This window comes from Pseudomonas cremoricolorata (assembly GCF_000759535.1).
GTDB classification, from domain to species: Bacteria; Pseudomonadota; Gammaproteobacteria; order Pseudomonadales; family Pseudomonadaceae; genus Aquipseudomonas; species Aquipseudomonas cremoricolorata_A.
This window is the reverse complement of the sequence record NZ_CP009455.1, coordinates 4,112,981-4,343,666: the sequence shown is the minus strand read 5'-3', so window position 1 is coordinate 4,343,666 and position 230,686 is coordinate 4,112,981. Positions and strand designations below refer to the sequence as shown.

At 64.0% G+C, this 230,686-nt stretch carries 192 protein-coding genes, 1 tRNA gene, 3 pseudogenes and 1 riboswitch (2 of these 197 cut by a window edge); of the genes and pseudogenes, 82 read left to right on the top strand and 114 right to left on the bottom strand.

The genetic code is table 11. The features are described from left to right. From fadB to LK03_RS19600, 6 genes are all read left to right on the top strand, one after another. On the top strand, positions 1–955 hold the final stretch of the coding sequence (fadB, locus tag LK03_RS19625; protein WP_038414208.1) for a fatty acid oxidation complex subunit alpha FadB. 1,193 nt of this gene lie to the left of the window's left edge; the window shows 955 of its 2,148 coding nt (coding positions 1,194–2,148); its start codon lies off the left edge, out of view; it ends in the stop codon at positions 953–955. Between the two features lie 30 nt (positions 956–985). Further along, positions 986–2,161 (top strand): acetyl-CoA C-acyltransferase FadA, encoded by a 1,176-nt coding sequence (gene fadA / locus LK03_RS19620; RefSeq protein ID WP_038414206.1) that lies wholly within the window; start codon positions 986–988, stop codon positions 2,159–2,161. A 75-nt stretch (positions 2,162–2,236) separates the two neighbouring features. Continuing rightward, the gene (locus LK03_RS19615; protein ID WP_038414204.1) at positions 2,237–2,488 is read left to right on the top strand and encodes a DUF1653 domain-containing protein; all 252 of its coding nucleotides are present in this window, start codon (positions 2,237–2,239) and stop codon (positions 2,486–2,488) included. A 100-nt stretch (positions 2,489–2,588) separates the two neighbouring features. Further along, a complete protein-coding gene (gene topA, locus LK03_RS19610; RefSeq protein WP_038414203.1) occupies positions 2,589–5,198 on the top strand; it encodes a type I DNA topoisomerase in 2,610 nt (869 codons plus the stop codon). Positions 5,199–5,329: 131 nt separating this feature from the next. Beyond that, positions 5,330–5,848: a DUF6586 family protein gene (locus LK03_RS19605; RefSeq protein WP_038414197.1), complete on the top strand. Its 519-nt coding sequence runs from the start codon at positions 5,330–5,332 to the stop codon at positions 5,846–5,848. A 50-nt stretch (positions 5,849–5,898) separates the two neighbouring features. Then, positions 5,899–6,132, top strand: coding sequence for a hypothetical protein (locus LK03_RS19600; RefSeq protein ID WP_038414196.1), 234 nt, complete (start codon positions 5,899–5,901; stop codon positions 6,130–6,132). 63 nt (positions 6,133–6,195) lie between these two features. On the opposite strand, the gene sulA is transcribed toward LK03_RS19600, so the two are convergent. After that, complete coding sequence (gene sulA, locus LK03_RS19595) at positions 6,196–6,672, bottom strand: SOS-induced cell division inhibitor SulA (RefSeq protein WP_038414194.1); 477 nt, start codon at positions 6,670–6,672, stop codon at positions 6,196–6,198. Positions 6,673–6,686: 14 nt separating this feature from the next. Then, on the bottom strand, positions 6,687–7,295 hold the full coding sequence (gene lexA / locus LK03_RS19590) for a transcriptional repressor LexA (protein ID WP_038414192.1): 609 nt from the start codon (positions 7,293–7,295) through the stop codon (positions 6,687–6,689). Between the two features lie 246 nt (positions 7,296–7,541). Here lexA and LK03_RS19585 point away from each other — a divergent pair, with 246 nt between their 5' ends. Continuing rightward, the gene (locus LK03_RS19585) at positions 7,542–8,255 is read left to right on the top strand and encodes a TetR/AcrR family transcriptional regulator (protein WP_038414190.1); all 714 of its coding nucleotides are present in this window, start codon (positions 7,542–7,544) and stop codon (positions 8,253–8,255) included. Between the two features lie 51 nt (positions 8,256–8,306). Then, the gene (gene nagZ, locus LK03_RS19580) at positions 8,307–9,296 is read left to right on the top strand and encodes a beta-N-acetylhexosaminidase (protein ID WP_205621250.1); all 990 of its coding nucleotides are present in this window, start codon (positions 8,307–8,309) and stop codon (positions 9,294–9,296) included. A gap of 94 nt (positions 9,297–9,390) precedes the next feature. On the opposite strand, the gene LK03_RS22070 is transcribed toward nagZ, so the two are convergent. The 3 genes and pseudogenes from LK03_RS22070 to mfd all read right to left on the bottom strand — a co-directional run bounded on the left by LK03_RS22070 (position 9,391) and on the right by mfd (position 16,744). After that, positions 9,391–12,708: a DEAD/DEAH box helicase gene (locus LK03_RS22070; protein ID WP_081951648.1), complete on the bottom strand. Its 3,318-nt coding sequence runs from the start codon at positions 12,706–12,708 to the stop codon at positions 9,391–9,393. Between the two features lie 2 nt (positions 12,709–12,710). After that, positions 12,711–13,283: a CsiV family protein gene (locus tag LK03_RS19570; protein WP_038414188.1), complete on the bottom strand. Its 573-nt coding sequence runs from the start codon at positions 13,281–13,283 to the stop codon at positions 12,711–12,713. Positions 13,284–13,293: 10 nt separating this feature from the next. Then, positions 13,294–16,744, bottom strand: a pseudogene (gene mfd, locus LK03_RS19565) (transcription-repair coupling factor). 163 nt (positions 16,745–16,907) lie between these two features. Here mfd and LK03_RS19560 point away from each other — a divergent pair. Continuing rightward, positions 16,908–18,371, top strand: a complete 1,464-nt coding sequence (locus tag LK03_RS19560; RefSeq protein ID WP_038414186.1) for a glyceraldehyde-3-phosphate dehydrogenase — start codon at positions 16,908–16,910, stop codon at positions 18,369–18,371. A 294-nt stretch (positions 18,372–18,665) separates the two neighbouring features. Beyond that, the gene (gene sthA / locus LK03_RS19555) at positions 18,666–20,060 is read left to right on the top strand and encodes a Si-specific NAD(P)(+) transhydrogenase (RefSeq protein WP_028693748.1); all 1,395 of its coding nucleotides are present in this window, start codon (positions 18,666–18,668) and stop codon (positions 20,058–20,060) included. Between the two features lie 42 nt (positions 20,061–20,102). Here sthA and LK03_RS19550 read toward each other — a convergent pair whose 3' ends face one another. Together LK03_RS19550 and LK03_RS19545 are read right to left on the bottom strand one after the other, a co-directional pair. Beyond that, a complete protein-coding gene (locus LK03_RS19550) occupies positions 20,103–20,825 on the bottom strand; it encodes a glycerophosphodiester phosphodiesterase (RefSeq protein WP_038414185.1) in 723 nt (240 codons plus the stop codon). Between the two features lie 31 nt (positions 20,826–20,856). Next, the gene (locus LK03_RS19545; RefSeq protein ID WP_038414183.1) at positions 20,857–21,441 is read right to left on the bottom strand and encodes a PilZ domain-containing protein; all 585 of its coding nucleotides are present in this window, start codon (positions 21,439–21,441) and stop codon (positions 20,857–20,859) included. A gap of 93 nt (positions 21,442–21,534) precedes the next feature. Between LK03_RS19545 and LK03_RS19540 the strand changes: the two genes are divergently transcribed. The 3 genes from LK03_RS19540 to LK03_RS19530 are packed head-to-tail and all read left to right on the top strand — an operon-like array spanning position 21,535 to position 24,778. After that, complete coding sequence (locus LK03_RS19540; protein ID WP_038414182.1) at positions 21,535–22,782, top strand: lipoprotein-releasing ABC transporter permease subunit; 1,248 nt, start codon at positions 21,535–21,537, stop codon at positions 22,780–22,782. 7 nt (positions 22,783–22,789) lie between these two features. Then, positions 22,790–23,473, top strand: a complete 684-nt coding sequence (lolD, locus tag LK03_RS19535; protein ID WP_205621220.1) for a lipoprotein-releasing ABC transporter ATP-binding protein LolD — start codon at positions 22,790–22,792, stop codon at positions 23,471–23,473. 60 nt (positions 23,474–23,533) lie between these two features. Continuing rightward, positions 23,534–24,778, top strand: coding sequence for a lipoprotein-releasing ABC transporter permease subunit (locus tag LK03_RS19530; protein ID WP_038414180.1), 1,245 nt, complete (start codon positions 23,534–23,536; stop codon positions 24,776–24,778). A gap of 110 nt (positions 24,779–24,888) precedes the next feature. Here LK03_RS19530 and acnB read toward each other — a convergent pair whose 3' ends face one another. Beyond that, complete coding sequence (acnB, locus tag LK03_RS19525; RefSeq protein ID WP_038414178.1) at positions 24,889–27,489, bottom strand: bifunctional aconitate hydratase 2/2-methylisocitrate dehydratase; 2,601 nt, start codon at positions 27,487–27,489, stop codon at positions 24,889–24,891. A gap of 408 nt (positions 27,490–27,897) precedes the next feature. Between acnB and LK03_RS19520 the strand changes: the two genes are divergently transcribed. Together LK03_RS19520 and LK03_RS19515 are read left to right on the top strand one after the other, a co-directional pair. Next, positions 27,898–28,383: a DUF1289 domain-containing protein gene (locus LK03_RS19520; RefSeq protein WP_038414176.1), complete on the top strand. Its 486-nt coding sequence runs from the start codon at positions 27,898–27,900 to the stop codon at positions 28,381–28,383. A 60-nt stretch (positions 28,384–28,443) separates the two neighbouring features. Continuing rightward, positions 28,444–29,055: a hypothetical protein gene (locus tag LK03_RS19515; protein ID WP_038414175.1), complete on the top strand. Its 612-nt coding sequence runs from the start codon at positions 28,444–28,446 to the stop codon at positions 29,053–29,055. Between the two features lie 54 nt (positions 29,056–29,109). Here the strand turns inward: LK03_RS19515 and queD are convergent, their stop codons facing one another. Next, positions 29,110–29,466 carry a 6-carboxytetrahydropterin synthase QueD gene (gene queD / locus LK03_RS19510; RefSeq protein ID WP_081951647.1) on the bottom strand — a complete coding sequence of 119 codons (357 nt, stop codon included), beginning with the start codon at positions 29,464–29,466 and terminating at the stop codon, positions 29,110–29,112. A gap of 212 nt (positions 29,467–29,678) precedes the next feature. Here queD and LK03_RS19505 point away from each other — a divergent pair, with 212 nt between their 5' ends. From LK03_RS19505 to LK03_RS19485, 5 genes are all read left to right on the top strand, one after another. Then, the gene (locus LK03_RS19505) at positions 29,679–29,987 is read left to right on the top strand and encodes a PepSY domain-containing protein (RefSeq protein WP_028693737.1); all 309 of its coding nucleotides are present in this window, start codon (positions 29,679–29,681) and stop codon (positions 29,985–29,987) included. Continuing rightward, a complete protein-coding gene (locus LK03_RS19500) occupies positions 29,987–30,301 on the top strand; it encodes a PepSY domain-containing protein (protein WP_038414171.1) in 315 nt (104 codons plus the stop codon). The genes LK03_RS19505 and LK03_RS19500 overlap by 1 nt, the downstream gene beginning before the upstream one ends. Then, positions 30,302–30,970: a response regulator transcription factor gene (locus LK03_RS19495; RefSeq protein ID WP_038414170.1), complete on the top strand. Its 669-nt coding sequence runs from the start codon at positions 30,302–30,304 to the stop codon at positions 30,968–30,970. Beyond that, positions 30,967–32,286, top strand: a complete 1,320-nt coding sequence (locus LK03_RS19490) for a sensor histidine kinase (RefSeq protein WP_038414167.1) — start codon at positions 30,967–30,969, stop codon at positions 32,284–32,286. Before LK03_RS19495 ends, LK03_RS19490 begins: the two co-directional genes overlap by 4 nt. Before the next feature lie 126 nt (positions 32,287–32,412). After that, entirely contained in the window at positions 32,413–33,564 is a 1,152-nt protein-coding gene (locus LK03_RS19485; protein ID WP_038414166.1) for an HPP family protein, read from the top strand. Here LK03_RS19485 and LK03_RS19480 read toward each other — a convergent pair. From LK03_RS19480 to LK03_RS19470, 3 genes are all read right to left on the bottom strand, one after another. Beyond that, the gene (locus tag LK03_RS19480) at positions 33,538–34,404 is read right to left on the bottom strand and encodes a LysR family transcriptional regulator (RefSeq protein ID WP_038414164.1); all 867 of its coding nucleotides are present in this window, start codon (positions 34,402–34,404) and stop codon (positions 33,538–33,540) included. The two genes, LK03_RS19485 and LK03_RS19480, sit on opposite strands and share 27 nt — an antisense overlap. A gap of 63 nt (positions 34,405–34,467) precedes the next feature. Next, complete coding sequence (gene zapE, locus LK03_RS19475; RefSeq protein ID WP_038414162.1) at positions 34,468–35,526, bottom strand: cell division protein ZapE; 1,059 nt, start codon at positions 35,524–35,526, stop codon at positions 34,468–34,470. Positions 35,527–35,654: 128 nt separating this feature from the next. Next, a complete protein-coding gene (locus tag LK03_RS19470) occupies positions 35,655–35,897 on the bottom strand; it encodes a hypothetical protein (RefSeq protein ID WP_038414161.1) in 243 nt (80 codons plus the stop codon). Positions 35,898–36,177: 280 nt separating this feature from the next. On the opposite strand from LK03_RS19470, the gene LK03_RS19465 reads away from it, so the two are divergent. Then, a tRNA-Gln gene (locus tag LK03_RS19465) sits at positions 36,178–36,252 on the top strand. A 130-nt stretch (positions 36,253–36,382) separates the two neighbouring features. Continuing rightward, positions 36,383–37,489 carry a cell division protein ZapE gene (gene zapE, locus LK03_RS19460; RefSeq protein ID WP_038414159.1) on the top strand — a complete coding sequence of 369 codons (1,107 nt, stop codon included), beginning with the start codon at positions 36,383–36,385 and terminating at the stop codon, positions 37,487–37,489. 7 nt (positions 37,490–37,496) lie between these two features. Here the strand turns inward: zapE (LK03_RS19460) and LK03_RS19455 are convergent, their stop codons facing one another. From LK03_RS19455 to yegQ, 3 genes are all read right to left on the bottom strand, one after another. Beyond that, the gene (locus LK03_RS19455; protein WP_038414158.1) at positions 37,497–37,934 is read right to left on the bottom strand and encodes a YqaA family protein; all 438 of its coding nucleotides are present in this window, start codon (positions 37,932–37,934) and stop codon (positions 37,497–37,499) included. Beyond that, positions 37,934–38,362, bottom strand: a complete 429-nt coding sequence (locus LK03_RS19450) for a DUF411 domain-containing protein (RefSeq protein WP_038414157.1) — start codon at positions 38,360–38,362, stop codon at positions 37,934–37,936. The genes LK03_RS19455 and LK03_RS19450 overlap by 1 nt, the downstream gene beginning before the upstream one ends. 135 nt (positions 38,363–38,497) lie before the next feature. Beyond that, the gene (gene yegQ, locus LK03_RS19445) at positions 38,498–39,817 is read right to left on the bottom strand and encodes a tRNA 5-hydroxyuridine modification protein YegQ (protein ID WP_038414155.1); all 1,320 of its coding nucleotides are present in this window, start codon (positions 39,815–39,817) and stop codon (positions 38,498–38,500) included. A 119-nt stretch (positions 39,818–39,936) separates the two neighbouring features. Here yegQ and LK03_RS19440 point away from each other — a divergent pair, with 119 nt between their 5' ends. Beyond that, positions 39,937–41,001: an AI-2E family transporter gene (locus LK03_RS19440; RefSeq protein WP_038414154.1), complete on the top strand. Its 1,065-nt coding sequence runs from the start codon at positions 39,937–39,939 to the stop codon at positions 40,999–41,001. A 51-nt stretch (positions 41,002–41,052) separates the two neighbouring features. On the opposite strand, the gene LK03_RS19435 is transcribed toward LK03_RS19440, so the two are convergent. Further along, positions 41,053–43,137, bottom strand: coding sequence for a TonB-dependent receptor family protein (locus LK03_RS19435; RefSeq protein WP_038414152.1), 2,085 nt, complete (start codon positions 43,135–43,137; stop codon positions 41,053–41,055). Positions 43,138–43,361: 224 nt separating this feature from the next. Between LK03_RS19435 and LK03_RS19430 the strand changes: the two genes are divergently transcribed. Genes LK03_RS19430 through LK03_RS19420 form a run of 3 tightly spaced genes read left to right on the top strand, consistent with a single transcriptional unit; the run spans position 43,362 to position 44,354 of the window. Further along, positions 43,362–43,625, top strand: coding sequence for a helix-turn-helix domain-containing protein (locus tag LK03_RS19430; RefSeq protein ID WP_049870568.1), 264 nt, complete (start codon positions 43,362–43,364; stop codon positions 43,623–43,625). After that, positions 43,615–43,983, top strand: coding sequence for a head completion/stabilization protein (locus tag LK03_RS19425; RefSeq protein WP_049870567.1), 369 nt, complete (start codon positions 43,615–43,617; stop codon positions 43,981–43,983). The genes LK03_RS19430 and LK03_RS19425 overlap by 11 nt, the downstream gene beginning before the upstream one ends. Further along, positions 43,980–44,354, top strand: coding sequence for a hypothetical protein (locus tag LK03_RS19420; protein ID WP_038414151.1), 375 nt, complete (start codon positions 43,980–43,982; stop codon positions 44,352–44,354). Before LK03_RS19425 ends, LK03_RS19420 begins: the two co-directional genes overlap by 4 nt. Positions 44,355–44,398: 44 nt before the next feature. On the opposite strand, the gene LK03_RS19415 is transcribed toward LK03_RS19420, so the two are convergent. Then, positions 44,399–44,788, bottom strand: a complete 390-nt coding sequence (locus LK03_RS19415; protein WP_038414149.1) for a helix-turn-helix domain-containing protein — start codon at positions 44,786–44,788, stop codon at positions 44,399–44,401. 197 nt (positions 44,789–44,985) lie between these two features. Here LK03_RS19415 and LK03_RS22065 point away from each other — a divergent pair, with 197 nt between their 5' ends. Next, positions 44,986–45,252, top strand: a complete 267-nt coding sequence (locus LK03_RS22065) for an ogr/Delta-like zinc finger family protein (RefSeq protein ID WP_081951646.1) — start codon at positions 44,986–44,988, stop codon at positions 45,250–45,252. Between the two features lie 59 nt (positions 45,253–45,311). Here the strand turns inward: LK03_RS22065 and nuoN are convergent, their stop codons facing one another. The 15 genes from nuoN to LK03_RS19335 form a co-directional block, all read right to left on the bottom strand. Further along, the gene (nuoN, locus tag LK03_RS19410; protein WP_038414148.1) at positions 45,312–46,781 is read right to left on the bottom strand and encodes an NADH-quinone oxidoreductase subunit NuoN; all 1,470 of its coding nucleotides are present in this window, start codon (positions 46,779–46,781) and stop codon (positions 45,312–45,314) included. A gap of 7 nt (positions 46,782–46,788) precedes the next feature. Beyond that, the gene (gene nuoM / locus LK03_RS19405; protein ID WP_038414146.1) at positions 46,789–48,321 is read right to left on the bottom strand and encodes an NADH-quinone oxidoreductase subunit M; all 1,533 of its coding nucleotides are present in this window, start codon (positions 48,319–48,321) and stop codon (positions 46,789–46,791) included. Positions 48,322–48,370: 49 nt separating this feature from the next. Continuing rightward, positions 48,371–50,224, bottom strand: coding sequence for an NADH-quinone oxidoreductase subunit L (gene nuoL / locus LK03_RS19400; RefSeq protein WP_038414144.1), 1,854 nt, complete (start codon positions 50,222–50,224; stop codon positions 48,371–48,373). Beyond that, entirely contained in the window at positions 50,221–50,529 is a 309-nt protein-coding gene (nuoK, locus tag LK03_RS19395) for an NADH-quinone oxidoreductase subunit NuoK (RefSeq protein WP_008096201.1), read from the bottom strand. The genes nuoL and nuoK overlap by 4 nt, the downstream gene beginning before the upstream one ends. Before the next feature lie 3 nt (positions 50,530–50,532). Continuing rightward, positions 50,533–51,033, bottom strand: a complete 501-nt coding sequence (gene nuoJ, locus LK03_RS19390) for an NADH-quinone oxidoreductase subunit J (RefSeq protein WP_038414142.1) — start codon at positions 51,031–51,033, stop codon at positions 50,533–50,535. A gap of 10 nt (positions 51,034–51,043) precedes the next feature. Further along, on the bottom strand, positions 51,044–51,592 hold the full coding sequence (gene nuoI / locus LK03_RS19385) for an NADH-quinone oxidoreductase subunit NuoI (RefSeq protein ID WP_028693716.1): 549 nt from the start codon (positions 51,590–51,592) through the stop codon (positions 51,044–51,046). Between the two features lie 11 nt (positions 51,593–51,603). Next, positions 51,604–52,611 (bottom strand): NADH-quinone oxidoreductase subunit NuoH, encoded by a 1,008-nt coding sequence (nuoH, locus tag LK03_RS19380; RefSeq protein ID WP_028693715.1) that lies wholly within the window; start codon positions 52,609–52,611, stop codon positions 51,604–51,606. Continuing rightward, positions 52,608–55,322, bottom strand: coding sequence for an NADH-quinone oxidoreductase subunit NuoG (gene nuoG, locus LK03_RS19375; RefSeq protein WP_038414140.1), 2,715 nt, complete (start codon positions 55,320–55,322; stop codon positions 52,608–52,610). Before nuoG ends, nuoH begins: the two co-directional genes overlap by 4 nt. Positions 55,323–55,454: 132 nt before the next feature. Beyond that, positions 55,455–56,834, bottom strand: a complete 1,380-nt coding sequence (gene nuoF / locus LK03_RS19370) for an NADH-quinone oxidoreductase subunit NuoF (RefSeq protein WP_038414139.1) — start codon at positions 56,832–56,834, stop codon at positions 55,455–55,457. Continuing rightward, positions 56,831–57,328, bottom strand: a complete 498-nt coding sequence (nuoE, locus tag LK03_RS19365) for an NADH-quinone oxidoreductase subunit NuoE (protein WP_028693712.1) — start codon at positions 57,326–57,328, stop codon at positions 56,831–56,833. Before nuoE ends, nuoF begins: the two co-directional genes overlap by 4 nt. 2 nt (positions 57,329–57,330) lie before the next feature. Beyond that, a complete protein-coding gene (gene nuoC / locus LK03_RS19360) occupies positions 57,331–59,112 on the bottom strand; it encodes an NADH-quinone oxidoreductase subunit C/D (protein WP_038414137.1) in 1,782 nt (593 codons plus the stop codon). A gap of 78 nt (positions 59,113–59,190) precedes the next feature. Next, a complete protein-coding gene (locus LK03_RS19355; protein ID WP_012313769.1) occupies positions 59,191–59,868 on the bottom strand; it encodes a NuoB/complex I 20 kDa subunit family protein in 678 nt (225 codons plus the stop codon). Positions 59,869–59,878: 10 nt separating this feature from the next. Next, positions 59,879–60,292 carry an NADH-quinone oxidoreductase subunit A gene (locus LK03_RS19350; protein ID WP_028693710.1) on the bottom strand — a complete coding sequence of 138 codons (414 nt, stop codon included), beginning with the start codon at positions 60,290–60,292 and terminating at the stop codon, positions 59,879–59,881. 661 nt (positions 60,293–60,953) lie between these two features. After that, positions 60,954–62,279, bottom strand: a complete 1,326-nt coding sequence (aceA, locus tag LK03_RS19345; protein WP_038414134.1) for an isocitrate lyase — start codon at positions 62,277–62,279, stop codon at positions 60,954–60,956. Positions 62,280–62,760: 481 nt separating this feature from the next. Next, positions 62,761–63,495: a secretin N-terminal domain-containing protein gene (locus tag LK03_RS19335; RefSeq protein WP_038414841.1), complete on the bottom strand. Its 735-nt coding sequence runs from the start codon at positions 63,493–63,495 to the stop codon at positions 62,761–62,763. 188 nt (positions 63,496–63,683) lie between these two features. Between LK03_RS19335 and LK03_RS19330 the strand changes: the two genes are divergently transcribed. After that, a complete protein-coding gene (locus tag LK03_RS19330; RefSeq protein WP_038414131.1) occupies positions 63,684–65,126 on the top strand; it encodes a SulP family inorganic anion transporter in 1,443 nt (480 codons plus the stop codon). Between the two features lie 48 nt (positions 65,127–65,174). Here the strand turns inward: LK03_RS19330 and LK03_RS19325 are convergent, their stop codons facing one another. Next, on the bottom strand, positions 65,175–65,603 hold the full coding sequence (locus tag LK03_RS19325; RefSeq protein WP_038414129.1) for a hypothetical protein: 429 nt from the start codon (positions 65,601–65,603) through the stop codon (positions 65,175–65,177). A gap of 137 nt (positions 65,604–65,740) precedes the next feature. Between LK03_RS19325 and LK03_RS19320 the strand changes: the two genes are divergently transcribed. Then, positions 65,741–66,037 (top strand): hypothetical protein, encoded by a 297-nt coding sequence (locus tag LK03_RS19320; protein WP_038414127.1) that lies wholly within the window; start codon positions 65,741–65,743, stop codon positions 66,035–66,037. Positions 66,038–66,052: 15 nt separating this feature from the next. Here the strand turns inward: LK03_RS19320 and LK03_RS19315 are convergent, their stop codons facing one another. Both LK03_RS19315 and gcvA read right to left on the bottom strand, forming a co-directional pair. Beyond that, positions 66,053–67,303 carry a 2-aminoadipate transaminase gene (locus LK03_RS19315; RefSeq protein WP_038414126.1) on the bottom strand — a complete coding sequence of 417 codons (1,251 nt, stop codon included), beginning with the start codon at positions 67,301–67,303 and terminating at the stop codon, positions 66,053–66,055. Positions 67,304–67,412: 109 nt separating this feature from the next. After that, the gene (gene gcvA / locus LK03_RS19310; protein WP_038414125.1) at positions 67,413–68,309 is read right to left on the bottom strand and encodes a transcriptional regulator GcvA; all 897 of its coding nucleotides are present in this window, start codon (positions 68,307–68,309) and stop codon (positions 67,413–67,415) included. A gap of 254 nt (positions 68,310–68,563) precedes the next feature. On the opposite strand from gcvA, the gene LK03_RS19305 reads away from it, so the two are divergent. Continuing rightward, entirely contained in the window at positions 68,564–69,964 is a 1,401-nt protein-coding gene (locus LK03_RS19305) for an amino acid permease (RefSeq protein WP_038414123.1), read from the top strand. A gap of 57 nt (positions 69,965–70,021) precedes the next feature. On the opposite strand, the gene LK03_RS19300 is transcribed toward LK03_RS19305, so the two are convergent. The 9 genes from LK03_RS19300 to LK03_RS19260 form a co-directional block, all read right to left on the bottom strand. Next, positions 70,022–71,998 carry a DNA topoisomerase III gene (locus LK03_RS19300; RefSeq protein ID WP_038414121.1) on the bottom strand — a complete coding sequence of 659 codons (1,977 nt, stop codon included), beginning with the start codon at positions 71,996–71,998 and terminating at the stop codon, positions 70,022–70,024. 159 nt (positions 71,999–72,157) lie between these two features. Next, positions 72,158–72,577: a GNAT family N-acetyltransferase gene (locus tag LK03_RS19295; protein WP_038414120.1), complete on the bottom strand. Its 420-nt coding sequence runs from the start codon at positions 72,575–72,577 to the stop codon at positions 72,158–72,160. Next, positions 72,570–73,736, bottom strand: a complete 1,167-nt coding sequence (locus tag LK03_RS19290) for a cupin domain-containing protein (protein ID WP_038414117.1) — start codon at positions 73,734–73,736, stop codon at positions 72,570–72,572. The genes LK03_RS19295 and LK03_RS19290 overlap by 8 nt, the downstream gene beginning before the upstream one ends. An 81-nt stretch (positions 73,737–73,817) precedes the next feature. Continuing rightward, positions 73,818–75,188 (bottom strand): adenylosuccinate lyase, encoded by a 1,371-nt coding sequence (purB, locus tag LK03_RS19285; protein WP_038414116.1) that lies wholly within the window; start codon positions 75,186–75,188, stop codon positions 73,818–73,820. A 117-nt stretch (positions 75,189–75,305) separates the two neighbouring features. Further along, complete coding sequence (gene hflD, locus LK03_RS19280; RefSeq protein WP_038414114.1) at positions 75,306–75,926, bottom strand: high frequency lysogenization protein HflD; 621 nt, start codon at positions 75,924–75,926, stop codon at positions 75,306–75,308. Continuing rightward, complete coding sequence (gene mnmA / locus LK03_RS19275; RefSeq protein WP_038414112.1) at positions 75,923–77,047, bottom strand: tRNA 2-thiouridine(34) synthase MnmA; 1,125 nt, start codon at positions 77,045–77,047, stop codon at positions 75,923–75,925. Before mnmA ends, hflD begins: the two co-directional genes overlap by 4 nt. Before the next feature lie 57 nt (positions 77,048–77,104). Continuing rightward, on the bottom strand, positions 77,105–77,545 hold the full coding sequence (locus LK03_RS19270) for an NUDIX hydrolase (RefSeq protein ID WP_038414111.1): 441 nt from the start codon (positions 77,543–77,545) through the stop codon (positions 77,105–77,107). A gap of 113 nt (positions 77,546–77,658) precedes the next feature. Further along, positions 77,659–79,884: an NADP-dependent isocitrate dehydrogenase gene (locus tag LK03_RS19265; protein ID WP_038414109.1), complete on the bottom strand. Its 2,226-nt coding sequence runs from the start codon at positions 79,882–79,884 to the stop codon at positions 77,659–77,661. Positions 79,885–80,338: 454 nt separating this feature from the next. Then, entirely contained in the window at positions 80,339–80,605 is a 267-nt protein-coding gene (locus tag LK03_RS19260; protein ID WP_038414840.1) for a cold shock domain-containing protein, read from the bottom strand. Between the two features lie 226 nt (positions 80,606–80,831). On the opposite strand from LK03_RS19260, the gene clpS reads away from it, so the two are divergent. Beyond that, complete coding sequence (gene clpS, locus LK03_RS19255; RefSeq protein WP_038414108.1) at positions 80,832–81,194, top strand: ATP-dependent Clp protease adapter ClpS; 363 nt, start codon at positions 80,832–80,834, stop codon at positions 81,192–81,194. Between the two features lie 30 nt (positions 81,195–81,224). After that, positions 81,225–83,495: an ATP-dependent Clp protease ATP-binding subunit ClpA gene (clpA, locus tag LK03_RS19250; RefSeq protein WP_038414106.1), complete on the top strand. Its 2,271-nt coding sequence runs from the start codon at positions 81,225–81,227 to the stop codon at positions 83,493–83,495. 92 nt (positions 83,496–83,587) lie between these two features. Here clpA and infA read toward each other — a convergent pair whose 3' ends face one another. The 3 genes from infA to aat form a co-directional block, all read right to left on the bottom strand. Beyond that, on the bottom strand, positions 83,588–83,806 hold the full coding sequence (infA, locus tag LK03_RS19245) for a translation initiation factor IF-1 (protein WP_002553999.1): 219 nt from the start codon (positions 83,804–83,806) through the stop codon (positions 83,588–83,590). 103 nt (positions 83,807–83,909) lie between these two features. Continuing rightward, positions 83,910–84,617, bottom strand: coding sequence for an arginyltransferase (locus LK03_RS19240; RefSeq protein WP_038414105.1), 708 nt, complete (start codon positions 84,615–84,617; stop codon positions 83,910–83,912). A gap of 59 nt (positions 84,618–84,676) precedes the next feature. Beyond that, positions 84,677–85,357, bottom strand: coding sequence for a leucyl/phenylalanyl-tRNA--protein transferase (gene aat / locus LK03_RS19235; RefSeq protein WP_038414103.1), 681 nt, complete (start codon positions 85,355–85,357; stop codon positions 84,677–84,679). A 360-nt stretch (positions 85,358–85,717) separates the two neighbouring features. On the opposite strand from aat, the gene LK03_RS19230 reads away from it, so the two are divergent. The 8 genes from LK03_RS19230 (at position 85,718) to LK03_RS19195 (ending at position 95,000) form a co-directional block, all read left to right on the top strand. Continuing rightward, complete coding sequence (locus tag LK03_RS19230) at positions 85,718–88,210, top strand: DNA translocase FtsK (protein WP_049870566.1); 2,493 nt, start codon at positions 85,718–85,720, stop codon at positions 88,208–88,210. Positions 88,211–88,271: 61 nt separating this feature from the next. After that, a complete protein-coding gene (lolA, locus tag LK03_RS19225; RefSeq protein ID WP_038414102.1) occupies positions 88,272–88,895 on the top strand; it encodes an outer membrane lipoprotein chaperone LolA in 624 nt (207 codons plus the stop codon). 12 nt (positions 88,896–88,907) lie between these two features. Continuing rightward, positions 88,908–90,233, top strand: coding sequence for a replication-associated recombination protein A (locus LK03_RS19220; RefSeq protein ID WP_038414100.1), 1,326 nt, complete (start codon positions 88,908–88,910; stop codon positions 90,231–90,233). After that, a complete protein-coding gene (crcB, locus tag LK03_RS19215; protein ID WP_038414099.1) occupies positions 90,230–90,604 on the top strand; it encodes a fluoride efflux transporter CrcB in 375 nt (124 codons plus the stop codon). The genes LK03_RS19220 and crcB overlap by 4 nt, the downstream gene beginning before the upstream one ends. 29 nt (positions 90,605–90,633) lie before the next feature. After that, positions 90,634–91,914, top strand: coding sequence for a serine--tRNA ligase (gene serS, locus LK03_RS19210; protein WP_038414097.1), 1,281 nt, complete (start codon positions 90,634–90,636; stop codon positions 91,912–91,914). Next, entirely contained in the window at positions 91,915–93,306 is a 1,392-nt protein-coding gene (cysG, locus tag LK03_RS19205; protein ID WP_038414095.1) for a siroheme synthase CysG, read from the top strand. It abuts the gene before it with no gap. A 159-nt stretch (positions 93,307–93,465) separates the two neighbouring features. Then, the gene (locus LK03_RS19200) at positions 93,466–93,801 is read left to right on the top strand and encodes a hypothetical protein (RefSeq protein ID WP_038414094.1); all 336 of its coding nucleotides are present in this window, start codon (positions 93,466–93,468) and stop codon (positions 93,799–93,801) included. 50 nt (positions 93,802–93,851) lie between these two features. Further along, positions 93,852–95,000, top strand: coding sequence for a PQQ-dependent sugar dehydrogenase (locus LK03_RS19195; protein WP_038414092.1), 1,149 nt, complete (start codon positions 93,852–93,854; stop codon positions 94,998–95,000). Between the two features lie 41 nt (positions 95,001–95,041). On the opposite strand, the gene LK03_RS19190 is transcribed toward LK03_RS19195, so the two are convergent. From LK03_RS19190 to LK03_RS19165, 6 genes are all read right to left on the bottom strand, one after another. Beyond that, positions 95,042–97,441: a hybrid sensor histidine kinase/response regulator gene (locus LK03_RS19190; protein ID WP_038414090.1), complete on the bottom strand. Its 2,400-nt coding sequence runs from the start codon at positions 97,439–97,441 to the stop codon at positions 95,042–95,044. A 10-nt stretch (positions 97,442–97,451) separates the two neighbouring features. Next, positions 97,452–97,913 (bottom strand): response regulator, encoded by a 462-nt coding sequence (locus tag LK03_RS19185; RefSeq protein ID WP_038414089.1) that lies wholly within the window; start codon positions 97,911–97,913, stop codon positions 97,452–97,454. Between the two features lie 16 nt (positions 97,914–97,929). Continuing rightward, positions 97,930–100,188, bottom strand: coding sequence for an ATP-binding protein (locus LK03_RS19180; RefSeq protein WP_038414088.1), 2,259 nt, complete (start codon positions 100,186–100,188; stop codon positions 97,930–97,932). 240 nt (positions 100,189–100,428) lie between these two features. Then, entirely contained in the window at positions 100,429–101,577 is a 1,149-nt protein-coding gene (locus tag LK03_RS19175) for a M14 family metallopeptidase (RefSeq protein ID WP_038414086.1), read from the bottom strand. 34 nt (positions 101,578–101,611) lie between these two features. Next, positions 101,612–102,136, bottom strand: a complete 525-nt coding sequence (locus tag LK03_RS19170) for a DUF4880 domain-containing protein (protein ID WP_038414085.1) — start codon at positions 102,134–102,136, stop codon at positions 101,612–101,614. Between the two features lie 405 nt (positions 102,137–102,541). After that, the gene (locus LK03_RS19165) at positions 102,542–102,847 is read right to left on the bottom strand and encodes a DUF6124 family protein (RefSeq protein WP_038414084.1); all 306 of its coding nucleotides are present in this window, start codon (positions 102,845–102,847) and stop codon (positions 102,542–102,544) included. 132 nt (positions 102,848–102,979) lie between these two features. Here LK03_RS19165 and LK03_RS19160 point away from each other — a divergent pair, with 132 nt between their 5' ends. Beyond that, positions 102,980–103,642: a LexA family protein gene (locus LK03_RS19160; protein ID WP_038414082.1), complete on the top strand. Its 663-nt coding sequence runs from the start codon at positions 102,980–102,982 to the stop codon at positions 103,640–103,642. Between the two features lie 33 nt (positions 103,643–103,675). On the opposite strand, the gene LK03_RS19155 is transcribed toward LK03_RS19160, so the two are convergent. The 4 genes from LK03_RS19155 to LK03_RS19140 form a co-directional block, all read right to left on the bottom strand. Next, positions 103,676–105,604, bottom strand: coding sequence for an acetyl/propionyl/methylcrotonyl-CoA carboxylase subunit alpha (locus LK03_RS19155; RefSeq protein ID WP_038414080.1), 1,929 nt, complete (start codon positions 105,602–105,604; stop codon positions 103,676–103,678). After that, the gene (locus LK03_RS19150) at positions 105,601–106,419 is read right to left on the bottom strand and encodes a gamma-carboxygeranoyl-CoA hydratase (RefSeq protein WP_038414078.1); all 819 of its coding nucleotides are present in this window, start codon (positions 106,417–106,419) and stop codon (positions 105,601–105,603) included. The genes LK03_RS19155 and LK03_RS19150 overlap by 4 nt, the downstream gene beginning before the upstream one ends. A gap of 4 nt (positions 106,420–106,423) precedes the next feature. After that, positions 106,424–108,028 (bottom strand): carboxyl transferase domain-containing protein, encoded by a 1,605-nt coding sequence (locus LK03_RS19145; protein WP_038414077.1) that lies wholly within the window; start codon positions 108,026–108,028, stop codon positions 106,424–106,426. A gap of 76 nt (positions 108,029–108,104) precedes the next feature. Then, complete coding sequence (locus LK03_RS19140) at positions 108,105–109,268, bottom strand: isovaleryl-CoA dehydrogenase (protein WP_038414076.1); 1,164 nt, start codon at positions 109,266–109,268, stop codon at positions 108,105–108,107. A 240-nt stretch (positions 109,269–109,508) separates the two neighbouring features. Here LK03_RS19140 and LK03_RS19135 point away from each other — a divergent pair, with 240 nt between their 5' ends. Then, on the top strand, positions 109,509–111,182 hold the full coding sequence (locus tag LK03_RS19135; protein WP_038414074.1) for an AMP-binding protein: 1,674 nt from the start codon (positions 109,509–109,511) through the stop codon (positions 111,180–111,182). Between the two features lie 48 nt (positions 111,183–111,230). Here LK03_RS19135 and LK03_RS22360 read toward each other — a convergent pair whose 3' ends face one another. Then, positions 111,231–111,401, bottom strand: a complete 171-nt coding sequence (locus tag LK03_RS22360) for a hypothetical protein (RefSeq protein ID WP_167334507.1) — start codon at positions 111,399–111,401, stop codon at positions 111,231–111,233. 154 nt (positions 111,402–111,555) lie between these two features. Here LK03_RS22360 and LK03_RS19130 point away from each other — a divergent pair, with 154 nt between their 5' ends. From LK03_RS19130 to glgB, 3 genes are read left to right on the top strand one after another with little or no spacing between them, the layout of a single operon-like run. Beyond that, positions 111,556–113,574, top strand: coding sequence for an alpha-1,4-glucan--maltose-1-phosphate maltosyltransferase (locus tag LK03_RS19130; protein ID WP_038414073.1), 2,019 nt, complete (start codon positions 111,556–111,558; stop codon positions 113,572–113,574). A gap of 31 nt (positions 113,575–113,605) precedes the next feature. Then, entirely contained in the window at positions 113,606–116,917 is a 3,312-nt protein-coding gene (gene treS / locus LK03_RS19125) for a maltose alpha-D-glucosyltransferase (protein ID WP_038414071.1), read from the top strand. Beyond that, on the top strand, positions 116,918–119,146 hold the full coding sequence (gene glgB / locus LK03_RS19120) for a 1,4-alpha-glucan branching protein GlgB (protein WP_038414069.1): 2,229 nt from the start codon (positions 116,918–116,920) through the stop codon (positions 119,144–119,146). Positions 119,147–119,203: 57 nt separating this feature from the next. On the opposite strand, the gene LK03_RS19115 is transcribed toward glgB, so the two are convergent. From LK03_RS19115 to LK03_RS19095, 5 genes are all read right to left on the bottom strand, one after another. Continuing rightward, positions 119,204–120,070 (bottom strand): urea carboxylase-associated family protein, encoded by an 867-nt coding sequence (locus tag LK03_RS19115; protein WP_038414067.1) that lies wholly within the window; start codon positions 120,068–120,070, stop codon positions 119,204–119,206. Positions 120,071–120,106: 36 nt separating this feature from the next. Further along, positions 120,107–120,772, bottom strand: a complete 666-nt coding sequence (locus LK03_RS19110) for a GntR family transcriptional regulator (RefSeq protein WP_038414065.1) — start codon at positions 120,770–120,772, stop codon at positions 120,107–120,109. Beyond that, positions 120,769–122,271, bottom strand: a complete 1,503-nt coding sequence (locus tag LK03_RS22685; protein ID WP_038414064.1) for an amino acid ABC transporter permease/ATP-binding protein — start codon at positions 122,269–122,271, stop codon at positions 120,769–120,771. The genes LK03_RS19110 and LK03_RS22685 overlap by 4 nt, the downstream gene beginning before the upstream one ends. Before the next feature lie 15 nt (positions 122,272–122,286). After that, a complete protein-coding gene (locus tag LK03_RS19100) occupies positions 122,287–123,129 on the bottom strand; it encodes an ABC transporter substrate-binding protein (RefSeq protein ID WP_038414062.1) in 843 nt (280 codons plus the stop codon). 183 nt (positions 123,130–123,312) lie between these two features. Beyond that, entirely contained in the window at positions 123,313–124,218 is a 906-nt protein-coding gene (locus LK03_RS19095; protein ID WP_038414061.1) for a LysR family transcriptional regulator, read from the bottom strand. A gap of 137 nt (positions 124,219–124,355) precedes the next feature. On the opposite strand from LK03_RS19095, the gene LK03_RS19090 reads away from it, so the two are divergent. Genes LK03_RS19090 through LK03_RS19080 form a run of 3 tightly spaced genes read left to right on the top strand, consistent with a single transcriptional unit; the run spans position 124,356 to position 126,714 of the window. Next, a complete protein-coding gene (locus LK03_RS19090) occupies positions 124,356–125,105 on the top strand; it encodes a 5-oxoprolinase subunit PxpA (RefSeq protein ID WP_038414060.1) in 750 nt (249 codons plus the stop codon). Further along, a complete protein-coding gene (pxpB, locus tag LK03_RS19085) occupies positions 125,102–125,806 on the top strand; it encodes a 5-oxoprolinase subunit PxpB (RefSeq protein WP_038414058.1) in 705 nt (234 codons plus the stop codon). The genes LK03_RS19090 and pxpB overlap by 4 nt, the downstream gene beginning before the upstream one ends. Then, on the top strand, positions 125,803–126,714 hold the full coding sequence (locus LK03_RS19080) for a biotin-dependent carboxyltransferase family protein (RefSeq protein WP_038414057.1): 912 nt from the start codon (positions 125,803–125,805) through the stop codon (positions 126,712–126,714). Before pxpB ends, LK03_RS19080 begins: the two co-directional genes overlap by 4 nt. A 627-nt stretch (positions 126,715–127,341) precedes the next feature. Here the strand turns inward: LK03_RS19080 and LK03_RS22970 are convergent. From LK03_RS22970 to LK03_RS19025, 12 genes and pseudogenes are all read right to left on the bottom strand, one after another. Continuing rightward, positions 127,342–127,728: an RHS repeat-associated core domain-containing protein gene (locus LK03_RS22970; RefSeq protein ID WP_081951645.1), complete on the bottom strand. Its 387-nt coding sequence runs from the start codon at positions 127,726–127,728 to the stop codon at positions 127,342–127,344. Positions 127,729–128,033: 305 nt separating this feature from the next. Beyond that, positions 128,034–128,762 carry an endonuclease/exonuclease/phosphatase family protein gene (locus LK03_RS19075; protein WP_081951644.1) on the bottom strand — a complete coding sequence of 243 codons (729 nt, stop codon included), beginning with the start codon at positions 128,760–128,762 and terminating at the stop codon, positions 128,034–128,036. A 16-nt stretch (positions 128,763–128,778) separates the two neighbouring features. Further along, on the bottom strand, positions 128,779–130,926 hold the full coding sequence (gene glgX, locus LK03_RS19070) for a glycogen debranching protein GlgX (RefSeq protein WP_038414055.1): 2,148 nt from the start codon (positions 130,924–130,926) through the stop codon (positions 128,779–128,781). 162 nt (positions 130,927–131,088) lie between these two features. Then, on the bottom strand, positions 131,089–131,424 hold the full coding sequence (locus LK03_RS19065; protein WP_038414054.1) for a DUF2934 domain-containing protein: 336 nt from the start codon (positions 131,422–131,424) through the stop codon (positions 131,089–131,091). A gap of 20 nt (positions 131,425–131,444) precedes the next feature. Next, positions 131,445–134,222, bottom strand: a complete 2,778-nt coding sequence (locus LK03_RS19060; RefSeq protein ID WP_038414053.1) for a malto-oligosyltrehalose synthase — start codon at positions 134,220–134,222, stop codon at positions 131,445–131,447. Next, positions 134,219–136,288 carry a 4-alpha-glucanotransferase gene (malQ, locus tag LK03_RS19055; protein ID WP_038414051.1) on the bottom strand — a complete coding sequence of 690 codons (2,070 nt, stop codon included), beginning with the start codon at positions 136,286–136,288 and terminating at the stop codon, positions 134,219–134,221. The genes LK03_RS19060 and malQ overlap by 4 nt, the downstream gene beginning before the upstream one ends. Further along, positions 136,285–138,024 carry a malto-oligosyltrehalose trehalohydrolase gene (gene treZ / locus LK03_RS19050; RefSeq protein WP_038414050.1) on the bottom strand — a complete coding sequence of 580 codons (1,740 nt, stop codon included), beginning with the start codon at positions 138,022–138,024 and terminating at the stop codon, positions 136,285–136,287. Before treZ ends, malQ begins: the two co-directional genes overlap by 4 nt. A 15-nt stretch (positions 138,025–138,039) precedes the next feature. Continuing rightward, positions 138,040–139,599, bottom strand: a complete 1,560-nt coding sequence (gene glgA / locus LK03_RS19045; RefSeq protein WP_038414048.1) for a glycogen synthase GlgA — start codon at positions 139,597–139,599, stop codon at positions 138,040–138,042. Between the two features lie 491 nt (positions 139,600–140,090). Continuing rightward, positions 140,091–141,446 (bottom strand): hypothetical protein, encoded by a 1,356-nt coding sequence (locus LK03_RS19040; protein WP_038414047.1) that lies wholly within the window; start codon positions 141,444–141,446, stop codon positions 140,091–140,093. Further along, positions 141,443–147,529 (bottom strand): AAA domain-containing protein, encoded by a 6,087-nt coding sequence (locus LK03_RS19035; protein WP_240478627.1) that lies wholly within the window; start codon positions 147,527–147,529, stop codon positions 141,443–141,445. Before LK03_RS19035 ends, LK03_RS19040 begins: the two co-directional genes overlap by 4 nt. Before the next feature lie 291 nt (positions 147,530–147,820). Next, positions 147,821–148,462 carry a 4Fe-4S single cluster domain-containing protein gene (locus tag LK03_RS19030; RefSeq protein ID WP_038414045.1) on the bottom strand — a complete coding sequence of 214 codons (642 nt, stop codon included), beginning with the start codon at positions 148,460–148,462 and terminating at the stop codon, positions 147,821–147,823. A gap of 2 nt (positions 148,463–148,464) precedes the next feature. Next, positions 148,465–150,364: pseudogene (locus LK03_RS19025) on the bottom strand (AAA family ATPase). 229 nt (positions 150,365–150,593) lie between these two features. Here LK03_RS19025 and LK03_RS19020 point away from each other — a divergent pair. Further along, positions 150,594–150,917, top strand: coding sequence for a hypothetical protein (locus LK03_RS19020; protein WP_038414044.1), 324 nt, complete (start codon positions 150,594–150,596; stop codon positions 150,915–150,917). A gap of 84 nt (positions 150,918–151,001) precedes the next feature. Then, positions 151,002–151,355, top strand: coding sequence for an SH3 domain-containing protein (locus LK03_RS19015; protein WP_038414043.1), 354 nt, complete (start codon positions 151,002–151,004; stop codon positions 151,353–151,355). An 85-nt stretch (positions 151,356–151,440) separates the two neighbouring features. On the opposite strand, the gene trbK (LK03_RS19010) is transcribed toward LK03_RS19015, so the two are convergent. Then, complete coding sequence (trbK, locus tag LK03_RS19010) at positions 151,441–151,698, bottom strand: entry exclusion lipoprotein TrbK (RefSeq protein WP_038414042.1); 258 nt, start codon at positions 151,696–151,698, stop codon at positions 151,441–151,443. 530 nt (positions 151,699–152,228) lie between these two features. Here trbK (LK03_RS19010) and LK03_RS19005 point away from each other — a divergent pair. From LK03_RS19005 to LK03_RS18985, 5 genes are all read left to right on the top strand, one after another. After that, entirely contained in the window at positions 152,229–152,429 is a 201-nt protein-coding gene (locus LK03_RS19005; RefSeq protein ID WP_038414041.1) for a hypothetical protein, read from the top strand. A gap of 325 nt (positions 152,430–152,754) precedes the next feature. Next, positions 152,755–153,477 carry an AraC family transcriptional regulator gene (locus tag LK03_RS19000; protein ID WP_038414040.1) on the top strand — a complete coding sequence of 241 codons (723 nt, stop codon included), beginning with the start codon at positions 152,755–152,757 and terminating at the stop codon, positions 153,475–153,477. A gap of 237 nt (positions 153,478–153,714) precedes the next feature. Beyond that, positions 153,715–155,028, top strand: a complete 1,314-nt coding sequence (locus LK03_RS18995; RefSeq protein WP_049870622.1) for a TolC family protein — start codon at positions 153,715–153,717, stop codon at positions 155,026–155,028. Next, positions 155,025–156,167, top strand: coding sequence for an HlyD family secretion protein (locus LK03_RS18990; protein WP_038414039.1), 1,143 nt, complete (start codon positions 155,025–155,027; stop codon positions 156,165–156,167). Before LK03_RS18995 ends, LK03_RS18990 begins: the two co-directional genes overlap by 4 nt. Next, positions 156,157–157,668: a DHA2 family efflux MFS transporter permease subunit gene (locus tag LK03_RS18985; RefSeq protein ID WP_038414038.1), complete on the top strand. Its 1,512-nt coding sequence runs from the start codon at positions 156,157–156,159 to the stop codon at positions 157,666–157,668. The genes LK03_RS18990 and LK03_RS18985 overlap by 11 nt, the downstream gene beginning before the upstream one ends. A gap of 25 nt (positions 157,669–157,693) precedes the next feature. On the opposite strand, the gene LK03_RS18980 is transcribed toward LK03_RS18985, so the two are convergent. Then, the gene (locus tag LK03_RS18980) at positions 157,694–159,112 is read right to left on the bottom strand and encodes a GGDEF domain-containing protein (protein ID WP_038414037.1); all 1,419 of its coding nucleotides are present in this window, start codon (positions 159,110–159,112) and stop codon (positions 157,694–157,696) included. Positions 159,113–159,264: 152 nt separating this feature from the next. Beyond that, positions 159,265–161,097, bottom strand: coding sequence for an SLC13 family permease (locus LK03_RS18975; RefSeq protein WP_038414036.1), 1,833 nt, complete (start codon positions 161,095–161,097; stop codon positions 159,265–159,267). A 226-nt stretch (positions 161,098–161,323) separates the two neighbouring features. On the opposite strand from LK03_RS18975, the gene LK03_RS18970 reads away from it, so the two are divergent. Then, on the top strand, positions 161,324–162,484 hold the full coding sequence (locus tag LK03_RS18970) for a GGDEF domain-containing protein (protein WP_038414035.1): 1,161 nt from the start codon (positions 161,324–161,326) through the stop codon (positions 162,482–162,484). Positions 162,485–162,498: 14 nt separating this feature from the next. On the opposite strand, the gene LK03_RS18965 is transcribed toward LK03_RS18970, so the two are convergent. Continuing rightward, positions 162,499–162,804, bottom strand: coding sequence for an RcnB family protein (locus LK03_RS18965; protein WP_038414034.1), 306 nt, complete (start codon positions 162,802–162,804; stop codon positions 162,499–162,501). Positions 162,805–162,918: 114 nt separating this feature from the next. Between LK03_RS18965 and LK03_RS18960 the strand changes: the two genes are divergently transcribed. After that, a complete protein-coding gene (locus LK03_RS18960; RefSeq protein WP_038414033.1) occupies positions 162,919–163,269 on the top strand; it encodes a hypothetical protein in 351 nt (116 codons plus the stop codon). A 7-nt stretch (positions 163,270–163,276) separates the two neighbouring features. Here the strand turns inward: LK03_RS18960 and LK03_RS18955 are convergent, their stop codons facing one another. The 9 genes from LK03_RS18955 to ribBA all read right to left on the bottom strand — a co-directional run bounded on the left by LK03_RS18955 (position 163,277) and on the right by ribBA (position 171,827). Continuing rightward, positions 163,277–164,044, bottom strand: a complete 768-nt coding sequence (locus tag LK03_RS18955) for an SDR family oxidoreductase (RefSeq protein ID WP_038414032.1) — start codon at positions 164,042–164,044, stop codon at positions 163,277–163,279. Between the two features lie 23 nt (positions 164,045–164,067). Further along, a complete protein-coding gene (locus LK03_RS18950; RefSeq protein WP_038414031.1) occupies positions 164,068–165,135 on the bottom strand; it encodes a phosphotransferase family protein in 1,068 nt (355 codons plus the stop codon). Positions 165,136–165,325: 190 nt separating this feature from the next. Further along, the gene (locus tag LK03_RS18945; RefSeq protein ID WP_038414030.1) at positions 165,326–165,643 is read right to left on the bottom strand and encodes an SCP2 sterol-binding domain-containing protein; all 318 of its coding nucleotides are present in this window, start codon (positions 165,641–165,643) and stop codon (positions 165,326–165,328) included. 54 nt (positions 165,644–165,697) lie between these two features. After that, complete coding sequence (locus tag LK03_RS18940; RefSeq protein WP_038414029.1) at positions 165,698–166,405, bottom strand: histidine phosphatase family protein; 708 nt, start codon at positions 166,403–166,405, stop codon at positions 165,698–165,700. A gap of 162 nt (positions 166,406–166,567) precedes the next feature. Beyond that, positions 166,568–167,716, bottom strand: a complete 1,149-nt coding sequence (locus LK03_RS18935) for an ABC transporter ATP-binding protein (protein WP_038414028.1) — start codon at positions 167,714–167,716, stop codon at positions 166,568–166,570. Between the two features lie 20 nt (positions 167,717–167,736). Then, positions 167,737–168,546: an ABC transporter permease gene (locus LK03_RS18930; RefSeq protein ID WP_028693622.1), complete on the bottom strand. Its 810-nt coding sequence runs from the start codon at positions 168,544–168,546 to the stop codon at positions 167,737–167,739. A 6-nt stretch (positions 168,547–168,552) separates the two neighbouring features. Continuing rightward, on the bottom strand, positions 168,553–169,458 hold the full coding sequence (locus LK03_RS18925; protein WP_038414027.1) for an ABC transporter permease: 906 nt from the start codon (positions 169,456–169,458) through the stop codon (positions 168,553–168,555). Continuing rightward, a complete protein-coding gene (locus LK03_RS18920) occupies positions 169,455–170,480 on the bottom strand; it encodes a polyamine ABC transporter substrate-binding protein (RefSeq protein WP_038414026.1) in 1,026 nt (341 codons plus the stop codon). Before LK03_RS18920 ends, LK03_RS18925 begins: the two co-directional genes overlap by 4 nt. A 231-nt stretch (positions 170,481–170,711) precedes the next feature. Further along, positions 170,712–171,827 carry a bifunctional 3,4-dihydroxy-2-butanone-4-phosphate synthase/GTP cyclohydrolase II gene (ribBA, locus tag LK03_RS18915; RefSeq protein WP_038414025.1) on the bottom strand — a complete coding sequence of 372 codons (1,116 nt, stop codon included), beginning with the start codon at positions 171,825–171,827 and terminating at the stop codon, positions 170,712–170,714. 75 nt (positions 171,828–171,902) lie between these two features. Here ribBA and LK03_RS18910 point away from each other — a divergent pair, with 75 nt between their 5' ends. After that, on the top strand, positions 171,903–172,196 hold the full coding sequence (locus tag LK03_RS18910; protein ID WP_038414024.1) for a DUF1330 domain-containing protein: 294 nt from the start codon (positions 171,903–171,905) through the stop codon (positions 172,194–172,196). Positions 172,197–172,209: 13 nt separating this feature from the next. On the opposite strand, the gene LK03_RS18905 is transcribed toward LK03_RS18910, so the two are convergent. After that, positions 172,210–173,517, bottom strand: a complete 1,308-nt coding sequence (locus LK03_RS18905; RefSeq protein WP_038414023.1) for a phosphate ABC transporter substrate-binding/OmpA family protein — start codon at positions 173,515–173,517, stop codon at positions 172,210–172,212. Between the two features lie 193 nt (positions 173,518–173,710). Here LK03_RS18905 and LK03_RS18900 point away from each other — a divergent pair, with 193 nt between their 5' ends. Further along, complete coding sequence (locus tag LK03_RS18900; protein WP_038414022.1) at positions 173,711–174,604, top strand: EamA family transporter; 894 nt, start codon at positions 173,711–173,713, stop codon at positions 174,602–174,604. 149 nt (positions 174,605–174,753) lie between these two features. Continuing rightward, on the top strand, positions 174,754–175,050 hold the full coding sequence (locus LK03_RS18895; RefSeq protein ID WP_038414021.1) for a hypothetical protein: 297 nt from the start codon (positions 174,754–174,756) through the stop codon (positions 175,048–175,050). Positions 175,051–175,108: 58 nt separating this feature from the next. Here LK03_RS18895 and LK03_RS18890 read toward each other — a convergent pair whose 3' ends face one another. After that, positions 175,109–175,441 (bottom strand): hypothetical protein, encoded by a 333-nt coding sequence (locus tag LK03_RS18890; protein WP_038414020.1) that lies wholly within the window; start codon positions 175,439–175,441, stop codon positions 175,109–175,111. Positions 175,442–175,865: 424 nt separating this feature from the next. On the opposite strand from LK03_RS18890, the gene LK03_RS18885 reads away from it, so the two are divergent. Beyond that, positions 175,866–177,836 (top strand): BCCT family transporter, encoded by a 1,971-nt coding sequence (locus tag LK03_RS18885; RefSeq protein WP_038414019.1) that lies wholly within the window; start codon positions 175,866–175,868, stop codon positions 177,834–177,836. A gap of 173 nt (positions 177,837–178,009) precedes the next feature. On the opposite strand, the gene yghU is transcribed toward LK03_RS18885, so the two are convergent. Together yghU and LK03_RS18875 are read right to left on the bottom strand one after the other, a co-directional pair. After that, a complete protein-coding gene (gene yghU / locus LK03_RS18880; protein WP_038414018.1) occupies positions 178,010–178,852 on the bottom strand; it encodes a glutathione-dependent disulfide-bond oxidoreductase in 843 nt (280 codons plus the stop codon). Between the two features lie 87 nt (positions 178,853–178,939). Then, complete coding sequence (locus LK03_RS18875; protein WP_038414017.1) at positions 178,940–180,127, bottom strand: acyl-CoA dehydrogenase family protein; 1,188 nt, start codon at positions 180,125–180,127, stop codon at positions 178,940–178,942. Positions 180,128–180,224: 97 nt separating this feature from the next. Between LK03_RS18875 and LK03_RS18870 the strand changes: the two genes are divergently transcribed. The 5 genes and pseudogenes from LK03_RS18870 to LK03_RS18855 all read left to right on the top strand — a co-directional run bounded on the left by LK03_RS18870 (position 180,225) and on the right by LK03_RS18855 (position 186,728). Continuing rightward, positions 180,225–180,644, top strand: a complete 420-nt coding sequence (locus LK03_RS18870) for an ASCH domain-containing protein (protein ID WP_240478625.1) — start codon at positions 180,225–180,227, stop codon at positions 180,642–180,644. 660 nt (positions 180,645–181,304) lie between these two features. After that, positions 181,305–183,086, top strand: a complete 1,782-nt coding sequence (locus LK03_RS18865; RefSeq protein ID WP_038414016.1) for a bifunctional diguanylate cyclase/phosphodiesterase — start codon at positions 181,305–181,307, stop codon at positions 183,084–183,086. Positions 183,087–183,123: 37 nt separating this feature from the next. Next, positions 183,124–183,900 (top strand): annotated as a pseudogene (locus LK03_RS22965) (PAS domain-containing protein); the annotation flags it as partial. A gap of 30 nt (positions 183,901–183,930) precedes the next feature. After that, positions 183,931–184,437: a methyl-accepting chemotaxis protein gene (locus tag LK03_RS22960; protein ID WP_240478677.1), complete on the top strand. Its 507-nt coding sequence runs from the start codon at positions 183,931–183,933 to the stop codon at positions 184,435–184,437. A 236-nt stretch (positions 184,438–184,673) separates the two neighbouring features. After that, positions 184,674–186,728 carry a TonB-dependent receptor gene (locus tag LK03_RS18855; RefSeq protein WP_038414014.1) on the top strand — a complete coding sequence of 685 codons (2,055 nt, stop codon included), beginning with the start codon at positions 184,674–184,676 and terminating at the stop codon, positions 186,726–186,728. Positions 186,729–186,946: 218 nt separating this feature from the next. On the opposite strand, the gene LK03_RS18850 is transcribed toward LK03_RS18855, so the two are convergent. The 3 genes from LK03_RS18850 to mntP all read right to left on the bottom strand — a co-directional run bounded on the left by LK03_RS18850 (position 186,947) and on the right by mntP (position 189,881). Next, entirely contained in the window at positions 186,947–187,597 is a 651-nt protein-coding gene (locus LK03_RS18850) for a TIGR04211 family SH3 domain-containing protein (protein WP_038414013.1), read from the bottom strand. Between the two features lie 196 nt (positions 187,598–187,793). Then, positions 187,794–189,167, bottom strand: a complete 1,374-nt coding sequence (ppnN, locus tag LK03_RS18845) for a nucleotide 5'-monophosphate nucleosidase PpnN (RefSeq protein WP_038414012.1) — start codon at positions 189,165–189,167, stop codon at positions 187,794–187,796. 147 nt (positions 189,168–189,314) lie between these two features. Further along, positions 189,315–189,881, bottom strand: coding sequence for a manganese efflux pump MntP (mntP, locus tag LK03_RS18840; RefSeq protein ID WP_038414011.1), 567 nt, complete (start codon positions 189,879–189,881; stop codon positions 189,315–189,317). Between the two features lie 7 nt (positions 189,882–189,888). Beyond that, a riboswitch (yybP-ykoY riboswitch) is annotated at positions 189,889–190,052 on the bottom strand. A gap of 134 nt (positions 190,053–190,186) precedes the next feature. Here mntP and tam point away from each other — a divergent pair. From tam to pssA, 6 genes are all read left to right on the top strand, one after another. Beyond that, positions 190,187–190,963 carry a trans-aconitate 2-methyltransferase gene (gene tam, locus LK03_RS18835; RefSeq protein ID WP_038414010.1) on the top strand — a complete coding sequence of 259 codons (777 nt, stop codon included), beginning with the start codon at positions 190,187–190,189 and terminating at the stop codon, positions 190,961–190,963. 111 nt (positions 190,964–191,074) lie between these two features. Continuing rightward, on the top strand, positions 191,075–191,785 hold the full coding sequence (locus tag LK03_RS18830) for a YebC/PmpR family DNA-binding transcriptional regulator (protein WP_038414009.1): 711 nt from the start codon (positions 191,075–191,077) through the stop codon (positions 191,783–191,785). Between the two features lie 47 nt (positions 191,786–191,832). After that, positions 191,833–192,777 carry a LysR family transcriptional regulator gene (locus LK03_RS18825; RefSeq protein ID WP_038414008.1) on the top strand — a complete coding sequence of 315 codons (945 nt, stop codon included), beginning with the start codon at positions 191,833–191,835 and terminating at the stop codon, positions 192,775–192,777. Between the two features lie 108 nt (positions 192,778–192,885). After that, positions 192,886–194,295, top strand: coding sequence for a DOPA decarboxylase (locus LK03_RS18820; protein ID WP_038414007.1), 1,410 nt, complete (start codon positions 192,886–192,888; stop codon positions 194,293–194,295). Positions 194,296–194,508: 213 nt separating this feature from the next. Next, positions 194,509–196,770, top strand: coding sequence for a catalase/peroxidase HPI (gene katG, locus LK03_RS18815; protein WP_038414006.1), 2,262 nt, complete (start codon positions 194,509–194,511; stop codon positions 196,768–196,770). A 144-nt stretch (positions 196,771–196,914) separates the two neighbouring features. Next, positions 196,915–198,240 (top strand): CDP-diacylglycerol--serine O-phosphatidyltransferase, encoded by a 1,326-nt coding sequence (gene pssA / locus LK03_RS18810; RefSeq protein WP_081951643.1) that lies wholly within the window; start codon positions 196,915–196,917, stop codon positions 198,238–198,240. Positions 198,241–198,300: 60 nt separating this feature from the next. Here the strand turns inward: pssA and LK03_RS18805 are convergent, their stop codons facing one another. Next, the gene (locus tag LK03_RS18805; protein WP_038414004.1) at positions 198,301–199,218 is read right to left on the bottom strand and encodes a LysR family transcriptional regulator; all 918 of its coding nucleotides are present in this window, start codon (positions 199,216–199,218) and stop codon (positions 198,301–198,303) included. A gap of 140 nt (positions 199,219–199,358) precedes the next feature. Between LK03_RS18805 and LK03_RS18800 the strand changes: the two genes are divergently transcribed. After that, the gene (locus LK03_RS18800) at positions 199,359–200,573 is read left to right on the top strand and encodes an acyl-CoA dehydrogenase (protein ID WP_038414003.1); all 1,215 of its coding nucleotides are present in this window, start codon (positions 199,359–199,361) and stop codon (positions 200,571–200,573) included. Positions 200,574–200,586: 13 nt separating this feature from the next. Here LK03_RS18800 and LK03_RS18795 read toward each other — a convergent pair whose 3' ends face one another. Together LK03_RS18795 and LK03_RS18790 are read right to left on the bottom strand one after the other, a co-directional pair. Then, a complete protein-coding gene (locus LK03_RS18795) occupies positions 200,587–203,496 on the bottom strand; it encodes a PAS domain-containing hybrid sensor histidine kinase/response regulator (RefSeq protein ID WP_038414834.1) in 2,910 nt (969 codons plus the stop codon). 254 nt (positions 203,497–203,750) lie between these two features. Beyond that, positions 203,751–205,205 carry a methylenetetrahydrofolate reductase C-terminal domain-containing protein gene (locus tag LK03_RS18790; protein WP_038414002.1) on the bottom strand — a complete coding sequence of 485 codons (1,455 nt, stop codon included), beginning with the start codon at positions 205,203–205,205 and terminating at the stop codon, positions 203,751–203,753. Positions 205,206–205,525: 320 nt separating this feature from the next. On the opposite strand from LK03_RS18790, the gene LK03_RS18785 reads away from it, so the two are divergent. Beyond that, positions 205,526–205,780, top strand: a complete 255-nt coding sequence (locus LK03_RS18785; protein WP_038414001.1) for a DUF1652 domain-containing protein — start codon at positions 205,526–205,528, stop codon at positions 205,778–205,780. A gap of 106 nt (positions 205,781–205,886) precedes the next feature. Here the strand turns inward: LK03_RS18785 and LK03_RS18780 are convergent, their stop codons facing one another. From LK03_RS18780 to LK03_RS18770, 3 genes are all read right to left on the bottom strand, one after another. Next, a complete protein-coding gene (locus tag LK03_RS18780; protein ID WP_038414000.1) occupies positions 205,887–208,403 on the bottom strand; it encodes an excinuclease ABC subunit UvrA in 2,517 nt (838 codons plus the stop codon). A gap of 47 nt (positions 208,404–208,450) precedes the next feature. After that, entirely contained in the window at positions 208,451–208,996 is a 546-nt protein-coding gene (locus tag LK03_RS18775) for a WYL domain-containing protein (RefSeq protein WP_038413999.1), read from the bottom strand. Positions 208,997–209,108: 112 nt separating this feature from the next. After that, entirely contained in the window at positions 209,109–211,235 is a 2,127-nt protein-coding gene (locus LK03_RS18770) for a TonB-dependent siderophore receptor (RefSeq protein WP_038413998.1), read from the bottom strand. 257 nt (positions 211,236–211,492) lie between these two features. Between LK03_RS18770 and LK03_RS18765 the strand changes: the two genes are divergently transcribed. Further along, entirely contained in the window at positions 211,493–212,695 is a 1,203-nt protein-coding gene (locus LK03_RS18765; protein WP_028693590.1) for a sugar transporter, read from the top strand. A 9-nt stretch (positions 212,696–212,704) separates the two neighbouring features. On the opposite strand, the gene LK03_RS18760 is transcribed toward LK03_RS18765, so the two are convergent. The 3 genes from LK03_RS18760 to LK03_RS18750 form a co-directional block, all read right to left on the bottom strand. Continuing rightward, entirely contained in the window at positions 212,705–213,286 is a 582-nt protein-coding gene (locus LK03_RS18760) for a LysE family translocator (protein WP_038413997.1), read from the bottom strand. Between the two features lie 50 nt (positions 213,287–213,336). Continuing rightward, positions 213,337–214,167 (bottom strand): AraC family transcriptional regulator, encoded by an 831-nt coding sequence (locus tag LK03_RS18755; RefSeq protein WP_038413996.1) that lies wholly within the window; start codon positions 214,165–214,167, stop codon positions 213,337–213,339. A gap of 73 nt (positions 214,168–214,240) precedes the next feature. Continuing rightward, positions 214,241–215,200: a LysR substrate-binding domain-containing protein gene (locus tag LK03_RS18750; RefSeq protein ID WP_028693587.1), complete on the bottom strand. Its 960-nt coding sequence runs from the start codon at positions 215,198–215,200 to the stop codon at positions 214,241–214,243. 146 nt (positions 215,201–215,346) lie between these two features. On the opposite strand from LK03_RS18750, the gene LK03_RS18745 reads away from it, so the two are divergent. Then, positions 215,347–216,723, top strand: a complete 1,377-nt coding sequence (locus LK03_RS18745) for an L-serine ammonia-lyase (protein WP_038413995.1) — start codon at positions 215,347–215,349, stop codon at positions 216,721–216,723. A gap of 66 nt (positions 216,724–216,789) precedes the next feature. Here the strand turns inward: LK03_RS18745 and LK03_RS18740 are convergent, their stop codons facing one another. The 7 genes from LK03_RS18740 to LK03_RS18705 form a co-directional block, all read right to left on the bottom strand. After that, positions 216,790–217,671: an SDR family NAD(P)-dependent oxidoreductase gene (locus LK03_RS18740; RefSeq protein ID WP_049870564.1), complete on the bottom strand. Its 882-nt coding sequence runs from the start codon at positions 217,669–217,671 to the stop codon at positions 216,790–216,792. 84 nt (positions 217,672–217,755) lie between these two features. Then, the gene (locus LK03_RS18735; RefSeq protein WP_038413994.1) at positions 217,756–218,667 is read right to left on the bottom strand and encodes a LysR family transcriptional regulator; all 912 of its coding nucleotides are present in this window, start codon (positions 218,665–218,667) and stop codon (positions 217,756–217,758) included. 74 nt (positions 218,668–218,741) lie between these two features. Beyond that, the gene (locus LK03_RS18730; protein WP_038413993.1) at positions 218,742–220,328 is read right to left on the bottom strand and encodes an ABC-F family ATPase; all 1,587 of its coding nucleotides are present in this window, start codon (positions 220,326–220,328) and stop codon (positions 218,742–218,744) included. A gap of 371 nt (positions 220,329–220,699) precedes the next feature. Then, on the bottom strand, positions 220,700–221,845 hold the full coding sequence (locus LK03_RS21645; protein WP_049870563.1) for a GGDEF domain-containing protein: 1,146 nt from the start codon (positions 221,843–221,845) through the stop codon (positions 220,700–220,702). A 371-nt stretch (positions 221,846–222,216) separates the two neighbouring features. Continuing rightward, positions 222,217–222,822 (bottom strand): DJ-1/PfpI family protein, encoded by a 606-nt coding sequence (locus LK03_RS18715; protein ID WP_038413992.1) that lies wholly within the window; start codon positions 222,820–222,822, stop codon positions 222,217–222,219. 111 nt (positions 222,823–222,933) lie between these two features. Continuing rightward, the gene (locus LK03_RS18710) at positions 222,934–223,674 is read right to left on the bottom strand and encodes a hypothetical protein (RefSeq protein WP_038413991.1); all 741 of its coding nucleotides are present in this window, start codon (positions 223,672–223,674) and stop codon (positions 222,934–222,936) included. Positions 223,675–223,880: 206 nt separating this feature from the next. Continuing rightward, positions 223,881–224,531: an alpha/beta fold hydrolase gene (locus LK03_RS18705; protein ID WP_049870562.1), complete on the bottom strand. Its 651-nt coding sequence runs from the start codon at positions 224,529–224,531 to the stop codon at positions 223,881–223,883. Between the two features lie 136 nt (positions 224,532–224,667). On the opposite strand from LK03_RS18705, the gene trbK (LK03_RS18700) reads away from it, so the two are divergent. The 6 genes from trbK (LK03_RS18700) (at position 224,668) to LK03_RS18680 (ending at position 227,532) form a co-directional block, all read left to right on the top strand. After that, positions 224,668–224,889: an entry exclusion lipoprotein TrbK gene (gene trbK, locus LK03_RS18700; RefSeq protein ID WP_038413990.1), complete on the top strand. Its 222-nt coding sequence runs from the start codon at positions 224,668–224,670 to the stop codon at positions 224,887–224,889. A gap of 103 nt (positions 224,890–224,992) precedes the next feature. Continuing rightward, positions 224,993–225,163 (top strand): hypothetical protein, encoded by a 171-nt coding sequence (locus tag LK03_RS22250; protein ID WP_156109550.1) that lies wholly within the window; start codon positions 224,993–224,995, stop codon positions 225,161–225,163. Then, on the top strand, positions 225,160–225,687 hold the full coding sequence (locus LK03_RS18695; RefSeq protein WP_156109549.1) for a hypothetical protein: 528 nt from the start codon (positions 225,160–225,162) through the stop codon (positions 225,685–225,687). Before LK03_RS22250 ends, LK03_RS18695 begins: the two co-directional genes overlap by 4 nt. A 57-nt stretch (positions 225,688–225,744) precedes the next feature. Continuing rightward, positions 225,745–226,680 carry a DMT family transporter gene (locus tag LK03_RS18690; protein ID WP_049870561.1) on the top strand — a complete coding sequence of 312 codons (936 nt, stop codon included), beginning with the start codon at positions 225,745–225,747 and terminating at the stop codon, positions 226,678–226,680. 25 nt (positions 226,681–226,705) lie between these two features. After that, positions 226,706–227,263, top strand: coding sequence for a nucleotidyltransferase family protein (locus tag LK03_RS18685; RefSeq protein ID WP_240478624.1), 558 nt, complete (start codon positions 226,706–226,708; stop codon positions 227,261–227,263). Between the two features lie 89 nt (positions 227,264–227,352). Beyond that, entirely contained in the window at positions 227,353–227,532 is a 180-nt protein-coding gene (locus LK03_RS18680) for a hypothetical protein (RefSeq protein WP_038413987.1), read from the top strand. Between the two features lie 58 nt (positions 227,533–227,590). On the opposite strand, the gene LK03_RS18675 is transcribed toward LK03_RS18680, so the two are convergent. The 3 genes in view from LK03_RS18675 to LK03_RS18665 are tightly spaced (each overlapping or abutting the next) and all read right to left on the bottom strand, a layout consistent with a single transcriptional unit that may run on beyond the window. Next, the gene (locus LK03_RS18675; RefSeq protein ID WP_038413986.1) at positions 227,591–228,817 is read right to left on the bottom strand and encodes a c-type cytochrome; all 1,227 of its coding nucleotides are present in this window, start codon (positions 228,815–228,817) and stop codon (positions 227,591–227,593) included. Next, positions 228,814–230,589, bottom strand: coding sequence for a GMC family oxidoreductase (locus LK03_RS18670; RefSeq protein WP_038413985.1), 1,776 nt, complete (start codon positions 230,587–230,589; stop codon positions 228,814–228,816). Before LK03_RS18670 ends, LK03_RS18675 begins: the two co-directional genes overlap by 4 nt. Continuing rightward, a protein-coding gene (locus LK03_RS18665) for a gluconate 2-dehydrogenase subunit 3 family protein (RefSeq protein ID WP_038413983.1) crosses the window boundary here: on the bottom strand, positions 230,586–230,686 show its 3' end. The gene runs 640 nt beyond the window's last position; the window shows 101 of its 741 coding nt (coding positions 641–741); the start codon falls outside the window, past its right edge; it ends in the stop codon at positions 230,586–230,588. The genes LK03_RS18670 and LK03_RS18665 overlap by 4 nt, the downstream gene beginning before the upstream one ends.

The window sequence follows — 230,686 nt, the reverse complement described above, 5'->3', positions numbered from 1 at the left end:
CGAAGCGGTGGTCGAGAACCCCAAGGTCAAGCAGGCCGTGCTGGCCGAGGTCGAAGGGCAGGTGAAGGAAGACACCATCCTGGCCTCCAACACCTCGACGATCTCCATCAATCTTCTGGCCCAGGCGCTGAAACGTCCGGAAAACTTCGTCGGCATGCACTTCTTCAATCCGGTGCACATGATGCCGCTGGTGGAAGTGATCCGTGGCGAGAAGTCCAGCGATGTGGCCGTCGCCACCACCGTGGCCTACGCCAAGAAAATGGGCAAGAACCCGATCGTGGTCAACGACTGCCCGGGCTTTTTGGTCAACCGCGTGCTGTTCCCGTATTTCGGCGGCTTCGCCCGGCTGGTCAGCGCCGGTGTCGACTTCGTGCGCATCGACAAGGTGATGGAGAAGTTTGGCTGGCCCATGGGCCCGGCGTACCTGATGGACGTGGTCGGTATCGACACCGGTCACCATGGCCGCGACGTCATGGCCGACGGCTTCCCGGACCGCATGAAGGACGAGCGCCGCTCGGCGATCGATGCCTTGTACGAGGCCAAGCGCCTGGGCCAGAAAAACGGCAAGGGCTTCTACGCCTACGAGACCGACAAGCGCGGCAAGCCGAAGAAAGTCGCCGACCCGAGCGTGCTCGATGTGCTTAAACCGGTGATCTACGAGCATCGCGAGCTGAGCGATGACGACATCATCAACTGGATGATGATCCCGCTTTGCCTGGAGGTCGTGCGCTGCCTGGAAGACGGCATCGTCGAAACCGCCGCCGAGGCGGACATGGGCCTGGTCTACGGTATTGGCTTCCCTCCCTTCCGCGGCGGTGCGCTGCGCTACATCGACTCGGTCGGTGTTGCCGAATTCGTCGCCCTGGCCGATCGCTATGCCGACCTGGGGCCGCTGTACCACCCGACCGCCAAGCTGCGCGAAATGGCCGCCAGCGGCCAGCGTTTCTTCAACTGAGCGGTCAACAGCTAGAGCGAGAGATTTGATATGAGCCTGAATCCAAGAGACGTGGTGATCGTCGACTTCGGTCGTACGCCCATGGGCCGCTCCAAGGGTGGCATGCATCGCAATACCCGCGCCGAAGACCTGTCGGCGCAACTGATCACCAAGGTGTTGGAACGCAACCCCAAGGTCGATCCGAAAGAAGTCGAAGATGTCATCTGGGGCTGCGTCAACCAGACCCTGGAACAGGGCTGGAACATCGCCCGCATGGCCTCGCTGATGACGCCGATTCCGCACACCTCGTCGGCGCAGACCGTCAGCCGTCTGTGCGGCTCGTCGATGAGCGCGCTGCACACCGCGGCCCAGGCGATCATGACCGGCAACGGTGACGTGTTCGTCATCGGCGGTGTCGAGCACATGGGCCATGTGAGCATGATGCATGGCGTCGATCCCAACCCGCACCTGTCGCTGCACGCGGCCAAGGCCTCGGGCATGATGGGCCTGACCGCGGAAATGCTCGGCAAGATGCACGGCATCAGCCGCGAGCAGCAGGACCAGTTCGCCCTGCGCTCGCACCAGCTGGCGCACAAGGCCACGGTCGAGGGCAAGTTCAAGGACGAGATCATCCCCATGCAGGGGCATGACGCCGACGGTTTCCTCAAGGTCTTCGACTTCGATGAAACCATTCGTCCGGAAACCACCCTGGAAGGTCTGGCGGCGCTGAAGCCGGCCTTCAACCCCAAGGGCGGCACCGTGACGGCAGGCAGCTCCTCGCAAATCACCGACGGCGCCTCGTGCATGATCGTCATGTCGGGGCAGCGCGCCATGGACCTGGGCATCGAGCCGCTGGCGGTGCTGCGTTCGATGGCAGTGGCCGGTGTCGACCCGGCGATCATGGGTTACGGTCCGGTGCCGGCGACGCAGAAAGCGCTCAAGCGCGCGGGTCTGAGCATCGCCGACATCGACTACTTCGAGCTCAACGAAGCCTTCGCTGCACAGGCCCTGCCGGTACTGAAAGATTTGAAAGTGCTCGACAAGATGAATGAGAAGGTTAACCTGCACGGCGGCGCAATTGCCTTGGGCCATCCGTTCGGTTGCTCAGGTGCGCGAATTTCCGGCACCTTGCTCAACGTCATGAAGCAGAACGGCGGCACCTTGGGCGTGGCAACCATGTGCATCGGCCTGGGTCAGGGCATCACCACTGTGTTCGAACGCGTCTGATCGCGTCGTTGTCACAGCAGCCGGGGCCTAGTGCCCCGGTTTTTGTTTTTCACGCAGTTTCAGCAGGAGTGTCACATGCAGGTACAACCAGGCATTTACCGTCATTACAAAGGGCCTGAGTACCGCGTATTCGGCACCGCAAGGCATTCGGAGAACGAAGAGTGGGTGGTCGTCTACCAGTGCCTGTATGGCGATTTCGGCCTGTGGGTGCGGCCGCTCGCGATGTTTCTCGAGACCGTCGAGGTTGACGGTGAGCAGGTGCCGCGCTTTGCTCTGCTGACCGCTGAAGCAGGGCGTTTTGACCTGCCGCCTGCGACCGAGGCCTAGACGACTGCGCTTGACCTCACTCTGTCGCCACTATATATAGCGGTGCCGCGTCCGGCACCTGGCGCGTTTTTCATCTTCAGATTCAGGAATATTCCGATCCATGGGCAAATCGCTGGTCATTGTGGAATCCCCGGCCAAGGCCAAGACCATCAACAAGTACCTGGGCAGCCAGTACGTGGTGAAGTCGAGTATCGGCCATATCCGCGACCTCCCCACCAGCGGTTCGGCTAGCGCCTCCAAGGAGCCGGCCGCCAAACGCGGCAAGGCCGCGCCCGACGCACCGGTACTCACGCCGAAGGAAAAGGCCCGTCGCCAGCTGGTGGCGCGCATGGGCGTCGACCCCGAATCGGGCTGGAAGGCCAAGTACGAAATCCTTCCCGGCAAGGAAAAGGTCATCGACGAACTGCGTCGTCTGGCCAAGGATGCCGACACCATCTATCTCGCAACCGACTTGGACCGCGAGGGGGAGGCCATCGCCTGGCACCTGCGCGAGGCCATCGGCGGCGATGACACCCGCTACAAGCGCGTGGTGTTCAACGAAATCACCCAGAAAGCCATTCAGGAAGCGTTCTCGCAACCGGGCGAACTCGACATCGACCGCGTCAATGCCCAGCAGGCGCGGCGCTTCCTCGATCGCGTGGTGGGCTACATGGTCTCGCCGCTGCTGTGGGCCAAGATCGCCCGCGGCCTCTCGGCCGGGCGTGTGCAGTCGGTGGCGGTCAAGCTGGTGGTCGAGCGTGAGCGGGAAATCCGCGCATTCAACCCTGAGGAATACTGGGAAATCCACGCCGATCTGAGCAGCGCCAAGAACGCCAAGGTGCGCTTCGAAGTGGCGCGGCACAACGGCGAGGCCTTCAAGCCGCTGAACCAGGCCCAGGCCATGGCCGCCCTGGACGCCCTCAAGGTCTCCAGCTACAGCGTCAGCAAGCGCGAAGACCGCCCGACCAGCAGCAAGCCGTCGGCGCCATTCATCACCTCGACCCTGCAGCAGGCCGCCAGCAACCGTCTGGGCTTCGGCGTGAAGAAGACCATGATGATGGCCCAGCGCTTGTATGAGGCCGGCTACATCACCTACATGCGTACCGACTCGACCAACCTGTCGACCGATGCCGTGGAAATGGCCCGCAGCTATATCGAGCGCGAATTTGGCAGTCAGTACCTGCCCGCAGCGCCGATCGTCTATGGCAGCAAGCAGGGTGCCCAGGAGGCGCACGAAGCGATTCGTCCGTCCGAGGTCAATACCCACCCAAGCAAGCTCAGTGGCATGGAGCGTGATGCCGAGCGCCTGTACGAGCTGATCTGGCGCCAGTTCCTGGCCTGCCAGATGCCACCGGCGCAGTACCTGTCCACCAGCATCACCGCGGTGGCCGGCGACTTCGAGCTGCGGGCCAAGGGCCGCATCCTCAAGTTCGATGGTTACACCCGTGTGTTGCCGCAACAGAGCAAGCCTGGCGAAGACGACGTGCTGCCGGAAATGGCCCAGGGCGAGGCGCTGAAGCTGCTCGAACTCGACCCCAGCCAGCATTTCACCAAGCCGCCGGCGCGCTTCACCGAAGCCAGCCTGGTCAAGGAAATGGAAAAACGCGGTATCGGTCGTCCTTCGACCTATGCGGCGATCATTTCCACCATCCAGGACCGCGGTTACGTGACCCTGCACAATCGCCGCTTCTATTCCGAGAAGATGGGCGACATCGTCACCGAGCGTCTCTCGGAAAGCTTCTCCAACCTGATGGACTACGGCTTCACCGCCGGCATGGAAGAGAACCTCGATGACGTCGCCCACGGCGAACGCGACTGGAAGAACGTCCTCGACGAATTCTATGGCGACTTCAGCCAGAAGCTGCTGACCGCTGAAGCCAACGAAAACGGCATGCGTGCCAACCAGCCAACCCTGACCAACATTGCCTGCAAGGAATGCGGTCGGCCGATGATGATCCGCACCGCGTCCACCGGTGTGTTCCTCGGTTGCTCGGGCTACAGCCTGCCGCCCAAGGAGCGTTGCAAGGCCACGGTCAACCTAGTGCCGGGCGACGAGATCGCTGCCGACGACGAGGGCGAGTCCGAGTCGCGGGTGCTGCGCGCCAAGCACCGTTGCCCAATCTGTGCCACGGCCATGGATGCGTACCTGCTCGACGAGAAGCACAAGCTGCATATCTGCGGCAACAACCCGGATTGCCCAGGCTACGAGATCGAGGAAGGCAGCTACCGCATCAAGGGCTACGAAGGCCCGAGCCTGGAATGCGACAAGTGCGGCAGTGAGATGCAGCTCAAGACTGGCCGCTTCGGCAAGTTCTTCGGTTGCACCAACCCTGCGTGCAAGAACACCCGCAAGCTGCTCAAGAGCGGCGAAGCGGCGCCGCCGAAGATGGACAAGGTGGAGATGCCTGAGCTCAAGTGCGAGAAGGTCGACGACACCTACGTACTGCGTGACGGTGCATCCGGGCTGTTCCTGGCGGCCAGTCAGTTCCCCAAGAACCGCGAGACCCGTGCGCCGCTGGTCAAGGAGATCGTGCCGCACAAGGCTGAAATCGATGCCAAGTACCACTTCCTCTGTGATGCACCGCAGCACGATCCGGAAGGTCGTCCGAGTGTGATTCGCTACAGCCGCAAGACCAAGGAGCAATACGTGCAGACCGAGGTCGAGGGCAAACCCACGGGCTGGAAGGCCTTCTACGACGGCAAGACGTGGAAGGTCGAAGACAAACGCTGAGCGTGAGCTGAGCAGTCCAATCGGGGGCAAGCGGGGAAACCTGCTTGCCCCCGATGCGTTTGCGCTTGCCGCCGCCTGGCGATGTCGCTGACACTGCGGCTCTGACCTTATCCATTCAGGGAATCCCGTCCATGGCCCAGGAACGCTACACCCGTACCAATCAGAAACTGTTCTTCGCCGGCCTGGCGCTGGAATCGATGGCCAAGGCGCAGCAGAGCCGCGCGCTCAATGCCCAGGGCCTGGTTCAGGCGGAGCGCGAGGCGGCTGTGTTTCACCTGTACGGCGCACTGCTGGGGTTGTGTCACGAGATTGCAGGCTTTTATCGCCTGGAGGAGGGCGGTCGCGATGCCCGTGCGTTGTTGAACGACTCGGCGCTGCGCGAACTGCGCATCCCGGAAATGGCCGAAATGCTCGAACTGGCCGCGCAGCGGGAAACCTGGCTGGCGCGTTTGCTCAATGCTTATGAAGATTTGTTCCGACCGCCGGTCGCGGTGAAAGTCGCCAAGGGTGACGTTACCCAGCCGCTGATCCAGGCCGTGAACCTGGATGAGCCAGAGTCGCCAACGCTTCGCCATGAGCAATTGCAGGAATGGCGCAGCCAGCTCAAGGACGTTGTGCGACGTTTTCGTGACGCGTTGAGTGAGTGCTGATCCCGGCAGTGGCTGTTACAATGCACGCCTTTAGTGGAGAACAGCCCTTTATGTCAACGTCGTTTCTTGAAATTGTCGAGTTGCCGGATGGCCGCATCGAGCTACGCCGCGCCGAAGATGAAGGGTCATTGGTGACCTTGAGTTTCTCTGAAGACGCCAAGGTATTTCTGCAAGGACAGCACGTCGAAGTCGCCAAAGCCATGCTCAGCGTGGGCGTGCAGATGGCTGGCCGTTTGGTCGAAGGCGAACTCGAGCGCGAAGAAGGCCCCCGCGTACTGCACTGATCGTGCGTGGCGCTCAAGGGGTTGGAAGGTGATTCATTCAGCGATACAGGCAAAGCCTGGACATCAGCCGATGCGGATGTTCAGGCTTTGTGCGTTTCCGGCACTGGCAGAGCGGATCAGCAGTTGGCGGGCAGAGGCATTGAGGCTGCCAAGCCAGCTGACCACAGTGTGGCTACGGCCCAGGCGCAGCGCTTCTGCGGCCAGGTGCAGGGCGCTTTGACCGGTGCGTGGTTGCAGCAGCAGGATGCGTTCACGGTTAAGCCCGGCATGGCGCAGCCAGGCCTGAGTCAGGCTGGCAGGAGGCGCGATGAGGGTCAGCCAGCGGGTGTCATCTTCTTCGCTGAGCTCTCTGAGTACCGGGGCCAACAGGCTGTGGCAGGGGCCCGACGCACCGCGCAGGGTCAGCTCGCTGAACAGGTCGGGCTCGAAGTACTCTCCGGCCGGTTCGCGGACCTTGAGGCCGGGCAGCACGGGCTGGGCCAGAAAGGCTTCGAACAGTGACAACTGGCTGTGCTCGGGTGCGTGGGTGGATGTCTGCATCAGGGGTTCCTCGATCAGCGGCGAATCACGCCAACACTCAGGCCTTCGATGACCAGTTCCTGATCCTTCAGGTCGACCTCGATGGGCGCAAATTCAGGGTTTTCTGCAATCAGCCAGACCTTGCTGCCTTCGCGCTTGAAGCGCTTGACCGTGACTTCGTCGCCGATACGCGCGACGACAATCTGGCCGTTGCGGGCCTCACGGCAGGTGTGCACGGCGAGCAGGTCACCATCGAAAATGCCGATGTCCTTCATGCTGGTACCGTGCACCCGCAGCAGATAATCGGCACGCGGATTGAAGAAGTCGGGGCTGATGTTGCAGGATTGCTCGATATGCTGTTCGGCGAGAATCGGCGCGCCGGCGGCGACCCGGCCGACGATCGGCAGGCTGGAGTCTTCAGGCTTGGCCTCAAGGCCAGGAATGCGAATGCCGCGGGATGCGCCCGGGGTCATTTCGATGGCGCCCTTGCGGGCCAGGGCCTTGAGATGTTCTTCAGCCGCATTCGGCGACTTGAACCCCAGCTCCTGGGCGATTTCAGCGCGGGTAGGGGGAAAGCCATTGTCTTCGAGGCAGCGTTTGATGAAGGCGAGGATCTCGGCTTGGCGTGGCGTCAGTTTCAACATGGCGGGCGCTCTGTCTTTTTATCCAGTGACTGGGATTATATACAGTAGTTGGGCGGCTGCAAGCGTCCTGTGCCATCGGCATGGCACGATGCGCTGTGAGGCCGAGGGACAAGCAGGCGTACAGGTTAGCGAGCCAGGCCTCGAAAGGGGTGTCAGATAACGACCGGTCAGTCACCGATCCTTGACAGGCGGTAGACTGAAACGTATGTTTCAAACAACTGTTTGTCTGGCGAGTGGAATCAGGTAATGGCCCAATCCGAAACCGTTGAACGCATTCTCGACGCTGCCGAGCAGCTGTTCGCGGAACGAGGCTTTGCAGAAACCTCGCTGCGGCTGATTACCAGCAAGGCCGGGGTCAACCTGGCGGCGGTAAATTACCACTTCGGCTCGAAGAAAGCGCTGATCCAGGCGGTCTTCTCGCGTTTTCTCGGGCCGTTCTGCGCAAGCTTGGAACGTGAGCTGGAGCGGCGCCAGGCGCGCCCCGAGCTCAAGCCGAGCCTCGAAGAGCTGCTGGAAATGCTGGTCGACCAGGCCCTGGCGGTACAGCCTCGCAGCAACAACGACCTCTCCATCTTCATGCGCCTGCTGGGCCTTGCGTTCAGCGAGAGCCAAGGTCACCTGCGACGTTACCTGGAAGACATGTACGGCAAGGTGTTCCGCCGTTACATGCTGTTGGTCAACGAAGCCGCGCCCCGTATTCCGCCACTGGAGCTGTTCTGGCGCGTGCATTTCATGCTCGGCGCCGCCGCGTTCAGCATGTCCGGAATCAAGGCTCTGCGCGCCATCGCCGAGAACGATTTCGGCATCAATACCTCGATCGAGCAGGTGATGCGCCTGATGGTGCCGTTCCTCGCTGCCGGCATGCGCGCCGATACCGCCGTCAGCGATGCCGCCATGGCCGACGCGCAATTGCGCCCACGCAGCAAACCGGTCAACCCGCCTGCGCCAGCCAAGGCGTAGACCTTGCGTTTCAATTCTTCCTGTCTTCAAGGATTTCCTATGACTGCCTGCCTGCAAGGCTCCCTGATGGTGGATATCGACGGCCTGTGGCTGACCGCCGAAGACCGCCACCTGCTTCGTCAGCCGCAAGTGGCCGGCCTGATCATCTTCGCCCGCAACATCGACAGCCCGCGTCAGGTGCGTGAGTTGTGCGCGTCGATTCGCGCCATCCGCCCCGACCTGATTCTGGCGGTGGATCAGGAAGGCGGCCGGGTGCAGCGCCTGCGCCAGGGCTTCGTGCGCCTGCCGGCCATGCGCAGCCTGGCCGAGTACGACAACGCCGAGTACCTGGCCGAGCAGTGCGGCTGGCTGATGGCCACCGAAGTGCTGGCGGTGGGGCTGGACCTGAGCTTCGCGCCGGTTCTGGACCTCGATCACCAACGCAGTGCCGTGGTCGGCACCCGCGCCTTCGAGGGTGATCCGCAGCGCGCCACCGCCCTGGCCGGTGCTTTCATCCGCGGCATGAACGCTGCCGGGATGGCTGCCTGTGGCAAGCATTTCCCTGGCCATGGCTGGGCCGAGGCCGACTCGCATGTCGCCATTCCTACCGACGAGCGCAGCCTCGAGCAACTGCGCCAGGCCGATCTGCTGCCGTTCAAGCACCTGAGCGGACAGCTGGCCGCCGTGATGCCGGCGCATGTCATCTATCCCCAGGTGGACAATCAGCCGGCCGGATTCTCGCGGCGTTGGCTGCAGGACATCCTGCGCGGCGAGCTGGGCTTCACTGGAGTGATTTTCAGCGATGACCTGTCGATGGCCGGTGCCCATGTGGCGGGCGATGCCGCCAGTCGGATCGAAGCCGCCTTGAGCGCCGGGTGCGACATGGGGCTGGTCTGCAATGACCGCGCCGCCGCCGAACTGGCCCTGAGCGCCGCCCAGCGCCTGCAGGTACAGCCCTCACCCCGCATCGCCAGCATGCGCGGTCGCGGATTCCCCCGCACCGACTACCGCGAACAGCCCCGCTGGCTCCAGGCGTTGGAGGCACTGCGCCGCGCGCAGTGAGCGGCGAGCCATAAGCAGCAAGCTCAGGTTAGGCTCTGACTTGCAGCTTGCAGCTTGCAGCTTGCAGCTTGCAGCTTGCAGCTTGCAGCTGCCCCTACCGCGCGCGCCGCGGCGGTAGCGGTGCGAACAGCGCCTCGATATCGTCGTCGCTCATACGCCATTGCCCGGCCTGCTCGTCACCCAGCAGGCCTGCGGCCAGCGCGGCCTTGTCTTGCTGCAGTTGCTGAATCTTTTCCTCCACCGTGCCGCGGGTGATCAGCTTGAAGACGAACACGGGCTTGTCCTGGCCGATGCGGTAGGCGCGGTCGGTGGCCTGGTTTTCGCTGGCCGGGTTCCACCAGGGGTCGTAGTGGATCACCGTGTCGGCGGCGGTCAGGTTCAGTCCAGTGCCCCCAGCCTTGAGGCTGATCAGGAACACTTCGCTGTCGCCGTTCTGGAAGGCCGTCACCGGCGCGCGGCGGTCGCGGGTGTCGCCTGTGAGCAGGCTGTAGCGAATACCACGCTTGACCAGCGCCTGCTCGATCAGTGCCAGCATCGAGGTGAACTGCGAGAACAGCAAGATTCGCCGTCCTTCACTCAGCAGCTCGTCGAGCATCTGCAGCAGGCTGCCGAGCTTGCCGGTCTCGTGCTGGGCGGGCTTCAGTTGGCTGCTCTTGACCAGGCGCAGGTCGCAGCACACCTGGCGCAGCTTGAGCAGCGCATCGAGAATGACGATCTGGCTGCGCGCCGCACCGTTGCGGGCGATCTCGTCACGCACTTTCTCGTCCATCGCCACGCGCACCGCTTCATAGGTATCGCGCTGGGCATCGCTGAGCTCGACCCAGTGAATCATCTCGGTCTTGGGCGGCAGGTCGCGGGCGACGTCTTCCTTGGTACGGCGCAACAAAAACGGCCTGATGCGCCGGGCCAGGTGGGCCATGCGCTCAGTGTCGCCGTGGCGCTCGATGGGTGTACGGTAGTCGCGGTTGAAAGCTTTCTGATCGCCGAGCCACCCTGGCATGAGGAAGTGGAACAGCGACCACAGCTCGCCCAGGTTGTTCTCCACCGGTGTACCGCTCAGGCAGACACGCTGCTGGGCCTGCAATTCTCGCAGCGCACTGGCGGCCTTGCTGGTGCTGCTCTTGATGTTCTGCGCTTCGTCGAGCACCAGCACATGCCAGGGTTGCCCGCGCAGGTGTTCGAGGTCGCGTGGTACCAGGGCGTAGGTGGTGAGCACCAGGTCGTACTCGGCAAGCTGTGCGAAATACTTGCTGCGGCCTGGGCCGTGCAGGCTGAGCACGCGCAGGTCGGGGGCGAAGCGCTGCGCTTCGTCGATCCAGTTCGGCACCAGGCTGGTGGGCAGCACGACCAGGGCGGGTCGCTGCAGGCGCCCGGCCTGCTTCTCCAGAAGCAGATGGGCCAGAGTCTGCAAGGTCTTGCCCAGGCCCATGTCATCGCCCAGCACGCCGCCCACACCTAGCTCACGCAGCGCCTGCAGCCAGTTCAGGCCCTGCTGCTGGTAAGGTCGCAGGCTGGCCATGAGTCGCTCAGGGGGCGCTACTTCCAGTTCGCGCGCATCACGCAGGCGCTGGCCAAGGGTGCGCAGCGCTTCGCCGCCTTGCCATTTCAGCGGCAGCGCGTCGAGCTGGTTGAGGCGCGCGGCGTCAGCGCGATCCAGGCGGATCTGCCCATTGCCGGGATCGTCGCCGTGGAACAGATCGCCCAAGGTCGCCATCAGCGTGCGCAGGCGACCGTAGGGCAGGGCGACACGCATGGCCGGGCCTTCCGGGCGATGCTGGTTGAGATCGACCAGCAGGTGATCATCGTCGCCACGCCGTGCCAGTTCGCCCTGGCGCAGCAGTTCCGGGTTGCTGCGCAGCAGTTGCAGGACGATGGGCAGCAGGCTATGGCGTTGGCCATCGACGACGATGCCTAGCTCCAGGTCGAACCATTCGCGGCCCGAGGCTTCGTCGATGTCGGCATACCAGTCCTCGACGCTGTGTAGGTTGAACGAGAAGTCGCGCTGCACGTCGATCACCCATCCCGCTTCGCGCAGGCGTGGCAACGCCTCGCGGGACACCTTCAGCCAGGCTTCATCGTCAGGCAGTTGCAGCATCTCACCAGCGCTGTCGGGCAGCGCCTTGCTCTGGCGTGTGGCAGGTTTGAAGCCAAGGTCTCGCAGCTCCTTGCGCGCAGCGTTTTCCGCCTTCGGCTGGCGCTCGATGCGCTGGCTGACGGCATCCTGCAGGCGGGTCAGCGGTTTGTCGCTACTGCCGCTGGCGCGCACGCCCAGGTAGTCGAACGACAGCGCTGCGCGGTGCTGCATCTGCCGCTGCATGCGTCCGGTCTTGGTGGCGTAGGCGCTGAACTCGATGCTGCCCAAGGTCAGGTGCGGTACCGGCTGCACGTCATCGAGGCGCTCACTGCGTACCTGGGTAGGGGTCGGCACCTGACGATTGAGCGCGTTGAGGCGATGGCTCAGCGGCACGATCAAATGCTCGGGCACGCTCGGCGCCTGGGACAACTGCGTAGCGATGAAGGGGTCGAGCTCGTGCTCAAGCTTGCCCAGCAGGCGCTGTTGGCTGTCGAGGTAGAACAAGGGCGCCAGCGGTAACACCTGTTCGAGCGCGCTGTCACCCTCGAACCAGGCGCCCCGGTAGTGACCGCTGTCACTGCGCAACCAGCGAAACGCTGCGCTGCGCGCGGGGCCTGGGGTCAAGGCTGGCAACTGCGGTGCCCACAACAGGCGCCCGGTTGCCAAGGCGTATTCGAGGATTTCCGCGCCTTCGGCGCCATGCAGGGCAATCCTTGACTGCAATGTGCCATGTGGGCGGTGGCTTTCCAGCAGGCGCAGCAGGCGTTTATCGCCGTCGCTCACATAACGCGGTGGGTAGTAGACCAGTTCGGGCAGCGACTTGACCGGGGTCAGCTCCAGCTCGCCGGCGCTGTCGAGCACACCTTTGTGCACCTGCAGGTAGCACTGAGGATCATCCATCCCGACCTGGTAATACAGCGCCCGTCCCTTGCTGTCGGGTCTGGCGGCATCGCTGCTGGTCGGGTTCTCCAGGCCGGTCATCCAGGAGTTGAGCTCCGGCGGCAGTTGCTGCGACGGATCATCGCCGGCACTGGCCTGGGCCTGCGCCTGCAAGGTGTACAGTGCCGCAGCACTGTGCTTGCAGTTGCCTTGCACCGGGCAACTGCACCGGCAGATCAACCGCAGGCCAGTCGGCTGGGCGATGAGGTTGATGGACTGCTGGTAGAACTCGGCCCCCGAGCCTTCGCAGCGGGCGATGATCGACAGATCGTCGATCTTGATGAGCCTCGATCGGCCCTGGCGAGCGTACTCGGCGCCGCGCTTCAAGGTCCGTGGATCGAACTGCTCGGTCCAGGTGTCGGAGTGACGAAGCAGGGTCAGGGCGCGCGGCTCGGCCACCGTCACTGCTCCAGCAGGTCAGTATCGACCGGCGCCGGTTGCCGACCGCCGACGGGGGTGACCTTGAGCAGCAGCGCCAGATGACCACCGTCGAGGAAGTTGAGCTGGGCGCGTTTGACGTTGGCGTTGCTCTGGCGGAACTGTTCGCTTTCGATCACCCGCCCATTGCCGTCGAGCTGGTTGACCCAGAAGCGCGCCTGGGCCGCGATGAAGCGACCTTCGGCAAGGCTCAGCGTGCCTTCGATGGGGAAGCGGCCATAGCTCGATTCGCCGCCACTGAGGGCGATCAGGCTCGGCTGCGCGCCAAGCGATTGCTCCCACGACTTATGCAGCAGCACGCTGTACTCAGGATTGCCTTGCAGGCGCTCGAGCTCGCCGTTGAGCCGGCCTGGGCGCTCGGCGTCGGCCGCAAGCGGCGTGGCGCCCTCACGCCAGTGGGCGGGGGCGGGGGCGCTGGCCTGGGCGGGCACGGCATTCTGCCTGATCAACATCATCTCGACCTGATACAGGCCGTCAGCGCTGGCGAGGGGGGCAGCGAGGGCCAGCAGCAGGCTCAGGCAACGAATGGCACGCATGGAGATTCCTTCAGGCAGTCGGTGGTGTCAGGCGCTCGAACAGCGCCTCGAGGGTCGAGAAGCGCTCGTCGGCGCGTTCCATCGGTACGAGGAAGCGGAACTGCGTGGCGCCCTCGAACTTGTAGCGCTTGGGCTGGCCCTGGATCAGCTTGATCAGGGTCAGCGGATCGACCGGCGTTTCGGCCTCGAACTCGATCTTGCCGCCGTTCGGCCCGCCATCGACTTTCTTGATGCCGAGTTTTTCGGCCTGCAATTTCAGCAGGGTCAGGCGAATCAGGTTCTTGGTCGGCTCCGGCAGCAGGCCGAAACGGTCGATCATTTCCACCTGCAGATCTTTGAGGCCTTCCTCGTCGGCGGCCGAGGCGATGCGTTTGTACAGGATCAGCCGGGCATGCACGTCCGGCAGATAATCCTCGGGGATCAGCGCCGGCAGGCGCAGGTTGATCTCCGGGCCGCCGCCCAGCGGCTGCTCAAGGTTGGGCTGGGTGCCCTTGCGAATGGCCTTGACCGCCCGTTCGAGCATTTCCATGTACAGGGTGAAGCCGACTGCCTGAATCTGCCCGCTCTGGCCCTCGCCGAGCAGCTCGCCGGCGCCACGGATTTCCAGGTCGTTGGTGGCCAGCACGAAGCCTGCGCCCAGGTCCTGGGTGTTGGCGATGGCTTCCAGGCGTTTTTCCGCATCGGCACTGACCTGCTGGCGCGGTGGGGTGAGCAGGTAGGCATAGGCCTGGTGGTGACTGCGCCCGACCCGGCCACGCAACTGGTGCAACTGGGCCAGGCCGAACTTGTCGGCGCGTTCGATGACGATGGTGTTGGCGCTCGGCACGTCGATGCCGGTTTCGATGATGGTCGAGGCCACCAGCACGTTGAAGCGCTTGTGGTAGAAGTCGCTCATCACCTGTTCCAGCTCGCGCTCGCGCATCTGCCCATGGCCGATACCGATGCGCGCCTCGGGCACCAGCGCGGCGAGGTCATTGGCGCATTTCTCGATGCTTTTGACATCGTTGTGCAGGTAGTACACCTGGCCGCCGCGCAGCAGCTCGCGCAGCAACGCTTCCTTGATGGTGCTGTTGTTCTGCTCCATGACGAAGGTGCGCACCGACAGGCGCCGTGCCGGCGGGGTGGCGATGATCGACAGGTCGCGCATGCCAGCCACGGCCATGTTCAGCGTACGCGGAATCGGTGTGGCGGTGAGGGTCAGGATGTCGACCTCGCTGCGCAGCGCCTTGAGCTGTTCCTTCTGGCGCACACCGAAGCGGTGCTCTTCGTCGATGATGACCAGGCCCAGGTCCTTGAAGCGCACGTCGTCCTGCAACAGCTTGTGGGTGCCGATGAGAATGTCGATCTTGCCGTCGGCAAGCTCGGCTGCAGCGGCCGCCACATCCTTGGCCGACTTGAAGCGACTCATGACCTCGACTTTCACCGGCCAGTCGGCGAAGCGGTCGCGGAAGCTGTTGTAGTGCTGCTGGGCGAGCAGGGTGGTGGGCACCAGCAGGGCCACCTGGCGGCCGCTGTGCACGGCGATGAACGCCGCGCGCATGGCCACCTCGGTCTTGCCGAAACCGACGTCGCCACAGACCAGGCGGTCCATGGGTTTGGCGGCCAGCATGTCCTGGCGCACCGCTTCGATGGCCGACTGCTGGTCGGGGGTTTCTTCGAACGGGAAGCCGGCGCTGAAGGTGGCGTAGTCCGCCGCAGGGTCGGCAAACGCGTGGCCCACCCGCGCGGCGCGGCGGGCATAGATGTCGAGCAGCTCGGCAGCGACATCGCGGACCTGCTCGGCCGCCTTGCGCTTGGCCTTCTGCCAGGTTTCCGAACCGAGCCGGTGCAGCGGCGCCAGGGCATCGTCACTGCCGGTGTAGCGGGCGATCAAGGTGCAGGTTGGCCACCGGCACGTAAAGCTTGGCGCCTTCGGCATATTCGAGGGTGAGAAATTCTGCGGCCTGGCCGTCGATTTCCAGGGTCGCCAGGCCCAGGTAGCGGCCCACGCCATGGTCGATGTGCACCACCGGCGCGCCTTCGCGCAGCTCGGTGAGGTTCTTGATCACCGCATCGTTGGCCGCTTCGCCGCGTTTCTCGCGGCGCCGGCGCTGCATCACGCGCTGGCCGAACAGCGGGCTTTCGGCAATCAGCGCCAGCTCAGGGTCTTGCAGTTGCAGGCCATCGTCCAGCGGCGCGATGGTGATCGCCAGGCGTGCGGCGCTGCTGACGAACTCGGCCCAGCTCTCGACGTTCTGCGGGCGCAGCTTGAGCCGCTCCAGCAGCTCGAGCAGCACTTCGCGCCGGCCCGCCGATTCGGCGGTGAACAGCACCCGGCCGGGGAACTGCTCGAGGAACTGCGAGAGCGCCGCCAGGGGCTGGTTGGCCTTGGCTTCGATGGCAAGATCCGGCAGGCGCTGGGTGGCGAACTGCTGGCGGCCGGCGCCGCTGCCGACATCCTCGCTGCTGACCACCACACGCGGCCATTGCTTGAGCCGGGCGAAGCAGTCTTCCACCGGCAGGAACAGCTCGGCCGGCGGCAGCAGCGGCCGGCTCAGGTCGCCGCGGCGGTCTTCATAGCGCCCGCGCACGTCGTTCCAGAAGGTTTCGGCGGCCTGCTCGACACCGGGCAGGGAAAACACCTGGGTGTCGCCTGGCAGGTAATCGAACAGGGTGGACGTTTCTTCGAAGAACAGCGGCAGGTAGTACTCGATGCCGGCCGGGACGATGCCGCTGGCCAGGTCCTGGAAGATCGCGCTGCGGCGAAAGTCGACGTCGAAACGCTCGCGGAAGCGTGCCTTGAAACGCGTCACCTCGTCTTTTTGCATGGGGAATTCGCGCGCCGGCAGCAGGCGAATCGAGTCGACCTTGTCGATCGAGCGCTGGGTCTCGGGGTCGAAGGTGCGCAGGGTTTCGATCTCGTCATCGAACAGGTCGATGCGGTATGGCTGGCGGCTGCCCATGGGGAACAGGTCGATCAGCGCGCCACGCACGGCGAATTCGCCGTGTTCGTACACCGTGTCGACGCAGCGGTAGCCGCTGGCTTCCAGGCGCCCGCGCATCTGCTCGACGTCGATCTTCTGGCCGACATCCAGCACCAGGCTGCTGCCGAGCAGAAAACGCGTCGGCGCCAGGCGATGCAGGGCCGTGGTGATCGGCACCACGAGAATGCCGTGGTCCAGTTCCGGCAAGCGGTAGAGGCTGGCGATACGCTGGGAAATGATGTCCTGGTGTGGCGAGAACAGGTCGTAGGGCAGGGTTTCCCAGTCGGGAAAGGGCAGTACCGGCAACTGCGGGGCGAAAAAGCGCAGTTCCTGTTCCAGACGATCGGCGGCCTGGCTGTCGGCGGTCAGCAGCAAGGTGAAGCGACCAGCACTGCTGGCCGCCTCGGCAATGGCAAGGCTCAGGGCGGCGCCCTGCAGGTTGCCCCAGGTTTGTTTGCCGGCTGTTGCCGACATTTTCGGAAGGCGCAGAACTGACACGGGAGATCGGACTCCAAGCGTTGCGGCAAAGAGATCGATTGTACCGGGGGCGGGCATGGCTGTCAGGTTCATGCGGCATTGAATATGCACCACCCCGCGCGCGTCGCCGATTGCCCGATAGACTCAGGGGCGGCATAATGTAGCCCCTTTTTTTTGTCCCTACATGTGGAAGGTTCCCGTGACTCAGAAGCCCGACCAGTGTCTTGGTGAGTGGATCGATCGTGAAGCGCTTGCCGAAGCGATGATTCCGCTGATTGGTCAGCTCTACCGCAATAACAACGTGGTGAGCTCGATCTATGGCCGCAGCCTGATCAACCGTTCGGTGATCTCGATCCTCAAGGCGCACCGCTTTGCGCGTCATCGTCAGACCGACGAAACCGAGCTGTCCGTGCACGAGACGTTCCCGCTGCTCAAGGCCATGAGCGAGCTGAAACTGGGCGCCGCTTCGGTCGACCTGGGCAAACTGGCCAACAAGTTCAAGCTCGAAGGCAATGGCCGTAGCGCCGAAGACTTCGTTCGCCAAGAGCTGGCCGATGTGGTGGGCAAGCAAGGCAGCGGCGAGCGCAAGGGCACCGACGTGGTGCTGTACGGCTTTGGCCGTATCGGCCGCCTGCTGGCGCGCATCCTGATCGAGAAAACCGGTGGCGGTGACGGCCTGCGCCTGCGCGCCATCGTCGTGCGCAAGGGTTCGGAAAACGACCTGGTCAAGCGCGCCAGCCTGCTGCGCCGCGACTCGGTGCATGGCCCGTTCGACGGCACCATCGTCATCGACGAAGCCAACAACACCATCACCGCCAACGGCAACCTGATTCAGGTCATCTACGCCAAGAACCCCAGTGAAGTCGACTACACCCAGTACGGCATCAACAATGCCCTGATCGTCGACAACACCGGCGTCTGGCGCGACGCCGACGGTCTCGGCCAGCACCTGGCCTGCCCAGGCGCAGGCCGCGTGATCCTCACCGCCCCGGGCAAGGGCGCGCTGAAGAACGTCGTGCACGGCATCAACCACGGTGACATCACCGCCGACGACAAGATCGTCTCTGCCGCTTCCTGCACCACCAACGCCATTGTGCCGGTGCTCAAGGCGGTCAACGACAAGTACGGCATCATCAACGGTCACGTCGAAACCGTTCACTCGTTCACCAACGACCAGAACCTGATCGACAACTTCCACAAGGGCAGCCGCCGTGGCCGCGCCGCGACGCTGAACATGGTCATCACCGAGACCGGCGCCGCCACCGCTGCCGCCAAGGCACTGCCAGTGCTCAAGGGCAAGCTGACCGGCAACGCCATTCGCGTGCCGACGCCGAACGTGTCCATGGCCATCCTCAACCTGAACCTGGAAAAGCCGACCTCCCGCGAGGAGATCAACGAGTACCTGCGTCAGACCGCCATGCACTCCGACCTGCACAAGCAGATCGACTACGTCAGCTCCCAGGAAGTGGTCTCCACCGACTTCGTCGGCTCGCGCCACGCTGGCGTGGTGGATGCCGAGGCGACCATCGCCAACGACAACCGCGTCGTGCTGTACGTCTGGTACGACAACGAATTTGGCTACAGCTGCCAGGTCGTACGGGTGATGGAAGACATGGCCGGGGTCAACCCGCCGGCATTCCCGCGCTGATCGGCGGGTAATGTGCATGCGAAACGGGAACCTTCGGGTTCCCGTTTTGCGTCTGGCCTGCGCAGACTGCGCAAGCGCACGAGCAAGGCGCGCCGAGCGCAGGAAGCGGCGCCGGCAAGCACGCAGGCAAGTGACATGTAGTGCAGGCAGAATTGGCCTACGACGCGACCAAGGGTTAATGTGCGCGCCATTGGCGCTTCATTAAACTGCACAAGAATTTTTACATGGCGCTTGGGCGCCATGGCCAAGCCCCGCGGCCAGCTCGGCCGCCGGGCCCGTTCTGAAGGAGTACGCATGGCTGTCTACAACTACGACGTGGTGGTACTGGGTTCCGGCCCTGCCGGAGAAGGCGCGGCGATGAACGCCGCCAAGGCCGGTCGCAAGGTGGCGATGGTCGACACTCGCCGCCAGGTCGGCGGCAACTGCACCCACCTGGGCACCATCCCGTCCAAGGCCCTGCGTCACTCGGTGCGGCAGATCATGCAGTTCAATACCAACCCGATGTTCCGGGCCATCGGTGAGCCGCGCTGGTTCTCCTTCCCCGACGTGCTCAAGAGCGCCGAGAAGGTCATCGCCAAGCAGGTCGCCTCGCGCACCGGTTACTACGCGCGCAACCGCGTCGACCTGTTCTTCGGCACCGGCAGCTTCGCCGACGAGCAGACCGTGCAAGTGGTGTGCCCTAACGGTGTGGTAGAGCAACTGGTGGCCAAGCACATCATCATTGCCACCGGTTCGAGGCCGTATCGTCCGGCCGACATCGACTTCAATCACCCGCGTGTGTACGACAGCGATACCATCCTCAGCCTCAGCCACACCCCGCGCAAACTGATCGTCTACGGTGCTGGGGTGATCGGCTGCGAATACGCCTCGATCTTCAGTGGCCTGGGCGTGCTGGTCGAGCTGGTGGACAACCGCGGGCAGTTGCTGAGCTTCCTCGACTCGGAAATTTCCCAGGCGCTGAGCTACCACTTCAGCAACAACAACATCACCGTCCGGCATAACGAAGACTACGAGCGCGTCGAAGGGCTGGACAACGGGGTGATCCTGCACCTGAAGTCGGGCAAGAAGATCAAGGCCGACGCCTTGCTCTGGTGCAACGGCCGCACCGGCAACACCGACAAGCTGGGCCTTGAGAACATCGGTATCAAGGTCAACAGCCGCGGCCAGATCGAAGTGGACGAGAACTACCGCACCGACGTCGCCAACATCTATGGCGCAGGCGATGTCATCGGCTGGCCGAGCCTGGCCAGTGCCGCCCACGACCAGGGCCGCTCGGCAGCAGGCAGCATCGTCGACAACGGCAGTTGGCGCTTCGTCAACGACGTGCCGACGGGCATCTACACCATTCCGGAGATCAGCTCGATCGGCAAGAACGAGCAGGAACTGACCCAGGCCAAGGTGCCCTATGAAGTGGGCAAGGCCTTCTTCAAGAGCATGGCCCGCGCGCAGATCGCCGGTGAGCCGCAGGGCATGCTGAAGATTCTGTTCCACCGCGAAACCCTGGAAGTGCTGGGCGTGCACTGCTTCGGCTACCAGGCCTCGGAGATCGTGCACATCGGCCAGGCGGTGATGAGCCAGCCCGGCGAGCAGAACAACCTCAAGTACTTCGTCAACACCACCTTCAACTACCCGACCATGGCCGAAGCGTATCGAGTAGCGGCCTACGACGGCCTGAACCGGCTTTTTTGAGCGGCTCCGGCCGGTGGCCTGAGCCGGTCGGGGTGAGTGATTTCAGTCCTTGCCGAGGGTGGTCCTGGCCAAACCGGGAAAGTCTGTAATCAGGCTGTCGACACCAAAATCAGCCAGCCGGTGCATCAGCGCCGGCTCGTTGACCGTCCACACCGACACGTGCAGCCCCTGCGCCTGGGCCTTGCTCAGGCGCTCGGGGGTACACAGCGTCCAGTTCAATGCGAGCAACTTGCAACCGTAGTTGTGCGCCACTTTCAGCGGATCGAGCCAGGCGTATTCGGCGACCAGACCGCGCGACACATCCGGCACCAGATCCTGAGCCGCGTCCAGCACTTCCCGTGAGCTGGAGGTGATCGTCACCTTGTCGAGCAGGTCGAATTGCTGGGCCAGTTCGCGAATCGCCAGCACCGTGCTGGCGGCCCGGGTGCGCGATGCGCTTTTGACTTCCAGCTGCCAGTGTTCGAAGTCGCATTGCTCGAACAGCGTTTTCAGCGTCGGTATGTGGCAAGGCTGGACCCAGCCTGGGCCGCCCTGGCGGGCATCGTAGGTAATCAGATCGGCGGCGCTGTGCTCGACCACCTTGCCGCGCCGGCCGGTGGTGCGCTTGAGGGTCGGGTCGTGGATGACCATCAGCTCGTTGTCGGCCGACAGGTGCAGGTCCAGCTCGCAGCGGGTCACGCCATGGGACAGGCACTGGCGGAAGCTGGTCAGGGTGTTTTCGGGGGCTTCGCCCTTGGCGCCGCGGTGGCCGTAGATGAGAGTCACGATCGTTCCTTCAGGTCGAGAGAGCAGGGGCTCACGGGGTCGTTGGGTCGTTCTGTTCCAGGGCCTGGCGACGTTGCTGCTGCTGGCGCTGCAGAATGTGCCGGGCCAGCAGCTGGCGCTGGGCATCGGTGAGTTCGGTGAATTCGGTGCTCAGCGCATAATCGCCTTCGGCACGTTGCTGGCAAGCGCTGATGCGCCCACGCAGCACCAGGCCATGGGCCCTGGGCATGAGCACCATCTGCACGGCAACGCGGGTGCCTGGGGTGATCGGCTGCGCGCTCCGCGAATCGACGCCGTCTTCGGCCAGCATCACGCTCTGCGCGGGGCCGAGCTGCTCGAGCATGCCTTGGGCCACTACCGCGCTGAGCAGGTCGATGCGCTTGTTCTGCGCGCGCAGAAAGGCAGCGAGCATGCGGTCCTTGTCGCTGAGCTGGCGCAGCAGGTGCTGGCTTTCGAAGTCGGCCAGGTGCAGCTCACTGAGCAACGCCACCAGCGCCGAGGCGCCTTGGGTCAGCTCGCTGTCGGCCAGTTCGGCGGCGCTCAGCGGGGTGATTTGCAGTGCCATCCTATCTTCGATGCGGTAGTATCCCCGGCGTTCTTCGTCTGGTGTCGTCATGGTGAACCCATGGTAGCGGCGGTGGTCCGAGTGTAAAGCTGCCTTGCGCACCTCGCCACAAAGACGTTCCCTTTCATCCGAACAAGCCCCGACATGTTCAGACCTCTCTTCGTATTCATTGGTACGCGCTACACCCGTGCCAAGCGTCGCAACCATTTCGTCTCGTTCATTTCCCTGACCTCGATGATCGGCCTCGCCCTGGGCGTGGTGGTGATGATCGTGGTGCTCTCGGTGATGAACGGCTTCGACCACGAGATGCGCACCCGCGTGCTCGGCATGATCCCCCACGCCACCCTTGAATCGGGCGAACCGATCGATAACTGGCCAGCGGTGGCCGAGCGCGTCAAGCAGAACCGCCAAGTGCTGGCAGTGGCGCCGTTCACCCAAATGCAGGGCCTGCTGACCCACGACGGCAAGGTGCAGAAAGTGCTGCTCAACGGCGTCGATCCGGGCCTGGAAAAACAGGTGTCGATCATCGATCGCTTCACCTTGCAGGGCGGCCTGGAACGGCTGGCACCGGGCGAGTGGGGCATCATGATCGGCGACAAGGCTGCCGCCAAGCTGGGCGTGGGCATCGGTGACAAGCTGACCTTCGTCGCCCCCGAGGTCAGCGTCACGCCAGCCGGCATGTTCCCGCGCATGAAGCGCTTCACCGTGGTCGGCACTTTCCATGTTGGCGCCGGCGAGATCGACGGCTACCTGGGCATCACCAACATCAGTGACCTGTCGCGCCTGCACCGCTGGAAAGCCGATCAGGTGCAGGGCCTGCGCCTGAAATTCGACGACCTGTTCGAGGCGCCACGGGTGGCCATGGACATCGCCGACAGCCTCGACCAGCGCTTCTATTCACGTGACTGGACCCGCACCCACGGCAACCTCTACCAGGCCATTCGCATGGAGAAATCCATGATCGGCCTGCTGTTGCTGCTGATCGTCGCGGTGGCGGCGTTCAACATCATTTCTACCCTGGTGATGGTGGTCAACGACAAGCGCGGCGACATCGCCATCCTGCGTACGCTGGGCGCCACGCCGCGGCAGATCATGGCCATCTTCATGGTCCAGGGTACGGTCATCGGGGTGGTCGGCACGCTGATCGGCGCGGTGGTGGGCATTCTTGCAGCGCTCAACGTCAGCGCCGCGATCGCCGGCATCGAGCGCCTGATCGGGCACAAATTCCTCAATGCCGACGTGTACTTCATCGATTACCTGCCGTCGCAGATCCTCGCCGAAGACGTGTGGATGATCTGCGGTGCGGCGCTGGCCCTGAGTTTCCTCGCCACCCTGTATCCGGCCTGGCGTGCCGCGCGCACCCAGCCTGCAGAGGCGCTACGTTATGAGTGAGTCGCCCATGAGTGATAAAGCCGTATTGAGTTGCCGCAACCTGGGCAAGTCCTACGAAGAGGGTCCTGAGTCGGTCCAGGTGCTGGCGAACCTGCAGCTCGAATTGCTGCCGGGCGAGCGCGTGGCCATCGTCGGCAGTTCCGGCTCGGGCAAAAGTACCTTGCTCAACCTGCTCGGCGGCCTCGACACGCCGAGCCAGGGCAGCGTCTGGCTGGCCGGTGAAGAGCTGTCGGCACTCGGTGAGCGGGCCCGCGGCCTGCTGCGCAACCGAGCACTGGGCTTCGTTTATCAGTTCCACCACCTGCTGGCCGAGTTCACCGCGCTGGAGAACGTCTGCATGCCGCTGCTGATCGGCCGCACACCGATCCCCGAGGCGCGCGAGCGTGCCGAAGCGCTGCTCAAGCGCGTAGGTCTGGGGCACCGACTCAGCCATAAGCCGGCCGAGCTGTCCGGCGGCGAGCGCCAGCGCGTGGCGATTGCCCGCGCGCTGGTCAATCGACCTGGGCTGGTGATGCTCGATGAACCGACCGGCAACCTCGACCATCACACCGCACAAGGTATTCAGGAACTGATGCAGGAGCTGTCGAGCGCTTCGCGCACGGCCTTCCTGGTGGTGACCCATGACCTGAACCTGGCGCGGCAGATGGATCGCGTGCTGCGCCTGGAAGACGGTCACCTGGTACCGATCTGACCCTACCGTGCGGGGCCTGGCACAGGCCCTGTTGTCCTTTTCTATTGGGTATCCCTGTCCATGTTCAGACCCTTGCCCCTGTTCCTCGGCGCTCGCTACACCCGCGCCAAGCGGCGCAATCACTTCATCTCGTTCATCTCCATGACCTCGATGATCGGCTTGTCCCTGGGCGTGCTGGCGATGATCGTGGTGCTGTCGGTGATGAACGGCTTCCAGCGCGAGATGAGTTCACGGATTCTCGGCCTGGTGCCGCACGCCAGCCTGCTCGGTGACCAGCCGCTGCAAGAGTGGCGCAAGGTCGCCGATGTCGCGCTGCGCAACCCGGCCGTGGTTGCCGCTGCGCCACTCACCGAAATGGAAGGCATGCTTTCCTACAAGGGGGCGATGCAACCGATTCAGGTCAGCGGCATCGACCCGGCCGAAGAAGGCAAGGTGTCCATCGTCGGCCAGCACATCATCCAGGGCAGCCTGCAGGATCTGGTGCCCGGTGAGTTCGGGGTGGTGATCGGCGAGCTCAGTGCGAGGCGTTTTCGTCTGAATACGGGCGACAAACTGACCCTCATCGTGCCGGAGATCAGCAAGGAGCCGGGTGGCATCACCCCGCGCATGCTGCGCCTGACGGTGGTCGGCATCTTCAAGGTCGGCGCCGAGCTGGACGGTGCCCAGGCGTATATCAACGTGGCCGACGCTGCCCAGATGCAGCGCTGGGCGCCGGGTAGCGTGCAGGGCGTGCGCATCAAGCTGCAGGATTTGTACGCCGCGCCGCAGGTGTCCAAGGCCATTGCCGCCGAGCTGGGCGAGGGTTACCACGCCGACGATTGGTCGCACACCCAGGGCAGCCTGTTCAGCGCCATGAAGATGGAAAAGACCATGATCGGTCTGCTGTTGATGATGATTATCGCCGTGGCCGCGTTCAACATCATCGCCACCTTGATCATGGTGGTGAACGACAAGGGCGCAGACATCGCCATCCTGCGCACCATCGGTGCCACGCCGGCGCAGATCATGGGCACGTTCATGGTTCAGGGGTCGTTGATCGGTATCGTCGGCACCTTGATCGGCGGCGCGCTGGGGGTGGTGGCGGCGCTCAATGTCAGCCAGATCGTCGGCTGGATCGAGCGGGTCAGCGGGCAGCATATCTTCACCTCCGACGTGTACTTCATCAGCAGCCTGCCGTCGGAGTTGCAGTGGGGGGATGTCGGCATGATCTGCACCGCAGGCCTGGTGATGAGCTTCCTGGCGACGGTGTACCCGGCGTACCGGGCTTCTCAGGTCGAGCCGGCGATGGCGCTACGTTACGAGTAGGGGCGGGTTCACCGCTGCGGCAGAGCGTCCGCTCCACAGGAGTTGCAGTATCTCCATAAGCACAAAAGCCCCGGCATCACTGCCGGGGCTTTTGCGTTACAGCGGGTGGCTTACGCCTGGACTACCGGAATCTGCGCGGCCTTGGCGGCGTCGCGGAATTCGGCGATCTGGTCGAAGCTCAGGTAGCGGTAGACGTCGGCAGCCATGCTGTCGATGCTCTGCGCGTACTGCATGTACTCTTCGACCGTCGGTAGCTTGCCGATAATCGAGGCCACTGCCGCCAGCTCCGCCGAAGCGAGGTAGACGTTGGTGGCATCGCCCAGACGGTTGGGGAAGTTGCGGGTCGAGGTGGAAACCACGGTCGAACCGGTCTGCACGCGAGCCTGGTTACCCATGCACAGCGAGCAGCCTGGCATTTCCATGCGTGCGCCGGCTTTGCCGAAGATGCCGTAGTAGCCTTCTTCGGTCAGCTGGTGAGCGTCCATCTTGGTCGGCGGGGCCAGCCACAGACGGGTTGGAATACCGCCCTTGACCTTGTCCAGCAGCTTGCCGGCAGCGCGGAAGTGACCGATGTTGGTCATGCACGAGCCGATGAACACTTCGTCGATCTTCTCGCCCTGGACGCTGGACAGCAGGCGGGCGTCGTCCGGGTCGTTCGGCGCGCAGAGCACAGGCTCCTTGACGTCGGCCAGGTCGATTTCGATGATTTCGGCGTATTCGGCATCGGCGTCGGCCGACAGCAGCTCAGGGTTGGCCAGCCAGGCTTCCATGGCTTGCGCACGGCGCTCGAGGGTGCGTGGGTCACCGTAGCCTTCACCGATCATCCAGCGCAGCAGGGTGATGTTCGATTGCAGGTACTCGGCGATGGCTTTCTCTGGCAGCTTGATGGTGCAACCGGCAGCCGAGCGCTCGGCCGAGGCGTCGGATAGCTCGAAGGCTTGCTCGACGGTCAGCTCGTCGAGGCCTTCGATTTCCAGGATGCGGCCGGAGAAGGCGTTCTTCTTGCCTTTCTTCTCGACGGTCAGCAGGCCGTTCTGAATGGCGTAGTAAGGAATGGCATGGACCAGGTCACGCAGGGTGATGCCAGGCTGCAGCTTGCCTTTGAAGCGCACCAGGATCGACTCGGGCATGTCCAGCGGCATGACACCGGTGGCAGCAGCGAAGGCGACCAGGCCGGAGCCTGCCGGGAACGAGATGCCGATCGGGAAGCGGGTGTGCGAGTCGCCGCCGGTGCCGACGGTGTCGGGCATCAGCATACGGTTCAGCCAGCTGTGGATGATGCCGTCACCCGGACGCAGCGACACGCCGCCACGGGTGCGGATGAAGTCGGGCAGGGTGTGGTGGGTGGTGACGTCGATCGGCTTCGGATAGGCCGCGGTGTGGCAGAACGACTGCATCACCAGGTCGGCGGAGAAGCCCAGGCAGGCGAGGTCTTTGAGCTCGTCGCGGGTCATCGGGCCGGTGGTGTCCTGGGAGCCGACGGTGGTCATCTTCGGTTCGCAGTAGGTGCCAGGGCGCACGCCCTCGACGCCACACGCCTTGCCGACCATCTTCTGTGCCAGGGTGTAGCCCTTGCCGCTGTCGGCCGGTTGCTCCGGCTTCCTGAACAGGTCGGAGCTTCCCAGGCCCAGTTCGGCACGGGCCTTCTCGGTCAGGCCGCGGCCGACGATCAGCGGAATACGCCCGCCAGCACGCACTTCGTCGAGCAGCACTTCGGTTTTCAGCTCGAAGGTGGTGACCAGCTCGTCGCTTTCGTGACGGCGCACTTCACCTTTGTACGGGTAGACGTCGATGACATCGCCCATGGCCAGGTCCGTGCAGTCGAATTCGATCGGCAGGGCGCCTGCGTCTTCCATGGTGTTGTAGAAGATCGGGGCGATCTTGGTGCCAAAGCAGAAACCGCCAGCACGCTTGTTCGGCACGTTGGGGATGTCGTCGCCGAAGAACCACAGCACCGAGTTGGTCGCCGATTTACGCGAGGAACCGGTACCGACCACGTCACCGACGTAGGCGACCGGGAAGCCTTTGGCGCGCATGGCTTCGATCTGCTTGAGCGGACCGACCGAACCGGGCTGCTCGGGCTCGATGCCATCGCGGGTCATTTTCAGCATCGCCAGGGCGTGCAGCGGGATGTCCGGGCGCGACCAGGCGTCGGGCGCCGGGGAGAGGTCGTCGGTGTTGGTTTCGCCAGGCACCTTGAATACGGTCAGGGTGTACTTGTCGGCGATGGCCGCACGCTTGGTGAACCACTCGCCCGCGGCCCAGGATTCGAGCACGGCCTTGGCGTTGGCATTGCCGGCCTTGGCTTTTTCGGCGACGTCGTGGAAGGCGTCGAACATCAGCAGGGTGGACTTGAGCTGTTCGGCCGCGACGGCGCCGAGGGTGGCGTCATCCAGCAGCTCGACCAGCGTGGCGATGTTGTAGCCGCCCTGCATAGTGCCCAGCAGCTCGGTGGCGTGCTTGCTGTCGATCAGGGGGGAATGGGTTTCACCTTTGGCGACGGCGGAGAGGAAGCCGGCCTTGACATAGGCAGCTTCGTCGACCCCAGGCGGGACGCGGTCGGTGATCAGTTCAACGAGAAAGGCTTCTTCGCCGGCCGGCGGATTCTTCAGCAGCTCGACCAGGCCTGCGGTTTGCTCGGCGTTCAACGGCTGGGGCACGATGCCCAGTGCGGCACGCTCTTCGATGTGTTTGCGGTAGGCTTCAAGCACAGTTATTACCCTCATCAGTGGTCCCTAAAGGGAGTCCGGGACGCTCATCCAGCACTTCCGGCACCCAAGCGCCGCAGCGGCTTTTTGAGCCGCCCAGCCAGGGTCGCTGGAAATCCTTGCAGAAGCTGTTTTCAAAGTTTTACGCCTGTAGAACGGAAGGCTGATGAGGGGTTGGTCGGCACATGCGGGGGAGGGCATGCCACCGGCCAACGCCGTTCTACCGGATTGACTGTGCTCGTGACGCTTTGAAAACAGCTTCCAACGGACATGGTTGCCTTGAAAAGGCGGAGTGATTCTACGGGAAAAACCGGCCGATGGTAAGGCGAGCGAATCGACTTTAGCGAGTGACCCTGGTTAGACAAAGGGCTAACATGGCCCGGTGTCTGTTTCAGAAGCTGTACCTCTGCCATGTCCAGCAACACTATCAAGACCCCCTGTGTCGGCCTCTGCTCCACGGTCTACGGCGACCTCGTGTGCCGCGGTTGCAAGCGCTTCCACCATGAAGTGATTCACTGGAACAGCTACGACGAAGAGGCCAAGCGCGCCGTCTGGCTGCGTCTCGAGCAACTGCTGGCGCAGGTGATGATGGCCAAGCTGGAAGTGTTCGACGCCCAGCGTCTGCGTCAGCAACTGGAACAGCGTTCGATCCGCTTTCTGGCCCGTCAGTCGGAGTATTGCTGGGCGTACCAGTTGATTGCCCGCGGCGCGCGCATGATCCGTGACCTCGATGCCTACGGCGTGGCGCTGTTGCCGGAGTTTCGCGACTGGGAGCTGCCGCCATTGCGCGACGCCATCGACCGGGAGTTCTTCCTGCTTTCCGAAGCGCACTACGAGCGCTATATCGCGCCGGGTTTTCTCCAGCAGGGGCTGGATACGGAGCCTGTTTCCGGCTGAAAGTGCTGTCGTCGGCTCATTAAGGTCGCGTGGATCTATCCATAGCCACGGAGCACCACGATGGCCAGCTATCAGTTCAATCCCGCCAAAAGTTTTACCGCCAAGCTCTACTGGCAGGAAGTCCCCATGCCCAGTGAACAATGGGACTTCTCGCGCTTGCACCGCATCGGCGGCACTCTCAATGGTGACGCACCCTGGAGCAGCGAAGGCTGGCTGCATGCCGGGCCTGATGATTACACCGACCACAAGGCCGCCGGCTACGTGATCTCGCGCCGCAAGTTCGCCACACAGTTCTGGTTCGGTTGTTATGAAACCGATGGCGAATACGACTTCGAAATCCGCGCTGCCGGGGTCGATGACGACCATCCGCACTGGTCCTACGCCAACCGGCGGCTGGACATCAGTCGCAACGGCTATCTGGGGCTCTACAAGGCCGCAGAACCGGTCGGACATCCCGCTGCGCAAAACGCCACCATGCTCTGGCGCTTCGACTCGCTCCCAGTCGATCAATTGGTAGCCAACAGCCTCTATGCCCAACTACAGCTCTATAGCCTGCACGGGCTAAGGATCAACCGCCATTACGAGGACGGCTTCGCTTATCTCAATGAGCAGCAGGGCGAGTCGGGTTGGGTCGCATTGAAGCTGATCAGGATGGGGGTCGCGCACCCCTGACGCAAAACGCCCCGGCAGCCCAATAGCTGCCGGGGCGTTTTGGTGTGCGCAGGTTCAGTCGCCGGTATATTCGCAGCCGCTGGTGCAGGTCTCGTGGATACGCACCTTGGACAGCTCGGGGAGCAAAGGCTTGACCTGATCCCAGATCCACTTGGCGATGACTTCGCTGGTGGGGTTTTCCAGGCCAGGGATGTCGTTCAGGTAGTTGTGGTCGAGCTGATCGTAGATCGGCTTGAACACGGCCTTGATCTCGCTGAAGTCGCGAATCCAGCCGGTGTGCGGGTCGAGCGGCCCGGTCAGGTGCAGGGCGACCTTGAACGAATGGCCGTGCAGCCGACCACATTTATGCCCCGCTGGCACATTGGGCAGGCGATGGGCCGATTCGAATGTGAATTCCTTGAAGATTTCCACGCGTAAACACTCTTGAATAACGATGCCGGGCGGCAGTTTACAGCATGTTCGCGTTCACGGTTGCAGCCGTTGGGCGCTGGCTGTGGTCAAAGCGCAGGCGTGACCTTGGCCAATGCCGCGCTATGATGCTGCGGCTTTTTTCAGTTTCAGTTAAGGCCTGGGCGCTACTGTTGTTTGCGTAGACCACTTGTAGACCCATTGGAGAACACCCCATGAAAACGTTGACTGCCCTGTTTACCGCCGCCGCCCTGACCTTCGGCAGTGCCGCCGCTTTCGCCAAGGACGTACAGCCCGACGAAGTGGTGAAACTGGTCAACAACAAGACCATCAAGTCGCTCGATGAGCTGAAGAACGCCGCCATCGCCAAGCACCCCGGGTCCACCGTTACCGACAGCGAACTGGAAGACGAATACGGCCGCTATATCTACAAGGTCGAACTGCGTGATGGTAATAACGTGGAATGGGATGTGGCGCTCGATGCCAAGACCGGCGAAGTGCTGAAGGACGAACAGGACCGCTGATGCGTTCCCTGTCCCGGCCCGCACGCTACCTGGCTGCGTCACTGCTGGTCGTCAGCGCGCTGGCGACCGCCCGCGACCTGGATCAGGACGAAGCGCTCGAGTTGCGGCATCGGGGCACCATCATGCCCCTTGAGCAACTGCTCGAAGCCGCCCTGGGGCGTTACCCCGGGGCTCGCTTGCTGGAAGCCGAACTCGAGCAGGAACATGACCGCTACGAGTACGAAGTGGAAATCCTGACCCCCGAAGGGGTCGTGCGTGAAATCAAGTTCGATGCTGCGACAGGTGAGCTGCTCAAAGACGAGGAAGATGACTGAATGCGCCTGTTGCTTGTCGAAGACAACGTTCCGCTGGCCGATGAACTGACGGCCGCGTTGCAGCGCCAGGGCTATGCCGTCGACTGGCTGGCCGATGGCCGCGACGCGGTCTATCAGGGCCAGAGCGAACCTTATGATCTGATCATTCTCGACCTGGGCCTGCCCGGGTTGCCGGGGCTGGACGTGCTCGCGCAGTGGCGGGCCGGCGGGCTGGCGGCGCCTGTGCTCATTCTCACCGCGCGCGGTTCTTGGGCCGAGCGCATTGAGGGCCTGAAGGCCGGTGCCGACGACTACCTGAGCAAGCCGTTTCATCCCGAAGAGCTGCAACTGCGGCTGCAATCGCTGCTGCGGCGGGCTCGTGGTCTGGCCAATCAACCGCGTCTGGAAGCGGCGGGTTTGCACCTGGACGAAAGCCGTCAGTGCGTGACCCGCGATGGCGACGACATTCAACTGACCGCTGCCGAGTTTCGCCTGCTGCGCTATTTCATGCTGCATCCCAGGCAGATTTTGTCCAAAAGCCATCTCGCCGAGCACCTGTACGACGGCGAGACCGAGCGCGACTCCAACGTGCTCGAAGTCCACGTCAATCACCTGCGTCGCAAGCTCGGGCGCAGCGTGATCGAAACCCGTCGTGGACAGGGTTACCTGTATGCCGGGAGTGGTGCTTGAAATCGATTCAGGGGCGCCTGAGCCTGGGACTGGTGGCGGTGCTGGTGGCCGTCGGGCTGATCCTCGCCCAGTCCACGCTGTGGCTGTTCGAAGCAGGGTTGCAGCGCTACCTGCAAGCGGGACTGCGCAAGGAAAGCGAAAATCTGCTGGCCGCGCTGGTGCGTGGCAATGGTGGTATGCAACTGGATGAGCGGCGTATCTCGGCGGCTTATCACCGGCCATTTTCCGGCTACTACTTTCGCATCGACTTCGCCCAAGGCCACTGGCGCTCGCGCTCGCTGTGGGACCTGGACATGCCGATACCTGCCAGTGCCGGCCTGGAAAAAAGCACGGAGCCTGGGCCCGACGGTCAGCAACTGCTGATTTTTCGCGGTGATTACCGACGGCTTGGGCAGACTATTTCCATCAGCGTGGCGCAGGACTACTCGCCAGTGCGCGACGGCTTTCGCCGTATGCAGCAGATCGGCCTGGGCCTGGGCGCAGTGGCGCTATTGCTGATCCTGGTACTGCAGCGCATCACCGTGACCCGCTCGTTGCGGCCACTGGAGCGGGCACGTCGGCAGATCGCTCAGTTGCAGCAGGGACAGCGCTCGCAACTCGACACCCAGGTTCCGGTAGAGCTCGAGCCGCTGGTCGCGCAGATCAACCATCTGCTCGCCCACACCGAAGACAGCCTGCGCCGTTCGCGCAACGCCTTGGGCAACCTGGGCCACGCCCTGAAAACTCCGCTGGCGGTGCTGATGAGCCTGGCCAGCAGCCCGCAACTGCGCGACCTGCCGCACGTCAGCGCGCTGCTGCACGAACAGCTCGAACAGATTCAGCAGCGCCTGACCCGCGAGCTGAACCGTGCGCGGCTGGCCGGAGATGCGCTGCCGGGTGCGCAGTTCGACTGTGATGCCGAACTGCCAGGACTGCTGGCCACCCTGGCGCTGATCCACGGTGAAGGCCTGTCGCTGGCGCGTGACATGCCGGCTGGGTTGCTGCTGCCGTGGGATCGCGAAGATCTGCTCGAGTTGCTGGGCAATCTGCTGGACAACGCCTGCAAGTGGGCCGACAGCGAAGTGCGGCTGGGCATCGCCGAGCAGCCCGAGGCTTACCAGCTTTGGGTCGACGACGATGGCCCAGGCATCCCGCAGGATGCCCGCGAGCAGGTGCTCACCCGGGGTTCGCGACTGGATGAGCACGTGGCCGGGCATGGCCTTGGCCTGGGTATCGTGCGTGACATCGTCGACGCCTGGGGCGGACAGCTCGATCTGCACCAGAGTCCGCTGGGGGGATTGCGGGTCAGTATCGAGCTGCCGCGCAAGGCGCATTGACCGAGCAGTCGGCCGACCCTGCAAAAAAACTGCAGCCTGCGCGCAGTTTTTTGAATTGGCCGAACGCTGTCCAGGGATGGACAATTGCCGTCCGCACGCACCCTCCACTCTGACGACCGCACATCCATGCCCTCTACGACGAGCCTCCTGCAGCGCCTGCTTCCGCCAGCGCTGGCCATCCCACCGCAGCAATGGCTGCGCGCCGGTGTCGGCGCGCTGGCAGGGCTGTTTCTTGCCGGCTATCTGTGCAGCTTGATATTCGGTACCGGGATTGCCCTGCACCTGCTGGGCCCTTTGGCAGCCACCGCCGTGCTGGTGTTTGCGGTGCACTCCGGGCCGCTGGCGCAGCCATGGCCAGTGCTGGGCAGTTACGCGGTGGCGTGCCTGGTTGGTCTGGCGTTGCGCCATGGGCTGGGGAGCGGGTTGTGGGTCGCCGCGGCAGCGCTGGCGCTCTCGCTCCTGCTGATGTGCGCACTGCGCTGCCTGCATCCGCCCGGTGGGGCCATGGCGGTGACTGCGGTGCTGGCCGACCCGGGCCTGGTTGCCTTGGGCGATCACTTGCTCGAACCGGTGCTGCTCAATGTGCTGGTGCTGCTGGCCGTGGCGATTGTCTATAACCGGCTGACAGGTGTCGCCTATCCCAGGGCCGCGGTGATGGCGAAAGATGCCCATCACACCCGCGATCCACTGCCCAGCCAGCGAGTCGGGGTCAACGACCAGGATTTGGATCAGGCCCTGCTGGAGCTGGGGGAGTTCGTCGACGTCGGCCGTGATGAGCTGCAGCGCATCATTCAGGCTACCGAACGACAGGCCTTGCAGCGCAGCCTGGGCGGCCTCACTGCTGCAGCGGTGATGTCTCGCGATGTGCAATTGGTGACCCCTCAAACCACCTTGGAACAGGCCTGGTCGATGCTCGCCGAGCACCGTCTGAAGACGTTGCCGGTGGTCGAGGGCGGCAAGCTGGTCGGCATCGTCAGCCTCAGCGATCTGGTCGCACCGGCCATGGCCCGCGGACGTCCGAGCTGGCGCTGCATGTTTCGCCGCGCGCCGGTGCGCATGGCCGAGGTCATGAGTCGGCGGGTGGTCAGTGTCGCCAGCGCAGACCCGTTGCATCATCTGTTGCCGCTGCTGTGCGAGCAGGGCCTGCACTGCCTGCCGGTACTCGACGGTGATGCAGTGGTGGGAATCATCACCCAGACCGACCTGATCGCCGGTTTGCAGCGCCAATTGCTCGACGTCCAGCCGCAGCGCTCAGAGCAGCGGGTCCCAGCGTTGTGACCAGTCGCTGGTGCCGCCGACCGCCAATCCACGGATGACGTCCATGGCGCTTTGCAGCGCATCGTCGGCAGGGGTGCGCCGATACACCAGGAAGGTTGGATAGGTGAATTCTGGCGCCTGGGGCACCCGCTCCAGCACGCCACTGTCCAGATACGCCTGGACCACGCGGGTACGGAAGTAGCCGCTGCCGCCGCGCTCGAGGATGAACTGCAAAGCCAGTGGGCCCAGATTGAACGAAAGTGCAGCCTGTGCGCAGTCGGGCAGGGCCGCGTCATGCTGACGACGGAACGCCTCGCCCCAGTCGATGTAGATATACGGCTCAGGTCGACCGGCGCGACGCACGCGGACCAGCTTTTCTTCCAGCAATTGTTCGATCTGCAACCCAGCGGCGTAATCAGGCTGGTACACCAGCGCCGCGTCCAGAGTGCCCAGTTCGATCTTTCGCAGCAGCGCCTGGCCTTCGCCGACCTCACTGCGGATGCCATGATCGGGCAGCGCATCGTGCAGTGCGCTGACCCAGTCCAGCAGCAGCGGGTTGCCCAGGCTCACCTCGCTGCCCACCCGCAGCAGTGGCTGACGTTCGCCCGACAGCGGGAGTTCACGGCGCGCCGCTTCCCAAGTGTGCACCAGCTGATTGGCATAGCTGACGAACGCCTCGCCGTCGGCTGTCAGGGTCACGCCGCCAGGACCGCGCAGGAACAGGCGGCAATCGAGCTGGCGTTCCAGGCGCTGAACCCGCGCGCTGATGGCTGTTTGCGACACGCACAACCGCTCGGCAGCGGCCACCAGGCTGCCGCAGCGGATGATTTCCAGAAAGGTTCGGGCCTGATCGATGTCCATAGACGCTCGCTGAGAGAAACGGCTGCAGGAAGTGGCCGCTGATGATACCGACAACGGGTCGAATCAGCCGACCTGCTGCAACTGCCCGAGGCGACTGCGGGTTCTCATCAGGTCGGCCAGGCCACCGTCCAGTGACTCGGCCAGCGGCTTGCGGCCGATCACCAGCACCTCGATGTCCTGGTCATACAACACATCCACCAGGTTGACGAAACGCTGCTGGGCGGCCAGCGAGCACTCATTCAGGTCGTCCAGGCCGTCGATGATCCAGCGCGGGTGGTCGCGGGCCAGCACCAGGTAGTCGATTACCGCGGTCGGCTGCTGGCACAGATCATCGAAGGCGAACATGACCTGCCCGGGCTCACAGGCCAGCGCCCGCAGCGGACGACGATTGACGTGCAGCGTGCACGGCGACGGCAGCGGTACATTCAGCCGCTCGCGCTGTTCGCAAGTACCAGGGTAGAGGTAATGACCGCGGGTGAAGCGCTGGTGCGCGTGGTTGGCAGGCAAGCTGCGAAAGTCGGTGTCGCCATCGAGCTCGAGCACCTGCATGCGCTCGCCGATCAGCTCGATGACGGGCAGGAAGCGTTCGTGGTACAGCGGGTTGGGCAGCAGTTGCGCGGGTGCGTAGTTGGACGTCAGCACCACGAGAATATGGCGCTCGAACAGGGCGCTGAACAGTCTTTTGAGCAGCATGGCATCACCGATGTCATGCACGTGGAATTCATCGAAACACAACACGCGGCAGTCGCCGAGCAGCTCGTCGAGGGTTACCGCGAGGGCATCGGCGTTTTCGCGATGGCGAAACATGCCTTGATGCAGGCGGGCGAAGAAGTCGTGGAAGTGCAGGCGACGTTTGCCGGGCTCGGCCAGCGCCTGATAAAAACCATCGAGCAACCAGCTTTTGCCACGCCCGACTGCTCCGTGAATGTAAAGGCCGCGCACCTTGCCTTTATGGCGGTCAACCAGGCGCTCAGCCATGGCCTGTATCACCCGCTGCTGACCGGCGCTCAAAGTGTAGCCGCGCGCCGCAGCCTGGGCGTTGAAGACCTGCAGTAACTCAGGGTCAGCGCTGGTTACGGGTTGGGCAAAGCGGTTCAGCGTGTGACGCATCCATTCAGACACGGGCAGAAGCTCCTCAAGACGGCGACCACCGGACGGGCGCGCAGAGCATTCTGACCAATTGCCACATGCGCCGGCAATCCGAGCAGCGTATCACTGCACGGTACCCGGCGAACCTGAGCGGTTGCGGCTCACGCTTTGCGTTCGAGTTGTTGCTCGATCAGGTACTTCACGGTCAGACGTTTTTCCTTGAGATGCAGCAGGTCTTCATCGACGAAGTTGCCTGCCGAGATCGCCTCGGCAGCCAGCACCTGATTGTCGATGTCTACGTACTCATCAAGCAGGCTGTCCAGTTTGTCGTCCACCTTGCGCCGCTGCTGGACGATTTCGCGTGGGTAGTGCAGGTCCTGATACAGATCGTGTGAAACGGGCATGGCATCCTCCTGATGGGGCACTGGGGCAGTCATGGTGTTGGAATCGACAAATCGAGCATTGTTAAGCGAAGCGGAGAAGAAAATCGACGAACGGTCAATGTGCGTACGCCGACGTTTGTGACGGCCAGTAACTTGCTGTTTTCTGGAAATATTTTTTTAGCATGGGGTTCCCATGTGAGCACATTGTTGATAAAGTGCCGCGCATTCCTCGACAACATCCCCGTTGTCATTCGTCAGGAAGCATCTGGTCGATAGCGCTTGCCGCCATCGAATCCGATACAGGGGCGTCGCCAAGCGGTAAGGCAGCAGGTTTTGATCCTGCCATGCGTTGGTTCGAATCCAGCCGCCCCTGCCATTTTTTTCAAATCTCTTGAAATCGATAGTCACCCGGGCTGAGCCTGCGGTGGGTTTTTCTGCGTCTGGGTTTCAGGGTCCGTTGGGCCTGAACGTGGCGTAAGATAGCTGCTTTTGCCGAGACCCCTGCAATGGCTGTTGACCTCACCTGCCGCTACCACCAGGCCCTCAGCAGCGGCCAGATCGTGGCCGACCCTGCCCAGGCGCGAGCGGTCGAGGTGTTGCAGCGCTGCTGTGAAGGCGTGCAGCGAGGCATTGCCACTGAAGGCGTGTACCTGTGGGGGCCGGTTGGCCGGGGCAAGACCTGGCTGATGGACCTGTTCTACCGCAGCCTGCAGGTGAGTGCGCGGCGCCAGCATTTCCATCACTTCATGGCCTGGGTGCACCAGCGACTGTTTCAGCTCAGCGGCACTGCCGACCCACTGACGACCCTGGCCCGGCAGTTGGCCGAAGACATTCGGGTCTTGTGTTTCGATGAGCTGTTCGTCAGCGACATCGGTGACGCGATCATCCTCGGGCGCTTGTTCCAGGCGCTGTTCGCCGAGGGCGTGGTGATTGTCGCGACCTCCAACCAGCCTCCTCAGCAGCTCTACGCCGAAGGTTTCAACCGTGAACGCTTCCTCCCCGCGATTAGCGCCATCGAGCGTCATATGCAGACCGTCGCGGTGGCCGGCGAGCAGGATCATCGCCTGCACCCAGGCACGGCGTGTCAGCGCTATTGGGTTGCAGAGCCGCGGCAATCGGATCCGTTCCCGGCGTTGTTCCAACGTTTGAGCGAGGGCGCAGCCGCCAGCCTCGAGCCGGTACAGTTGGGCCAACGCTGGCTGCAGCCTCGGCGTCACAGCGCGGGCGTGCTCTGGTGCAGTTTCTTTGAACTGTGCGAACAGCCGTTTTCAGCGCTGGAATTCATGGCCCTGTGCGACCGCTTCAGCGCACTGATGCTCGATGGCGTGCCGCAGCTCGGCGGCGTGCAGCGAGCCGGGCGTATCGCACGCGGCACCGAAGACGGCGCGTGCCGGGTCGAGGCGGGTGATCGTCAGTTGCCGGCGCTGGCGCCTCGCGATGACAGCGTACGGCGTTTCATCGCCTTGGTGGACGAATGCTACGACCGGCGCGTGGCGTTGTACATACAGGCCGAGGTGCCGCTGGAGTCGCTGTACACCGAGGGCTACCTGGCCTTTGCCTATCAGCGAACCTTGAGTCGGCTGCGCGAGATGCAGCTCGAGCGTTTTGCCTGAGTCTGCTTCAGGCCACGCCAAAGCCGCCCAGGGTGACAGCTACCAGTACCGCATAGCGGCCAGCTTTGGCCAAGGTCACCAGCAAGATGAAGCGCCACAAGGGCTCGCGCATCAGCCCGGCGATCAGGGTCAGCGGGTCGCCAATGATCGGCATCCAGCTCAACAGCAGCGACCAGGCGCCCCAGCGCCGATAGTGTTGCTGTGCACGCGCCAGTTGCGCAGCATCGAAGGGAAACCAGCGTCGATCACGCAGGCGGTCAATGCCCCTGCCCAGCAGCCAGTTGATCAGTGAGCCCAGCACATTGCCTGCGGTTGCCACCACCAGCAGGCTGAGCCAGGCCTGGGGCTCGCGCAGCAGCAGGGCCACCAGTACCGCCTCCGATTGCATCGGCAGCAGGGTGGCAGCCACCAGGGCGCTGAAGAACAGCGCCGTGTAGCCAAGCATCAGTATTGGGCGACAACGATGTCCTGACCCTCATGGGTCAGCCCGATGACCTGGTAGGCGTCCTTGCGATCACCCATTTCCATGCCGGGCGAGCCCACCGGCATGCCCGGTACGGCAATGCCTTTGAGGTCACTGCGGGCAGCGAGGGCGCGGACCTGCTCGGCGGGTACATGGCCCTCGACGAACTTGCCGTCGATCACGCCGGTGTGGCACGACCCCAGTCGCGGCGCGACGCCCAGACGCTGCTTGACTGCACTCATCTGCGGCTCGACATGGTCGTTGACGGTGAAACCATTGTCACGCAGATGCTGGATCCACTGTTTGCAGCAACCGCAGTTGGGGTCGCGGTAGACGTCGAGGGTGTCGCCGGCATGGGCCAGTCCACTCAGGGCCAGCAGGGTCAGGGGCAACAGGTGTTTGCGCAGCATGGTCGATGCGCCTCCGGGCGCGGGCAGTGGCCATGGCCCGGTCGGGCAAAGGGGAATAGATGCAGCTTAGGGAGCCGATGCACGATTGTCACCTGCCCACGCTGTCAGCCAGCTGAGGGCAAGATGACAGTTTCGTCAGCTTTGCAGATCACGCAGCAGCAGGCCGAATGCCAGCGAGACCTGCTCGGGGATCGGCAGGTACACCACGTGTCCGTCGCCAGGGGCGGTGTCGATGCTCAGGCGCTGGGCGTCGCGCAAGGTGTGCAGGTCAAACGGGTAATTACCGCCCGGTGTCATCAGTTCCATATGATCACCCACGGCGAAACGGTTCTTCACCTTGACCTCGGCGAGCCCCTCGACGCGCACTCCGGTCAGCTCGCCAACGAACTGCTGGCGCTCAGACACCGAATGGCCATGCTGGTAGTTCTGGTACTCGTCATGCACGTGGCGGCGCAGAAAACCCTCGGTATACCCGCGTCGGGCCAGTGATTCGAGGTTGTCCATCAAGCTGCGGTCGAAGGGTCGGCCAGCGGCCGCGTCGTCGATGGCCTGGCGGTATGCCTGCACGGTACGGGCGCAGTAGAAATGCGATTTGGTGCGCCCCTCGATCTTCAGCGAGTGCACGCCCATTTCGGCCAGTCGCGCCACATGCTGCACGGCGCGCAGGTCCTTGGCGTTCATGATGTAGGTGCCGTGTTCGTCTTCGAAGGCCGGCATGTCTTGATCGGGCCGTTGGCTTTCCTGCAACACAAACACCTGGTCAGTGGGCGCGCCGATGCCCAGGGTCGGATCGACCTGACGCACGATCTGGCCAGTGACATCTTCCGTGGCCGGATTGGCCTGGTACTTCCAGCGGCAGGCATTGGTGCAACTGCCCTGATTGGCGTCACGCCGGTTCAGGTATCCCGACAGCAGACAGCGCCCCGAATAGGCCATGCACAGCGCACCGTGCACGAACACCTCCAGTTCCATGGCCGGCACCTGCTGGCGAATCTCGGCGATTTCCTCCAGCGACAACTCGCGTGACAGGATCACCCGGCTCAGCCCCAGTTGCTGCCAGAATTGCACGCTCGCCCAGTTGACCGTATTGGCCTGCACCGACAGGTGCACGGGCATGTCGGGGAAGTGCTGGCGCACCAGCATGATCAAGCCGGGGTCTGACATGATCAGTGCATCCGGGCCCATGGCGATCACCGGGGCCAAGTCCTTGAGGAAGGTCTTGAGCTTGGCGTTGTGCGGGGCGATGTTGACCACCACGTACAGGCGCTTGCCCAGCGCATGGGCTTCTTCGATGCCCTGGGCCAGGGTGGCGTGGTCGAAATCATTGTTACGCACCCGCAGGCTGTAGCGCGGCTGGCCGGCGTAGACCGCATCGGCGCCGTAGGCGAAGGCATAGCGCAGGGTCTTCAGGGAACCTGCGGGGGCGAGCAGTTCGGGTTTGCCGGGCAGCGTCATGGGGCACCTGGAAAAGCGGCGGATGCTACGAGGTGCAAGGTCGATGAGTATTGATCTGCATCAACGGCACTTTTGCCCGCTCGGCGCGCACTAAAGGGGTGAATTCTCGAGGAAACCCCATGAACGAAACCGTTTTGCAGAACAAGGCGCTCACCGTTTTGCTCGCCGCGGTCACCATCGCCTTCGTCTGGATCCTGCTGCCGTATTATGGCGCCGTGTTCTGGGCGGTGGTTCTGGCGATCATATTCGCCCCCATGCAACGCAACATGCTCATCCGCTTCGGCCGCCGGCGCAACCTGGCGGCCGGCGCCACGTTGATGGTCTGCCTGACTATCGCCATCTTGCCGGTGATCATCATCAGCGTGCTGCTGGTACAAGAAGGCGCCTCGCTGTATCAGCGCATCCAGAGCGGCAATCTGGACATTGCTGGCTACATCGAACACGGCAAGAACATGCTGCCGGCCTTCGCGCAGAATGGCCTGGATCGCCTGGGCGTCGGCAACCTCGACGGCTTGCGGCAGAAGATCACCCAGTTCGCCGGCCAGGGTAGTCAATACCTGGCGACCCAAGCCTTCAGTTTCGGCCAGGGCACGTTCGACTTCGTGGTGAGCTTCGGCATCATGCTCTACGTGCTGTTCTTCTTTCTGCGCGAAGGGCCGGAAACCGCCCGCAAGGTGCGGCAGGCCGTGCCGCTGCCAGAAGAGCAGAAGCGTCGTCTGCAGCTCAAGTTCAACCGCGTGGTGCGGGCCACGGTCAAGGGCAACCTGCTGGTGGCCATCACCCAGGGTGCGTTGGGCGGCATCATCTTCTGGATCCTCGGCATTCCCAGCGCGTTGGTCTGGGCCGTGCTGATGGCATTCCTTTCGCTGTTGCCTGCGGTGGGAGCGGGGCTGGTATGGGGGCCGGTGGCGGTGTACTACGTGGCCACCGGCATGTACTGGCAGGGCATCATCCTCACCGCCTATGGCGTGCTGGTGATCGGCCTGGTGGACAACGTGCTGCGTCCGATTCTAGTGGGCAAGGACACGCGCATGCCCGACTACTTGATTCTGGTCTCGACCCTGGGCGGGATGGCGGTGTTCGGCCTCAACGGTTTCGTCATCGGCCCGCTGATCGCCGCGCTGTTCATCTCCAGCTGGGCGATCTTCGCTTCTACCAAACCCAAGGTGCAGTTGCCCGACTGAGGCCGTTGAGCAGAGTCCCGCGCCGCTGGCCGGCGCGGGGCCAGGTCATCCCTACCTGAAGCTGTAGGCAACGCCTACATAAGCGGCGAACCCTTCGCCGGGCGTCGAGCGGGCCACATCCTGGCCGCGATCATCGAAGCCCGGTGTTACCGTTGCCGAGTATCGCTGGTTCGTGAGATTGCGCAGGTCGAGCCAGGTCTGCCAGTCCTGTTTAGGCGAATTCCACCCAAGCCGCGCTCCGAACAAGGTGTAGGCATCGGCATGCTGGCTGTTGGCGTAGTCCACTTGTACCTTTGAAGCGAGCTGCGTGTTCAGCGCGGCGTATACGCCATTTACCCAGTCATAGCGCACTTCGGCCTGGTAGTAATGCACCGGCAGGCCCGGCAGGCGGTTACTGCCAAAGCGTGGGTCATCGCGATAGTGGAAATCGCTGTATGTGTAGGCCTGGCGCAGGCTCAGGCGGCCACCGCCGTCGCTGCGCCACAAGGTGCTCTGCAGCCCGGCTTCCAGGCCCTGATGCACGGTAGCGCTGGCATTGAATTCGGCCGTGCTGATGTTCGGCACCAGCTCGACTGCCAGCAGCTCATGGCGCACCTGGGCGTAGTACCAGGCCAGATTCCATTCACCCAGGGAGGAATCGCCGCGGCCACCGATCTCCAGGGTAGTGGCGGTCTGATTACGCATTTCAATGGGCTGGATCTGGCCGCCGGCAACCGGTGGCGAACTCCAGATCAGTGCCCAGGGATGCGGCGGCTCGACCGAGCGACTGAGGGTGCCGTACACCTGCAGATCAGGATTGACGTCGTAGCGCAGGCCCAGGTGCGGGGCGTAGTCCCAGTCGTGCTGGCTGACGTTGCCGCCTTGCTCGGGGTAGCTGACATCGCTTTCCCGGCGCGTGTAGATCAGGGCCAGGCCGCTGGTCAGCCACAGGTCGGGGCTCAGTTCCAATTCGTTGTTCAGGTGCACTACGGTGTCCGAGCCCTGGTAACTGAAGTCGCGGGTGCGGGTGCCGACCGGGCGCATGCCGTTGCCAGGCTCGGGTACCCGGACGAATTCCGAGGCGCCGGTGTTGGGCAAGTGCTTGGTGGTGCGCCAGCCCAGGCTGGTGCGGCTGTCGCGACCGGCCAGGGTGTCTCGACGCTGGTAATCCAGGGTGCCGCTGACATCGGCGTAAGCCACCTTGAGTCGATTAGGCCCTTCACGCAGATCCATGGGGAAATCGTGATAGACCAGGCCGGCCACCAGGCGCGAGTCATCGTCGAAGGTGAAGGTGGTCTTGTTCGCCAGCCAGGTGCTGCCCGGTTGCGGGCGGCTGGCATCGCGGCGCAGGTACACCGGATTGGCGGCGCGCGGGTCATGCTTGATCTGCGCCTGGGTCAGGCGTCCTGCCAGCTCGTTGTCGGTTTCCCGGTAGCGCAGGTAGAAGCGCGTTTCCAACTGTGGGCTGAAGCGGTAGCCCAGGTTGGCCGCAACGCCCTTGGCACGACCGCCGCTGTGGGTCTGGTAGCCATCGTACTCACTGTCGGTCAGCGCCACGTAGTAATCCAGATCACCCAGTACCTGCCCCGAGCTGACCTGACGGTGCGCGTAGCCGCGGCTGCCCAGCTCGTAGCGCACCTGCAAGGGGGCAGCGTCGTAACCGGTGTGCGTCACGTAGTTGACCGCGCCACCCAGTGCCAGGGCGCCGCGCTGCAGGCCACTGGCCCCGCGCAGCACCTCGACCCGGCTCAGCCACAGCGGCTCGAGCAGTTCGTAAGGTGTGCCGCCCGGCCCCGTCAGTGGCAGGCCGTCGAACATCGCGTAAACCCCAGAGCCATGGGCGCCGGGCGCGCGGTTGATGCCCGAGCCGCGGATGGACAGCTTGATCCCGTCGTTGCCTGCTGACTGGGCGAAAACGCCTGGCTGATAAGCCAGCACGTCCTGACCGCTGGCCACGCGACCCTGATCGACCGCGTTCATGTCCACCAGGTTGCTCGCGCCAGCGACGGCCCGCAGCCGCTGCTCAGCGCGTTCCAACTCGCTGGTCGGTTCGTTGATGAGCAACTGATCGAGCTGGACAGGCACGGATTCAGCGGCACCGGCGGGCAATAGCACCAACAGCGTCAGGTAGGAAGGAAGGTGTAAGACGCGACGCATCAAGCTACTCCATCGGTAAGGCAAGCGGGCGATCGCAGTGAGACGCACGAAACCTCCCACGAAGCACGGGCACTTCGCTGTCATGCGAATACCATTTGGGACGTAGTTGTCAGGACGCTCTTTACAAGTCGCGTCGATGGAGAGGACAGGGCGCTGTTCGTAAGGTGAGGCCTCCGGCACTGATCCCTGCAAGGGACGGCCTTCACGCTTGCGGAGCTTAGACGATGAACACAGCAGTGACCTTGCCCCCTGACGCAAAAAACGCACCGGCCATTCACCTGACCCCGCGAGAGCGACAAGTCTTGCTGTGGTGTGCCTATGGCAAGACATCTTGGGAAATTGGCCGAATACTGGAATGCAAGGAATCGACGGTCAATTTCCACGTTGGCAACATTCTGCGCAAATTCGACGTTGAAACCCGTGTGGCGGCGGTCATCAAGGCGATCCGCTACAACCTGCTGGCCGAGGATGTGTGCCATGCACAGTGAGTCATCTGCCGAGCACCCCCAGAGGGGGCACCTTGATCCCTGCGCCGATATCTACGATCCCTTCTGGCCGCGGATCAAACTGAATGATCTACGCAACAGGCTCGCCTTGGGCGACGAGGTCAGTGAGGCGCAGTTGCTGGTGGCTGCGCGAGGCGCCGCCATGACAGCCGCGCGGGAATTCGCGCAGTGGCGGTATTGTCTGCGTGAGCGCGGAATCAGACGCCTGGAGACACTGGTCGGCCATGCGCCTGGTCGAGCATTGCAGCGCTGCTACCTGCGCTGCGTGGAAATGGCCACCCGCCGCGCATTGCTCAAGGGCATCGAGCGCACCGGGCGGCACGTCGAGGTCAGGTCATGAGCGGTCCTTCTCTGCTGCAAACCTGCTGCAACGTCATCCAAGCGGGGCTGGGCATCGATCCTGAGGTGCTGTTCGGCGCACTGCTGGGCTCGCTGCTGGTCAGTCTGGCCCGAGGAAGAATGAAGGTATGGCTGATGCTCGGCGCCGACGACCGATTGTCACTGCGCAAAAGCAGTCTGCTGGTGGTCCTGAGTGCAGGCGTAGGGTGCCTGTTCGAACCGTTGATACTGACGTTGGCCCCGCTACTGTCCAGTGGCATGGCCGCCTTCTCGGCAGCGGTGGTGGTCATCCCGATCAGCCTGAAGATCATGGTCTGGCTCGATGGACTCGACCTGCGCGACCTGTTGCAGCGACTGCGTAGGCGTGGTTGAGGCGCTGGCAACGGGGTGTTGGCGCTCCCGGCCTCACCCATGGATCAGGCATGAGCCACCGGTGCTTGCTCGAGCAGTTGCTGAAGTTGGCTTTCGAGTTGTTTCAAACGCTGCTTGTCCTGCACCTGCAACAGAATCGCCTGACGATCAGCACCGGCCATTTCGCGCAATTGTGCCAGCAGTCCCACCTCCCACTCGCTCAGAGCCACGGGTGATCGGCGCTGCTCGCCTTCGCCGAGCAACAGCCAATCCAGCGAGCATAGATGAGTACGGGCGAGATCTACGCATAATGCGTAGGGAATGCTCTGGCGCACCTTCCAGCTGCTGAGGGTCTGCGGGCTGATGTTCAGCGCGCGAGAAAGCTCTGCGTCAGAGTGCGAGCGCGTCAGTTGCTTGAGACGGGTGAGTACTTCACCCAAGGGGTTGTTACTCATTTCGAATATCCATGACTAGTTTACTGGCGTTATCTAAGCGTAAACTACTCGTTACAAATACCGGCCTGTTATTAAATGAGAGCTTCTGCCATGACAGTCAATCAGCTAATTATCACCCACAGAAGAGTAGATAAGTCTGACACATACTGCGGAAAAAACTTACATAGCATTTGTACGGCATGTGCCAGGTGCGGGCTGTGAGCGCGTACAAACTGGTGTGCCCCCATTGCCACGGTCGCATGCGTATCCGGACGAGCGAGGGACGTCATATCTTTCTGCGCATTGCCTACCTGCAGTGTTGTTCCGAGGCCTGTGGCTGGTCAGTCCGTGCGCAGTTCGAAATGACCCATGAACTATCACCCAGCGGTATGCCCAACCCGGAGGTCAAGTTGCCCAAGGCTGATCGCGCGCTGCGTCAGGCGGCGATGAGCAGGGGCATGGATGAAACGGTCCACAGTGATTGAACGGTGCAGGAAACAAAACACCCCGCCAAGGCGGGGTGTTTTCGTTGCGCAGAGCCAGATCAGCCCAGCAGCGGCAGACCTGCGTGCTGTACCAGGTCCAGCAACGGCTGGGGGTAGACGCCAAGGACGAAGGCCAGGATGGCGATGGCCAGCAGCATGACGCCACCGGTGCGCTGTTCCCACTTCAGCGGCGCGTCATGGCGGCGCAGGTTCGGCTCGGCCAGGTACAGCGTCACCATCACTCGCAGGTAGTAGTACACGCCGATGGCGCTACCGACCACCAATGCACCGACCAGCCACCATAGTTGCGATTCGACGCCGGTGGCGATGATGTAGAACTTGCCGATGAAGCCTGCGGTCAGCGGAATGCCCGCCAGCGACAGCATCATTACGGTCAGCACTGCGGTGAGGTACGGACGGCGCCAGAACAGGCCGCGGTACTCGTACAGCGCATCGGCATCGCGACCGGCGTAAGGCGACGACATCAGGGTAATCACGCCGAAGGCGCCGAGGCTGGTAATCACGTAGGTGACCAGGTACACGCCCATGGCCTCCATGGCCAGCCCCTTGCTCGCCACCAGGGCGATCAGCAGGTAGCCGAAGTGGGCGATCGACGAATAACCCAGCAGGCGCTTGAGGTTGCTCTGGGTCAGCGCCAGCAGGTTGCCGACCAGAATCGAGGCCACGGCAATCACCGCCAGGACAGTGCTCAGCACGCCACTGCTGGCAGCAGGGGAGAGCATGAACAGGCGCACGACGACGGCGAACACCGCGACCTTGCTGGCTGTGGCCAGGAACGCCGCGACTGGCGCCGGAGCGCCTTCGTAGACGTCCGGCGTCCACAGGTGGAAGGGCACCAGCGACAGCTTGAAGGCCAGGCCCACCAGCATCATGCCCAGGCCCAGTTGCGCCAGCAGGCTGGGCATGCCGGTACTTGCCAATGCCTTGCCGATACCGTCGAAGCTCAGGCTACCGGCATCGGCATAGAGCAGCGCCATGCCGAACAGCAGGAACGCCGAGCCGGCAGCCGACAGCACCATGTACTTGATGCCGGCTTCCAGGGAGCGCTTGTTGAAGAAGGCGTAGGCCACCAGGCCATAGACCGGCACCGACAGCAGTTCCAGACCGATGAACAACCCGGCCAGGTGGTTGGCGCTGACCAGCACCAGGCCGCCCAGGGCCGACATCAGCAGCAGCAGGTACAGCTCTTCACGGTTGCCCGGGTAGCCGGTGGCGCCTTCGCCCAGATAGGCATGGGCCAGCGTGACGCACGCCAGGGTGGCCACCAGCATCAGCGCCATGTACAGACAGGCGAAGTAGTCGATGGTGATCAGACCGGTCACCGGCAATGGCGCGACCTTCATGGCCGGGATGATCGACAGCAGGGCCAGGTTCAGACCGATGGTCGAGAGCAGGAAGGTCTGCGAGTGATTGCGCTTCCAGGCGATCGCCAGCATCACCACCACCGTGGTCACGGTGGTGATGAGCATCGGCGCCAGTGCGATGAAGTGTTGAGTGGTGAATTCCATAGCGCTCTTACCGGGCCGAAGCGAGTTGAGTGAAAGCGGAACCGAGCCATTGCTGCACACCGCTCATGGTGGCGGCAGAGGTATCGAGGAACGGCTGTGGGTACACGCCAAGCACGATCAGCAGGACCGCCAGGCCCAGCACCATGGTCAGCTCGCGGCCGTCCATGCCAGCCAGAACGGTGTCCGACTTGGCCGGGCCGAAGTAGGCGCGGTGGATCATGATCAGCGAGTACACCGAGCCGAATACCAGGCCGGTGGTGGCAATCACGGTGATCCATGGAACCTGGGCGAAGCTGCCGATCAGGATCAGGAACTCGCCAACGAAGTTGCCGGTGCCTGGCAGGCCCAGCGACGCGGCGGCGAAGAACAGGCTGATGGCCGGCAGGTAGGCGATGCGGTGCCAGACCCCGCCCATTTGCCGCATGTCACGGGTGTGCAGGCGCTCGTACAGCTGACCGCTGAGGATGAACAGCGCGGCGGCCGAGACACCGTGGGCGAGCATCTGGATCACCGCGCCTTGCAGGGCCTGCTGGCTGCCGGAGTAGATACCGATCAGCACGAAGCCCATGTGCGAAACGCTGGAGAAGGCGATCAGGCGCTTGATGTCGGTTTGCGCGAAGGCCAGGAAGGCGCCGTAGAAGATACCGATCAGGCCCAGGGTCATGGCGATCGGCGCGAACTCGGCCGAGGCGTTGGGGAACAGCGGCAATGCGAAGCGCAGCAGGCCGTAGGCGGCGGTTTTCAGCAGGATACCGGCCAGGTCCACGGAGCCGGCAGTGGGCGCCTGGGCGTGGGCATCGGGCAGCCAGGAATGGAACGGCACCACCGGCAGCTTCACCGCGAAGGCGATGAAGAAGCCCAGCATCAGCAGGTACTCGACACCGGCGGGCAGCTCGGCCTTGAGCAGGTCGCTGTAGTTGAAGGTGATGACCCCGGTGCTGTTGTAGTTGACCAGCACCAGACCCAGGATCGCCACCAGCATGATCAGGCCGCTGGCCTGGGTGAAGATGAAGAACTTGGTCGCCGCATAGATGCGGGTCTTCTTGCCGTCTGCCGAGCTGTGACCCCAGAGCGCGATGAGGAAGTACATCGGCACCAGCATCATTTCCCAGAAGAAGAAGAACAGGAACAGGTCCAGGGCCAGGAATACCCCGACCACGCCGCCCAGAATCCACATCAGGTTGAGGTGGAAGAAGCCGACGTGGCGCTGGATCTCGTTCCACGAGCACAGCACCGACAGCACACCGAGCAGGCCGGTGAGCAGGATCATCAGCAGCGACAGGCCGTCGAGGGCCAGGTGCAGGCTGATGCCGAAGCGCTGGATCCACTGGACCTTGAATTCCAGCGCCCAGGCCGGCTCAGCGCCCGGAGCAGGGGCGAGGGTGTAGTCGCCGTGGGCCCACAGCCACAGGCCGATGCCGAGCAGCAGGGACATGGTCAGCAACGCGATCCAGCGTGGCAGGGTGGCGCCGAAGCGCTCGCCCAGCCAGCACAGAAGGCCGCCGATGAAGGGAATCAGGATCAGCCAAGGCAGAATCATGACGGGTTCGTTTCCTTTTGCAGAGTCGCAAGGTTCGCAAGAGTCAGGGTCATACCGCGGCCACCAGGACAGCGCCAAGCACCAGCACGGCGCCCAGGGCGATGGAGGCGGTGTACCAGCGCAGCTGGCCGGTCTCGGTCTTGCTCATGGCCACGTGTCCGCCACGCGCCAGGCGCGGGATCAGACCGATGGTGCGGTCGACCGGGTCCTTGCGCAGGACATGACAGATCAGCAGGTACGGCTTGACGAACAGCTTGTCGTACAGCCAGTCGAAGCCCCATGCGGCATACCACCAGGCCGACAGGAAGCGGCCGATACCGCTGTTGGCGATGGCGCTGACCAGACGGCGCTTGCCCAGGAACAGCATCGCCGCCAGCAGGATGCCGGCGATGGCGATGGCGCCCGAGGCGATTTCCAGGCTGTGCTGGGCTTCGCCGCCGGCATGCCCGGCGCTTTGCGGCAACACACCGGCCAGCGGTGGGTGAATCCAGGCGCCGATGAAGGTCGACAGCACGATCAGCACGCACAGCGGCAGGCCGTGAGCCAGGCCGTGGCCGGCGTGGGCTTCGGTCTTGGCTTCGCCGTGGAAGGCGATGAAGATCAGGCGGAAGGTGTACAGCGAGGTCATGAACGCACCCACCAGGCCGGCGTACAGCAGGTTGCTGTTGCCGCTGGCGAAGGCCTCCCAGAGGATTTCATCCTTGGAATAGAAGCCCACGGTGATGATCGGCAAGGCCGCCAGGGCCGCGCCACCGACCAGGAAACTGGCATAGGCCAATGGCAGCTTCTTCCACAGGCCGCCCATCTTGAAGATGTTCTGCTCGTGGTGGCAGGCGTTGATCACCGAACCGGAGGCCAGGAACAGCAGCGCCTTGAAGAAGGCGTGGGTCATCAGGTGGAAGATCGCCGCTTGCCAGGCACCGACGCCCAGCGCCAGGAACATGTAGCCGATCTGGCTCATGGTCGAGTAGGCGAGGATACGCTTGATGTCGGTCTGCACCAGCGCGGCGAAGCCGGCCAGCACCAGGGTCACACCGCCGACCACACCCACCAGGTGGAGGATGTCCGGGGCCAGCAGGAACAGGCCATTGGTGCGTGCGATCAGGTAGACACCGGCGGTGACCATGGTCGCGGCGTGGATCAGTGCCGAAACCGGAGTCGGGCCGGCCATGGCGTCTGCCAGCCAGGTCTGCAGCGGCAGCTGCGCCGATTTACCCACCGCACCGCCCAGCAGCATCAAGGTCGCCAGCACCATCCAGGTGTCACCGGCCTGGAATTTCTGCGGCGCCAGTACCAGCAGCTCCTGCACGTTCAAGGTGCCGAGCTGGGCGAACAGGATGAACAGGCCAATGGCCATGAATACGTCGCCGATCCGGGTGACGATGAATGCCTTGAGCGCGGCGTTACCGTTGTTGCGGTTGCTGTAGTAGAAGCCGATCAACAGGTACGAGCACAGGCCTACGCCTTCCCAACCGAAGTAGATGAACAGCAAGTTGTCGCCCAGGATCAGGAATAACATGCTGGCGATAAACAGGTTGGTGTAGGAGAAGAAGCGTGAATAGCCGGTTTCGCCGCGCATGTACCACGAGGCGAACAAGTGAATCAGGAAGCCCACACCGGTGACCACCCCGAGCATGGTGACCGACAGGCCATCCAGGTACAGGGTGAAGCTCGGCGCGAAGCCATCCACCGACATCCACTGCCACAGCAGCTGGCTGTACGCGCCGCCTTCAGGCGGCGCGACGTTGAACTGCCAGATCACGTAGGCAGCGACGGCCGCCGAAAGACCGACCGAGCCGACGCCGATCAGCGCGGACAGGTTCTCGGAGAACCGCCCGCGGGAGAACGACAGCAGCAGGAAGCCGATCAGGGGGAAGACGAAAGTCAGAAAGAGAAGGTTCATCCGCGCATCTCACTGGCAGCATCGATGTCGAGAGTGTGGAAGCGGCGATACAGTTGCAGCAGGATCGCCAGGCCGATACTGGCCTCGGCGGCTGCCAGGCTGATCACCAGGATGAACATCACCTGGCCGTCGGGTTGTACCCAACGTGCGCCGGCGACGATGAACGCCAGGGCAGAGGCGTTCATCATGACTTCCAGGCTCATGAGCACGAAGAGAATGTTGCGCCGGACCATGAGGCCGACCAGTCCTAGACAGAACAGGATGCCGGCGACCGCCAGACCATGCTCGAGAGGGATAGCACCCATGATTTACTCCTTCGCCTCGTTACGGCCCAGGTGGAAGGCGGTGACCGCTGCGGCGAGCAGCAGCATCGAGGCCAGCTCGACCACCAGCAGGTAAGGCCCGAACAGGCTGATGCCCACGGCCTTGGCGTCGACGGTGGTACCGCTGATGCCGGCACCGCTCGAGGTGGTGAACAGCACGTACAGCAGCTCACCGAGCAGCAGTGCCGCGAGCAGCACCGGACCCGCCCAGATGCCCGGCTTGAGCCAGCCGCGCTCCTGGGCGACCGAGGCCGGGCCCAGGTTGAGCATCATCACCACGAAGACGAACAGCACCATGATGGCGCCGGCGTAGGCGATCACTTCCAGGGCACCGGCGAACGGGGCGCCGAGGGAGAAGAAGATCATCGCTACCGAGATCAGGGAGATGATCAGATACAGCAGCGCATGCACGGGGTTGGTCCCGGTCACCACCCGAAGGGTGGAGACCACGGCGATCCCGGATGCGAAGTAGAACGCGAATTCCATCTTTCTGTCCTTATGGGAGCAAGCTCTTCACGTTGATCGGCTCGGCTTCGTTCTGCGCAGCGCCTTTCGGCTTGCCAGCGATCGCCATCCCGGCAACCCGATAGAAGTTGTAGTCAGGGTTCTTGCCCGGTCCGGAGATCAGCAGATCTTCCTTCTCGTACACCAGGTCCTGACGTTTGAACTCGGCCATTTCGAAATCCGGCGTCAGCTGGATCGCAGTGGTCGGGCACGCTTCCTCGCACAGACCGCAGAAGATGCAGCGTGAGAAGTTGATGCGGAAGAACTCGGGGTACCAGCGACCGTCGTCGGTCTCGGCCTTCTGCAGCGAAATGCAGCCGACCGGACAGGCTACGGCGCACAGGTTGCAGGCCACGCAGCGCTCTTCGCCGTCGGGATCGCGGGTCAGGACGATGCGGCCGCGGTAGCGCGGCGGCAGGTACACGGGTTCTTCGGGGTACTGCAGGGTGTCGCGCTTGCGAAACCCGTGGGAGAACACCATCGCCAGGCTGCGCAGCTGGGTGCCGGTGCCCTTAACGATGTGGCCGATATACTTGAACATGGGTCAAATCCTCACTGGGCCGCGACGGCTGGCGTGTTGTAGAGCACGATCGCAGCGGTCACCAGCAAATTGATCAGGGTCAGCGGCAGGCAGAATTTCCAGCTGAAATCCATCACCTGGTCATAGCGCGGGCGCGGAATCGAGGCGCGCAGCAGGATGAACAGCATGATGAAGAACGCGGTCTTGAGCGCGAACCACAGGAACGGCACCTGCGGCAGCAGATCGAACGGACCATGCCAGCCACCGAAGAACAGCGTCACCAGCAGCGCCGACACCAGGATGATGCCGATGTACTCACCGACGAAGAACATGCCCCATTTCATGCCGGCATACTCGATGTGGTAGCCGTCGGCCAGTTCCTGCTCCGCTTCCGGCTGGTCGAAGGGGTGACGGTGAGTCACGGCCACGCCTGCGATGAAGAAGGTACAGAAGCCGAAGAACTGCGGAATGATGAACCACAGGTTCTGCGCCTGGTACTCGACGATATCGCGCATGTTGAACGAGCCCACCTGCACCACCACGCCCATCAGCGCAAGGCCCAGGAACACTTCGTACGACACGGTCTGCGCCGAGGCCCGCAGGCTACCGAGCAGGGCGTACTTGTTGTTCGAGGCCCAGCCGGCGAACAGCACCGCATAGACCGAAAGACCGGCCATGGCGAAGAAGAACAGCAGGCCGATGTTCAGGTCAGCCACGCCCCACAGCGGGGTGATCGGAATTACCGCAAAGGCGATCAGCAGGGCGCTCATCGCTACCACGGGTGCCAGGGTGAAGATGAAGCGGTCGACGAAGGGCGGGTTCCAGTCTTCCTTGAAGAACATCTTCAGCATGTCGGCAGCGATCTGGAACATGCCGAACGGGCCGACCCGGTTCGGGCCATAGCGGTCTTGCCACCACCCCAGCAGGCGGCGCTCGACGAAGCTGAGCAGCGCGCCGCAGACGACCACGGCGAGCAGCACCACGATGGCCCGGACGACGCTGAGGATCACATCGATCACTTCGGGTGTGAACCAGCTCATTGTGCTGCCTCCTGCAGGCCTTCGACGGTGGCGCCGAAGATCGCCGGCGGAATCCCGTCCAGGCCCTTCGGCAGGGCAACCAGGCCAGCGCCCAGCTCCTCAACGATGCGCAGCGGCAAGCGCAGCGACTGACCGGCCACGTTCAGGCTCAGCAGAGCACCGTCATTGACCCCCAGGCGATCGGCCTCGGATTTGGCCAGGCCCACGTAGGCCTGCGGAATGCGCGTCTGCACCGGCGCGGCGCGTGAGGAGTTTTCCTCGCTGCCGAACAGGTGGAAGAATGGCACCACGGTCCAGGTGCCACGGGCCGGGTTGTAGGCGCCGGGAATGGCGCTGAACCAGCTCAGGCCATCGCCCTGGGTTTCGATCAGGCGCACGCCCGGATCACCTGCACGCAGGTGACCACCGACTTCATCCTGAAACTTGTTCCACGCCTGTGGCGAGTTCCAGCCCGGCGACCAGGCGAACGGCACCTGCTGGCGCGGTTCGGCCGACCCCGAGTAGCCCTCCATGGAGAAGGCGAATGCGGTGTCTTTGTCTTGCGGGGTGCGCGGCTCGTGCACGCTGATGTTGGCGCGCATGGCGGTTCGACCGGAGTAGCGCAGTGGCTCACGGGCAAGCTTCAGGCCCTTGATGCGGAAGGCAGCGCTTGGCGCAGCATCGACGATGCCGGCCAGTTGCGGCGAAACCTGCGCGCAAGCCTGGGTGACGTGGTCGAGTTGGGTCCAGTCCACCGGCTTGTTCAGCAAGGTGGCGCGCAGGGCGTGCAGCCAGCGCCAGCCTTCGTGGATCTGGATGCTGCTGTCCAGGTACTGCGGGTCGAAGACCTGGAAGAAGCGCTGGGCGCGGCCCTCCTGGCTGATCAGGGTGCCATCGCCTTCGGCGAACGAGGCGGCCGGCAATACCAGGTGCGCACGATCGCTGGTGGCGGTCTTGCTGTGGTCGGCGACGATCACCACCTTGGCCGCAGCAAGGGCCGCATCGACCTTGGCCGCCGGCAGACGGGCGTACAGGTCGTTCTCCAGCACCACGATGGCATCGGCCTTGCCGTCGATCACCGCGTCCAGCGCCGCGTCGGCGCTGTCACCACCGAACATGGCCATGCCCAGACTGTTGGCTTCGGGCACCACCAGGCTCAGCGAGCCGTTCTTGTCGCGCAGTTTCAGCGCCTTGGCGATGTTCGCCGCCGCTTCGATCAGTGCCGGGTCGGCCAGCGAGGTGCCGGCAACTACCAGTGGACGTTGCGCCGCGACCAGGGCGTCGGCGATGCGCTGGGCAAGGGCCAGGGCGTCGCTGTCCAGGCCATTGACGGCCGGGGCGCTCGGGTCGATGGCGTGGGCCACGGCAAAGCCGAGACGGGCGAGGTCGGCCGGTGCGGCGTGTACGCATTCTTCGGCGACGTCATCGAGCTTGGTCTCGGCCAGCGAGGCGATGAACAGCGGGTACAGCGCGTGCTGACCGATGTTCTTCACCGCCGCATCCAGCCACGGCTGGACCTTCATCGCTTCGGCCATGGCCTCGGCCTTGCCCTTGGTGGCCTGGCGCACGGCCAGGGCGACGCGTGCAGCGGTCTGGGTGAGGTCTTCACCGAGCACGAACACGGCGTCGTGGTCTTCGATGTCGCGCAGGGTCGGTACTGGCAGCGGGCTGTTGTTCAGCACCTCCAGCACCAGGCGCACGCGCGCCAGCTCGCCGGCTTCGATGCCTGAGTAGAAGTACTCGGCGCCGACCAGTTCACGCAGGCCGTAGTTGCTTTCAAGGCTCGCGCGGGGCGAACCGATACCGACGATGGTGCGCCCGCGCAGCAGATCGGCGGCCTTGTCCAGCGCAGCGTCGAGACCAAGCTTGCTGCCGTCGGCCAGTAGCGGCTGGCGTGGACGGTCCTTACGGTTGACGTAGCCATAGCCGAAGCGGCCACGGTCACAGAGGAAATACTGGTTCACCGAACCGTTGAAGCGGTTCTCGATGCGCCGCAGTTCGCCGTAACGCTCACCAGGGCTGATGTTGCAGCCGCTCGAGCAGCCATGGCAGATGCTTGGGGCGAACTGCATGTCCCACTTGCGGTTGTAGCGCTCGGAGTGGGTCTTGTCGGTGAACACGCCGGTCGGGCAGACCTCGGTGAGGTTGCCGGAGAACTCGCTTTCCAGCACGCCGTCTTCGACGCGGCCGAAGTATACGTTGTCGTGGGCGCCGTAGACGCCCAGGTCGGTGCCGCCAGCGTAGTCCTTGTAGTAGCGCACGCAGCGGTAGCAGGCGATGCAGCGGTTCATCTCGTGGGCGATGAACGGGCCGAGGTCCTGGTTCTGGTGGGTGCGTTTGGTGAAGCGATAACGGCGCTCGTTGTGGCCGGTCATCACCGTCATGTCTTGCAGGTGGCAGTGACCGCCTTCCTCGCACACCGGGCAGTCGTGCGGGTGGTTGGTCATCAGCCATTCGACGACGCTGGCGCGAAACGCCTTGGATTCGTCGTCTTCGATGGAGATCCAGGTGCCGTCGGAGGCGGGGGTCATGCACGACATGACGATACGACCCCGGGTGTCGTTCTCGTCGGTGTACTGCTTGACCGCGCACTGGCGGCAGGCGCCGACGCTACCGAGCGCCGGGTGCCAGCAGAAATAAGGGATGTCGAGGCCAAGCGACAGACAGGCCTGTAACAGGTTGTCCGCACCGTTGACTTCGAGCGCTTTGCCGTCTACGTGGATAGTGGCCATGGTTCAAAGTTCTTCGTTGGCCCGCGTGAGCAGGCGTGGCTAATGGAAATCGGTGTGCCTGCGGCCTGCCTCGAGATGCTCGGGTCGGCCTGCAGGCGAGCGGATGGCACGGACCATCCGCTGTTCATCTTGTTATGCGCCGACCACGACCGGACCAGCCGGCACGGGTTTGGCCAGGTTCGGGCTCAAGGCGGCGCCTGCAACTGCAGGCGCGACACCGGCCTCGAACTCTTCGCGGAAGTATTTGATGGCGCTGCCCAAGGGCTCGACGGCACCGGGTGCGTGAGCGCAGAAGGTTCGGCCAGGGCCGAGGAAGTTGACCAGACCCAGCAGGGTCTCGATGTCCTCGGCGCGGCCCTGGCCTTTTTCCAGGGCGCGCAGCATCTTCACGCTCCACGGCAGGCCGTCGCGGCATGGTGTGCACCAGCCACACGACTCTCGAGCGAAGAACTCTTCCATGTTGCGCAGCAGCGAAACCATGTTGATCGAATCATCGACCGCCATCGCCAGGCCCGTACCCATGCGCGTGCCCACCTTGGCGATGCCGCCGGCGTACATCTGTGCGTCGAGATGCTCGGGCAGCAGGAAACCAGTACCGGCGCCGCCTGGCTGCCAGCACTTGAGCCGGAAGCCATCACGCATGCCGCCGGCGTAGTCTTCGAACAGCTCGCGGGCGGTGACGCCGAACGGCAGCTCCCACAGGCCAGGGTTCTTCACCTTGCCGGAGAAGCCCATCAGCTTGGTGCCGTGGTCTTCACTGCCGGCGCGAGCCAGCGACTTGTACCAGTCATTGCCGTTGGCGACGATGGCCGGCACGTTGCACAGGGTCTCGACGTTGTTCACGCAGGTCGGCTTGCCCCACACGCCCACGGCGGCAGGGAAGGGCGGCTTGGAACGCGGGTTGGCACGGCGGCCTTCGAGGGAGTTGATCAGTGCGGTTTCTTCGCCGCAGATGTAGCGACCGGCGCCGGTGTGGACGAACAGCTCGAAGTCAAAGCCCGACCCCAGAATGTTCTTGCCCAAGAGGCCGGCGGCCTTGGCTTCATCGATGGCGCGGTTGAGGTTCTTCGCCGCGGTGGTGTATTCGCCACGCAGGAAGATGTAGCCGCGGTAGGCCTTGAGCGCACGGGCGCTGATCAGCATGCCTTCGATCAGCAGATGGGGCTGCTGCTCCATCAGCATGCGGTCTTTCCAGGTGTTGGGTTCCATTTCATCCGCGTTGCACAGCAGGTAGCGGATGTTCATGGATTCGTCTTTGGGCATCAGGCCCCACTTCACTCCAGTGGGGAAGCCTGCGCCGCCGCGGCCCTTGAGGCCGGAGTCCTTGACGCTCTGCACGATGTCGTCGGGGGCCATCTGCGCCAGCGCGGTACGCGCGGCGACGTAGCCGTTCTTCGACTCGTACTCGGCAAGCCACACCGGCTCGCCGTCGTCACGCAGGCGCCAGGTCAGCGGATGGGTTTCGGCTGCACGCGCGATGCGGTTGGCCGGGCCGAAGGAAGTGATGGTCATGCGTAACCCTCCAGCAGTTTGGCGACGCCGGCAGGTTGCACGTCGCCGAACGTGTCGTCGTCGATCATCAACGCCGGGGCCTTGTCGCAGTTCCCCAGGCAGCACACCGGCAGCAGGGTGAAACGCCCGTCTGCGGTGGTCTGGCCCAAACCGATGCCCAGTTCGCTCTGAATCTGGCCGACCACCGATTCATGGCCGCCGATGTAGCAGACCATGCTGTCGCAGACGCGGATGATGTGGCGACCGACCGGCTGGCGGAAGATCTGGCTGTAGAAGGTGGCGACACCTTCGACATCGCTGGCCGGGATACCGAGCACCTCGCCGATGGCGTGGATGGCGCCATCGGGCACCCAGCCACGGGCCTTCTGCACGATCTTCAAGGCTTCGATGGACGCCGCGCGCGGGTCTTCGTAGTGGTGCATCTCGTGCTCGATGGCCGAGCGCTCGGCTTCGCTCAGGGCGAAGCGGTCAGTCTGGATAAGCGTGCTGTTCATGCTTAGCGGTCCACGTCAGCCATAACGAAGTCGATACTGCCCAGATACGCAATGAGGTCGGCGACCATGCTGCCTTTGATCACCGAGGGGATCTGCTGCAGGTGCGGGTAGCTCGGGGTGCGGATGCGGGTGCGGTAGCTCATGGTGCCGCCGTCGCTCGTCAGGTAGTAACTGTTGATGCCCTTGGTCGCTTCGATCATCTGGAACGACTCGTTGGCCGGCATGACCGGGCCCCACGAGACTTGCAGGAAGTGCGTGATCAAGGTCTCGATGTGCTGCAGGGTGCGCTCTTTGGGTGGCGGCGTGGTCAGCGGGTGGTCCGCCTTGTACGGGCCTTCGGGCATGTTGCGCAGGCACTGGTCGATGATGCGGATGCTCTGGCGCATCTCTTCGACACGGACCATGCAGCGGTCGTAGGCATCACCGTTGTGCGCCAGCGGCACTTCGAACTCGAAGTTCTCGTAGCCCGAGTACGGGCGCGCTTTACGCAGGTCGAAGTCGCAACCGGTGGAGCGCAGGCCGGCACCGGTGGTACCCCATTCCAGCGCTTCCTTGGTGTTGTAGGCGGCGACGCCGATGGTCCGGCCCTTGAGGATGCTGTTCTGCAGAGCGGCCTTGGTGTACTCGTCGAGGCGCTTGGGCAGCCAGTCGACGAAGTCCTTGACCAGCTTGTCCCAGCCGCGCGGCAGGTCGTGGGCGACGCCGCCGATGCGGTACCAGGCCGGGTGCAGACGGAAACCGGTGATGGCTTCGATCACGGTGTAGGCGCGCTGACGGTCGGTGAAGGTGAAGAACACTGGGGTCATGGCGCCGACGTCCTGAATATAAGTACCCAGGAACAGGAGGTGGCTGGTGATGCGGAAGAATTCGGCGAGCATGATGCGAATCACGTCGACCTTCTGCGGCACCTGAATGCCGGCCAGCTTCTCCACCGCGAGCACGTACGGCAGGTTGTTCATCACCCCGCCGAGGTAGTCGATCCGGTCGGTGTAGGGAATGAAGCTGTGCCAGGACTGGCGCTCGGCCATTTTCTCGGCGCCACGGTGGTGGTAGCCGATGTCGGGCACGCAGTCGACGATCTCTTCACCGTCCAGTTGCAGCACGATACGGAACGCACCGTGCGCGGACGGGTGGTTGGGGCCCAGGTTGAGGAACATGTAGTCCTCGTTGGCGCCCTGGCGCTTCATGCCCCAGGCCTCGGGGTTGAAACGCGCTGACTCTTCTTCGAGCTGCTGCTTGGCCAGGGTCAGGCTGTAGGGGTCGAACTCGGTGGCGCGCGCCGGGTAGTCCTTGCGCAGCGGGTGACCTTCCCAGGTCGGCGGCATCATGATGCGGCTCAGGTGCGGGTGGCCGGCGAAATCGATGCCGAACATGTCCCACACTTCGCGCTCGTACCAGTTGGCGTTGGGCCAGATACCGGTCACCGACGGCAGGTTCAGGTCGCCCTCGCTGAGCGAGACCTTGATCATCACGTCGCTGTTACGTTCTACCGAGAGCAGGTGGTAGAACACGCTGAAATCGGCGGCAGGCAGGCCGCGACGCTGGGTGCGCAGGCGCTCGTCGACGCCGTGCAGGTCGTACAGCATGCTGTAGGGCTTGGCGACATTGCGCAGGAAGCTCAGGACTTCCTTGAGCTGGGCACGCTTGACCCACAGCACCGGCATGCCGGTGCGGGTTTCCTGGGCGACGAAGGCGTCGGCGCCAAAGCGAGTGTGCAGTTCGACGACCACGTTCTGGTCGTCAGCCTTGTAAGGCGGAATGTAAATAGCGGTGTCCGCTGTCATGGTCTCGGTCGCTTTCGGTCAACGTAGAGAATGAAGCCAGGCCGCCGGCTCCAGGGGAGCGGGCGGCAGGTCGCTGGATCAGACTTCGTCGGGGCTGCGCAGGTTGGTTACCGCGATTCGCTGTTCGCGGCGCAGGTCCTTCTGGGCAGGCATCTCGGCACGGTAGATGCCTTGATCGCCCACCACCCAGGACAGCGGGCGACGCTCTTGCCCGATCGACTCCTGCAACAGCATCAGCCCTTGCAAGAAGGCTTCGGGGCGAGGCGGGCAGCCCGGCACGTAGACGTCCACGGGGAGGAACTTGTCGACCCCCTGAACGACCGAGTAGATGTCGTACATGCCGCCGGAGTTGGCGCACGAACCCATGGAGATAACCCACTTGGGCTCGAGCATCTGCTCATACAGGCGCTGGATGATCGGCGCCATCTTGATGAAGCAGGTACCGGCGATGACCATGAAGTCGGCCTGACGCGGCGAGGCCCGGATGACTTCGGCGCCGAAGCGGGCGATGTCGTGGGGCGCCGTGAAGGCCGTGGTCATCTCCACGTAGCAGCAGGAAAGGCCGAAGTTGTACGGCCACAGGGAGTTCTTGCGACCCCAGTTGACCGCGCCCCGCAGAACATCCTCGAGTTTCCCCATGTAGATGTTCTTGTGGACCTGATCTTCCAGCAGCTGGTCGGTTACGGTTTCCCGCTCGCCGACCGGATACTGCTCGTTGGGCGCGTCCGGATCGATTCTGGTGAGATTGTATTGCATTGCCAAAGCCTCATTGTTTCAGCTTCGCTTGCCGCTTGCGACGTGCTTCCGGCGCCCAGTCAAGGGCCCCCACACGCCATAGGTAGACAAGACCTGCCAACAGAATTGCTATGAAAACGAGTGCTTCGACGAATCCGGTCCAGCCGCTTTCGCGGACGGACACAGACCAGGCAAAGAGAAAGAGGGCTTCGATATCGAAGATCACGAACAGCATCGCGACCAGATAGAATTTGGCGGACAGGCGCAGGCGGGCGCTGCCAGTGGGCAGCATGCCGGATTCGAAAGGTTCGTTCTTGGCGCGGCCCCAGGCCTTGCTGCCCAGCAGGCTGGAAAGACCGAGCATGAAGGCGCACAGGCCAACGACACCGAGAAGGAAGATGGCCAGGCCCCAGTTGTGGGCGATCAGTCCTGTCGAATCGGGCATGCTCAAGTCCTTATACAGAGCCCAGGCTCTGCGTTCTGAAAATAATTAAAGCGGCGACGTGGTGTCGCAGGCGCAGTGACCAAATGTCGCAGCTGGATCAATCCGGCTGATTTTATGGGTAAACCCTATGCAAGTAAATTTACCCAGGCAAATTTATTCGTAGGATTAAGAACAAAAATCGCTCCTAACTCGCTGAAGCCCTTGAATTTCGGGCATTCGCGCAATTCTCTCAATTATGTTTATTGTTTCCGGTAACGTTCGTCTTGTTTGTAATGATAATTACTATCATCTAAATAAGCCTGATCGTTTTAGTTGGTTTTTAATGCATTAACTGCGCATCATCCAGCCTCACGCTGAGCGTGCAGGCAGCCGACTGTTGTACGCAAAAATGGGCTGGGGTGCGCGGTGCTGGATCAATGAATCGACGATGGACCGCCGTCTCGGTGCGAAGGGGTGCAGGTGCGCAGGCCAGTGAGCGGGACATGTATCCGTCCTTGCTTCTTTATTGTCTGCCAAGCATAGCCCGTATTTCCCTGTGCGCACGGATCGATTCGGCAAGCCCGAGCGCGTGCGCGGTTGTCGTACGGCCGCATCACCTTGCGCGCACAGCACGAGGCCCGGAGCGCTGGCGCGGTCCGGGCCTCGATGATTGCCAGGCGAATCAGTGGAACTGTTCTTCCTCGGTCGAGCCGGTGAGAGCGGTGACCGACGATGCGCCGCCCTGGATCACGGTGGTCACGTCGTCGAAGTAGCCGGTGCCCACCTCCTGCTGGTGGGCGACGAAGGTGTAGCCCTTGCTGGCGTCGGCGAACTCCTGTTCCTGCAGCTTGACGTAGGCGGTCATGTCGTTGCGGGCGTAGTCGTGCGCCAGGTTGAACATGCCATGCCACATGTTGTGGATGCCGGCCAGGGTGATGAACTGGTGCTTGTAGCCCATCGCCGACAGCTCACGCTGGAATTTGGCGATGGTCGCGTCGTCGAGGTTCTTCTTCCAGTTGAACGACGGCGAGCAGTTGTACGACAGCAACTGATCTGGGTATTCCTTCTTGATCGCCTCGGCGAAGCGACGTGCCTCGTCCAGGTCAGGTTTGGCGGTTTCACACCAGATCAGGTCGGCGTAGGGCGCATAGGCCAGGCCGCGGGCAATCGCCTGGTCGAGACCGGCACGTACCTTGTAGAAGCCTTCACGGGTGCGCTCGCCGATCACGAACGGTTGATCGTATGGGTCGCAGTCGCTGGTCAGCAGGTCGGCGGCGTTGGCGTCGGTACGGGCGAGGATGATCGTCGGCGTACCGGCAACGTCGGCCGCCAGGCGCGCGGCCACCAGTTTCTGCACCGCTTCCTGGGTCGGCACCAGCACTTTGCCGCCCATGTGTCCGCATTTTTTCACCGAGGCCAGTTGGTCTTCGAAGTGCACGCCAGCAGCGCCGGCTTCGATCATGCTCTTCATTAGTTCATAGGCGTTGAGCACACCGCCAAAGCCGGCTTCGGCGTCGGCGACGATCGGCGCGAAGTAGTCGATGTAGCCGTCGTCCCCCGGGTTCTTGCCGGCTTTCCACTGGATCTGGTCGGCGCGGCGGAAGGAGTTGTTGATGCGCTTGACCACCGTCGGCACCGAATCGACCGGGTACAGCGATTGGTCGGGGTACATCGATTCGGCCGAGTTGTTGTCGGCGGCGACCTGCCAGCCCGACAGGTAGATGGCCTGGATGCCGGCTTTGACCTGCTGTACGGCCTGGCCGCCGGTCAGGGCACCCATGCAGTTGACGAAGTCTTTCTCGGGGCGGAAGGAGGGGTGGGCGCCTTGGGTGACCAGCTTCCAGAGTTTCTCGGCACCGGCGCGGGCCAGGGTGTGTTCCGGTTGCAGCGAACCGCGCAGGCGCACGACATCGGCGGCGGTGTAGGTACGGGTCACGCCTTTCCAGCGCGGGTTCTCGGCCCAGTCTTTCTCGAGGGCTGCAATTTGCTGTTCGCGTGTCAGTGCCATGGAAATAACCTCGTCGCATCAGTCGGTGAAGTAGGTACTGGGCTCGGCGCACGGCTCAGGGGGCGTGGCGGCTGTCCTGCGCGAGGAAGGTGGTTGCGGCGAAGGGGCGAGGGCGGAAGAAAGCAGGCGCGGTGGACCCGCCGGCAGCGTGGCTCGTGGATGCCGTGCTGCACAGGCGACGTCGGTGGCCGTGGCTGCGGTCAAGCGCTTCCGTCCCTCGGGACAACTTCTTCGTTGCAGTCACCATCGCGTCGCGCTGCCTTTTGGGCTGCATGGACACGGAGCGCCTCCACAGGTGGCGGGAGTGCGCCCCGCAGGCCCGGTCAGGGCCCCTGATCAGCGGGAGCGAGGCAATCATGCCCAGTGCAAAAAGCGCCTGTCAACGACTTTGTAGTGGTTTTATGCGCTCACTACATCTTTGGTCTAATACGACTTGTCAGTCAGTTTCAGGGTCTCTGGTCGTAGGTCGATGGGGTCGATATCAGTCCACCAGGTCGACTTTTACCCGCAGGGTCATGCTCTCGCCCCGCTGGGTGCCGTAGCTGTACCCTCCAGGAGTGCGGTCTGCCTGGCTTTGCGGGTTGAATCCGGCCAGGGTGATCCAGGTGCCGAGCTCGCCGCTGACCGTCGTGTCGGTGCTCTGGACGTTCACTACATCTGCGCGTTCACGGCTGATGCGGTCATGATTGCTGCTGATTTGCAGCTGAACCGTACTACCCATCACCTGCGGGGTGACATAGAAACCCTGGGTGACGTTGCGATATTCAGTGTCGCTCTGCACGCGTCCATAGCCATCGCTTGAGGTGCTGGTGAACGGGACGCTCTGGCCGACCTGAATCAGTGCCGGCTGGCCTTCGCTGGCGCGAATCTGCTGCAGGCCGCCCTCGCGGTTGCGGGTGCCGTGGCGAATGATCCTGGCGTTGCCGCGGGTGTCCTGGACGTTGCTGTCCTGGGTATCGACGCTGATCAGCAAGCGCTTGGGGGCCGTGTCGAGCTGCAGCAGCAGCGTGCGCAGCTCGTCGATGCGCGGCTGGCTGGCATTGACCACCAGCTTGTTTTCGAAGGCGCTGACGCTGCCTTCGCTGCCGATGAAGGCCTGGGCGGTGGGCAGCAACTGGGCGCTGGTACGGTTTTGCAGGGGCAGTACGGCGGTGGCTGCCTGGATGGCGAAGCTGCTGCATAGCAACAAGGTGGCGACTAGGGGGCGTAGTGGCATGGCGGCGATCTCCGCGAGTGAAGTCAGCATGATGGCAAATTTGGCGACGGTCTGCCGCCTGGTCTCTGGCAGGCAGCGGCTGGCAGGGTGGGCATAAATTCCGTACCATCGCGCCTCTTTTTCCGCTTGCGTCATCCGCTCACTGCTGTTCAAGCACAGCCGAACGCTGGCCTGACCACAGGACCTTCATGAAACCCGTTCGTCTTCGCGCCGACTTGCTGGCCGGCCTGACCACTGCCTTCGCCCTGGTGCCCGAGTGCATCGCCTTCGCCCTGGTGGCTCACCTCAACCCGCTGATGGGCCTGTATGGCGCGTTCATCATCTGCACCCTGACCGCGCTGTTCGGTGGTCGCCCAGGGATGATTTCCGGTGCTGCAGGGTCGATGGCGGTGGTGATCATCGCGCTGGTGGTGCAGCACGGGGTCGAGTATCTGCTGGCGACCGTGCTGCTGGGTGGCGCGTTGATGGTGCTGTTCGGCGTGCTGCGCCTGGGCAAGTTGATTCGCCTGGTGCCGTATCCGGTGATGCTCGGCTTCGTCAACGGTCTGGCCATCGTCATTGCCATGGCGCAGCTTGAGCACTTCAAGCGCGGCGAACAGTGGCTCAGCGGTACGCCGCTGTACCTGATGATTGGCCTAGTGGCGTTGACCATGCTGGTGGTCTACGTACTGCCCAAACTCACCCGCGCCGTACCGCCGGCACTGGTGGCAATTGTGGGTGTAGGCTTGCTGGTGTATGGCCTTGAGCTGCCAACCCGCACCCTTGGGGACATGGCGCAGATCGCTGGCGGCTTGCCGGCGCTGGCCTGGCCGCAGGTGCCGTGGAGCCTGGAAACCCTGCGCATCATCGCCCCCTACGCGTTGCTGATGGCCATGGTCGGTCTGCTGGAAACCTTGCTGACCCTCAACCTGACCGACGAAATCACCGAAAGCCGCGGCTTCCCCGACCGTGAATGCGTGGCGCTGGGGGCGGCCAACATGGCCTCGGGCCTGTGTGGCGGCATGGGCGGCTGCGCGATGATCGGGCAGACGGTGATCAACCTCAGCTCGGGTGGCCGCGGGCGGCTGTCCGGGGTCACTGCGGGGGTGATGATTCTGCTGTTCGTCCTGTTCCTGTCGCCGCTGATCGAGCGCATTCCGTTGGCGGCGCTGGTGGGGGTGATGTTCGTGGTCGCGCAGCAGACCTTCGCCTGGGCCTCGCTACGGGTGCTGCACAAGGTGCCGGCCAGCGATGTGCTGGCGATCGTCGCGGTGACGGTAGTTACGGTGCTCACCGACCTGGCTGCGGCGGTGCTGTTCGGTATCGTCATCGCCGCGATCAACTTCGCCTGGCAGCACGCCCGCGAGCTGTACGCCGACAGCCGTATGGAGGAAGACGGGCACAAGCATTACCAAGTGCACGGCACGCTGTTCTTCGCCTCGACCACGCCGTTTCTCAACCAGTTCGACCCGGCCAACGATCCGGCCAGCGTAACCTTGGATTGCCAGCACCTGAGTTTCGTCGATTATTCAGCCATCGCCGCCCTGAAGACCCTGCGCGAACGCTATGCCAAGGCGGGCAAGCACTTGCGCGTGGTGCATCTGTCAGAGCGCTGCAAGAAACTGCTCAAGCGGGCGGGCGAGCAGCATTGAGTGCGCTGGCCCGAGGGCTCGGGCCAGCATAATCGGAGACGCCTCGACTCAGTCGGCCAGCGCCTGCAGGTGCCATTGGCCGTCTTCTTCGCGGGCCAGGCCACTGGCGCCGAGCAGCGCGAACAGGCGTGGGTGCAGGGCATCGTCGGTGAAGGTTTTCAGCGTATCGAGGTCGATCAGGCCAAGGCTTTGCAGCTCGGCCTGAGTGTATGACAGCCAGGCTTTCTTGAGCTTTTGCAGCACGTCGCTGGCAGCGGTGCTGGCAAAGCGTCGGTGGCTAGGCTTGCCGTCGAATTCGAAGGTGTGCAGGTGGCTGTAGTCGGTCTGTTCGCCGCTGTTCTCGGTGCAGCGATGGCAAGTGCAAGGGCCGTCGCCGAAGGCGCTGCGCAGGTAGCCGTTGAAGTCGGTGACTGGCTTGAGGCTCAGGCGTTTGTCGACTTCGAACAGGTCGGCGGTCATGGGTTGCTCGGCGCTCACGGTCGGCTCCTGGTGTGGTAGGGCGGGTATCGGCGGGCACCCTAACAGATCGGCCCCCTCCAGGCCATCGGTGCGCTAGAGACAAGCGCCCAGTCGTGCCGTACCCTACGCGCCCCTGAACTTGCGAGGTTATCGGCTTGAGCACCTACCCCTACATCGCCACCATCACCGTCAGCACCGAGAATTTCGGCGGCGATGTCGAGGCCACCGAGAACCCAGGCATCCGCGTGGGCCTGGAAGCGGTGACCGAAACCTTGAAGAAAGTGCACTTCGTCAACACCCTGGCGGCCCCGGATGGTGCTACCCATATCTGCGTGACCCTGGACAACGGCCTGAGTTACTACGGCCCCATCGTCAACGGTCACGCCGAGCTCGAAGGCGGCTGGATCGCCTTCGAATGCGACATGCTCACGCCCCAGGAGCTGGGGCTCTAAGCGTCGGCTGCAGCGCTAGCGCAACGCCGCCAGGCAGCGCTCGAGAATATCCAGCCCTTCCTCCAGCACCTTGCCTTCGATGGTCAGCGGTGCCAGCAGACGCACGATGTGCCGCGCCTTGCCGCTGGGCATCAGCAGCAGGCCCTGGGCGCGGGCCGCGTCGAGCAGCGCGCTCAATTGCGCCGTGGCCGGACTGCCGTCCGGGTTGATCAGTTCGATACCGCGCATGGCACCGACGCCGGTCAGGCGCCCGATGAACGGGCTCAGGCCTGCGGCCTGCCAGCGCGAGTAGCGGGCAAGCAACGCCTGCTCTTGACGCTCGCCCCAGGTGGCCAGATTGTCGTCGCTCATCTGCGCGAGGCTGGCCAATGCCGCGGCGCAGGCGATGGGGTTGCCTGAGTAGGTGCCGCCCAGCCCGCCCTTGGGCAGCGCTGACAGCAGTTCGCGTCGGCCCACCACCGCGCCCAGCGGCATGCCGCCGGCGATGCTCTTGGCCAGCAGCAGCAGGTCGGGCTCGATGCCCAGTCGCGAGAAGGCGAAGCGCTGGCCGGTGCGACCGAACCCCGACTGGATTTCATCGACGATCAGCACGATGCCATGGCTGTCGCAGAAGCGGCGCAAGGCCTGGGCGAAGGTCGGATCGAGGGCAAGGAAGCCGCCTTCGCCCTGCACCGGTTCGATGATGAACGCTGCCACGTCCTCCACTGCCAGCTCGACACTGAACAGCCGCTCCAGCGCCTTGAGCCCTTCGGCGCAGCTGACGCCGTTGTCGGCGCTGGGGTAGGGCAGGTGATACACCGGGCCGGGCAGATCGCCCACGCGCTGCTTGTAAGGCGCGACCTTGCCGTTGAGGTTGAGGGTGGCCAGGGTGCGGCCATGGAAGCCCCCGTCGAAGGCGATCACCGCGCGCTTGCCGGTGGCGCCACGGGCGACCTTCAAGGCGTTCTCGGCGGCCTCGGCGCCACTGTTGGTGAGCATGCCGGCGATGGGGTAGCTCAGGGGCACGAACTGGCTGAGGCGCTCCATCAACTGCAGGTACGGCGCGTGGGGCGCTGCGTTGAACGCCGAGTGGATGAGCCGGGTGGCCTGGGTGCAGATCGCCTCGACCACTGCCGGGTTGCAATGACCCAGGTTGAGCACGCCAATGCCGCCGACGAAGTCGATATAACGGTTGCCGTCGGTGTCCCAGACTTCCGCATTGAGGCCATGGGAAAGTGTAATCGGGTGAACGATAGAGATGGAGTGGCTGATACTTTCCGGATTCATCTGCGCGCAGGCCTGTGGTCAAGTTTCTTATTATCCAAACGCTTCGCGCAGCCCATGCGCAAACGAATTATCCGATTGGCTTCATTCCCTCAACTATGGAAGTGGCGGTTCACACACCTTCCGCGACCCGCTCGCGTATCCACTGCACGAAGGCGCGCACCTTGGGCACCTGCGCTGCATGCTCGGCGTGTGCCATGAAGTGCCGGCCATTGCTGGGCACCGGATGATCCCACGCCACCATCAGTTTGCCCTCGGCCAGTTCTTCGGCCACCAGGTAACGTGGAATCAAGGCGATGCCGCAGCCGGCGATGGCTGCGCGAATGCACAGGTAAAACGTATCGAAGCGTGGGCCGTGGTAGCTGTTCTGGCTGTGCAGGCCCTGGCCGAGGAACCACTCGTGCCAGGCCTCCGGGCGCGAGGCGCATTGCAGCAGGCGGTGCTCGATCAGCGCCTCGGCACTGGCGAAGCGCTGCTGCTCGAGCAGCTGGGGCGCGCACACCGGCAACACTTCTTCACTGAACAGCTCGATGCACGTGGCCCCGGGCCAGGTGCCCTGGCCGAAGAAGAAGGCGACATCAGCCTTGGCCTGCACCAGGTCGAAGGGCTCGAGTTCGTTGCGAATGTCCAGGTGAATGCGCGGGAATTGTTCGCCGAAACCCTTGAGCCTTGGCACCAGCCAACGTGCGCCAAAGGTCGGCTGGGTGGCAATGCGCAGCACTTCGGTTTCATCACCGTAGCTGAGGATGTAGCGGCTTGAGATGTCGATCTGGGTAAGGATCTTGTTCACCTCTGTCAGGTACAGCGCCCCGGCCGGGGTCAGGTGCAGGCGCCGACGAATGCGCTCGAACAGTGGGTGCGAGAGCATGTCTTCGAGCTGCGCGACCTGCTTGCTGACCGCGCTCTGGGTCAGGTGCAGCTCTTGCGCGGCGCGGGTGAAGCTCAGGTGGCGGGCGGCCGCTTCGAAGCACTGCAGGGCGGTGGTCGAGGGCATCAGGCGTTTGGACATGGCGATGGCGTACCCAGCGAAAAGTCAGGAGTTCATTCTCTAATGGAATCATGTGCTGCAAAAAGGTCGTTTGTTGACGACCCGCGGGTAGATTAATACTGACCTGCATCAATGAAGGCAAGCCGGTATTGAACGAGGAGGAAAGTGCGCGTCGCCGGCATCGGCAGAACAACAAAAACATGCGTTCGAACTTGAGCTGAATCTGCTCCAACAGTCAGTCGCCCACTGCGCGACAACCCAGTCGAGGGTTTTTCATGGCGTCCCCCCACAATAAAAAACAACGCGCTTTGCAGCATGGCCTGAGCTCGCGCCAGGTTTCGATGATTTCCATTGCCGGCATCATCGGCGCCGGATTGTTCATCGGCTCGTCCAATGCCATCGCCACAGCCGGCCCGGCCATTCTGATTTCCTACGCCATGACCGGGCTGCTGGTGTTGCTGGTCATGCGCATGCTGGGCGAAATGGCCATCGCCAACCCCAACAGCGGCTCGTTCTCCACCTACGCCACCGAAGCCATCGGCCCTTGGGCCGGATTCACCATTGGCTGGCTGTACTGGTGGTTCTGGGTGCTGATCATTCCAGTCGAGGCCATTGCTGGCGCCGACATCCTGCACGCGTACTTCCCGGCAGTGCCCTCGTGGTTGTTCGCCTTCCTGATCATGGTGTTGCTGTCAGGCACCAACTTGATCAGCGTGCGCAATTTCGGCGCGTTCGAGTACTGGTTCTCGCTGGTCAAAGTGATCGCCATCATCGCCTTCATCGGCATCTGCAGCCTGGCGGTACTGGGTTTCTGGCCACTGGCCGACACCTCCGGGGTCAGTCGTCTATGGGACAACGGCGGCTTCATGCCCAATGGCTTCGGCACGGTGCTGGGTGGGGTGCTGATTACTATCTTCTCGTTCTTCGGCGCCGAGATCGTGACCATCGCTGCCGACGAGACCGCCAATCCCAAGGAGAAGATTCGCCGCGCTACCAACCTGGTGGTGTATCGCATTGCCATCTTCTATCTGGCATCGATCTTTCTGGTGGTGTCGCTGGTGGCGTGGAACGATCCTGCTCTCAAGCAAGTGGGTTCGTTCCAGCGTGTGCTGGAAGTGCTCAACGTACCGGGCGCCAAGTTCGTGGTCGATATGGTGGTGCTGGTGGCCGTGACCAGTTGCATGAACTCGGGGCTGTATACCGCTTCGCGCATGCTCTATTCGCTGGGCGCACGAGGTGAGGCGCCGGTGATGACCCGGCGTATCTCTGGCGCGGGCGTGCCGACGGTGGCAGTCATGCTGTCGACGCTGGCCGGATTCGCAGGCTGTCTAGTCAACTACGTGTTCCCCGGCAAGGTCTTTGGTTTCCTGCTCTCGACCACGGGTGCGATCGCGTTGCTGGTGTACCTGGTGATCGCCGTTTCGCAGTTGCGCATGCGCGCTCGCGCCGACCGTGACGGCGCCGTGCTGGAGCTGAAGATGTGGCTGTTCCCCTGGCTCACCTGGCTGGTGATCGGCACCATTGTCCTGGTGCTGGGCTACATGCTGTTCAGCGATGCCTATCGTTACGAGACGCTGATGACTGCTGCGGTGGCTTCGATCATTCTGCTGATTTCGCTGAGTCGGCGGCGTGCCACGGAGACTTCTCTGCCGGCCAGTGTGCAGGGCGGTGAATGACGCACCGAGACTGACCCAAGGCCAAGCCCGCGGCACCTGCCGCGGGCTTTTTCGTGCTTAGGGGGTGGCAGTCTTGCGCCGCGGCTGACGGGGTTTGCCGGCAGCTTTGCTGGCGCCTTTGCTGGCGCTCTTGGCCTTGCCTGCGCCGCTGCGCTTGTTCTTCCACGCAGGCGCCTTGCTGCCGCTGCCCGAAGGCGGTCCACTGATAGCCAGGCGCATGCCCACGCAGCGCTGCACCAGCTTGCTCATCCACGCCGATTGCCGGGCAACGAATTCTTCCAGGCTCATTTCACCGCTTTGCACCATGTCCAGCGCCTGCTCCCAGATCGCCGTGGTGCCAGGGTCGGCGATCGCCCGGGGCACGGCATCGATCAGGCTGAAGGCGGCGGGTGTAGCGGCCAGCGCCTTGCCGCTCTTGCTCAGGTAACCGCGGTCGAGCAAGCCCTGAATGATGCTGGCGCGGGTGGCCTCGGTGCCGATCCCGGTGGTGTCCTTGAGCTTTTGCTTGAGCAGTGGGTCTTGCACCAGCTTGGCGACGTTCTTCATCGCTTTGATCAGGTCGCCTTCGGTGAAGGGTTTGGGGGGCTGGGTCCACAGGTCTTTGAGGTTTACCTGCTCGACAGGGCACCGCTGGCCTTGCTCAAGGGCCGGCAAGACCTGTACCGCTGGCGCTTCGCGGCCTTTGCTTGGCGTCAGCGCTTCGGGCAGGGCGCGCCGCCAGCCCGGCTCGATGATCTGCTTGCCCACCGCCCGCAGGTGATGGCCGGCGCAGTCGAAGTCGGCCTGGGTGCGATCGAAGCTGTGCTGCGGCAGAAACTGGGCCAGGTACCGGGCGCGGATCAGCGTGTAGACCGCCTTGTGTTTGCTCGGCAGGCGGTTCGGGTCGCTGGCGGCGATCGTGGGAATGATGCCGTGGTGAGCGCTGACCTTGGCATCGTTCCAGGCCCGCGAGCGGCGACTGGCATCCAGATGGGCCTGCAACGGCGCCAGGGAGGCGTCGGCACGCTGCAGGGCGGCGAGGATAGACCCTGCCTCGCCATGCTGGCTGAGCGGCAGGTAGCCGCAGTCGCTGCGCGGGTAGGTGATCAGCTTGTGGGTTTCGTACAGCGCCTGGGCGATGTCGAGGGTTTCCTGGGCGCCCAGGCCGAGCTTTTTCGAGCACAGTTCCTGCAGGGTGCCGAGGTCGAACGGCAGCGGGGCGGCTTCGCGGACGCGCTCGGTTTCAATCTTCAGCAGCACTGCCTGGGCCGCGCTGCGCATGCCCTCGGCTGCCTGTTGTGCCAGCGCTTGCTGCAGGCAGCGGCCTTGATCGTCGCAGGCATCGTCCGGCGCCCGCCATTGGGCCATGAACGACTGCCCTGCATGGCCGAGCTGAACCTCGATGGCCCAGAACGGCACCGGCACGAAGTCGGCGATGCTGCGGTCGCGGTCGACCACCAGGCGCAGGGTCGGGGTCTGCACCCGGCCGACCGGCAATACGCCCTGATAACCCGATTGCCGGCCCAGCAAGGTGAACAGACGACTCAGGTTCATGCCAATGAGCCAGTCGGCACGTGAGCGACCGAGCGCCGAATGATAGAGCGTGAAGGTTTCCTGGCCGGGCAGCAGGCGGGCCAGGGCCTTGCGAATGGACGCCTCGTCCAGTGCCGACAGCCACAAGCGCTGCACCGGACCTCGGTAGCGGCAATGCTCCAGCAGCTCACGGGCGATCATTTCCCCTTCACGGTCGGCGTCGGTGGCGATCACCAACTCCTGTGCTTCGCCGAGCAGGCGCTTGACGGCCTTGAACTGGCTGGCGGTCTTGGCCTTGACCAGCATCTTCCATTTTTCCGGAATGATGGGCAGGTCGTCGAGCGCCCAGCGCTTGTAGCGGGCGTCGTAGCTGTCGGGCGGGGCGGTTTCGAGAAGGTGGCCGATGCACCAGGTGACGCACACATTGGTGCCTTGCCAGCAGCCGTCGCCCTTGCGCGTGGCGCCGAGGACTTTGGCGATGTCTTTGGCTTGTGAAGGCTTTTCGCAGAGAAACAGGCGCATGGCCGGGCACGCTTGGTCGCAGGTGATGGGCGACAGGATGCGCAACTGAGGAGCGAGAGGCAAGCTTTATCTGTATGGATGTACAGTCTTACGGGTTTTTGCAGGAGCGGGCTGTCCACTCCTGCAATTGTCGCCTACGACAACCCCGCGAAAGCCCGGTCAATCGCGAACCATGTCCACATGGGGAATGCCGGCTTCGAGGAATTCCTCGCTCACGACATGAAAGCCCAGGCGCTCGTAGAACGAGGTGGCGTGTACTTGAGCGCTGAGGCGCTGTGGCGTCAGTCCGCGGCGCTGGGCTTCGGCGATCACCGCCTGCATCAGCGTGTCGCCGACCTTCAGGCCGCGCCAGTCCTTGAGCACCGAAACCCGGCCGATGGTGCCGTCCGCCAGCAAGCGGGCGGTACCGATCGGGTAGTCGCCTTCCAGGGCCAGGAAGTGCACGGCGCTCTGATCGTCGGCATCCCACTCAAGCTCGGGAGGTACCTGCTGCTCGGCGACGAACACGGCTTCGCGGATGCGACGGATGTCGGCGTTGTCCTGCTGCCAGTCGGCCAGGCGCACGCGGATTTTATTCATCGGCGAACCCCAGGCTGCCCTGTTTGACCAGTTGGCAGATCAGCAGCATGGCTTCCTCGTCTTCGGACCATGGGGCAAGGTTGTCACTGTGCAGGGCGTCTGCCGCGCAGATCAGCTTCAACAGATCGCGCAGGTGGCCGGAAAGCAGACGGCTCTGGCCGCTGGCGAACAGCACCAGGTTGTCTTCCATTTCTGACCAGGCCAGACGTGCACTCGGGTTGCGAATCAGCAGCGCGCCTTGCTCCAGGCCCTGGCGCAGGTCGTCTTCGCTGAGCGCTTCACCCGCGACCTGCTCGGGGTAGCGCGGCTCGGTCATGAACTGGCCGAACCAGGTCAGCAGCAGGCGCTCGTCGCCCATGTGCTCGGCCAGCAGCGCCTTGAGGCGATCCAGAGCATCGTGCTGAATCTGGTGCGGGTCGCTGACCGGCTGCGCATCGGCATCGCTGTAGCGCTCTTCGTCGGGCAGGAACTGGCTGAGAAAATCGGTGAAGTGGGTCAGCACTTCAGCGGCGCTCGGGGCGCGGAAGCCGACCGAGTAGGTCAGGCAGGCATTCTCGGCAATGCCGTAGTGAGCCAGGCGCGGCGGCAGGTAGAGCATGTCACCCGGTTCGAGCACCCATTCCTCACGCTGCTCGAAGTCGGCCAGGATGCGCAGGTCGGCATGGTCGAGCAGGGCGCTGTCGCTGTCGCACATCTGGCCGATCTTCCAGTTGCGCTTGCCGTGGCCTTGCAGCAGGAACACGTCGTAGTTGTCGAAATGCGGACCGACGCTGCCACCGGGGGCGGCGTAGCTGATCATCACGTCATCGATGCGCCAGCTGGGCAGGAAGCGGAAGTTTTCCAGCAGCTCGGCCACTTCGGGTACGAACTGGTCGACGGCCTGCACCAGCAAGGTCCAGTCACGCTCGGGCAGGTCGGCGAAGGCGTCCTCGGCGAACGGTCCGCGGCGCAGTTCCCACGGGCGCTCACCGTGCTCGAGCACCAGGCGCGACTCGACTTCTTCTTCCAGCGCCAGGCCGGCCAGCTCATCCGGGTCGATGGGGCTTTCGAAATCGCTGAATGCCTGGCGCACCAGCAGCGGCTTTTTCTGCCAGTAGTCACGCAGGAATTCACGGGCCGTCAAGCCGCCAAGCAGCTGCAGTGGAGTATCAGGATTCATCTTCAACCTATTGAAAAAATGTAGTTTTCGTCCGCGAATAAAAACGCCCGGCTAAGCCGGGCGTTGGCCGCATGGCGAGCGTCAGACGCGCTTGGCCTGGGCCACGGCATTGCCGATGTAGCTGGCAGGGGTCAGTTGCTTGAGCTCGGCCTTGGCCTCGGCCGGCATGTCCAGGCCATCGATGAAGCTCAACAGGGCATCGGGGGTGATGCCTTTGCCACGGGTCAGCTCCTTGAGCTTCTCGTAGGGGTTTTCGATGTTGAAACGGCGCATGACGGTCTGGATCGGCTCAGCCAGTACTTCCCAGCAGGCGTCCAGATCGGCGGCGATGCGTGCGGTGTTGATTTCCAGCTTGCCGATACCTTTAAGGCTCGCCTCGTAGGCGATCACGCTGTGGGCGAAGCCGACACCGAGGTTGCGCAGCACGGTGGAGTCGGTGAGGTCGCGCTGCCAGCGCGAGATCGGCAGCTTGCTCGCCAGGTGCTGGAACAGCGCGTTGGCGATGCCCAGGTTGCCTTCGGAGTTTTCGAAGTCGATCGGGTTGACCTTGTGCGGCATGGTCGAAGAGCCGATTTCGCCGGCAACGGTCTTCTGCTTGAAGTAGCCCAGCGAGATGTAGCCCCAGACATCGCGATCGAAGTCGATGAGGATGGTGTTGAAGCGGGCGATTGCATCGAACAGCTCCGCGATGTAGTCGTGCGGTTCGATCTGCGTGGTGTAGGGGTTGAACTGCAGGCCCAGCTCGTCCTCGATGAAGGCGCGGGCGTTGGCTTCCCAGTCGATCTGCGAGTAGGCCGACAGGTGCGCGTTGTAGTTGCCCACGGCGCCGTTGATCTTGCCCAGCAGCGGCACGGCTGCGACCTGGGTGATCTGCCGCTCGAGGCGATAGACGACGTTGGCCAGTTCCTTGCCCAGGGTGGTCGGCGAGGCCGGCTGACCGTGGGTGCGCGACAGCATCGGCACATCGGCGTACTGATGGGCGAGGGCGCGGATGGATTCGGCGATCTGGCGCATCAGCGGCAGCAGCACGTCGTCACGGCCGGCGCGCAGCATCAGCGCGTGAGACAGGTTGTTGATGTCTTCACTGGTGCAGGCGAAGTGGATGAACTCGCTGACTTTGGCCAGCTCCGGCACGCCGGCGGCCTGCTCCTTGAGCAGGTACTCGATGGCCTTGACGTCGTGGTTGGTGGTGCGCTCGATTTCCTTGACCCGCTCGGCGTGGGCCAGTTGGAAATCGGTGGCCAGGGTGTCGAGTACGGCATTGGCCTGGGCGGAGAAAGCCGGCACCTCATCGATCTGCGGGTGGGCGGCCAGGCGCTGCAGCCAGCGCACTTCCACCAGGGCGCGGAAACGGATCAGGCCGTATTCGCTGAAAATGGGGCGCAAGGCCTGGGTTTTGCCGGCGTAGCGGCCGTCTACAGGGGAAACCGCAGTGAGCGAGGAGAGCTGCATGGCGTGTTCTCGGACAGTCAGGCTTTTGGGGGCGCGTATCATACACGAAAAAGCAGCTTTGAGCTGTGAGCGATGAGCTGCGAGCCCCAAGCATCACGGCAACACTGCGTGCGCGCTTCAACCGCGCATCAGGTCGTACAGGGCGTTGAGCAGTTTGCGGCGGCTGAATACCAGCTGCCAGCGATGGCCGCCCAGCTGACGCCACAGGCGTGCAGAACGAATGCCAGCGAGCAGGATGGCGCGGATCTTCGAGGCGTTGTTGGCCTGTTGCAGGAAGCGCGTATCGCCGTGCACCTGGATGCGCTGACGGAAGGTGCTGAGGGTGTCCTGGTACAGCGCGCCGCACGAGGCGATCACGTTGTCGTGGACCAGGCCGAAATGGTCGGCCTGGGATTGCACTTGCGGCAGGCGCTTGCCGATCACTTCCAGCAGGTCGCCGCGCTTGGCCAGTTGCCGCTCCAGGCCCAGCATCGCCAAGGCGTAGCGCAGGGGTTCGCGCTGCAGAATCGCCGGGTCGCGCTCCAGGGCGCCGACCAAGGCGCGGTAGCCGTCGCGAAGTTGCTGGTCGTTACCGCCGAACACGTCCAGCGTGTCCTTGGGGTCGAGCACCAGCAGGCTGCCGAGCATGCAACCCAGCGGCGCCTCGCCGACCTGGCCGGTGCGGGCGATCTGATCGACCAGAACGGCGGCCTGGAATACCCCGCCCAGCGCGACCAGTTGATCGTCGAGCTGGCTCATGGGCGCGGACTCCAGGCGTCGGCCGCTTCGATGACGCCGCCGCCCAGGCACACTTCACCGTCGTAGAACACCACCGACTGGCCCGGTGTGACGGCGCGTTGCGGCGCGTCGAACACCGCGCGGTAGCCTGCTTCTGTGCGCTCCAGCACGCAGCGCTGGTCGCCCTGACGGTAGCGCACCTTGGCGCTCAGCTGGCGCGGTGCGCTGAGGTCGACGGGGTTGACCCAGAAGATGTCCGAGGCCAGCAACGCCCGTGAGAACAGCCATGGATGCTCGTTGCCCTGGCCGACCACCAGCACGTTGCGGGTGAGGTCTTTTTCCAGCACATACCACGGCTCGTCGCCAGCATCCTTGAGACCGCCGATGCCCAGCCCCTGACGCTGGCCGATGGTGTGGTACATCAGGCCGTGGTGCTGGCCGATCACCTCACCCTCGGTGGTCTGGATTTCACCGGGCTGGGCGGGCAGATACTGCTTGAGAAAGTCGCTGAAACGGCGCTCGCCAATGAAGCAGATGCCGGTGGAGTCTTTCTTCTTGGCCGTAGCCAGACCGTGCTTCTCGGCGATGGCGCGCACTTCAGGCTTTTCCAGCTCGCCGACCGGAAACAGGGTACGGGCGATTTCGTTGCCGCCCACGGCATGCAGGAAGTAGCTCTGGTCCTTGTTCGGGTCCAGGCCCTTGAGCAGCTCGGTGCGGCCATCGGTGTCGCGGCGGCGGACGTAGTGGCCGGTGGCGATCAGGTCGGCACCCAGCGACAGGGCGTAGTCGAGGAAGGCCTTGAACTTGATTTCGCGGTTACAGAGGATGTCCGGGTTGGGTGTGCGCCCGGCTTTGTATTCTTCGAGGAAGTGTTCGAAGACGTTGTCCCAGTATTCGGCGGCGAAGTTGGCGGTGTGCAGTTTGATGCCAATGCGGTCGCACACGGCCTGGGCATCGGCAAGGTCTTCGCGGGCGGTGCAGTATTCGGTGCCGTCGTCTTCTTCCCAGTTCTTCATGAACAGCCCTTCCACCTGGTAGCCCTGCTCGAGCAACAGGACGGCGGAAACGGACGAGTCCACACCGCCGGACATGCCGACGATGACGCGGGTCTGGGCGGGTGCTTTGAGTGCTGGGTTGGTCATGATTACCGGCGTGTATCAGGGAAAAAACGCCGATTCTATCAGGCTGCTGGCTGCCCGTCAGTTGCGCAGCAGCTCCAGGCTGTGCAGCGGGCCTGCCAGATAGTCGTCCAGGCAGCGTGGCACCAGCTCGCTACGCCAGCGCTGTGGCTCGGCGAGCAATTGCTCGCGGGTCAGCCACACGGCGCGGGTGATATCGCTGTCCAAGGGGCGATCAGGGTGATGGCGCACAGGCTTTGCGGCAAAACAGATGCGCTGGTAGGTCACGCCGTTGCTCGGCGCGGTGTACAGGTAAATGCCCACTACGCCGGTCAGTTCGACCTCCCAGGCGGTCTCTTCGAGGGTTTCGCGCAGCGCGGCTTGGCTCAGGGTTTCATGGGCTTCCAGGTGCCCGGCCGGTTGATTGAGAACCTGGCTGCCTGCCTTGAATTCTTCGACGAACAGAAACTTGCCATCGTCTTCGACGACGGTGGCGACGGTGATATGCGGTTGCCAGTTCATGGGGACACCTTGGGCGCGTGAGTGTAAGAATCGTGTGCAGCGTTCGCTGATAGAGGGCCCATAACGCACGAACCCCGGTGCGTGGCCGGGGTTCATGGTGTTGCAGCTCAGGTTTACAGGGCGGCGAGCGCGCTGTTGAAGGTCTGGCTTGGGCGCATCACTTTCTGGGTCAGCTCAGGGCTTGGCGCGTAGTAGCCGCCGATGTCGGCCGGCTTGCCTTGCACGGCGTTGAGCTCGGCGACGATGGCGGCTTCGTTCTCTCCGAGCGCCTTGGCCAGCGGAGCGAATCGCGCTTGCAGGGCGCTGTCGTCGCTTTGCGCTGCCAGGGCCTCGGCCCAGTACAGGGTCAGGTAGAAGTGGCTGCCGCGGTTGTCGATACCACCGACCTTGCGCGAAGGCGACTTGTTGGTGTCGAGGAACTTGCCGGTAGCCTTGTCCAGGGTGCTGGCCAGCACCTTGGCGCGGGGGTTGTCGTAGACGTTGCCCAGGTGCTCCAGCGAGGCTGCCAGGGCGAGGAACTCACCCAGCGAATCCCAGCGCAGGAAGTTCTCTTCGACCAACTGCTGCACGTGCTTGGGCGCCGAACCGCCAGCGCCGGTTTCGAACAGGCCGCCACCGCTCATCAGCGGCACGATCGACAGCATCTTGGCGCTGGTGCCCAGCTCCATGATCGGGAACAGGTCGGTGAGGTAGTCGCGCAGCACGTTGCCGGTCACCGAAATGGTGTCCTTGCCTTCGCGGATGCGCGCCAGGGAGAACTTGATCGCCTCGACCGGCTCCAGGACACGAATGTCCAGGCCGCTGGTGTCGTGGTCCTTGAGGTATTTCTGGACCTTTTCGATCATCACCGCGTCATGGGCGCGTGCCGGGTCGAGCCAGAACACCGCAGGGGTGTCGCTCAGGCGGGCACGGTTGACGGCCAGTTTGACCCAGTCCTGGATCGGTGCGTCCTTGGTCTGGCACATGCGGAAGATGTCACCGGCTTCGACGTTCTGTTCGAGAATCACCTTGCCGCTGGTATCGACCACACGAACCACGCCATCGGTCTTGATCTGGAAGGTCTTGTCGTGGGAGCCGTACTCTTCGGCCTTTTGCGCCATCAGGCCGACGTTCGGCACGCTGCCCATGGTGGTCGGGTCGAAGGCGCCGTTGGCCTTGCAGTCTTCGATGGTGGCCTGGTAGATGCCGGCGTAGCAGCGGTCAGGAATGATCGCCTTGGCATCCTGCAGTTCGCCTGCAGCGTTCCACATCTTGCCCGAGTCGCGGATCATGGCCGGCATCGAGGCGTCGACGATCACGTCGCTCGGCACGTGCAGGTTGGTGATGCCCTTGTCGGAGTTGACCATGGCCAGGGACGGACGGTCGGCATACAGGGTGTTGATGTCGGCTTCGATCTGCGCTTGCAGCTCGGCCGGCAGCTCCTTGATGCGTGCGTAGAGGTCGCCGATGCCGTTGTTGGGGTTGAAGCCGACGTCGGTCAGGGACGAAGCGTACTTCTTAAGCACTTCGCCGTAGAAGGCTTCGACGATGATGCCGAACATGATCGGGTCGGAAACCTTCATCATGGTCGCCTTCAGGTGTACCGAGAGCAGCACGCCGGCGGCCTGGGCATCGGCGATCTGCTCGACGATGAAGGCTTGCAGGGCCTTGCGGCTGAGGGTGGCGCAGTCGACCACTTCAGCGGCCTTGACCGCGGTTTTTTCTTTCAGGACGGTGGTGTTGCCATCCTTGCCGACCAGCTCGATGCGCAGGCTGCCATCGGCTTCGATCAGCGCGGCTTTTTCGCTGCCGTAGAAATCGCCGCTGGTCATGTGCGCGACGTGGGATTTCGAATCGGCGCTCCAGGCGCCCATCTTGTGCGGGTGCTTGCGGGCGTAGTTCTTCACCGACAGCGGCGCGCGGCGGTCGGAGTTGCCTTCGCGCAGTACCGGGTTGACGGCGCTGCCCTTGATGCGGTCGTAGCGAGCACGCGACTCTTGCTCGGCCTCGGTGGACGGCTCGTCGGCGTAGTCGGGGATGGCGTAGCCCTGGGCCTGCAGTTCCTTGATCGCGGCCTTGAGCTGCGGGACCGACGCCGAGATGTTCGGCAGCTTGATGATGTTGGCTTCAGGCGTGGTTGCCAGTTGGCCCAGTTCCGCCAGGTGATCGCCTACCTGCTTCTCGGCACCCAGTTGCTCGGGGAACGCCGCGAGAATACGACCGGCCAGGGAGATGTCCCGGGTTTCGACGGCGATGTCGGCACACGCGGTGAACGCCTCGATGACGGGCAGCAGTGAGTAGGTGGCGAGGGCGGGGGCTTCGTCGGTGAAGGTATAGATGATCTTGGAACGGGTGGGCATGCGGGTTAACTCTCTGTGTTGCTGCGCGAGCCCGTGTCTCGAAGTGCGCTGGGTAGGCGCAGCGCCCAGCGAGGGCGTGGTCGAGCGGCCGCGAGCGGTGATGGTGGATGCATCATTCGAGCGTCAATGCTGGCGTGCGGTAACACGTCAGGCTTGTCCAGGTCAGGCGGCCATTGCCAGCCGGCCCGGGGTGGAGCGAGCCGCATATTCCAAGGGTTCGCCCCGATGACCCTACGGTCAGCGCCGGAGTATATCAAACCCATCGGCGTAATCAGCAAGGCCAAGTGCGATCAGGCTGCATATGCGACCAAAGACTGAGAGACAATGCGGTGCGTTGCCGCAGCGAATGCGCGGGTTCGGAGGGGCGTGTGGAGGGCTGGAACTGAAGGAAACGGCACATGAGCAAGGGCGGTGGTGACTGGCCAGCGATCGCCACTGGCCAGTCTGGCAAGGCTCACGCTTTGACAGTGTCTTGCTGAGTATGAGCCTGAGCGCCCGTGGCCTGGGTTGCGTTCGCCTCGGACCGGATCGAGCAAGCATGCGGTCCTTTCGGGCCTTCGATGATGTCGAAAAGCACTCGGTCGTTGGCTTTCAGAGATTTGTAACCCTCGCCTACGATTTGGCTGTAATGGGCAAAGATGTCTCCCATTTCTTTCCCATCGGCTATCAGGAAACCAAACCCTTTGGCGTTGTTGAACCACTTGACTTTACCGCTCGCCATCCCTACGTCCCTCTGCAAAGGACTCCATCACTGGAGTATCATCCCGGTATCCGCCAGCCGATCCGCAAAAAACTGATTGACTGTACGGAGCTTTTTCCACCACGGTGAGTTCATATTGGTTGTAACACCGATTCAGCGTTAGTCAAGGTCACTCGGCGGCGCCTGTGCGGGCCGTCTGGGACGCGGACTCAACCCTCCAACCTGTCGATGTGATGAATTTCTTTCCATGCATGCACACAGCCAGACTCGTCTAACATTCAATCAGGATCCTCCGCACGAGCAGGAAGACGGCGCCTCGGGCCTGGCTGTCGAAGAGGCCAAGCCGATCCTGCAGGCGCCACCGATGTACAAGGTGGTCTTGTTCAATGATGACTACACACCAATGGATTTCGTCGTCGAGGTGCTCGAGACGTTCTTCAGTTTGAATCGGGAGTTGGCCACCAAGATAATGCTGACCGTCCACACCGAAGGGCGCGCAGTGTGCGGCTTGTTTACCCGCGATATCGCCGAAACCAAGGCGACGCAGGTCAACCAGTACGCCAGGGAGAGCCAGCATCCGCTACTCTGTGAAATCGAGAAGGACGGTTAATCGCCGACCACTTGGGTATGAGGTGAAGCTATGTTGAACCGCGAGCTCGAAGTCACCCTCAATCTGGCCTTCAAGGAGGCCCGCTCGAAGCGTCATGAATTCATGACCGTCGAGCATCTGTTGCTGGCGCTGCTCGACAATGAAGCTGCCGCAACCGTGCTGCGCGCCTGTGGCGCCAACCTGGACAAGCTCAAGCACGATCTGCAAGAGTTCATCGACTCCACCACCCCCCTGATTCCGGTTCACGATGAAGATCGTGAAACGCAGCCGACCCTGGGCTTCCAGCGGGTCCTGCAACGTGCCGTATTCCATGTACAGAGCTCGGGCAAGCGTGAAGTGACCGGCGCCAACGTGCTGGTGGCGATTTTCAGTGAACAGGAAAGCCAGGCCGTGTTCCTGCTCAAGCAGCAGAGCGTGGCCCGTATCGATGTCGTCAACTTCATTGCCCACGGCATTTCCAAGGTGCCTGGGCATGGCGCCAGTTCCGACAGCGAGCAGGACATGCAGGACGAAGAAGGCGGCGAAACCAGCTCGTCGAGCAACCCACTGGACGCTTACGCCAGCAACCTCAACGAGCAGGCCCGCCAAGGGCGCATCGACCCTCTGGTAGGGCGTGAGTCGGAGGTTGAACGGGTCGCGCAGATTCTCGCCCGGCGGCGCAAGAACAACCCGCTGCTGGTCGGCGAGGCCGGAGTGGGTAAAACCGCTATCGCCGAAGGGCTGGCCAAGCGCATCGTCGACGGTCAGGTGCCTGACCTGCTTGCGCAGAGCGTGGTGTACTCGCTCGATCTTGGCGCGCTGTTGGCCGGCACCAAGTACCGCGGCGACTTCGAAAAACGCTTCAAGGCGCTGCTGGGTGAACTGCGCAAGCGGCCCCAGGCAATTCTGTTCATCGATGAGATCCACACCATCATCGGTGCCGGGGCGGCTTCCGGTGGCGTCATGGATGCTTCCAACCTGCTCAAGCCGTTGTTGTCGTCCGGTGAAATCCGCTGCATCGGCTCGACCACCTTCCAAGAGTTTCGCGGCATCTTCGAGAAGGATCGCGCACTGGCGCGGCGCTTCCAGAAGGTCGATGTGTCCGAGCCATCGGTCGAGGACACGGTCGGCATTCTGCGCGGCCTGAAGGGGCGCTTCGAGAGTCACCACAACATCGAGTACAGCGATGAGGCACTGCGTGCTGCCGCCGAGCTGGCTGCCCGTTACATCAACGATCGGCACATGCCCGACAAGGCCATCGACGTCATCGATGAAGCCGGTGCCTATCAGCGTCTGCAGCCCGAGGCCAATCGGGTCAAGCGCATCGATGTGCCCCAGGTCGAGGACATCGTCGCCAAGATCGCGCGGATTCCGCCGAAGCATGTCAGCAGTTCCGACAAGGAACTGCTGCGTAACCTGGAGCGCGACCTGAAGCTCACGGTATTTGGTCAGGACCAGGCCATCGATGCCCTGGCAACGGCAATCAAGCTGTCGCGGGCGGGTCTCAAGTCGCCTGACAAGCCGGTTGGCTCGTTCCTCTTTGCTGGTCCTACCGGGGTGGGCAAGACCGAGGCGGCACGGCAGTTGGCCAAGTCTCTGGGTGTCGAGCTGGTGCGCTTCGACATGTCCGAATACATGGAGCGCCACACCGTGTCGCGCCTGATCGGTGCGCCGCCGGGCTACGTCGGCTTCGACCAGGGTGGTCTGCTCACCGAGGCGATCACCAAGCAGCCCCACTGCGTGCTGTTGCTCGACGAAATCGAAAAGGCCCACCCGGAAGTCTTCAACCTGCTACTGCAGGTCATGGACCACGGTACGCTGACCGACAACAACGGGCGCAAGGCCGACTTCCGTAATGTGATTCTGATCATGACCACCAACGCCGGGGCCGAGACCGCAGCGCGGGCCTCGATCGGTTTCACCCATCAGGATCACGCGTCCGATGCCATGGAGGTCATTCGCAAGAGCTTCACGCCGGAGTTCCGCAACCGTCTGGACACCATCATCCAATTTGGTCGTCTCTCCCACGAGACCATCAAGAGCATCGTCGACAAGTTCCTCATCGAACTTCAGGCGCAACTGGAAGACAAGCGCGTTCTGCTGGAGGTTAGCGAAGAGGCGCGGGGCTGGCTGGCGAGTTCTGGCTACGACGTGCAGATGGGCGCGCGGCCGATGGGTCGTCTGATTCAGGACAAGATCAAGCGGCCGCTGGCCGAAGAGATCCTGTTCGGCGAATTGGCCGAGCACGGGGGTGTGGTTCACGTCGAGCTGCGTGACGGCGAGCTGGTCTTCGACTTCGAAACCACCGCTGAAGTTGCCTGACGTGCTACCGGGGCTGTTCCAGCTCCGGTACAACCTCGTATCGATAGCGCACAAAAAACCCGGCTCGATGGCCGGGTTTTTTTAGGCTTGGCTTAGCGGGCGCGGTAGGTGATGCGACCCTTGCTCAAGTCATATGGCGTCAGTTCGACGCGCACTTTGTCGCCAGTAAGAATACGGATGTAGTTCTTGCGCATCTTTCCGGAGATGTGCGCGGTCACGACGTGCCCGTTTTCCAACTCCACGCGGAACATGGTGTTGGGCAGGGTGTCGACGACAGTACCTTCCATTTCGAAGCTGTCTTCTTTCGACATGCAGTAGAGCCCTCGGTATACAGTTGACCGCCCCCTGCATGAAGGCAGCGGGCAAAAAAGTGGCGTGGATTATGCCCGAAAAGTGCAGTTGCAGCCACTGCTTTCAATTGACGGTGACCCAGCGCTGGTTAATGAGCAGTTCGATAGGTCGATACTGCGTCTTGTAATTCATTTTCTTGCAGTTCTTGATCCAGTAGCCCAGATAGACGGCTTCCAGGTTTTGCCGCAGGCTTTCGCCGATCTGCCAGAGGATGGCGAAGCGACCCAGGCTGCGGCGCTCCTCGTCCGGGTCGTAGAAGGTGTAGACCGCTGACAGTCCATTGGGCAGCACATCACAGACTGCGACCGCCACCAGGCGGCCGTGCAGGCGAAATTCGTAGAACCAGCAAAACGGCAGGTCACGCACCAGAAAGGTGGCGAACTGCTCGCGACTGGGTGGGAACATGTCGCCGTCGGCATGGCGCTGTTCGATGTAGCGCCGGTACAGCTCGAAGTATTCGTCTTTCAGGGCAGGGCGCGTGGCATACACGGTAATGTCCTGGTTGCGCTTGAGAATACGCCGCTGCTGGCGGTTGGGCGCGAAGCGGGCGGCCGGAATGCGTGCCGGCACGCACGCATTGCATTGCTGGCAATGCGGGCGGTAGAGGTGATCACCACTGCGGCGAAAGCCCATGTCCGACAAATCGGCATAGACATGCACGTCCATTGGCTGGCTCGGATCGAGGAACAGCGTGGTGGCCTGTTGCTCGGGCAGGTAGCTGCAGGAATGAGGTTGAGTGGCATAGAATTTCAATCGCGCCAGCTCTGTCATGATCGCCTCCTCCTGTGTGATGCCGTCGGTTAAGTGTATGTCAGGCGCAGGGCCGATGCTCAGTCGCGCCAGTGCATGCCACTGGGCTGATCGCAATGGTCGCGCAGGTACTGGGCGAACGCGTCGCGGCTGATGGCGCGGGCGCCGAAACTGTGCAGATGCTGGGAGGGCATCTGGCAGTCGATAAGTATGAAACCTGCAGCGCGCAGGTGTTCAACCAAGGTTGCGAAGCCCACCTTGGAGGCGTTGTCGGCGCGGCTGAACATCGACTCGCCGAAGAACAGTTGGCCAATGGCCAGACCATACAATCCACCGACCAATTCGTTGTCTGCCCAGACCTCCACCGAGTGGGCAACCCCCTGGGCATGCAGCTGGCAATAAGCTGCCTGCATGCTGGAGGTGATCCAGGTGCCATCAGCGTAGCTGCGCGGCGCGGCGCATGCGGCGATGACGGCAGCGAAGTCGGTGTCGAAGGTCACCCGATAGCGGCCCTGGCGCATGAGCTTGGCCAGCGAGCGAGACACGCGCAACTCGTCGGTGAACAGCACTGTGCGCGGGTCGGGTGCCCACCAGAGAATCGGCTGACCCTCCTGATACCAGGGGAAGCAGCCATGCCGATAGGCTTGGATCAGGCGCTCGGCGCTCAGGTCGCCGCCGGCTGCCAGCAGGCCGTTGGGTTCGCGCAGTGCCTTTTGCAGCGCAGGGAAGCTCAGGGAATCGCGTTTCAGCCAGGTCAGCATGGTCGGTAGGGCGGCAGGGGAGGGGAGGACTTGCAGCATGGCCGCAGCGGCGGCACAGGTCAATGTCTGGGCCGGCGACGGTTGCAGAGGCTCTAGGCTGGGGATTGTTCCTACTTCGCCAAGGTAATCGGCACCATCTGCCACATTTGCTGTCACACCTGTGCAAAAACACAGCATAAGCCTTTGTCACGCAAGGCAATGCGTGCTCAAATTGGTCCTTATCGGAAATCGTTCACCGTTGATGCCCCGTTGGCGACCTGTCATGGCGGCAGGTGGGCAGTAATGTTAAAAGTAGTGGACATCGGCCAGTGCCCGGCTGAGCACTAGTGAACGCGCAGCCTGCGCAGGAATACACGCGTTTTGAAAAAAACCACCGCAACCCCGACCCCTCTGCCCGTGCCGCAATGGCGCCAGCAGATGCATTACCGGCTCAAGGAAGGTGCACTGATTGCCGTCGGCGCGCTGTGCCTGTACCTGTGGATGGCGCTGCTGACCTACGATGCCGCCGACCCCGGCTTCAGCCATACCAGCAATGTCGACCAGGTGCAGAACGCCGCTGGCCGCGCCGGCGCCTACTTCGCCGACGTGATGTTCATGGTACTGGGCTACTTTGCCTACATCTTCCCGCTGCTGCTGGCGATCAAGACGCTGCAGATCTTCCGCGACCGTCACCAGCCCTGGCAGTGGAGCGGCTGGCTGTTCTCCTGGCGCCTTATCGGCCTGGTGTTTCTGGTGCTGTCGGGCGCGGCGCTGGCGCACATTCACTTCCACCCCACGGCCAACCTGCCATTCGCGGCAGGCGGGGCGCTGGGTGAGGGGCTGGGCGAGCTGGCCCGCAGCCTGCTGAACGTGCAGGGCAGCACCCTGATGTTCATTGCCCTGTTCCTGTTCGGCCTGACCGTGTTCACCGACCTGTCCTGGTTCAAGGTGATGGACATGACCGGCAAGATCACCCTCGACCTGTTCGAGCTGTTGCAAGGCGCGGCCAACCGCTGGTGGGAGGCGCGCAACGAGCGCAAGCGTCTGCACGCGCAGTTGCGTGAGGTCGACGAGCCAGTACTGAACACGCCCGCAGAGCGCCGTGAGCCGAGCAAGGCACGGGAGCGCGTGGCCGATCGCGAGCCGGTGCCGAGCAAGCCCGTTGCCGCCATCGCCAGCGCCGCTGCCAAGGAAACGCCGGCGGCCCGCGAGGTGGTGGTGGCGCGCGAGACCGTGGTCGCCCGTGAGCCTGCGCCGGTCGTGGCCCGCGAGCACAAACCGGCACCGGTGATCATCCCGCCGTCGAGCAAGGCACCCGAGCCAGTCAAGCGTGTCGTGGCCGAGAAGCCCCAGGCGCCGGTGGTCGACACCGCCATGCAAGGCACCTTACCGCCGATCTCCATCCTCGATCAGGCCGAAGAGAAAAAGATCGAATACTCGCCCGAGTCGCTGGCCGGGGTGGGCAATCTGCTGGAAATCAAGCTCAAGGAATTCGGTGTCGAGGTCACGGTGGACTCGATCCATCCGGGCCCGGTGATTACCCGCTACGAAATTCAGCCGGCCGCCGGGGTCAAGGTCAGCCGCATCGCCAACCTCGCCAAGGACCTGGCGCGCTCCCTGGCAGTGACCAGTGTGCGGGTGGTCGAGGTCATTCCTGGCAAGACCACGGTGGGCATCGAGATTCCCAACGACAACCGGCAGATCGTGCGCTTCTCCGAGGTGCTGTCGTCGAACCTGTTCGACGAGTCGAAATCGCCGGTGGCCCTTGCCCTTGGCCACGACATCGGTGGCAAACCGGTGATCACCGACCTTGCGAAGATGCCGCACCTGCTGGTGGCCGGTACCACGGGCTCCGGTAAATCGGTGGGGGTCAACGCGATGATCCTGTCGATCTTGTTCAAGTCCGGCCCTGAAGATGCGCGGTTGATCATGATCGACCCCAAGATGCTCGAGCTGTCGATCTATGAAGGCATTCCGCACCTGCTGTGCCCGGTGGTCACCGACATGAAGGACGCCGCCAACGCCCTGCGCTGGAGCGTGGCCGAGATGGAACGCCGCTACAAGCTGATGGCGGCCATGGGGGTGCGTAACTTGGCCGGCTTCAACCGCAAGATCAAGGATGCCGAGGCAGCCGGTGAAATCATCCATGATCCGCTGTACCGCCGCGAAAGCATGGACGATGAGCCGCCAGCGCTGAAGAGCCTGCCGACCATCGTCGTGGTGGTCGACGAATTCGCCGACATGATGATGATCGTCGGCAAGAAGGTCGAAGAGCTCATCGCGCGCATCGCGCAGAAGGCGCGGGCTGCAGGTATCCACCTGATTCTGGCCACCCAGCGGCCGTCGGTCGATGTCATCACCGGCCTTATCAAGGCCAACATCCCTACGCGGATGGCGTTCCAGGTGTCGAGCAAGATCGACTCGCGGACTATCATCGACCAGGGCGGTGCCGAGCAGTTGCTGGGCCATGGCGACATGCTTTACATGCCACCGGGCACCAGCCTGCCGATTCGGGTACACGGCGCTTTCGTCTCCGATGACGAGGTGCACCGCGTGGTCGAGGCGTGGAAACAGCGTGGCGCCCCGGATTACAACGACGACATCCTCAACGGCGTCGAGGAGGCCGGCAGCGGCTTCGAAGGCGGCGGCGGTGGCGATGGCGACGATGCCGAGACTGACGCGTTGTACGACGAAGCCGTACAGTTCGTGCTGGAAAGCCGCCGTGCATCGATTTCCGCCGTGCAGCGCAAGCTCAAGATCGGTTACAACCGCGCCGCGCGGATGATCGAATCGATGGAAATGGCCGGAGTGGTCACGCCCATGAACAGCAACGGCTCGCGGGAAGTGATTGCCCCTGGCGGCCCCCGCGATTGATGATCTACCTGCCGGGCGTTCTCAAGAGCCCCGGCCCCTTCACTGTTCGACGAGGATTTCCATGCCCGCGATTCGCATGCTGTTGGTTTCTGCCCTGACTGTAGCCAGCGTACCGGCCATTGCCGGTGAAAAGGACGTATCCCGCCTGACCCAGTTGCTGGAAAAGTCCCAGACCATCGACGCCAGCTTCTCCCAGCTCACCCTCGATGCCAGCGGCACCAGCCTGCAGGAAACCACGGGCAAGATGACGGTCAAGCGCCCGGGCCTGTTCTACTGGCACACCGATGCGCCCCAGGAGCAGGTGGTGGTGTCGGACGGCAAGAAGGTCACCCTGTGGGACCCTGATCTTGAACAGGCCACCATCAAGAAGCTCGACGTGCGTCTGAACCAGACTCCGGCCCTGTTGCTGTCCGGCGATGTGTCGAAGATCAGCCAAAGCTTTGACATCACCTCCAAGGAAGAAGGCGAGGTGATGGACTTCACCCTCAAGCCCAAGACCAAGGACACCTTGTTCGATTCGCTGCGCGTCTCGTTCCGCAAGGGCCTGATCAACGACATGCAACTGATCGACAGCGTCGGCCAGCGCACCAACATCCTGTTCAATGGGGTCAAGGTCAATCAGCCCGTGGCCGCCGACCGCTTCGTCTTCAACGTGCCCAAGGGCGCGGACGTCATTCAGGAGTAACCCGAGCGCGCCATGGACCTGTTTCGAAGCGAACCTGTCGCCCAGCCCCTGGCGGCCCGCCTGCGTGCGTCGAATCTGGACGAGTACGTCGGCCAGGAGCATCTGCTGGCACGTGGCAAGCCGCTGCGTGAAGCGCTGGAACAGGGTGCGCTGCACTCGATGATCTTCTGGGGCCCGCCGGGGGTCGGCAAGACCACCCTGGCGCGGCTACTGGCGCAGTTCTGCGATGCGCATTTCGAAACCGTTTCGGCCGTGCTGGCAGGGGTCAAGGAGATTCGCCAGGCGGTGGACGTCGCGCGCCAGCAGGCGGCGCAGTACGGCCGCCGCACCATCCTGTTCGTCGATGAAGTGCACCGTTTCAACAAGTCGCAACAGGATGCCTTCCTGCCGTTCGTCGAGGACGGCACGCTGATTTTCATCGGTGCCACCACCGAGAACCCCTCCTTCGAACTGAACAACGCATTGCTGTCGCGGGCGCGGGTCTACGTGCTCAAAAGCCTCGACGAAGCCGCTCTGCGGCGCCTGGTGCAGCGCGCCCTGAGCGATGAGCGTGGCCTGGGCAAGCGTCACCTGCGGGTAGGTGATGAGGCCATGCAGATGCTCATGGCCGCCGCCGATGGCGATGGCCGGCGCATGCTCAACTTCCTGGAGAACGCTTCGGACCTGGCCGAAGATGGCGAGGAAATCGACGTCGCCATGCTGCAGAGCCTGCTGGGTGACGGTCGTCGGCGTTTCGACAAGGGCGGCGAGGCGTTCTACGATCAGATTTCGGCCTTGCACAAGTCGGTGCGCGGCTCCGATCCCGACGCCGCGCTGTATTGGTACGCGCGCATGCTCGACGGTGGCTGTGATCCGCTGTACATCGCCCGGCGCGTGGTGCGCATGGCCAGCGAGGACATCGGCAACGCCGACCCGCGAGCGCTGAGCCTGTGCCTTTCGGCCTGGGATGTGCAAGAGCGCCTCGGCAGCCCGGAAGGTGAGCTGGCGGTGGCCCAGGCCATTACCTACATCGCCTGTGCGCCCAAGAGCAATGCCGTCTACATGGGCTTCAAGGCCGCGATGCGCGAGGCCGCCGAGCATGGCTCGCTGGAAGTACCGCTGCACCTGCGCAACGCACCGACCAAACTGATGAAGCAGCTCGGCTACGGTGACGAGTATCGCTACGCCCACGACGAGCCCGACGCCTACGCTGCCGGGGAAGACTATTTTCCAGAGCAGTTGCCACCGCGCCCCTACTACCAACCGGTGCCCCGCGGTCTTGAGTTGAAGATCGGCGAGAAGCTGCGGCACTTGGCCGAGCTCGACCGCAACAGCCCTCGTCAGCGGAGAAAACCATGATTGGACTCGTTGCAGCCGTTGCGGCGGGCGGTATCGCCGGTACACTGTTGCGCTTTGCCACTGCAAACTGGGTGGTGGCGCACTGGCCACGGCACTTTTATTTCGGCACGCTGGCGGTCAACTTGATCGGTTGCTTGCTGATCGGCGTGCTGTATGGCCTGTTTCTGCTCAAGCCATCGGTACCGATCGAGCTGCGTGCCGGGCTGATCGTCGGGTTTCTCGGCGGCCTGACCACCTTTTCATCGTTTTCGCTGGATACCGTGCGCCTGCTCGAAAGCGGGCAAGTTGCGCTGGCGCTGGGTTACACCAGCGCCAGCGTGGTGGGCGGGCTGCTGGCCACCTGGGCTGGCCTGGCCCTGACCCGAATCTGAACCAACCTATTAGATAACGAGAGAACGCTATGCTCGATGCCAAACTGTTACGCGGCCAACTCCAGGAAGTGGCGGACCGCCTGGCCTCCCGAGGCTTCAGCCTGGATGTCGCGCGCATAGAATCGCTGGAAGAACGCCGCAAGGCGGTGCAGACCCGCACCGAACAACTGCAGGCCGAGCGCAATGCCCGTTCCAAATCCATCGGCCACGCCAAGGCCAAGGGTGAAGACATCGTGCCGCTGATGGCGGATGTCGAGCGCATGGCCACGGAACTGGCCGAGGGCAAGGCAGAGCTGGACGCGATCCAGGCCGACCTCGATGGCATCTTGCTGACTATTCCCAACCTGCCCGATGCCAGTGTGCCGGTCGGTGCCAGTGAAGATGACAACGTCGAAGTGCGCCGGTGGGGCACCCCGGGCGAGTTCGATTTCGAGGTCAAGGACCACGTCGCGCTGGGCGAAATCAGCGGCGGCCTGGATTTCGAGACTGCGGCCAAGCTGTCCGGCGCACGCTTTGCCGTGCTGCGTGGGCCGATCGCCCGCCTGCACCGCGCCCTGGCGCAGTTCATGATCAACCTACATACCAGCGAGCACGGCTACGAAGAAGCCTACACCCCGTACCTGGTACAGGCCCCGGCACTGCAAGGCACTGGTCAGTTGCCCAAGTTCGAGGAAGACCTGTTCAAGATCAGCCGCGAAGGCGAGGCTGATTTCTACCTGATCCCGACCGCCGAGGTGTCGCTGACCAACCTGGTGGCTGGCGAGATTCTCGACGCCAAGCAGCTGCCGCTCAAGCTGGTGGCGCACACGCCGTGCTTCCGCAGCGAAGCCGGCGCTTCGGGGCGCGACACCCGTGGCATGATCCGCCAGCACCAGTTCGACAAGGTCGAGATGGTCCAGGTGGTGGCGCCGGCAACCTCCATGGAGGCCCTGGACAGCCTGACCGCCAATGCCGAGCGTGTGTTGCAAGCGCTCGAGCTGCCGTACCGCGTGCTGGCCCTGTGCACCGGCGACATGGGCTTCAGCGCAGTGAAAACCTTCGACCTGGAAGTCTGGGTGCCGAGCCAGGGCAAGTACCGCGAGATCAGCTCGTGCTCCAACTGCGGCGACTTCCAGGCCCGGCGCATGGGCGCGCGCTGGCGCAACCCGGAAACCGGCAAGCCGGAACTGGTGCATACCCTCAACGGTTCGGGGCTGGCGGTTGGCCGGACCCTGGTCGCGGTGCTTGAGAACTACCAGCAGGCCGACGGTTCGATTCGCGTGCCTGAGGTGCTCAAGCCCTACATGGCCGGCGTCGAGGTCATCCGCTAAATGGATTACCTGCCGCTGTTTCACAAGCTGCAGGGCGCACGGGTGCTGGTGGTGGGTGGGGGCGAGATCGCCTTGCGCAAGGCGCGCCTGCTCAGTGACGCCGGCGCCGAGCTGCGCGTCGTGGCGCCACAGGTCGATGGGCAACTGGTCGAGCTGGTCGCCCACAGCGGGGGCCAGGTGTTTCGCCGAGGCTACCAGGCCAGCGACCTGGCCGGTTGCCGGCTGGTGATCGCCGCCACCGATGACCCGCAGCTCAACGCCCAGGTCTCGAACGAGGCCCAGGCTATCAGCGTGCCGGTCAACGTGGTCGATGCCCCGGCGCTGTGCACGGTGATCTTTCCGGCCATCGTCGACCGCTCGCCGCTGGTGGTGGCGGTGTCCAGCGGTGGCGACGCGCCGGTACTGGCACGCTTGATTCGCGCCAAGCTCGAAGCCTGGATTCCGGCTGCCTATGGCGAGCTGGCCGGGCTGGCGGCGCGCTTCCGGCATCAGGTCAAGGCGCTGTACCCGGACGTCAACCAGCGTCGCGGCTTCTGGGAGAACGTCTTCCAGGGTCCGATCGCCGAGCGCCAGTTGGCCGGGCAGGGTGCTGAGGCCGAGCGGCTGCTGCGCGCCAAGGTCGAAGGCGCGCCGGCGCAGCAGGGTGGAGAGGTGTATCTGGTCGGAGCCGGCCCCGGCGACCCGGATCTTCTGACCTTCCGCGCCCTGCGCCTGATGCAGCAGGCCGATGTGGTGCTGTACGACCGCCTGGTGGCGCCGGCGATCATCGACATGTGCCGGCGTGACGCCGAGCGCATCTACGTCGGCAAGCGCCGCGCCGAGCATGCCGTGCCGCAGGATCAGATCAATCGTCTGCTGGTCGATCTGGCTCAGCAAGGCAAGCGCGTGCTGCGTCTGAAGGGAGGCGATCCGTTCATCTTCGGTCGCGGAGGGGAGGAAATCGAAGAGCTGGCCGAGCATGGCATCTCGTTCCAGGTAGTGCCGGGCATCACCGCTGCCAGCGGCTGCTCATCGTATGCCGGCATTCCGCTGACCCACCGTGATCATGCCCAGTCGGTACGCTTCGTGACCGGCCACCTGAAGGACGGCAGCAGCAACCTGCCGTGGCTGGACCTGGTGGCACCTAACCAGACCCTGGTGTTCTACATGGGCCTGGTCGGCTTGCCGACCATCTGCGCCGAGCTGATCGCCCATGGCCGGGCCAGTGACACGCCTGCGGCGCTGGTGCAACAGGGCACCACGCGCAACCAGCGGGTGTTCACCGGTACCTTGGCCAACCTGCCCGAGCTGGTTGCCCAGCATGAAGTGCATGCGCCGACCCTGGTGATCGTCGGCGAAGTGGTGCAACTGCGCGACAAGCTGGCCTGGTTCGAAGGCGCGCTGCAGTCTTGAACCCGATGCGCTGCTGCGACCGGCTGCTGGTCAGCCGGTCCGCCGCGCTTTGAAACATCACGAATTACCGCAACGCTCCTGGTAATCACTTCACAACGAACCTGTCAGCATTTCGGCCCTCCAAGGCAAATGCGCGCGTTTTCGTACATGAGGTGGAGTATGCGTCCTACATTGCCAAGCCTGACCGTCGGCCTGCTGCTGAGCCTGCTGGCCGCCGTCTGCGCAGCTGGCGCCCCGGTTCTTGTGGCCAAAGACGGGGTTCGCGCCAATAGCAGCAACCCCTACAACAGTCCCATCCAACGGGCCAACCCCAACAGTCGCCAGGGCAGTCTGCCGGCCACCCCGCCCGTGCGCGGTCCGTCGACCGAACCGCTGGTGCATCCACCAACCCTTCAAAACCGCGGCATCGGCAATGGTGACAACCTGCGCCAGCAACAGCAGGCGCCTGCGCTGGAGCCTTCCCGCCCGCCGCGTGACAGTTCACGCACGCCCTGAGCCCTGGCGCTACCGCCATTTCGCCCCTTTCCACGCCGAAGGAACCGAGCATGAAGCCACGCCTGCTGCTGAGCACCCTGACCGCCGCTGTGCTATTTCCCCTCCTGGCCCACGCCGCCGATGAGCAACGTCTGCCCAGCGAGGAGGGCGAACTCACGGTCAGCACCGTTGCCGATGGTCTGCGTTACCCCTGGGGCCTGGCCTTTCTGCCGGGCGGCAAGGACATGTTGGTAACCGAACGTCCCGGCAACCTGCGCCTGGTCAGCGCCGATGGCAAGGTCGGCCCGGCACTGTCGGGCGTTCCCAAGGTCTGGGCCGAGGGCCAGGGCGGCCTGCTTGACGTGGCGCTGTCGCCGAGTTTTCCCAATGACCGCACCGTCTACCTGTCGTTCGCCGAAGTCGGTGAAGACGGCAAGGCCGGGACAGCCGTGGGCCGCGGTCAGCTGTCGCCAGATCGCACCCGCCTGGAACATTTCACGGTGATCTTCCGCCAGCAGCCCAAGCTTTCCGTGGGCAACCATTTTGGTTCTCGGCTGGTGTTCGACCGTGAGGGCTATCTGTTCATTGCCTTGGGTGAGAACAACCAGCGCGCCACCGCCCAGGACCTGGACAAGCTGCAAGGCAAGCTGGTGCGGATTCTGCCAGATGGCGAAGTGCCAAAAGACAACCCCTTCGTCGGCCAGGATAACGTCAAGCCGCACATCTGGTCGTTCGGCCATCGCAACCAGCAGGGCGCTGCGCTCAATCCGTGGACCGACCAGATCTGGACCCATGAACACGGCCCGCGTGGCGGCGATGAGATCAACATTCCCCAAGCCGGCAAGAACTATGGCTGGCCGGTGGCGACCCATGGCATCGACTATTCCGGCCAACCCATTGCCGAAGCACAAGGTAAACACGTCGAAGGCATGCAGGACCCCCATCACGTGTGGGAGAGGTCTCCGGGTATCAGCGGCATGGCTTTCTACGACCACCCGGCCTTCAAAGCCTGGGACCACAACCTGTTCATCGGCGCACTGGCCACCAAGGAGCTGATTCGCCTGCAGTTGGACGGGGACAAGATTGTCCATGAGGAGCGTCTTCTGGGCGAATTGAATGCGCGCATCCGCGATGTGCGGGTAGGACCGGATGGCTATCTGTACGTGCTGACCGATGCCAAGGACGGTGCCCTACTCAAGGTGGGTTTGAGCACCGAGTGAGCCCCTGTTGACATGACCCTGGCCGCACTGGGGCGGCCGGGTCAGGCGCTAAGCGACTGTGCACCGCTTAGCAGATCTTTCAGCGCCTGGGCCAGTTGTTGGGGCTGTACGGGCTTCTGCATCACCACGCTGTCAGGCAGATCGAGGCCTTGCAGTTCGGCATAGCCCGTCAGAAACACCACCGGCAACTGTGGGAAACGCTCGCGCACCGCGTTGGCCAGTTGACCGCCGTTGAATTCCGGCATGGCGAAGTCGGTCAGTAGCAGGTCGATGCCCTCGTCCAGCAACGCCAGAGCCTGCTCGCCACTGTGCGCCTGGCGTACGCGGTAGCCATACTGACGCAGCACATCGCCCAGCAGGTCGCGTACTAGGTGGTCGTCATCGACCAACAGGATGGTGCGATCCAGTCCGCTGTCATCCAGGCTCAAAGGCGCGCTGACCGGCGCAGCTTCTACCCTCGGCACCTCACGCACGGCGGGCAGGTAGACACTGACCTGAGTCCCTTTGCCGGGCGCGGTATCGATGCGCACGCCGCCGCCGGACTGCTTGGCGAAGCCGAATACCTGAGCCAGCCCCAGACCAGAACCCTTGCCGATGTCCTTGGTGGTGAAGAACGGCTCGAAGACCTTGGCAAGCACCTCTTCACTCATGCCGCAGCCGGTATCGCGGATGGTCAGCACCACGTATTCACCCGGCTCGGGATCCTCCGGGCGCTGCGCCGGTTCCAGCAACTGGGTGTTGCGCGTGGTCAGCACCAGTTGGCCGCCGCCGGGCATGGCGTCGCGGGCGTTGATCGCCAGGTTGAGAATGATCATCTCGGTCTGGGTCGGATCGGTCATCGCTTGCCACAACTGTGGATCGAGGTCCAGGCGCACGGCGATGTTGCCGCCCAGGCTGCGTTGCAGGAGCTCCTGCACGCCATCGAGGGTGCGGTTGAGGTTCAGTGCGACGGGTTCGAGTCGTTGCCGCCTGGAAAACGCCAGTAACTGCGAAGTGAGCTTGGCACCCCGTTCACCCGCTTCGCGAATGTGCTGCAGCCGCGAGCGGGCCTTGGCCAGGTCTTCCTTGTGCAGGTCGCGCTCAAGGAAACTGGCGCCGGTGATGATGACCGTCAGCAGGTTGTTGAAGTCGTGGGCCACTCCGGCCGTGAGTTGGCCGACCGCCTCCAGGCGCTGCATCTGCTGCAGGGCGGCTTCGACGCGTTCGCGTTCATCGATCTGCTCGCGCAGGCGATTGTTCGCTTCGGCCAGGCCCATCGCCGATTCCCGCTCGCTGGTGATGTCGCGGGCGACCACATACAGCAGGTTTTCTTCACGCACCACCACCCACGACAACCAGCGCTGATTCCCGCTGACATGCTGGATACGCCCTACGAAGCGCGCACTGGTACGGCCCTGGGCGAGGGTCTTGAGTTCGTCGAGAAAGTGCGCCTGCTCAGTGCCTGGCACCAGGTGCAGCAGCGAGGTCTGGCTCAATCGTTCACGACTGATGCCCAGGGTCGCCTCCCAGGCAGGGTTGAGTGCAACGGGCGTCAGATCGTTGTTGAGTACTGCAAGCAAATCCTGGGACAGCTCCCAGGCGCGGTCGCGCTCGCGGGTCCGCAACTCGACGCGTTCGCCCAGCAGCTCATTGAGGTGCCTGAGGCCTTGGGTCGCCTGACGCTGCTGATGAATGTCCTGCAACACCCCGGAAAAGCGTACGCACTGGCCGTCGACGAAGCGTGCCTGACCCGTGCTTTGAAGCCAGTGCGGCTCCTGGCCATCTGCCATGTTGATGCGGAACTCGGCGCGATAGTGGCCGTCGCCTGTCGGGTCCATGGCCCGGCCTACGGCGCAGCGGACCGGTTCGACGTCTTCGTGATAGATGCCGCCATAGAACACATCGAGACTCACCTCGGTATTCGGCGCCAGGCCGAACAAGGTCTTGCTGCGCTCGTCCCAGTGCAAAGTGCCTTCGAGCGGACGCAGGTCCCAGCTACCCATGCCAGCCGCATCGATGGCGATGCGCGCGCGCGCCTCGACATCGGCCAGGGCCTCCTCGGCATGACGCCGACGCTGGCGTTCCTGCACTTCGGTCAGCGCCCGCCGTACCGCCTTGGGCAGCACCAGCAGGTTCTTCTTCAGCACATAGTCGGTGGCGCCCAGGCGGATCATCTCCACCGCATGCTCTTCGCCGTAGATGCCGGAAAGGAAGATGAAGGGGACGTCCGGGGCCAGGCGCTGGGCAATCTCCAGTACCTGGGTGCCGGACGAGCTGGGCAACACGCAGTCGCACAGAATCAGGTCGAACGGCTCGGCTGCAAGCGCCTGCTCCACGCCGACATGGTCGAACACCAGGCGCGACTGGATCTGTAGGCCACTGCGCTCCAGCCGCAGCAGAGTCAGCTCGGCATCCATCGAGCTGTCTTCCACCATCAGCAATTTCAGCGGCGTTTGCTGCATTGGGCGCGCCTCAATAGTTACCACGACGGGTCAGACGCAGCGAGCCGGGTGGTGGCTCGTTGACCACCGCCCAGAACACGCCGAGGTCAGAAATCGCGGTGACGAACTCCTTGAACTCTACCGGCTTGACCACATAGGCATTGACGCCCAGTTCGTAGGCGCGCAGCAGATCCGGCTCCTCGCGAGACGAGGTCAGCATGACCGTGGGGATGCTGCGCAGTTCTGGCGTCGAGCGCACGGCCTTGAGCACCTCAAGGCCATCGACCTTGGGCAGTTTCAGGTCGAGCAACAACACGGCTGGGTTACCGTCGTCACGGTCGCTGTAGGCGTTGCGACGCAGCAGGTAGTCCAGTGCGTCGGCGCCATCGCGCAGAATGATGACTTCATTGGCCAGCTGGCTGCGCTCCAGCGCGACGAGTGTCAACTCCAGGTCTTTGGGGTTGTCTTCTACCAACAGGATAGGTTTGAGCATGATCGGTGTGCTTCCCTCAGGATTGCAGGGGGTGTAGGGGGAGGGCGAAGTGGAACGTCGCGCCCTGGTCAATCTCGCCTTCAGCCCAGACTCGGCCCTCGTGCCGCTCGATGATGCGGCGCACGCTGGCAAGGCCGATGCCAGTGCCCTCGAAGTCTTCCATGCGGTGCAAGCGCTGGAACACGCCGAAGAGCTTGTTGGTGTAGGCCATGTCGAAGCCGACGCCGTTGTCACGCACGTAGATTTCCACCTCATCGGCATGCTCGCGCGCGCCGATCTCGATGCGTGCCGGCTGCCGACCGCGGGTATATTTGACGGCGTTGGACATCAGGTTCTGCAGCACCAAGTTGATGAACGCCGGGTCGGCGATGACCTTGGGCAATGGCTCGATCTGCCAGACGATGTCGCGTCCGGCGTAGTCCTGTGCCGATTCGGCCAGGATGGTGTCGATCAGTGCGTTGAGGTCGACATCCGACATGCGCAAGGCCGAGCGACCCATCTGCGAGAAATTGAGCAGGTTATCGACCAGTGTGCCGGCGAAGTGTGCAGCTTCTTCGATGTGATGCAGGAAACGCTGGCCGCGTTCCGACAGGCTCTGGCCTTCGATCTCGCCCAGCAGTTCGCTGTAACCGGCGATATGCCGCAACGGCGCGCGTAAGTCGTGAGAAACACTGTAGGAAAAAGCTTCGAGTTCCTTGTTCGAGCGCTTCAGCTCGCCGGCCAGTTGGGCCAGTTCCTCAGCCTTGCGCAGCACGATGCCGAGCACAGAGATGCGCAGCTCCAGCACACCCTCGATGATCAACGGGTCCCACGGCGTGCAGAAGCCGCGGATTTCCTCGTGCCAGCGCTCAAAACTGTGGCGCGGGCTGAGGTTGCCGGTGGCGCTGATCTGCTTTTCCGGGCGACCGGCCCAGTTGACCATGCGCGCTTGTTCCGGGCGGAACCACACCAGGTAATGGGAATGGATCTGCGAAATCGCCACCGCCAGCACTCCACCGACGTGTTCGGCCAGCTCGGGCAGCAAAGCGATATCGCGCTGGACATTGTCGCTGACGAACACACCTTCCTCATCCTGTTCGCCCAGCCAGTGCACCAGTGCGAGCACCAACGCCTCGGGTGGGGTCTGGCCGATCAGGTCGCAGCGCTCGGCGCTGATGATCGCAGCGCCCGAGGCCCCGGCGAATTCCAGCATGACGTCCGGCAGCGCCAGCAACCCGTCGCTGACACTGTCGCGGTCGGCCATGGCGGCGAGCATCTGCACGATGTGTCGGCGCAGGTCGAGGAGCATGCGCGTACTGGTGTGCGATTCGTGTGATTCGATCTGCAGCGACAGTACGCTGGCCAGCAGCTCGCAAGCGGTGCGGGTCTGGAAGTCGATGGCCCGTGGTACTTCATGGTGGCAGGACACCAAGCCCCACAGGCGGCCATCGACCACGATCGACAAGGACATCGAACCCAGCGTGCCCATGTTGCGCATGTACTGCAGGTGCACCGGAGAAACGCTGCGCAGCGAGGCGAAACTCATGTCCAGCGGTTTACCCGTGAGCGGGTTGTTGGCCGGCAGCAATGGCGAGGGCTGATAGTCGGCATCCTCGATCAAGCGGATACGGTTGATGCGGTACAGCTCGCGAGCCTGACGCGGGATATCGGACGCTGGAAAGCTCAGGCCGAGATAGCCGGCATAACCAGGGTCGGCGGCTTCGGCCATGACCGTGCCGTTGCCCTCGGCATCGAAGCGGTAGGCCTTGACCCGACCGTAACCGGTCAGGCGCTTGATCTGCTGTACCGAGCGCTCGAGCAGCTCTTCGATGCTGGCGGCATGGTGCAGGCTGCCGACGAAGCCTCGCACCAACGGGTAGTAATCGGCATGCACGCTGCTGCGACAGGGCTCGAACTCGACGATCAGCACCTGATCATGGCGGTGCGCCAGCAGGCGCAGGGGTTCTCTCCAGGCTGCGTCGGCGTGCAACATGACATCGCCAAGGTGGAACGGGAAAACGTCTTCTTCCGGCAAGAGCTGCAAGTGACTGCGCAGTTGGAATTGGCTGCTGACCAGTTCCTCGAACGGCCTGTCGAGTACGTGCTGCGTAGGAATGCCGAGCCAGCGCTGGACATTGTCGCTGGCCTGCACCACGCGCAGATCCTGTTCGTCCAGCACCAACATGAATCCATGGGGCTGGATGCTACCCGGCACCTGAATCGGCTCCTGGGCGCAGCGTTCGACGGCTTTGTCGAAGGCACTCTGGGCAGTTGTCAAGGAACACTCTCCGTTCATGGCCTGTGTTCAGGCCGCAAGCAGGTAATTAAGAGGGGAATTTAGTTACCTACGTTATCAGAAAAGTGCCAATCCATCGTTGGATTCTGGCCTTTTGAGGCCAATGAGACGAGTAGGTTCTACATTGCGAGGCGTTTTGTACAAGTTTTTTTTCGCTAGGGTGGATGGCGCACAGGCCGCTGCCCGTGTCATCCGGGGGGGCTGCACCCGCCCATGGCGGGCGGGTGCAGGTGCGCAGGCTCAGCGCAGGGCAGGGGCCATGGCGTGCAAGGTGTCCAACACCGCTGCTGCAAGGGCCTTGGAGCGTTCGCCTGACCAGCCCGTTTCAGGGTTGGGCGCGTCATCATGGTCCTTGAAGGGCATTTCCAGGGTCAGCGCCAGGCAATCGTGGGCCTGGCCAACCGCATTGCAGGCCAAGGTCATGTTGGCCTGGCCTGGCAAGCTGCGGGTGTAGCCGTGAACCTGCTGGAAATCTGCCGTGAGTTCGCACAGGGTGTCACGGAACTGGGCCTCCAGCGCTGCGAGACGAGGCGTGTAGCCGGGGTTGCCCTCGCAGGCGGCGGTGAATACATGGGGAATTTCTTCGTCACCGTGCACATCGATGAACGCATCCACGCCGTAACGCTGCATCTGCGTCTGGGCAAAGAACACCTCAGGGCTCAGCTCGACGCTGGCGTCCTGCCAGGCGCGGTTGAGGTCCTGGCCCTTGAAGTTGGTGCGCAGGTGGCCGTGGAAGGCCCCATCGGGGTTCATGTTGCAGATCAGGTAGAGGTCTGCGATCGCCAGCAACTGCTGCATCGAGGTGTCGTTGGCCTGCAAACGGTCGATGACGCCTTCCATGAACCATTCGGCCATATGTTCGCCGGGGTGCTGCTGGGCAATCAGCCACAGCTTGCGTTTGCCCGATGCGCCATCACCTGCACGAAGCAGCGGTACCTCGCGGCCTTCGACGCTACGGCCGCTGGCGAGCAACGCTACTCCCGGAATGTGTCGGGCGCGTTCGATCAACTGATTGTGGCGGGCACGCGGGTAGGGTTCGAAGTAGGCGAACCACGCTTGGGTTCGTTGGGCGTCGAGGGTGAAGTGCAGGGCGCTTCCATCGAACTCGCTGGGCACGCGGAACCAGCGCTGCTGATCGTAGGACGCCACGGCCTGATAGCCGCTCCAGGCGTGTGGATAGGACGATTGCCCGGCGTTCTCCAGGCTGAAGCGATGACGCTGGCCAGGGGTCAACCCGTTGCTTCGAAAGTGAAACCACTGGAAGTGCCCACTGTAGGTGTCAGGGCGAATCGCCAGGCGTACCTTGTACGGGTCGCTGGCATCGAGCACGTCGATGTTGCCGGAATCGAAATCGCAATCGATCTGTAGCGGGGTTGGCGTCACGGTCATTGCCCGGTTCCTCTGGCGTTGTTGTGACGCTACTTTACACCCCTGAGCTCCACAGACCGAAGGCCAGCAATGCAGCCGCGCCCAGACCCAGCGCCAGCGAGCAACCGCCCAGGGAAAACGCTGCACGGCCTGTGCGATACCAGCCCTGATCACCCAGTTCGCGAGCCGGCGCCAGCAGGCTGCGCCAATGCAGTTCGGTGGCATGGAAGGCTTGCAGGTGCACGGGCGAGGCGTCCAGCCAACGACGAAAATCGATGCGTTCGCAGGCGGTGGCGGCGGGGCTCTGCAGGCGTATGTACCAGCGCGTGGCCTGGGCATTGACAGCAAGCGGCTTGGCTGAAGTGCTGTGCAGTGCTTCGATCATCAATTGCTCGACCCTGGTCAGCGGCAGGTTGAGTCGCTCGGCGATTTGCGCAAATGTCAGCTGATCGAGACGATTGAGCAGAAATACCTGCTGCGCTCGTCGTGGCAGGCGGCGCAAGTCATGCAGCAACGCCGCTCTGGCAGGTTCATCGACGGCGCGCGGGCCGTGGTCAATTGGCAGCAGTAGACGGCTCATGGAGATTCCTTGCAGAAAGGGGGGCATCTTCCGTGACGTGGCGCCAGCTTAATCTTAACGAGATTGATTCTCAAGTGCTGATTCCGCAAAAGCGTTCAGTGACCTTTTAACCAGCGACATGGGTTTGCTATCATCGCCAGCATTACAGCGGTAACCCTTCTTCATTAGCCTGAAGAGCCAAAAAAAAGACCCAGCAAAAGCTGGGTCAAAAACCGTGATTAGCCTGATGAGGAGATAGTCTGAACGCCCGACCTGAGGGCCTTCGGATTATCCAGCGGGTCTCTCGACCTGCTGAGTGCAATAATAATCGTTATCATTTGGCAGTCAAATGATTTTTAGCGATCTGGCGAAAAAAACGCCTACGCACTTCCTGATCCTGGTTTTACACCTTCCTTTCTACTTCCCCTACGTCAGTTGAGCATGTTTCTGCTCGAGCAATGACCTGGCCATGTTGATCATGTGCATCAGAGCGTACATCACTTCCCGCACGTTGCCCTGCTGATGGCTGGCACTGTCACAGGCGGTGGCGGCTGCGCTGCGCAGCAGGTTCATGACATGGGCGTCGACCATTTCTGGTGTGGCATCTTCGCGCACGGCCCAAGGCGTGTTATCGACGCTGGTGCTGGAGGGGGTCGGATTGAGGTAATAATCGAGGGCGCGGCGCGCGGCTTCGCTGTCGAGATCCTTGTCTGAATATGTCGTGGGTTTCATCCTGTTACCAATCAGTTGTGAGTGAGACATGAATACCACACTCATAATAGTACAGGCCGTACTTGTAGGGTGGTTCACAAATACTACAATTTGTGTATTGAGCGCTGCAGGGCAGTCCGTATCGTGCGGGCGATGGATAAATGGATCGCGCTGGTAAAGCAAAAATTACGTGAACTCGGCCTTTCGCAAGAGCAGCTCGCCGAACGCATCGGTGTCACCCAGGGCGGGGTCGGGCACTGGCTGCGAGGCACGCGTACGCCGAAGGTCGACATGATGAACAAGGTTCTGGTGGCCCTTGGCATGCCGCACCTGCAGGTATCTCTGAAGATCGTGCCGGTCAATGCCGTCGGCGAGCGGGCAGGGGTCTACGGCGAGGCGACCGCCGAGTCGGACGTCGACAGTCACGGGCAATACCTGCTGTCATTCCGCTACCCGGTCCTGGCCTGGGCCGAACTCGACGGGCCGTTGCCGCTGACCAGTATCGTCACCGAGCAAACCGACTACTGCGCCCAAGGCAATGCGTTCTGGCTGAGGGTCGAGGGCGATCTGATGAGTTCGGCCACCGGCCCCAGCGTGCCGGAGAACATGCTGGTGCTGGTCGACCCCGGTGTACCGGCAGCGCCAGGCAAGCTGGTCATCGCTCGCCAGACGGGCACCGCGGCGATGTTCCGCCAGTTGATCGAAGATGGCGGTCAGCGCTACCTTAAACCGCTCAATCCCACGTATCCCAAGCTGCTGTGCAGCGACAGCCTCGAGGTGCTCGGCGTGGTGGTACGTTCACACGGCATGCATTGATTCATCCCGGCCAGCTCGCTGGCCGCGTGCTCATCACTGCGCCGCCAAGGCCACCAGCACCGCACCCTCGCTGACCATGCTCCCTTCTTCACACAGCAGCGCACTGACCGTACCCGCCTCGGGCGCGCGAATGCTGTGTTCCATCTTCATCGCCTCCAGCACCACCAGCGCCGTGCCGGCTTCGACCGTTTGTCCCACCTCCACCAGTATCCGCACGATGCTGCCGTTCATCGGTGCGCTCAGGCCACCGGCACCGTGCGCCTCGTGGGCGGCTGCCCTGGCCGGGTCATCCAGTTGCACCGCGTGCACTTCACCTTGCCACTCCATATACAGCGTATCGCCGTGCAATTCGGTCAGCGGCTGACGCAGCCAGTCGATCTGCGCGAGCCGGTCGTGCGGGTCGTGTTCCAGGCACACCACCTGCCGTTCTCCCTGGCTGCGCAGCGACAGCACGCTGCGCGCCGGCAAGCCCAGGCGCAGGCCACGTGCCTCGGCCCAGGGTGATTGGGCATCGTCGGCGCGGTGCATAGTGCCACGCCAGTGTAACCAGACCATTGCCGCCGCATGCCAGAACGCGCTCGACAGTGGCTCGGCCGGGGGCAGTAGTTGCGCGGCATGGCGGGGAATGAAGCCGGTATCGAGTTCGGCAGCCGCAAAGGCGGGATGGGCGAGAATGCGTTGCAGGAAGCGCAGGTTGGTCTTCACCCCGCCCACTGCGGTTTGTTCAAGCATGGCCAGCAAGCGCTGGCGTGCCTGCTCGCGGTCCTCCCCCCAGGCGATCAGCTTGCCCAGCATCGGGTCATAGAAGGGTGAAACCACATCGCCTTGCTCGACCCCGGTGTCGACCCGACGGCCCTCGCCAGGCGCGGGCTCGCGATAAACCGCGAGGGTGCCGGTGGACGGCAGGAAATCCTGCTGGGGATCCTCGGCATACAGCCGCACCTCGATGGCATGACCGTGCAGCGGTACAGCGTCCTGGCCGATAGGCAGTGCCTCGCCACGTGCCACGTCGATCTGCCAGGCCACCAGATCGAGCCCCGTGATGGCTTCGGTGACCGGGTGCTCGACCTGCAGGCGCGTGTTCATCTCCATGAAGAAGAACTCACCGCGGGCATCGAGCAAAAATTCCACCGTCCCCGCACCGACATAGCCGATAGCGCGTGCCGCGCGCACCGCGGCCTCGCCCATGGCCTGGCGCAGGGCAGGGGACAGCCCGGGGGCGGGCGCTTCCTCGACCACCTTCTGATGCCGGCGCTGAATCGAACAATCGCGCTCGTGCAGGTAAAGGCAGTGACCGTGCTGGTCAGCGAACACCTGGATTTCCACATGGCGCGGTTGCAGCAGGTATTTTTCCAGGAGCATGCGTGAATCACCGAAGGCCGATTGCGCCTCGCGCTGTGCCGAGGCCAGCGCCTCGGCCAGTTGCCCTGGGTGCTCGACCACCTTCATGCCTTTGCCGCCGCCTCCCGAGCTGGCCTTGAGCAGCAGCGGGTAGCCAATGGCGTCGGCTGCTTGCTGGAAAGTCGGCAGGTCCTGAGCCTCGCCGTGGTAGCCCGGCACCAGTGGCACGCCGGCGGCGGCCATCAGAGCCTTGGCTGCCGACTTGCTGCCCATGGCCTCGATGGCGCTGGCAGGTGGACCTATCAGCAGCAGGCCGGCGTCGGCCACGGCGTGGGCGAACTGCGGGTTTTCCGACAGGAAGCCATAGCCAGGGTGAATCGCCTGAGCGCCGCTGCGGCGCGCGGCATCGATCAGTTTGGCGATGTCCAGGTAGCTGTCGCTGGCCTTGGCACCCCCGAGGTCGACGCGCAGGTCGGCCTCGCGCACATGGCGAGCCTCACGGTCGATGCTGCTGTGCACTGCCACGGTGGTCAGGCCCATGGCCCTGGCGGTACGCATGATGCGGCAGGCGATTTCGCCACGGTTGGCGATCAGCAGGGTGGTCAGGGTAGGTTGGCTCATGGCTGCGGGTCCTGTGCGGTGATACCGGTCTGCCAAGCCGGGGGGCGTTTGTCCAAGAAGGCCTGCAAGCCTTCCTCGCCTTCGGCGCTGACGCGAAGTTCGGCGATGCAGCGCTGGCAGGCCTGGCGCAGTTCGCTGCTCGGAGCGCCGCCTTCGACTTCGTTGAGCAGCGCCTTGCTGGCACGCAGCGCCTGTGGGCTGTTGAGCAGCAGGTTGTCGACCCAGCGCGCCAGTTGCGCATCCAGCTCGCAGGCATCACACACTTCGCTGAACAGTCCCAGTTGCACGGCGCGCTCGCCGTCGAAACGCTCGGCACTGAGCGCATAGCGCCGCATGGCCCGGGCACCGATGGCGCGGGCCACGAACGGGCTGATCACTGCCGGGGCCAGGCCAATGCGTACTTCCGACAGGCACAGGGTCGCGTCACGGCTGCCGATGGCCATGTCGCAGCAACTGATCAGGCCCAGCGCGCCACCGAAGGCCGCGCCCTGGACAACGGCCAGGGTCGGCATGGGCAGTGCGTGCAGGCGGTACATCACCTCGGCCAACGCCTCGGCATCGCGCAGGTTGGCCGCGTAATCGAGCTGCGCTGCGGCGCGCATCCAGCCCAGGTCCGCGCCGGCGCTGAAATGCCGGCCACGGGCACGCAGCACCACGAAGCGCAGGGAAGGGTCGTCGGCCAATTGACCCAGAGCGGTATTGAGCTCGGCGATCATCTGGCCGTCGAAGGCGTTGTTTTTCTCGGGGCGGTTCAGCCACAGGGTGGCAAAGCCGCGTGGATCGTGGATCAGTTCCAAGGTATCGAACGGGTTCATGGGCTTACATCCGGAAGATGCCGAAGCGGCTGGAGGCAATCGGTGCGTTGAGGGCGGCAGACAGCGCCAGGGCCAGCACGTCGCGGGTCTGCGCCGGGTCGATGACGCCGTCGTCCCACAGCCGCGCGCTGGAGTAGTAGGGGTGGCCTTGACGTTCGTACTGTTCAAGAATCGGCTGGCGCAACTTGCTTTCGTCCTCGGCGCTGAACGCCTCGCCACTGCGTTCGCTCTGCTCACGCTTGACCTGCACCAGCACGCCTGCGGCCTGTTCGGCGCCCATCACGCCGATCCGCGCGTTGGGCCACATCCACAGAAAGCGTGGGTCGTAGGCACGGCCACACATGCCGTAGTTACCGGCGCCGAAGCTGCCGCCGATGATCACCGTGAATTTCGGCACTTGGGCACAAGCCACCGCAGTGACCAGCTTGGCGCCATGTTTGGCGATGCCGCCTTCCTCGTACTTCTTGCCGACCATGAAACCTGTGATGTTCTGCAAAAACAGCAGGGGAATGCCGCGCTGGCAGGCCAGTTCGATGAAATGCGCGCCTTTCTGCGCCGCTTCCGCGAAGAGGATGCCGTTATTGGCCAGGATGGCGATCGGGTAGCCGTGCAGGTGAGCGAATCCACACACCAGGGTGGTGCCGAACAGCGCCTTGAATTCATCGAACTGCGAGCCATCGACCAGCCGTGTGATCACCTCGCGGACATCGAACGGCTGCTTGGCATCGCCAGGTATCACGCCATATAACTGCTCGGTGTCGTACAGCGGCGCGTGTACGGCCTGGCACTGCAACTGGCCAAGCTTGCGCCAGTTGAGGTTGGCGATGCAGCGGCGCGCCAAGGCCAGTGCGTGTTCATCGTTCTCGGCGTAGTGATCGGCCACCCCGCTGGTGCGGCAATGCACATCTGCGCCGCCCAGAGCCTCGGCGCTGACCACCTCGCCCGTGGCAGCCTTGACCAGCGGCGGGCCGGCGAGAAAAATCGTCGCCTGTTCGCGGACCATGATCGCCTCGTCGGCCATGGCCGGTACGTAGGCACCGCCTGCGGTGCACGAACCCATGACCACCGCGATCTGCGGGATGCCCGCCGCGCTGAGGTTGGCCTGGTTGAAGAAGATGCGCCCGAAGTGCTCGCGGTCAGGGAACACCTCGTCCTGGCGCGGCAGGTTGGCCCCGCCTGAGTCCACCAGGTAGATGCACGGCAGACGGTTCTGCTGGGCGATGGCCTGCCCGCGCAGGTGCTTTTTCACCGTCAGCGGATAATACGAGCCGCCTTTGACCGTTGCATCGTTGGCGACGATCAGGCATTCGACGCCTTCGACCCGGCCGATACCGACGATCAGGCCGGCCGCCGGTACGTCCTCGCCGTAAACCCCATGGGCGGCCAGCTGGCCGATTTCGACAAAGGCTGAACCGGGGTCGAGCAGGCGGTCGATACGCTCGCGCGGCAGCAGTTTGCCCCGCGCGCTGTGGCGCGCCTGGGCTTGCGCACCGCCGCCCTGGCTGACCTTGCCCAGCAGGTCGCGCAGGTCGTTGACCAAGGCCAGCATGGCTGCGTGGTTGGCTTGGAACTCGGGCGATTGCGGGTTCAACTGCGACTTCAGAATCATGGCGTTCCTCTGCGGAGCTGCAAGGGTTGAGCGGCAAGCGGCCAGCTGACCTGCCGCCGGCTGCGGAGCCAGGCGTTCATACGGTCTCGTTGAACAGTTCGCGGCCAATGAGCATGCGGCGGATTTCGCTGGTGCCGGCACCGATTTCGTACAGCTTGGCGTCGCGTAGCAGACGGCCTGCGGGGAATTGGTTGATGTAGCCGTTGCCGCCAAGAATCTGGATCGCCTCCAGCGCCATCTGTGTAGCGCGCTCGGCGCTGTAGAGAATGACTCCGGCCGCGTCCTTGCGCGTGGTCTCGCCGCGGTCGCAGGCCTGGGCCACGGCGTACAGATAGGCACGGCTGGCGTTGAGCTGGGTGTACATGTCGGCGAGCTTGCCCTGAATCAGCTGGAACTCGCCGATGCTCTGGCCGAACTGCTTGCGGTCGTGAACGTAGGGAATGACCAGGTCCAGGCAGGCCTGCATGATGCCCGTCGGCCCGCCGGCGAGCACCACGCGCTCGTAGTCCAGGCCGCTCATAAGCACCCGCGCGCCGCCGTCCACCTGACCGAGCACGTTGTCCTCCGGCACCTCGACATCATCGAAGAACAGCTCACAGGTGTTGGAGCCGCGCATGCCCAGCTTGTCGAACTTCTGGCTGCGGGAAAATCCTTTCCAGTCGCGCTCGACGATGAACGCGGTGATGCCTTTGCTGCCACGTTCCGGATGGGTTTTGGCATAGATGACGTAGGTGTTGGCGTCCGGACCGTTGGTGATCCAGGTCTTGCTGCCATTGAGCACATAGTGGTCGCCGCGCTTCTCGGCGCGCAGCTTCATCGACACCACGTCAGAGCCGGCGTTGGGTTCGCTCATGGCCAGGGCACCGACGTGTTCGCCGCTGATCAGCCGGGGCAAGTAGGTACGTTTCTGCAGATCGGTGCCATTGCGGTTGATCTGGTTCACGCACAGGTTCGAATGCGCGCCATAGGACAACGCCACTGAGGCCGAGCCGCGGCTGATTTCCTCCATGGCCAGCACATGGGCCAGGTAGCCCAGGCCAGCGCCGCCGTACTCCTCCGGCACCGTGATGCCGAGCAGGCCCATGTCACCGAACGTGCGCCACAGATCTGTGGGGAACTGGTTGTCCTGGTCGATCTGCGCGGCGCGCGGCGCCACCTCGGCGGCGACGAACTGGCGTACCTGCTCGCGCAGCATGTCGTGGGTTTCGCCCAAGGCGAAGTTGAGGGTGGGGTAATGCATGGCGGGCACCTTGTTGTTGTTCGGCGGTTGCTCAAAACCCTAGACCATGATCAGCGCCCCCTACCTTGAACGGAAACGGTGGGCGCTTACGGCTGGGATCAATTTCACCTTTACGTTAACGTAAACACACCTGCTGGCACTGTCAAACGCTCAGTCACCTTTACGTAAACGTAAATTTGCACCACAGTTATCGCCGCTTGCCTCAGCCATGCCCCGACACAATCACAACAAGGGATCACCATGCGCCAATCCAGCTATTCCCAGGGCCGGCAGGACCGCCCATTGTTGCAGCAGACCATCGGCCAGGCCTTCGATGCCACGCGTGCCCGTCATCCTCAGCGCGACGCCTTGGTGGTGCGTCATCAGAACCTGCGTTACACCTGGCAGGCGCTGGGCGAGCAGGTTGACCTGCATGCCCGCGCACTCATGGCGCTGGGCATCGAGGTGGGTGAGCGGGTGGGTGTCTGGGCGCCGAACTGCGCCGAGTGGTGCATTCTTCAGTTGGCCAGCGCCAAGGTTGGCGCGATTCTGGTGAACATCAACCCGGCCTACCGGCTGGGTGAACTGGAGTACGTGCTGCGCCAGTCGGGGTGTGCCTGGCTGCTGTGCGCGAGCACCTTCAGGCAGTCGGACTACCACGCGATGCTTGGCGAACTGCTGCCGGGTTTGCCTATGCCAGCGCCGGGTCAGCGCCTGAGCGACGCGCTGCCGGAGCTGCGTGGGGTGATCAGCCTGGCTGCGGTGCCACCCCAAGGCTTCGTGCCTTGGCAAGCACTGGCCGCGCGCGCTTGCGAAGTCACAGAGGTTGCCTATCAGGCGCGTCAACACGGCCTCAGGCCCGAGCAGGCGGTGAACATTCAGTACACCTCGGGCACCACCGGCGCACCGAAGGGCGCGACCCTCAGCCACCACAACATCCTCAACAACGGCTATATGGTGGGTGCCAGCCTGGGTCTGACGGCAGACGACCGCCTGGTGATTCCGGTGCCGCTCTACCACTGCTTCGGCATGGTCATGGGTAATCTGGCCTGCGTGGCCCATGGCAGTTGCATGATCTACCCCAGTGAAGCCTTCGACGCCGAGCAGGCCCTGCGCAGCGTTGCCGCTGAGCGCGCCAGCGTGCAGTACGGGGTGCCGACTATGTTCATCGCCATGCTCGAGCATCCGCTGCGCACAGCGTTGGACTTGTCTTCCCTGCGCAGCGGCATCATGGCTGGGGCGACGTGCCCGATCGAGGTCATGCGGCGGGTCATCGAACAATTGCACATGGGTGAGGTGCAGATTGCCTACGGCATGACCGAAACCAGTCCGGTGTCATTGCAGACCGCCGCCGGCGACGACCTCGAACACCGCGTCAGCAGTGTCGGGCGCACCCAGCCACACCTGGAAACCCAGTTGCTCGATGAGCAGGGCCAGATGGTCGCGCGTGGCGAGATCGGCGAGCTGTGCACGCGTGGCTACAGCGTGATGCTCGGCTACTGGGCCAACCCGCAGGCCACGGCCCAAGCCATCGATGCACACGGCTGGATGCACAGCGGCGACCTGGCAGTGATGGACGAAGACGGCTACGTGTCGATCGTCGGGCGCAGCAAGGACATGATCATCCGCGGCGGCGAGAACATCTACCCGCGCGAGCTGGAGGAGTTCTTCCACCGCCATCCCGCCGTGGCCGAAGCGCAAGTGGTGGGCATTCCCTGTGCGACCTACGGTGAAGAGATCGTCGCCTGGATCCGTCTTCATCCTGGCCATGACGTCGATGGCGAGACCCTGCGCCAGTGGTGCAAGGCGCACCTGGCGCACTTCAAGGCCCCGCGGCATTTCCGTTTCGTCGATGCGTTCCCGATGACCGTCACTGGCAAGGTGCAGAAGTTCAGGATGCGCGAGATCAGTATCGAGGAACTGAAGCGCGGCTGAGGTGCCGCGCAGTGTCATGGTGTGCACGGCTGAAAGAGAAGGCCGCACTCACAAAGGACTGGCCTTCATCGGCGGCTCATCACTGGGAGGATCACCCACCGTTGGCGGTACGGTCGGCTCGTCCGGCCGTTCATCAGGCTCATCGTCGGGCACCGGCGGCGGCAGGCTCGGGTCGTCGATGTTCGGATCGGGGGTTTCTGGCGGGGTGGGGATGTTCATGACGGCACCTCTGGGTTTCGAGTGGGCGTTGCACTGAACGGTTGCCTGGGTTAAGACCGACGTGCGGCCTGTCTGGCTCAATGTTTTTTTTGAACCACGAGCTGGCCAGCCGGCTCTGAACCTTCACCGCCTCAGTCCCAGGGAGCAAGGTCCGATGTCAGGTAACGCGCCTTTTGAACACGTACCCACGGCCAACGATCACCCCGACCAGGCGATCAGCCTGGCCGAAGCGCTGATGGCGCCGCGGATCGTCATCGAAGATGTCCAGCCGACCCTCGACGGCGGTGCCTTCCCGGCCAAGGCCACCGTGGGCCAGCCCGTGTCGGTGTCGGCCAAGGTGTACAGCGATGGCCACGACCGGCTGGCGGTGATGCTGCATTGGCGTGCCGGTGGTCAGGGTGACTGGCACAGCACCAGCCTGATCAGCCAGGGCAATGATCTGTGGACGGGCGAGTTCACCCCAGAAGCGCTGGGTCCGCACCAGTTCCACCTGCAGGCCTGGATCGACCCCTATGCGACCTTCTGCTACGACTTGGAAAAGAAGTTTCAGGCCGGTGTCGGCGTGGCACTGGAACTCGAAGAAGGCCGGCTGATGCTCGGCCAGGCCAGCGAACGCTGCTCAGGCGAGGTGCGCCAGCGCCTGGAACGACTGCAGGCACGCCTTGCCGGGCGCGAGCCGGTCGAGCAGGTGGCCGTGTTCCTGGATGCCGACACCGCGCGGGTGATGGCCGATGCCGAGCACCGCAGTTACCTGACGCGCAGCGCCGAACTGCCACTGGATGTCGACCGTGAGGCGGCGCTGTTCGCCAGCTGGTACGAGCTGTTCCCGCGCTCGATCACCGACGATGCCGAGCGTCATGGCACCTTCGACGCTGTCCACCAGCGCCTGCCGATGATCCGCGACATGGGCTTCGACGTGCTGTACTTCCCGCCGATTCATCCCATTGGCACGCAGCACCGCAAGGGTCGCAACAACGCCCTCAACGCCCAGCCCGGTGACCCCGGCAGCCCGTATGCGATTGGCAGTGAGGACGGCGGCCACGAAGCGATTCATCCGCAGCTGGGCAGCCGCGAAGACTTCCGCCGCCTGGTTGCCGCCGCCGCCGAGCATGGCCTGGAAATCGCCCTGGATTTCGCCATCCAGTGTTCCCAGGACCACCCTTGGCTCAAACAGCACCCGGGGTGGTTCAGCTGGCGCCCGGACGGCACCATTCGCTATGCCGAGAACCCGCCGAAAAAATACCAGGACATCGTCAACGTCGATTTCTACGCTGCCGATGCCGTGCCGTCGCTGTGGCTGGCGCTGCGTGACGTGATCATCGGTTGGGTCGAGGAGGGCGTGAAGACGTTCCGCGTCGACAACCCGCACACCAAGCCGTTGCCGTTCTGGCAATGGTTGATCGCCAATGTGCGCAGCCAGTATCCCGAGGTGCTGTTCCTCGCCGAAGCGTTCACCAAACCAGCGATGATGGCGCGCCTGGGCAAGGTCGGTTACGCGCAGAGCTACACCTATTTCACCTGGCGCAATACCAAGCAAGAGCTGCGCGAGTATTTCGAGCAGTTGAACGAGTCGCCGTGGCGCGACTGCTACCGGCCGAATTTCTTCGTCAACACGCCGGACATCAACCCGTTCTTCCTGCAGCAGTCGGGCCGCGCGGGCTTTCTGATCCGCGCCGCCCTGGCGACCATGGGCTCGGGGCTGTGGGGCATGTATTCAGGCTTCGAGCTGTGCGAAGGCGCGGCGCTGCCGGGCAAAGAGGAATACCTCGACTCCGAGAAGTACGAAATCCGCCCACGGGACTTCACCGCCCCCGGCAACATCATCGCCGAGATCGCCCAGCTCAACCGCATCCGCCGGCAGAACCGCGCCCTGCAAACCCACTTGGGGGTGACCTTCCTCAACTGCTGGAACGACAACATCCTGTACTTCGCCAAGCGCACGGCAGAACTGGACAACTACATCCTCATCGCCATCAGCCTCGATCCGCACCATGTGCAAGAGGCGCACTTCGAACTGCCGCTGTGGGAACTGGGTCTGGATGACCATGCCGATACCCACGGCGAAGACCTGATGAACGGCCATCGCTGGACCTGGCACGGCAAGACCCAGTGGATGCGCATCGACCCCAACTACCAGCCCTTTGGCATCTGGCGGATTCAGTCGCCGGCGTGATGCGTTCGATGAATCAGTAAAGGAGTAGCACATGGCCAAGCGCACACGCCCGGCAGCCTTCATCGATGATCCGCTGTGGTACAAGGACGCGGTGATCTACCAGTTGCACGTCAAGTCGTTCTTCGATGCCAACGGTGACGGCATTGGTGATTTCGCAGGGCTGATCAGCAAGCTCGATTACATCTGCGAGCTGGGCGTGAACACGTTATGGCTGCTGCCGTTCTATCCCTCGCCGCGTCGCGACGATGGCTATGACATCGCCGAGTACAAGGCCGTCCACCCCGACTACGGCAACCTGGCCGATGCCAGGCGCTTCATCGCCGAGGCGCACAAGCGTGGGTTGCGGGTCATCACCGAGCTGGTGATCAACCACACCTCCGACCAGCACCCGTGGTTCCAGCGCGCGCGACACGCCAAGCCCGGCAGCAAGGCTCGCGACTTCTACGTGTGGTCCGACTCGGACCAGAAATACGACGGCACGCGGATCATCTTCCTCGACACGGAAAAGTCCAACTGGACGTGGGACCCGGTGGCCGGCCAGTACTTCTGGCACCGCTTCTATTCCCATCAGCCGGACTTGAACTTCGACAACCCGCAGGTGCTCAAGGGGGTGATGGGTGTCATGCGTTTCTGGCTGGACATTGGCGTCGATGGTCTGCGCCTGGATGCCATTCCGTACCTGATCGAGCGTGACGGCACCAACAACGAGAACCTGCCCGAGACCCATCAGGTGCTCAAGGCCATCCGCGCCGAGATCGATGCCAACTATCCTGATCGCATGCTGCTTGCCGAAGCCAACCAGTGGCCGGAAGACACCCGCCCATACTTCGGTGAGGGCGAGGGCGACGAATGCCACATGGCCTTCCATTTCCCGCTGATGCCGCGCATGTACATGGCCCTGGCCATGGAAGACCGCTTCCCGATCACCGACATCCTGCGCCAGACCCCGGAAATCCCGGCCAAGTGCCAGTGGGCGATCTTTCTGCGCAACCACGATGAACTGACCTTGGAAATGGTCACCGACCGTGAGCGCGACTACCTATGGAACCACTACGCCGAGGATCGCCGCGCGCGCATCAACCTGGGCATCCGCAGGCGTCTGGCGCCGCTGCTGCAGCGTGACCGCCGCCGTATCGAACTGCTCACCAGCCTGCTGCTGTCGATGCCTGGCACCCCGACCCTGTACTACGGTGACGAGCTGGGCATGGGTGACAACATCTATCTGGGTGACCGCGACGGTGTGCGCACGCCCATGCAGTGGTCGCCGGACCGCAACGGCGGATTCTCCCGCGCCGACCCGCAGCGCCTGGTGCTGCCACCGGTGATGGACCCGCTGTATGGCTTCCAGACCGTCAACGTCGAGGCGCAATCCCACGATCCACATTCGCTGCTCAACTGGAACCGTCGGCTGATCGCGGTGCGCAATCAGCAAAAAGCGTTCGGCCGCGGCACGCTCAAGACGCTGACACCGAGCAACCGGCGCATCCTGGCCTACCTGCGCGAATACACCGACGAGGCTGGCAACCAGGAAATCATCCTCTGCGTGGCTAACGTTTCGCGTACTGCCCAGGCGGCGGAGCTGGACCTTTCGCCGTACGTCGACAAAGTCCCGGTGGAAATGCTCGGCGGGAGCGCTTTTCCACCCATCGGCCAACTGCCGTTCCTGCTGACCCTGGCGCCCTACGGCTTTTACTGGTTCCAGCTGGCCAGCCGCGAACGCATGCCCAGCTGGCACCAGGAGCCGGCCGAAGCGCTGCCCGAACTGACCACCCTGGTGCTGCGCCAGCGCATGGAGGAACTGTTGCAGGCGCCGGGGCGCGACACCTTGCAACAGGCCATTCTGCCGCAGTACCTGCCCAAGCGGCGTTGGTTCGCCGGCAAGGAAGGGCCGATCGACGACATCCGCCTGTGCTACGGCACTCGCTTCGGCACGGCGGAAACGCCGGTGCTGCTGACCGAAATCGAAGTGCTGAGCAACGGCGTCGCCAGCCGCTATCAGTTGCCGTTCGGCCTGCTGCGTGAGGAACACATCAGCAGCGCGTTGCCGCAGCAACTGGCCTTGTCGCGGGTGCGCCGAGGTCGTGAAGTGGGGCTGATCACCGACGCCTTCGTGCTCGAGCCGTTCATTCGCCAAGTGCTGCTGGCCTGCCAGCAGCAGTCGCGCTTGGCGCTGGAGGAGGGCGAGTTGCAGTTCCACTGCACCGAGCAACTGGCCGCCCACGGTATCGACGAGCAGACCTCGGTGCGCTACCTCAGCGCCGAGCAGTCCAACAGCTCGGTGGTGGTCGGCGAGAGCCTGGTGCTCAAGCTGATTCGCCGGGTCAATGGCGGCATCCACCCTGAACTGGAAATGAGTGCCTACCTTACCCAGGCAGGTTTTGCCAACATCTCGCCGCTGCTGGCCTGGGTCAGCCGGGTGGATGCACAAGCGCAACCGCACCTGTTGATGATCGCCCAGGGCTATCTGAGCAACCAGGGCGATGCCTGGGCCTGGACCCAGAACACCCTGGAACGGGCGATTCGTGACGAGCTGGAGGCCGATCACCAGGCCGACCAGGGGCATGCTGACGCTCAGGCGGAGTTGGCCGGATTCGCTGCACTGTTCGGGCGGCGGCTGGGCGAGATGCACCTGCACCTGGCCGCACCCAGCGACGACGCAGCGTTCGCCCCGCAGGTCAGCGAGGCGGCCGACAGCCAGCGCTGGGCCAGTCAGATCAGTGCAGAGCTCGGCCATGCCCTCGACCTGCTCCAACAGCATCGCGCTGGGCTCGATCTAGACAGCCAGGCGCTGGTCGATGAGCTGCTGCATAAACGTGATGGCCTGGCCGAGCACGTCGCGCGGCTGGCTGAACAGGCGCGCGGCGGCCTGCTGATTCGTGTGCATGGCGACCTGCACCTGGGTCAAGTGCTGGTCGTGCAGGGCGATGCGTACCTGATCGACTTCGAGGGCGAGCCTTCGCGGCCCTTGGAGGAGCGCCGAGCGCGGCATAGCCCTTTCAAAGATGTCAGCGGCGTGCTGCGTTCTTTCGACTATGCTGGCGCCATGATTCTGCGCAGTGCCGCAGCCGGCGACCTGGCCGACAGCGAGCGCCAGGCGCGGCAGCGCGTTGCCCGGCAATACCTGCATCAGTCGCGACAAGCCTTCATCGACGCCTACAGCCTGGCCACTGCCGACCTGCCCCATGTCTGGGCGCAGGCCGAGGGCGAGCGTGCGGCGCTGGAGCTGTTCAGTCTGGAGAAGGCTGCCTACGAAATCACTTATGAAGCCGAAAACCGTCCCGCTTGGCTGGCCGTGCCTTTGCATGGCCTGTATGGACTGATCAGTACCTGGGGAGAGTCCTGAATGAATGCGACAACGCGTGACAATGGCGGTCTGCGCCAGCACGATCTGAACGAACTGGCGCGCGCCGAGCACGCCGACCCGTTCGCCGTGCTGGGCCCGCACCGCGACGCGAGCGGTGGCATCAGCGTTCGGGCCTTCTTGCCCAGCGCCCTGCATGCCAAGGTGCTGGCCCGGGATGACGGCCGCGTGCTGGCCGAGATGCATCAAAGCAGCCTTCTGCCCGGCCTGTTCACCGCGCACCTCGAGCACTCCCAGCCCTACCTGCTGCAGATCGGCTGGGCCGGCGGCGAGCAAGTCACTGAAGACCCCTATAGTTTTGGCGCGGTACTTGGCGATATGGACCTGCACCTGTTCAACGAGGGCACACACCGTGATCTGTCGTCGCGCTTCGGCGCGCAGCCGATGCAGGTCGAAGGGGTCGAGGGCGTGTGTTTCTCGGTCTGGGCGCCCAATGCCCGGCGCGTGTCGGTGGTGGGGTGTTTTAATAACTGGGATGGCCGCCGCCATCCGATGCGCCTGCGCCATGGCGCTGGGGTATGGGAGCTGTTCGTACCACGCCTGGGCCCGGGCGAAACCTACAAGTTCGAAGTGCTGGGTGCCGAGGGCGTGTTGCCGCTCAAGGCCGACCCCCTGGCCCGCGCCACCGAGCTGCCGCCGAGCACCGCCTCGAAAGTCGCCGGTTCGCTGGCCCACACCTGGGGCGATGGTGAGTGGATGGCTCAGCGAGACCAGCGTCACGCGGTGAGCGCGCCGTTGTCGATCTACGAGCTGCATGCAGGCTCGTGGCGCTGCGAACTGGATGAGCTGGGTGACACCGCGCGCCTGTACAACTGGCGCGAGCTGGCCGAGCACCTGGTGCCGTACGTTCAGCAGCTGGGTTTTACCCACATCGAGTTGCTGCCGATCATGGAACACCCCTTCGGCGGCTCGTGGGGCTACCAGCCGCTGTCGATGTTCGCCCCGACCTCACGGTATGGCACTGCGGAGGATTTCGCTGCCTTCATCGATGCCTGTCACCAGGGCGGCATCGGCGTGATTCTCGACTGGGTACCGGCGCATTTCCCCACCGACGAGCATGGCCTGGCACGTTTCGATGGCACGGCGTTGTATGAGTACGCCAACCCCCACGAAGGCTTCCACCAGGACTGGAACACGCTGATCTACAACCTCGGCCGCAACGAGGTGCGCGGTTTCATGCTGGCGTCGGCCCTGCACTGGCTCAAGCACTTTCACATCGATGGGCTGCGCGTCGACGCGGTGGCCTCGATGCTCTACCGCGACTACTCGCGCAAGGCCGGCGAATGGGTGCCGAACCGGTACGGCGGGCGGGAGAACCTTGAAGCCATCGAGTTCATCCGCCAACTCAACAGCGTGGCGGCGCAGGAGGTGCCGGGGGCGTTGATCATCGCTGAAGAGTCCACGGCCTGGCCGGGGGTCAGCCAACCTGTGGAGCAGGGCGGTCTGGGCTTCAGCTACAAGTGGAACATGGGCTGGATGCACGACACGCTGCACTACATCCAGAACGACCCGATCCATCGTCCGCATCACCACAATGAGCTGAGTTTCGGCCTGGTGTATGCCTATTCCGAGCGCTTCGTGCTGCCGATTTCCCACGATGAGGTGGTGCACGGCAAGCACTCGCTGATCGACAAGATGCCCGGCGACCGCTGGCAGAAGTTTGCCAACCTGCGTGCCTATCTGACCTTCATGTGGATGCACCCGGGCAAGAAACTGCTGTTCATGGGCTGTGAATTTGGCCAATGGCGTGAGTGGAACCACGATCATCAGCTGGACTGGTACCTGTTGCAGTACGCCGAGCACCGCGGCGTGCAGGACTTGGTCAGTGACCTCAACCGCCTGTATCGCGAGCTACCCGCCCTGCATGACCAGGACTGCAAGCCGGCAGGCTTCCAGTGGCTGATCGGTGATGACGCGCAGAACAGTGTGTTCGCCTGGCTGCGCTGGAGCCGCGAGGGCGAGCCGGTGCTGGTGGTGGCCAACTTCACCCCAGTGCCGCGCGAGGCCTATCGGGTCGGCGTGCCGTCCGATGGTCAATGGCGCGAGCTACTCAATAGCGACGCCGAGCGCTATGCCGGGAGCAACGTCGGCAACGGCGGCGGCGTGAACGCCGAGCACCTGCCCAGCCATGGTCAGGGATACTCGTTGTCGCTGAACCTGCCGCCGCTGGGTGTGCTGGTGATGCAGCTCGACGCGCCGCTGACGCCGTAAGCTATTCGGGGTCGCTTCGCGGCCCCATCCTGTCAGGCGCTGCGCCTTGGCTGAGCCTCAGCCTGCTACGCCATGGCAGCGGTCATAGCCATTGACCTTGGGCGCGACCCAGCCCTCAGGCCGCTGCGTGGCCGTGTAGATTTCCACCAGCAGCGGGTAACACCTGGCCGAATCGGACGAGTGCTCGGAAGAGCAATCGCCGCCCGGGCAGGCCGACAGACACCCCAGCAGATCGATCTCGGCGAAGAACTCCAGAAAATCCCCCGGCCTTACCGGGCTTGCCTTCATGAAGTACTGCCCGGTATCGCGGGTGAACCCAGTGCACATGAACACATTGAGCACATCGTGCACATGGGGTTCGGCCTGGTGCGGCGTGAGGCCAGTGGCGGTCGACAGCGCACGGGTCAGGTTGGAGTGGCAGCAATGGTGGTACTGGCCGCCGTCGCTGAGCAGGTTATGCGTGTAGGGGTCGCAGCGCGTGCCGATGACATCGTGCACCGAGCCGCCGAAGGCGTCGAAGCCGTACCAGTCGAGGGTGTCGTGGGTGATGGTTGCCATTGGCCGCAAGGTCGGGAAGCTGGTGAACAGCTGGTCGCCGACGCCCAGGTGGGTGCCGTTCAGGGCGCGGGTCTTGCCGGTGTAGAAACGCTCGCTGAGGTCGTGCTGGTTGAACAGGTTGAGGTCGCCGACTTGCGGGCCTTCGGTGGAGACGATGCGGAAGAATCCGCCGGCGGGCACGCGGAAGGTGGCGGCGTCGCGGGCCGGCACTACCACGGTCTCGACCAGCGTGAGGCCGTCGCGCACGGCGCGGTAGGCATCGATGTCAGGCCGTGGCAGGGTTTGCACCGGGTAGCAGAGCACCGGCGCGATGGCCTTGCGCTGCGCGGCGTCGTCGGGGGCTTGGGTCAGGGCAACGGGTTTCATAGGTATCTCCATAAGCCGGCCAGCACAGGGGCTGGGCTAGGCGCGGGCAGGGTGGCTCAACAGGTCGAGCAGGGCATGCTCGGAGTCGTCGAGGTAACGGTTCATGGCGTCGGCCGCCGCCTGGCGATGGCCGGCGGCGAGCAGGTCGTGGATTTCGTGGTCGCGTTCGAGCCACGGGCGTTGGAAGTTCTCTTCATCGGGCGCCACTGCGAACACCAGGCGCATTTGCGCCGCGATGTTGGTAAAGAAGTCGTCCAGCAAGGGGCTGCGCAGCAAACCGACGATGTGCTGGTGGAAGCGCAGGCTGTGGGTGCCGAAGACTTGCCAGTCTTCGCGGTCACGGGCCAGCTCAGCTGCCTCGATGGCTTCGAGCATGCGGTCGGACTGATACTCGCGCAGCGGCTTGCTGCCCAGGATGGCCTGGATCTCCAGCGTGCGCCGCACCAGGAACAGGTCGCGCACTTCGGCGGCGCCAACGCGCCGGACCATCACCCCTTTGTTGCGCACGTAGGTGGCCAGGCCTTCGCGACCGAGCCGGTGCAGGGCCTCGCGCACGGTATTGCGCGAGGCGTTGTAGCGGTTCACCAGGTCCGCTTCGACCAGCGCCATGCCCGGCAGCAGGCGCCCGCCGATGATGTCTTCGCGCAGCTCGCAGGCCACCTGGTCGGCCAGCGACAAAACGGTTTCGGTTGGAGTCTTCATGCCAATTGCACGTCCTTGAGAAAACGCCCCATGCGCTCGCTGCGGTTGTCCAGCAACTGGCGCGGCGAGCCGGCCTGGACGATTTGCCCGCTTTCCATGAACACCACACGGTCAGAGACCTGGAAGGCGAATTTCATCTCGTGGGTGACGATGATCATGGTCATGCCCTCGCGTGCCAGCTCCTCGATGACCTTCAGCACGTCGCCCACCAGCTCCGGGTCCAGGGCCGAGGTCGGTTCGTCGAACAGCATCACCTTGGGCCGCATGGCCAGGGCACGGGCAATCGCCACGCGCTGCTGCTGCCCGCCAGACAGTTGGTGCGGGTATTTGCCGGCATGCTCGCGCAGGCCCACCTTGGCCAGTAGTGAAAGGCCAAGGGCGCGCAACTGCTCGGCATCGGCGTGGCCATGGTGGCGCGGGGCAAGCAGCACGTTGTCGAGCACGGTGTGGTGGGGAAACAGGTTGAAGCCCTGGAACACCATGCCGACCTGCACGATGCCATCCATGTGCCGGCGCGTCCCCAGCGCGCCGCCGGGCTCCTGGGTGCCGCGCAGGAAGGCCTGGCCGCACAGCTCGACGCTGCCGCGGTCCAGGCTTTCCAGGCCGTTGAGGGTGCGGATCAGGGTGGTCTTGCCCGAGCCGGACGGGCCGATGATCGACACCACCTCGCCGAAACGCACGTCCAGGTCGATGTCCTTGAGCACTTCGAGCTGGCCATAGTGCTTGCCCGCGCCGCGCACGCTGAGCGCCAGCCCGTCTTGCCCGGTGCTGGTCGGCGCCGGCGCTGCGACGTTGGCAGTGCTGTCGGCGACCGCGCGCGGCTTGCGCTGGCTGACGTCCAGGTAACGCTCCAGTCGCTGCAGCAGGAAGCTGAACACGGTGACGATCAGCACGTAGTAGAACGCCACCGCCAGCATGGTCTCCATGACCAGGAAGTTCTGCGTGTACAGCTGTTGCCCGACCAGCAGGATTTCGGCCAGCGAGATCACCGACACCAGCGAGGTCAGCTTGACGATGGTGATGTACTCGTTGGCGAGCGTCGGCAAGGCCACGCGCAGGGCTTGGGGAATGACGATCAGCCGTTGCACGCCGCTGTAGCCGATGCCCAGGGCCTTGCCGGCCTCCAGTTGCCCCTTGGCCACAGCCAGCAGGCCGCCGCGATGGATCTCGGCGATGTAGGCCGCCTCGCTCAGCACCAGGGCGATGAGCCCTGCCGCATAGGGGTTGGACAGCAGCACGCTGGTGGATGGAAATACCTGTGGCAGGTTGTAGACGAAGATCAACAGCACCAACAGCGGCAGGCTGCGGAAGAACCAGATGTACAGCGCCGCGGCGCGGTTGAGCAGGCGCTTGGACGATTGCCGGGCCAGGGCCAGGAGAAAGCCCAGCACGATGCCCAGCACCCAGGTTTCCAGGCTCAGCTCGACCACGGTGCCTACGGCTTTCCAGAAGTCGCCGTTGGTCAATAGGCCGAGGGCGTAATGCCAGTCGAATTGCATGGGGAGAGCTCCGATCTACTGCGCGGCGGCGCTGGGCTGGCCCAGGGCCTGGGCGATGTCGGCGGGGCTGGGTTCGGCCAGGTTGTACTGGCCGAGCAAGGTTTGGTATTCGCCGCTGGCCTTGAGCGCGCTGAAGCCCTCATGCAGCTCGCCGAGCAGCGCTTCGTTGCCCTTGCGCACGGCCAGGCCGATGACCACCGGGTAGATCAGGCTGTCGGAACTGAGGGTGATGCGGCCATTGAGCTTGTCGCTGATGATGCGCGCCACGGCAGCGTCTTCGAATTGCACGTCGATGGCCTTGGCCAGCAGGGCCTGGGCCGCTTCCGGCGAGGTGGGGTATTCGCGCGAGTCGATCGGCGCCTGGCCGTTGGCCTGGCAATAGTCCTTCGACAGGCGCGTCAGCTTGGGAATCCACGAGCCGCCCTTGATCGAACCGACCCGCTTGCCGCACAGGTCTTCGGGGCGCTGCGGGCGGAAACTGTCGTCGGCGCGCACCATCAGCGATGCGCCGCTTTTCAGGTAGGGCAGGAAATCCACCTGGGCGGCGCGCTCCGGGGTGACGTACAGCGCCGAGGCGACCAGATCGAAACGGCGGGCGTTGACGCCCATCACCAGGTTGGCGAAGCGCGTGTCGACGAATGTCGGTTCCAGCTTCATGTGCTTGCCCAGCAGGCCCATGAAGGTCGGATCGAAGCCGGCGGGCTTGCCTTGTTCGAGGTAGGCGTAGGGCGGGTAGGTGAGGTCGGAGCCGATGCTCAGGCGTTGCGGTTGCAAGGTCGCGTCGGCGGCATGGGCGCCGGCGCTGGCGAGCAGGGCGGCGACAAGCAGGGAAAGGGCAGGGCTGGCACGTCGAGACATGGGTGACTCCGGAAGGTGGATTGTTCAACAATCGTTATCCGAATGCATATCAATTGGCGTGCCAAAAATTGCATGTATCGCGGTTTTTGAGGGCTTTATTCGTTGCGTCTTTGACTGTGACGATTGTGCCAATGCCCATTTTTGGGTTGCCAAGCGGCCACAGTGTTACTCGATGGTGCGTTTTCAGTTCACACGCGCATGCCCTCGGGGCAATCCGGCGGCGTGGGCCTCGGCGGCGGTACGCGCCGCATCGACCAGATTCTCGACCCTGTCCAGGCCAGCGCCGACACGCCAGCTGGCGAACATCTGCAGATCCGCAGGCAACGGCTGCACGCTCAACTGGCACAGACGGCCACTGCGCAGGGCATCGTCGACCAGCGCAGGCGGCAGCGCGGCAATGCCGAAATCTTCGGCCAGCAGCCGTTCGATGGCCGCCACCGAGTTGATGCAGCACAAGCGCGGCGCGCGCAGCCCGTGGGCGTGGAGCAGGCCGAGCAGGTCCTGGTGCGGGCGAGAATGGCGGGAAAACGTGATCAGGCGCTGTTGCGAAATCTGCACAAGGTCGGTAGCCACCCAGACACTCGCCGGACGCGCCAGCCAGGCCATGGGGTAGCTCGCCAGGTGCGCATTGCGCAGGCCCTCGTCGGGCAGTGGGTCGGTTTGCAGGATCAGATCCAGTTGGCCACGGCGCAATTGCTCGGCCAGGTTGCGCGCGGTATCGGCCTGCAGGTCGAGCTCCAAGGCCGGGTACAGGCTGCCTACGCGCTGGATGAAGGGCGCCAGCCAGGTGTGGATCACGCTTTCCATCACGCCCACGCGCACACGCCCCGGCTGGTCGGCCACTGCCGCCTGGCGCAGCGCGTGACTGCTGTCGAGCACCAGTTCGGCATGGCCGAGCAGCGCCTGGCCACGCGGCGTCAGGGTCGCGCCGCGAGCGTCGCGCTCGAACAGGCGCACCCCCAGGTCCTGTTCCAGCGCGGCGATGCGGTTGGACACCGCGGCCTGGGTGCTGAACAGCTTTTGCGCCGCCAGTCGAAAGCTGCCCAGGCGCGCGACCCAGATGAAGGTTTCCAGGAATTTGAGATTCATGCCGCAGGCCTGTACTGGGGAAAGGCCTCCATCATAGGGTGATCGACTTTACTGTTCACCCCTGGCCGGAATAACCCGTTGGACGGGGGCGCGAGCCGGGCGCGACCATCGAGCGCATCGGTCATCTGGAGACGCCCATGAAACGCCCCCTGCTCAATTGCGATATCGGAGAAAGCTTCGGCGCCTGGTCCATGGGGCTGGACGAACAGGTCATGCCTTTGATCGACTGCGCCAACATCGCCTGCGGCTTCCACGCCGGCGACCCTGGGATCATGCGCCGCACCGTGGCCCTGGCCGTGCGCCATGGCGTACGCATCGGCGCGCACCCGGCCTATCCCGACCTTGCAGGCTTCGGCCGGCGCAGCATGGCCTGCTCGGCGCAGGAGATCGAAGACCTGGTGCTGTATCAACTGGGCGCGCTGGAGGCGATGTGCCGAGCCGAGGGGACTCAGGTGCGCTACGTCAAACCCCATGGCGCGCTATACAACGACATGATGGCCGACCCGCTGCGCCTGGCGGCGGTGATGCGTGCCGTGCGCGCCTATGACGCGCAACTGCCGCTGATGCTGATGGCCACTGCCGATACCAGCGCCAGTCGCGCATTGGCGGCCGAACACGGCCTGAACCTCTGGTTCGAAGCGTTCGCCGACCGTGCCTACGAACCCGATGGGCAACTGGTCAGTCGGCGCCTGCCCGGCGCGGTGCACCACGAGCCGGCGCAGGTGGTGGCGCAGGCCCTGGGCCTGGCGCGCGGCGAGCCCTTGCTCACCCGCGACGGCAGCGCCTTGCGCTTGCAGGTCGATACCCTCTGCGTGCATGGCGACAACCCGGCGTCAGTGGCCGCGGTGCGACAGATCCGTCAGGCCTTGGACGGTCTGCCGGCATGAACCTGCGTGTGGAACTTGCCGCCATCGACTGCCTGACCCTGCGCCTGTTCGACGCCATCGACGAAGCCAACGTGCCCTGGCTGCTGGCCGCTGCCGAGCGGCTTCGCACAACGTTCGGTACGGCGCTGCTGGACCTGGTGCCGTCGTACACCACCTTGATGCTGCACTACGACCTGGCGCAACTGGACGATGCCCAGGCCCGCAGCCTGTGCCAGCAAGCCTTGAGCGGACTCACTCCGGCGACGGCCGAGCAGGGCCGCGAAGTGTCGCTGCCGGTGTGGTACCACCCAAGCGTCGGCCCCGACCTGGAACCTCTGGCCCGCCAGCGCGGCCTGGCCGTGGAGGAACTGATCGCCCTGCACAGCGGCCGCGCTTATTCGGTGTTCGCCCTGGGCTTTGCGCCCGGCTTCGGCTTCATGGGCCTGGTCGACCCACGTCTTGCCAGCCCACGCCTGGCTACCCCACGCAAGGCGGTGGCCGCCGGCAGCGTGGGCATCGCCGAGCGGCAGACGGCGATCTACCCGGCCGTCTCGCCCGGTGGCTGGAACCTGGTGGGGCGCTGCCCGACCCGTTTGTTCGATCCGGCGCTGGAGGGCTTCAGCTTGCTGCGACCTGGTGACCGGGTGCGCTTCGTGCCGATCGAACGTGAGCAATTCCTTCGCCTGGGCGGCGATGCAACGCCGATGGAGGCGCAGCCATGACGGCACTGATCGTGGAAAAAGCCGGCCCGCAAGCCAGCGTTCAAGACGGCGGCCGCAGCGGGGTGCGGCACTTGGGACTGACCCAGGGCGGCGCGCTCGATTGGCTGGCCCAGCACTGGGCCAACTGGATGCTGGGCAACGAACTGAACGCCGCCGTGGTGGAAATCACTCTCGGCGGGCTGCACCTGGAGTGCCAAGGTGAGGGTTGGTTGGCACTGGCCGGCGCGGACCTTGGCGCCACCCTGGACGGCCAGTCGCTGGAAGTGTGGCGCCCGTTCAGAGTCGCTCACGGGCAGCGGCTGCGCTTCGCCACCCCGCGCCTGGGCGCACGGGCCTACCTGGCGCTGCCGGGGGGCGTCCAGGCGCCGCTGCTGGCCGGCAGCTGCGCCACGGTGCAGCGCGAAGCGGTCGGCGGGCTGGATGGGCAGGGCAGTGCCTTGCGTGTGGGCGACCGGTTGGCCTGGGGCGATGAGCCGGCCGCCGTGCGCGCCGTGCCTGCGGCGCGGATTCCCGACCTGTTCAGCCCAGCGCGGCTCGAACTGATTCTCGGCGCCCAGGCCGGTGGTTTTACCGGGCAAAGCCTGTTCGATGCCTTCAACCGAGCCTGGACCGTGGACGCACGCAGCGACCGCATGGGCCTGCGCCTGACCGGCGAGGCGCTGCGCTATAGCGGGCCGGGCCTGATTTCCGAGGGTATCCCGCTGGGCGCGGTGCAGGTGCCGCCCGATGGCCAGCCGATCATCCTGCTCAACGACCGCCAGACCATCGGCGGGTATCCGCGGCTGGGCGCGCTGAGCCCGTTGGCGGTCGCGCGGTTGGCCCAGTGCCTGCCGGGCGAGACGGTGCAGCTGTGGCCGCAGGTGGCCTATGCGGCGCAGCAGCGTCATCGACAGATCGCGGTGAGGTAGCGTCAGGTTTTCCGGGGCAGGCCGGGTTATAGGCTCTCTCACCGAGCATGACTTCACGTGGTCGGCTTGTTGAACCGATGCCTGTGCAGAATCGAAAAAAAAGGCATCTCACGTTTTGGTCGTTAGCCGCCGAGGCCCACAGTGCAGCGATGTTGCGCAACCTGCGCCAGATGAGCGTGGTCGCGTCATTACCGACGCAGACGTGACCGGGAGTCTGGATGAGCTTACACCGTTGTCTGTGAGGGTCGGCGTGAAGCCATAAACTCATTGTGCCACGTGGATGTCCTATGCGAATGGGCGGGGTGGAAGTTTTGGGGCTTGCTCAGTGACAACCGGGATGAGGCCTGTCGTTCTAATAGTGGAAGACCGTTCTTGAGTGAGTTGCAAAGCTAAAGCATGGTTGTCTGGTAAATGTTTCAGAAGGAATTTTAGCTGAGATTCCCGATAGCGCATCCTGTTTTGGGTTCTAGATTCTTGAGTGCTCGAGATAAAGCGCTTCAAGTCTGCTTCTTCTGGGGAGTTTGTTACTTCTATTATTGATCGGCCTGCGGGTCGGTTAGCGCCATAGTGAAAAGGCACGGGGCCTAGTGGTTTCTCGGCGGAACTTGACTTTGTCGCTTTTACCTTTTACTCTAGGGCCAGAGATTTTAACGGATGTACTACATCCTTGGTAACAATTGGGTGGGCGGCTCGTTTTGCTCGCGTATTGATTATGTCAGCGACTCCTGATCGTTTAGCTAACTGGCTGACTATCGGTTGACGTGCGTATCCCGAGGGATCGCTATAGTTAACGGGATCTCCTGCGCAATACGCGTAACTGTTCAGGCCTCCCTCACTGAATGGGCTCGAACTATCGGGTGAGAGAAATCGCAGGGTGGTGGTGTCATACGGTCGATGATGACCGGTCCCTAAGAAATAGATTGCTGTAGCGTTCAAATGGCAATTGCCACTGAAGCCCACAGTTCCAGTTAACTCACGAACAAATCCGTAGGGTGTGTAAGAAACGTACTGCATTATTGGATGCCTCGAGGGGACTGCGATTGCGACTGGTTGATGGCTTACGACATCCGCCACGCCTTCGTGAGAGTACTGGGGGCTAAACTAACAGCCGCTTGCGGAGCTCGGTTGGCCCTGGACCGTAGAGGTGGCCGAGCCCAGCCACTGGATGTTCCAGGCATCAGCATTGCAGTAAATAGTGTCGGGAGAAACTGACACATTTATCAGTTGTATGCGGACGTGTTCCTAGTCTTGGAACAGAGGCTGGTTCAAGCGAGACCGCACCGTGGGTGCCAGAAAAGCTTGCGAAACTCGTACAGAACCTAGAACTGCACCTCAACCGTCAATGGCAGATGACCGGACAAATGCGTCCACGGCCTGTGGCCCAGAATCTTCGGTGCATGGCTCCGTGCATTGCGCAGGTAGATGCGGTCCAGGCGCAGCAGCGGCAGGCGCGCGGGGTAGGTGCGCGCCAGCAGACCGTGGTGGCGTTCGAAGGCTTCGTGCAGCTCGGCTTCTTCTGCCAGGGTGCGGTTGCCGCGCAGTTGCCAGTCGTTGAAATCACCGGCGATGATCACCGGTGCCTCCGCGGGCAGTGAGGCGAGCAGCCGGCGCAGCAGGTGCAGCTGCTGCTGGCGGTGGCCTTCCAGCAGCGACAGGTGCACGCAGATGGCATGCACCGGCTGCGGGCCGAGTACATCCAGCACGCAGTGCAGCAGGCCAAGACGCTCGGGGCCGGTGATCGACACGTCGAAGTTGCGGTGCTCGATAATCGGGTATTTGGACAGCAGCGCGTTGCCATGGTGACCGGCCGGGTACACGGCGTTGCGTCCGTAGGCGTAGTCGCTCGACATGCTGTCAGCGAGAAATTCGTATTGCGAGATGGCCGGCCAGCCAAGGTGGCGGGCGGCGTGGCGATCGTGGTTGCCGAGTACTTCCTGGAGAAAGACGATGTCGGCCTGGGCGCAAGGGGCGAAGCCTGTGACGGCTTCGTGATTCACGCGTCTTCCTGAAACTGCCGTCGGGGCGGGCAGATACCGTCTACGACACAGCCCGCCCCGGCGCGCTTCAGTCCTCCTCGTGCTGCAAGGCGAACAGCACCAGCGAGCGGCCCTTCACTTCGAACTCGATGTCGAACTGGAGCGGCTTGCCCTTGCGCAGCTTCGGCTGGTCGGTATCGATCAAGCAGGTCCAGTGCTCGCCTTGTGGGACGGCAGGCAACTTGAAGTTGACGGTGTCGTGATGCGCGTTGACGATCAGCAACACCGTGGCGTCAGCGCCCGGACGTTCGATGCCGCTGACCTGTGCACGGCCGTCCATCAGCAGGCCCAGGCAACGGCCGTTGGCGTCCTCCCACTGCTCGACGCTCATCTCGTTGCCGTCGGGTGCCAGCCAGGTGGCGTCCTTGACCCCAAGCGCCTCGTTGTAGTCGCCCACCAGGAAACGCGAGCGGCGCAGCACCGGATAGGTGGTGCGTACACGGTTCAGGCGCTTGACGAACGCCAGCAGGTCCTGGCCTTCTTCGTCCAGATCCCAGTTGATCCAGCCGATTTCGCTGTCCTGGCAGTAGGCGTTGTTGTTGCCGTGCTGGGTACGGCTGAATTCGTCACCCGCGACGATCATCGGCGTGCCTTGCGACAGCAACAGCGTGGCGAAGAAGTTGCGCATCTGACGCATGCGCAGTTCTTTGATTTCCGGGTTCTCGGTCGGGCCTTCCTCGCCGCAGTTCCAGGACATGTTGTTGCTACTGCCATCCTGGTTGTTCTCTTCGTTGGCCTCGTTGTGCTTCTCGTTGTACGACACCAGGTCGCGCAGGGTGAAGCCGTCGTGGGCGGTGATGAAGTTGACCGAAGCGTACGGGCGACGGCCACGGTTGTTGAACAGGTCGCCCGAGGCGGTGATACGTGCGGCGAAGTCGGCGAGCTGGCCTTCGTCGCCTTTCCAGAACGAGCGCACGGTATCGCGGAACTTGTCGTTCCACTCGGCCCAGCCGGGGGCGAAGTTGCCCACCTGATAGCCGCCCGGACCGCAGTCCCAAGGTTCGGCGATGAGTTTGACCTGGCTCAGCAACGGGTCCTGGCGGCAAGCCACGAGGAAGCTGTGGCGCTCGTTGTAGCCGTCGTGGTAGCGGCCGAGGATGGTCGCCAGGTCGAAGCGGAAGCCGTCGACATGCATCTCGCCGGCCCAGTAGCGCAGCGAGTCGGTGACCAGCTGGAGGACGCAGGGGTGGCTCAGGTCGAGGGTGTTGCCGGTGCCCGAGTCGTTGATGTAGTAGCGCTTGTCGTCGGGCATCAGGCGGTAGTACGAGGCGTTGTCGATCCCGCGCATCGACAGTGTCGGGCCTTTTTCGTTGCCTTCGGCGGTGTGGTTGTAGACCACATCGAGGATCAGCTCCAGGCCCTTGTTGTGCAGGTGCGCGACCATCTCCTTGAACTCGGCGATCTTGCCGCTGGCCAGGTACGCCGGGTGCGGGGCGAAGAAGGCGATGGTGTTGTAGCCCCAGTAGTTGTTCAGGCCCTTGTCGAGCAAATGCTGGTCGTTGACGAAGCCGTGAATCGGCAGCAGCTCGATGCTCGAGACGCCCAGGTCCTTGATGTGCTTGAGCAGATCATCGTTAGCCAGACCCGCGAAGGTGCCGCGCAGGTTTTCCGGTACAGAAGGGTGGCGCATGCTGATGCCACGGGTATGGGCCTCATAGAACACCGTGCTTTCCCACGGCACCTGCACCCGCTGGTCACGGCCCCAGGTGAAGGCGGGGTCGATGACCTTGCTTTTGGGCACGAAGGGGGCGCTGTCGCGCTCGTCGAAGGTGGTGTCCTCTTCGCCCAGCACGTAGCCGAACAGCGCAGGGTCCCACTTCAGCTTACCGACCAGTTGCTTGGCATAAGGGTCGATCAGCAGCTTGTTATGGTTGAAGCGGTGGCCATTTTCCGGCTCGTAGGGGCCGTACACACGGTAGCCGTAGACCATGCCTGGATGCGCGTCGGCCAGGTAGCCGTGGTAGATCTCATCGGTGTACTCGGGCAGCTCGATGCGCTCGAGCTCGTTCTCGCCGGAGGAATCGAAGATGCACAGTTCGACCTTGGTGGCGTTGGCCGAGAACAGGGCGAAGTTGACGCCCAGTCCATCCCAGGTGGCGCCGAGGGGAAAGGGCATGCCTTCACGGATGCGCGAAGGGGCGACAGAGCGGTTTTTCTTCGGTTTACGTTGGGTCATGGCAGTCTCGGATGGCCAAATGATCGGGGACGGTGAAACCTTTCTGGCCTCCACGCCAACCAGTCCGCTCCCCGTCAGGGGCGGACCGATTAGCAGGTAATGCCGGTACAGGTACAGCGGGATGAACGGCGCTGCCGGACGGCAGCGCCAGGACGAGCGGGTTTATCCGTCAGTCGCTTTCTTGGCCGCAGTGCGCGGCTTCTTCGCGGTAGTGGTCTTGCCGCGTGGCGAGGGCTCGGCGCCCGGCAGGGCGGCGCTTTTAGCCACCGAGGCGCGCTTGGCTGGTGCGGCTTTTTGCTTCGGATCTTCGCTGACGTCGGCGGCGGTCTTGCCTTTGGCCGCAGCCCGTTTGCGCGGCGCTGCCTTGGGCGCCAGCGATTCGGCTTCAGCCAGCTTTCGGGCCATGCCCCAGTGGCGTTCTTCCTGACCTTCCGGCTTACCTTCCGATTCCCAGATCTGGTAGGCGAACTCGCGGATACGCTTATCTTCGACACTCATGGTTATGCTCCTGGATGCGCTTAGTCATGTTCGATGAACAGGTTGACCGGAAACTCGGCTAACGCGGCGCTCAACTTCAGCTCCTTAGTAGGGCTGACAGCGGCGTTGCCGAAAAGTCCCGACCAGTTGGCAGGGGAGTAGTCGAACGGCAGCACGACCCGTGTGTCGTCCCACCTCTGTGCCGGGATCAACGGAGTCAGCGCGTCTTCACCGAGCAGGCTGGCGGCCAGGCGCGGCAGGATCACGATGGCGCGCTCGCCATCACCCACGCGGGCGAAGGCCATGACCTTGTCGGCGTGCCGGCCCTGGACCGTCAGCGGCTGGTACTCGCCGCGGCGGAACAGTTCGGGGTGCGCGCGACGGCAATCGAGCACGCGCGCGATCAGCGTCTGCTTGATGCGTCCGTCGCGCCAATGGCTGAGCAGATCGCCAAGGGCCGTGCTGTCATCCAGGCTGCGTCGGCGCGCCGGGTAGTCGACTGGCCGGCGGTTGTCCGGATCGACCAGGGACAAGTCCCAGTATTCGTTGCCTTGGTACAGGTCCGGCACACCTGGTACGGTCATGCGCAACAGGCACTGGGCCAGGCCAGTGAGCGCTCCGGGGCAGGCAATGGCGTTGGCGGCCTGTTGCACCGATTCACGCAACTCGGTATGCACACTGGCGCTGAGCAAGCCTTCGGTATAGGCGGCGCACGCCTGCTCGTAGGCCTCGTTGGGCGCATTCCAGCTGCTGCGCAGCTTGGCTTCGCGCAAGGCTTTCTGCTGCCATTGCTGCACGCGCTCGATGTAGGTCTTCACCGCACCCGTGTCGTTCAGGTCAAGGTCCAGTGGCCAACTGCCGAGCAGCGTCTGCAACAGCATCATCTCATCGGCCGGGCTTGGCGCCGGGCCGTCTGCGTCGTCCTTGCGCAGGGATGCTGCCAGCGCGCGCCAGTGCTCGATGCGCTCGGCCAGCCACGGACCCCGCTCGCTAAGCACCGCCAGGCGCGCACGGGTGTCTTCACCCCGCTTGTGGTCGTGGGTGGCGGTGGCCAGCAGGTTGTCAGGGAAGGCGCCGAGGCGGCGCTGCGCCTCGACATGGAACTCTTCCAGCGGCGCGCTGAAACGTTCGGCCTCGAAGCCCACATCGTTGCGCGACAGCAGCCGCGCCGAGCGGTAGAAAGCGGTGTCTTCCACCGCCTTGGCCGCGCTGGGGGCAGTCAGTTGCTGGAAGCGCACGCAGGCATGGCGCAATTGCTTGCGTGCCTTGCCCGGCGGCAGGCTGCGCCAGCGCTGCCCACCCAGCCACACTTGCAGTTGTTCGAGCACCGGCCAGTCGGCCTCGGGCAATGACTGGCGTGCATCGCTCAGGGCCTGCTGGAAGAACGTCTCATCCTCGGCTGGACGGCCCAGGGCGTTGATGTAAGTGCGGTACACAGAATAGTGCTCGACCAGCGCCTGCAGGCCACGGCGCAGGGCGCCGAGGGTGATGTCGCGGGTCATCAGGTCGTTGCGCGCCACGTGCAGCAGGGCCTGGGCCACCGACTCGAAATCGCCGGCAAGGCTGGCATTGAGCACCAGTGCGCGGGCCTGACGCACTTCTTCGGCGAACGGTGGTCGCTCGCTCAGGCGCTGCCACAGCTCGGTCAATGGCGCTTCGCCCGCCGGGTCATGCAGCACCAGCGACACCTGGTTCATGAATTCGTAACCGGTGGTGCCGTCGGTCATCCAGTCACGGTGCAGGTGTTCGCCGGTGCCAAGAATCTTCTCGACATAAATCGGGAAATGCTCGACTGCTGTTTCCAACGGACGTGCTGCCAGCAGGCCATCGACGCGGCGGCGCAGTTTTCGGCAGTAGCCGCGCGGGTCGGCCAGGCCGTCGATGTGGTCGATGCGCAGGCCATCGACCAAGCCGCGCTCGATCAGCTCGAACAGCTTGGCGTGGGTGGCTTCGAACACGGCCGCGCGCTCGACGCGCAGACCGCCCAGTTCGTTGATGTCGAAGAAGCGCCGCCAGTTGATGTCGTCTGCCGCCGTGCGCCAGCTGGCCAGGCGATAGGCCTGGCGTTCGAGCAGCGCATGCAGGCGCTTGAGACCGGCTTCGCTGCGGGCATCGAAGGCACGCAGTTGTGCCTCCAGGCTCACGCCGTCGGCATGCAGCTGTGCCAGCTCGCCTTGCAGCGCCTGGGCTGCGGCCAAGGGCACGGCGGCGTCGCGCAAAGCCGCGAAACGGGTAGCCAATGCCTGCAACTCGGGGCTGTCGCTGCCTTGCAGCACTTCGGCGTAGTCGAGAGGACAAATCGGGAAGCGGTGCTCATGGTGGGCCACTTCCAGACGACCATGCTCGCCGTCGAAGGTCAGCGGCAGCTCCCCGTTTTTCAGCGCCACGCCGTAGTCGTTGCCCAGGAACGGCAGCAGCAACTGACCCGCCAGCAGCGGGTCGCTGGAGTGCCACTGAATGTCGAAGAACTCGGCGTACGGGCTGCGCCGCCCCCAGGCCAGCAGGCTCTGCCACCAGGGATTGTCCGCACCGCCCACGGCCATGTGGTTGGATACGGTGTCGAGAATCAAGCCCATGCCATGTTGACGCAGCGCGGCGATCAGCCGTTCCAGAGCCGCCTCGCCGCCCAGCTCGGGGTTGACCTGGGTCGGATCGACCACGTCGTACCCATGCCGCGAGCCGGCACGGGCCTTGAGGATGGGTGAGGCGTACAGGTGGCTGATGCCCAGCTGGGCGAAGTAGGGCACCAGGGGCACGGCATCGTCGAGGGTGAAGTCACTGTGAAATTGCAGGCGTACGGTTGCAGTCAATGGCTTCATCGGTCGCGCTCCCACGCGTATTCGCGGGCTTGCGCCAGCAGTTCCAGACGCCTGGCGGCGTCGATTTCGTCAAGCAGCTTGGCGGCCGGCGGCGCCAGGCGCCGCTGCCAGTTAGGGTGTCCGTCGGTGGTGCCGGGCATGTTCGGTTGCTCGACGTTACCGAGCAGATCTTCCAGGGGAATCAGCACCAGTGGCGCGCGGGTCTTGCCGAGCCAGGCGATGGCCGCGTCGATCACCGCTTCGTCGTCGTCCAGCGGGCCACTGGCTTGTTCCAGCAGTGCGCGCAGGCCTGCCGTTTCCTTGGCACGGTCCTCACGCCAGGACCGTTCGGCTTCGTCGTCGATCAGCTCCAGGCGCTTCTGCCAGTCGATGTCGTGGGCTTGCAACCAGCCTGCCAGTGGCGCCAGGTCGTGGGTGCCGGTGGTGGCCAGGGCATTGTCTGGCCACTGCATCTGCGGGGTGAAATTGCCCGGGCCCTGTTGCTCGAAGGCCAGCACGCGCATACCCAGCACGGCCTTGTCGGCCAGCTGTTCGCGCAGGCCTTCGGGCACGGTGCCCAGGTCTTCACCGAGCATCACCGCCTGATGACGCACCGACTCCAGGGCCAGCAGGCGCAGCATGTCGTCGAACGGGTAGTGTACGTAGGCACCTTCTTTGGGTGAGGCACCCTTGGGGATCAGCCACAGCCGGCGCAAGCCCATGACATGGTCGATGCGCAGGCCGCCGGCATGCGCCAGGTTAGCCCGCAGCATTTCGATGAAGGCGCGGAAGCCGTTGCGCTTGAGTCCTTCGGGCGAGAAGCCGCAGATCCCCCAGTCTTGTCCAGCGCGGTTGATGATGTCTGGCGGAGCGCCGACGGTGAGGTTGGCCAGCAATTCATCCTGCCGGCTCCAGGCCTGACTGCCGGCGCCATCGGCGCCCACTGCCAGGTCGGCGATCAGGCCGACCTGCATGCCATTGCTGCGGGCCGCCTGCTGTGCCCGCTGCAGGCTGCGATCGGTCAGCCACTGACAGAACACGCGGTATTCGATGCGCGCAGGGTAGGTGCTGGCGAAGGCCTCGACCTCGGCGTGGTAGGGGTCTTGCCAAGCCTTGGGCCAGCGCCGCCAGTCGGCCCCCAGGCCTTGGTCGACCGCCTCGCCTTGCAGCACCTCGAAGCGGCAATGGTGCTCCAGCGCCTGGCCACCTGATTCGCGAAAGCTCTCGAAGTCGGCGCGCAGCGGGTGTTGACCCTGGCTGAAGTCCTTGTACAGGGCCTGCAACAAGCGCTCACGCACCTCGGCCGCGCGCGGCCAGTCGACCAAGGGCTGCGCTTCGAGGTCTTCGAGAATCTGCCCCAGTCCTTCAGCCTCGATCGCCGCGCGGACTTCACGCTCGCCGAGCAACGCGGCAGGGCTTGCGTAAAGGCTGTTGAGGAGCAGACGACTGGACGGCGAGTAAGGGCTGTAGTGCTGTTGCTCGTACTGCGAAAGTGCATGGATCGGGCTGATGGCGATAGCGTCGGCACCGCGCTCGGCCGCGCTGCGCGCCAGGTGCTCAAGGGCCAGCAGGTCGCCATAGCCGCCGTCGCCAGGCCGGCGCAGGCTGTATAACTGTGCCGCCAGACCCCAGCAGCGTGCCGGGGGCTCACCGACTGCATCGTCCAGGCTGTGGCAGCGCGCCGGTGCAATCGCCACCGTCAGGCTGCGCCCATCGACCTCGATCTGGTGATAGCCGATGGGCAGATCGGCAGGCAGTTCGGCCTGCAGGCCCAGAGTCAGCTCGCGGCTGATGTCCGTTTCGTCGGTGCAGCGCACGCTGCTGCCGGGGGTGAACCACGGTTGCAGGGACAGCCCTTGACCCAGGTCGCAGGTCAGCAGTTTGGGCAGTGCGTGAAGGTCTTGCGCCTGTTCCAGCTCGGCCAGGCTGGCGCTCACATCGCCGGCGTCAGCAGCGGGATGACCAAGGGCGCCCAGTACGCCGCGCAGTACCTCGTCGCTGACCTGCTGTGGGCGATTGTTGGCATCGGTCCAGTCTCGGGCGATGCCGACCCGTGCTGCCAGTTGATGCAGGGGGTTGTCGCTCATGGCGTCTCCACAGCGCGAGGAATCAGGCTGACGACGCAGCTGTAAGCTGCAAGAAGTGCGTCGCAATGGGCGTTGTCACTGCTGTCGAACAGGCGCATGCCAGGGGCCGGCAGGTCTACCGCCTGGGGTTGCGCGGCCAGGTTCAGGTCGATGCGCAATTCGCTGCCATCGCCCAGGCGCCAGCGCGCGGTCAAGGCTTTGTCGCCCAGCACCTGACAGCCCAAGCTGTGGCTGCCCGGCAGCCGCGGCACGATGCACTCATGACGCAGCGCCAGCAATTGCTGGTACAAGCCGTGCCAGCCGGCGAGCACATCGTCACCCTGCGGTTGGCTGGCCTTGAAAGTAGCGAGGGCATTGGGGTCGGGGATCTTCTCGCGGGTGTCCGGGTCGGCGAAGGCGGCAAAGTGCGCGAACTCGCCGCGTCGCCCCTCGCGCACGGCATCGGCCAGTTCGTCATGGAAGTCGGTGAAGAACAGGAAGGGCGCGCGGCTGCCTTCTTCATCACCCATGAACAGCAGCGGGATCATCGGCGACAACAACAGCAGGCCGGTGGCGGCGCGCAAGGCAGCAGGCGGGCACAGACGGGTCAGCCGCTCGCCCAGGGCGCGGTTGCCGATCTGGTCGTGGTTTTGCAGAAACAGCACGAACGCGCTCGGCGGCAGGTGCCCGCTCGGTTCGCCGCGTGCTTCGCCATGGCGGTTTTGCTGGCCCTGAAACACGAAGCCCTCAGCCAGACAGCGCGCCAGTTGCTCGATCGGGCGGTCCTTGTAGTCGGCGTAATAGCCTTCGGTTTCGCCGGTCAGCAGTACGTGCAGGGCATTGTGGCCGTCGTCATTCCACTGCGCGTCGAACGCCTTCTCCAGCAAAAACGCCTGGTTATGCTCGTTTTCCAGCACCAGCCAGACCTCACGGCCATCGGTTTCTTCGCGCACGCGCTGCGACAGTTGCTTGAGAAAGTCCGGCGAGTCGATTGCGTGTACGGCATCCAAGCGCAGTCCATCGATGCGATATTCCTGCAGCCACATCAGGGCGTTCTGGATGAAGAACTCGCGCACCGCCGGCTGCTTGAAGTCGATGGCCGCGCCCCATGGGGTCTTCTTCGCTTCATTGAAAAAGCTCGGGGCGTATTCGTGCAGGTAGTTGCCGTCGGGGCCGAAGTGGTTGTAGACCACATCGAGCATCACCGCCAGGCCCAGCCGGTGCGCCTCATCGACCAGTTGGCAGAGCTCTTCGGGGGTGCCGTAACTGTGCTGCGGGGCGAAGGGCAGGACGCCGTCGTAGCCCCAGTTGCGCTCACCGGGAAACTGCCCGAGGGGCATCAGTTCGATGGCGGTGATGCCCAGCCTGGCCAGGCGCGGCAGTTGCTCTGCGACACCCTTGTAACCACCGAGCACGCCAACGTGAACTTCCTGGATCACCGCCTCATGCCAAGGCCGGCCGTGGAAGGGGTGTTGCCAGGCGAACCACTCGGGCGCAACCACCTCGCTGGGGCCGCTGACACCTTCAGGTTGATAACGCGAGGCGGGGTCGGCGACCTTGAGCTGGCCGTCGATGACGAAACGGTAGTGCTGCCCAGCCTGAGCTGGGCCAGTGGCGCTGAACCAGCCGTCCGGCTCAGGCTGCAACACTAGTGATGACTGCCCTACGACTTCCACGCTCACATCGCGTGCGCCTGGCGCCCAGAGGGCGAAGCGCGCGGACGTGGCGTCCACCAGGTGTACGCCGTGTCTGTGCATCTTCAGCTCTCCGAATCAGTAGTGGGCCAGCTGGCTCTGCTTGACCAAATCCTCGTACAGGCGCGCGTAGGGCGTGACCGCCTGGCACCAGTTGAACGGTTGGGTCATCGACAGGCAGCGCATGGCGTTGAGCAGGTCAGGCTTGCTGTACACGTAGAACGCCCGGGCCAGCGCTTCGCGGTAGCTGTCGGCGGTGGATTCGTCGAAGAGAAAACCCGTGACGCCGTTTTCGATGGTGTCGGCCAGCCCGCCGGTGTTGCGCGCCACCGGCAGCGAGCCGAAGCGCTGGGCGTACATCTGGCTCAATCCGCACGGCTCGTAGCGTGACGGCATCAGCAGGAAATCGCTGCCGGCGAACATGCGTCGTGCATCGGTTTCGTTGAAGCCGATGCGCACCCCGATCCTGCCGGGGTGACGCAGGGCCAGCTCGCGCATGGCTTGCTCTTCTTCCGGCTCACCGCGGCCGATAATGGCAATCTGGCCGCCTTGCTCGACGATGAAATCGGCGACCGCCAGGGTCAGGTCGAGGCCTTTCTGGTAGACCAGGCGCGAGACCACGGCGAACAGCGGCCCTTCGCTCGGATCGAGCTCGAACAGTTCACGCACCTCATCGCCATTCAGAGCCTTGCCTTCCCAATCGTTGAGGCTGAAGTTGTGCTGCAGATGCTGATCAGTGGCCGCATCCCAGCTTTCATCGATGCCGTTGGGGATGCCACCGAGCAGGCCTTGCTGGGCTTTGCTGGCGAGGAAACCATCGAGGCCGCAGCCAAACTCCGGGGTGGTGATTTCCTCGGCGTAAGTGGCGCTGACCGTGGTGATGTGGCTGGAATAGGCCAGGCCCGCCTTGAGGAACGACAGCTTGCCGTAGAACTCCATGCCTTCCTGTTGCAACGCATGCTCGGGAATCGCCAGCTCCGGGCAGCAGGCAAGGCTGTACACGCCCTGGTAGGCCAGGTTGTGGATGGTGAACAGGGTCGGCGTGTTCAGGCCGCGCCAGTGCATGTACGCCGGGGCCAGGCCCGCAGGCCAGTCATGGGCGTGGACCAGATCAGGTGTCCAATGCGCCATGCCCTCGCCAGCGGCGATGTCAGCGGCAGCCAGGCCCAGGCGGGCGAAGCGAATATGGTTGTCTGGCCAGTCGCGACCATTGTTGGCGCCGTAGGGGGTGCCTTCGCGCTGGTACAACTCGGGGCAGATGAGGACGTAAATGACCAGACCGTCCGGCAAGTCCATACGGCCGATCTTGCACGGTGGCAGGGCGGCGTGACCGCTCAGCTCGCCGACGATGTGAATCGGGTTGTCGCTGTCCATCACCTGCGGGTAGCCGGGAATCAGCACGCGTACGTCGTGCAGGTCAGCCATGGCCCGAGGCAGGGCGGCAGACACGTCACCCAGGCCACCGGTCTTGACCAGGTCAGCGATTTCCGAGGTGACGAACAATACTTTGCGCTTGTTCGGGTTCTGCTGGCGCTTGGCGCCGGGTGCCTTGGCTGTCGTGATGAAGCTCGGGGTCACCGGCTCGCGATGCGGCGTGGTGAAGGTATCTGCATGTGGCTCGACAGCGGCACTGATCATTAGTCTCTCTCCGTCCCTATGTTCGGGTGCTGGCACCCGAGGCATTTACATCGCGTTGATTCTCTCTTCTGCATGTTTCGGTAATGCATATTGCGTTCCGTGCCCCGAGTCGTGCACAGCCGCACCGCGCATTGACCATCCTGGCCAAAGGCGCGTGAGCTGCTTGGGGTAGGCAGGCGTGGCAGGCGAGTGAAGTAGCCATGGCCTGCTTAGTGATGACTGGCCGCACCAGAGGAAAGTTCGACTGATTTCAGGCGATTGTTCCAAACGGTACGCGGGCCGAATTTGAGTGTAGGAGAGAAGGGTGATAAGAGCGTGACCCGCTGGTCACTTTTTGTTATTTAGCCGACGGGATACCTTTGGTGACGGATGAATTGTCGGTGTTGGCACAGGCCATTCGCGGCTGAAGCCGCGCCTACGGGGATTTGGTCTGTGGGAGCGGCTTCAGCCGCGATGGCCTGCGCAGCAGGCCCGACTCAGGCGACCAGTCTTCACTGATGCCGCTGCAATGGCGCCTCGCTCGCACCCCGCTCATCAGCCACCTCGGCCTCCTTGAGCGGCACCTCACCCACCTCCAGTGCACGCTCGATCGACAGGCTGTCACCCTGCGCCTGCAACAGCGCCTGTAATCGTTGGAAGTCCCCGCACCAGAGGGTTTCGATGTCGCGGTCGCGTTGGCGATCACGGTCAGCCTGCAGGGCCACCGCGCGTACCTGCAGACGCCCGCTTTCGGCCTGTCCGCCGACCTCGACGCCATAGCCAGGCGTGGCCGGCTTGCGCAGCACCACGCGCCCGGTCTGCGCCCAGCCGGTGGCCATGCCTTCACGCACCTCGTAGCCGAGACTGGCCAGCCCTTGCAGCACCGCCTGGCGCCGTGCTTCAGCGGCCAGGGCGTTGGCATGCTCGGCCAACGCCGCTTCGGCGCGCTCGATCAGTGCATCGAGCTGCGCGGTTTGCGTCTGGTTGGTGCACGCATCCAGTTGCGCCAGCAGCTCGCCCTGGGTGTCAGGCAACAGTTCGGCAATTTCGCCGCTCAAGGTGTGTACCTGCTCCAGGCGCTCACGGCGTTGTTCACCGCTACGGGTGGCGGCGGCCAGGTCGAGCACCAGGCTGTCGAGCAGCAGATTGCGCTGGCCCCCGGCAGGCAGCGTTTCGACGCGTTGCAAGGCGCTGAGGAAGGCCACGGCAGCGTCATCGCCCTGCAACAGCTGCAGCTCGACGATGTGCCGATCGATGCGTCGCAGGCGCGGGTCGCGAGCCTCGTCGTTGCCGTGCTCGGCCAGCCACTGGGCATAGCTGGGCTGCTGCTGGCCGCCGCGCAACTGCTCAGCCAGCTGCTGCTGGGCCAGCGACAGCGGGGCTTCGGGCGCAGGCGCGGCGAGCAGGGCGAAGGCCTGGGCCAGGCGCTGCTCGGCATCGGCCTGGGTCGGGCGTGCGGCGAGTTCATCGAGGTCACGCAACGCCGCCGCACTGGCAGGCGTACCCGGCACCGCTGCCAGTGCCTTGTGCAGTACCGCGGCGTTGTCCTGCACCCGGCGTTGCCGCTGGCGCTGCTCGGCGCCGCGCTCGATGGCCTGGGCCTGACGTTCGCGCAGGTCGCGTTTGAGAAAGGCCTGCTCCACTGCGACGGCGTCCTGCACCTCGCGGAAGCGATCTTGCGCCAGCAGCGCGCGCAGGCGTTGGTTGCGGGCCTCGATTGCGTTCAACTGCGTGGCCTCGACCGTACCCAGGCGCTGCGCCTGGGCCTGCCAGCGCGCTGTGGCCTTGTTCAGGCGTTGCAATGCGGTTTCGCACTGGGCGAGGATCTCTTCGCGGGTGACGATGCGCACCACCTTCGGGCCACTCATGGCGTCACCTGTGTTGGCGTTTCAGTGTCGGCTGGCCGGGTGTCGGCAGCACCGGCAAGTGCCTGTTCGATGGCCGCCTGCAAGCGCGCCTGTTCACCTGCCGGGTCGTGGTACCAGGCTTGCGAGGACACCCGGTGCAGGTGCGCGATGGCCCGCCCGAGCACCTGCGGACGCCAGATTTCCCGCGCCCTGGCCCGCGCCAGCAGGCCGTGGCAGGGCGCGTCGCACTCGATGCCGATGGCGTACAGGCCGGTGACGGGGTCTTCGATGGCGAAATCCAGGCCGAAGGCATCGCCGGCGCTGGCCGGGGTCGCTTGCCAGCCCTGGGCGGTGATGAACGCCGCCACCTCGCGCACGAAACCATCGCTGGTACCGGCCAGGCTGCGTGGCGCGGCGCTGCTGCGGTCGGTTTGCAGGCGCTCGAGCAGCCGTGCGCCGCTGTCGAACTCGCCGGCCGACAGGCTGCGGGCGTACTCGAGATACCCTTGCAGGTAGTCGCGTGGACTGTTCGGTGCACGCTGGGTGTTGAGCATGTCGGAAATATCGCCAATCGGCATCGAGGTGATCATCACGACCTTGCGCCGCGCGCGGGTCACCGCGACGTTGAGTCGGCGTTCGCCGCCGGTCTGCCCGAGCACGCCGAAGTTGCGCCGGAAGCTGCCCTGGGCATTGCGCCCGAAGGTCGAGGAAAACACGATGATGTCGCGCTCATCGCCCTGCACGTTCTCGACGTTCTTGACGAACACCGCCATGTTTTCGCCGTCTTCGCTGCGTTCGCGTTCCTCGGCGTAGGCGGCGCGGAACGCGGGGTCGTGTTCGGCGCGCTGTTCCAGGCAGTCTTCGATCAGCTCGGCCTGCTTGCGGTTGAAGGTCACCACGCCCACCGAGTCGCGCTCGGCATAGGGCCGCTGCCAGAGGTCGGCGAGGTAATCGACGACGCGCTCGGCTTCGCTGGGGTTGCTCTGGTTCTGGTAGATGCCGTCGACCTGAATCAGCTCCAGCGGCTTGATGCGCAGGATGTTGGCCTGCGGATGACGCACGGGCACGTTCAGACGGTTGCCGTAGAACGACGCATTGGAAAAGCCGATCAGTTCGCGGTAGGCCGAGCGGTAGTGAATTTGCAAGGTGGTGCTGGGCAGGGCGTTGCGCGCCAGTTGCAGCAGGTCGGGGCAGTCCTTGATCTCGCGGCGGTTCCAGGTGTCTTCGAAGGCCTCGCGCTCCTCCTCGTCGGCGTCTTCATCTGGCTCGTCGCCGTCGAACAGCTGCGCCTCGTCGCTTTCCACACGGCTCGAGAAGAATGCCGTGGGCGGCATTTGTTTCTCGTCGCCGCTGACCACCGTGACCTTACCGCGGAACAGCGTCGGCAGGGCGAACTCCACAGGCATCTGCGAGGCCTCGTCATAGATCACCGTGTCGAACAGCCCAGCGGTCAGTGGCAAGACACGGCTGGCGACGTCGGGGTTCATCAACCAGACCGGGCGCAGTTCCATCAGCCCCAGGCGACTGCCCATCTCGATGAATTCACGCAGGCGCCGTGAGCGCTTGCCCGTCAGGCGAGTGACATCCTCCCACTGCTTGCGATTGCCCAGGCGGGCGAGGTCGATGCCCTGGCCGAGCAAGCTGCGGTTGAGCTCGCGCATGTGGGCGTCGGCCTGGGCCAGGTTGGCGATCTTGGTCTGGGTCTCGGCCTGACTGGACAGCAGTTCGGGGTTGGCCTGCTCGATCCGGTGCTTCCAGCCCAAGCGCGCTTCACGGTTGAGCAGACGGCGCACCGCTGCTTCGAGCGCCTCTGCCGGGATCTGCTCGAGCTCGTCCTGACGCTGGCGCAGCAGGACCAGCAACTGCAGCGCTTCGTTGCCCAATTCTGCGGCGCGGGGGCGAAAGCGCTGGTAGGCCGGCAGGCTCGGCAGCGCCTGCTGCAAGGCTTGAAGGGCCGACTGATTGCTTTGATTGTGCGCCAGTGCCGTGGCCAATTGCGCGTGCAACGGCTCGTCCAGCCATTGGCCGAGGGCCTGCAAGCACTGCTCGCTGGCTTCGCGTGCGCCTTGACGCAGCAGTGCCGCGTCGAGGTCGTCGAGCAGCGCCTGAAGCTGCGCCGGCTCGCCACTGAGCGCTGCGGCATCACTTTGCGCCGCCCGCGGCGAGGCGGCCAGGGCCGCCGCCAGGCGTTCGACCTGCTGCAGGTGAGTCAGTACCGTGTGCACGGCCTCAGGCAGCTGCAAGCCGCCCTCGGAGGTCGGCACGGGCACGGCCAACTGCTGGCGAATGCTGTTGAGCTGGTCGTGCAACGAGTGCCAGGCCAGTTGCAGCTGGGCCGCGGCGGCCAGCGCTGCCAGTTGTGCCGGGTCGGCCGCTTGCCCTTGCTGGCGCAGCAAACCCCGCACGCGGCTGCGCCGCAGCCAGTGCAGCGGGTTGAGCCAGCGCGGCCAGCCGCCAGGGGCAAGCAACGCCTGGCTGTCGTCGAGCATCTGGCGCAGCTGCGCGCGGGGCAGGGCGGCGAGGGCCGGGGATAGGCTGGGCTGGTAGTGCCCGGTGTCGAGCTCACCCAACTGCGCCTGCACCTGCCGCAATTGCGCCAGCAGCGCCGGGCCGCGCAGGGCCTGCTCGGCGCGCTGCTGACGGAACAGTCCCAGCCACTGCGCCAGACGCCCACGGCTGGCGGCATCGAGGTTGAGCAGGCGCTCGGCGTGGGCGGCGCGCCAGGCGCGGTAAGGCGCCGGGTCATCCACCTCGAAACTGGCCGGGTGCGCCTGCAAGGTGTCACGCCGCGCCTGCTCCGCGGCGCAGAAGCGCGCCAGGCTGTCGGTGAAGGCCTGCACGCTGGCCGCATCGGCGGCAAAGCTGCGCAACTGCGCGAACGGGCTGCCCTCGAACTGTGCCGGCAACCAGTGGCGTATCAGCGGTGCGCAGTGTTCTTCCAGTTGCGCCAGGCTGCCCACATCGAGCGCGCCCAGGCGCTGGCGCAGGGCGGGGAATTCCAGCGGCGAGGAACCGGCCTGCAGGTCGATCAGCTCGCCGAGCAGGCCGCGATAGCTCAACCCGGTGGCCGGGTCGGGCTGGTGCAGGCTGTGCTGGAAACGGTCGAGCTCGCCTTCCAGCGCTTCGATACGCGCGGCTACCTGCTGGCGCTGATGCTGCACGTTGTGCGGCGCGCCTGCCGGGTCGAGCAGCGCTTCGAGTTGTTCGCGTACGCTGCGGATCACCGGCTCGCGGTCGCGGTTGATGTCGTTGAGCATGACGATGCGCTGGCCCAGCCCCTCGGCCACCAGGCGCTTGTACACCACCTCCAGCGCCGCGTGCTTCTGGCAGACGATCAGCAGGCTGCGCTGGCGGCCGATGGCATCGCCGACCATGTTGACGATGGTCTGGCTCTTGCCGGTACCAGGCGGGCCTTCGACCAACAGGCCCGGTGCCTGGCGGGCCTGCATCACTGCCGCTTCTTGGGACGGATCGCTGGCGACGGTGAAGAAGCGCTGCAACTCCGCGGCCGGCTCAGGTTCGTGCGCGGCCTCGTCACTGCGCAGGCGCAGGGCGGTTTCCAAGCCCGTGCCGGCCGGTGAAAGGCCCTTGAGCAGACGCAGGTCTTCGCCAATGGCCTGGCCCATGAAGGTGACGTGAAACAGCACCGCCGCGCAGGCCAGTTGATCCTGATGGGGCGCCAACTCGACGCTGCTCGCAGGCAATGGGCCGAGGCTGCGCGACAGCGTCCCGGCGAGCAGGCCGAAGGCATCCAGCACATCGCTGGCGCGCAGCGACGAGCGCCCCAGCAGTTCATCGGCAATGCTGCGCCAGCGCTTGCAGGTCTCAACCCCGAACACGCCTTCCAGCGCCGGATTCAGGCGTACTTCTTCACGTTCGCTGTCGAAGGCCAGGGCCGCCTGGCCGCGCCGTCCCAGCTCCAGTTGCAGCTTGACCGGCCACAGCAGCAGCGGCATCAGCCGCGGTCGTGCAGTGCCGCGCGGGTCGCGGCTGAGCAGGAACGGGAAGCCCAGGTACAGGCCATCGATGCCGGTGTCGCGGCGATACAGCGCACTCTGCCGGTACAGCCCGTGCAGGCGCGACTCCACGGTATCGTTGCTGGCGAAGCATTCCGGGTCGAGGGTCACCTCGCGGGCGTTGCGTTGCAGCAGGTGGTCGAGCAGCGCCGCGGCCGGGCGGCGTTCGCTGTGCAGCTCGTTGAGGTCGACCCGCGCGGTCGTCTTGCCGATGCTCATGCGCACCAGTGGCCCGCGCAGCACAGCGTTGACCACCTTCTTTTCGAAGAAGTCGAGAATCTGCGCCACGTACTGCTGTTTCTGCGGCTCCAGCCACTGACTGGAAGGGATCGCCAGCAGCACCAGCGCATTGGCAAGGGGCATGCGCCGCTCCAGGCGGAACTGCTCGGCCCACTCATCGACCGCGCCCACTCCGCAGCGGGCAAAGCCCAGGATGCGCTGGTCGATGGCCCCGAACAGCTCGCTCTGGCCCTGCTGCAACAGCGCGCCGGCGGCCTCGGCCTCGAACCAGCCGACCTCGGCGCTGCGGGCAAGCTCGGCTGCCTCATTGACGATCGACTCAGCCGAGCGGAACTGACCGAGCTCGGCACTGAGCAGCACGATCAGGTCTTCCTCGGCGATCACCCGGCGCTGGGTCAGTGACAACACACCAGGGTGGTCGCTGTCGGGGAACAGGCGCTGACGCGCCTGCCACTGGCTGGCCAGGGTGGCGCGGGAGGTCGACAGCAGGTAGATGCGCAGGGTCTGTTCGTCCAGCTCGATGTGCTGGTGCAGGGCGCGCTGACGCACGTTCTGTGCGCGGGTCTTGAGCCGTGACAGCCAGGTGTCGGTCTGCAGGTGTTCGAGCAGGTCGGGCACCGCACCGCTGATCAGACGGTAGCCTTCCAGTGGATGCTGCAGCAGCCAGCCAGGGGTGACGATCTCGCCCTGGTAGATCAGCGGAATCTGCGGGTTGAGCAGCTTGAGCGCGAGCATCAGACGCAGGTCGTCTTCCAGGCCCTCGTGCTGCACCACCTGGCGCAACCCGGCGAGCACCGTCGAGGGCAGGCCCTGTTGTTCGGCCCAGGTCACCAGCACACCGCGCAGCAGGTGGTCGAGGGCCTGGGGCCAGTGTTCGGCCTGGGCGGCGGCGAGGGCGAAGATGCGTGGGTTGCGGTACTGCTGCTGGCCGAGCTGCACGGTGGCGCCTTCGCGGTCGTCCGCCTGCTCACCTGCGCTGGCCGGGGCCTGTACCGGCTCACCCGCCAGCCAGGCACTGACCTGCGGCCATTGCCAGCGCTGGTGGCGGTCGCGTGCGAGCAGGCCGCGCAGCAGCAGGTGCAGCTGCGGGTCGAGGTCATCGGGCAGCGGCACGCCGTTGGCCAGCACATGAATCAGGTAAGCGTTGGCGTTGATCCCGGCAAAGCACGCGCCGTGGGTCAGCTGTTCGAGCAGGATCATGCCCAGGCTCCACCAGTCCGAGGCCGCCGCCACGCCGCCTGCCACCGCTTCGGGGGCCATGTAGCGGCTGGTCTCCAGTGGCGAGACGATGTCCAGGTCGAACTCCGAAAGCCTGGCCGAGCCGAAGCCGCTGATGACCATGTCCAGCGGCTCGCGGCTGCGCAGCAACAGGCTGGTGGGGCGCAGGTCGCGGTGGCGCAGGCCGGCTTCGTTGAAGGCGTGCAGGGCCTGGCCCAGCTCGCGCAGCACGTTGCGCACGCTGTCCAGGTCGTCGAGCACGCTGCCCAGATCCGCCAGGCTGCCGGCCAGCGCCTCGCTGACCTCATAGGCGCGGTCGTGCCAGCGGCCAGTGACGAACAACTGCGGCACGTGCTCGAGCGGCAGGCGGCGCAGCACGTCGTAGATGGCCGGGTCCGGCTCGGCGCCGGCGCGGTACAGGGTCAGCACCGCTTGCTGGCCGGTGTCGCGGTGGCGGGCGTGGTAGCGCTCGCGGATGCCGTCGGTGTTGCTGATCTGCTGCTGCAACTGCCAGCCGTCGATCTCGCTGGCGTCGTCCGCGCTGTGCTCGAGCGCCGCTGGCTGGGTGGCAGCGGCGCTGGCGGGGGGGCGGCGCCGGTTTCGACGGCGCTGGCGCCGCAGGTCAGGCACAGCAGGTCACCCGGTTCGAGCGGGTGGCCGTTGCTGCAGGTGGGCGTGGCGGAATCGGCAGCGGCGCTGTCAGCTGCGGCGGGCGTCGCTGGCGAAGGCGTTTCTTGCGCAGGCGTTGGTTCGCCAGGCGACCCTGCGGCTGGCGCCGGCGCGGGCGCCGCCGACCTGATCGGTTCGGCGGACAAATCCCAACCACACGGCTGGCCATCCACGCTGCCGGCGCAGAACAGCTCGTCGAGGCCGCGCTCGGTGTGGCAATTGGGGCAAAAACGAATCATCGGTGAACTCCACTCAGCGCCGCGGTCGGTGCGCGCTGGTCTGAATCTGGTGGCCCTGGTCCTGCAACAGGTCGTGCAGGCGCAACAGGTCGCCACGTTGGGGTATGCCAGCCATCCACACGCTGCCCGCCTCATCGAACATCACGTCGAGGGCTTTGTCGGCCGCCTGCAAGGGACGCTCGTAGCTGCCCAGACGTTCCCGTCCAAGCGCCGTCAGCAGGTTCAGGCGCTGGTTGTCGCTGCCGCGCAAGGCCAGGGTCTGTGGGCTGTCCAGCTCAAATGGGTCGCTGATCAGCGCGTCGATCAGCCCGTGGGCCTGGGCCAAGTGTCTGTGTAGTGCTTCAACTGGGTAGCCGCTGTAGACCAGAATGTCGCCGCCGCTGCGCTGGCGCAGGCCGTGCAGTAATGCCAGCAGGGCGTCGGACTGTTCGAACGGTTCCCCTCCAGACACCGTGATGCCGTCGGCTTCGGCCAGCCACGGGCTGATCTCATCGAGCAAGGCCTCGACGCTCAGCCAGCGGTGGCCCGGCCCCCAGGTGTCGGCGGAAATACACCCCGGGCAGCGAATGCTGCAGCCTTGCAGCCAGATCCCAACGCGCCGTCCCGGCCCCAGCGTAGTGACCGGAAAGTGCACCCGTGACAGGCTCAGTTGCACGCTCAAAGGCGTTGCACGGTGAGGCCGGCAAGGTCGACGGCGGTGATGCTCAGCGCTTCGCCGGGCTTGATGTCCTGGTCGAACAGCACCCGCGCCAGCGGGTTGAGCAGGCGCGCTTCGAGCTGGTTGCGAATGCCGCGCCCGCCATTGGACAAATCTTCAAGGCACAGCGCGCGCAAGGTCTGCTCGGCCGGCTCGCTGAGACTCACCTGATAGCCTTGCGCGTGCAGGTCGGCGAAGGTGCCGGCGACCATCTGCTGGAAGATCTGCGCTGCCACATCTTCACGGATGAAGTCGAAGACGATGATGTTCTCGCCGATGCGGTTGAGAATTTCCGGGCGGTTGAGCACCAGCTTGAAATAACGCTCGATTTCACTGTTGACCTTGTCCTGCACCTGCTCGAACGGCTCGGTGGGCAGCACGTTGGCGACCCGTTCGCCGTTCTCGCCCTGGCGGTAGATGCCCAGGTTGGAGGTGAAAACGATCAGCGCTTCGGAAAAGTACACCCGGTCGCCGCGCCCGGAGGTGAGCACGCCGTCGTCGAGAATCTGCAGGAATTTATCGAGGATGCGCGGGTGGGCTTTTTCGATTTCATCGAACAGCACCACGCTGAAGGGTTTTTCGCGGATGGCGTTGGTCAGCTCGCCGCCGACGTCATAGCCGACATAGCCCGGCGGTGCGCCGATCAGGCGCTGGTCGGCGTGCTCGGCACTGAACTCCGACATGTCGAAGCGAATGTAGGCGCTTTCATCGCCGAACAGCAGGCGGGTGATGGTCTTGGCCAGTTCGGTCTTGCCGACCCCGGTGGGGCCGGCGAGGAAGGCCACCCCGCGCGGGCGATTGCCCTTGCGGCTGGCGCCGACGCCGGTGAGCGCCCGCTTGACGATGTCGAGCATGTGCGTCACCGCGTGCTGCTGGCCCTTGACCCGCTGCTGGACGATGTCATGGGCGCCGCGGATACGCGTGCGGTCCAGTTGCAGCCACGGGTCTTCGGTGACGCCGACCTTGTAGCGGCGCACGGCGTCGGCGATCTGCGTCATGTCCACGCCCTCGACCCGCGCCAGCTGGGCGATGGCGCTGAGGTCAAGCAGCAATAGCCCTTCGGTGTTCTCGACAAAGGCCTCGACCGCCTGCTGCAGCGCTTCGGGTTCGGCGCCCTGGCTGCCGGCAAGGCCGCGCAGCAAGGCCGGGGCCAGGGCGCGGCGGCAGCGCTGGTCGGGCTTGCCCACCGGCACGTGGCGCAGGCGCGGGTTGTCCACCAGCAGCCAGTCGGGCAGGTCGCCTTCCTTTTCCACCAGCCACAGCACGCTGTTGAAGAACGGTTTGCGCTGTTCTCCGGCCGGGCGGCTGCGGGCCTGATGCGACTGCACCAGGGCCTGGGTGAACAGGCGGTGCTCGGTGGCGCTGAGGTTGTCGTTGCGCACCGCCAGGCGCGAGGCGAAATCAATGATCAGCGCCACCGGTTCGGCGCTGTGCGCCACCAGGCGGCTGAGGGTCGCGCTGAGCAGGTCGATGCCGGCCGGGGCGAAACCGTCCACAGGATTCAGACCAAAACCGCGCAGCAGCGCATGGCTGGCGCTGGGGTCGCCCCCGGGTCGGGTCAGGGCGCTGAAGCCGGCCACCGGGTCCCATAGCAGGACGTGGCCATAGCCGCTGTCGAGCAGCGCGGTGCACAGGGTCTGGTTGAAGCTCTGCGCGGTGACGGCGCCGGGCGCGACCTCGGAGGCTTGCAGGTCACGGATGTTGCCTGACAGCACGAACTGGCTCTTGAGGGGTAGAAAGCGCAGCAGGTCGCGCAGCCAGCGTGGACGTTCGAAATGGGCAATCCCTGTCATGTGCGTGCTCGCAGCGCTGGTCGATAGGGCAGGGTATTGCTGGCAACGCGGTTTTTCCAGTGTTGATGTAGGAAAGTGCTTTGGTGATCACCCGAGCGATGAGCGTTGGCAGACCGGGTGAGTTGGGACGGATCGACGCTGTTTGGCATGCCAGCAGACCATCTACCACGGGGCCTCCAGCCGATCATCTGATTTCATCGGCCACGTCGATCATGTCCTTGCTTCCCGCTTCGCTTGGGCTACGGTTGCGGGTGTGCGATCGAATCAATACGCCTTTAGTCGAAGGAGCCAGCGACATGCGAATCCGTGGTGACCAGTTCTGGTCATGGGCCGACCCCAACCTGCACCATCGCCGCCATGATGAGACCCTCGCCAACGGCACCTGTATCGATGTGCAGGTGCGTCTCTCGCGCACGGGCGCCACGCAGTTGTTTTTCGGCGTCTATGCCGTGTCGGGTGCCGCCCTGCATGAAGAGGCGTTCGATGCCAGGCCCGGAGAGTCCATGACCCGTGCCCTGGCCTGGGGCGTTGCAAGAGCCCGCGCCATTGCCTCCGGCACGCTGACCATGGCTGGCGTGGCAGGCGTGCCGGCCCCGCGTCTACGCGCCTACATGCGTTGATTGCGCAAGCAGGCGCTGGCCGCGTCAGGTTGTGTCGTCACCCTCTGCTAGGCTCGGCGGATGTCCGCAGCCAGGGAGTGGCGCATGAAGTACGTGGTCATCAAGTCACACCGCAGCGAGTATCCGCAGCCTATCTGCTTCGCCAAAGGCGCACTGCTTACGGTTGGCCAACGGTTCGAAGGCCACGATGGCTGGCAGGACTGGTACCTGTGCAGTTGCCAGGCCCAGACGCCAGGCTGGGTGCCAGCGCAGATCATCGAAGCGCTCGGCGTCGGCCAGGGCCGCGCCCGCGAGCCCTACAATGCCCACGAACTGGACGTCGACCCTGGGCAATTGATCGAAACCCTGCGCGCGCTCAATGGCTGGTACTGGTGCCGGCGCCTGAGCAATGGCGAGCTTGGTTGGCTGCCGGGGGAGGTGTTGCATTTGCAGGGGTGAGGAGGGGCAGGCATATCTGCCATGAAACCACCGCTCGGGTCTGACCGAGTAGCGCACCCCACCCCGCAGGCGTGATCGAGCCGATTCAGAAATCGTCTTTCGGACTCTTCTTGAAGGTCCAGTCAGTCAGTTTCTTGTTTTCGTTCTGTTCAGTAAGCAGCTTGTGGCAGGCGTCCTTGAACTGCTGTTTGTTCGCTTGCTTGGACAAACCGGCCAACTGCTGTTCGTACTGGTCGGGCGCGCAGGTGACCGTGGTCGCCTCGGGGACTTTTTCTTCCGAGCAACCCGCCAGCAGCAGGGCAATGCCCAGTGCTGCGCCCAGTGAAGTCCATTTGATCAGCATGTTTCGTTCCTTTTTCGATAGGTCGGTGGCACATAGACGGGCCTTGTGAAGCCCAGCGCTAGCCTAACGACGGTTCTCTGCAATTGCTACAGCCTGTCACCGCATCAGCGCTGCCGGCTCATCTGATCTGCTTTTTTTCCAAGAACCTGCATCTGTAACCGTATCAGTCCGAGGCGGAAAATGCCTACCAGCCCCAGCCATCGATTCCGGCCTGTGCTGGGCAGGTCGCACTGCGCCGCAGGTGGCGCGCGTCGGCCAGGCCGTTGGTTCACGCAGAGTAGAGGTTCGCAATGGGCAAGATGGCATGGTTCATCGGTGGTTTTCTCGTGCTGGCAATCGTCATTGGCCTGCTCGGCACCATACCGCCGAACTGAGCACCACGGTACGGCCTGTCTGGCGCGCAGGCAGGCCCGAGGCCGCCGTCCAGGCAGTGATCGCTGATCTTGCTTGTGTCAACAGGCACAGGTCATCACTTCTTCATGTCACGTCGGTTAACCTGCGCAGCGTTTCGAGCAGGGGAGCAAGTGCGAGTGATCAGGCAACACGACAACGGCGTGACCGCCATAGGCCGGTGGCGCAATCAGTTTCTGGGCTTGCCCGGGTTTCACGAAGACGACTATCAGCGCGCGTTGCTCCAGGCGCAGGCGCTCGAGCATGACGGGGTCATCAGCACCCGCGAATGGATCGAACTGGTTAGGCAAGCCAACGAAGCGTTGCTGACGGTGCGATAAAGCGATGGATAGTGGGGAATCTGTCCACAAAAAGCGTGGGTAGGTCTGTGGATAACGCGCTGGATGCCATGACCTTCAAGGCTTGGCCAGGTTTGGACATAATTTGTACAGATGTTCGTGGATCGCATAGGGCTGCAGGATGCTGGCGCCGACTGTGCATCAACAGGTCCTGAACCCACCCTTCAAGTGCCGAATTCGTGAGAATTGCTGAAAACGCCTCGATTCTGAATACGGATTGCTCTGTGACCCGTCTGGGTGGCACACACGGCAACGTTCTAACCGCCGGCCTCGGTATACTGCTGCTCCGTTTCAAGGAACAGCACCCATGCAAGCACTGGTCATGGATTACGCCCACGGCGCCGCCGTGGCCGAGCACTGCCACAGCGACGATCAACTGATCTACGCCGCGTGTGGCGTGATGCGGGTCAGCACTGCCGCAGGCAGTTGGGTGATTCCAGCAGGCCACGCGCTGTGGATGCCGGCGGGGGTCGAGCATGCCGTGCGCATGGAGGGCTCGGTAGGCATGCGCACCTTGCTGTTGCCGGCGCGGGTCGAAGGGTGTGAGGTGATCGTCGTCTCGGGCCTGCTGCATGCGCTGGTCCTCGCGGCCTCGCGTTTGCTCGAACGTGAGGCAAGCGCCTCGGCGCAGGCGCTGATCTTCGCTGAACTGGCTACGGCCCAGCGCATTTCGGCCTTCGTTCCCATACCCCATCACCCGCGCCTGCGCGGCTGGTGCGAAGCCTTCCTCGATGACCCGGCCCAAGACATCAGCCTCCAACAGTGTGGCGCACGCCTGAACCTCAGCGCCCGTAGCGTTGCACGCCTGTTTCAGCGGGAAGTGGGCATGACCTTCGGCGAGTGGCACACCCATGCGCGGGTCATGCTGAGTCAGCGCTGCCTGGCGGCCGGGCAGCCGATTCTTGCCGTCGCCCTCGATCATGGCTACCAGAGCGCCAGCGCCTTCGCCGCGATGTTCAAACGCGTGCTTGGACTGAGCCCTCGGCACTGGCAGCTGAACACCCTGCAACAGCGCGGCGTGGTGCGCTGAACCCCTGCTGTCCATTTCGCGCGCACGCTTGTCCGCTTCGCGGCGGCGGGCTCATCAGGCGCTTGGTTAACCTCGCTTCACCTTGATTGAAGCGATGCCGTCATGCCTACCGTTGCGCCTTTGATTACCCTGCGCGCTTGCGCTGTCGCCGCCCTGGCGACGCTGCTCGGCGCCTGTGCGGCACCCGCATTGCCCGAGCCGCCTCAGCCGGTGCTGCAGCTCGAGCGTCCTGCCCGGCTGCCGGCAGGCCTGAGTGAACAACCGCTGCCGAGGCGCTGGTGGTCGGTGCTGGATGATCCACGACTGGATCGCTGGGTCGAGCGCGCCCTGGCGCACAACCAGCGCCTGGCTGAAGCCGATGCGCATATTCAGGCGTTGCTGGCGGGCCTCGACGCTGCGCAGGCACAGCGCTTACCGACCACCGCGCTGGGCCTGGCGGCCGATTATGGCAAGCACGCCGACGACCAGACCCTGGCCGCTGCCGAAGATCGCCATACCTCCGCGCGCTGGCATTTGAGCCCCGCCTTCGACCTGAGTTACCAGATCGACATCTGGGGTCAGGTGCGCGCTGCCATCGAGCGGGCCAGGGCCCGTGTCGAGGCCGCGCAGGCGGCGCGGGAACTGCTGCGCTTGCAGGTCGCGCTGCAGACCAGTCGCGCCTATCTCGACCAGTGTGCCGCTCAGGCTCGGCTGGATCAGACCCTGCAAGCCCTGGACAACCTGCAACGCAGCGTGGGCCTGATCAAGCGTAGGCAACGCGCGGGGCTTGCGACCGCGCTGGACGTGGAGCGGTTGCTGGCCCTGCGCGATACCCAGCGCACGGCTCTGGCGCAGTGGCAGGCGGCACGCCAGATCGCCGGTTTCGAACTGAGCCAACTGAGCGGGCAGGCGCAACTCGATGAGTCCAACCCGTGCAGCACCCTCCCTGAGCCCCGTGGGGCACTGCCGTTGGGCGATGGCTGGCCGCTGCTGGCGCGACGTCCGGACCTGCGCCAGGCCGAACGCGAGTTGCGCGCAGCGAGCCTGGGCGTGCAGGTGGCCGCAGCCGACTTGTATCCGCAGGTGCGTTTCGGCGGCGCGCTGGCGGCCAGTGCCAGCCACCTCGATGGCCTGGGCGACAGCCGGGCGCTCACCTTCGGCATTGGCCCATTGATCACTTGGCAATTTCCCAACGTGCGCGCCAACCGCGCCAGGGTCGATCAGGCCCAGGCGCTGCGCCTGGGGCAGATCGCTCGTTACCACGCTGTCGCCTTGGCGGCACTGAAGCAGGTGCGTCAGGCGCTGGCCGAGTACAGCGCCGCGCAGCACGCACTGGACGCAGCGCACGCAGCCCTCGAACACGGCCAGCAGGCGCAGCGACTGGTGCGCCATGGACTGGCGGCCGGCAGCGTCGATGGCTTGGCCTTGCTGGACAGCGAACGACAGCTGCTTGAGCTGCGCGCTCGACACGTCGATGCCCGGGTGCGTCTGGCCCAGGCACAACTGATGTTGCTGCACGCCCTTGGCGGGCGCTGGCAGCCCGACTCCCCAGAAACGGAAAGCTCCCCATGAACGTTGCCGTCAGTGCTTCGACCGACGCTGTGCATACCCCGCCAGCGACCCTCAACCGCCGCCGGATCGTGCTGATCAGCGCCGGTCTGGCCGCGCTGCTGGCGTTGGCCGCCTACGGCAGCGACTGGTGGCTCGCTGCTCGCTTCCTGCAAAGCACCGACGATGCCTACGTGCATGCCGATTGGGTAGCGCTGAGTTCGCGGGTGCCGGGCCATGTCGCGCAAGTGCTGGTTGCTGACGACCAGCCGGTCAAGGCCGGCGATATCCTCGTGCGTTTGCAGGAACGTGACTATCGAGCTCATCTGCAACAGGGACACGCGGCGGTCGCGCAAGCCGAGGCGGCGCTCGCTGCCGGGGCGGCCGACCAGCAGGTCGCGCAGGCGCGCATCGATCAGCAACGAGCGGCCGTCGTCCAGGCGCAGGCCGCAGTGCGCAGCGCGCTGGCCGAACACCAGCGAAGCCAGCTGGACGTGCGGCGTTATCGTGATCTAGTCAGTGATCACGCGGCCACCGCTCAGCGTCTGGAACGTGTTCGCGCCACCGCCGCCCAGGCCGAAGCGGCGTGGCGGGGTGCCGAGGCCGCGCTGCGCGCACGTCAGGCCCAGGCGGCCATGGCCCAGGCCCAGGCCGAGCAGGCTGTAGCCGCCCAGCGCCAGCGACTCGCGGCGCTGCGCAGTGCCCGCGCACGTCAGACGCTGGCCGAGCACGATGTCGAGGACACCGTGCTGCGTGCACCGGTCGATGGCGTCGTCGGGCAGCGCCGGGTACGCGCCGGTCAATACGTGGTACCGGGCCAGCCGTTGCTGGCCGTGGTGCCGTTGCAGCAGGCCTACGTGGTCGCCAACTACAAGGAAACCCAACTGGCGGCGATGCGCCCTGGCCAGCCCGTGCGGATCGAGGTCGACAGCTTTCCCGGCATGTCCCTGAGCGGGCGGGTGGCAAGCGTGTCACCGGCCTCGGGCAACGTGTTTGCGCTGCTGCCGTCCGACAATGCCACCGGCAATTTCACCAAGATCGTCCAACGTTTTCCGGTACGCATCACGCTCGATCGGTTGCCTGCGGGCCTGGCGCTGCGGCCGGGCATGTCGGTGCTGAGCCAGGTCGACACCCGCCCGGAGGGTGCTGCCGATGCGCACTGAGGCAGTGTCCACGCGGGCCTGGGTGGCGGTGTTCGGCGGCTTGCTCGGCTGTTTCATGGCGGGTATGAACGTGCACGTCACCAGCGCCGCGCTGCCGGAGATCCGCGGTTCGCTTGGCGCGAGTTTCGAGGAAGGTTCGTGGATTTCCACGGCCTACCTGGTCGCAGAGATCGTCATGATTCCGCTGACGGCCTGGCTGGTCGAGGTGTTCTCCCTGCGCCGGGTGATGTGGGGCGGTTCGTTGCTGTTCCTGTTGGCTTCACTTGCCTGTTCTGCGGCGCCTAACCTGTCGAGCATGATCGTGCTGCGGGTGATTCAGGGCGCAGCCGGTGCCGTGCTGATTCCGCTGTCGTTCCAGCTGATCATCACCCAGTTGCCGGCAAGCAGAATGGCCATGGGCATGGCGCTGTTCAGCCTTGCCAACAGCGTTGCCCAGGCTGCGGGGCCGTCGATTGGCGGCTGGCTGACCGATGCCTATTCCTGGCGCTGGATCTTCTACCTGCAATTGCTGCCAGGGGCGCTGCTGCTCTGGGCCATTGCCTGGTCGATCGATGCCAGGCCCATGCAGCTGGCTTTGCTGCGCCGGGGCGACTGGTTGGGCATCGCGGCGATGGTGTTCGGTCTTGGCGGCTTGCAGATCGTGCTGGAGGAAGGCGGTCGACTCGACTGGTTCGAGTCAAGGCTGATCGTCGGCCTGAGCCTGCTGGCCGGCATCGCCCTGACGGTGTTCGTGGCCACGCAGTTGTTCGGCAAGCGCGCGTTCATCAACCTGCGCCTGCTCGGCCATTACAACTTCGGGGTCGCCAGTGTGGCGATGTTCGTGTTCGGTGCGGCTACCTTTGGCCTGGTGTTCCTGGTGCCTAATTACCTGTCGCAGATCCAGGGTTACAGCGCCCATGACGTCGGCGTGGCGTTGATCGCCTATGGGCTGGTGCAACTGCTGCTGGCGCCCTTGATGCCGACCCTGATGGGCTGGACCAGTGCCAAGTTCATGGTCGCCAGCGGTTTTCTGATCATGGCCCTGGGCTGTTGGCTGGGCGCGAGCCTGAGCGCTGACAGCGCGGCCAACGTGATCATTCCCTCGACCGTGGTACGTGGTATCGGCCAGCCCTTCATCATGGTCGCGCTGTCGGTGCTGGCCGTCGCCGGGCTGGACAAAGCCCAGGCGGGCTCGGCCTCGGCGGTGTTCTCGATGCTGCGCAACCTGGGTGGCGCCATCGGCACCGCGGTGCTGACGCAGATCGTCGCCAGCCGTGAGCGGCTGCACAGCGCGCGCCTGCACGAACAGCTCAACGCATTCGCCCCTGCCGTGCAGGAACGCCTGGGTGCGAACCCGTCTACCTGGCTGCCCGAGCAACAGCAAAGCTTGGAGGGCATCGCCCGCAGCGTGCGCCAGCAGGCCTACCTGATGGGCTATAGCGATGCCTTCTATCTTGCCTGCCTGGCGTTGCTGGGCTGCGCGTTGGCGGCGTTGCTGTTGCGCGGGCGGCGTGTGGGGTAAGCCAGCCACAGGTTGGGTAAGCCCCTCACACCACCTCGCGCCGCACCTGATACTGCACCACTCGATTGCGTCCCATTGCCTTGGCCTGGTACAGCGCCTGGTCGGCGTGGGCGAGCAGGGCGTCGAGGTGGTCGCCGGGGGTGGCCAGGCTCGAGCCGGACAGCCCTGTGCTGACGGTGATGTGCAGGCGCTGGCCCGCGTGTACCGGTGCCAGTTCTTCGATGGCGCGGCGCAAGCGCTCGGCGATGAAGCTGGCCTGGTGGGGTGCCACGCCGGACACCACGATGGCGAATTCTTCGCCGCCGAGGCGGGCGAACAGCGCAGCCTCAGGCAAGTGGTCCTGCACGGTGCGGGCGAACTGGCGCAGCACCAGATCACCGACGGCATGGCCGTGGCGGTCGTTGACGGCCTTGAAGTGATCGATGTCGAGCATCATCAGGGTCAGCGGCACGCGCGCGGCGCGACATTGCTCGAGCAGGCTGTCGGCCTTGTGGGTGAAGGCGCTGCGGCTCAGTGCACCGGTCAGGTGGTCGACCGCCGCTTGGTGCTCGAGACGCCCGAGCAGCAGGCGGTTGGCCTGGCTGACGCAGGCCACCAGCAGCGGGCCAAGTACCAGCATGGCGATGCCCAGGCGCGCCGACATCAATGCGGTGACCGCCGATTCGCTCTGCGGCAGGCTGAAATGCATGACGTTCTGTGCCACGGCCACGATCAGCGTGCTGCCGGTTCCCAGGGTCAGCAACGAAAGCAGAAACGGTGAATAACTCAGCGCGCACCACAGCAGTGCGGCGATGGGGAAAGCGATGGCGCCCGGGCCGCCGACCATCAGCCCGAAACCCAGGGCTGCTAGCAGCACCAGCAGCGGCGTAACGCGAATCGCCTGGCTGCCACCGCGCAGCAGTGTACGGGGCGCGGGTGCGGTGAGCACCAGCGGCAGCACTAGTACACTGGTCGAGAACTGTTCGCTGAACCAGGCCAACCAGGTGCTGCGCAGGGACTCTTCGAACCACGGCGTGGCCACCAGGCAGGCCAGGCTCGCAGCGACCACCGCCGCCAGGGCGCTGGCGCCCAGCAGATACAGCACCCCTTGGGCGGTGCGCAGGCGTCGCTGGGCCAGCGGCAGGCGCATCATCAGCCACCACAAGGTCAACACCGCGCCGAGGTTGCACAGGTTCAGCGATACCGCAGGGCCCCAGTCGCTGCCATAGGCCAGGTCTGCCGTAACCATCGCCGCATACACCAGGCCCCAGCCCAGCGGCGTGGCGCGTCGTGGATGGCGTAGCAGCAATCCGGCCAGTACCGCGTTCACCGGCCAGAACAACGACAGCGTAGCGAACGGTCGGGCCAGGATGCCGGCCAGCGTGAGCCCCAGCGTCAGGCTGAACAGCAGCACATAGGGCAACACGCGCGACTGGGCGGAAGACACCATGAACAGGACCTGCATCCGCGGTGAGTGGAAGGCGACAGACGGCCCTGCGGCCGGTCCTCGGCGGGAAATGCGCGCAGTGTGTTGCAACCGGGTAATTGATGTCAAACAGATATCATCGTGCCGATATCGGTACCGATAGTGCCTATAGCTCAGCGGTCATGACGGCTTCATGACAACGGGAACAGCCACGGCACCATCACCACGGTCACCAGCATCACCAGCAAGGTGAACGGCACGCCGACTTTGACGAAGTCGCCGAAGCGGTATTGCCCAGGCCCGAGCACCAGGGTGTTCACCGGTGAAGACACCGGGGTCATGAACGCGGCGGAGGCGGCCAGGGCCACGGTCATGGCGAATGGGTAGGGAGAAAGACCCAGCTGGCTCGCGGTGCTGATCGCCACCGGGGCCATCAGCACCGCAGTGGCGGTGTTGGAAATGAACAGGCCGATCACCGCGGTGAGCGCGAACAGGCAGGCCAGCATCACCTGCGGACCGGCGCCTCCAATCAGCTGCACCAGTGTGCTCACCACCAGGTCGATACCGCCGGTCTTCTGCAACGCCAGGGCAAATGGCAGCATGCCGACGATCAATACCAGGCTCGGCCAGTGGATGGCGCGGTAGGCGCTGTTCATGTCGATGCAGCGCCCGGCGCCCATCAACAGGCAACCCACCAGCGCGGCCACCACGTTGGGCACCAGGCCGCTGACCATCAGCACCACCATCACCGCCAGGCTCAGCAGCGCCTGCGGTGCGCGTCGGCGGGCGGGCGCCACCTGGTCGATCTCGGCCGGCAGGCTGAGCACGAGAAAATCATGCGGCAGGGTCTGCAACTGGCGGATGGCTTTCCACGGGCCGACCATCAGCAAGGTGTCACCCATGCGCAGTGGGGTTTCCAGCAACTGCTCGTCGATGGCGCTCTGCTCGCGGCGCAGGCCCACCACGTTGAGGCCGTAGCGGCTGCGCAAGGCCGTGGCCAGCACGGTCTGGCCGATTAGCGCCGACCCTGGCGGCAGCGATACCTCGGCCATCCCCAGTTCCTGTGACTGGTCGATGAAATACGCCGCCTTGAAGCGCAAGGGTTCGAGCAGCATCGACTGGCACAGGCTGCGCAGGTTGTCGCCCTCGGCGAACAGGTCGAGCAACAGTACGTCGCCCTGGTGCAGCACGGTCGCCGAGTCGGGGTTGAGCACCCGTGTGGTCAGGTGATGCTGGCGCTCGATACCGATCACATTGGCGCCGTGCCGGGTGCGCAGCTTCAGCTCGCCCAGCGAGTGCCCGATCAACGGCGAGTGCGGGCGGATGCGCAGGCGCCGCTCGCGGCCGCTGAGGCGGTAGTCGAGCACCAGGTCATGCAAGGTGCGGCGGCTTTGCTCGCGGCCTTGATCGCCAGCCTCACCTTTGAGCCAGGTGCGCGTCAGCAGCATGTAGCCAACGCCCAGCAGCAGGACCACCAGGCCGAACGGGGTGAAGCTGAAGAAGCTGAAACCACTGCCCAGATGGCGCACCAGTTCGCTATGCACCACCACGTTCGGCGGGGTCGCCACCAGGCTCAGCATGCCGCTGATCAACCCGGCAAAGCTCAGCGGCATCATCAGCCGACCAGGCGCCACCCGCAGGCGCGCGGCGATGCTGAGCACGATGGGAATGAAGATCGCCACCACCCCGGTGGAACTCATCACCGAACCCAGCAAGGCCACCGCGACCATCAGCAGCACGAGCAGGCGCACCTCGCTGTTGCCGGCGGTCTCGCTCAGCCACTCGCCGATGCGGTAGGCAATGCCTGTGCGCACCAGCCCCTCGCCGATGACGAACAGCGCCGCGATCAGCACCACGTTGGGGTCGCTGAAACCGGCCAGGGCCTGCTCCAGGGTCAGCACCCCGGACAGCGGCAGGGCGAGGATCACCAGCAGGGCGACCACGTCCATGCGCGGACGATTGATGATGAACAGCGCGACGACGATGGCCAGCAGGCCAAGCACCCATAACAGCTCGAGATTCATGGGGGAGGTGGTCCTTCACTTCGGGATACGCGGGGAAAGGTTGCCAGTGTGCCAGCCCGCGCGGGATTGCGGGTTGATGTATTGCAGGCTTTTTCACCGCGCCGTAGAGCATCTGCGTCTGTTGGCTGCTGTTCTGTCCCGTTGGGTCATGGCTGCGCAGCTCGCAGGCCCCGTACACTCGCCCCAGGCCGCAGTGAAGACGGCCATCTGCCACACGGTGAAGAGCATGATTGCCCATACCCCGACGCTGTTCGGCGCGGTTGCCCTGGTGGCGACCATCCTGGCGTTTTGCCTGTTGCTGGTCGGCCGCGTCAATCGCCGCGATCCGCTGATCCTCACTGGCGCCGGCCTGCTGGTGCACGCCCTGGCCTATGTCTGCTACACGCTGTATGGGCAAGTATCGCTGTTGGTCAGCTATGGCTTGGGCAACAGCCTGCTGTCGCTGGCGGTGGCGCTGTACAGCGCCGGTCTGTTCCGTGTGCGCGAGCAGTCGGTGCCGTGGCGGCGCATCTTCCTGTTGCCGCTGAGCATGCTGGTGGGGTTGATGCTGCTGCTCGACACCCTTGAGCCACGCATGCTGCTGGCCTCGCTGCTGCTGATGGGGCAATGCGCGCTGTTGCTGTACTGGGCTCAGCGCCACCAGCAGTGGCAGGGCCGTGCGCACCTGCTGCTGTCGATCGGTGCGGTGATCAGCCTGGTTGGCCTCGGGCTACGGGTGGTGGCGGTGCTCAGTGGCGCTGCGGTAGAAATGCGCTACGACACCAGCAACCTCAAGCAGACCCTCTCGGTGAGCATCGGCACGGTGACGGTGATGATGTTTTCCATCGGCCTGGTGCTGATGGCCAAGGAGCGCAGTGAAGCGCGGCTGCAGCACATGGCCCTGCGCGACGGCCTGACCAGCACCTTCAACCGTCGCGCGATGCTCGCGCGTTTTTCCCAGGAACTACAGCGCTCGGCAGGCGGCGGGCATAGCTTGGCGGTCGCGATGATCGACATCGATCACTTCAAGCGCATCAACGATGTTCATGGCCATCAGGCCGGCGATGAGGTGCTGTGCCATTGCGTACGACAATTGCAGCAGCGTTTGCGGCGCAGCGATTGCCTGGGCCGCTGGGGAGGCGAGGAGTTTCTGTTGCTGCTGCCAGACACCGACCGCGAAGGGGCGCTGGCGATGCTCGATGACCTGCGCCGCACGCTTTCGGGCAACCCGGCACAGTTTGCCGGCCAGAGCATCGAGGTGCGTTTCAGCGTGGGCTTATGGTGTGGTGTGCCGCAGGGGGCAGACAGCACCGCATCGTTGATCGCTCAGGCCGATGCGGCGCTTTACCAGGCCAAGGCCAACGGGCGCAACGCGGTGCACCTGGTGGCCTTGCGTGAGGCCGGGTGAGCCTTTCAACTGACTCACTTGCCCGAATGAATCGCCAGCACCACACCGTTGGTGACCTGAACCAGCACGTACCGGCCGCCCATCTTCACCCATTGGCTTTCTTTTTCAGGCTCGGGCAGGCCCTTGGCTTTCCAGTCCTGAACGGCTTCTTCCTTGCGTTTGTACTGATCGGGGGCTTTGTCGCCCACTTCCAGTTCGCGGTTGTGAGTGTCAGGCGCCTTGATGCTTTCCTGGGTCGATTCGGCCGCATGGGCCACCACTGGCAGACCGGCAAGCGAGCCAGTGAACAGCAGGGCGCAGAGCAGAGAGTTGGCTTTCATACCGTCGTTCCTTGTAGGGCGGGTGTGCAGATTCCGACACCAGCCGCTACGGACAATTCACTCCAGGTGCAGGCCGGTGCTAGAGTCGCGTTCTTTTTTCGCGAGGAAGCGAACATGCGAGCACTTGTCCCGATGGCAGTCGCCTTGTTGATGGTGGGCTGCGCCTCATCGACCATGCAGGCTGCGCGCACCGGCGCACCGACTGCCCAGCTCGAATCGCGCAAGGCCCCCGACCGGGTTGCCCAGTGCATTCAATACAGCTGGCAGGATGAGGCGGTGTTCGGCGTCGATGCCAGCGGCTACCTCGACCCGCGCAAGGAAGGCGGCTTCACCGTGTACACCCGCGAGGCCGAGGCGTTCGTCGACGTTTACGCGCAAGGCGCGGGCAGTCGCGTCGATTTCTACGCCAAACAGCAGGACGCCGGGGCTCTGCGGCGCAAGGCCGCCGCTGCCACCTGCCTGTGAGGCCGCCTCAGGCCAGATAACCGCCATCGACGTTGAGGCTGGTGCCAGTGGTGTAGCTGGAGGCGGCGCTGGCCAGGTACAGCACCGCGCCAGCCATCTCGCTGGGCGCAGCCACGCGCTTGAGCGGGATGTGCTGCAAGGCGGCATCGAGGATGCTCGGGTTGTTGACCAGCGCCGAGGCGAACTTGGTGTCGGTCAGGCCCGGCAGCAGGGCGTTGCAGCGAATGCCGAACGGCGCGCACTCCTTGGCGAAGGCCTTGGTCATGTTGATCACCGCGGCCTTGGTGACCGAGTAGATGCCCTGGAAATGCCCGGGGCTGACGCCATTGATCGACGCCACGTTGATGATGCTGCCGCCGGCGCCCTCGCGCATCAGCTTGCCGGCGGCCACCGACATGAAGAAATAGCCGCGAATGTTCACGTCCACGGTCTTCTGGAACGCCGCAGGCTCGGTGTCGAGGATGTTGCAGAACTGCGGGTTGGTAGCGGCATTGTTGACCAGAATGTCCAATCGCCCGAAGCGTTGGCGGATCTCGGCGAAGGTCTGCTCGATCTGCTCCAGCTCGCCGATATGACACGCCAGCGCGCTGGCCTTGCCACCTGCTGCGGTGATCGCGTCTGCGACCTGCTGGCAGCCGTCGAGCTTGCGACTGGAGACGATGACATGGGCGCCGTGGGCGGCCAGCAGGTGGGCGATGGCTTCACCGATGCCGCGGCTGGCGCCGGACACCAGGGCGATCTTGCCGTCGAGGTCGAACAGGTTGGGGTTGGACATGCGGTGCTCCGGAAGGGGTCGGGTCAGAGGGGCGAACGTGCGATGACCTTCAAGGTCATTCGTTCCAGCAGACGGTTCATGTCGATGAACGCAGCGAAGCGCAGGTCTTTGGTCTGGCCGTGGAAATAGCGGTAGTAGATCTGTTGAATGATGCCGGCCAGGCGGAACAGACCGTACACATGGTAGAAGTCGACGTTGTCCAGGCGCAGGCCGCTGCGTTCTGCATAGTGGGCAACGAATTGTCGGCGGCTGAGCATGCCGGGGGCGTTGCTTGGTTGCCGGCGCATCTGCTGAATGGGCGCCGGGTCGTCGGCCTCGATCCAGTAGGCCAGGCTGTTGCCCAGGTCCATCAAAGGGTCGCCGACGGTGGCCATTTCCCAGTCCAGCACGCCGATGATGCGCGTTGGCTGTTGCGGATCGAGGATGACGTTGTCCAGGCGGTAATCGTTGTGGATGATTGCCGGATGCGGATGATCGGCCGGCTGGTGCTCGCGCAGCCAGGTGATGACCGCCTCCCAGCGGGGCGCATCGGCGGTCAGCGCCGCTTCGTAGCGGCTGGCCCAGCCCTCGATCTGCCGCTGCACGTAGCCTTGCGGCTTGCCCAGGTCGGCAAGGCCGCACGCCCGGTAATCGACCTGATGCAGCTCGACCAGGCGCTCGATGAAATGCTCGCACAACGTTCGGCTACCGGCAGCATCCAGGCCTGCGGCCTGGGGCAGATCGGCTCGCAGGATGATCCCCTCGACCCGCTGCATCACGTAGAACTCGCTGCCGATCACGGCCGGGTCGGCGCAGTGCAGATACGCCTTGGGGCAGTAGGCAAAGCCTGCGTTGAGGTGGTTGAGGATGTGAAACTCCCGCGCCATGTCATGGGCGCTTCTGGCCTTGTGGCCGAACGGTGGCCGGCGTAATACCAGGTCGCGCTCGGGGTAGCTGAGCAGGTAGGTGAGGTTCGAGGCGCCCCCTGGGAACTGGCGGATCGTCGGCGTGCCGTGCAGATCGGGTAGATGCGCCTTGAGCCAGGCGTCGACGGCCTGGGCGTCGAGTGCTTCGCCGGCGCGTGGCTGGGTCGCTTGATCGGTGAGTGACATGGCGCTTCCTTGGTTCTGGCCGCAGTTGCCGCTTTGGCTAACCTAGACAGCCCCGTCGGTACGGGCAAGCGGGTAGCGCTTGCATCGACCGGCGTGTTGCCGGGCAATCAGATCCCCTGATGGCGGCGGCAGACGAAAAAAAACCGAAGCCGGATGGCTTCGGTTTCTTCGGCAGGCGATCAGCTCGACCTCAGCCTGGGAACAGTTCGCTGAGTTTCATCGACAGCATCATGTCGCCTTCGACGCGCAGCTGGCCGCTCATGAATGCCTGCATGCCATCGGTTTCGCCACTGACGATACCCTTGAGGGTTTCGCTGTCCATCACCAGGGTGCAGTTGGCGTCCGGATTCTCGCCTTCCTGCAGTTCGCAGGTGCCGTCCTTGACGATCAGCGCATAAGCCTGGTCCTGATCGGTGATGTCGAAACCAAACACCAGGTCCAGGCCCTGGGCAGCAGTGGGGTTGAACTTCTCTTGCATCTTCTTGACGGCATCGGCTACGGAGGTCATGGCGTGTTCCTTATTGAGTGAGAGTTGCATCGCGCAGGGTTAGAGCAGGCCGGGTCATCGGTAGGTGATGAGCTCCGGGGATTTCAGCAGGCGCACATGGGCCTGGCTGTTGAAGGTGCTGAGGCTGACCTCGCGGCCGCGAAATTTCAGGTGGCTGAGTGAAGTGTTGATGATCTGCCAGTTGAGGCTGAAAGCCTGGGCCGGGGTGATGCCGGTGGTCAGGTGCAGCAGCGCTGCGATGCTGCCACCGGAGGTGAAGACGGCGATGTCGTCGGCTTCGCTGGCGGCGTCGAGCAGGCGCTGCAAACCGCGTTCGATGCGTGCGGTGAAGGCCGTCCAGGTTTCCAGACCCTCGTCGTGCTCGCCAGCGTGCCAGCGCTGCACCATCAGGGCGAACAGGCGCTGGAACTCGCTGCGTTGCTCGCGCGGGTTGCGCATGACTTCAAGGGCGTCGGGTTCATCGCGCAGCAGCGCTGGGGTGAGGCTGCGCACCAGGCCTTCAGCGTCGAACTCGTTGAAGTCGGGGTCAGTCTCGATGGCTGGCACCGGGCTACCGCTGGTGTGAAGTGCCTGGAGGGTCAAACGTGCAGTGTCTTGCTGGCGACGCAGGCTGCCGGCGATGCAGCGGTCGAGGCGCAGGCCCAGTTGGCCAAGGTGTACGCCGAGCGCCTGGCTCTGACGCGCGCCCAGTTCGGAGAGCACGTCGTAGTCAGCGGCGCCGAACGAGGCCTGGCCATGTCGGATCAGATAGAGATTGCCCACCGGATTGCCTGCACACACGGGGAAGTGATGCGAGGGTAGGACGCACTCAGCGGGCTGTCAACGAAAAAGCATACAAGCGTTTGAAAAGGGCGTTTGAATGGCCCCGCAAGGCATTGGCAGGCCGTGGAAGCAGCCATTGCGGCGCCTCCACGGCATACGCATTCAGTGCGCTCCGGCCGCCTTGCTCAGGTCGCTCTCGGCCCATTCGGTATAGATGCAGGCGTCGGCGACGGCCCAACGTACCTTCACCGTCTCGCCCGGTTGCATCGGCATGCCGGCTGCCGACAGCGCCTTGACCGTCAGCTCGGTGCCGCCGTCGGTGCGTACGTGGCAGGTCTGGCTTTCGCCGAGGAACAGCACTTCGCCGACCTTGGCGCTGACTTCGTTCCAGCCTGCCGGCAGCGGCTCGGCGGCGGCCTGTTGCAGGGTCATGGCCAGGGCTTTTTCCGGGCGCACCATGATCAGCGCTTCGCTGCCGGCAGTGAGCCCAGGCGTCAGGCGGATGGCCAGCGGCTGGCCTTCGAAGGTGCCGGCGCCGTTGCTCTGGGCAGTGATGCGCAGGAAGTTGGAGTTGCCCAGGAACGAGGCGACGAAGGCATTGGGCGGGTTCTGGTAGAGGTCGTAGCCAGTGCCCAGGCCAACGATCTTGCCGTGGCTGAAGATGGCGATGCGCTGCGACAGGCGCATGGCCTCTTCCTGGTCGTGGGTCACGTAGACGATGGTGATGCCCAGGCGCCGGTGCAGCTGACGCAGTTCGTCCTGCAAGTCTTCACGCAGTTTCTTGTCGAGTGCGCCAAGCGGTTCGTCCATCAGCAGGATGCGCGGTTCGTACACCAGTGCGCGGGCAATCGCCACCCGTTGCTGCTGGCCACCAGACATCTGCGACGGCTTGCGGTGGGCGAACGGCTCGAGCTGCACCAGCTTGAGCATGGCATCGACGCGCTTGCGCGTCTCGGCGGCGGCCAGTTTGCGGATGGCCAGGGGGAAGGCGATGTTGTCGCGCACGTTCAGGTGCGGGAACAGCGAATAGCGCTGGAACACCATGCCGATGTCGCGCTTGTGCGGCGGCACCTGCACCAGCGACTGGCCGTCGACCAGAATTTCGCCGCTGCTCGGGGTTTCGAAGCCTGCGAGCATCGACAACGTGGTGGATTTGCCCGAACCGCTGGAGCCGAGGAAGGTGAGAAACTCGCCGTCCTGGATGTCCAGGTCGAGGTTGTCCACGGCGGTGAAGTCACCGTAATGCTTGTTCAGGCCGCGCAGGCTGACCAGGGTCTTGCCCGGCGCGTTGTCTTGGATCACTGCACTCATTGTTGTTGTCTCCGCAGGGCTCAGGCGTTGGCTTCGGCGCGCCGGCGCAAGGCGGCGGCAATGAACATGACGAACAGCGACAGACCGATCAGCAGCGTCGAGGCGACGGCGATCACCGGGCTCAGGTCCTGACGCAGGGTGGTCCACATTTTGACCGGCAGGGTCTGCAAGTCGGGGCTTGCCATCATCACGCTGAGCACCACCTCATCCCACGAGACCAGGAAGGCGAACAGGCCGCCGGCGATCATCCCCGGGCGAATCGCCGGGAAGGTCACCTTGAAGATCGCCTGCAAACGCGAGGCGCCGCAGATCACCGCAGCGTCCTCGATCGACTGGTCGAACAATTTCAGCGAGTTGATGATCGAGATGATGGTGAACGGCAGGGCGACGATCACATGGCTGACCACGAAGGCGAACAGCGTGCCGGTGTAGCCGAGCTTGAGGAACAGCGCGTACACCGCCACAGCGATGATCACCAGCGGCACGATCATCGGCAGGGTGAACAGCCCGTAAAGCATTTCGCGGCCGGGAAAGCGCCCGCGCACCAGGGCGAAGGCGGTTGGCAGGCCCAGCGCCACCGCCGCGATCGTGGTGAGCACGGCAACCTTCAGGCTGGCCAGTGCCGCGTCCATCCATTCGGGGTTGGAGAAGAACTGGCCGTACCACTTCAGCGTCCAGCCCGGCGGTGGGAACACCAGCCACTGCGACGAGCCGAACGACAGCAGCACGATGAACACCACCGGCAGCAGCAGGAAGGCGGCGATGACCCCGGTGGTCAGGTACAGGCCGGTGCGCAGCGGCCGGCCCATGGCGTTGGGTGAAAGAAGCATGCTGAATTACCTCGCGTTGCCGACCGGGGATTCCGGTTGCAGCTTCAGGTACAGGTAGAAGAGCACCAGGGTGATCGCCACCAGCAGTGCCGCGGCAGCGCTGGCCATGCCCCAGTTGAGGAACGACTGCACCTGCTGAATGATGAACTCGGGCAGCATCATGTTCTGCGCTCCGCCCAGCAGCGCCGGGGTCACGTAATAGCCCAGCGACATGACGAAGACCATCAAGGCACCGGAGAACAGCCCCGAGCGGCACAGCGGCAGGAACACCTTCCAGAAATTGGTCCAGGGGCTGGCCCCGCAGATCGAACCGGCCTGCAGCACCATCGGGTCGATGGCGTGCATGGTCGCCTGCAACGGCAGCACGATGAACGGAATCATGATGTAGCTCATGCCGATCACCACCCCGGTGAGGTTGTGCACCATTTCAATCGGGGCATCGATGATGCCCAGCGCCATCAACACCTTGTTCACCACCCCGGAGCTTTGCAGCAGCACCAGCCAGGAGTAGGTGCGCGCCAGCAGGCTGGTCCACATCGACAGCAGTACGATGTTCAGCAGCCAGCGACCCCAGCCGCGTGGCACCAGGGTGATTGCCCAGGCCAGCGGGAAGCCCAGCAGCACGCTGATCAGCGTCACCAGGCCAGCGACCGAGAAGGTGTTGACCAGGACTCGGGTGTACGCCGAGTTGGCGAACAGCTGCTCGTAGTTGCCCAGCCCCGGCACCGGTTCGAGCACGCCGCGCAGCAGCAGGCCGATCAGCGGCACGAAGAAGAACAGGCCGAGAAAGAGCAGGGCAGGCAGCAGGTTGCGGCTGCCTTTCCAGCGCTGGCCCAGGCCTGGGCGACGGGCGACGCTGCCCGATGCTCCTGGCCCCTGGGCGTTTTGCAAGGCGTTGATGGCGACTTTCATTTCACCAACCACTCATTCCAGCGCGCGGCGATGGCCTGACCGTTCTTGGCCCAGTAGGCGAAGTCCAGGGTGACCTGATCGCTGACATGGGCGGTCGGCAGGTTGGGCGCCAGGTCCTTGTCGAGCTTGGCCACGCTGTCGACGTTGACCGGCGCGTAGGCGGTCTTGTTGGCGAAATCGGCCTGGCCCTGGGCGCTGCTGGCATTGGCCAGGAATTTCATGGCCGCGTCCTTGTTCTTCGCGCCTTTTGGGATGACCAGGAAATCGGCCATGACCAGGTTCTGCTTCCAGCTCACGCCCACCGGCGCGCCGTCTTGCTGCAGGGCATAGACCCGGCCGTTCCAGAACTGGCCCAGCGAGGCTTCACCCGAGGCCAGCAGTTGCTGCGACTGTGCGCCACCGCCCCACCAGACGATGTCTTTCTTGATGGTGTCGAGTTTCTTGAAGGCGCGGTCCAGGTCGAGCGGGTAGAGCTTGTCGGGGGCCACGCCGTCGGCCAGCAGGGCCAGTTCCAGCACGCCCGGGCTTGGCCATTTGTACAGTGCGCGCTTGCCGGGGTAGGTCTTGGTGTCGAACAGCGCGCTCCAGTCGACTGGCTTGTTGGCGCCGACCTTGCCGTCGTTGTAACCGAGCACGAAGGAGAAGAAGAACGAACCGACACCGTGGTCGGAGACGAAACGCGGGTCGATCTTGTCGCGCTGGAGGGTGTTGAAGTCCAGCGGCTCGAGCAGCCCTTCACTGGCTGCACGCAGGGCGAAGTCGGCTTCGACATCGACCACGTCCCACTGCACGTTGCCGCTTTCGACCATGGCCTTGAGCTTGCCGTAGTCGGTTGGGCCGTCCTGCACCACTTTGATGTCGGTCTGCTTGCTGAAAGGGATGGCCCAGGCTTCTTTCTGCGCATCCTGGGTAGTGCCACCCCAGCTGACGAAGTTGACGCTCTCGGCGGCAGTCGCGGCCTGGCAGGCCAGGGTGAGCAGGCTGGCAGACAGCACTGCGGTGACACGTTTGCTCAACAGCATGGTTACGCCCTCGTTACTTTTGTTATTCGAGGCAGGCTGGAATGTGTGCCCGCCAATCGTGTTCGGGGAGCAGCTTTGCAGCAGGTGCAGCACCGGAAATCCGGGGTCAAGCGGTGGGGCAGGTATTAAGGTCTACGGAATATCATATTATGGTATTCCAAGATTTTGGCAAGTAGGAGCAGGCGACCGGCCATCACTCGGTGACAACGTGTAATGGCCGGTGGCGCGTGCCTACGCCTGCGGCTCGAACGGGATGCTCTGCACCACTTCCAGCTCATAGCCGGCCAGGCCTGCGTACTTGAGGGGCGGGCCGAGGTGACGCAGTTTGCCGACGCCCAGGTCTTGCAGGATCTGCGCGCCGGTGCCGACTTCCGAATACACCTTCGATTGCCCGCGCTGGTAAGGACGTACCGGTTGGGTCAACTGCGGAATGCGTTCCAGCAGGGCCTGGGAGGATTCGTGGTTGGCAAGGATCACCACCACCCCGGTGCCTTCGCTGGCGACCTTCTCCAGCGCCGCCCACAGCGTCCAGTTGGCCGGCCCGGCATACTCGGCGCCGACCAGGTCGCGCAGCGGGTCGATCACGTGCACGCGCACCAGGGTCGGTTGCTCGCGGCGGATGTCGCCCATGACCATCGCCATGTGCACGCCGCCCTCGATGCGGTCCTCGTAGCTGACCAGGCGGAAGGTGCCGTGCACGGTGGGCAGCTCGCGCTCGCCGATGCGCTTGATGGTCTGCTCGGTGCTCAGGCGGTAGTGAATGAGGTCGGCGATGGTGCCGATCTTGATGCCGTGGCGCGCGGCGAAGACTTCCAGGTCGGGGCGGCGGGCCATGGTGCCGTCGTCGTTGAGCACCTCGACGATCACCGAAGCCGGGGTGAAACCGGCCAGGCGCGCCAGGTCGCAGCCGGCTTCGGTATGCCCGGCGCGGTTGAGCACGCCGCCTTCACGGGCGCGCAGCGGAAAGATGTGCCCGGGTTGCACCAAGTCTTCCGGGCGGGCGTCGGCGGCCATCGCGGCGGCCACGGTGCGCGCCCGGTCGGCGGCGGAGATGCCGGTGGTGACGCCGCTGGCGGCTTCGATGGACACCGTGAACGCGGTGCTGAACACGCTGCCGTTGGCCGGTACCATCTGTTCCAGGCCCAGACGCTGGCAGTGGTCGTCGGTCAGGGTCAGACAGATCAGCCCGCGGGCTTCGCGGGCCATGAAGTTGATTGCATGGGCATCACAGCGCTCGGCGGCAATCAACAGGTCGCCTTCGTTTTCCCGGTCTTCGTCATCCACCAGCAAGACCATCCTGCCTTGGCGGTAGTCCTCTAGGAGCTCTTCGATGCTGTTGAAAGCCATGGTGCACACTCACTGTCTACGGGTGATTATTATGGTATACCATCATACACAGATTCCTTTGAGTGGAGAGTGCAGATGAAGGCGTACTGGATTGCCCATGTCGATGTCACCGACCCCCAGCAGTACCAGCAGTACACCCAGCGCGCGCCGGCTGCGTTCAGCCAGTACGGCGGGCGTTTCCTCGCGCGGGGCGGGCGCAGCGAAGCGCTGGAAGGACGGCCGACACCCCAGCGTAGCGTGGTGATCGAATTCGACTCCTACGAGCAGGCCCTGGCCTGCTATCGCTCAGCCGAGTACCAGGAGGCCTGTGGCCATCGCCAGGGCGCGGCGCAGGCTGAGGTCATCATTGTAGAAGGTGTCGCGCCCTGAGCCAGTTGCCGGCTCAGTAAACCCACACCTCGACCCGGCGGTTGCGCAGGCGGTCCTGCGCGTGCTGATTGCCGGCCACTGGCAGCTGCTCACCCAAGCCCTCGACCTGCAGGGTCTCGACGCCATGTCGAGCCAGTTCGCGGCGCACCGCCAGTGCCCGCAGGCGCGACAGCAGGGCGGCGCGACCTGGGGTTTCCTTGCGGTCGCCGAAACCCAGCACGACCGCACGTCCGCGCAGCTTGCCGGTACTGTCCAGATAGCTGGCGATGCGCTGGACATCGCGCAGTGCCTTGTTGTCCAACTGCGCGCTGCCGGGCTGGAAGCGCAGGCTCACGCTCAGGCGTCTGGCGTGCTGCGCCAGCTCGGCATAGGCCGGCGGCTGGTTGCGGTGCATGGCCACTGGTAGGGCTTGGATCTGCTGTGAGACGAAGCCGTAGGCGGCGACGATGGCCTGTCCTGCGGCGCTTTGGGTGAAGTCGGCCAGTGCGCCTGCGTCGGCCTTGGCTGGCTGGGGTAGATAGAAGTACAAGCGCCGCGACAGCGGATAGTCTTCGCTGGCGACCAGTGCTCTGCTGGGCAGAAGGGCGGGCGCATCGCCGGCCGCGATCGCCAGGGTGCGCACGCCGTGCACCGAGGCCAAGCCGCTGAAACCAATCGCATGGCGGTCGCGGGCGACCTGTGCCGTGAGGGCATCGGCGGACTCGAAACGCGTCGCCGTGCGGGCCAGTTGAAGCTGCGCAGGCTGCAGGACCAGGCTGGCGAAGGTATCGAAGGTGCCGGAGCGTTCATCACGCGCATACACATGAATCTCGCCTCCGCGCACGCCGAGCTGCTCCCAGCGCTGCACCTGACCGGAAAACACCTGGGCCAGTTGCTCGATGCTCAGCCGGGTCAGCGGATTGTCGGGGTGGACGATGATCGCCACGCCATCGAGTCCGATGATCTGCTCGCTCGCGGCTGCACGCAGGTCGCCCAGTGCCTGCAAGGCCTGGGCTTCATCGTCATTGATCGGTCGCGAGGCGGTCACCAGGTCGGCGGCGCCTGCAGCCAGGGCGCTGAATCCGGTTCGCGTGCCGTGGGCACCGAGGTCGATCCGTAGCGTACGACCGCTGGTGTCGGTGCCGCTGATAATCCACTCATTAACGCTGTGGCCGGCCTTCTGATCGATTGCCGTCGCCCCTTGCGCGCGTAGCCAGGCCTGCACCAGTGCCGGAGCCAGGGCGGAGCCGATGGTGTTGGAGCCCTGGATACGGAGCTGCGTCGGGCCCGTCCAGGCCAGGGCGGGAAGCAGCATGCACAGCATGACGAGGCGGCGCAGCATGCAGGTCAACCTGGAGACGAATGGGTGCGCCGCAGATTACGACGGTCTTGTGAATTGCAGGTGACAGGCGCTCTGTGCTGCGGGCTCGACTGTTGCGCCGCCACAACAGAAAACTGTTGCGGGCGGGGAAAGGCCGATCGGTTTATGCTGTTTCGAAATATTTCTATAACCGTGAGTACAAGGAAAAGCCCAGATGCCGCTCAAGGACCTGCTGATCGCCCTGGTGGTGATCGTTGCATGGGGAGTCAACTTCGTGGTCATCAAGGTGGGACTGGACGGGCTGCCTCCCATGCTGCTGGGCGCCCTGCGTTTTTTGCTGGTGGCGTTTCCTGCCGTGCTGCTGGTCAAACGACCCAAGCTGCCGTGGCGCTGGCTGATCGCCTATGGTGCCACCATCTCGCTGGGGCAATTCGCCTTTCTGTTCCAGGCCATGTACAGCGGCATGCCGCCGGGGCTGGCATCACTGGTGCTGCAGTCGCAGGCGTTCTTCACCCTGGGCTTCGCTGCGCTGTTTCTGGGCGAGCGCCTGCGCGTGGCCAGCGTGCTGGGTCTGCTGGTGGCCGCCGCAGGCCTGGCGGTGATCGGCAGCGAAGACAGCAGCCATGTGCCGTTGATCGCGCTGCTGCTGACCTTGTGCGGCGGCGCCATGTGGGGACTGGGCAACATCATCACTCGGCGCTTCGGCAAGGTCGACCTGGTGGCGCTGGTGATCTGGGGCGGCCTGATTCCGCCGCTGCCATTCCTGGCCCTGTCGTGGTGGCTGGAAGGCCCCGAGGCGATCAGCCATGCGCTGCTGAACATCTCGCTCAACTCCGTGCTGGCGCTGGCCTACCTGGCGTTCATTGCCACCATGGTCGGTTACAGCCTGTGGAGCACGTTGCTGTCGCGCCATCCGGCGGGCAAGGTCGCGCCCTTTTCTCTACTGGTGCCGGTGATTGGCCTGAGCTCTTCGGCGGTGCTGCTCGGCGAACGGCTGAGCACGCTGCAATGCTGGGGCGCGGCCCTGGTAATGCTGGGGCTGTTGATCAATGTGTTCGGCGCGCGGCTAGGGCAGCGTCTGAGTGGCAGGGCAGGGCGTGCCGCCTGAGGCACGCTGCAGCGGCGGATCGTGCGCTGGACGGTGGCTTTTTTCGCCGATTGCTTGATCCGGCGCAGCGTATCGGTGGTTAAGGCTCGTTGAGTCAGGGCTTGTATGGTTTTCTGTAGGGCATTTCAACAATGCCGAGGGAAAATGCCATGCGAGTCAGGGAAGATGTCTACTGGCAATGGGCCGATGCCAATCTGCACAGCCGCTGTCACGACGAAGCGCTGAGCGATGGCACATCGTTCGATGTGCAGGTGCGTCTTTCTCGTCTGGGGGCCACCCAGCTGTTTCTGGGCCTGTACAGCCGTGAGGGCAGGGCGATCCATGAGGAATACCACCGCCAGCGCCCCGGCGAGAGCATGACCCGCGCCATGGTCTGGGGCGTCAACCGTGCGCGAGCCCTGGCCACCGCCGCAGAACCCCTGCCGAGCAAACGCTTGCGCGCCTGAAGGGTTAAAACGACAACGCCCGGCAGGATCGCCGGGCGTTGTGTTCATGCAGGGCAGATCATTCGATTGGTTCGATCACCTTCACCGCATCACGCTCGCGGGCAGCAGGCCATTCCTGTTGCAGGGTCTGCAGCACCCGGGCGACGAACTCGGTGTCGGCAGCCGCCTTCTTGCCGACGAAGCCCTGGCCGCGGCGGTACACCTTGAAGCGGGCGCGCATGCTGGGCAGGTGTTGGAGGCAATCATCGACGGCGGAGTTAGGTGGCAGACGGTCGAGGCGAACTTCGCCGGACTGGCTGAGCCACAGCAGATGGTCGTCCAGGCTGTCTTTGCGCGCGGCGAACAGCTGGGCCAATTGATCGATAGTCGGTTTGTCGTTCAGGTTCATCATAAAGCCCCCATTACCCATTGTCGGTGTCGTTCAGACTTGGCGCCACGTGGTGTAGCGCACTTCCAAAGCTGCTACGCAGCATTGCAACAGGGGCTTTCTCACGCTGTCTTTTGGACAGTTCCCGCTCCAGAGACGGCGTGCGTTACCGCGCAAGCCGCCTGGAATACCCGTGCCACCGTCCCCGATCAGGGAGACGGCCCAATCATGCCCAAGGGCAAAACACGCCGTCAATAGTTTTGTAGTGGAAATTAACATTCACTACATAGTGCCTTGGTCGGCACGCTCGACGTTCAAGACCCATGAGCGACTGGGGTTTTTCTCAAAGCGGCGTTTATCATTGCGAACCCTCGCCAGCTAAATGGGTCAGGGTTACGCTAGTTTTCATAAAAGCGTCAGCCAGACGCGCAGCAGGAGTTTCACGTGTATGCCGACAAAGCCCGACCAGGAAAAACCCGCCAGCATCAACCCGCCCGTCTTTTGGATCTCGGCTTTTCTGCTGTTGGTGCTGGTGCTCTACGCCAGCGTCTTCCAGACCCACGCCCAGGCGCTGTTCGCCGACATTCAGGGCTGGATCATCGGCAACGTCAGCTGGTTCTATATCCTGGCCGTGGCAATCATTCTGGGCACGGTGGTGTTTCTGGGGTTGAGTCGCTATGGCGACATCAAGCTCGGACCTGACCACAGCACGCCCGATTTCAGCAGCATGACCTGGTTCGCCATGCTGTTCTCCGCAGGCATGGGTATTGGCCTGATGTTCTTCGGCGTTGCCGAACCTGTGATGCACTTCGCCAAACCGCCGTTCGGTGATGGCGGTACGGTGCAAGCTGCGGGAGAGGCGATGCGTATCACCTTCTTCCATTGGGGGCTGCATGCCTGGGCCATCTACGCCATCGTGGCGTTGATCCTGGCCTACTTCAGCTTCCGCCACGGCCTGCCGCTGACCTTGCGTTCGGCGCTGTACCCGCTGATCGGTGAGCGCATCTATGGCCCCATCGGCCATGCCGTGGACATCTTCGCCATTATCGGCACGGTGTTTGGCGTGGCGACCTCGCTGGGCTTTGGCGTTTCGCAGATCAACACCGGCCTGAATGCGCTGTTCGACGTTCCGGTTTCGATTCCGATCCAGATCGCGTTGATCATCGGTACCACCTTCCTCGCTACGCTGTCGGTAGTATCCGGCCTGGACAAAGGCATTCGTCGCCTGTCCGAGCTCAACCTCGGCCTTGCCGTGCTGTTGCTGCTGATGGTGGTGATCCTCGGCCCGACCGTGCTGATCTTCCAGACCTTCGTGCAGAACACCGGCGGCTACCTGGGCGAGATCGTCAGCCGCACCATGAACCTCAACGCCTACCAGCAGAGCGACTGGATCGGCGGCTGGACGCTGTTCTACTGGGGCTGGTGGCTGGCCTGGTCGCCCTTCGTCGGCCTGTTCATCGCGCGGATTTCCCGCGGCCGGACCATCCGTGAGTTCGTCACCGGTGTACTGCTGGTGCCGACCGGTTTCACCCTGCTGTGGATGACCGTGTTCGGTAACACCGCCATCCACATGATCCTCGACCAGGGCTTCACCGACCTGGCTCAGGCGGTGGACAAGGACACTTCACTGGCGTTATTCGCCTTCCTCGAACATTTCCCGTTCTCCAGCGCTATCAGCACCCTGGCGATCGTCATGGTCGTGGTGTTCTTCGTCACCTCGGCCGACTCTGGCGCCATGGTGGTGGACATGCTCGCCTCGGGTGGGCAGGAAAACACACCGGTGCGCCAGCGCATCTTCTGGGCTTCGAGCATGGGCTTGGTGGCGATCGCGCTGCTGCTGGCAGACGGCTTGAAAGCGTTGCAGACCGCCACCATCGCCAGCGCATTGCCGTTCACTATCGCCCTGTTGTTCAGCATGCGTGGGTTGCTCAAGGCGCTGAAACTCGATGCCACCAAGCGCGGCCTGCGTCACCAGGCACTGGCGATTTCACCCACGTCCTCGCGCGGGGCGAGCAACTGGCAGCGGCGCCTGCGCACTCTGGCGATGTTCCCGCGGCGCTCGCACGTGCTGCGCTTCATCAGCGATGTCGGCCTGCCGGCATGCCAGTCGGTTGCCGAAGAGTGGCGCCGCCAGGGCTATGAGTGTGTGGTGGAACAGGGCGATGACGGTGAGGTGACCCTCAAGGTCGGCCCCAGCGACGACACGTTCGTTTACCACATCCGCCCCCAGGCCTATGCCATGCCCAGCTTCGTCACCAGCGATGCCGATGGCGATGACCGTAAATACTTCCGAGCTGAAGTGCATTTGCGTGAAGGTGGCCAGGACCATGATGTGATGGGTTGGTCCAAGGATGAAGTGATCGGCGATATTCTCGACCACTACGAACGCCACCTGCACTTCCTGCATTTGGTGGGGTGACACGGAGTTCAGTTAAACCGCTTTGGTTGGGGCTGCTTTGCAGCCCATCGCGGCTGAAGCCGCTCCTACAGGGATCTACGCTACTCCTGTGGGAGCGGCTTTAGCCGCGATGGGCCGCTCGGCGGCCCCAATTGTTTGAACGAACAGCACGAGCCGCATGACGCGGCCCTCGGTCACTTATCGAAATCTGCCGCACTGTGACGCTCGACCACCTGGGTCGCTTCATCGCCCCAGGGCCGGTTGACCCGGGTGCCGCGCTGCACGGCCGGGCGTTCGGCGATGGCCTTGGCCCAGCGCAGAACGTGTGGGTACTCTTCGACCGCGAGAAACTCTGCGGCGTCATATACCCTACCGAGCACCAGTTGCCCGTACCACGACCACACGGCGATATCGGCGATGCTGTAGTCGTCACCCCCCAGATAGAGACTGACCGCCAGACGCCGTTCCAGCACATCCAGTTGGCGCTTGGCCTCCATGGTGAAGCGGTTGATGGCGTACTCGATTTTCTCCGGTGCATACACGTAGAAATGCCCGAAACCGCCACCCAGGTAGGGCGCTGAGCCCATCTGCCAGAACAGCCAGTTCAGGGTTTCCGTGCGTGCGGCCAGATCCTTGGGCAGCAGTGCACCGAATTTCTCGGCCAGGTGCAGTAGGATCGAGCCCGACTCGAACACCCGCAGCGGCGGTTCCACGCTGCGGTCGAGCAGGGCGGGGATCTTGGAGTTGGGATTGACCTCGACGAAGCCGCTGGAGAACTGATCGCCATCGCCAATCTTGATCAACCAGGCGTCGTACTCGGCCCCGCTGTGGCCGAGGGCGAGCAGTTCCTCGAGCATGATGGTGACCTTGACCCCATTGGGCGTGGCCAGTGAGTACAGCTGCAGCGGCTGCTTGCCGACGGGCAGGTCCTTGTCGTGGGTCGGCCCAGCCACGGGCCGGTTGGTGCTGGCGAACTTGCCGCCGGACGCGGCGTCGTTGCGCCAGACTTTGGGCGGCACGTAGGGGGAACTGCTCATGGAAATAGCTCCTGAAGGTGGGAAAGCCTGACGAGCAATGGACCGGTTGGCGCAGGGGACGGTTCGATACCCCGGCTTCGGTGGCCCTCAACTGTAGAAAGATGGCGTCGGCAGCACCCGTTTCAAGGCCCACTCGCCCAGTTCATGCAGTTTGTAGTCGAGCGGGTCATGCAGGGTTTGCACGCGCAGGTTGCGCCAGTAGCGGTCGAGGCGTAGCGCAGCCTGGGTGGCGCGTGCCCCGGTGACTTCAAAAAGGCGGTTGCAGATGTCCAGCCCGCTGCGGCTAGCCGCGACCTTGGCCGTGGCGATCGACACCGCCAGTTGCCCACGTTGCTCGGCACCGAGCGCCTCACCTTCGGCCCAGGCCTGATCCAGCTGCTGCGCGGCGCGCTGCACCAACAGACGCACGCCCTCCAGCGCCACCCAGAATTCGCCGTAGTGACGCAGCACGTAGGGGTCATCGCTGGCCTGCTCGACCTTGGCCCGCAGCCAGGGGCGGCTCTGTTGCAAGGTGTACTGACGGGCCTCTGCCAAAGCGCCTTCGGCGATGCCCAGAAACAGGTGGGTAAAGTGCAACTGCGCGATCAATGGCCGCAGGCAGGCGAACGGCGTGCTCAGCGGGCCGGGGTCGAGCAGTAGCTCGTGGTCTTCGACCCGCACTGCATCGAAACTGGCACTGCCGCTGTCGGTCTGGCGCTGGCCGATGTTGTCCCAGTCATCGTGGAGCGTGATGCCCGTGCGCGAGGTGGGAATGGCGGCGATCAGCAAGCGGCCGCCCGCGGCACGATCGATGGCCGAGGCAATCAGCATCTGTGAGTCGCTGGCGCCGGAGCAGAAACTTTTCTGGCCGTTGAAGGTGCGCACGCCATCGATCACCTCGACCACCGTGCGCTGGTCCAGCGGATTCAGCGCGTTGCCCCAGAACAGGTGTTGCGCGGCCGTTTGTGCGAGCCAGGGCTGCCACTGCGCCGGCTGCGCGAACAGGCGAACGGTGGCGAGCATCAGGTGGTGAAAACCCAATACGTGGGCCACCGAGCTGTCGACCATGGCCAGTTGGCGCACTACGTCCAGGGTTTCACTCCAGGTGGCGCCATGACCGCCCAGTTCGCGGGGAATGCTCAAGGCCAGCAGGCCGCTCTGGCGCAGTGCATCGCGCTCGGCCTTGGGCGTACCGCCGGCCACATCCCGCTCACGGGCGGTTTCGGCGAACTGCGCAGCGAGCTGGCGGGCAGTGGTCATTGCATCGAAAGAGTTAGGGTTCGGCGCTGAAGTCATGCAGGTGTCCAGGGCTGGAGAGCGTGGAAGAGGGCGACGTTGACGTGCGAGCGTCGGATGAGCAGCATGCGTCGCTCAACAGCCTAGCAGTGGCGCAGTGCCGCGCCCGTACAAGGAGTTCACCATCAAAGCGCTATCCATCGTTCATCCCAGCGGTACACGCATCGCCAACGGCGAAAAAACCCTGGAAATCCGCCGCTGGGCCCCAGACCTGCAACCCGATGAAGACCTGCTGATCGTGGAAAACCGGCGTTTCCTGAACGTTGAGGGTGATGAGGACGCCGATGGCCGGGCAGTGGCCATCGTTCGGGTCAAAGCCGTTCGGCCTTTCAGGGTGCAAGACATCCCGGCGGCGTGCGCCAGCTACCACGAGCCTGGCTGGCTGGCCTGGGAATTGAGTGATGTCAGGCCCGTATGCTGTGCCGAACCGGTGCTGGCTGCGCGGGGCCTTTATGACGTGCAGGTGACGCCGCTGCTGTTGCCAAAGCAGGCGTGTGCATTGGCACAGGACGACTGAGTAGCACCCGCCGTGATGTGCCCGTGGAACGTTGCGCATCGACGGCCCGAGCGCGCTGAGATCGAACCGTTGCGTCTGTCGGCTAATCGATCCAGCGCAATTAAGGGTCTTTCACCCGTTACAGACAATTACATGAATGTTTATTCACCCGCCCTTATCAATCGCGCAATGCGGCCGATAAAAGCAGGTAAGTGATGAATGTGGCGAGTTATGTTCTGGCGTTCATCGAGGGCTGAAAGATACAGCAAGCAGAACTTATTTTTGACGGCATTAAAATGGCGCCTTTTTTATAGGCGTTATTGCCAGTTTTCAGCATCGAAACATTGCTGAACGCGAGCCTGTATTCGAACCGAAGAAAAAATTGTCCAGGCGGTCAGGGAACGATCATGAAACAGCCGGGTCTGCTTGATGGCTCAATGCCATTGGTTGGCCAGTTGGCCACCGCCCAGGCGACTTGCGGCGCGATGCTGCGGCCCTGATGGCTCAATTCCCTGGCGCGTTACTCTCGACCGAGGACGCCGGATCGACTGTCTTGAACACTGAACTGCGTATTTCATGCACCACGGCCATTGAAAACATTCATGGCAATGAAATGGCTAAATACTGGCCGTTTTGCAATGCTCAATTTCAGCACATCGGCAAACGTCGAAGGGGATCGCGATGAACCTTTCACCGGTTCCTCATAACGAACGCAAGCGCCTCGCCCAGGTGGCGCAGTTGTGCGTATTCCAGCACCAGGAACATGCCGAACTGCGCGCGCTGGTCGAACTCGCCGGTGCCTGCTTCAACGCGCCGATGTGCCTGGTGTCGATCGTCAGCGAGCGTCACCAGTGGTTCATGGCCAAGACCGGTCTGGCGGCTCACTCCACGTCGCGAGATGTGTCGTTCTGCGCCCATACCTTGCTCGAAGCGCGGCCTTTGGAAGTCACCGATGCCTCGCTCGATCCGCGTTTCTGCGACAACCCGCTGGTCACTGGCGAGCCCGGTATTCGTTATTACTGCGGGGCGCCGTTGATCATCGAAGACGGCCTGGCCATTGGCAGTTTCTGCATCATCGACACGGTGGCGCGGCCGGCAATGGTGGCTGAACAACTGACGATGCTCGATCGCTTCGCACAGTTGGCGATGCACATCATCACCGGCATTCGCCAGCGCAACTTCCTCGACCACCCCACGGGCCTGCTCAACCGCATCAAGCTCGAATGTGACGTCAAGGATCATCTGGCCAGGCAGGAAGGCGTCTCACTGGTGGCCTTCGACGTGATTCAGGCCGCCAGCCTCAATGACGTGGTCAAGGCGCTGGGCTACAACTTTGCCCATGACCTGACCTTGCAAGTGAAGGATCGCCTGGCCCAGCAGATCGACGCCGACCTGGAGCTCTATCGCATCAGTCCCACGCGCTTCGGCACCCTGGTGCCAGCCGAATTCGATGTCCAAGCGCTGTGCGCGCGCATGCTCAGCGCACTGCAGGCGCCGGTAACCTGCCACGGCATCCCGGTACCGCTGGATGTCGGTATCGGTATTTCCCGTATCGACCAACGCGACGGCGATGGCACTGACCTGGAGTGGCTGCGCCGGGCGGTGGGGGCAGCCGATGCGGCGCGCAGGCAATCGCGGCGTTGCGCGGGCTATCAGCCGGAGGCCGATGCGGCGCAGCGGCGTGCGTTCATCCTGCTCAGTTCGCTGAGCCAGGCCTTGCGCAGCGACGACCAACTGTCGCTGCACCTGCAACCGCGGGTCGATATTGCCAGCTCGGTCTGCGCCTCGGCCGAGGCGCTGTTGCGCTGGCGGCATCCGACCCTGGGCGACATTTCCCCGGCCGAATTCATTCCTCTGGCGGAAAAGACTGCGCTGATGCCGTTGATCAGCGACTGGGTCATGCATGCGGTGTTCGATGTGCTTGCGCGCACCCGCGGCCTGGATTTCAGCGTGAGTATGAACGTCACGGCCAGTGATCTGGAAAGCCCGGTATTCATGGATCGACTGCTCGCCGGGCTTGCCGAGCGCAACCTGTGCAGTTCGCGGATGCAGCTTGAGTTCACCGAAAGCATGCTGGTCGAGCGTCTGGACGTGGTCCAGCAGCAATTGCAGCGTGCCCGCGATGCCGCTATCGAGATCGCCATCGATGACTTCGGCACCGGCTACAGCAACTGGATCTACCTCAGTCGAATTCCCGCCACCGTGGTCAAGCTCGACCGCATGCTGGTGCAGAAATCGCGTGACTCCGCCCGCGAACGAACCCTGGTACAGACGGTGATCGACCTGGCGATCAAGCTGGGCTACCAGGTCACGGCCGAGGGTGTCGAGACCCCAGAGCAGCTCGATCACGTGCAAGCGCTGGGATGCGCGGAGGCACAGGGGTTTCTCATCGCCCGGCCCATGTCGCTCGCCGCGTTCGAAGCCTGGTTCATTCAGTACGGCACCACCCACGCAGTTGCCTGACTGCGCTCCCATTCTCTAGAACAAGCAGGTCTTAACCATGTTCAATCGGCATCTGAAAGCGATGTTGGCCGACTGCGAGGCCGAACTGGTCCGCGTACAGCAACTCTTGGGCCTGATGGAGCAGGCAGGTATTTTCCTGCGCCTGGATGCCGATTACCGCGTCATCGAATGCAACCGTGCATTCACCGAAGCGATCGGCAGCGATGCTGCGCAGGTGCTGGGCAAGCGCCTCTCCGAGCTGGTCCCCGGCTACGTATCGAAGCTTGCCTGCTTTCGCAATTTCGCCAAGGCGGTGGCCGACGGTGTCGCCGTGCGCGATGACTATCGGTTCCTGCGCGCCGGTAACCAACTGGCCTGGCTGCGCCTGAGCTGGCATCCCATGCGTGATGAGCGCGGCAATTTGCGCGAGGTGATTGGCTACGGCTCGGATGTCTCGGCTCAGGTGAGCCTGGCGCGGGAAAACCAGGAACTGCTCGATGCGCTGCTGCGCTCCACCGCAGCGATTCAGTTCGACCTGAACGGCAATGTGCTCGATGCCAACGAGCAGTTTCTGCACAGCATGGGCTATTCGCTGAATCAGGTGGTCGGCAAGCACCATCGCCTGTTCTGTGACGCTGAATACGTGGCAAGTCCCGCTTACAGCGACTTCTGGAAAACCCTCAACAGCGGCCAGTACGTGCGCGGACGCTTCAAGCGCGTCGACAGCCGCGGTCGAGACGTGTGGCTGGAGGCCAGCTACAACCCGGTCAACGACGCCGAAGGCAACCTGATCCGCGTGGTCAAGTTCGCCTCGGTGGTGACCGACCAGGTGCAACGTGAAAACGAGATCAAACGTGCCGCACAGATGGCCCTGGAGGTCTCGACCCGCACCGATCTCAGCGCCAGTGAAGGCGCATCGGTGGTGGATCAGGCGGTGTCGACCATGCAGAACGTGTCGCAACAGATGCAGTCGGCCTCGGTGACCATCGAGGCGCTGGGCAAGCAGTCGGTGGTAATCAGCTCGATCGTGCAGACCATCGGCGGTATCGCCTCGCAGACCAACCTGCTGGCGCTCAACGCGGCTATCGAGGCTGCGCGCGCAGGCGAGCAGGGCCGCGGCTTTGCGGTGGTGGCCGATGAGGTCAGGCAATTGGCGGCACGCACCAGCAAGGCCACCGAAGAGATCGTCGGCGTGGTAGCGCAGAACCAGACCCTGGCCAGCCAGGCCATCGTCGATATCGAGAACAGCCAGAGCAGCGCCGTGCTGGGGTTGTCGTACGCGTCGCAGGCCGGGGTTTCGATCAGCGATATCAAGCACGGTGCACGCCAGGTGGTGCAGGCGATCAATCAGGTCAACCAGGACCTGTCGTAAACCTGCGCGGTTGAGCCTCTCACGCTGCGCCTCGGCGGCGGTGCACACAAGCGCAGCGCCCGCCAGCGATGGGTGCCCGGCGCGCACTCAGTGCGCACGTACCGACTGGTGTTAATGAGATCGCCTATCAGTAACATTCTGTTTTATCTTGCCATCGTATAGACTCCCGCCGCTGCCTCCAACGCAGCGGTCGACACGAAGAAAAAAATCAATAATCAGTCGTAGGGGAGTGGCACCTGGTGTTCAGGAAAAATGCAGTTGCATGGCTGGTAGGCTCGGCTGTTTGCGTGACTCATTCCAGTTGGGCGGCGGATCAGGCGATGGAGCTTGCGCCCATCACGGTCACCGGTGAGAAGATCAACCGCACGCTGGAAGAAACCCAATCCAGCGTGGTCGTGGTGACCGAGCAGCAATTACGCGAGAAGGCCGATAGCAGCCTGGTCGATGTGTTCGCCCGCACGCCGGGGGTGTTCAGCCAGGCGGGCAATGAAAACTGGGGCATCCGTGGCGTGCCGGTGTCCGGTTTCGATGACCAGGGTCCGGCCACCCTCAATGGTGCGGTGTCGGTGTTCGTCGACGGCGCGGTACAGCCCAACCGCTCCCTGACCTTGAGCCCCATGCCGTTGTGGGATACCGAGCAGGTCGAGGTGTTGCTCGGCCCGCAGTCGACCACCCAGGGGCGTAATTCGCTGGCCGGCGCGGTGGTCATCCAGACCCGCAACCCGACCTTCGATCCAAGCTTCTCGGCCATGGTCAACACGGGCAGCTACGGCGAGCGCGGTGCGGCAGTGGCCGGAGGCGGCGCGATCATCGACGACAAGGTCGCAGGCCGCATCGCCGTGGATTACCAGCAGGGCGATGGCTACATCGACAACACCTTCCGCAACGATGACGCCAACCCCACCCGTACCAGCAACGTGCGCGGCAAGTTGCTGATCGTGCCCAATGAAGACCTCGACGTGCTGCTGACCTACGCCCACGGCGAGAGCCGCAAGGGTGACATCACCGCAATGCGCGAGAACGACCGCGTGCGCTTCTACAAGATGAGTTCCAACACCCGCGCCTTCGACAAGCTCGATCAGGACACGGTCAGTGCCAAGCTCGATTACCGCCTGGACGATAACTGGTCGATCACAAGCCTCACGGCCAATACCCGCTCCGACTACGACGCGCGCCTTGACTTCGACCAGTCGGCCACCCGTAACCAGGTGGTCTTGCGCACCCAGCAAGGCGATCTGTTCAGCCAGGAACTGCGCCTGAACTACAACGCCGACACGCTCAAAGGCTTTGCTGGGGTTTACTACGGGCGGAGCACCAACGAGTTCAACGACCGCCTGCTGAACAACAACAGCCTGCTTGCCAGCGTCAAAGGTGACACCACCATCGATAGCCAGGCGCTGTTCGGCGAGCTGAACTGGACCTTCGCGCCGCAATGGACGCTTATCACGGGCCTGCGCTACGACCATGAGAACAACGACACCGACATCCCGGTCGACGATATCTCCAGCCCCGCCAAGGTCAGCAAATCATTCAGCGCCGTGCTGCCCAAGCTTGGCCTTGACTACGAGCTGGCCGAAGGTCAGTTCGTCGGTGTGATGGTGCAGAAGGGCTATCGTGGTGGCGGCGTCAACGTGCGCGCCGGCAGTGGTCACCAGGCCTATGACCCGGAATACACCACCAACTACGAGCTGTCGTACCGTGGCAGCTTCATGGAACAGACCCTGCGTACCCGCGCCAACCTGTATTACACCGACTGGAAAGACCAGCAGGTCAGCGTGCTCGATCCGCAAAACGAAGTCTTGAACGTGTTCAATGCCGGTCGCAGTGACATCAAGGGGCTGGAAGTGTTCGTCGAAAAAGACCTCGGCGAGCAACTGACGCTCAATGCCGGTGCTGCCGTCACGGTGGGCAAATACAAGGCATTTCTTGCCGATGATGGGCGTGACCGCAGTGGTCAGGATTTCCTCTATTCGCCGCGCTACAAGGCCTCGGTGGGCGCTACCTACCGTTGGGACGAGCGTCTGACGCTCAATACCGATGTGGTGTACCAGAGCACCGCGCCTTCGGAGTATGAGTTCGATGCTGCCGGCAAGGTGTCCGGAGAGCGGCGCAGCGACAGCTACTGGCTGGCCAACTTCAACGCCGAGTACATGCTGACCCGCAACGTCGCGCTGTCGGGCTTTATCAAGAACGCCTTCAACGAGCACTACATCACCAACAACCGCAGCGGCACCATCCTCGACGTCGGCGCCCCGCGCACGCTGGGCCTGGCAGTGCGCTACGACCTGTAAGAGCGACGTCAGTCGCGATGGCCTGCGCAGCAGGCCCAGCTCAGACAGCGCGCAAACATCGTGATAGTGCATACGGAGCATTGGGGCCGCCTGGCGGCCCATCGCGGCTCAAGCCGCTCCCACAGGTACTAATCGCGGGAGCGAACGGTCCGCTGCTGCGGTTCACTCGCGATGGCCGGCAACGCCGGCTTGGTGGGTCGCTGTTCGTGTTCAGTCGATCAGAACCAGCGATCGTTGCGCTTGCGCCCGCGGGTCAGCGCCGGCAGGATCAGGCCGACCAGCAGGCCGGCGCCGGCGATGCTGCCGCCGTAGACCATGTAGCGCATCATCACCTGCTTGTTCTCATCGCCCAGGCGTGCCTGGGTGTCGCGCAAGTTCGACTGGCTCTGTTCGAGCTGCTCGCTCAGGGCGCTGTTGCGGGTCTGCAGTTCGTCGACCAGCGCCTTGCGCGAATCGAGGGTTTCCTGCATGCCCTGCACGCGGGTCTTCCAGCTGTCATCGATGGTCTTGAGCTTCTCCGACAACTGCGCCACCTCGGCGTCGAGCTGCGGCAGGCGTTCGTTCTGGCCGGGCACGGCTTGCAGGTCGTTGCTCAGAATCCACACTTGGTCACCATTCTCGCCGCGTACCTGGCTGTAGTTGCCCTGGGTGTTGAGCAAGGTGACTTTCTGCCCGGACTTGAGGTTACCGACGATGCGGTGACCGTCGGTGGGGCCGCTGCGCACATAGGTGGTCAGGCTGTCGCTGACCCAGCGGGCGGTGCTGGCCGGCTCCTCGGCATGGGCCGGCACGGCAAGAAAGGCCAGGGCGGCGAGCAGGCCGCCGCGCAGGGCGGGAAGGGCGGAGAAGGCAGGGCGGGAATCAGGCATGTCGATCTTCGCTGGAGCTGGGCAAATGAAGGCCCGAGAGGAGGGCCGCGATCCGATCGGGGTGGCCCAATCGTCAGCGAAAGACTATTTTTTTTGCGGTCGGTTCACCGCTTGGCGTAGGAAAAGTCTGCGAGATGTTGCAGAGCGAGCAGCGGTCCTGGCCTGTGAACAGGTTCAGGACCGCGCGCTTGGGGCCTTAGGTCACCACCTGATAACACGGCACGTACGCCGCGCCGCCGGGCAGTTTCATCCGATGCTGATCGACGAAGGCCTGCAGCAGTCGCCCGAGCGGGTCGAGCACGGCACTGTCGCCACGAATCTGGTAAGGGCCGTGTTTCTCGATCAGGCGAATGCCGTTGTCCTTGACGTTGCCGGCGACGATGCCGGAAAACGCTCGGCGAAGGTTGGCGGCCAACTGGTGCGCTGGCAGCTCCCGGCGCAGGGCCAGACTGGCCATATTTTCGTGGGTCGGGTCGAAGGGGTGCTGGAAGCCTTCGTCGATTTTCAGCAACCAGTTGAAGTGGAAGGCGTCGTTGCGCTCGCGGCGGAACTGCTTGACCGCCTTGAGCCCTTCGACCATCTGCCGCGCCACTTCGGCCGGGTCGTCGATGATGATCTGGTAATGGCGCTGGGCGTCTTCGCCCAAGGTCGCGCCGACGAAGTCGTGCAACTGCTGGAGGAACGCTTCGGCGCTGCGCGGGCCGGTGAGCACCACCGGGAACGGCAGCGAGGCGTTGTCGGGGTGCATGAGGATGCCCAGCAGGTAGAGGAATTCCTCGGCCGTGCCGGCGCCGCCGGGGAAGATGATGATGCCGTGGCCGACCCGCACGAAGGCCTCCAGGCGTTTCTCGATATCCGGCAGGATCACCAGTTCGTTAACGATCGGGTTCGGCGCCTCGGCGGCGATGATCCCCGGTTCGGTCAGGCCCAGGTAACGGCTGCCCTGCATGCGCTGCTTGGCGTGGGCGATGGTGGCGCCTTTCATTGGCCCCTTCATCACCCCCGGGCCGCAGCCGGTGCAGATATCGAGCTTGCGCAGGCCCAGTTCATGGCCGACTTTCTTGGTGTACTGGTATTCCTCGTTGCTGATCGAGTGACCGCCCCAGCACACCACCATTTTTGGCTCGACGCCCGGGCGCAGGGTGCGGGCATTGCGCAGCAGGTGGAAGACGTAGTCGGTCAGGCCCTGGGAGCTTTCCAGGTCGATGCGCTGGCTGTTGAGCTCGCTTTCGGTGTAGACGATGTCGCGCAGAGCGCTGAAGAGCATTTCCCGGGTGCTGGCGATCATCTCGCCGTCGACAAAGGCGTCGGCCGGGGCATTGAGCAGTTCCAGGCGCACGCCGCGGTCCTGCTGGTGAATGCGTACTTCGAAGTCCTTGTAGGCTTCGAGGATGGTCTTGGCGTTGTCGACATGGGCGCCGGTATTGAGGATGGCCAGGGCGCACTGGCGGAACAGGGTATAGAGGGTACCGGTACCCATTTCACTCAGTTGTTGGACTTCGCGTTGCGACAGCGTCTCGAGGCTGCCTTTGGGGCTGACGGATGCGTTGATGACTTTGCGTTGGGGCATCTAAGTCTTTCCTGTGCATGTAAAACATCCTTCTGTGTCGCCACCATACCGACAAATCGGGGCGGCAACGAGAGGGCAGTTGAAAAGCGTTGCAACGCAGCCCGCCACGCGATGCAAGGCGCGCGTGCAGACTGCGCGTCCAGGCCGTCACTGCACCGAAAGATGCTCATACAAAATGGTCGCACCGATCAGCATCAGCACCACGCCGCCGATGATTTCGGCACGTTTGCCGACCACCGTCCCCAGGGCGCGGCCGAGCATCACACCCAGGGTCACCATCAGCGTGGTGGCAAGGCCAATGGCCAGGGCCGCGACCAGGATGTTGACGTCGACGAAGGCCAGGCCCACGCCCACGGCCAAGGCATCGATACTGGTGGCGAAGGCGGTGACGGCAAGAATCAGGAAACCATGCTGGTTGGGCTTTTCCGCTTCTTCGTGGTCGTCCTTGAAACCGTTGTAGATCATGTGCAGGCCAAGCAGCAGAAGCAGGGTGAAGGCGATCCAGTGGTCCCAGTTCTGTACGTAGTCGGCGGCAGCCTGGCCGATGGCCCAGCCGATCAGCGGGGTGATGGCTTCGATGACGCCGAAGATCAGGCCGGTGCGCAAGGCCTCGCTCAGACGTGGTTTGTGCAGGCTGGCGCCCTTGCCGATGGCCGCGGCGAAGGCGTCGGTGGACATGGCGAAAGCCAGGAAGATGAGGGATATCGGGTTCACGGTGGTTATCCGGTCGGGCTATGAGTCAACGACGCAACCACACGCCCGACCTTAGGCATGGATGCATCGTTGGTCTCGCCAATCCGGAGATGTTCACGCCACGGCAGCCGCCGAGAATGTTGACATGAACGCGCATCGGCATGGCCGTGCGCAGGCTACTCCCCAACAAGGGCGGCCATTATGCCTAGCGTTGTGCGGAAACGGAATGCAATTTTTCCCCCGGTAACATTCGCTTGCTCAAGCACTGACTGGCATTGCCGGGCGACTGCCGTATGCTGACGCCTTCGTTCACAAGGAGCCGTGCCATGACCTGGTCTGCCACTCAGTATTCCCGCTTCGAAGACCAGCGCACCCGGCCGGTGCGCGACCTGCTGGCCGCTGTGCCACCGCGCCCGGTGCGCCACGCCACTGACCTTGGCTGCGGCCCCGGTAACTCCACCGAGGTCTTGCTGCAGCACTGCGGTCACGCTCAGGTCACCGCGCTCGACAGCGACCCGGACATGCTCGACAAGGCCCGACAGCGGCCCCGCCTGAGCATCCCGCGCGTACGCATCGAGCAGGCCGACATCGCTCAGTGGCGCGCCCGCCAAGCCCAGGACCTGATCCTTGCCAATGCCTCGCTGCAATGGCTGGACGATCACGCAACTCTGTACCCGCACTTGCTCGAGCAGCTCAACGAAGGCGGCAGCCTGGCAGTGCAGACGCCCGACAACACCGAAGAGCCGGCCCATCGTCACCTGCGCACACTGGCCGCAAGCCCGGCCTGGGCTGAAAGATTCGGTGACCTGCACTTGCCCGCGCGGCATTCAGCTTGCTTCTACTACAAGCTGCTCAGCCCATTGTGCTCGCGTGTCGATGTGTGGCGCACCACCTATCATCATCCCCTCGAAGGCGGTGCGCAGGCGGTGGTGGAATGGTTCAAGGGCTCGGCCCTGCGCCCCTACCTGGCGCGCCTGGATGAAGCCGAGCAGCTGGCGTTCGAGGCGCAGTACCTGGCTGCCATTGCCGCCGACTGTCCGCTCGTCGGTGATGGCAAAGTGCTGCTGGCCTTCCCGCGGCTGTTTGTAGTGGCGACGCGCTGAAGCCCGCCGGGCACCGCAGCTCGGTTGTCGAAGCTGCGATGAGGGCGTATAAACTGCACCGCACTTGGCCGGTCGCTTCCGGAATCGGCCACTGAAACATAGAGAGTCGACATGGGCGCACAGTGGAAAGCCAAACACAGAGAAGCCGCGGCGAATGCCAAAGGCAAGGTCATGGGCAAATTGGCCAAGGAGATTCAGATCGCGGCCAAGTCTGGCGCTGACCCGGACATGAACCCGCGCCTGCGCCTGGCTATCGATCAAGCCAAAAAGGCTTCGATGACCCGCGAGACGCTGGAGCGCGCAATCCGTAAAGGTGCGGGCCTCGATGGCGACGCGGTGCAGTACACCGCAGTGAGCTACGAAGGCTTCGCCCCGCACCAGGTGCCACTGATCGTCGAGTGCCTGACCGACAACGTCAACCGCACCGTGGCTGAAATCCGCGTGGCTTTCCGCAAAGGCCAGCTCGGCGCCAGCGGCTCGGTGGCCTGGGACTTCAACCACGTTGGCCTGATCGAAGCGTTGCCTGAGGGCGATGCTGACCCGGAACTGGCCGCCATCGAAGCCGGTGCGCAGGACTTTGAAGAGGGCGAGGAAGAAGGTTCGACCCTGTTCATCACCGAAACCAGCGACCTGGGCGCAGTGCAGAAGGCCCTGCCGGAGTTCGGCTTCACCGTGACCTCGGCCAAGATCGGCTACACGCCGAAGAATCCGGTCAGCGCTGCCAGCCTGGGCGCCGAAGCCCTGGCTGAGGTGGAAGCCTTCCTCGAAGCCATCGACCACCACGACGACGTGCAGAACGTCTATGTCGGCCTGACCGACTGATCCCCCGGCCGGGAGCGCCAGGCGTTCCCGGCTGCCGGCCCGCGCCCATGAACGCCGCCTTCGCCTCCCTCAGCCTGACCCACCTGCGTACCCTGGAATGCCTGCTGCAGCTGAAGAACCTCAGCCATGCGGCGCTGCGCCTGGGCTGCAGCCAGTCGGCACTCAGCCGTCAACTGACCCACCTGCGCCAGGCCTTCGCCGACCCGTTGCTGGTGCGCCAGGGACGCGGCTATGGCCTGAGCGAAACTGCCGAACAGTTGTTGCAGCCGTTGCAGGAGGTGCTGCTGGCGCTGCAGGCCTTGCCTCAGCCTGCGGCGTTCGACCCGGCGCGCTGCGAGCGGCGCTTTTGCCTGGCGGCGTCCGACTACGTGGCAGAGCACATGCTGCCGCTGCTGGTGGCTGCGCTTGAGCGCGAGGCGCCGGGGGTGTCGCTGGTCTATCGCAGCTGGCAGGCCGGGCAGTACCAGTGGCTGGCCAATGGCGAGGTCGACCTTGCCACCACCTTGTTCGATGAATCGCCCGCCAACCTGCATGGCCGGCTGCTGGGTGAAGACCGTGCGGTGTGCCTGATGCACCGCGAGCATCCACTGGCGGCGGTCGATGCGCTGAGCCAGGACGATTACCTGGCCTACCGCCATGTGCGCATCTGCGCAGGCGGTGACAAGGACAGCTTCGTCGATCGCCATCTGCGCGCCCAGGGCCTGCAACGCAGGGTCAGCCTGGAGGTGCCGTTTTTCAGCGCTGCGGTGCAGGTGGTGGGTAACAGCCAGGCGCTGGTCACCGTGCCTGAGCACATCGCCCAACAGCTGTGTCAGCGCCATCCGCTGGTCTGGCGTGGCCTGGGCTTCGTTCGCCATAGCCAGCGCTACTGGGTGGTCTGGCATCAACGTTTGCATGGCTCAGCCGAGCACCGCTGGTTGCGTGAGCGGGTGTTCAGCCTGTGGCAGCAGTCGCAGTTCAGTGTTCAGGGCGGCTCGCCGCTTTCGACATAGCAGCTATGCGCGCGGCGCGGTTCTTCCCGCCGCGCGCCCAGCCTACACTGCCGGCCTCGCTCCCCCGCTGGCGTTCTCCGCCACGGGCCAGCCTGTGGAGGACCGCCAATGACCCCCGAAGACTTCCGCCGCCATGGCCACCAACTGATCGACCTGATCGCCGACTACCGCCAGAGCGTAGAGCAGCGCCCGGTCATGGCCCAGGTCGCGCCCGGCTACCTCAAGGCAGCGTTGCCCAGCGCCGCGCCGCAGCACGGCGAGCCATTCGCCAGCCTGCTGGACGATGTTCAGCGCTTGCTGATGCCGGGGCTGTCGCATTGGCAGCATCCGCAGTTCTACGGCTACTTCCCCTCCAACGCCAGCCTGCCTTCGGTGCTGGGCGACATGCTCAGCACCGGCCTGGGCGTGCTCGGCCTGTCATGGCAATCCAGCCCGGCGCTGAGCGAGCTGGAAGAAACCACCCTCGACTGGCTGCGCCAACTGTTCGGCCTGTCGAGCCAGTGGAGCGGGGTGATTCAGGACACCGCCTCGACCAGCACGCTGGTGGCGCTGATCTGCGCCCGGGAACGGGCCAGCGGCTATGCCCTGGCGCGCGGCGGCGTGCAAGCGCAGGCGGCGCCGCTGATCGTCTACGCCAGCGCCCACGCCCACAGCTCGGTAGACAAGGCCGCGCTGCTGGCAGGCTTTGGGCGCGACAACATTCGCCTGATCGCCACCGACGAACACTTCGCCATGCGCCCCGCGGCCTTGCAGGCGGCCATCGCCGACGACCTGGCCCGGGGCAATCAGCCCTGCGCCATCGTCGCCACCTGTGGCACCACCGCCACCACCGCGCTCGACCCGCTGACGCCAGTGGGGCAGATCGCCCAGGCCCATGGCCTGTGGCTGCACGTCGATGCGGCCATGGCCGGCTCAGCGATGATCCTGCCCGAATGCCGCTGGATGTGGGAGGGTATCGAGCTGGCCGACTCGCTGGTGGTCAATGCGCACAAGTGGCTGGGGGTGGCCTTCGACTGCTCGTTGTACTACGTCCGCGATCCGCAGCACCTGATTCGGGTGATGAGCACCAATCCCAGCTACCTGCAATCGGCAGTGGATGCCGAGGTGAAGAACCTGCGTGACTGGGGCATTCCCCTGGGCCGGCGTTTCCGCGCTTTGAAGCTGTGGTTCCTGCTGCGCAGCGAAGGCGTCGAAGCGCTGCAGCAACGTTTGCGCCGTGACCTGGACAACGCCCGCTGGCTGGCCGAGCAGGTCGCGGCTAGCCCTGACTGGCAGCTGCTTGCCCCGGTGCACTTGCAGACCCTGTGTCTGCGCCATTGCCCGCCTGGCGTCGAGGGTGCGGCGCTGGAGCAGCACACCCGCGACTGGGCGCAAAGGCTCAACGACAGCGGCCAGGCCTATGTGACCCCGGCGCAGCTCGACGGGCAGTGGATGGTGCGGGTGTCGATCGGCGCGCTGCCCACCGAGCGCGAGCATGTCGCGCAGCTGTGGACGGCGCTGCAAGCGGTGGTGCGCTGACAGAGCCAGCCTATCGACGCTCAACACTCGCTCTATTAGACCTGCAATGAGCCTGGACTACGCTGTCTCCAGGGCTGCCGGGTGTGTCACCCGGCAGCAGCGGTCTGACCAAGACCGCACTGATGAAGGGGCAGGCAGGCACCGTGCGTGCAGCCACCCTGGCAACTGGCGCAGACCGGAATCCAACCAGACCCGAGCCCATGGGAGAGAGAGATGTCGAGCGAATCGAAGTGCCCGTTCCATCAAACCGCCGGCAGCGGCACCAGCAACCGTGACTGGTGGCCTGACCAGCTCAACCTGAGCATCCTCCACCAGCATTCGAACAAGTCCGACCCGCTGGGTGAGGATTTCGACTACCCCAGCGCCTTTCGCCAGCTCGACTTTCAGGCGCTCAAGCAAGACCTGCATGCGCTGATGACCGATTCTCAGGACTGGTGGCCGGCCGACTTCGGTCACTACGGGCCGTTGTTCGTGCGCATGGCCTGGCACAGTGCCGGTACTTACCGCATCGCTGATGGCCGTGGCGGGGCAGGGTCCGGTCAGCAGCGTTACGCACCGCTCAACAGCTGGCCGGACAACGTCAGCCTGGACAAGGCCCGGCGCCTGTTGTGGCCGATCAAGCAGAAGTATGGCCAGCGCATTTCCTGGGCCGACCTGATCGTGCTGACCGGCAACGTGGCGCTGGAGTCGATGGGCTTCAAGACCTTCGGCTTCTCTGGCGGGCGCGCCGACGTGTGGGAGCCGGACCAGGACGTGTACTGGGGTTCGGAAAAGGTCTGGCTGGGCGGCGACACCCGTTACGGCAAGGCGCAGACCAAGGCCCAGGAGCCCGGCCAGGGCGACCTGGTGGCCGAGCCTGAGAAACACGCCGAAGAGCAAAGCCGTGATCTGGGCGGCGAACGCAACCTGGAAAACCCGCTGGCGGCGGTGCAGATGGGCCTGATCTACGTCAACCCTGAAGGCCCCGAAGGCAATCCCGACCCGGTTGCCTCGGGCCGCGACATTCGCGAAACCTTCGCCCGCATGGCTATGAACGATGAAGAAACCGTGGCACTGATCGCCGGTGGTCACGCCTTCGGCAAGACCCACGGCGCCGCCTCGGCGGATAACGTTGGCGCCGAGCCGGAAGCGGCCGGCCTCGAAGCTCAGGGCCTGGGCTGGCACAACCGCCATGGCAGCGGTGTTGGCCCTGATGCGATCACCAGCGGCCTGGAAGTGACCTGGACCTCGACGCCCACCCGCTGGAGCAACGAGTACCTGGAAAACCTCTTCAACTTCGACTGGGAACTGACCAAGAGCCCGGCCGGTGCGCACCAGTGGCAGCCCAGCAACGGGCAGGGCGCCGGGCAGATTCCCGACGCTTTCGATGCCGGCAAGCGCCACGCGCCGTCGATGCTCACCTCCGACCTGGCGCTGCGCTTCGACCCGATCTACGAACCCATCGCGCGGCGCTTCAAGGAGCACCCCGAGCAACTGGCCGATGCCTTCGCCCGCGCCTGGTTCAAGCTGATCCACCGTGACATGGGGCCGCTGTCGCGTTACCTCGGCCCGGAAATGCCGCGGGAAGAGTTGCTCTGGCAAGACCCGCTGCCTGCGCCGGGCGCTGCATTGTCGGCCGCAGACATCGAACAGCTCAAAGGCCAGGTGCTCGCCTCGGGGCTGACGGTGCCGCAACTGGTGCGCACCGCCTGGGCCTCGGCCTCGACCTTCCGCGGTTCGGACAAACGCGGCGGTGCCAACGGCGCCCGCGTGCGTCTGGCGCCGCAGGTGGACTGGGCGGCCAACGAGCCGCAGCAGTTGCAGCAGGTGCTGGCCCAGCTGGAGCAGATTCGCAGCCAGTTCAACGCCGGCGGCAAGCAGCTGTCGATGGCTGACCTGATCGTGCTGGGCGGTTGCGCCGCAGTCGAGCAAGCGGCCAAGGACGGCGGTCACCCGGTCAGCGTGGCGTTCCACGGCGGGCGCAGCGATGCCAGCCAGGCGCAGACCGATGTCGAGTCGTTCGCCGTGCTCGAACCGCTGCACGACGGCTTTCGCAACTTCAGCAAGGCGCGCTACAGCGTCGCTGCGGAAAAACTGCTGCTCGACCGTGCGCAACTGCTGACCCTCACCGCCCCCGAACTGACCGTGCTGGTTGGCGGCCTGCGGGTGCTGGGCGCCAACCATGGCGACAACCAGCAGGGTGTGTTCACCGACCGCGTCGGTGTGCTCAGCAACGACTTCTTCCGCAACCTGCTCGACATGAGCGTGGTCTGGACCCCGGTCAACGGCGACAACGAAGCCTTCGAGGGACGCGACCGCAGCACCGGCAAGGTGCGCTGGAGTGCCAGCCGCGTCGATCTGGTGTTCGGCTCCCACGCACAGTTGCGCGCCTTGTCGGAGGTGTACGGCAGCAGCGATGGCAACGAACGCTTCGTCAAGGATTTCGTCGCGGCCTGGGAAAAGGTCATGGAGCTCGATCGCTTCGATCTGCGCTGACGGTGATGAGCGCCAGGTGCTGCTGCGTCTGCCAGATCGGCGCCAGCAGCCCTTGGGTCTGCGCCACGCAACCCTCTACACTGCACCTCTGCAACTCACTCACACGGCAGCCCATCGGCTGCCGTGCTTTTGGAGGTGTCACCTTTGACCGCTGATTCTTACCTTGCCCAGCTGCCGGGCGTTGCCGTGGGTGCCGATGCGCTGGAGGTGCTGGCCGATGCTGCCAGTTACCGTGAGGCACTGCTGCAACGCATTGCCACTGCCACCCGACGGATCATGCTGGTGGCGCTGTACCTGCAGGAAGACGAGGCCGGGCAGCAGGTGCTCGATGCGCTGTACCAGGCCAAGGCCGCGCGACCCGAGTTGCAGATCACCGTGGTGGTCGACTGGTTCCGCGCCCGTCGCGGCCTGCTCGGTGGCGGCAAGCAGCCGGGCAACGCCGCCTGGTATCAGGCGCAGCGCCAGTTACGCGGCCTGGATGTGGCGATCCATGGCGTGCCGGTGCAGACCCGCGAGCTGTTCGGCGTGCTGCACCTCAAGGGCAGCGTCATCGATGACTGTGTGCTGTACACCGGCGCCAGCCTGAACAACGTCTACCTGCACCGTTTCGAGCGCTATCGCCTCGACCGCTACCACCTGCTGCACAGCCCGGCATTGGCCGACGCCATGGTGGCGCTGGTGCAGCGCATCCTCGCCAGCGATGCCACTGCGCGTCTTGACCTGCCGGAAGCGCCCGACCCGGGCAGCTTGCGCAGCAAGATCCGTCGCCTGCGCAGTTACTTGCGCAACCAGCAATACGCGCTCCAGAGCCCGGCGTTCAGCGGCCTGCGGGTGATCCCGCTGCTGGGCATCGGCCGCGGCAACCTGCTCAATCACACCTTGTGCACGCTGGTGCGCGCCGCCCGCGGCGAGCTGGTGCTGTGTACGCCGTACTTCAACCTGCCGCGCATGTTGCTGCGCGAAGTGCGCCTGGCCCTGGCGCGCGGGGTGCAGGTCGAGCTGATCGTCGGCCACCGCACTGCCAACGATTTCTACATCGCCCCGGACCAACCCTTCAGCGCCAGTGGCGTGCTGCCCTATCTGTACGAAGACAACCTGCGGGCGTTCGTCCGCCGCCAGGCCAAGGCCATTGCCCGCAAGCAGCTGAAACTGCGTGTGTGGAACGACCCAGGTCACACGTTTCACGCAAAGGGCATGTGGGTCGATCAGCGCTACAGCCTGCTCACCGGCAACAACTTCAACCCCCGCGGCTTCAACCTCGACCTGGAAAACGCCCTACTGATCGACGACCCCGAAGGCGCCTGGCTCGAGCCACGGCACCGCGAACTGGAGGGCATTCGCCGGCACACCCAACTGATCGAGCATCCGGCCGAACTGGGCGAGAAGGGCGATCACCCGAAAAAGGTCCGCACTTTCCTGCGCCGTTTGCGCTATACCCGGCTGGGGCCGTTGATCAAGCGGGTGTTGTAGGACATCCCGAGCCGTTTGCCATTGCAGCGGTCCACGCGTGCAGGTCTGCGCTGCGCCGCCTCACGGCGCCGCCTGATCCTGCGCCACCACCCGCTGGCACAACTCGATGATCTGCTCGCGCATCCAGCGGTTGGCCGGGTCCTGGTCGGTGCTTTCGTGCCAGTACAGATGGGTCTCCAGCGGTGCGACTTCGACCGGCAGGGGCAAGTGGCGCAATTGATGGCGGCGGGCGAAGCGTTCCGGCACGGTCATCACCAGGTCGGACTGCTGCAAGACCTGGCACGCCATCAGGTAGTGCTGTGAGCGCAACACCACCTTGCGCTGCACGCCCATCTTGCCCAATGCCAAATCGACGTAACCCAGGCCATTGCGCCGACTGGAGATGTGGATGTGCGCCATCGACAGGTAGCTTTCCAGGGTCAGGCGGCTGTCGGCCAGCGGGTGGCCCTGGCGCAGGGCGCAAACGAAGCGGTCTTCCAGCAGCTTGACGTGGCGCACCTGTGGGTCGGTGTTGAGCGGCACGTCGACGGCGAAATCCAGGCGTCCGGCGGCCAGTTCCTTGGTGGTTTCGCGGCGCTTGCTCAGAAAGCTGTCGATCACCACGCCGGGAGCCAGGCGGCGCAGGCGCTGGAACAGCGGTGGCAGGACCACGGCCTCGATCAGGTCGGTCATGCTGATGCGAAAGGTCTTGTTCGCCTCCAGCGGGATGAAGGTGCGGCTTTCCTGTACCGAGGTGCGCAGCAGGGCCAGCGCGTTGCGCACCGGGCCAATGATGTTCTGCGCCATGGGCGTGGGCACCATGCCGTGGGCAGTGCGCACGAAGAGTGGATCGTTGAAGGTATCGCGCAACCGCGACAGGGCATTGGACACCGCCGGTTGGGTGATGCCGACGATCTGCCCTGCGCGGGTCAGGTTGGCTTCGGTGTAGATGGCGTCGAAAACGATGAACAGGTTGAGGTCGACCTTGCTGAGGTTCATGCGCATGGCTCATGGCGGGCAATGCGCTCGATCATATAGTGCTTATGAATGTTGATACACAAAGAAAATACATTGGATGGATGACTGAAGGCTGCCTTACGCTTGCGCCATCCGTGCCCACCGCTACCAGGACGCTGCCCATGGATTTCTCCTACACGCCCAAGGTCCAGGCCCTCTGTGAGCGCGTCAGCGCGTTCATGGAGGCCTGCGTGTATCCTGCCGAAGCGGTGTTCGCCCGTCAGGTGGCCGAGGGCGATCGCTGGCAGCCCACCGAGATCGTCGAGGTACTCAAGCGCCAGGCCCAGGCCGAAGGACTGTGGAACCTGTTTCTGCCCGAGTCTGAGTACGGCGCAGGCCTGAGCAACCTGGAATACGCGCCGCTGGCGGAAATCATGGGCCGGTCGCTGCTCGGCCCAGAGCCGTTCAACTGCTCGGCGCCCGACACCGGCAACATGGAGCTGCTGGTGCGCTATGGCAGTGCTGAACACAAGCAACGCTGGCTGGAGCCGTTGTTGCGCGGCGAGATCCGTTCGGCCTTCGCCATGACCGAGCCGGATGTGGCGTCTTCCGACGCCACCAACATGCGCGCCAGCGCCCGCCGCGAAGGCGATCAATGGGTGATCGACGGGCGCAAGTGGTGGACTTCGGGGGCCTGCGACCCGCGCTGCAAGGTGTTGATCTTCATGGGCCTGAGTAATCCCGATGGCCCGCGTCACCAACAGCATTCGATGATCCTCGTGCCTACTGACACCCCAGGCGTGAACATCGTCCGGCCGCTGAGCGTATTCGGCTACGACGACGCCCCCCATGGCCACGCCGAGATGCGCTTCGACAACGTACGGGTGCCCTACGAGAACGTGATCCTTGGCGAAGGTCGCGGCTTCGAGATCGCCCAGGGGCGTCTGGGGCCGGGGCGCATCCACCACTGCATGCGTTCGCTGGGCATGGCCGAGCGGGCGCTCGAACTGATGTGCCGGCGCGCCAGTGAGCGGGTGGCGTTCGGCAAGCCGCTGGCGCAACTGGGCGGCAACCTCGACATCATCGCCGACTCGCGCATGCAGATCGACATGGCCCGGCTGCTGACCCTCAAGGCTGCCTACATGATGGACAGTGTCGGCAACAAGGTGGCGCGCAGCGAGATCGCCCAGATCAAGGTGGTAGCGCCCAACGTCGCCTTGCAGGTGATCGACCGCGCGATTCAGTTGCATGGCGGCGCAGGCGTCAGCGATGACTTCCCGCTGGCCTACATGTACGCCATGCAGCGCACCTTGCGCCTGGCCGACGGCCCGGACGAAGTACACCGCGCAGCCGTGGGCAAGTACGAACTGAGCCGCTACCTGCCGCCACGCGCCTGAGGCTCGCGGCGGCTCACAGCACGATCAGCTCGCGCACCTTGGCCACCAGCGCCTCGACCGCGAACGGCTTGGTCAGGATCAGCATGCCCGGATCGAGTTGGCCGCTGCCGATGGCGGCACTTTCCGCGTAGCCGGTGATGAACAGGGTTTTGAGCTCCGGGCGCAGGGCTCGTCCGGCATCGGCCAGTTGCCGACCGTTCAGACCACCGGGCAGGCCGACATCGGTGATCAGCAGCTCGATGACCGTGTCCGAACGCAACACGGCCAGACCGGCGACGCTGTCGGCAGCATCGATGATGCTGTAGCCCAGGTCGCTCAGCACATCGTGCAGCAACATGCGCACCGTCGGTTCATCGTCGACGACCAACACCGTCTTGCCGGCCTGATTGTGCAGGTCGGGGCTGGCGCTCGGCTCGATGCGCGGTTCGACGCTGCCGTCCTGCGAACGTGGCAGGTAGATCGACACCGTGGTGCCTTCGCCCGGTTGCGAGTAGATCCGTGCCTGGCCACCGGACTGCTTGGCAAAGCCATAGATCATCGACAGGCCAAGGCCGGTGCCCTGGCCGATCGGCTTGGTGGTGAAGAACGGGTCGAAGGCCTTGGCCAGCACCTCGGAACTCATGCCCATGCCGGTGTCGCTGACGCTAAGCGACAGGTACTGGCCGGCGGGAATGTCCAGTGCTCGCGCCGCATCGGCGCCAATCCAGCGGTTGGCGGTTTCAATGATGATGCGCCCACCGGTCGGCATGGCATCGCGGGCGTTGATGCACAGGTTGAGCAGGGCATTTTCCAGCTGGCTGACATCGGCCCGGGCTGGCCAACTGCCGCTGACGCTCACGGTTTCGATGAGGATGCTCGGGCCTACCGTGCGCTGGATCAGATCGCTCAGACCTTCGACCAGACGGTTGACGTCGATCGGTTGCGGGTCGAGGGTCTGCCTTCGCGAGAACGCCAGCAGGCGGTGGGTCAGGCCCGCAGCGCGCTTGGCGGCGCCCTGCGCGGCGGTCATGTACTTGTCGATGTCCTGCACCCGGCCCTGGCCGATGCGCAGGTTCATCAGCTCGAGCGCGCCGGAGATACCGGCCAGCAGGTTATTGAAGTCATGGGCCAGGCCGCCGGTGAGCTGGCCGACGGCTTCCATCTTCTGCGACTGACGCAGCTTTTCTTCCGACTGCATCAGCTCCAGGGTGCGTTCGGCGACCCGCTGTTCGAGGGTTTCGGTGAGGTGGCGCAGGGCCTTGAGGGCGTCGTCGCGCTGTTCGCGCACGGCGCGGCGTTCTTCGACATCGATCAGCACGCCGGGAAAATCCAGGGGGGTGCCGTCGGCGGCGTGGTCGACCCGGCCATTGGCTTCGATCCAGTAATAACGGCCATCGGCGCGGCGCACCCGGTACTGGTGGGCGTAGGCGCCACCCCGCTTGCACGCTTCGTCGATGGCGGCGATCAGCCCGGCGCGGTCTTCCGGGTGTACGGTGGTGACCACCTGTTCCAGGCTCAGGCCCACGCGGCCCAGCGAGGGGTCGAGGCCGAAGGCCAGGGCGAAGGCTTCATCGACGGTGAAGCGATCGTGCACCAGGTCCCAGTGCCAGGTGCCAATGATTGCGCCAGCGGCCAGGGCCAGTTGCACGCGCTCGACGTTCTCCCGCGCCAATTGTTCGCTGACCCGCAGCCGTTCCTGGGCCGTGCGGCGTTCGGTGACATCGTTGAAGAAGATGCCGATCTGGCGCTTTTCCGGCTCGCCGACGCGCACCGCGCGCACATCGAACCAGCGCTCGAAGGCTTCGGCGTAGTTTTCGAAGTGGGTCGGTTCGCCGGTCTTGGCCACGTGTCCGTAAACCTGGAACCAGAACGGCTCGAGGTCCGGCGCGTATTCGGTGACCCATTTGCCTTGCAGGTTGACCCCGGCCTGACGCTCGAACGCCGGGTTGACCTCCAGGAAGCGGTAGTCGACGGGCAGGTCCTGGGCATCGAACTTGACCTCGACGATGGCGAACGCCGTTTCGATGATGCCCAACATGGTGCGAAAGCGTTCTTCGCTCTTGCGCAGCGCCGCTTCGGCCGAGCGCATGCGGGTCAGATCGAGCATGGCGCCGATCATGCGCACCGCGTTGCCCTCGGCATCGCGGCTGACATGACCGCGGTCGAGCACTTCAGCGTAGGAGCCGTCGGCGCGCTCGAAGCGGTAGCCATCGCTCCAGGTCGTGTCAGTGCCGTCGATCACCGCCCGCAACGAGGCATGGATACGCGCGCGGTCGTCGACGTGAATGTGCGATACCCACCATTGGTGGAGCATCTGACCCGGTTCCAGATGATGACCGTAGGCCTCGTGCAGAGCGTCGTTCCACAGCACGTAGTTGCTGCGCAGATCCCAGTCCCAGATGGCATCGTTGGTGGCCTTGGCAGCCAGACGGTGGCGCTCCTGCGCTTCGGCCACGGCGCGCCCGGCCAGGTGCTCCTGGGTGCGGTCGCGCAGGATCTTCATGAATCCCAGGTGCGTATCGTTTTCGCTGTACAGCGGCATCATCTCGCCCGAAGCCCAGAACTGCCCGCCGTCCTTGCGCAAGTGCCAACGCTCGTCCGACACCCGACCGTCGCGCAGGGCCAGTTGCATTTCCTCGGCGACTCGGCCGCTGGCGCGGTCGCCGTGGGTGAAGAAGGCATCGGCCGTATGACCGCACATTTCCTCGGCGCTCCAGCCCATGACATGCACCGCGCCAGAGTTCCAGTCGGTGATCACGCCGTGTTGGTCGCTCAGAACGATGGCGAAATCCACCGCGCTTTCGAATGCCGCCCATTGCCGTGCGGCATTGCGCGCGCGGCGTGCGTGCTCCGCGCTGGCCGCTGCGCGCTGCACGTCGCAGCGTGGGTCGGCTGGCTGATCGGGATCGATGCCGGCTGCGTCGAGCAACGCGCGCAGGCGCAGGATTTGCGCCTGCAAGTCGTGCTGTTCAGCGGTGTCAGGGGTGGGAGGCAGCGGGTTCTGGGCAGTCATTCTGTTCGGTCACACAGGGCCACGGGAGAGGGTGCCTGGACGCTTGGCAAGGCTTGGACATTGGCCGCTTGGCCAGGGTTGCACACTGCAGGCGGTATACAAGGTTTTTTTACCCTGCCAGGGCGCCGCGCAGTATGCCTGAACCGGAAGGTGGGCGTAGTGTGCTGTGAGCTTCTTCGCCAGGGCTAGCGAGGCTCGCCGGGACGATTGGCGTCGAACCATTGCGGCCACGAACTGCGATGTCGAGTTTCAACGTTCACGCAGTCGATCAACGCCTGACTGGCCAGTGCTGCCTGTGGGTCGGCCTTGGCGGTACGGTAGCGCACGCTGTGGATGCACTCGCGGTCGCCGAACTCGCAACGGTTCAGTTGCGTACCGCCACAGGGTCCGTTGGCCAGGCCTTTGGGGCAGGTCTCGGGGCAGATGTACACGGTCTGTTCCAGGCGGCAGCTGCCGCAGGTGTCGCAACCGACCAGCGGGCGCTTGGCACGGCGCTCCAGCCAGTGCAGCCAGCGCGCCCCGCGTCGGCCTTGCCAGAACGGGCGGCGTACGGCCCAGGCGAAACCGCGACCCAGTGGGGTGCTGGCGCTGAACAGTTGATGGTGCAAACCGCCAAGCAGCTTGACCCGCGCAGCCTCGCGCCACGAGGGCTGCACGTGTGACTGGCCTTGGCGCCAGTTGGCCTGCTCGGGGTGGAACGTCACCGGCGCACACCCTGGCATGTGCCAGGCTTCATTCCAGGCGGTCTGCCAAGCTGCCGGCGTGCGGATTTGAGCCTGGCACGCCTGCACCGCAGCCTCCAGCGCGTCCATCTGCTGCGCCTCATGCAGGCCAGACAAATGCACCCCGGCATAGCCCAGCCGTTGCAGCTCGACGATCTGCAAGGCCAGGCGGCCTACACTGCGGGCCTGGGCGAAGGCCTTGGACACCGCCGCCTCGGCCTCGAGCATCGCCAGCATCGATGCCGACACCGTAACCCCGGCAACCTGTCCAAGCATCTTCGCCCGGCCCACAGTCAGCGCCAGCAGGCAGGCGATCAGCGGCCGCGGCTGTGGCTGGCGCTGCATCCAATCCAGCGCCTCGACGTGCTTGTCCATGTCGAAGCCCAGCTGCAAATCAAGAAAGTCCGCCCCGGCCTTGAGCTTCTTGGCCGCTTTGAAGTACTGCGCGCCGCCTTCTTCCTCACGGTACTTGAACGGGTTGAGCGCTGCACCGAGCAGCCAGTCGGGGCGGGCCTGGCGGATGATGCCAAGCGCGGCCACCGATTCCAGATAGCGCACCGGGCGCTGCCCTGGCACATGGCCGTGCAGGCGGTCGCCGGTGAGTACCAGCATCTGCGCAAGGCCCGCTGCGTCCATGCGTTGCAACTGCGCCAGCAGCTCGCTGCGCTCGCGGTCCTTGCCGGAAAAGTGCAGCAGGGCCGGCACTGGCTCGGGCAGGCAATCGTAGGCATCGAGGGGCGACAGATCCAGCGCACTGCCGACCCGGTCGCCGATCGACACGGTCAGGGGCCAGCCACAGAAACCACCGCGCGCCATCATCGCCGCCACCTGCGCGAAGCGCTGCGCGGACGGCTTGGGTACGAACTCCAGAATGCACACGAACTGGCCTTGCTGCAGGGCGTTCTTGAGGACGGTCATGACTCGGCTTACCTGAGCGTAAAGATGCGCCCAGTGTGCCGGATTGCCCGCTGTGGCGTTGTCTGTCCGCGCAGGCGGTGTGGCTGAATCCGACATGCTGTACAGCGCTTTGAGCGCGGGGCAGTACAGTCGGCGCAGTGATCTGCGGTGCAGTGGCAGACCACCGGTCGCATGTCGCTGCTGGCCGACCGAACGGTCGTCCCCAGGCGCGGTTCTGGATGTATGGTGCAAGAGGTTGCCTGCCTTGTTTCCAGGCCCGAGCACCTGCCTGTGTTCGTGCCCGCCGCGAGCAGCCCACTTGCTACCCAGAGGGTCGTGACATGTCCATGATCGGCGTTTCAATGCTTGAAATGCGCCAGATGATCGAACAGGCCTGCCTGCCTGATCGCTGCGAGGTTTCCTGCCCGGATGGCGTCTGCCTGACCATTCGCCTTGGCCACGGTGAAAGCCTGGAGTCCTGCATCCTGCTGACCGGTGTGCCCCTCGACAGCCTCAACAGTTGCCGTGACGTGGTGGGGCTGGTGGGTCAGTTGCGCCAGGAGCAGCGGCGCCAGGGGTTGCGCCGGTACGCGTGATTCCTGCGTGGGCCATTCGCGGCTCAAGCCGCTCCTGCAGGGCTTGTAGCGGCTTGAGCCGCGAATGGCCATGTCATATCTACGAAAACGAGCAACCACCCCGCATTCAGCCCAACTGCTCGGCAATGAACCGCGCCGTTCGACTGGCCTTGCAGCCTGCCACCTGGCGCGGCGTGCCGCTGGCCACCACTGTGCCGCCCGCGTTGCCGGCACCGGGCCCAATGTCGATCACCCAGTCGCTCTGCGCCACCACGCGCATATCGTGTTCCACCACCAATACGCTGTGCCCGCCATCGACCAGGCGCTGCAATTGCAGCAACAGTCGGTCGATGTCGTGGGGATGCAGGCCGTTGGTGGGTTCGTCCAGTACATACAGGCTGGCGCCGCGCGCCTGACGTTGCAGCTCGGTGGCCAGCTTGATGCGCTGCGCCTCACCGCCCGACAGTTCGGTGGCCGGCTGGCCCAGGCGCAGGTAGCCCAGGCCGATGTCGTGCAGCACGCGCAGGCTGCGGGCGACGGCCGGTTGTTCGGCGAACACCTCCAGGGCCTGCTCGACGGTCAGTCGCAGCACGTCGGCAATGCTCAGGCCCTGCCAGGTCACCGCCAGGGTCTGGGCGTTGTAGCGCGCGCCGTGGCAGGCCGGGCAGGGCGCGTAGACGCTGGGCATGAACAGTAACTCGACACTGACGAAGCCTTCCCCCTCGCACTCGCTGCAGCGGCCTTTGGCAACGTTGAAGGAAAAGCGCCCGGCATCGAAGCCCAGCGCCTTGGCCTGCTCGGTGGCGGCGAACAGCTTGCGCACGTGGTCGAACAGCCCGGTATAGGTGGCAAGATTCGATCGTGGCGTGCGGCCGATGGGCTTCTGGTCGACGTTCACCAGCCGCTTGATGTGTTCCATACCGCCACTGATTCGACCTTCACTGCGGATCAGCGCGTCATCTTCCAGGCTCTGCGCTTGGTCTTCTGCCGGGCCATGGCCCAACTGCGCACCGACCAATTCAAGCAGCGCCTGGCTGACCAGGCTGGATTTGCCCGAGCCGCTGATGCCGGTGACCGCGGTAAAGCACGCCAACGGCACCGCAACGCTGAGCTCGACCAGATTGTTACGGGTGATGCCCTCGAGCTGCAACCAGTGCCGAGGCTTGCGGGGCATACGCGGTGGCGCCGGATCGCGATCGAACAGGAAGGGCCGGGTGCGTGATTCGGCAACCTCGGCCAGCCCCGGCGGTGGCCCGCTGTAGAGAATCCGCCCGCCACCTTCCCCTGCGACCGGACCGACATCCACCAGCCAGTCGGCGCGCTGCATGATCGCCAGATCGTGCTCGACCACGAACACCGAGTTGCCTGACTGCCTGAGCCGCTCCAGCGCGCCGTACAGCGCTTCGCTGTCGGCCGGGTGCAGGCCGGCAGAGGGCTCGTCGAGTACGTAGATGACCCCGAACAACTGCGAGTTGAGCTGGGTCGCCAGACGCAGGCGTTGCAGCTCGCCGGAGGACAGGCTCGGGGTGCTGCGCTCCAGCGCCAGATAGCCCAGGCCGAGGTCGAGCAGGGCGTGCAGGCGCTCGAGCAATTCTGCGGCGATGCGCTGGGCGGCCAGGCGTTTTTCCACCGACAGCTCATCGCTGTGCGCGCCTGTGCCGCTGGCCACCGGACGCAGCAGCGCGGCCAGTTCATCCAGGCTCAGACGCGACAGTTCGGCGATGTCCAGCCCGGCGAAGGTCACGCTCAGGGCCTCTTGCTTGAGGCGTTTGCCGGCACACACCGGGCAGTCGCTGGGCAGCATGAACTGGCCGACGCGCTTGCGCATCTGCGCGCTTTGCGAGTGCATGAAGGTGTGCAGCACATAGCGCCTGGCGCCACTGAAGGTGCCCTGATAACTGGGTTCGAGCTTGCGCTTGAGCGCCTCGCGGGTCTGCGCGGGTGTGAGGCCAGCGTACACCGGTACGGTGGGTGTCTCGTCGGTGAACAGGATCCAGTCGCGCTGCTGAGGCGGCAGGTCGCGCCACGGCACGTCCACGTCATAGCCCAGGGTCACCAGAATGTCGCGCAGGTTCTGCCCTTGCCAGGCCGGTGGCCAGGCGGCGATGGCGCGCTGGCGGATGCTCAGCGACGGGTCCGGCACCAGGCTCGCCTCGTTGACCTCGTACACCCGCCCAAGGCCATGGCAGTGGCTGCACGCGCCCTGCGGGGTATTGGCGGAAAAATCCTCGGCGTAGAGCATGGCCTGCCCGGCCGGGTAGTGCCCGGCACGGGAATAGAGCATGCGAATCGAGCTGGACAAGGTGGTCACGCTGCCGACCGACGAGCGTGCGCTGGGGGTACCGCGCTGCTGTTGCAGCGCCACGGCCGGCGGCAGGCCTTCGATGGCGTCAACGTCCGGGACCCCGACCTGATCGATCAGCCGCCGCGCATAGGGCGCCACCGACTCGAAGTAGCGGCGCTGGGCTTCGGCATACACGGTCGAGAACGCCAGCGACGACTTGCCCGAGCCGGAGACACCGGTAAACACCACCAGCGCGTCACGCGGGATATCGACATCGACGTTCTGTAAATTGTGCTCGCGGGCACCGCGCACCTTGACGAAACCGGAAGGGTTGAACGAAGCGCTGGGCGTGCGGGGCATGGGGCAGGGTCCTGGTTGCAGTTCGATCCAGCTAGGACCGCCTGGGCTCAGGGGGCGTTCAGCGCCGTCGCCTGTTGCAGACGCTCGAGCATCGCCGCGCGCAGGGCATGCGGGCGCTTGACCCGCACTCTGCCAGCGTGGGCCAGCAGCCAGGCCAGCAACGCTTTGTCATCGCGCACGCTGGCCGCGACATGGCCGCCACCGTGTTCATCGCGGCGCATCTGCATGTCGCTGGAAAGGGGCGATTGCAGCAGGTGTTCGGCCAGATCGGCGTCGACCCACAGGTACAGGTCAAGCATCGCGGCGGCTGCATCGACGGTGCTGTCGGCCCAGGGCTCGGGGTCGAGCGGGTAAAGATCGAGTTCAGGCAACAAGTACCAGCCGAACGGCGTGCCCTGGTCGTTGCAGCGCAGGGGAAACAGCGCCGACAGCTCATTGAGGTCGCGCTCGATGGTGCGCTTGCTGGTGCTGTGGCCGGCTTCGCTCAGCGCCCGGTGCAGGTGCGTGGACGTGGTGCCGGGGTGTTGCGAAGGCAGCAGCTTGAGCAGTTGCCACTGGCGGGCGATGGTGTGGCGGGTGGAATGGCTGGGCAAGGTCAGGTCCGGTAGTGGCACAAAGCTATGATTGCAGCATAGCGTGCCACACCGGCGCCGCCAAGCGCCGCACGGCAGCCATTGCGGCGTGCCGTTGCGGGCAAAGGAGCGATCAGAAAGTGTACGACACTCCGGCCTGGACGGTGCGCGGCGCGCCTGGATAGGCATAGGTGAGGAACGACCCCTCGTCGTAGCCCTTGTTAAACACGTTTTTCAGGTCGAGGTTCAGGCGCACGTGCTCGTTGACCTTGTAGAAGCTCAGCAGGTCGACCACGCTGTAGCGCTCCATGGTGTAGGTCACCGCTTCGGTGGCCGCGTTGCGGTCGTCGACGTACTTGAAGCCGACGCCAAGGCCCAGGCCTTTGGCGAAGCCGTCCTGGAATTCGTAGGTGTTGAGCAGGCTCAGGGTATTGCGCGGGATGTTCGCCAGGCGGGTGCCGGTCGGCACGCGGTTGTCCTTGGTCACTTCGGCGTCGACGTAGGAATAGCCACCGATCACGCGCCACTCGGGGGTGATGTTGCCTGCCACGTTCAGGTCCAGACCGCGGCTGCGTACCTCGCCGGCTGCCACACTGAAGTTGGCGTTGACCGGGTCGAGCGTCAGCACGTTTTCTTTCTCGATGTGGTAAATCGCCGCATCGACGCTGAGCTGGCGGTCCAGCGCTTCCCATTTCAGCCCCAGTTCATACGACTTGCCTTTTTCCGGGTCGAACCCGCCACCGCCGAACGCAGCGCCGGTATTGGGCTTGAACGAGCGCGCGGTGTTGGCGTACACGGCCAGGGTGTCGGTGAGGTCGTAGATCACGCCCAGGCGCGGGGTGACGCTGTTTTCGCCCTTGTCGAAGGTGCGGCTGGCCAGCACGTAGTCTTCGTTTTGGTTTTCGAAGCGCTCGAAGCGCAGGCCGCCGAGAACCTTGAGGCGTTCGGTGAGCGCCACCTGGTCCTGGATGAAGAAGGCCCAGGTCTTGAGGTTGGACTTGTCGTGGGTCGGGGTGCGGGTCAGGGCCGGGCGCGGCTGGCCGAGCACCGGGTCGTAGATGTCGATCGGATACTGATCGGCGCCGCCGGCCGAGCGCATGATGATCGACTTGTAGTCGTAGTCTTCGTACTCAACACCGGTCAGCAGGGTGTGGGAGACGTTGCCGGTGTCGAAGTGGCCGGTCAGGTTGAGCTGGTAGTCGCGGTCGGTCCATTCCAGCTTGCGGTAGTTGAAGTTGCGCCCCAGGGTGCGGTTGTCCGCTTGCAGACCGTTGGCCTCGACCGCATTGCCCTTGAGGCTGCCGTCGAGCCACTGCATGCCGCCGCCCAGGGTCCAGTTGTCGTTGAGGCTGTGCTCGAAGCGCACCTGGGCCATGTCGTTGTCGTTGTGCAGCAGGTTGTCGCTGCCTTTTTCCCACAGGTAGGTGTCGCGCGAGGCGCCGGCGGTCTGCGTGGTATAGCGGGTCAGGCCGCGGTCCAGCGGGTGGTTGTTGCGCATGAAGTCGCCTTCGAAGACCACCTTGGTGGTTTCGTTGATCTGCCAGCTGATCACTGGCGCGACGTCGTAGCGTTCGGTCTCGACGTCATCACGGAAGCTGTCGCCGCCTTCGCCGAGAATGTTCAGACGGTAGGCCAGGCTGCCGTCCTGATTGAGCGGGCCGGTAGCGTCGAGGGTGCCGCGGTGCATGCCGTAGTCATCGAACTGCGTGCCCACGGTGACCTTGGATTCGGCCTGGGGCTGCTTGCTGACCACGTTGAAGGTGCCGCCAGGGTCGCCGCGGCCGTACAGGCTGGTGGCCGGGCCGCGCAGCACTTCCAGGCGCTCGATGGTGTTGGCGTCGGGAGCGTTGGGGTAGCCGCGGTTGATCGGAAAACCGTTGCGGTAGAACTCGCCGGTGGTGAAGCCGCGCACGGTGAAGGTGGTCAGGCCCTGACCGCCGAAGTTGTTCGCCCGACCGACGCCGCCGGCGTAGTCCAGGGCGTCCTGCAGGCGCGTGGCGCCGGTGTCCTCGACCACGTCCCTGGGCACCACGCTGACCGACTGCGGGGTTTCGTGCAGGGCCGTGTCGGTGCGCGTGGCGCTGGCCGAGCGCGAGGCCTTGTAGCCCACCACCGGGCCGTCGGCACGCTCGAACTCGCCGTCGGCGCTGATGTTCACGGCATCGAGCTGAATGTTGCCGACCTCGAGCGGCGGTTGCGCCGCCCATACTAGGGTGGGCGCGGCGTGAAGCAGGCACAGCGAGACGAACGAGCGACGCATCGAGATCAAGTCCTGAAATGAGATGTAAGGCTTTGTAAATGCGGCGCGATAGTATCTGGTAAATATTCGTATTCACAATGGTTTTTGGTGTGCCAGATAACCGTGCCTTGCCAATGACGCCAACGGGCGAGCGTGGTTGTGAGCCGCCGCACAGCCGCGTACCATGCACGGCACTCCTTCCAATAACAATCTTCGTGCCGGCGCCCCCAAGGGCGGATGGCGTCTAGCCCATTGTCTCGCGGAGCCGATTTTCGCCCATGCACGGTCCCATCCCCCTCACCACGCCAGCGCCCGCCGGCGGCGGCAGCTGGCTGAGCGTCATCGCCCTGGCCCTGGCGGCGTTCATCTTCAACACCACCGAGTTCGTGCCGGTGGCGCTGCTCAGCGACATCGGCGCCAGCTTCAGCATGACCCCGGCGCAGGTTGGCCTGATGCTCACGGTCTATGCCTGGGTGGTGGCGCTGACCTCGCTGCCGATGATGCTGCTGACCCGTAACGTCGAGCGCCGCAAGCTATTGCTGTGCGTGTTTCTGGTGTTCACCGTCAGCCATGTGCTGTCGTGGATGGCGCAGAGCTTTGCCATGCTGCTGCTCAGCCGTATCGGCATCGCCCTGGCCCACGCGGTGTTCTGGGCCATCACCGCATCGCTCGCGGTGCGCGTGGCGCCGCCTGGGCAGCAGGCCAAGGCGCTGGGCTTGCTGGCCACCGGCACCACCCTGGCCATGGTTCTGGGCATTCCGCTTGGGCGGGTTGTGGGCGAAGCGCTGGGCTGGCGGGTAACGTTCCTGAGCATCGCCGGCGTGGCCCTGGCGACCATGCTCTGTCTGATGAAGTCGCTGCCGCTGCTGCCGAGTCAGAACTCCGGCTCGCTGCGCAGCCTGCCGATTCTGTTCCGCCGCCCGGCGCTGGTGATTACCTATGCCTTGGTGACCCTGGTGATCACTGCGCAATTCACCGCCTACAGCTACATCGAGCCCTTTGCCCTGCACGTTGCGCAGATCGGCGGTGAGCGCACCACGCTGCTGCTGTTGCTGTTCGGCGGCGCCGGGGTGATCGGCTCGGTGTTGTTCAGCCGTTACAGCGAGCGTTTCCCGCAGGGGTTCCTGCTCGGCTCGATCGCTAGCCTGGCGCTGTGCCTGCTGTTGCTGCTGCCGCTGTCCGGGCATTTCTATGTGCTGTCGGCGCTGAGCATGCTGTGGGGCATCGCCATCCTCAGCTTCAGCCTGGCCTTGCAGTCCAAGACCCTCAAGCTTGCCAGCGATGCCACCGATGTGGCGATGGCGCTGTTTTCCGGCATCTACAACATCGGCATCGGTGGCGGCGCGCTGCTCGGCAGTATCGTCAGCAGCCAGCTGGGCGTGGCCAACATTGGCCTGGTCGGGGGCAGCGTGGCGTTGCTCGGCCTGCTGCTGGCGCTGCTCGGCACCCGGCGCTTTGCACAGGCCCAGGCACCGCACTGACGGTTTGGCCTACAGCAGGGTCAGCCAGGCCGAGGCCAGCAACAGCCCGGCCAGGCTGCGGTTGAACAGGCGCCGCGCCCCGGGCGCCTGCAGCCAGCGCGCACTGCTGGCGCCAAGCCAGGCCCAGGCCGCCATGCTCGGCAGGGCCACCAGCAAGAACACCAGTGCCAATTGCCAGACCGGCAGAGTCGGTGTGGCGAACACGCTAATCACTGCCACCGCCATCCACCACACTTTCGGGTTGAGCAGTTGCAGCGCCGCCGCGCTGCCTGGGCCAAAGGGCTTGCCCTGGGTTGCCTCAAGCGGCGCACTCGCACTGCGCAGTAAGCCCAGCGCCAGCCAGCTCAACCAGGCCACGCCCAGCCAGCTCATCGCCCGCTGCACCTGCGGTTGGCCGAGCAGCCAGTCCCCCAGGCCCAGGCCGACCACCCAGACGATCGCCGCAGCCGCCAGGCACGCGGCCAGCACCGGCAGCACGCTGGCGCGCCAGCCACGTCGGGCGGCGTGGGCGAGGATCAACAGGTTGGTCGGGCCGGGGCTGATACTGGCGGCCAGGGCGAACAGGGTGAAGGGCAAGAGGGTGGGGTACATGGGCGAGGCTCCGGACGGTGAAGTCATCATCCTCGCCGCCCGCTGTGCGCTCAGTCTGGAAGGTATGTGCAGCGCTTGCGGTAGTCAGCCGGGGTCAGCCGGTAGGCGCGGCGGAACCAGCGGCCCAGGTGGCTCTGGTCGGCAAAGCCAAGGCGGGCAGCGACCGCTGCCGGGGTCTGCCCGCGACTGAGCAACTGCCGCGCCTGGGTCAGACGCAGTTGAATCAGATAGGCATGCGGTGCCAGGCCATAGGCGGCCTTGAAGGCGCGGGTCAGGCGGTAGCGGTCGGTGTTGCAGGCGGCGGCCAGTTGCTCCAGGCCGATATCTTCGGCCACATGGGCATGCAGGTACTCGCGGGCGCGTTGCGCGGTCAGCGGCAGGCGCGGGTCAATCGCCAGGCGCTGGCGCCAGTGCAGGTGGCGCGTGAGGGCGCACAGCAGATCGTCGCTGGCGGTCTCGCGGACGATGCGCAGTTCCTTGCCATGCACGGCGTGGAAGGCCCGCACGGTAGCCGCGGCCAGTTGCGGGTCTGCGTTCAGGGTGTCGGCAAAACCGGGCAGTGCCTGTTGCGGGGCGTGTTCGAACAGCGCGCGCAGTTCGCGCTCCAGCCACTGCGGTGGCAGGTGCAGCATCGAATAGGTGAAGCCATCTGCGCTAGGCGCGTGGCCATCGTGCAACTCGCCGGGTTCGAGCAGAAACACCTGTCCCGGCGTGCTCTGGTGGCGCCTGCGCCGGCAGTTGAACTGTTGCACGCCTTGCTCGGTGACGCCGACCAGAAAGCTGTCGTGCCAGTGCGGGTCGTAGGCATGGCCGACGAAATGCGCGCGCAGCGACTCGATACCGGTGTCGGCGTCCTGCTGCAGGTCGATCCAGTTGCTCACGCGCGCCTCCGCTGCCGGGCAAAGGGCTCAGGGTAATGGCTGGCAGGCGTGAGGGTCTGGAACATCTGTGCAGTCATCCCAACGGTTTGCTCTCATCCAGTGCCAGCGGGTGCAGGGCGCGGAAACTCTGCGCTTCTTCCACCAGCCAGTCGTGCACGGCACGTGCCCCGGGTTGCAGCAGGCCGGCTTGGGAATACAACAGCACGTAGCGCTTGTGGTTGGCGATCGGCACGCCGAACGGCACGATCAGCGCGCCACGCTCCAGTTCGTCGTTGAGCAACGTGCGCCGGGCAATCGCCACGCCGACTCCGGCGATGGCCGCCTCGATGCTCAGGTGGTTGCGGTTGAAGGTGTGGCCGCGGCGCACGTCCAGACCGTCGGCGCCGATGCCGCGCAGGTAGAACTCCCACTCGGCGTATTCCGAACTGCCGCGCCAGGCGGTGATGTCGTGCAGCAACGGGTAGTGGATCAGATCAGCCGGGCCATGCAGCGGTGGCCGCCCGCGCAGCAGCGCCGGCGAGCAGACTGGGAAGATCTGCTCATCGAGCAGCGGTGTCGAGAGCATGCCGGGGTAGCTGCCATCATTGAGGTCGATGGCCAGGTCGAACTCGCTTTCATCCAGCGCCTGGCTGCTGTCCTCGGCCACCAGGCGCAGTTCGATGTCCGGGTAGCGCTGCTGAAAGCGGGGCAGGCGCGGCGTCAGCCACTTGGCCAGGAACGAGGGGATCGAGCGCAGGCGCAAGGTGCCGCGGATTTCACCTGCATCCAGGCGCAGCAGTTCCGCTTCGATGCTGGCGTAGGCATCGCTGACCGTCTGCGCCAGCCGCTGGCCTTCAGCCGTCAGCTCGACGCCACGCGCGCGGCGCAGGAACAGGCGAAAGCCCAGGCGCTCTTCGAGCTGACGCATCTGCTGGCTGACCGCGCCGGGGGTGATATGCAGCTCTTCGGCGCAGCGGGTGAACGACAAATGCCGCGCGGCGCAGGCGAAGACGTGTAGCCAGACATACACCTGCCCGTTCAGTTGCCCCTTCATGGTTTAGTCCTGCTAAAGGCTTGCTTAGGAATTTTCGTTGGTCATTGTAGGCAATGAGGACGACGATAGTCTCCAACAGCTTCACCCATTCATTTTTCGGAGGGGCGGTGCAGCGGCCCGGTGCCGTGAAACCGCCAGGTATTAGCATGGCTATCAGTGTTTTTGATCTCTTCAAGATTGGCATCGGCCCCTCCAGCTCCCACACTGTCGGGCCCATGCGCGCCGCCGCCACCTTCGCCCAGACCTTGCGCACCGCCGGTGTGCTGGAGCAGGTCAGCCGCGTCGAAGTGCGCCTGTATGGCTCGTTGTCGGCCACAGGCGTTGGCCACGCCACCGACCGTGCCTGCCTGCTCGGGCTGATGGGCCAGTGGCCTGATCAGATCGACCCGCACAGCATCGAGCCGCGCATCGCCCAACTGCTCAAGGAGCAGTGCCTGATTCTCGATGGCCGTCAGCCGGTGCACTTCGAGTACCAACGCGACATGCTGCTGCTCGACGAAGACCTGCCGTACCACCCCAACGCCATGTCGCTGGAAGCCTGGAACGGCGAGCAAAGCCTGCTCAAGCAAACCTATTATTCGGTCGGTGGCGGCTTCATCATCGAAGAAAGCGAAATCGACGCCCCGGCCAGTGACGCCGGGCAGGTCAACCTGCCGTATGAGTTTTCCTCCGGGGCCGAACTGCTGGCACTGTGCAAGCGCTATAACCTGAGCGTCAGCCAATTGATGATGGCCAACGAGCGCGCCTGGCGCTGCGACGAGGAAATTCGCTCCGGCCTGCTGAAAATCTGGGCTGCCATGCAGCAGTGCGTGGAAAACGGCCTGCGCAACGAAGGCACTTTGCCGGGTGGTCTGAACGTCAAGCGCCGCGCCGCCAAACTGCACCGCAGCCTGCAGGAACTGGGCAAACCCAATGTGATTGGCTCGACCCTGAGCGCCATGGAGTGGGTCAACCTGTTCGCCCTGGCGGTCAACGAGGAAAACGCCGCCGGCGGACGCATGGTCACCGCACCGACCAACGGCGCGGCCGGCATCATCCCCGCGGTGCTGCACTACTACATGAAGTTCAACCCGCAGGTGTCCGACGACGATGTGGTGAACTTCCTCCTCGCCGCCGCAGCGGTGGGCATTCTGTGCAAGAAGAACGCTTCGATCTCGGGCGCCGAAGTGGGCTGCCAGGGGGAAGTTGGCTCGGCCTGCTCGATGGCCGCCGCGGGCCTGGCCGATATTCTCGGCGCCACTCCCGAACAAGTGGAAAACGCCGCTGAGATCGCCCTCGAGCACAACCTCGGCCTGACCTGCGACCCGGTCGGCGGTCTGGTGCAGGTGCCATGCATCGAGCGCAACGCCATCGCCGCCGTCAAGGCCATCAACGCCGTGCAGATGGCCCTGCGCGGTGACGGTGAGCACTTCATCTCCCTCGACCGGGTGATCCGCACCATGCGCGATACTGGCGCCGACATGCACGCCAACTACAAGGAAACCTCGCGGGGTGGGCTGGCGGTGGCGTTCGTCGAGTGTTGAGAGGATCAGATGCGTGCACATAGCCAAGCATGCCGGGCGGCAGCGTGTGCGCACCTTCCGGCTTCGTCAGCCAGCGGCAACGTCCTTGATCCGTGACCAATCGCGAGCCACCTCCTCGACGCTGCTACAGGCGACCCGAGCCAGATCCCTGGGGTAGTTCACCCCTGGGTTTTCATCGAACCGGGTGGCTGTGAACTGGCCGTTGCTGGCGCGCAGAATCACTCCGCTGTCATGGCACAGGTGGCTTGCCAAATACAGCACGCCGGGCGCGACCCACTCAGGCTTCAAGTCCTGCGGGGGATGCTCGATGCCCCACATGCGCGTCTTGGCCACCGGTGAGATGGCATTGACCAGAATGCCGTGGGGCGCACCTTCCACACTCAACGCGTTCATGATGCCCACTTGCGCCATCTTGCCCGCCGCGTAGGCCGCCAGTCCCGGCTGCCCATAGCACTGATACAGGGCGCGGTCCGAGGTGGTCAGCACGATTCGTGGCGCCGGGGCGCGGCGCAGGTACGGCCAGGCCTGCTTGCTCAGCCAGATCGGCGCGCGCAGGTTGATGCCGATCGCTCGTTCGAGGAAGGCTTCGTCCTGCTGCTCGATGGGCTGATAACCGACCCAGCCGGCGTTATGAATGACAACGTCCAGCGCGCCGAACTGCGCAATCGCCAGCTCCACCAGTGCCCGGCAGCCGGGTTCGTCGTCGAGCGCGCCGCTGTGGGTGATGAGTCGGCCATTGGCGTTGGGGGCCAGCCGGGCGATCTCGGCGATCCGTTGCGGGTCGCTCCCTGCGCCTGAGCGATCGGTGCCCAGATCGCTGGCGACGACCCTGGCGCCGCGTTCGAGCAATGCCTGTACATAACACAGGCCCAACCCCTGCGCGGCCCCGGTGACGATGGCGACCTTGCCGTCGAACAGTTGCTTGTCTGCATCAGGTAGAGGATTCATCGTGGGTCTCCATGAAGGGTCGATTCACGATGATGGGCAGGATGAGTTAATCCGTAAAATATCTTATTCGTTACCGATTAAGACCTATGAAGTATCGATCGACAGACCTTCACGTAGTCGCTCGATCAACTGGTCGCGAATCACGCTGGGCGTTTGCTCTCGCCAGGCCATCAACAAAGGCACGTGGCGCAACTGCTCAGAAGTGTTTACCTCAATCGCCCTGAACACCACGTCGTCGCGCGTTGCATCCATCATCGAGGCGGGCAGTAGCGCGACGCCAAATTCACCGGCCACCAGCGCCACCAGCGTCTGCAGGTGCCGCGCCTGCTGCACGATGCGCGGCGCGAAGCCTGCAGCGTGGCACAGTTGCACGATCTGGTCGTGAAAGCCTTGGCCCAGATGCCTTGGCGAAGCGACGAAGTCATCGTCTGCCAGCGCGGCCAGGGGCACAGGATCAGTGGTCGCCAAGCGATGCGAGGCGGGCAGGGCGAGGATGATTGGCTCTTCCAGCAGGGTAATCCAGCGCAGACCCGGCGCCGTCCGACCGGGCGGTCGCATGAAGGCAAGGTCGGCGCGGCCGTGTTCCAGCGCATCGACCTGCTCCTGGGTGGTGGCTTCTTGCATCGTCAGCGCGACCGCCGGATAGTCGCTGCGAAAGTGCCTGAGCACCTGCAACAGTTGCCGGTAGGGCGCGAGATTGATGAAGGTCAGGGTCAGATGCCCCTCCATGCCCTGGGCGACCCGGCGCGTGTGCTCGACGCCCTGATCGAGGGTTTCCAGCACCGTTCTGGCCCATTGCAGGAACACCGTGCCGGCCGGTGTCAGCACAACGCTGCGACTGTTGCGTTCGAACAACGGCGCGCCGATGTCCTGCTCCAGTCGACGAATCGCCTGGCTCAGCGGCGGCTGCGCCATGTGCAAGCGCTGCGCGGCGCGGTTGAAATGCAGCTCCTCGGCGACGGCGATGAATTGCTGCAACAGGCGAGTTTCAATCAAAGGCGTGGCTCCTTGCACGGGTCGCCAGCAAAAAAAATGGCGCCGAAGCGCCATTTTGCAGTACTGGGCGAGGCTTACACCACCACACCCTGGCTGCGCAGGTAGTCGTCGTAGGTGCCGCTGAAGTCGACGACGCCATCAGGCGTCAACTCCAGGATGCGGGTGGCCAGCGAGGACACGAACTCGCGGTCGTGGCTGACGAACAGCAGCGTGCCTGGGTAGTTTTCCAGCGCCAGGTTCAGCGCCTCGATCGACTCCATGTCCAGGTGGTTGGTCGGCTCGTCCATCACCAGCACGTTGGGCTTTTGCAGGATCAGCTTGCCGAACAACATGCGGCCTTGCTCACCACCAGAGATCACCTTGACCGACTTGAGGATCTCGTCGTTGGAGAACAGCATGCGCCCCAGGGTGCCGCGAATTACCTGCTCGCCGCTGGTCCACTGACCCATCCAGTCGAACAGGCTGACGTCGTCTTCGAACTCGTGGGCGTGGTCTTGGGCGTAGTAGCCGACCTCGGCGCTGTCGGTCCATTTCACGACGCCGGCGTCCGGTTGCAGCTCGCCGACCAGGGTGCGCAGCAGCGTGGTCTTGCCAATACCGTTGGGGCCGATGATCGCCACGCGCTCGCCGGCTTCGACGGTGAAGCTGAAGTCCTTGAACAGCGCTTTGTCGTCGAACGATTTGGCCATTTTTTCGATGGTCACCGCCTGACGGTGAAGCTTCTTGGTCTGCTCGAAACGAATGAACGGGCTGACCCGGCTCGAGGGCTTGACCTCGGCCAGCTGGATCTTGTCGATCTGCTTGGCACGCGAGGTGGCCTGCTTGGCCTTCGAGGCGTTGGCCGAGAAGCGGCTGACGAAGGTTTGCAGCTCGGCGATCTGGGCTTTCTTCTTGGCGTTGTCCGACAGCAACTGCTCGCGCGCCTGGGTGGCGGCCATCATGTACTCGTCGTAGTTGCCCGGGAACAGGCGCAGCTCGCCGTAGTCCAGGTCAGCCATGTGCGTGCAGACGCTGTTGAGGAAGTGCCGGTCGTGGGAAATGATCACCATGGTGCTGTTACGCGCGGTGAGAATCGTCTCCAGCCAGCGGATGGTGTTGATGTCCAGGTGGTTGGTCGGCTCGTCGAGCAGCAGCACATCCGGGTCCGAGAACAGCGCCTGCGCCAGCAGCACCCGCAGCTTCCAGCCCGGCGCCACTTCGCTCATCGGCCCGAAATGCTGTTCCAGCGGAATGCCCAGGCCCAGCAGCAGCTCACCGGCACGGGACTCGGCAGTGTAGCCGTCCATTTCCGCGAACTCGGTTTCCAGCTCGGCGACGGCCATGCCATCGTCTTCGGTCATTTCCGGCAGCGAATAGATGCGATCACGCTCAGCCTTGACCTGCCACAGCTGGCCATGACCCATGATCACCGTGTCGATGACCGAGTACTGCTCATAGGCGAACTGATCCTGGCGCAGCTTACCCAGACGGGTATTGGGCTCGAGCATGACCTGGCCGCCAGTGGGCTCCAGATCACCGCCGAGGATTTTCATGAAGGTGGACTTGCCACAACCGTTGGCGCCGATCAGGCCGTAACGGTTGCCGTTGTTGAATTTGACCGAGACGTTTTCGAACAGCGGCTTGGAGCCGAATTGCATGGTGATGTTGGCGGTAGAGATCAAGTGCTTGTCCTGCGGGGATTCCAGAGGTGTATTGGTTCCCTCTTGTCAGTGATGGGCCTGTCTGGCCGATCCGACGCGGGGCGATCGCTTCTCCAGCTCCCTCCAGTCCGAGGAGGAGCTGATCCATTTCGCGTGGGTAGAGGGCGACATCTCGACGCGGTGCCCGATCTGGCTGGCGATGGGCGTCAGGCTCATTGCGCAGGGCAGAGACAGGATGGCGTAGGTGTGGCGGGTGTCGTACTGGCGACGCTCACGGATGTTCGGCGCGCTGGGCACCGATTTGAAGGGGCGATTGTAACACTTGCCTCGTTGATCTACAGCCCACCATTGCGTGGCCGCAAGACGAAAGGGCTGGTCGAAGCGGACGCTGGTTACGTCAAACGCAGGGTCTGTTCTTTTTCAGAACAGGCTGTACCAGTGCAGGGCGCAAAAACCACACAATCGCGGCCCGACGCCTTGGCCTGATACATGGCAAGGTCTGCGCGTTTGAGGGCATGAACGAACGGCTCGTCGCGGCCACGAATGGCAACACCGATGCTCAGGGTAAACGCTATGACCGTATCTGTATGCTGAATCGGCGCAGTGCGCGCCGAGGTGCGGATGCGTTCTGCCAGTTCGACGATCTGCTGTTGGCTGGTGATATCGGCGATGATCAGAAACTCTTCCCCACCCATTCTCACCAGGTGCTCGGTGGGGCGCATGATGGGATAGGTGCGCGCCACCAGTTCCCGCAGCACTTCATCGCCCGCATCGTGACCATGCTGATCGTTGATGCGTTTGAAGTTATCGATATCGATGAGAATCAGCCCGGGGGCTGGGGACGCTTGCGTGATGACGGCCCTTAGCCCGGCGCGGTTAAGCGCGCCGGTCAATGGGTCGCGGCGCGAGGCCTTGATCAGATGCTGCAAGTCCCGTTGGCCTACCATGGCAATCACCGCCATGGTGAAGACGATCGACATGACATGATCGGTGAGGATGAACAGGGCTCCGCTCGCTTCATCGTTCGCAGGTGCGCCGGTGGAAAAGCTCGTGGCCAGGATGGAGACGATGATGAGGATGACGGCGTAGGCCGATATCGAACGCTGGTCGAACCAGCACTCGCGTCCACGTAACACGTAGACGACCTGGCCGGTCGAAATGGCGCAGTACAAGGCGACGGTAATATTGTTGGTCACCGCTTCGCTGCTACCGAGGCCGTTGGCGAGCAGGCAGGCGATCAACGGCAGTGAGGGTAAGGCGACCAGCCACAGTGGCAGGACGCGGACGTTATCGAAGGCGCGGTATCCGGCCCAGAACATGATATTGGCCACTTGCAACGCAGCGTAACCCAGGCCCAATCCAAGTACACCGGTGGGCAAGTAGGGAAACCACGAAGCTGTCAGGCCATACAGTAAGCTGCCCATGCCCCAGAGGGCGAAACAGCGATCACGTGGGCGGCTGGCCCAGATTGCGAAGCACATCGCACCGCAGGTCAGGTTCACCAAGGCATCGGTAAGATGAAGCGTCGTAAGGTCCATCGGGCGTTCCTCATATGTAATGACCCGGCATGTTTCGTGTCTGCCGCTCGCAAGATGGGTGAGGAAACACAAAGAGGTGCTATGCAGGGACGGCGCTTGTCAGTGCTGTCGCTGTGATCGATCGCGGTATTTTTGAGACTTTCTGCTGCTGGCATCGTGCCATTAATTGTACGGCTGTTGAAATGTCTCATGGCGGGGAGAAGCGCAGATTGCTGTGCGCGACGACTCGGGAAGCAAATCAGACGATGCCGATGGACGTTTCAAACCAGCGGCGCGCCAGCGAGCTGCTCGCGATCGGCTAGGGGCATCAATATCGCAATCAGTCGAGGGTTGGCCGCCAGCGCGGCCAGTGATCGTCTCGCCTGCTGGATTTATGGGTTCTGCGTCCAGTCGAAGTCCATCTGTCTGGCGGTGCGCTCTGCCAGCGTGCGGCTGTGCAGGCGCTCGACCAAATGCAGGCTCATGTCGATGCCGGCCGAGATGCCGGCCGAGGTGAGCAGAGCGCCTTGATCGACCCAGCGCACGCCGCTCACCACCTCCAGCGCCGGAAACATCGCTTTCAGCTCGTCGATGTCTTCCCAGTGAGTGGTCACACGCAGTCCATCGAGCGTGCCAGCCTTGGCCAGCAGAAACGCACCTGTGCACACTGAGGCCACGGTGGAGGTGAGGGTGGTTTGGCGACCGATCCAGTCGATGACATCCGGCTTGCCCAGCTCTGCCGTGACCACACCGCCTGGCACGATCAGGCAATCGAGGGATGGGTGGCTGCGGATGTCGTGGTCGGGGTCGATCTTTAGTCCCGCACGGGCTTTGACCGGGGCGGTGGTGCGGCCAATGGTCAAGACATCGAACGGTGGCGGCGCTCCCGTCGCGCTGCGTTGCTGCATGCGCGTTGCGGTGGTGAACACCTCATAGGGTCCGGCGAAGTCCAGGACTTCGACGTCATCGAACACATAGATTCCAACGGTCAGGGACATCGATGAGTCTCCAATGCTATGCGCTGAGCACTCTGCCCAGATAGTCCAGTCGAACTGCGACACTGTCGGCACTGCCCTGATGGCGTCATCAGGGCGTACCGGAATCAGGGCCTAGAGCTTCGGCTTGTTGTCCTTGGCCTTTTCATCCGACAATTGCTGTTCTTGCGCGGCCTTGGCTTGCGCTTCTTCACCGGTGATCTGGTCGTACATGGCCTTGTAGTCGGTGATCGACAGCTTGTACATCGAGATCATGTTGGCGTCCATGCCGGAGAAATGCGCCTCGATTCGTTTGCCGCATTCGGCTCTGAATTGGTGCGGGTAGCGGATGGTCATGCCGTTGAAGCCGGTTGTGTTGCCATTACCCATGATGCCTGGGCAGGGGCCTTGGGGGGTGTTTCCGAAGTACTGTTTGCCACTGCGATCGTACATCCAGAAATAATGCGTGCCTGACAGCGGAACGATCGTGGAGGGTTTGCCGAATTTTTCCACCAGCGCAGCTTCAAGGGTTTGCTTGTTGATTCGTTCGCCGTCTGGCAAACGTTGCACGCGGGAGGCGAACCAGATTTTCTCGGACTTGTCGGTCAACGCGAGAAATTCATCGCTGGGGCCGCCGTCATCCGACAGGCCCAGCCCGGGCATGTGCACTTCAGTGACCGCCTTGACCCCGACTTCACGCATGCCTTCGCCCAACAGCGGCGAGATGATGTAGTCCTCATTGGCAGTCGTGACGGCTTGCTTGGCTTGCGCCAGAGAGGCACCCAGCGAGACACCGGCGATATCCTCGCCAGCCATTACAGCCATGCTCGACAGTGCAGCGAATGTGGCGATCAACGCCGAAGAACGGAAAGACATGAACAGCTCCTTGCACACTACGCCTCATCCATGGCGAGGCGTACCGATCAATTAGTGGGTATTTGCCCGGCGCCATCCTAGCACGGTGCTGGTGTGTACATGCGCGTGCGAAGTTGCTTGGCTGGATAAATACACGGCCACTAGGCCGTGCCAGTTGGGTTCTTTCAGCGTACCGCGAAGCCGTGAGTGCAGGCGCCAGGTGTTTATCACGGATTTGTCAGTCGTGGTGCTGGATGTGCAGTACGCGCACAATCGCCAAGATGCTCATCGATCAACTTCGCAACTGCAGCTGCGTGGCGCAGTCCGAGGTCGTGTCCTGCTTGCGGGAATACGTGCAGACGCGCGTCAGGTAACAGTTGCGCAAGTTGCTCACCGACCGCCACCGGACTGATCGGGTCGGCACCACCCCACAGCAGCAGTACCGGCAGTTGCAGTTGATGCAGGCGTTCGCTGAGGTCGGTGCGATCGTCGAGGAACCAGCGCGGCACATCCGGTTGTTCGGCTTCGAGCTCCGTGCGCCAGTCCGCGGCGCCGAACCCAGACAGGTCCAGACCGCCTGAGGTGACCGACAGAATCAGATGCGTCACTAGCTCTGGGCGGCTCAGCGCGATGTGCACTGCGACCACGCCGCCCATCGACTGCGCGATCAGTGCGACGGGGCCTTCGAGCTGCGCGATAACCCCTTGAGCGAGGTCTTCCAAGCACGTGATGTCCGGGTTGGCGGGAGTCTGGCCGAAGCCGGGCCAGCCCAGGTGTTGCCGGGCGATGGGCGTGTTCAGATGGTCAGCGACCGGTTCCCAGAAATGGGTATTGCCAGAAGCACCGGGAAGAAAAACGATCTTTTCAGGTGACGTCATCACGGCTCTGTCCTTGAGTCAGAAAGGCAAATGACCGGCGTGGGCGCTACGCCGACCGCGCGAAAACAACAGCCTATTTTGCAACGGCCACCCGCTGTTTGCTATAACGGGCGCCCAACTTTCAAGGAATGATTCCATGTTTGGCAAAACACTGACGGCTTTCTGCGCAACGCTGTTCTCGGCAACACTGTTGACCGCATGCGGTGAATCCATCGACAAAACCGCCTATGAAGCGAACGATCAGAACTGCACGCCCGATCATATCAAGTCACTGCCGGACAGCCCGGATCGGGAAGGGCTGATGGAGAAGTGCATGACCCGCGGTTCCTATCAGAAGTCCGATGCCAAGACTTGGTAGATTTCAAACCGGTATCAGGGCTCAGGCCAACCCGATGAACTTGGATTGCGCGATGTCGAAGACTGTTCGATATAACGCCTAGCCATTGGCAGCAAGGAACTTCATGAAACGCACTGTACTCGGCGCACTGCTAGTGGCCGTCACCGCGCTGTCACTCAGCGGGTGTTTCGAATCCGAGGACGACGAAAAGGCCCAGGCGCAGGAGGCGTCAAGCGACAACCTGTGGAACATCACGCCATCGGATGAAAGCAAGGATAAAGGCTTCACGCCGTGATCCCCCAACGCCGCCCTGGCCAGGCGGCGTTCAAGATTCGATTCCACTCCCGCAAGGATTTACAGGTGATAAAAGTACTACTGGCTGGCGTTGTACTGCTGGCATTACAAGGCTGCGCGCAAATGGGGCCTTATTCGAACGTCAAGCCCGAACAACTCGCTGATACCTCCAGCTACACCGTTCTGGAAACCGAAACCTACGCCGGGCAACCCAACCGTCGCTGGGCAGACATGCAGCCGAACCTGGACATCATCCGCATCAATGACAAGAAGGTGGGCGACATTCCCTTCGCCACCTACTACTACAAGAATGGCTCTCCGCAGCGCGCCATGCTCGAACCTGGGCATTACACCGTCCAGCTCAAATACAACGTACCGGGCAGCTACTTGATGGCAGACTTCGAGTTCGATGCAGAGCCTGGGCAGAAGATCATGGCTCGCACCCGTTACATCGGGCTCAACAGACTGATCGTCTGGCTCGAAGACGCCAAGACCGAAAAAGTGATCGGCAAACGCGTTCAATAGCGGCGTAACGCTGATGAGCGACTAAGCTGCAAGCCTTGCCCGGCAGGAACCCAGCCAATGAATGATCACCCTCTGACAGACCCCCATACTGCTCTTGACGATCAGGCCATGCAGGGGGTCGCGCTGATCACCCTGGCGGTGTTCCTGCTGGCGATGGCCGATGCCTCGGTCAAGTATTTCAGCCTGCGCATGCCGCTTTGGCAGTTGTTTCTCGGCGTCTCGTTCATCTCGGTGCCGACGCTTGGCGCCTGGCTGTTCCGGCAGGTTCGGGCTCGGCGCATTCGCATTCGTTCCCTGCGCTGGGCTGCTTTGCGCAGTGTGCTGTTGCTGGTGATGTGGATCACCTACTACGCTGCGTTGCCGCTGATTCCGCTGTCGGTGGCAGCAGTGGCGATCTATACCGCGCCGCTGTTCATCGCACTGTTCGCCGCCTGGTGGGGCAACGAGCGCCTGTCGCCGTTCGGTTGGCTGGCGGTCGTGCTCGGCTTTGCCGGGGTGGTCATCGTGCTCGAACCAGGCTCCCTCGGCTTTTCGCTCGCCGCATTGCTACCAGTGGTGGCGGCGATCTTCTATGCCATGGCCATGGTCGTCACCCGGCGCCACTGTCGCGGTGAACATCCCGTGGTTCTGGCGTTTGCCTTGAATGTGGTATTCCTCCTTGCGTCCTGCGGCGGGGCAGTGGCTTCGCAGGTATTCACCCAAGCCGCCGCCAATGTGCCGTTTCTGCTGGCGACCTGGCAGCCGCTTGGCGTGCATGAGGCCCTCTTCATTACCGCCTACGCGTTGGTACTGGTCATGATCAACATCTCCACCGCCCGGGCCTACCAGCTGGCGCCCGCTGCATTGGTGGGCACGTTCGACTACGCCTACCTGATCTTCGCCTGCTTCTGGGGCTATTGGTTGTTCGATGAGGTGCCCACTGCCCATACCTGGGTCGGCATGCTGCTGATCCTGCTGGCCGGGTTGCTGGTGGCACGCAGGCCGTCGCGATGAGCGCGGGGTGTGAGCGCGAATCAGCGTGCAATCGATCATCCGCAACGACCCGCTGCGCTGGCGATTGCTCGGCGTGGTGAACGCTCTGCAGTTACCCGACTGCTGGATCGGCGCAGGTTTCGTGCGCAATGCGGTGTGGGATCACCTGCATGGCCGTACGTCATCGCCTATCGTTACCGATGTCGATGTCATCTGGTTCGATGCCGATGCGTGCAGTGCCGAGACCGATCGAGCGCTTGAGCGCACACTTCAGGCGATAGAGCCAGGCGTGAAATGGTCGGTGAAGAATCAGGCGCGGATGCACTTGAATAATGGCGATGCTGCGTATCTGAACGTCAACGATGCCATGGGACATTGGCCGGAGACCGCTACCGCAGTGGCGGTAAGACGAAGCGAGGAGGACCACTGCGAGGTGGCAGCGCCCTTTGCTTTGGATGATTTGTTTGAGTTGAAGATCAGGCCCGCGGGGGACTTCGCTGCAGCGAAGGCAACGATTTTTCAACAGCGGTTGAATGACAAAGGCTGGTTAATCACTTGGCCGTTGCTTACAGTCTGCGCACAAGACTCAAGCGGATGCTGCTGATGTTCGTCATCGGCAACGCCGTCATTCATTGGTTTTAGCGCGCAGCCGTTGAGTGCTGTGGCCCGATCCCCGGTTCAGGAGGAACTGCAATGCGTCAGGACACCCGCAAGCCGTTTTACATGGCGGCTTCACCGTTATTGATTCTGGGCGCGTCATTCGCTGCGGTTGGGGCGTCCGGGCAATCGACGTTCGGCTATCTGGCCGTTGGATTTCTATTGCCGGGGCTGGTGCTGCTGTTGGTGGCATTCAAGCAGCGCGGCAAGCGTTAAGCCTGCAGTCGATTGCCGCTGCTGCCTGGAAAGCAGCGGCAACCGCAGCGCCGTCGGCCTATTCCTTCATCAACGCCTCACGCCGCTTGCCCACTTCACTCGCCGTCACTTCGCTCGCCGCGTTGCCCCAGGTGTTGCGGATGTAGGTCAGTACCGCGGCGACCTGTTCATCCTTGAGGTTCCAGGCGAACGCCGGCATGGCCGGGCCGGTCGGTGCCGCCTCGGTGCTCACCGCTCGGCTGCCAGCCAGCACCACACCGATCAGCGAAGTGGGGTCGTCGGCGTTGACCAGCGGCGCGTTGTCCAGTTTCGGGAATAGCTTGGCGATGCCTTCGCCATTTGGGGTGTGACATCCAGAGCAGCGGTCTTCGTAGATCGCACGACCTACGCCCATGACCGGTTGCTCGGCAGCCAGAGGTTCGGGGCGCTCGTGCTGTTCGCCCAGATCCTTCAGGTAAACAGCCACTGCCCGCAGGTCCTGGTCGTGCCAGAACTGCGTGGAGTGCTCGACGGCCTCGGCCATGGGGCCCGAGGCGATGTCGTAGCGGTTGGCGCCGGTCTTGAGGTACTCGACGATGTCGTCCTCGCTCCAGGCGCCGAGGCCGACATGGTCGGTGCCGGTGATGTCCGGCGCGGTCACGCCCTGTAGCGCGCCACCTTTGAGGAAGGCGCTGTCGTCGTCACCGCCGAGCAGGCTTTTTGGCGTGTGACAGGTGCCACAGTGACCCAGGCCCTGCACCAGGTAAGCGCCGCGGTTCCACTGCGCGCTCTTGTCGGCCTTGGGCTGGTACTCGCCTTCGCTGAAGTTGAGCAGGTTCCATACGCTCATGTTCAGGCGCACGCTGAGCGGGAAGGGCAGTTGGTTGGTCTCTACCGGGTGATGCACCGGTTCGATGGTGCGCAGGTAGGCCCACAGCGCGTAGTTGTCCTCGCGACTGACCTTGGTGTAGGCGGTGTAAGGCATGGCCGGGTACAGCCGTTTGCCGTTGTGGGCATGGCCGCGGGCCATGGTGTTGTAAAAGTCCTCGAAGCTCCAGCGGCCGATGCCGGTGGTGGTGTCGGGGGTGATGTTGGCGCCGACCAGCTTGCCGAATGGCGTATCGATGCTCACCCCACCCGAGAACAACGGCTGTCCCGGTACCGTGTGGCACGCCGTACAGTCGCCGAGGGTAGCGATGTAGCGACCCTTGCTGACCAGCTCGTAGGAATCCTGGCCACCCATGGCATGAGCACCAAGGCTGACGCTGCCGAGCAGCGCGACGCTTGAGAGAATGAGAGCCTTCATACGCTGATCATCTCCCCAGGGTTCTTCAGGTAGAGCGTGCGAATCGCGTGGGCAGCCTTGAACGCCAGCGCGCCGACGGTGCCGGTCGGGTTGTAGCCGGGGTTCTGCGGGAAGGCCGAAGCGCCCACCACGAACAGGTTCGGTACATCCCACACCTGCAAGTGCTTGTTCACCGAACTGGTGGCCGGGTCTGCGCCCATGACGAAACCACCGACCACGTGGGAGGACTGGTAAGACGTATTGTTCCACGGCGCCTTGCGCGGGCTCTCGACCACCAGTGAAGGGTTCAGCGCGCGGGCGATCTCGGCAGTCTTGCCGGTGACGTACTGGGCCATGCGCAGATCGTTCTCGGTGAAGTCGAAGGTAATGCGCAGCAGGGGTCGCCCGTGCGGGTCTTTGTAGGTGGGGTCGAGGGACAGGTAGTTGGTGCGCGAGCTGTAGTTGCTCGCCTCGCAGCCGATGGACATGCTCGCCGAGTAGTACTGTGCGGTCGTCTTCTTCCACTGCGAGCCCCAGCGCGGGGTGCCGGGCGGCACTGGACGCGAGGCGATCGGCGCTGCGCCGATAGGCGTGACGCGGGTGCTGCCTCCGCCGACGAAGCCCAGGCCGCTATGGTCGAAGTTGTCGTTGTTGAACTCATCGATGCCCATGCCGATGGCGCCACCGCCGATGAACGGGTTGAAGTGCTTGCCTTCATCGAAGAACAGCTGAACGTTGTTGGCGGTCTGGTAGGCGTAGTTGCGCCCGGTGGTGCCGGTGTTGCTGACCGGGTCGTAGGGTTCACCGATGCCTGAGAGCAACATCAGGCGCACGTTCTCGAAGGTGAACGCAGCCACCACGACGATCTGCGCGGGTTGTTCCCAGGTCTGACCGTTGGCGTCGACATAGACGATGCCGGTGGCGCGTTTGCCGGAGCTGTCCTTGCGCACTTCCAGCACTTCACAGTGGGTCATGGCGGTGAAGTTGGGCATGCGGATCAACGCCGGCAGCACGTTGACGATGGCGCTGGCCTTGGAGTAGTTGGCGCAGCCGTAGTTGGTGCAGAAGCCGCAGAAGGTGCACGGCCCCATGGTCACGCCATAGCTGTTGGTGTAACCCTGGAACGCCAATGCCGAAGGCACTGGGAACGGTTTGTAACCCAGGTTGCGCGCGGCCTCGGCGAACAGGGTCGGGGCGTAGGTCTGCTGCGTGGGTGGGTTGGGGTAGTCACGCTTGCGCGGACCTTCGAATGGGTTGCCGCCCTCAATAAGGTTGCCATCGATGTTGCCGGCCTTGCCGGAAATCCCGGCGACGCGCTCGAAGGCGTCGTAGAACGGTTCCATTTCCTCCCAAGTGGTGCCCCAGTCCTGCAAGGTCAGGCCGTCGAGCGCCTGTTTTCCATAGCGCTCTTCCAGGTGGCTCTTGAGGCGGAATTCGTCGGGCTGGAAACGGAAGGTGATGCCGGCCCAGTGGTTGCCGGCGCCGCCAGTACCGTTACCGGGGTGGAACGAGCCCCAGGTGCGCATGGGCAGGGCGGTTTGCGTGACGTTGTTGCGCATCGTGCAGGTGTTCTGCCGGGTACGCAGCATCAGTTCCTGGCGCTGCACATAGCGCAACTCGTCGGCTGCCGAGGCGATGTTGAAGTCGCTGGCGGTGTCGCGCCAGGCGCCGCGCTCGAAGCCGATCACCCGCAGACCGGCATCGGCGAGTTCTTTGGCGACGATGGAACCGGCCCAGCCGAGGCCGACCACCACGACATCGGTTGCTGGCAGTTTCTTGGCTTGGGTCGTCATGCTTTACGACTCCAGGCCGAGCTGCCGATGATCGACAGCGGAGTCAGCTCCAGCTTCTGGTTGTGCCGGGCAATATAGGGCCGGTAGTCGTAGCGTG

Bases quoted from the DNA above. Each gene is read 5' to 3' on its own strand.
- fadA (WP_038414206.1), top strand. From the start codon at position 986: ATGAGCCTGAATCCAAGAGACGTGGTGATCGTCGACTTCGGTCGTACG.
- LK03_RS19615 (WP_038414204.1), top strand. From the start codon at position 2,237: ATGCAGGTACAACCAGGCATTTACCGTCATTACAAAGGGCCTGAGTAC.
- topA (WP_038414203.1), top strand. From the start codon at position 2,589: ATGGGCAAATCGCTGGTCATTGTGGAATCCCCGGCCAAGGCCAAGACC.
- LK03_RS19605 (WP_038414197.1), top strand. From the start codon at position 5,330: ATGGCCCAGGAACGCTACACCCGTACCAATCAGAAACTGTTCTTCGCC.
- LK03_RS19600 (WP_038414196.1), top strand. From the start codon at position 5,899: ATGTCAACGTCGTTTCTTGAAATTGTCGAGTTGCCGGATGGCCGCATC.
- sulA (WP_038414194.1), bottom strand. From the start codon at position 6,672: ATGCAGACATCCACCCACGCACCCGAGCACAGCCAGTTGTCACTGTTC.
- lexA (WP_038414192.1), bottom strand. From the start codon at position 7,295: ATGTTGAAACTGACGCCACGCCAAGCCGAGATCCTCGCCTTCATCAAA.
- LK03_RS19585 (WP_038414190.1), top strand. From the start codon at position 7,542: ATGGCCCAATCCGAAACCGTTGAACGCATTCTCGACGCTGCCGAGCAG.
- LK03_RS19570 (WP_038414188.1), bottom strand. From the start codon at position 13,283: ATGCGTGCCATTCGTTGCCTGAGCCTGCTGCTGGCCCTCGCTGCCCCC.
- LK03_RS19560 (WP_038414186.1), top strand. From the start codon at position 16,908: ATGTGGAAGGTTCCCGTGACTCAGAAGCCCGACCAGTGTCTTGGTGAG.
- sthA (WP_028693748.1), top strand. From the start codon at position 18,666: ATGGCTGTCTACAACTACGACGTGGTGGTACTGGGTTCCGGCCCTGCC.
- LK03_RS19545 (WP_038414183.1), bottom strand. From the start codon at position 21,441: ATGACGACACCAGACGAAGAACGCCGGGGATACTACCGCATCGAAGAT.
- LK03_RS19540 (WP_038414182.1), top strand. From the start codon at position 21,535: ATGTTCAGACCTCTCTTCGTATTCATTGGTACGCGCTACACCCGTGCC.
- lolD (WP_205621220.1), top strand. From the start codon at position 22,790: ATGAGTGATAAAGCCGTATTGAGTTGCCGCAACCTGGGCAAGTCCTAC.
- LK03_RS19530 (WP_038414180.1), top strand. From the start codon at position 23,534: ATGTTCAGACCCTTGCCCCTGTTCCTCGGCGCTCGCTACACCCGCGCC.
- LK03_RS19520 (WP_038414176.1), top strand. From the start codon at position 27,898: ATGTCCAGCAACACTATCAAGACCCCCTGTGTCGGCCTCTGCTCCACG.
- LK03_RS19515 (WP_038414175.1), top strand. From the start codon at position 28,444: ATGGCCAGCTATCAGTTCAATCCCGCCAAAAGTTTTACCGCCAAGCTC.
- LK03_RS19505 (WP_028693737.1), top strand. From the start codon at position 29,679: ATGAAAACGTTGACTGCCCTGTTTACCGCCGCCGCCCTGACCTTCGGC.
- LK03_RS19500 (WP_038414171.1), top strand. From the start codon at position 29,987: ATGCGTTCCCTGTCCCGGCCCGCACGCTACCTGGCTGCGTCACTGCTG.
- LK03_RS19495 (WP_038414170.1), top strand. From the start codon at position 30,302: ATGCGCCTGTTGCTTGTCGAAGACAACGTTCCGCTGGCCGATGAACTG.
- LK03_RS19485 (WP_038414166.1), top strand. From the start codon at position 32,413: ATGCCCTCTACGACGAGCCTCCTGCAGCGCCTGCTTCCGCCAGCGCTG.
- LK03_RS19480 (WP_038414164.1), bottom strand. From the start codon at position 34,404: ATGGACATCGATCAGGCCCGAACCTTTCTGGAAATCATCCGCTGCGGC.
- LK03_RS19470 (WP_038414161.1), bottom strand. From the start codon at position 35,897: ATGCCCGTTTCACACGATCTGTATCAGGACCTGCACTACCCACGCGAA.
- zapE (WP_038414159.1), top strand. From the start codon at position 36,383: ATGGCTGTTGACCTCACCTGCCGCTACCACCAGGCCCTCAGCAGCGGC.
- LK03_RS19455 (WP_038414158.1), bottom strand. From the start codon at position 37,934: ATGCTTGGCTACACGGCGCTGTTCTTCAGCGCCCTGGTGGCTGCCACC.
- LK03_RS19450 (WP_038414157.1), bottom strand. From the start codon at position 38,362: ATGCTGCGCAAACACCTGTTGCCCCTGACCCTGCTGGCCCTGAGTGGA.
- yegQ (WP_038414155.1), bottom strand. From the start codon at position 39,817: ATGACGCTGCCCGGCAAACCCGAACTGCTCGCCCCCGCAGGTTCCCTG.
- LK03_RS19440 (WP_038414154.1), top strand. From the start codon at position 39,937: ATGAACGAAACCGTTTTGCAGAACAAGGCGCTCACCGTTTTGCTCGCC.
- LK03_RS19435 (WP_038414152.1), bottom strand. From the start codon at position 43,137: ATGCGTCGCGTCTTACACCTTCCTTCCTACCTGACGCTGTTGGTGCTA.
- LK03_RS19430 (WP_049870568.1), top strand. From the start codon at position 43,362: ATGAACACAGCAGTGACCTTGCCCCCTGACGCAAAAAACGCACCGGCC.
- LK03_RS19425 (WP_049870567.1), top strand. From the start codon at position 43,615: ATGCACAGTGAGTCATCTGCCGAGCACCCCCAGAGGGGGCACCTTGAT.
- LK03_RS19420 (WP_038414151.1), top strand. From the start codon at position 43,980: ATGAGCGGTCCTTCTCTGCTGCAAACCTGCTGCAACGTCATCCAAGCG.
- LK03_RS19415 (WP_038414149.1), bottom strand. From the start codon at position 44,788: ATGAGTAACAACCCCTTGGGTGAAGTACTCACCCGTCTCAAGCAACTG.
- nuoN (WP_038414148.1), bottom strand. From the start codon at position 46,781: ATGGAATTCACCACTCAACACTTCATCGCACTGGCGCCGATGCTCATC.
- nuoM (WP_038414146.1), bottom strand. From the start codon at position 48,321: ATGATTCTGCCTTGGCTGATCCTGATTCCCTTCATCGGCGGCCTTCTG.
- nuoL (WP_038414144.1), bottom strand. From the start codon at position 50,224: ATGAACCTTCTCTTTCTGACTTTCGTCTTCCCCCTGATCGGCTTCCTG.
- nuoK (WP_008096201.1), bottom strand. From the start codon at position 50,529: ATGGGTGCTATCCCTCTCGAGCATGGTCTGGCGGTCGCCGGCATCCTG.
- nuoJ (WP_038414142.1), bottom strand. From the start codon at position 51,033: ATGGAATTCGCGTTCTACTTCGCATCCGGGATCGCCGTGGTCTCCACC.
- nuoI (WP_028693716.1), bottom strand. From the start codon at position 51,592: ATGTTCAAGTATATCGGCCACATCGTTAAGGGCACCGGCACCCAGCTG.
- nuoH (WP_028693715.1), bottom strand. From the start codon at position 52,611: ATGAGCTGGTTCACACCCGAAGTGATCGATGTGATCCTCAGCGTCGTC.
- nuoG (WP_038414140.1), bottom strand. From the start codon at position 55,322: ATGGCCACTATCCACGTAGACGGCAAAGCGCTCGAAGTCAACGGTGCG.
- nuoF (WP_038414139.1), bottom strand. From the start codon at position 56,834: ATGACCATCACTTCCTTCGGCCCGGCCAACCGCATCGCGCGTGCAGCC.
- nuoE (WP_028693712.1), bottom strand. From the start codon at position 57,328: ATGAACAGCACGCTTATCCAGACTGACCGCTTCGCCCTGAGCGAAGCC.
- nuoC (WP_038414137.1), bottom strand. From the start codon at position 59,112: ATGACAGCGGACACCGCTATTTACATTCCGCCTTACAAGGCTGACGAC.
- LK03_RS19355 (WP_012313769.1), bottom strand. From the start codon at position 59,868: ATGCAATACAATCTCACCAGAATCGATCCGGACGCGCCCAACGAGCAG.
- LK03_RS19350 (WP_028693710.1), bottom strand. From the start codon at position 60,292: ATGCCCGATTCGACAGGACTGATCGCCCACAACTGGGGCCTGGCCATC.
- aceA (WP_038414134.1), bottom strand. From the start codon at position 62,279: ATGGCACTGACACGCGAACAGCAAATTGCAGCCCTCGAGAAAGACTGG.
- LK03_RS19335 (WP_038414841.1), bottom strand. From the start codon at position 63,495: ATGCCACTACGCCCCCTAGTCGCCACCTTGTTGCTATGCAGCAGCTTC.
- LK03_RS19330 (WP_038414131.1), top strand. From the start codon at position 63,684: ATGAAACCCGTTCGTCTTCGCGCCGACTTGCTGGCCGGCCTGACCACT.
- LK03_RS19315 (WP_038414126.1), bottom strand. From the start codon at position 67,303: ATGAATCCGGAAAGTATCAGCCACTCCATCTCTATCGTTCACCCGATT.
- gcvA (WP_038414125.1), bottom strand. From the start codon at position 68,309: ATGTCCAAACGCCTGATGCCCTCGACCACCGCCCTGCAGTGCTTCGAA.
- LK03_RS19305 (WP_038414123.1), top strand. From the start codon at position 68,564: ATGGCGTCCCCCCACAATAAAAAACAACGCGCTTTGCAGCATGGCCTG.
- LK03_RS19300 (WP_038414121.1), bottom strand. From the start codon at position 71,998: ATGCGCCTGTTTCTCTGCGAAAAGCCTTCACAAGCCAAAGACATCGCC.
- LK03_RS19295 (WP_038414120.1), bottom strand. From the start codon at position 72,577: ATGAATAAAATCCGCGTGCGCCTGGCCGACTGGCAGCAGGACAACGCC.
- LK03_RS19290 (WP_038414117.1), bottom strand. From the start codon at position 73,736: ATGAATCCTGATACTCCACTGCAGCTGCTTGGCGGCTTGACGGCCCGT.
- purB (WP_038414116.1), bottom strand. From the start codon at position 75,188: ATGCAGCTCTCCTCGCTCACTGCGGTTTCCCCTGTAGACGGCCGCTAC.
- hflD (WP_038414114.1), bottom strand. From the start codon at position 75,926: ATGAGCCAGCTCGACGATCAACTGGTCGCGCTGGGCGGGGTATTCCAG.
- mnmA (WP_038414112.1), bottom strand. From the start codon at position 77,047: ATGACCAACCCAGCACTCAAAGCACCCGCCCAGACCCGCGTCATCGTC.
- LK03_RS19270 (WP_038414111.1), bottom strand. From the start codon at position 77,545: ATGAACTGGCAACCGCATATCACCGTCGCCACCGTCGTCGAAGACGAT.
- LK03_RS19265 (WP_038414109.1), bottom strand. From the start codon at position 79,884: ATGCCCACCCGTTCCAAGATCATCTATACCTTCACCGACGAAGCCCCC.
- LK03_RS19260 (WP_038414840.1), bottom strand. From the start codon at position 80,605: ATGGCGAGCGGTAAAGTCAAGTGGTTCAACAACGCCAAAGGGTTTGGT.
- clpS (WP_038414108.1), top strand. From the start codon at position 80,832: ATGCATGCACACAGCCAGACTCGTCTAACATTCAATCAGGATCCTCCG.
- clpA (WP_038414106.1), top strand. From the start codon at position 81,225: ATGTTGAACCGCGAGCTCGAAGTCACCCTCAATCTGGCCTTCAAGGAG.
- infA (WP_002553999.1), bottom strand. From the start codon at position 83,806: ATGTCGAAAGAAGACAGCTTCGAAATGGAAGGTACTGTCGTCGACACC.
- LK03_RS19240 (WP_038414105.1), bottom strand. From the start codon at position 84,617: ATGACAGAGCTGGCGCGATTGAAATTCTATGCCACTCAACCTCATTCC.
- aat (WP_038414103.1), bottom strand. From the start codon at position 85,357: ATGCTGACCTGGCTGAAACGCGATTCCCTGAGCTTCCCTGCGCTGCAA.
- lolA (WP_038414102.1), top strand. From the start codon at position 88,272: ATGCCCGCGATTCGCATGCTGTTGGTTTCTGCCCTGACTGTAGCCAGC.
- LK03_RS19220 (WP_038414100.1), top strand. From the start codon at position 88,908: ATGGACCTGTTTCGAAGCGAACCTGTCGCCCAGCCCCTGGCGGCCCGC.
- crcB (WP_038414099.1), top strand. From the start codon at position 90,230: ATGATTGGACTCGTTGCAGCCGTTGCGGCGGGCGGTATCGCCGGTACA.
- serS (WP_038414097.1), top strand. From the start codon at position 90,634: ATGCTCGATGCCAAACTGTTACGCGGCCAACTCCAGGAAGTGGCGGAC.
- cysG (WP_038414095.1), top strand. From the start codon at position 91,915: ATGGATTACCTGCCGCTGTTTCACAAGCTGCAGGGCGCACGGGTGCTG.
- LK03_RS19200 (WP_038414094.1), top strand. From the start codon at position 93,466: ATGCGTCCTACATTGCCAAGCCTGACCGTCGGCCTGCTGCTGAGCCTG.
- LK03_RS19195 (WP_038414092.1), top strand. From the start codon at position 93,852: ATGAAGCCACGCCTGCTGCTGAGCACCCTGACCGCCGCTGTGCTATTT.
- LK03_RS19190 (WP_038414090.1), bottom strand. From the start codon at position 97,441: ATGCAGCAAACGCCGCTGAAATTGCTGATGGTGGAAGACAGCTCGATG.
- LK03_RS19185 (WP_038414089.1), bottom strand. From the start codon at position 97,913: ATGCTCAAACCTATCCTGTTGGTAGAAGACAACCCCAAAGACCTGGAG.
- LK03_RS19180 (WP_038414088.1), bottom strand. From the start codon at position 100,188: ATGAACGGAGAGTGTTCCTTGACAACTGCCCAGAGTGCCTTCGACAAA.
- LK03_RS19175 (WP_038414086.1), bottom strand. From the start codon at position 101,577: ATGACCGTGACGCCAACCCCGCTACAGATCGATTGCGATTTCGATTCC.
- LK03_RS19170 (WP_038414085.1), bottom strand. From the start codon at position 102,136: ATGAGCCGTCTACTGCTGCCAATTGACCACGGCCCGCGCGCCGTCGAT.
- LK03_RS19165 (WP_038414084.1), bottom strand. From the start codon at position 102,847: ATGAAACCCACGACATATTCAGACAAGGATCTCGACAGCGAAGCCGCG.
- LK03_RS19160 (WP_038414082.1), top strand. From the start codon at position 102,980: ATGGATAAATGGATCGCGCTGGTAAAGCAAAAATTACGTGAACTCGGC.
- LK03_RS19155 (WP_038414080.1), bottom strand. From the start codon at position 105,604: ATGAGCCAACCTACCCTGACCACCCTGCTGATCGCCAACCGTGGCGAA.
- LK03_RS19150 (WP_038414078.1), bottom strand. From the start codon at position 106,419: ATGAACCCGTTCGATACCTTGGAACTGATCCACGATCCACGCGGCTTT.
- LK03_RS19145 (WP_038414077.1), bottom strand. From the start codon at position 108,028: ATGATTCTGAAGTCGCAGTTGAACCCGCAATCGCCCGAGTTCCAAGCC.
- LK03_RS19140 (WP_038414076.1), bottom strand. From the start codon at position 109,268: ATGCATTACCCCACCCTCAACTTCGCCTTGGGCGAAACCCACGACATG.
- LK03_RS19135 (WP_038414074.1), top strand. From the start codon at position 109,509: ATGCGCCAATCCAGCTATTCCCAGGGCCGGCAGGACCGCCCATTGTTG.
- LK03_RS22360 (WP_167334507.1), bottom strand. From the start codon at position 111,401: ATGAACATCCCCACCCCGCCAGAAACCCCCGATCCGAACATCGACGAC.
- LK03_RS19130 (WP_038414073.1), top strand. From the start codon at position 111,556: ATGTCAGGTAACGCGCCTTTTGAACACGTACCCACGGCCAACGATCAC.
- treS (WP_038414071.1), top strand. From the start codon at position 113,606: ATGGCCAAGCGCACACGCCCGGCAGCCTTCATCGATGATCCGCTGTGG.
- glgB (WP_038414069.1), top strand. From the start codon at position 116,918: ATGAATGCGACAACGCGTGACAATGGCGGTCTGCGCCAGCACGATCTG.
- LK03_RS19115 (WP_038414067.1), bottom strand. From the start codon at position 120,070: ATGAAACCCGTTGCCCTGACCCAAGCCCCCGACGACGCCGCGCAGCGC.
- LK03_RS19110 (WP_038414065.1), bottom strand. From the start codon at position 120,772: ATGAAGACTCCAACCGAAACCGTTTTGTCGCTGGCCGACCAGGTGGCC.
- LK03_RS22685 (WP_038414064.1), bottom strand. From the start codon at position 122,271: ATGCAATTCGACTGGCATTACGCCCTCGGCCTATTGACCAACGGCGAC.
- LK03_RS19100 (WP_038414062.1), bottom strand. From the start codon at position 123,129: ATGTCTCGACGTGCCAGCCCTGCCCTTTCCCTGCTTGTCGCCGCCCTG.
- LK03_RS19095 (WP_038414061.1), bottom strand. From the start codon at position 124,218: ATGAATCTCAAATTCCTGGAAACCTTCATCTGGGTCGCGCGCCTGGGC.
- LK03_RS19090 (WP_038414060.1), top strand. From the start codon at position 124,356: ATGAAACGCCCCCTGCTCAATTGCGATATCGGAGAAAGCTTCGGCGCC.
- pxpB (WP_038414058.1), top strand. From the start codon at position 125,102: ATGAACCTGCGTGTGGAACTTGCCGCCATCGACTGCCTGACCCTGCGC.
- LK03_RS19080 (WP_038414057.1), top strand. From the start codon at position 125,803: ATGACGGCACTGATCGTGGAAAAAGCCGGCCCGCAAGCCAGCGTTCAA.
- LK03_RS22970 (WP_081951645.1), bottom strand. From the start codon at position 127,728: ATGCAGTACGTTTCTTACACACCCTACGGATTTGTTCGTGAGTTAACT.
- glgX (WP_038414055.1), bottom strand. From the start codon at position 130,926: ATGACCCAACGTAAACCGAAGAAAAACCGCTCTGTCGCCCCTTCGCGC.
- LK03_RS19065 (WP_038414054.1), bottom strand. From the start codon at position 131,424: ATGAGTGTCGAAGATAAGCGTATCCGCGAGTTCGCCTACCAGATCTGG.
- LK03_RS19060 (WP_038414053.1), bottom strand. From the start codon at position 134,222: ATGAAGCCATTGACTGCAACCGTACGCCTGCAATTTCACAGTGACTTC.
- malQ (WP_038414051.1), bottom strand. From the start codon at position 136,288: ATGAGCGACAACCCCCTGCATCAACTGGCAGCACGGGTCGGCATCGCC.
- treZ (WP_038414050.1), bottom strand. From the start codon at position 138,024: ATGCACAGACACGGCGTACACCTGGTGGACGCCACGTCCGCGCGCTTC.
- glgA (WP_038414048.1), bottom strand. From the start codon at position 139,599: ATGATCAGTGCCGCTGTCGAGCCACATGCAGATACCTTCACCACGCCG.
- LK03_RS19040 (WP_038414047.1), bottom strand. From the start codon at position 141,446: ATGAGTGGCCCGAAGGTGGTGCGCATCGTCACCCGCGAAGAGATCCTC.
- LK03_RS19020 (WP_038414044.1), top strand. From the start codon at position 150,594: ATGCGAATCCGTGGTGACCAGTTCTGGTCATGGGCCGACCCCAACCTG.
- LK03_RS19015 (WP_038414043.1), top strand. From the start codon at position 151,002: ATGAAGTACGTGGTCATCAAGTCACACCGCAGCGAGTATCCGCAGCCT.
- trbK (WP_038414042.1), bottom strand. From the start codon at position 151,698: ATGCTGATCAAATGGACTTCACTGGGCGCAGCACTGGGCATTGCCCTG.
- LK03_RS19000 (WP_038414040.1), top strand. From the start codon at position 152,755: ATGCAAGCACTGGTCATGGATTACGCCCACGGCGCCGCCGTGGCCGAG.
- LK03_RS18990 (WP_038414039.1), top strand. From the start codon at position 155,025: ATGAACGTTGCCGTCAGTGCTTCGACCGACGCTGTGCATACCCCGCCA.
- LK03_RS18985 (WP_038414038.1), top strand. From the start codon at position 156,157: ATGCGCACTGAGGCAGTGTCCACGCGGGCCTGGGTGGCGGTGTTCGGC.
- LK03_RS18980 (WP_038414037.1), bottom strand. From the start codon at position 159,112: ATGCAGGTCCTGTTCATGGTGTCTTCCGCCCAGTCGCGCGTGTTGCCC.
- LK03_RS18975 (WP_038414036.1), bottom strand. From the start codon at position 161,097: ATGAATCTCGAGCTGTTATGGGTGCTTGGCCTGCTGGCCATCGTCGTC.
- LK03_RS18970 (WP_038414035.1), top strand. From the start codon at position 161,324: ATGATTGCCCATACCCCGACGCTGTTCGGCGCGGTTGCCCTGGTGGCG.
- LK03_RS18965 (WP_038414034.1), bottom strand. From the start codon at position 162,804: ATGAAAGCCAACTCTCTGCTCTGCGCCCTGCTGTTCACTGGCTCGCTT.
- LK03_RS18960 (WP_038414033.1), top strand. From the start codon at position 162,919: ATGCGAGCACTTGTCCCGATGGCAGTCGCCTTGTTGATGGTGGGCTGC.
- LK03_RS18955 (WP_038414032.1), bottom strand. From the start codon at position 164,044: ATGTCCAACCCCAACCTGTTCGACCTCGACGGCAAGATCGCCCTGGTG.
- LK03_RS18950 (WP_038414031.1), bottom strand. From the start codon at position 165,135: ATGTCACTCACCGATCAAGCGACCCAGCCACGCGCCGGCGAAGCACTC.
- LK03_RS18945 (WP_038414030.1), bottom strand. From the start codon at position 165,643: ATGACCTCCGTAGCCGATGCCGTCAAGAAGATGCAAGAGAAGTTCAAC.
- LK03_RS18935 (WP_038414028.1), bottom strand. From the start codon at position 167,716: ATGAGTGCAGTGATCCAAGACAACGCGCCGGGCAAGACCCTGGTCAGC.
- LK03_RS18930 (WP_028693622.1), bottom strand. From the start codon at position 168,546: ATGCTTCTTTCACCCAACGCCATGGGCCGGCCGCTGCGCACCGGCCTG.
- LK03_RS18925 (WP_038414027.1), bottom strand. From the start codon at position 169,458: ATGAAAGTCGCCATCAACGCCTTGCAAAACGCCCAGGGGCCAGGAGCA.
- LK03_RS18920 (WP_038414026.1), bottom strand. From the start codon at position 170,480: ATGCTGTTGAGCAAACGTGTCACCGCAGTGCTGTCTGCCAGCCTGCTC.
- ribBA (WP_038414025.1), bottom strand. From the start codon at position 171,827: ATGGCTTTCAACAGCATCGAAGAGCTCCTAGAGGACTACCGCCAAGGC.
- LK03_RS18910 (WP_038414024.1), top strand. From the start codon at position 171,903: ATGAAGGCGTACTGGATTGCCCATGTCGATGTCACCGACCCCCAGCAG.
- LK03_RS18905 (WP_038414023.1), bottom strand. From the start codon at position 173,517: ATGCTGCGCCGCCTCGTCATGCTGTGCATGCTGCTTCCCGCCCTGGCC.
- LK03_RS18900 (WP_038414022.1), top strand. From the start codon at position 173,711: ATGCCGCTCAAGGACCTGCTGATCGCCCTGGTGGTGATCGTTGCATGG.
- LK03_RS18895 (WP_038414021.1), top strand. From the start codon at position 174,754: ATGCGAGTCAGGGAAGATGTCTACTGGCAATGGGCCGATGCCAATCTG.
- LK03_RS18890 (WP_038414020.1), bottom strand. From the start codon at position 175,441: ATGATGAACCTGAACGACAAACCGACTATCGATCAATTGGCCCAGCTG.
- LK03_RS18885 (WP_038414019.1), top strand. From the start codon at position 175,866: ATGCCGACAAAGCCCGACCAGGAAAAACCCGCCAGCATCAACCCGCCC.
- yghU (WP_038414018.1), bottom strand. From the start codon at position 178,852: ATGAGCAGTTCCCCCTACGTGCCGCCCAAAGTCTGGCGCAACGACGCC.
- LK03_RS18875 (WP_038414017.1), bottom strand. From the start codon at position 180,127: ATGACTTCAGCGCCGAACCCTAACTCTTTCGATGCAATGACCACTGCC.
- LK03_RS18865 (WP_038414016.1), top strand. From the start codon at position 181,305: ATGAACCTTTCACCGGTTCCTCATAACGAACGCAAGCGCCTCGCCCAG.
- LK03_RS22960 (WP_240478677.1), top strand. From the start codon at position 183,931: ATGGCCCTGGAGGTCTCGACCCGCACCGATCTCAGCGCCAGTGAAGGC.
- LK03_RS18850 (WP_038414013.1), bottom strand. From the start codon at position 187,597: ATGCCTGATTCCCGCCCTGCCTTCTCCGCCCTTCCCGCCCTGCGCGGC.
- ppnN (WP_038414012.1), bottom strand. From the start codon at position 189,167: ATGCCCCAACGCAAAGTCATCAACGCATCCGTCAGCCCCAAAGGCAGC.
- tam (WP_038414010.1), top strand. From the start codon at position 190,187: ATGACCTGGTCTGCCACTCAGTATTCCCGCTTCGAAGACCAGCGCACC.
- LK03_RS18830 (WP_038414009.1), top strand. From the start codon at position 191,075: ATGGGCGCACAGTGGAAAGCCAAACACAGAGAAGCCGCGGCGAATGCC.
- LK03_RS18825 (WP_038414008.1), top strand. From the start codon at position 191,833: ATGAACGCCGCCTTCGCCTCCCTCAGCCTGACCCACCTGCGTACCCTG.
- LK03_RS18820 (WP_038414007.1), top strand. From the start codon at position 192,886: ATGACCCCCGAAGACTTCCGCCGCCATGGCCACCAACTGATCGACCTG.
- katG (WP_038414006.1), top strand. From the start codon at position 194,509: ATGTCGAGCGAATCGAAGTGCCCGTTCCATCAAACCGCCGGCAGCGGC.
- LK03_RS18805 (WP_038414004.1), bottom strand. From the start codon at position 199,218: ATGAACCTCAGCAAGGTCGACCTCAACCTGTTCATCGTTTTCGACGCC.
- LK03_RS18800 (WP_038414003.1), top strand. From the start codon at position 199,359: ATGGATTTCTCCTACACGCCCAAGGTCCAGGCCCTCTGTGAGCGCGTC.
- LK03_RS18790 (WP_038414002.1), bottom strand. From the start codon at position 205,205: ATGACCGTCCTCAAGAACGCCCTGCAGCAAGGCCAGTTCGTGTGCATT.
- LK03_RS18785 (WP_038414001.1), top strand. From the start codon at position 205,526: ATGTCCATGATCGGCGTTTCAATGCTTGAAATGCGCCAGATGATCGAA.
- LK03_RS18780 (WP_038414000.1), bottom strand. From the start codon at position 208,403: ATGCCCCGCACGCCCAGCGCTTCGTTCAACCCTTCCGGTTTCGTCAAG.
- LK03_RS18770 (WP_038413998.1), bottom strand. From the start codon at position 211,235: ATGCGTCGCTCGTTCGTCTCGCTGTGCCTGCTTCACGCCGCGCCCACC.
- LK03_RS18765 (WP_028693590.1), top strand. From the start codon at position 211,493: ATGCACGGTCCCATCCCCCTCACCACGCCAGCGCCCGCCGGCGGCGGC.
- LK03_RS18760 (WP_038413997.1), bottom strand. From the start codon at position 213,286: ATGTACCCCACCCTCTTGCCCTTCACCCTGTTCGCCCTGGCCGCCAGT.
- LK03_RS18750 (WP_028693587.1), bottom strand. From the start codon at position 215,200: ATGAAGGGGCAACTGAACGGGCAGGTGTATGTCTGGCTACACGTCTTC.
- LK03_RS18745 (WP_038413995.1), top strand. From the start codon at position 215,347: ATGGCTATCAGTGTTTTTGATCTCTTCAAGATTGGCATCGGCCCCTCC.
- LK03_RS18740 (WP_049870564.1), bottom strand. From the start codon at position 217,671: ATGAATCCTCTACCTGATGCAGACAAGCAACTGTTCGACGGCAAGGTC.
- LK03_RS21645 (WP_049870563.1), bottom strand. From the start codon at position 221,845: ATGGACCTTACGACGCTTCATCTTACCGATGCCTTGGTGAACCTGACC.
- LK03_RS18715 (WP_038413992.1), bottom strand. From the start codon at position 222,822: ATGTCCCTGACCGTTGGAATCTATGTGTTCGATGACGTCGAAGTCCTG.
- LK03_RS18710 (WP_038413991.1), bottom strand. From the start codon at position 223,674: ATGTCTTTCCGTTCTTCGGCGTTGATCGCCACATTCGCTGCACTGTCG.
- LK03_RS18705 (WP_049870562.1), bottom strand. From the start codon at position 224,531: ATGACGTCACCTGAAAAGATCGTTTTTCTTCCCGGTGCTTCTGGCAAT.
- trbK (WP_038413990.1), top strand. From the start codon at position 224,668: ATGTTTGGCAAAACACTGACGGCTTTCTGCGCAACGCTGTTCTCGGCA.
- LK03_RS22250 (WP_156109550.1), top strand. From the start codon at position 224,993: ATGAAACGCACTGTACTCGGCGCACTGCTAGTGGCCGTCACCGCGCTG.
- LK03_RS18690 (WP_049870561.1), top strand. From the start codon at position 225,745: ATGAATGATCACCCTCTGACAGACCCCCATACTGCTCTTGACGATCAG.
- LK03_RS18680 (WP_038413987.1), top strand. From the start codon at position 227,353: ATGCGTCAGGACACCCGCAAGCCGTTTTACATGGCGGCTTCACCGTTA.
- LK03_RS18675 (WP_038413986.1), bottom strand. From the start codon at position 228,817: ATGAAGGCTCTCATTCTCTCAAGCGTCGCGCTGCTCGGCAGCGTCAGC.
- LK03_RS18670 (WP_038413985.1), bottom strand. From the start codon at position 230,589: ATGACGACCCAAGCCAAGAAACTGCCAGCAACCGATGTCGTGGTGGTC.